174 protein-coding genes and 2 pseudogenes (2 of these 176 only partly in view) are annotated in these 230,686 nt (G+C 60.1%); 81 read left to right on the forward strand and 95 right to left on the reverse strand.

What is annotated here, in order from left to right; genetic code table 11:
• Positions 1 to 857: the 5' portion of an alpha/beta fold hydrolase gene (locus CKW20_RS15585; protein WP_095053710.1), read on the reverse strand. It extends 61 nt beyond the left edge of the window; 857 of the gene's 918 nt are visible here — the first part of the coding sequence; the start codon lies at positions 855 to 857; its stop codon lies off the left edge, out of view.
• Positions 858 to 1,142: 285 nt separating this feature from the next.
• On the opposite strand from CKW20_RS15585, the gene CKW20_RS15590 reads away from it, so the two are divergent.
• Positions 1,143 to 1,823 carry a glutathione S-transferase family protein gene (locus CKW20_RS15590; protein ID WP_095053711.1) on the forward strand — a complete coding sequence of 227 codons (681 nt, stop codon included), beginning with the start codon at positions 1,143 to 1,145 and terminating at the stop codon, positions 1,821 to 1,823.
• 221 nt (positions 1,824 to 2,044) lie between these two features.
• Positions 2,045 to 4,240 (forward strand): TonB-dependent siderophore receptor, encoded by a 2,196-nt coding sequence (locus CKW20_RS15595; RefSeq protein ID WP_095053712.1) that lies wholly within the window; start codon positions 2,045 to 2,047, stop codon positions 4,238 to 4,240.
• A gap of 38 nt (positions 4,241 to 4,278) precedes the next feature.
• Here the strand turns inward: CKW20_RS15595 and CKW20_RS15600 are convergent, their stop codons facing one another.
• On the reverse strand, positions 4,279 to 4,608 hold the full coding sequence (locus CKW20_RS15600; protein WP_095053713.1) for a hypothetical protein: 330 nt from the start codon (positions 4,606 to 4,608) through the stop codon (positions 4,279 to 4,281).
• Positions 4,609 to 4,851: 243 nt separating this feature from the next.
• Between CKW20_RS15600 and CKW20_RS15605 the strand changes: the two genes are divergently transcribed.
• Positions 4,852 to 6,276, forward strand: a complete 1,425-nt coding sequence (locus CKW20_RS15605) for a homospermidine synthase (protein ID WP_095053714.1) — start codon at positions 4,852 to 4,854, stop codon at positions 6,274 to 6,276.
• Positions 6,277 to 6,312: 36 nt separating this feature from the next.
• On the opposite strand, the gene CKW20_RS15610 is transcribed toward CKW20_RS15605, so the two are convergent.
• Both CKW20_RS15610 and CKW20_RS15615 read right to left on the reverse strand, forming a co-directional pair.
• Complete coding sequence (locus CKW20_RS15610) at positions 6,313 to 7,017, reverse strand: phosphoribosyltransferase (protein ID WP_095053715.1); 705 nt, start codon at positions 7,015 to 7,017, stop codon at positions 6,313 to 6,315.
• An 81-nt stretch (positions 7,018 to 7,098) separates the two neighbouring features.
• A complete protein-coding gene (locus CKW20_RS15615; protein ID WP_095053716.1) occupies positions 7,099 to 7,986 on the reverse strand; it encodes a universal stress protein in 888 nt (295 codons plus the stop codon).
• Between the two features lie 1,424 nt (positions 7,987 to 9,410).
• On the opposite strand from CKW20_RS15615, the gene CKW20_RS15625 reads away from it, so the two are divergent.
• A complete protein-coding gene (locus tag CKW20_RS15625) occupies positions 9,411 to 10,634 on the forward strand; it encodes a DUF3422 domain-containing protein (protein ID WP_095053717.1) in 1,224 nt (407 codons plus the stop codon).
• A gap of 75 nt (positions 10,635 to 10,709) precedes the next feature.
• Here the strand turns inward: CKW20_RS15625 and CKW20_RS15630 are convergent, their stop codons facing one another.
• Positions 10,710 to 12,797 carry a TonB-dependent siderophore receptor gene (locus tag CKW20_RS15630; RefSeq protein WP_095053718.1) on the reverse strand — a complete coding sequence of 696 codons (2,088 nt, stop codon included), beginning with the start codon at positions 12,795 to 12,797 and terminating at the stop codon, positions 10,710 to 10,712.
• A gap of 374 nt (positions 12,798 to 13,171) precedes the next feature.
• Here CKW20_RS15630 and CKW20_RS15635 point away from each other — a divergent pair, with 374 nt between their 5' ends.
• From CKW20_RS15635 to CKW20_RS15695, 13 genes are all read left to right on the forward strand, one after another.
• The gene (locus CKW20_RS15635) at positions 13,172 to 13,618 is read left to right on the forward strand and encodes a DUF411 domain-containing protein (protein WP_095053719.1); all 447 of its coding nucleotides are present in this window, start codon (positions 13,172 to 13,174) and stop codon (positions 13,616 to 13,618) included.
• Complete coding sequence (locus CKW20_RS15640; protein WP_095053720.1) at positions 13,618 to 14,052, forward strand: YqaA family protein; 435 nt, start codon at positions 13,618 to 13,620, stop codon at positions 14,050 to 14,052. Before CKW20_RS15635 ends, CKW20_RS15640 begins: the two co-directional genes overlap by 1 nt.
• Before the next feature lie 143 nt (positions 14,053 to 14,195).
• Positions 14,196 to 15,239: an alpha/beta fold hydrolase gene (locus tag CKW20_RS15645; protein WP_095053721.1), complete on the forward strand. Its 1,044-nt coding sequence runs from the start codon at positions 14,196 to 14,198 to the stop codon at positions 15,237 to 15,239.
• A gap of 14 nt (positions 15,240 to 15,253) precedes the next feature.
• Positions 15,254 to 16,207 carry a D-2-hydroxyacid dehydrogenase family protein gene (locus CKW20_RS15650; RefSeq protein WP_095053722.1) on the forward strand — a complete coding sequence of 318 codons (954 nt, stop codon included), beginning with the start codon at positions 15,254 to 15,256 and terminating at the stop codon, positions 16,205 to 16,207.
• A gap of 598 nt (positions 16,208 to 16,805) precedes the next feature.
• Complete coding sequence (gene glgA / locus CKW20_RS15655; RefSeq protein ID WP_095053723.1) at positions 16,806 to 18,392, forward strand: glycogen synthase GlgA; 1,587 nt, start codon at positions 16,806 to 16,808, stop codon at positions 18,390 to 18,392.
• 13 nt (positions 18,393 to 18,405) lie between these two features.
• Positions 18,406 to 20,202, forward strand: coding sequence for a malto-oligosyltrehalose trehalohydrolase (gene treZ / locus CKW20_RS15660; protein WP_095053724.1), 1,797 nt, complete (start codon positions 18,406 to 18,408; stop codon positions 20,200 to 20,202).
• Positions 20,199 to 22,277 carry a 4-alpha-glucanotransferase gene (malQ, locus tag CKW20_RS15665; protein WP_095053725.1) on the forward strand — a complete coding sequence of 693 codons (2,079 nt, stop codon included), beginning with the start codon at positions 20,199 to 20,201 and terminating at the stop codon, positions 22,275 to 22,277. Before treZ ends, malQ begins: the two co-directional genes overlap by 4 nt.
• Positions 22,274 to 25,069, forward strand: coding sequence for a malto-oligosyltrehalose synthase (locus CKW20_RS15670; RefSeq protein ID WP_095053726.1), 2,796 nt, complete (start codon positions 22,274 to 22,276; stop codon positions 25,067 to 25,069). Before malQ ends, CKW20_RS15670 begins: the two co-directional genes overlap by 4 nt.
• A gap of 21 nt (positions 25,070 to 25,090) precedes the next feature.
• Positions 25,091 to 25,456, forward strand: a complete 366-nt coding sequence (locus tag CKW20_RS15675; RefSeq protein WP_095053727.1) for a DUF2934 domain-containing protein — start codon at positions 25,091 to 25,093, stop codon at positions 25,454 to 25,456.
• 152 nt (positions 25,457 to 25,608) lie between these two features.
• The gene (gene glgX, locus CKW20_RS15680; protein WP_095053728.1) at positions 25,609 to 27,768 is read left to right on the forward strand and encodes a glycogen debranching protein GlgX; all 2,160 of its coding nucleotides are present in this window, start codon (positions 25,609 to 25,611) and stop codon (positions 27,766 to 27,768) included.
• Between the two features lie 340 nt (positions 27,769 to 28,108).
• Positions 28,109 to 28,867 (forward strand): PIG-L deacetylase family protein, encoded by a 759-nt coding sequence (locus tag CKW20_RS15685; protein ID WP_095053729.1) that lies wholly within the window; start codon positions 28,109 to 28,111, stop codon positions 28,865 to 28,867.
• 124 nt (positions 28,868 to 28,991) lie between these two features.
• On the forward strand, positions 28,992 to 29,792 hold the full coding sequence (locus CKW20_RS15690) for an endonuclease/exonuclease/phosphatase family protein (protein WP_095053730.1): 801 nt from the start codon (positions 28,992 to 28,994) through the stop codon (positions 29,790 to 29,792).
• A 428-nt stretch (positions 29,793 to 30,220) separates the two neighbouring features.
• Positions 30,221 to 31,288, forward strand: coding sequence for an autotransporter outer membrane beta-barrel domain-containing protein (locus CKW20_RS15695; RefSeq protein WP_095053731.1), 1,068 nt, complete (start codon positions 30,221 to 30,223; stop codon positions 31,286 to 31,288).
• Between the two features lie 49 nt (positions 31,289 to 31,337).
• Here CKW20_RS15695 and glgB read toward each other — a convergent pair whose 3' ends face one another.
• The 3 genes from glgB to CKW20_RS15710 all read right to left on the reverse strand — a co-directional run bounded on the left by glgB (position 31,338) and on the right by CKW20_RS15710 (position 39,057).
• A complete protein-coding gene (gene glgB, locus CKW20_RS15700; protein ID WP_095053732.1) occupies positions 31,338 to 33,569 on the reverse strand; it encodes a 1,4-alpha-glucan branching protein GlgB in 2,232 nt (743 codons plus the stop codon).
• Between the two features lie 2 nt (positions 33,570 to 33,571).
• Positions 33,572 to 36,913 (reverse strand): maltose alpha-D-glucosyltransferase, encoded by a 3,342-nt coding sequence (gene treS / locus CKW20_RS15705; protein WP_095053733.1) that lies wholly within the window; start codon positions 36,911 to 36,913, stop codon positions 33,572 to 33,574.
• A gap of 143 nt (positions 36,914 to 37,056) precedes the next feature.
• The gene (locus tag CKW20_RS15710; RefSeq protein WP_095053734.1) at positions 37,057 to 39,057 is read right to left on the reverse strand and encodes an alpha-1,4-glucan--maltose-1-phosphate maltosyltransferase; all 2,001 of its coding nucleotides are present in this window, start codon (positions 39,055 to 39,057) and stop codon (positions 37,057 to 37,059) included.
• A gap of 205 nt (positions 39,058 to 39,262) precedes the next feature.
• Between CKW20_RS15710 and CKW20_RS29600 the strand changes: the two genes are divergently transcribed.
• The 6 genes from CKW20_RS29600 (at position 39,263) to CKW20_RS15735 (ending at position 44,483) form a co-directional block, all read left to right on the forward strand.
• Complete coding sequence (locus CKW20_RS29600; RefSeq protein ID WP_176466906.1) at positions 39,263 to 39,427, forward strand: hypothetical protein; 165 nt, start codon at positions 39,263 to 39,265, stop codon at positions 39,425 to 39,427.
• 737 nt (positions 39,428 to 40,164) lie between these two features.
• Positions 40,165 to 41,025, forward strand: a complete 861-nt coding sequence (locus CKW20_RS15715) for an McbB family protein (protein ID WP_095053735.1) — start codon at positions 40,165 to 40,167, stop codon at positions 41,023 to 41,025.
• Complete coding sequence (locus CKW20_RS15720) at positions 41,022 to 41,813, forward strand: SagB/ThcOx family dehydrogenase (RefSeq protein ID WP_095053736.1); 792 nt, start codon at positions 41,022 to 41,024, stop codon at positions 41,811 to 41,813. Before CKW20_RS15715 ends, CKW20_RS15720 begins: the two co-directional genes overlap by 4 nt.
• The gene (locus CKW20_RS15725) at positions 41,810 to 43,009 is read left to right on the forward strand and encodes a YcaO-like family protein (RefSeq protein ID WP_141228951.1); all 1,200 of its coding nucleotides are present in this window, start codon (positions 41,810 to 41,812) and stop codon (positions 43,007 to 43,009) included. Before CKW20_RS15720 ends, CKW20_RS15725 begins: the two co-directional genes overlap by 4 nt.
• A 14-nt stretch (positions 43,010 to 43,023) precedes the next feature.
• Entirely contained in the window at positions 43,024 to 43,767 is a 744-nt protein-coding gene (locus tag CKW20_RS15730; RefSeq protein ID WP_095053738.1) for an ABC transporter permease, read from the forward strand.
• Positions 43,767 to 44,483: an AAA family ATPase gene (locus CKW20_RS15735; RefSeq protein ID WP_095053739.1), complete on the forward strand. Its 717-nt coding sequence runs from the start codon at positions 43,767 to 43,769 to the stop codon at positions 44,481 to 44,483. Before CKW20_RS15730 ends, CKW20_RS15735 begins: the two co-directional genes overlap by 1 nt.
• Before the next feature lie 31 nt (positions 44,484 to 44,514).
• On the opposite strand, the gene CKW20_RS15740 is transcribed toward CKW20_RS15735, so the two are convergent.
• A complete protein-coding gene (locus CKW20_RS15740; protein WP_095053740.1) occupies positions 44,515 to 45,018 on the reverse strand; it encodes an MgtC/SapB family protein in 504 nt (167 codons plus the stop codon).
• Between the two features lie 130 nt (positions 45,019 to 45,148).
• Here CKW20_RS15740 and CKW20_RS15745 point away from each other — a divergent pair, with 130 nt between their 5' ends.
• The 3 genes from CKW20_RS15745 (at position 45,149) to mapR (ending at position 48,581) form a co-directional block, all read left to right on the forward strand.
• A complete protein-coding gene (locus CKW20_RS15745) occupies positions 45,149 to 45,382 on the forward strand; it encodes a DUF3203 family protein (protein WP_095053741.1) in 234 nt (77 codons plus the stop codon).
• A gap of 195 nt (positions 45,383 to 45,577) precedes the next feature.
• Positions 45,578 to 47,002, forward strand: a complete 1,425-nt coding sequence (ccoG, locus tag CKW20_RS15750; RefSeq protein ID WP_095053742.1) for a cytochrome c oxidase accessory protein CcoG — start codon at positions 45,578 to 45,580, stop codon at positions 47,000 to 47,002.
• 169 nt (positions 47,003 to 47,171) lie between these two features.
• Positions 47,172 to 48,581, forward strand: a complete 1,410-nt coding sequence (gene mapR / locus CKW20_RS15755) for a GntR family transcriptional regulator MpaR (RefSeq protein WP_095053743.1) — start codon at positions 47,172 to 47,174, stop codon at positions 48,579 to 48,581.
• A gap of 157 nt (positions 48,582 to 48,738) precedes the next feature.
• On the opposite strand, the gene CKW20_RS15760 is transcribed toward mapR, so the two are convergent.
• The 8 genes and pseudogenes from CKW20_RS15760 to CKW20_RS15795 all read right to left on the reverse strand — a co-directional run.
• Entirely contained in the window at positions 48,739 to 49,485 is a 747-nt protein-coding gene (locus CKW20_RS15760) for an SDR family oxidoreductase (protein ID WP_095053744.1), read from the reverse strand.
• A 179-nt stretch (positions 49,486 to 49,664) separates the two neighbouring features.
• On the reverse strand, positions 49,665 to 51,746 hold the full coding sequence (locus CKW20_RS15765) for a bifunctional diguanylate cyclase/phosphodiesterase (RefSeq protein ID WP_095053745.1): 2,082 nt from the start codon (positions 51,744 to 51,746) through the stop codon (positions 49,665 to 49,667).
• 241 nt (positions 51,747 to 51,987) lie between these two features.
• Positions 51,988 to 53,469, reverse strand: a complete 1,482-nt coding sequence (locus CKW20_RS15770; RefSeq protein WP_095053746.1) for an efflux transporter outer membrane subunit — start codon at positions 53,467 to 53,469, stop codon at positions 51,988 to 51,990.
• Positions 53,466 to 56,573: an efflux RND transporter permease subunit gene (locus CKW20_RS15775; protein ID WP_095053747.1), complete on the reverse strand. Its 3,108-nt coding sequence runs from the start codon at positions 56,571 to 56,573 to the stop codon at positions 53,466 to 53,468. Before CKW20_RS15775 ends, CKW20_RS15770 begins: the two co-directional genes overlap by 4 nt.
• Positions 56,570 to 59,674: an MdtB/MuxB family multidrug efflux RND transporter permease subunit gene (locus tag CKW20_RS15780; protein ID WP_095053748.1), complete on the reverse strand. Its 3,105-nt coding sequence runs from the start codon at positions 59,672 to 59,674 to the stop codon at positions 56,570 to 56,572. Before CKW20_RS15780 ends, CKW20_RS15775 begins: the two co-directional genes overlap by 4 nt.
• Positions 59,671 to 60,987: an MdtA/MuxA family multidrug efflux RND transporter periplasmic adaptor subunit gene (locus tag CKW20_RS15785; RefSeq protein ID WP_095053749.1), complete on the reverse strand. Its 1,317-nt coding sequence runs from the start codon at positions 60,985 to 60,987 to the stop codon at positions 59,671 to 59,673. The genes CKW20_RS15780 and CKW20_RS15785 overlap by 4 nt, the downstream gene beginning before the upstream one ends.
• A 177-nt stretch (positions 60,988 to 61,164) precedes the next feature.
• Positions 61,165 to 61,665 (reverse strand): thiol peroxidase, encoded by a 501-nt coding sequence (tpx, locus tag CKW20_RS15790; RefSeq protein WP_095053750.1) that lies wholly within the window; start codon positions 61,663 to 61,665, stop codon positions 61,165 to 61,167.
• Positions 61,666 to 61,914: 249 nt separating this feature from the next.
• Positions 61,915 to 62,085 (reverse strand): annotated as a pseudogene (locus CKW20_RS15795) (polyketide cyclase); the annotation flags it as partial.
• Positions 62,086 to 62,271: 186 nt separating this feature from the next.
• Between CKW20_RS15795 and CKW20_RS15800 the strand changes: the two are divergent.
• Positions 62,272 to 62,697, forward strand: coding sequence for a YciI family protein (locus CKW20_RS15800; protein ID WP_095053751.1), 426 nt, complete (start codon positions 62,272 to 62,274; stop codon positions 62,695 to 62,697).
• A gap of 134 nt (positions 62,698 to 62,831) precedes the next feature.
• On the opposite strand, the gene CKW20_RS15805 is transcribed toward CKW20_RS15800, so the two are convergent.
• The 3 genes and pseudogenes from CKW20_RS15805 to CKW20_RS15815 all read right to left on the reverse strand — a co-directional run bounded on the left by CKW20_RS15805 (position 62,832) and on the right by CKW20_RS15815 (position 64,335).
• Positions 62,832 to 63,503, reverse strand: coding sequence for a DUF3313 domain-containing protein (locus CKW20_RS15805; RefSeq protein ID WP_095053752.1), 672 nt, complete (start codon positions 63,501 to 63,503; stop codon positions 62,832 to 62,834).
• Between the two features lie 236 nt (positions 63,504 to 63,739).
• Positions 63,740 to 63,841: pseudogene (locus CKW20_RS15810) on the reverse strand (oxidoreductase); the annotation flags it as partial.
• Positions 63,841 to 64,335, reverse strand: a complete 495-nt coding sequence (locus CKW20_RS15815) for a hypothetical protein (RefSeq protein WP_095053753.1) — start codon at positions 64,333 to 64,335, stop codon at positions 63,841 to 63,843. The pseudogene CKW20_RS15810 and the gene CKW20_RS15815, both read right to left, overlap by 1 nt.
• A 234-nt stretch (positions 64,336 to 64,569) precedes the next feature.
• Between CKW20_RS15815 and CKW20_RS15820 the strand changes: the two genes are divergently transcribed.
• Positions 64,570 to 65,262, forward strand: coding sequence for an aspartate/glutamate racemase family protein (locus CKW20_RS15820; RefSeq protein ID WP_095053754.1), 693 nt, complete (start codon positions 64,570 to 64,572; stop codon positions 65,260 to 65,262).
• Between the two features lies 1 nt (position 65,263).
• Here the strand turns inward: CKW20_RS15820 and CKW20_RS15825 are convergent, their stop codons facing one another.
• The 21 genes from CKW20_RS15825 to gspG form a co-directional block, all read right to left on the reverse strand.
• Positions 65,264 to 65,782 (reverse strand): GNAT family N-acetyltransferase, encoded by a 519-nt coding sequence (locus CKW20_RS15825; protein WP_095053755.1) that lies wholly within the window; start codon positions 65,780 to 65,782, stop codon positions 65,264 to 65,266.
• 108 nt (positions 65,783 to 65,890) lie between these two features.
• Positions 65,891 to 66,868 (reverse strand): LysR family transcriptional regulator, encoded by a 978-nt coding sequence (locus CKW20_RS15830; RefSeq protein WP_095053756.1) that lies wholly within the window; start codon positions 66,866 to 66,868, stop codon positions 65,891 to 65,893.
• A 100-nt stretch (positions 66,869 to 66,968) separates the two neighbouring features.
• On the reverse strand, positions 66,969 to 67,919 hold the full coding sequence (locus tag CKW20_RS15835; protein WP_095053757.1) for a peptidylprolyl isomerase: 951 nt from the start codon (positions 67,917 to 67,919) through the stop codon (positions 66,969 to 66,971).
• The gene (locus tag CKW20_RS15840; RefSeq protein WP_095053758.1) at positions 67,916 to 68,395 is read right to left on the reverse strand and encodes a YbjN domain-containing protein; all 480 of its coding nucleotides are present in this window, start codon (positions 68,393 to 68,395) and stop codon (positions 67,916 to 67,918) included. Before CKW20_RS15840 ends, CKW20_RS15835 begins: the two co-directional genes overlap by 4 nt.
• 20 nt (positions 68,396 to 68,415) lie before the next feature.
• Entirely contained in the window at positions 68,416 to 69,045 is a 630-nt protein-coding gene (locus CKW20_RS15845; protein ID WP_095053759.1) for a DNA repair protein, read from the reverse strand.
• Positions 69,046 to 69,062: 17 nt separating this feature from the next.
• Positions 69,063 to 70,763, reverse strand: a complete 1,701-nt coding sequence (locus CKW20_RS15850) for a putative porin (RefSeq protein WP_095053760.1) — start codon at positions 70,761 to 70,763, stop codon at positions 69,063 to 69,065.
• 40 nt (positions 70,764 to 70,803) lie between these two features.
• Positions 70,804 to 71,508: an energy transducer TonB gene (locus CKW20_RS15855; protein WP_095053761.1), complete on the reverse strand. Its 705-nt coding sequence runs from the start codon at positions 71,506 to 71,508 to the stop codon at positions 70,804 to 70,806.
• Positions 71,509 to 71,510: 2 nt separating this feature from the next.
• On the reverse strand, positions 71,511 to 71,936 hold the full coding sequence (locus CKW20_RS15860; RefSeq protein WP_007901242.1) for a biopolymer transporter ExbD: 426 nt from the start codon (positions 71,934 to 71,936) through the stop codon (positions 71,511 to 71,513).
• Positions 71,937 to 71,947: 11 nt separating this feature from the next.
• Positions 71,948 to 73,756 (reverse strand): DUF2341 domain-containing protein, encoded by a 1,809-nt coding sequence (locus tag CKW20_RS15865; RefSeq protein ID WP_095053762.1) that lies wholly within the window; start codon positions 73,754 to 73,756, stop codon positions 71,948 to 71,950.
• Between the two features lie 19 nt (positions 73,757 to 73,775).
• The gene (locus CKW20_RS15870; protein WP_095053763.1) at positions 73,776 to 75,371 is read right to left on the reverse strand and encodes a ShlB/FhaC/HecB family hemolysin secretion/activation protein; all 1,596 of its coding nucleotides are present in this window, start codon (positions 75,369 to 75,371) and stop codon (positions 73,776 to 73,778) included.
• A gap of 53 nt (positions 75,372 to 75,424) precedes the next feature.
• Positions 75,425 to 76,036, reverse strand: a complete 612-nt coding sequence (locus CKW20_RS15875; protein WP_095053764.1) for a transposase — start codon at positions 76,034 to 76,036, stop codon at positions 75,425 to 75,427.
• Between the two features lie 266 nt (positions 76,037 to 76,302).
• Positions 76,303 to 76,662 (reverse strand): DUF6124 family protein, encoded by a 360-nt coding sequence (locus CKW20_RS15880; protein ID WP_095053765.1) that lies wholly within the window; start codon positions 76,660 to 76,662, stop codon positions 76,303 to 76,305.
• A gap of 626 nt (positions 76,663 to 77,288) precedes the next feature.
• On the reverse strand, positions 77,289 to 89,744 hold the full coding sequence (locus CKW20_RS15885) for a filamentous haemagglutinin family protein (RefSeq protein WP_095053766.1): 12,456 nt from the start codon (positions 89,742 to 89,744) through the stop codon (positions 77,289 to 77,291).
• Positions 89,745 to 90,089: 345 nt separating this feature from the next.
• A complete protein-coding gene (locus CKW20_RS15890; RefSeq protein ID WP_095053767.1) occupies positions 90,090 to 91,268 on the reverse strand; it encodes a substrate-binding domain-containing protein in 1,179 nt (392 codons plus the stop codon).
• A 455-nt stretch (positions 91,269 to 91,723) separates the two neighbouring features.
• Positions 91,724 to 92,935: a type II secretion system inner membrane protein GspF gene (gspF, locus tag CKW20_RS15895; RefSeq protein WP_095053768.1), complete on the reverse strand. Its 1,212-nt coding sequence runs from the start codon at positions 92,933 to 92,935 to the stop codon at positions 91,724 to 91,726.
• Complete coding sequence (gene gspE, locus CKW20_RS15900; RefSeq protein ID WP_095053769.1) at positions 92,935 to 94,353, reverse strand: type II secretion system ATPase GspE; 1,419 nt, start codon at positions 94,351 to 94,353, stop codon at positions 92,935 to 92,937. Before gspE ends, gspF begins: the two co-directional genes overlap by 1 nt.
• Before the next feature lie 142 nt (positions 94,354 to 94,495).
• Positions 94,496 to 96,883: a type II secretion system secretin GspD gene (gene gspD, locus CKW20_RS15905; protein WP_095053770.1), complete on the reverse strand. Its 2,388-nt coding sequence runs from the start codon at positions 96,881 to 96,883 to the stop codon at positions 94,496 to 94,498.
• Entirely contained in the window at positions 96,880 to 97,437 is a 558-nt protein-coding gene (gene gspM / locus CKW20_RS15910; protein ID WP_095053771.1) for a type II secretion system protein GspM, read from the reverse strand. The genes gspD and gspM overlap by 4 nt, the downstream gene beginning before the upstream one ends.
• The gene (gene gspL, locus CKW20_RS15915; RefSeq protein ID WP_095053772.1) at positions 97,430 to 98,605 is read right to left on the reverse strand and encodes a type II secretion system protein GspL; all 1,176 of its coding nucleotides are present in this window, start codon (positions 98,603 to 98,605) and stop codon (positions 97,430 to 97,432) included. Before gspL ends, gspM begins: the two co-directional genes overlap by 8 nt.
• The gene (gspK, locus tag CKW20_RS15920) at positions 98,602 to 99,588 is read right to left on the reverse strand and encodes a type II secretion system minor pseudopilin GspK (protein ID WP_095053773.1); all 987 of its coding nucleotides are present in this window, start codon (positions 99,586 to 99,588) and stop codon (positions 98,602 to 98,604) included. Before gspK ends, gspL begins: the two co-directional genes overlap by 4 nt.
• 8 nt (positions 99,589 to 99,596) lie before the next feature.
• Positions 99,597 to 100,055, reverse strand: a complete 459-nt coding sequence (gene gspG / locus CKW20_RS15925; RefSeq protein WP_095053774.1) for a type II secretion system major pseudopilin GspG — start codon at positions 100,053 to 100,055, stop codon at positions 99,597 to 99,599.
• Between the two features lie 147 nt (positions 100,056 to 100,202).
• On the opposite strand from gspG, the gene gspI reads away from it, so the two are divergent.
• Positions 100,203 to 100,586: a type II secretion system minor pseudopilin GspI gene (gene gspI / locus CKW20_RS15930; RefSeq protein WP_095053890.1), complete on the forward strand. Its 384-nt coding sequence runs from the start codon at positions 100,203 to 100,205 to the stop codon at positions 100,584 to 100,586.
• Between the two features lie 153 nt (positions 100,587 to 100,739).
• On the opposite strand, the gene CKW20_RS15935 is transcribed toward gspI, so the two are convergent.
• Positions 100,740 to 101,171 (reverse strand): type II secretion system protein N, encoded by a 432-nt coding sequence (locus tag CKW20_RS15935; RefSeq protein ID WP_095053775.1) that lies wholly within the window; start codon positions 101,169 to 101,171, stop codon positions 100,740 to 100,742.
• 120 nt (positions 101,172 to 101,291) lie between these two features.
• Here CKW20_RS15935 and gspH point away from each other — a divergent pair, with 120 nt between their 5' ends.
• Both gspH and CKW20_RS15945 read left to right on the forward strand, forming a co-directional pair.
• Positions 101,292 to 101,744 (forward strand): type II secretion system minor pseudopilin GspH, encoded by a 453-nt coding sequence (gene gspH, locus CKW20_RS15940; protein ID WP_095053776.1) that lies wholly within the window; start codon positions 101,292 to 101,294, stop codon positions 101,742 to 101,744.
• Positions 101,741 to 102,349 carry a type II secretion system protein J gene (locus CKW20_RS15945; protein WP_095053777.1) on the forward strand — a complete coding sequence of 203 codons (609 nt, stop codon included), beginning with the start codon at positions 101,741 to 101,743 and terminating at the stop codon, positions 102,347 to 102,349. Before gspH ends, CKW20_RS15945 begins: the two co-directional genes overlap by 4 nt.
• A 138-nt stretch (positions 102,350 to 102,487) precedes the next feature.
• Here CKW20_RS15945 and CKW20_RS15950 read toward each other — a convergent pair whose 3' ends face one another.
• Genes CKW20_RS15950 through CKW20_RS15960 form a run of 3 tightly spaced genes read right to left on the reverse strand, consistent with a single transcriptional unit; the run spans position 102,488 to position 104,680 of the window.
• On the reverse strand, positions 102,488 to 103,417 hold the full coding sequence (locus CKW20_RS15950; protein WP_095053778.1) for a FecR family protein: 930 nt from the start codon (positions 103,415 to 103,417) through the stop codon (positions 102,488 to 102,490).
• A gap of 37 nt (positions 103,418 to 103,454) precedes the next feature.
• Entirely contained in the window at positions 103,455 to 104,000 is a 546-nt protein-coding gene (locus CKW20_RS15955; protein WP_095053779.1) for an RNA polymerase sigma factor, read from the reverse strand.
• Positions 103,997 to 104,680 carry an STN domain-containing protein gene (locus CKW20_RS15960; protein WP_095053780.1) on the reverse strand — a complete coding sequence of 228 codons (684 nt, stop codon included), beginning with the start codon at positions 104,678 to 104,680 and terminating at the stop codon, positions 103,997 to 103,999. The genes CKW20_RS15955 and CKW20_RS15960 overlap by 4 nt, the downstream gene beginning before the upstream one ends.
• A 191-nt stretch (positions 104,681 to 104,871) precedes the next feature.
• Between CKW20_RS15960 and CKW20_RS15965 the strand changes: the two genes are divergently transcribed.
• A complete protein-coding gene (locus CKW20_RS15965; protein WP_095053781.1) occupies positions 104,872 to 105,219 on the forward strand; it encodes a hypothetical protein in 348 nt (115 codons plus the stop codon).
• A 128-nt stretch (positions 105,220 to 105,347) separates the two neighbouring features.
• Here CKW20_RS15965 and CKW20_RS15970 read toward each other — a convergent pair whose 3' ends face one another.
• Positions 105,348 to 105,788 (reverse strand): carboxymuconolactone decarboxylase family protein, encoded by a 441-nt coding sequence (locus CKW20_RS15970; protein ID WP_095053782.1) that lies wholly within the window; start codon positions 105,786 to 105,788, stop codon positions 105,348 to 105,350.
• 204 nt (positions 105,789 to 105,992) lie between these two features.
• On the opposite strand from CKW20_RS15970, the gene CKW20_RS15975 reads away from it, so the two are divergent.
• The 3 genes from CKW20_RS15975 to CKW20_RS15985 all read left to right on the forward strand — a co-directional run bounded on the left by CKW20_RS15975 (position 105,993) and on the right by CKW20_RS15985 (position 108,443).
• Positions 105,993 to 107,426, forward strand: a complete 1,434-nt coding sequence (locus CKW20_RS15975; RefSeq protein WP_095053783.1) for a PLP-dependent aminotransferase family protein — start codon at positions 105,993 to 105,995, stop codon at positions 107,424 to 107,426.
• Positions 107,427 to 107,549: 123 nt separating this feature from the next.
• Positions 107,550 to 107,843 (forward strand): putative quinol monooxygenase, encoded by a 294-nt coding sequence (locus tag CKW20_RS15980; RefSeq protein WP_063343499.1) that lies wholly within the window; start codon positions 107,550 to 107,552, stop codon positions 107,841 to 107,843.
• A gap of 180 nt (positions 107,844 to 108,023) precedes the next feature.
• A complete protein-coding gene (locus CKW20_RS15985; RefSeq protein WP_095053784.1) occupies positions 108,024 to 108,443 on the forward strand; it encodes a cupin domain-containing protein in 420 nt (139 codons plus the stop codon).
• 215 nt (positions 108,444 to 108,658) lie between these two features.
• Here the strand turns inward: CKW20_RS15985 and CKW20_RS15990 are convergent, their stop codons facing one another.
• Positions 108,659 to 113,566, reverse strand: a complete 4,908-nt coding sequence (locus tag CKW20_RS15990) for an NAD-glutamate dehydrogenase (protein WP_095053785.1) — start codon at positions 113,564 to 113,566, stop codon at positions 108,659 to 108,661.
• 501 nt (positions 113,567 to 114,067) lie between these two features.
• Between CKW20_RS15990 and CKW20_RS15995 the strand changes: the two genes are divergently transcribed.
• The 10 genes from CKW20_RS15995 (at position 114,068) to CKW20_RS16040 (ending at position 127,322) form a co-directional block, all read left to right on the forward strand.
• Positions 114,068 to 114,421 (forward strand): hypothetical protein, encoded by a 354-nt coding sequence (locus CKW20_RS15995; RefSeq protein WP_095053786.1) that lies wholly within the window; start codon positions 114,068 to 114,070, stop codon positions 114,419 to 114,421.
• A 289-nt stretch (positions 114,422 to 114,710) separates the two neighbouring features.
• On the forward strand, positions 114,711 to 115,670 hold the full coding sequence (locus CKW20_RS16000; protein WP_095053787.1) for a MoxR family ATPase: 960 nt from the start codon (positions 114,711 to 114,713) through the stop codon (positions 115,668 to 115,670).
• Positions 115,671 to 115,675: 5 nt separating this feature from the next.
• The gene (locus CKW20_RS16005) at positions 115,676 to 116,620 is read left to right on the forward strand and encodes a DUF58 domain-containing protein (RefSeq protein WP_095053788.1); all 945 of its coding nucleotides are present in this window, start codon (positions 115,676 to 115,678) and stop codon (positions 116,618 to 116,620) included.
• The gene (locus CKW20_RS16010) at positions 116,617 to 117,111 is read left to right on the forward strand and encodes a DUF4381 domain-containing protein (RefSeq protein WP_095053789.1); all 495 of its coding nucleotides are present in this window, start codon (positions 116,617 to 116,619) and stop codon (positions 117,109 to 117,111) included. Before CKW20_RS16005 ends, CKW20_RS16010 begins: the two co-directional genes overlap by 4 nt.
• Positions 117,104 to 118,198 carry a VWA domain-containing protein gene (locus CKW20_RS16015; protein WP_095053790.1) on the forward strand — a complete coding sequence of 365 codons (1,095 nt, stop codon included), beginning with the start codon at positions 117,104 to 117,106 and terminating at the stop codon, positions 118,196 to 118,198. Before CKW20_RS16010 ends, CKW20_RS16015 begins: the two co-directional genes overlap by 8 nt.
• Positions 118,195 to 119,931: a tetratricopeptide repeat protein gene (locus CKW20_RS16020; RefSeq protein ID WP_095053791.1), complete on the forward strand. Its 1,737-nt coding sequence runs from the start codon at positions 118,195 to 118,197 to the stop codon at positions 119,929 to 119,931. The genes CKW20_RS16015 and CKW20_RS16020 overlap by 4 nt, the downstream gene beginning before the upstream one ends.
• Positions 119,928 to 121,580, forward strand: a complete 1,653-nt coding sequence (locus tag CKW20_RS16025) for a BatD family protein (protein WP_095053792.1) — start codon at positions 119,928 to 119,930, stop codon at positions 121,578 to 121,580. Before CKW20_RS16020 ends, CKW20_RS16025 begins: the two co-directional genes overlap by 4 nt.
• Positions 121,581 to 121,846: 266 nt before the next feature.
• Positions 121,847 to 123,091, forward strand: coding sequence for an exonuclease SbcCD subunit D C-terminal domain-containing protein (locus tag CKW20_RS16030; RefSeq protein WP_095053793.1), 1,245 nt, complete (start codon positions 121,847 to 121,849; stop codon positions 123,089 to 123,091).
• Positions 123,088 to 126,729 (forward strand): AAA family ATPase, encoded by a 3,642-nt coding sequence (locus CKW20_RS16035; protein WP_095053794.1) that lies wholly within the window; start codon positions 123,088 to 123,090, stop codon positions 126,727 to 126,729. The genes CKW20_RS16030 and CKW20_RS16035 overlap by 4 nt, the downstream gene beginning before the upstream one ends.
• Complete coding sequence (locus CKW20_RS16040) at positions 126,726 to 127,322, forward strand: glutathione S-transferase (protein WP_095053795.1); 597 nt, start codon at positions 126,726 to 126,728, stop codon at positions 127,320 to 127,322. The genes CKW20_RS16035 and CKW20_RS16040 overlap by 4 nt, the downstream gene beginning before the upstream one ends.
• Positions 127,323 to 127,436: 114 nt before the next feature.
• Here CKW20_RS16040 and CKW20_RS16045 read toward each other — a convergent pair whose 3' ends face one another.
• The 9 genes from CKW20_RS16045 to CKW20_RS16080 form a co-directional block, all read right to left on the reverse strand.
• Positions 127,437 to 127,694, reverse strand: coding sequence for a hypothetical protein (locus tag CKW20_RS16045; RefSeq protein WP_095053796.1), 258 nt, complete (start codon positions 127,692 to 127,694; stop codon positions 127,437 to 127,439).
• Complete coding sequence (locus tag CKW20_RS16050; protein WP_095053797.1) at positions 127,691 to 127,903, reverse strand: hypothetical protein; 213 nt, start codon at positions 127,901 to 127,903, stop codon at positions 127,691 to 127,693. Before CKW20_RS16050 ends, CKW20_RS16045 begins: the two co-directional genes overlap by 4 nt.
• A gap of 115 nt (positions 127,904 to 128,018) precedes the next feature.
• Positions 128,019 to 128,144, reverse strand: coding sequence for a hypothetical protein (locus CKW20_RS29895; RefSeq protein ID WP_256585056.1), 126 nt, complete (start codon positions 128,142 to 128,144; stop codon positions 128,019 to 128,021).
• Positions 128,145 to 128,351: 207 nt separating this feature from the next.
• A complete protein-coding gene (locus tag CKW20_RS16055) occupies positions 128,352 to 128,531 on the reverse strand; it encodes a hypothetical protein (RefSeq protein ID WP_095053798.1) in 180 nt (59 codons plus the stop codon).
• A gap of 157 nt (positions 128,532 to 128,688) precedes the next feature.
• A complete protein-coding gene (locus CKW20_RS16060) occupies positions 128,689 to 129,858 on the reverse strand; it encodes a lactonase family protein (protein WP_176466909.1) in 1,170 nt (389 codons plus the stop codon).
• Positions 129,851 to 130,147, reverse strand: coding sequence for a DUF5629 family protein (locus CKW20_RS16065; RefSeq protein ID WP_095053800.1), 297 nt, complete (start codon positions 130,145 to 130,147; stop codon positions 129,851 to 129,853). Before CKW20_RS16065 ends, CKW20_RS16060 begins: the two co-directional genes overlap by 8 nt.
• A 199-nt stretch (positions 130,148 to 130,346) precedes the next feature.
• Positions 130,347 to 131,927, reverse strand: coding sequence for an aldehyde dehydrogenase (NADP(+)) (locus tag CKW20_RS16070; protein WP_095053801.1), 1,581 nt, complete (start codon positions 131,925 to 131,927; stop codon positions 130,347 to 130,349).
• Between the two features lie 10 nt (positions 131,928 to 131,937).
• Positions 131,938 to 132,930 carry an AraD1 family protein gene (gene araD1, locus CKW20_RS16075; protein ID WP_095053802.1) on the reverse strand — a complete coding sequence of 331 codons (993 nt, stop codon included), beginning with the start codon at positions 132,928 to 132,930 and terminating at the stop codon, positions 131,938 to 131,940.
• Between the two features lie 152 nt (positions 132,931 to 133,082).
• Complete coding sequence (locus CKW20_RS16080; protein WP_095053803.1) at positions 133,083 to 134,405, reverse strand: MFS transporter; 1,323 nt, start codon at positions 134,403 to 134,405, stop codon at positions 133,083 to 133,085.
• A 193-nt stretch (positions 134,406 to 134,598) separates the two neighbouring features.
• Here CKW20_RS16080 and CKW20_RS16085 point away from each other — a divergent pair, with 193 nt between their 5' ends.
• Positions 134,599 to 136,335: an IlvD/Edd family dehydratase gene (locus CKW20_RS16085; RefSeq protein ID WP_095053804.1), complete on the forward strand. Its 1,737-nt coding sequence runs from the start codon at positions 134,599 to 134,601 to the stop codon at positions 136,333 to 136,335.
• A 184-nt stretch (positions 136,336 to 136,519) separates the two neighbouring features.
• Entirely contained in the window at positions 136,520 to 137,239 is a 720-nt protein-coding gene (locus CKW20_RS16090) for a FadR/GntR family transcriptional regulator (protein WP_176466910.1), read from the forward strand.
• 116 nt (positions 137,240 to 137,355) lie between these two features.
• Here CKW20_RS16090 and CKW20_RS16095 read toward each other — a convergent pair whose 3' ends face one another.
• Both CKW20_RS16095 and CKW20_RS16100 read right to left on the reverse strand, forming a co-directional pair.
• Positions 137,356 to 139,740, reverse strand: a complete 2,385-nt coding sequence (locus CKW20_RS16095) for an RND family transporter (protein ID WP_095053806.1) — start codon at positions 139,738 to 139,740, stop codon at positions 137,356 to 137,358.
• A 28-nt stretch (positions 139,741 to 139,768) separates the two neighbouring features.
• Complete coding sequence (locus CKW20_RS16100; RefSeq protein ID WP_095053807.1) at positions 139,769 to 140,836, reverse strand: YCF48-related protein; 1,068 nt, start codon at positions 140,834 to 140,836, stop codon at positions 139,769 to 139,771.
• Positions 140,837 to 141,401: 565 nt separating this feature from the next.
• On the opposite strand from CKW20_RS16100, the gene CKW20_RS16105 reads away from it, so the two are divergent.
• The gene (locus CKW20_RS16105) at positions 141,402 to 142,448 is read left to right on the forward strand and encodes an aromatic ring-hydroxylating dioxygenase subunit alpha (RefSeq protein ID WP_095053808.1); all 1,047 of its coding nucleotides are present in this window, start codon (positions 141,402 to 141,404) and stop codon (positions 142,446 to 142,448) included.
• Entirely contained in the window at positions 142,445 to 143,395 is a 951-nt protein-coding gene (locus CKW20_RS16110; protein ID WP_095053809.1) for a PDR/VanB family oxidoreductase, read from the forward strand. The genes CKW20_RS16105 and CKW20_RS16110 overlap by 4 nt, the downstream gene beginning before the upstream one ends.
• Positions 143,396 to 143,407: 12 nt before the next feature.
• Here the strand turns inward: CKW20_RS16110 and CKW20_RS16115 are convergent, their stop codons facing one another.
• From CKW20_RS16115 to CKW20_RS16130, 4 genes are all read right to left on the reverse strand, one after another.
• On the reverse strand, positions 143,408 to 144,121 hold the full coding sequence (locus tag CKW20_RS16115; protein ID WP_095053810.1) for a GntR family transcriptional regulator: 714 nt from the start codon (positions 144,119 to 144,121) through the stop codon (positions 143,408 to 143,410).
• Between the two features lie 299 nt (positions 144,122 to 144,420).
• On the reverse strand, positions 144,421 to 146,292 hold the full coding sequence (locus CKW20_RS16120; protein WP_095053891.1) for a feruloyl-CoA synthase: 1,872 nt from the start codon (positions 146,290 to 146,292) through the stop codon (positions 144,421 to 144,423).
• A gap of 145 nt (positions 146,293 to 146,437) precedes the next feature.
• Positions 146,438 to 147,886 carry an aldehyde dehydrogenase gene (locus tag CKW20_RS16125; RefSeq protein WP_095053811.1) on the reverse strand — a complete coding sequence of 483 codons (1,449 nt, stop codon included), beginning with the start codon at positions 147,884 to 147,886 and terminating at the stop codon, positions 146,438 to 146,440.
• Positions 147,887 to 148,014: 128 nt separating this feature from the next.
• The gene (locus CKW20_RS16130; RefSeq protein ID WP_095053812.1) at positions 148,015 to 148,845 is read right to left on the reverse strand and encodes a p-hydroxycinnamoyl CoA hydratase/lyase; all 831 of its coding nucleotides are present in this window, start codon (positions 148,843 to 148,845) and stop codon (positions 148,015 to 148,017) included.
• 213 nt (positions 148,846 to 149,058) lie between these two features.
• Here CKW20_RS16130 and CKW20_RS16135 point away from each other — a divergent pair, with 213 nt between their 5' ends.
• Positions 149,059 to 149,547 (forward strand): MarR family winged helix-turn-helix transcriptional regulator, encoded by a 489-nt coding sequence (locus CKW20_RS16135; protein ID WP_095053813.1) that lies wholly within the window; start codon positions 149,059 to 149,061, stop codon positions 149,545 to 149,547.
• Between the two features lie 6 nt (positions 149,548 to 149,553).
• Here CKW20_RS16135 and CKW20_RS16140 read toward each other — a convergent pair whose 3' ends face one another.
• A complete protein-coding gene (locus CKW20_RS16140) occupies positions 149,554 to 150,864 on the reverse strand; it encodes an OprD family porin (protein ID WP_095053814.1) in 1,311 nt (436 codons plus the stop codon).
• Between the two features lie 334 nt (positions 150,865 to 151,198).
• On the opposite strand from CKW20_RS16140, the gene mhpT reads away from it, so the two are divergent.
• Entirely contained in the window at positions 151,199 to 152,434 is a 1,236-nt protein-coding gene (gene mhpT, locus CKW20_RS16145) for a 3-(3-hydroxy-phenyl)propionate transporter MhpT (RefSeq protein WP_095053815.1), read from the forward strand.
• 50 nt (positions 152,435 to 152,484) lie between these two features.
• On the opposite strand, the gene CKW20_RS16150 is transcribed toward mhpT, so the two are convergent.
• The 6 genes from CKW20_RS16150 to CKW20_RS16175 all read right to left on the reverse strand — a co-directional run bounded on the left by CKW20_RS16150 (position 152,485) and on the right by CKW20_RS16175 (position 161,570).
• Complete coding sequence (locus CKW20_RS16150) at positions 152,485 to 154,914, reverse strand: RND family transporter (protein WP_095053816.1); 2,430 nt, start codon at positions 154,912 to 154,914, stop codon at positions 152,485 to 152,487.
• A gap of 53 nt (positions 154,915 to 154,967) precedes the next feature.
• The gene (locus CKW20_RS16155) at positions 154,968 to 156,071 is read right to left on the reverse strand and encodes a YCF48-related protein (RefSeq protein WP_095053817.1); all 1,104 of its coding nucleotides are present in this window, start codon (positions 156,069 to 156,071) and stop codon (positions 154,968 to 154,970) included.
• Between the two features lie 69 nt (positions 156,072 to 156,140).
• A complete protein-coding gene (locus CKW20_RS16160; protein ID WP_095053818.1) occupies positions 156,141 to 157,502 on the reverse strand; it encodes a DUF1329 domain-containing protein in 1,362 nt (453 codons plus the stop codon).
• Between the two features lie 15 nt (positions 157,503 to 157,517).
• Entirely contained in the window at positions 157,518 to 159,167 is a 1,650-nt protein-coding gene (locus CKW20_RS16165; protein WP_095053819.1) for a DUF1302 domain-containing protein, read from the reverse strand.
• A gap of 100 nt (positions 159,168 to 159,267) precedes the next feature.
• Positions 159,268 to 160,035 (reverse strand): coniferyl-alcohol dehydrogenase, encoded by a 768-nt coding sequence (locus CKW20_RS16170; protein WP_095053820.1) that lies wholly within the window; start codon positions 160,033 to 160,035, stop codon positions 159,268 to 159,270.
• A gap of 59 nt (positions 160,036 to 160,094) precedes the next feature.
• A complete protein-coding gene (locus CKW20_RS16175) occupies positions 160,095 to 161,570 on the reverse strand; it encodes a benzaldehyde dehydrogenase (RefSeq protein WP_095053821.1) in 1,476 nt (491 codons plus the stop codon).
• 286 nt (positions 161,571 to 161,856) lie between these two features.
• Here CKW20_RS16175 and CKW20_RS16180 point away from each other — a divergent pair, with 286 nt between their 5' ends.
• From CKW20_RS16180 to CKW20_RS16220, 9 genes are all read left to right on the forward strand, one after another.
• Positions 161,857 to 163,632, forward strand: a complete 1,776-nt coding sequence (locus CKW20_RS16180) for a sigma-54-dependent Fis family transcriptional regulator (RefSeq protein WP_095053822.1) — start codon at positions 161,857 to 161,859, stop codon at positions 163,630 to 163,632.
• 98 nt (positions 163,633 to 163,730) lie between these two features.
• Positions 163,731 to 164,639 carry an alpha/beta hydrolase gene (locus CKW20_RS16185; protein ID WP_095053823.1) on the forward strand — a complete coding sequence of 303 codons (909 nt, stop codon included), beginning with the start codon at positions 163,731 to 163,733 and terminating at the stop codon, positions 164,637 to 164,639.
• Positions 164,640 to 164,774: 135 nt separating this feature from the next.
• The gene (locus CKW20_RS16190; RefSeq protein WP_095053824.1) at positions 164,775 to 165,539 is read left to right on the forward strand and encodes an ABC transporter substrate-binding protein; all 765 of its coding nucleotides are present in this window, start codon (positions 164,775 to 164,777) and stop codon (positions 165,537 to 165,539) included.
• Positions 165,540 to 166,495: 956 nt separating this feature from the next.
• Complete coding sequence (locus tag CKW20_RS30180) at positions 166,496 to 167,062, forward strand: methyl-accepting chemotaxis protein (protein WP_371857433.1); 567 nt, start codon at positions 166,496 to 166,498, stop codon at positions 167,060 to 167,062.
• Between the two features lie 86 nt (positions 167,063 to 167,148).
• Entirely contained in the window at positions 167,149 to 167,706 is a 558-nt protein-coding gene (locus CKW20_RS16200) for a hypothetical protein (protein WP_095053826.1), read from the forward strand.
• 355 nt (positions 167,707 to 168,061) lie between these two features.
• Complete coding sequence (locus tag CKW20_RS16205) at positions 168,062 to 169,348, forward strand: CmpA/NrtA family ABC transporter substrate-binding protein (RefSeq protein ID WP_095053827.1); 1,287 nt, start codon at positions 168,062 to 168,064, stop codon at positions 169,346 to 169,348.
• A gap of 16 nt (positions 169,349 to 169,364) precedes the next feature.
• Positions 169,365 to 170,216 carry a nitrate ABC transporter permease gene (gene ntrB / locus CKW20_RS16210; protein WP_095053828.1) on the forward strand — a complete coding sequence of 284 codons (852 nt, stop codon included), beginning with the start codon at positions 169,365 to 169,367 and terminating at the stop codon, positions 170,214 to 170,216.
• A gap of 65 nt (positions 170,217 to 170,281) precedes the next feature.
• Positions 170,282 to 171,073, forward strand: a complete 792-nt coding sequence (locus CKW20_RS16215; RefSeq protein ID WP_095053829.1) for an ABC transporter ATP-binding protein — start codon at positions 170,282 to 170,284, stop codon at positions 171,071 to 171,073.
• Positions 171,074 to 171,203: 130 nt separating this feature from the next.
• Entirely contained in the window at positions 171,204 to 172,022 is an 819-nt protein-coding gene (locus tag CKW20_RS16220; RefSeq protein WP_095053830.1) for a DeoR/GlpR family DNA-binding transcription regulator, read from the forward strand.
• Between the two features lie 4 nt (positions 172,023 to 172,026).
• Here the strand turns inward: CKW20_RS16220 and otnI are convergent, their stop codons facing one another.
• The 7 genes from otnI to CKW20_RS16255 form a co-directional block, all read right to left on the reverse strand.
• Complete coding sequence (otnI, locus tag CKW20_RS16225) at positions 172,027 to 172,809, reverse strand: 2-oxo-tetronate isomerase (RefSeq protein WP_095053831.1); 783 nt, start codon at positions 172,807 to 172,809, stop codon at positions 172,027 to 172,029.
• 21 nt (positions 172,810 to 172,830) lie between these two features.
• Positions 172,831 to 174,291, reverse strand: a complete 1,461-nt coding sequence (locus CKW20_RS16230; protein ID WP_095053832.1) for an SLC13 family permease — start codon at positions 174,289 to 174,291, stop codon at positions 172,831 to 172,833.
• 184 nt (positions 174,292 to 174,475) lie between these two features.
• A complete protein-coding gene (locus CKW20_RS16235) occupies positions 174,476 to 175,114 on the reverse strand; it encodes an aldolase (RefSeq protein ID WP_095053833.1) in 639 nt (212 codons plus the stop codon).
• Positions 175,111 to 176,403 carry a 3-oxo-tetronate kinase gene (gene otnK / locus CKW20_RS16240; protein ID WP_095053834.1) on the reverse strand — a complete coding sequence of 431 codons (1,293 nt, stop codon included), beginning with the start codon at positions 176,401 to 176,403 and terminating at the stop codon, positions 175,111 to 175,113. The genes CKW20_RS16235 and otnK overlap by 4 nt, the downstream gene beginning before the upstream one ends.
• Positions 176,404 to 176,413: 10 nt before the next feature.
• Entirely contained in the window at positions 176,414 to 177,364 is a 951-nt protein-coding gene (ltnD, locus tag CKW20_RS16245; RefSeq protein WP_256585061.1) for an L-threonate dehydrogenase, read from the reverse strand.
• Positions 177,361 to 178,065 (reverse strand): FadR/GntR family transcriptional regulator, encoded by a 705-nt coding sequence (locus CKW20_RS16250; protein WP_095053836.1) that lies wholly within the window; start codon positions 178,063 to 178,065, stop codon positions 177,361 to 177,363. Before CKW20_RS16250 ends, ltnD begins: the two co-directional genes overlap by 4 nt.
• Before the next feature lie 403 nt (positions 178,066 to 178,468).
• On the reverse strand, positions 178,469 to 180,034 hold the full coding sequence (locus tag CKW20_RS16255; protein ID WP_095053837.1) for a carbohydrate porin: 1,566 nt from the start codon (positions 180,032 to 180,034) through the stop codon (positions 178,469 to 178,471).
• A gap of 167 nt (positions 180,035 to 180,201) precedes the next feature.
• Here CKW20_RS16255 and CKW20_RS16260 point away from each other — a divergent pair, with 167 nt between their 5' ends.
• The 6 genes from CKW20_RS16260 (at position 180,202) to CKW20_RS16285 (ending at position 187,036) form a co-directional block, all read left to right on the forward strand.
• The gene (locus tag CKW20_RS16260; protein ID WP_095053838.1) at positions 180,202 to 181,476 is read left to right on the forward strand and encodes an ABC transporter substrate-binding protein; all 1,275 of its coding nucleotides are present in this window, start codon (positions 180,202 to 180,204) and stop codon (positions 181,474 to 181,476) included.
• A gap of 21 nt (positions 181,477 to 181,497) precedes the next feature.
• On the forward strand, positions 181,498 to 182,457 hold the full coding sequence (locus CKW20_RS16265) for a carbohydrate ABC transporter permease (protein ID WP_095053839.1): 960 nt from the start codon (positions 181,498 to 181,500) through the stop codon (positions 182,455 to 182,457).
• On the forward strand, positions 182,454 to 183,296 hold the full coding sequence (locus tag CKW20_RS16270) for a carbohydrate ABC transporter permease (RefSeq protein WP_095053840.1): 843 nt from the start codon (positions 182,454 to 182,456) through the stop codon (positions 183,294 to 183,296). Before CKW20_RS16265 ends, CKW20_RS16270 begins: the two co-directional genes overlap by 4 nt.
• 27 nt (positions 183,297 to 183,323) lie before the next feature.
• Positions 183,324 to 184,469 carry an ABC transporter ATP-binding protein gene (locus CKW20_RS16275; protein WP_095053841.1) on the forward strand — a complete coding sequence of 382 codons (1,146 nt, stop codon included), beginning with the start codon at positions 183,324 to 183,326 and terminating at the stop codon, positions 184,467 to 184,469.
• A complete protein-coding gene (locus tag CKW20_RS16280) occupies positions 184,466 to 185,968 on the forward strand; it encodes a sucrose-6-phosphate hydrolase (protein WP_095053842.1) in 1,503 nt (500 codons plus the stop codon). Before CKW20_RS16275 ends, CKW20_RS16280 begins: the two co-directional genes overlap by 4 nt.
• A 75-nt stretch (positions 185,969 to 186,043) precedes the next feature.
• Entirely contained in the window at positions 186,044 to 187,036 is a 993-nt protein-coding gene (locus tag CKW20_RS16285; RefSeq protein ID WP_095053843.1) for a LacI family DNA-binding transcriptional regulator, read from the forward strand.
• Between the two features lie 28 nt (positions 187,037 to 187,064).
• Here CKW20_RS16285 and CKW20_RS16290 read toward each other — a convergent pair whose 3' ends face one another.
• From CKW20_RS16290 to CKW20_RS16350, 13 genes are all read right to left on the reverse strand, one after another.
• A complete protein-coding gene (locus CKW20_RS16290; protein WP_095053844.1) occupies positions 187,065 to 188,147 on the reverse strand; it encodes a glucuronyl hydrolase in 1,083 nt (360 codons plus the stop codon).
• Positions 188,144 to 189,361, reverse strand: a complete 1,218-nt coding sequence (locus tag CKW20_RS16295; protein ID WP_095053845.1) for an MFS transporter — start codon at positions 189,359 to 189,361, stop codon at positions 188,144 to 188,146. The genes CKW20_RS16290 and CKW20_RS16295 overlap by 4 nt, the downstream gene beginning before the upstream one ends.
• Positions 189,358 to 190,578, reverse strand: coding sequence for an acyl-CoA dehydrogenase family protein (locus CKW20_RS16300; protein WP_095053846.1), 1,221 nt, complete (start codon positions 190,576 to 190,578; stop codon positions 189,358 to 189,360). The genes CKW20_RS16295 and CKW20_RS16300 overlap by 4 nt, the downstream gene beginning before the upstream one ends.
• Positions 190,572 to 192,221, reverse strand: coding sequence for a class I adenylate-forming enzyme family protein (locus CKW20_RS16305; protein ID WP_095053847.1), 1,650 nt, complete (start codon positions 192,219 to 192,221; stop codon positions 190,572 to 190,574). The genes CKW20_RS16300 and CKW20_RS16305 overlap by 7 nt, the downstream gene beginning before the upstream one ends.
• Positions 192,218 to 194,071, reverse strand: a complete 1,854-nt coding sequence (locus CKW20_RS16310) for a CoA transferase (protein WP_095053848.1) — start codon at positions 194,069 to 194,071, stop codon at positions 192,218 to 192,220. Before CKW20_RS16310 ends, CKW20_RS16305 begins: the two co-directional genes overlap by 4 nt.
• A 99-nt stretch (positions 194,072 to 194,170) precedes the next feature.
• Positions 194,171 to 194,443 carry a MoaD family protein gene (locus CKW20_RS16315; RefSeq protein ID WP_095053849.1) on the reverse strand — a complete coding sequence of 91 codons (273 nt, stop codon included), beginning with the start codon at positions 194,441 to 194,443 and terminating at the stop codon, positions 194,171 to 194,173.
• Positions 194,444 to 194,521: 78 nt separating this feature from the next.
• Entirely contained in the window at positions 194,522 to 194,929 is a 408-nt protein-coding gene (locus CKW20_RS16320; RefSeq protein WP_095053850.1) for a Mov34/MPN/PAD-1 family protein, read from the reverse strand.
• Positions 194,930 to 194,948: 19 nt separating this feature from the next.
• Complete coding sequence (moeB, locus tag CKW20_RS16325) at positions 194,949 to 196,121, reverse strand: molybdopterin-synthase adenylyltransferase MoeB (protein ID WP_095053851.1); 1,173 nt, start codon at positions 196,119 to 196,121, stop codon at positions 194,949 to 194,951.
• A 181-nt stretch (positions 196,122 to 196,302) separates the two neighbouring features.
• Positions 196,303 to 198,813 carry an aminotransferase class III-fold pyridoxal phosphate-dependent enzyme gene (locus CKW20_RS16330; RefSeq protein ID WP_095053852.1) on the reverse strand — a complete coding sequence of 837 codons (2,511 nt, stop codon included), beginning with the start codon at positions 198,811 to 198,813 and terminating at the stop codon, positions 196,303 to 196,305.
• 23 nt (positions 198,814 to 198,836) lie between these two features.
• A complete protein-coding gene (locus tag CKW20_RS16335) occupies positions 198,837 to 201,251 on the reverse strand; it encodes a decarboxylase (protein WP_095053853.1) in 2,415 nt (804 codons plus the stop codon).
• A gap of 25 nt (positions 201,252 to 201,276) precedes the next feature.
• Positions 201,277 to 202,581 (reverse strand): MFS transporter, encoded by a 1,305-nt coding sequence (locus CKW20_RS16340; RefSeq protein ID WP_095053854.1) that lies wholly within the window; start codon positions 202,579 to 202,581, stop codon positions 201,277 to 201,279.
• Complete coding sequence (locus tag CKW20_RS16345) at positions 202,578 to 203,618, reverse strand: methyltransferase (protein ID WP_095053855.1); 1,041 nt, start codon at positions 203,616 to 203,618, stop codon at positions 202,578 to 202,580. The genes CKW20_RS16340 and CKW20_RS16345 overlap by 4 nt, the downstream gene beginning before the upstream one ends.
• Positions 203,619 to 203,644: 26 nt before the next feature.
• Positions 203,645 to 205,636, reverse strand: coding sequence for a TonB-dependent receptor (locus CKW20_RS16350; protein WP_095053856.1), 1,992 nt, complete (start codon positions 205,634 to 205,636; stop codon positions 203,645 to 203,647).
• 159 nt (positions 205,637 to 205,795) lie between these two features.
• On the opposite strand from CKW20_RS16350, the gene CKW20_RS16355 reads away from it, so the two are divergent.
• The 15 genes from CKW20_RS16355 (at position 205,796) to CKW20_RS16430 (ending at position 224,807) form a co-directional block, all read left to right on the forward strand.
• A complete protein-coding gene (locus CKW20_RS16355) occupies positions 205,796 to 206,761 on the forward strand; it encodes an AraC family transcriptional regulator (RefSeq protein WP_095053857.1) in 966 nt (321 codons plus the stop codon).
• A 590-nt stretch (positions 206,762 to 207,351) separates the two neighbouring features.
• The gene (gene rfaH, locus CKW20_RS16360) at positions 207,352 to 207,873 is read left to right on the forward strand and encodes a transcription/translation regulatory transformer protein RfaH (protein ID WP_095053858.1); all 522 of its coding nucleotides are present in this window, start codon (positions 207,352 to 207,354) and stop codon (positions 207,871 to 207,873) included.
• A gap of 237 nt (positions 207,874 to 208,110) precedes the next feature.
• The gene (locus CKW20_RS16365) at positions 208,111 to 209,268 is read left to right on the forward strand and encodes an outer membrane beta-barrel protein (RefSeq protein ID WP_095053859.1); all 1,158 of its coding nucleotides are present in this window, start codon (positions 208,111 to 208,113) and stop codon (positions 209,266 to 209,268) included.
• A gap of 11 nt (positions 209,269 to 209,279) precedes the next feature.
• Entirely contained in the window at positions 209,280 to 209,813 is a 534-nt protein-coding gene (locus tag CKW20_RS16370) for a polysaccharide biosynthesis/export family protein (RefSeq protein ID WP_095053860.1), read from the forward strand.
• Positions 209,814 to 209,815: 2 nt separating this feature from the next.
• Entirely contained in the window at positions 209,816 to 212,071 is a 2,256-nt protein-coding gene (locus tag CKW20_RS16375; RefSeq protein WP_095053861.1) for a polysaccharide biosynthesis tyrosine autokinase, read from the forward strand.
• Between the two features lie 141 nt (positions 212,072 to 212,212).
• Positions 212,213 to 213,604, forward strand: a complete 1,392-nt coding sequence (locus tag CKW20_RS16380; protein ID WP_095053862.1) for an undecaprenyl-phosphate glucose phosphotransferase — start codon at positions 212,213 to 212,215, stop codon at positions 213,602 to 213,604.
• Positions 213,605 to 213,630: 26 nt separating this feature from the next.
• Positions 213,631 to 214,374 carry a WecB/TagA/CpsF family glycosyltransferase gene (locus tag CKW20_RS16385; protein ID WP_095053863.1) on the forward strand — a complete coding sequence of 248 codons (744 nt, stop codon included), beginning with the start codon at positions 213,631 to 213,633 and terminating at the stop codon, positions 214,372 to 214,374.
• Positions 214,375 to 214,376: 2 nt separating this feature from the next.
• Complete coding sequence (locus CKW20_RS16390; protein WP_095053864.1) at positions 214,377 to 215,456, forward strand: glycosyltransferase; 1,080 nt, start codon at positions 214,377 to 214,379, stop codon at positions 215,454 to 215,456.
• Positions 215,453 to 216,562 (forward strand): glycosyltransferase, encoded by a 1,110-nt coding sequence (locus CKW20_RS16395; RefSeq protein ID WP_095053865.1) that lies wholly within the window; start codon positions 215,453 to 215,455, stop codon positions 216,560 to 216,562. Before CKW20_RS16390 ends, CKW20_RS16395 begins: the two co-directional genes overlap by 4 nt.
• Positions 216,559 to 217,872 (forward strand): O-antigen ligase, encoded by a 1,314-nt coding sequence (locus CKW20_RS16400; protein WP_095053866.1) that lies wholly within the window; start codon positions 216,559 to 216,561, stop codon positions 217,870 to 217,872. The genes CKW20_RS16395 and CKW20_RS16400 overlap by 4 nt, the downstream gene beginning before the upstream one ends.
• A gap of 17 nt (positions 217,873 to 217,889) precedes the next feature.
• Positions 217,890 to 218,843 (forward strand): glycosyltransferase family A protein, encoded by a 954-nt coding sequence (locus CKW20_RS16405; RefSeq protein WP_095053867.1) that lies wholly within the window; start codon positions 217,890 to 217,892, stop codon positions 218,841 to 218,843.
• Between the two features lie 37 nt (positions 218,844 to 218,880).
• The gene (locus CKW20_RS16410) at positions 218,881 to 220,275 is read left to right on the forward strand and encodes an oligosaccharide flippase family protein (RefSeq protein WP_256585058.1); all 1,395 of its coding nucleotides are present in this window, start codon (positions 218,881 to 218,883) and stop codon (positions 220,273 to 220,275) included.
• A 1,448-nt stretch (positions 220,276 to 221,723) separates the two neighbouring features.
• Positions 221,724 to 222,788 carry a UDP-glucose 4-epimerase GalE gene (gene galE / locus CKW20_RS16420; protein WP_095053870.1) on the forward strand — a complete coding sequence of 355 codons (1,065 nt, stop codon included), beginning with the start codon at positions 221,724 to 221,726 and terminating at the stop codon, positions 222,786 to 222,788.
• An 11-nt stretch (positions 222,789 to 222,799) separates the two neighbouring features.
• Positions 222,800 to 224,272 carry a family 16 glycosylhydrolase gene (locus CKW20_RS16425; protein WP_095053871.1) on the forward strand — a complete coding sequence of 491 codons (1,473 nt, stop codon included), beginning with the start codon at positions 222,800 to 222,802 and terminating at the stop codon, positions 224,270 to 224,272.
• Between the two features lie 178 nt (positions 224,273 to 224,450).
• Positions 224,451 to 224,807, forward strand: a complete 357-nt coding sequence (locus tag CKW20_RS16430) for a hypothetical protein (RefSeq protein WP_256585059.1) — start codon at positions 224,451 to 224,453, stop codon at positions 224,805 to 224,807.
• A 494-nt stretch (positions 224,808 to 225,301) separates the two neighbouring features.
• Here the strand turns inward: CKW20_RS16430 and CKW20_RS16435 are convergent, their stop codons facing one another.
• The 6 genes from CKW20_RS16435 to CKW20_RS16460 form a co-directional block, all read right to left on the reverse strand.
• Complete coding sequence (locus tag CKW20_RS16435; protein WP_095053872.1) at positions 225,302 to 225,604, reverse strand: hypothetical protein; 303 nt, start codon at positions 225,602 to 225,604, stop codon at positions 225,302 to 225,304.
• Between the two features lie 128 nt (positions 225,605 to 225,732).
• The gene (locus CKW20_RS16440) at positions 225,733 to 226,797 is read right to left on the reverse strand and encodes a 2,3-butanediol dehydrogenase (RefSeq protein ID WP_256585062.1); all 1,065 of its coding nucleotides are present in this window, start codon (positions 226,795 to 226,797) and stop codon (positions 225,733 to 225,735) included.
• 89 nt (positions 226,798 to 226,886) lie between these two features.
• Positions 226,887 to 227,999 carry an acetoin dehydrogenase dihydrolipoyllysine-residue acetyltransferase subunit gene (locus CKW20_RS16445; protein WP_095053874.1) on the reverse strand — a complete coding sequence of 371 codons (1,113 nt, stop codon included), beginning with the start codon at positions 227,997 to 227,999 and terminating at the stop codon, positions 226,887 to 226,889.
• Positions 227,996 to 229,015, reverse strand: coding sequence for an alpha-ketoacid dehydrogenase subunit beta (locus tag CKW20_RS16450; RefSeq protein ID WP_030128853.1), 1,020 nt, complete (start codon positions 229,013 to 229,015; stop codon positions 227,996 to 227,998). The genes CKW20_RS16445 and CKW20_RS16450 overlap by 4 nt, the downstream gene beginning before the upstream one ends.
• Before the next feature lie 33 nt (positions 229,016 to 229,048).
• Positions 229,049 to 230,026, reverse strand: coding sequence for a thiamine pyrophosphate-dependent dehydrogenase E1 component subunit alpha (locus CKW20_RS16455; RefSeq protein WP_095053875.1), 978 nt, complete (start codon positions 230,024 to 230,026; stop codon positions 229,049 to 229,051).
• On the reverse strand, positions 230,004 to 230,686 hold the 3' portion of the coding sequence (locus CKW20_RS16460; protein WP_095053876.1) for an ATP-NAD kinase family protein. The gene runs 418 nt beyond the window's last position; 683 of the gene's 1,101 nt are visible here — the last part of the coding sequence; the start codon falls outside the window, past its right edge; the stop codon is at positions 230,004 to 230,006. Before CKW20_RS16460 ends, CKW20_RS16455 begins: the two co-directional genes overlap by 23 nt.

The raw sequence follows: 230,686 nt of genomic DNA on the forward strand, positions 1-230,686 counted from the left end.
GTCAGGTCACGGGGCTGGCTCGGTATTTTGGCGACCGGTTGCAGAAAGCCCAGCAAGGCCTGCTGGGTGTCATTCCAGGCCGTCGGGTGTTCCATATCAAGGAAGTGCCCGGCGTTTTTGATGGTCTGAAACTGAGCCTGACGGGAATGCGCTGCAAAAAGACGGGCGTCTTCCGCCGAGGTGTACTCATCCCGTTCGCCGTTGATAAACAGCACTGGAACTTCGATGGCATCGGCACAGGAAACGTAGCAGTGAGTGTCCTGGGTCAGCACCTCATTGACGTGAAAATGCATCTGCCGGTATTCGTGTTCGTCCAGGCTGCTGACATGGCGTTCATTGAAACGCTTGAACAGCGATGGCAAGTGCTTGCCGATGGTGCTGTTGATCAAGCGCCCGACATTTCGCCGGTCGCACGCGTGGAGAAAATGCCGGCCGCTCTCGAGATAATCGCGCATCGGCGTGTTGATTCGCGCGGCGAATGAACTGATTACCGCCTTTTCGATTCGCTGCGGCCGCTGCGCCAGTGCCAATAAGGTCGCCGCCCCGCCCCAGGAAAAGGACAACACATGCTGCGCGCGAAAGTGCTCGATCAACTCCAGCAGTATCGCGGCCTCGTCTTCCTTGCGGATCGGTTGGTCATGCTGGTTGTGTTGTTTCGATTGACCGGCGTAGGGCTGATCGTAGAGAACCACATTGAAGCGTGGCCGCAGGTAACGCACCGTTTGAGCAAAGGATGCGGTCGTTGCCAGTGAGCCGTTGACCAGAATAATGGTCTTGTCAGCGGTGGCGTTGAGATAATGCTCGGTATAAACCTTGTACTTCTTACCAATCTCGACGATCGCAGTTTTCAGCATCATGTCATTCTCTTCCTTGACAAATTGGACCAGGCACACAGCGTGGTTGACTCTCCGGCTTCCTTCGGACTCGCCTGACAGCACGAACCAGCGACAACGGTACAAGGGCGCTAAGATGAATACCATGACTAGTAAGTCACAACCAGACCAACGGTTCACAGTTAAGCAGGGATTTTTCCATCTGCAAGCCCGCAAGCTTGAAAGTGGCGACCCTGACGCTTCGCCGACGCGCCCTGTGGTTGTTTCATTGCCCGCCCCACCCCCTCATGCCAAACGAGGAGTTGAAAAATGTCGCTGACGCTTTACTACCATCCGCTGGCGTCGTTCTGCCACAAAGTACTCATCGCGCTCTACGAAAACGGGACCGAATTCGAGAGAAGGATCATCGATCTCGCGGACGCTGCCGACAGCGCAGAACTTCAGGCATTGTGGCCAATCGGAAAGTTCCCGATTCTTCGCGACCATGCTCAGCAATCTGATCTGCCTGAATCCAGCATCATCATCGAGTACCTGGATCGACGGTATCCAGGCACGCACAGGCTGGTTCCAGACGATTGGGAGATCGCGCTGGAAGTCCGGTTATGGGATCGGTTTTTCGACCATTATGTACAAGTGCCGATGCAACGGATTGTCAGCGATCGGCTACACGCGACCAACGGTGATCTGACCAGAGAGCGGTCTACGCTAGAGACGGCGTACGGCATGCTCGAGCGCCGCATGGCATCCAGAATCTGGGTGGCCAGCCCGGACTTCAGCATGGCCGATTGCGCCGCTGCCCCGGCACTTTTCTATGCCAGAACCGTCCTGCCGTTCCCCGACGATTACGGCCACTTGAACGCCTATTTCGACAGATTGGTACAGAGGCCGTCATTTCAGCGGGTAATCGACGAAGCCAAACCGTGGTTTTCGTTCTATCCGTTTGCGCAGGCCATCGAGCAACGGTTTCGCCAGGCGCCGGACAACGCATGACTGCATGCAGGTTCCCGGTGTAGGAGCTGGCTTGCCAGCGAAGACGGCCTCACGGCATACCGCATCGATGAAATCGCCTTCGCCGGCAAGCCGGGCTCCTACCGGGGCGGTGTCGTTCACGCGTCGCGCTGACACTTTCATTTCTCGATCGCTGCGACGATATCCTCTTGTATGATGCCCCGCTTCAACAGTGGGCCGCGAACAGTCGTCGAGGAATTTTCATGCATATGCTTTACCGGACCTCCCCCAAGGGAGTGGCCGCCCCGCGGTTCGCGCTCAATCCCCTGAACCTGAGCCTGGGCCTGCTGCTGTCCAGCGCCGTGCCTTCGGCCTGGTCCGCCGCGACCGAACTACCGGCGGTGACTGTCACCGGTGAAGACACCTCCGGTTATCAAGCCGAAAGCGCTTCAGTCGGTGGTTTCGAAGCGGCGCCATTGCTTGATACGCCGGCCTCGATTTCGGTAGTCAATGAAGCCTTGATCAAGGATCAGCAGGCCCGCCTGCTCAGCGAAGTGCTGCGCAACGACGCTTCGGTGGGTGAAAGCTACGCGCCGGTCGGCTACTACGAAAACTTCGTCGTGCGCGGTTTCTCCCTCAACTCCGCCAGCAGCTACAAAATCAACGGCCGCACCATCACCGGCGAGCAGAATGTCGGGCTGGAGAACAAACAGCAGGTGGAGTTGCTCAAGGGCCTTTCCGGTCTGCAAAGCGGTGTCAGCGAGCCCGGCGGGCTGGTCAATTACGTGACCAAGCGGCCTGCCGATGTGCGCTCGGTCACCGTCTCCACCGACGATCGCGGCAGCGGTTACCTGGCCACCGATGTCGGTGGCTGGTTCGGCAGCGAACAGCAGTTCGGCCTGCGCGCCAACCTGGCCCACGAAGACATCCATTCCTACGTCGAACACACCAATGGCCAGCGCGATTTCGCTTCGCTGGCCTTCGACTGGAACATCAGCCCCGATGCGCTGCTGCAACTGGATGCCGAGTACCAGACCAAAGAACAGCGCTCAGCACCGGGTTATCAATTGCTCGGCGGTTCCAGCCTGCCGCACCACGCCTCGCCGAAGAAACTGCTGGCACACCAGAGCGGTTCGAAGCCGGTCACCACCGATGCGCTGAACCTCAACGGTAATTTCGAATACCGCTTCAGCGACCAGTGGAAAGGCAGCTTCAGCGCCTCGCGTAGCCGGGTGGTGATCGATGACTACAGCTCGTTCGCCTGGGGCTGCTACGGCGCCGCCAGTTGCGCCGACGCGGCAGTGCCAAATTACTTCAGCCCCGAGGGCGACTACGACATATACGATTTCCGCAGCCCCGACGACACCCGTCGCAACGACGAGGTACAGGCTGCCCTCAGCGGCCGCTTCGAAACCGGCGGCCTGGGTCACGAACTGAGCGTCGGGACCAGCGCGTTCCGCCGCGTGGTGGATAAACGTGATGCCATCAACCAAATGATCGGCAGTGCCAACATCAACAGCGAGCCGGCTGATTTTGCCCGCTACGAAGGCCCCCTCAACGATTCCTACCGACGCCTGGACAGCCGTCAGTACGGGCTGTTCGTCAATGACCGGATCAGCTTCAACGAGCAATGGCAAACCGTGCTCGGCGGGCGCGAAGTGCGTCTGGATGAAGAGACCTTCGACAGCCAGGGCGACACCACCCGACACACCCAGCGCTACGTGTTCCTGCCCCAGGCCGCTCTGATCTACAAGCCGGTGCAGAACCTGTCGCTGTACACCCGCTACAGCAAGGGCCTGTCCCTGGGTGGCGAAGCAGCGTGGTTCACCACCAATGCCTTTGAAATCCTCGCGCCCACCGTGTCGCGGCAAATCGAGGTGGGCATCAAATACGACTGGCAGCGCATCAGCCTGGCTGCGGCGCTGTTCCAGATTCGTCAGGATTATCAGTACTCGCGACCGAATGACGACGGCACGTTCACGTTCACCCAACAGGGCGAACAGAAGAACACCGGGCTGGAGCTCTCGGCCAATGGTTGGGCCAGCCAGCGCCTGCAGATTAGCGCCAGTATCGCGGCAATCCGCGCGCGGGTCACCGACAGCGGCACGCCGGCTTATGAAGGCCACCAGGCGATCAACGTTCCGACCCTGCGCGCCAGCCTCTACGGCGACTATGCCCTACCCTGGTTCGACGGCCTGGCGCTACTCGGCGGGATGCAATACAGCGGTAGCAAGTACGCCAACCGCCAGGGCGAAGTGCAGACTGGCGCCTATGCCATCTTCAACATCGGCAGCCGCTACAGCACACGGATCGACGGTTACGACACGGTGTTCCGCCTGACCGTGGACAACCTGTTCGACAAACGCTACTGGCGTGACGCCGGTGAATACATGGGCGATGGCTACCTGTTCCAGGGCGCGCCACTGACTGCGCGACTGAGCGCCTCGATCAACTTCTGATCGTGCGCTCCGACCGTTTCAGTTGAGGAGCCCAGACCCTAGCGTCGGGCCAACTCATGCCGGATGCATTGCTCGTAATACGTTTGCTTGATACCAGCAGGCTTGAGGCGCGAGGGACTGTTATAGGTTTGTTCGGTAATCCCCATGGCCGTCATGCGCATCCACGGCCGGGGGAATTTTCGCGATTGCAGTTTCTTGCGTGCCCCGTAAAGCGTGAATCCGGAAAGCTTCGACGCTTGCGCGTCTGCGGCGATGTCCGAGCCCCAACTGCAGACGAAACGACTGTTCTTGCTCAGATCCTTGGCCTGAGCCTCAAACGAGACCACCGCCAGGACCAACGTTGCAGCCATCCATACCAAAGTCCGCATATCGCCAATGCCTAACCTTTTGAAAAGAAAGCGAGTTTGACAATGAAGCGGAGATCGGGGGGCCAGCAGTTTGCCTCATTTTCATGAGGTTTTTTTGGGCTCTCCATGAGCCTAATAGGTCCACTGTGAAATGTGCGAAAACTTTTTGAGTTTTAAGTGAGCGTTGCAGTCTCTAGTTGAGAGCGTCGTGGTTATCGACAGGCCATTGGCGGCAAACGCGCGGTCAGGCGGTGGAGGCAATCGATGTCAGACCTTGAGCATGTCATTCAGCCCTTTGATGCCAGGCTGGTGATGATCGGTTCTGGCTGTATCGGAAAAGGCGTACTCCCGCTGCTGTTGCGCCATCTTGAGCTTGAACCGCAGCGACTGTTGATCCTCAGTCCCGATGAAGATGGACGCTTACTCGCGCAGGAATTCGGCGTCACCCACAAAGCCGAGCAACTGGATCAGAACAATTACGAGGCGGTGCTGGACCCTCTTTTGAGCGCCGGCGACTTCCTGCTCAACCTCTCGGTAGGGGTATCCAGCCTGTCCCTTATTCAGTTCGCCCAGCGTAAAAGCGTGCTGTATCTGGACACCTGCATCGAACCATGGGAAGGCGGTTATACCGCCCCCGACAAATCCCTGTCCGAACGATCCAACTATGCATTGAGGGAAGCGGCGCTTCAGCTTCGGGGTGAAAGTGCGCAAGGTCTGCCCACCGCCATGTTGACCCACGGTGCCAATCCGGGGCTGGTGTCCCACTTGGTCAAGCAGGCACTAGTCAATCTCGCCCAGGATTTGGGTGACACAACGCCCCTGCCCGCGACTCGCGAAGGATGGGCGCAACTGGCCAGCCGACTGAACATCCGCTGCATCCACATTGCCGAGCGCGATTCGCAGTATTCATCGCAACACAAAATCGCCGATGAGTTCGTCAACACCTGGTCAGTGGACGGTTTCATCAGTGAAGGCAGCCAACCGGCGGAGCTGGGTTGGGGCAGCCATGAGAAAGCGCTTCCCGAGGATGGCTATTACCACGCCTTCGGATGCCAGGCCGGGATCTATTTGCAACGCCCCGGTGCCTCCATGCGGGTTCGTACCTGGACACCCTCGACGGGGCCAACCCATGGGCTGCTTGTGACCCACAACGAAGCGCTGTCGATTGCCGACTACCTGACCCTTGGCCAGGGTCGGCAGCCGATTTATCGGCCGACCGTCCACTACGCTTATCGGCCCTGTGACGATGCCCTGCTATCGATGTATGAACTCGCCGAGCGCAACTGGAAGCCCCAGAGCGGCCAGCGCTTGCTTGATGACGAAATTCTTGGCGGCAATGACGAACTCGGCGTGCTGCTGATGGGGCATGCCAGAAACAGTTATTGGTATGGCTCACGCTTATCGATCCAGCAAGCCCGGGCGCTGTGCCCCCATAACAGCGCCACCAGCCTGCAAGTGACGGCGGGAGTGCTGGCCGGTGTGATCTGGGCTATTCGCAATCCTCAACGCGGCATCGTCGAACCGGATGAGTTGCCCTTCAGGGAGATTCTGCAGATCTGCATGCCCTACCTGGGCAATGTAGAAGGCATTTATTCCGACTGGACGCCGCTTACCGGACGTCACTCACTGATGCCTGAGCAGACCGATGAATCCGATCCATGGCAATTCGTGAACGTCAGGATTACTTGAAGGCCTGACGTGGTTTATTCCACGCCAGGCAACGGCTCAAATACCGGAACCGTTCTGAAATGAGTCGCCCGAACCGGACTCTCTCTGCCAGGCCCGGTGCAGAAGATCGATGACTTCTTCGTCGGATGTCTGCGAAAAATCCGTGTACCAATGGCCGATCGAAATCAGCCAATCGGGGATCAGCGGGCAAATCAGCTCATCCACTTCGTCGCGCAGCGCTTCTGCCGTCTCTAGAGGTGCCACCGGCACGGCAACGACGATGCGAGACGGCGCTTGCAGGCGCACAGCCTGTATCGCGGCCATCATCGTGGCACCTGTCGCCAGGCCATCATCGATCAGGATCACCACCTGATCCTTGAGCGCCACAGGTGCGCGCGATGCACGGTATACCCGCTCGCGACGCAACAACTCCTGCGTTTCCCTTGCAACCACGCCATCGAGCGTGCGTTGATCGATACCATTCGCCCGCAACGCATCGTCATTGACGATTTGTATGCCGCCACTGGCAATCGCGCCCATGGCGAACTCCTGATGGGATGGCACCCCCAGTTTGCGCACCAGCATCAGGTCCAGGCGAACCTCCAGGGCCGTGGCCACTTCATAGGCAACCGGAACGCCGCCACGGGGTAAGGCGAGGACGATGACATCGGCTTTTTTTGCGTATTTAAGCAATGGCTCCACCAGGCTTCGGCCGGCATCAACCCGGTCATGCAAGATGGTTTGCAATGAAGGACTAGTCATTTGAAAACCTCCCTGGGGCGGGAGCCCCAAAAACGGGCGTTCGTTTGACGGCGGCCATCATTCCAATAGGGACGTCCGCCCTTAGACCGCCAGAATGCTGCAAGGCACCTGATACAGAATATGTTCGGTTGTGCTGCCAAGCAGCCGCTCCAGGCCACGGTATTGAGCTCTGCCCATCACGATCACATCCATTTGATGCTCGTGGGCGAACTCACTCAGCACCGCGACAGGGTGCCCCATGATGAAATGCCGACACTCAGAGGGCACACCGAACCGAGCGGCCAGTTTTAGAAAGGACTTTTCCAGGTCAGCGCGCAACTCCCTGGTCAGCTCTGCGAGCGTCAGACCGCCGCCCAGATCCGCCAGAAAAGCCGCCGAAATGTCACACGCGTACAGCAGATGCAACTCGGCATTGCACTGCAGCGCCAGGCTGGAAGCCTGCAGGATGATCCGGTCATTGAGTTCATTGTTCGAAGGCTCGGTGTCTGACACATCAACCGCGGCCACCACCTTCTGCGGCAAGGCATGGCACTCACCTCCCACCAGATAAACCGGGACCGGACAATGGCGCAACAAACGCCAATCCAGCGGCGTGAAGAACGCGCGCTTGAGCACGGGTTCATGCTGCACTTGCTTGATCAACAGATCGGGCTGCATTTGCGTGACATGGTCAAGGATGTCCTGACGCATGTTATCGGCCCATGCAACTTCGGTTGTCACCTCGATCCCCCGGCCCTGCATCTTTACCGCTTGTTCGTCGAGCCAATCGCGGTGTTCCTGCAGGTAGGTCGCCCGGGCCATTTTGCGGTCGCCTTCTTCGAGCAACGACAGAATATTCAACGAGGGAATCAAGCCGGCAATGTGCAAGCTCGCCCCGCTGGCCTTGGCCAGGGCGGCGCCATGGTTTATCGCAGGAGAATGGCGCAGCAGCGGGTTGATGATCAGTAATAACCGTTGATACTGGCTCATGATTGACTCCAGACAGGTTGATCCTTGATGTCGGCTCGAGAATCCAGCATCAGGCCCAGACTCCTCCCCTAAAGTCTTTTGGGCCTTGATTTATATCAATTCCTTGAATGAGGTATTGAAGGGGCCACTTGAAAAGAATAGTTCACAACGGTGCTGTGCAACTCGTACCGGACTCATCCGCGATAGCCGCTCGCCTGAAAATCGGCGATCTGCTGGCCGCACCTCGCCCACCGGTCGAGGGCTGCACACCGACGAAGATGTCGCCACTCTGTACGGCGGCGTTAAGGAGTACGTGAACCCAGTCGGTTAAACGCATTCCCTGTGGGAGCGGGCTTGCCCTAATGCCAGTCAGTTAAGCGAAATTCCTGTAGGAGCGGGCTTGCCCGCGAAGGCGGCGGTACAGTCAATACCGCTTTCGCGAGCAAGCTCGCTCCTCCAGGGTTCCGTGTCTTAACTGACTGGCATTAGGGCTTGCCCGCGATGAGCATGGGTATCTACACATCTTCCCGATTTTGATGGTGTACATATTCGTTTCTGCGGTAACGGCTGCTGGCGGTTTCGCTTTTACAGCGAGTCACTTTCGAAAAGCCTGCGCGGCCCGGCGGAAAGTAACCAAAGCGCTTCTGCCCCTGTCGTTCGGTGCCTCGCCCAGGCTCGGCATGCCCTCGCTCCGGTCCTGCTCCGCGGGCCCGCCGCGATCGGCCATCCATGGCCGTGCGCGGCTAACCCGGCATCCATGCCGGGTTGCCCACTACGCAGAACCTCCACTCGGCCTCTCGAGGGGGCGGTGCATCAAGATCAACAGCTGCAGGCGAGCTAACGCTCGGCCTGTTGAGTGGTGAGAAGCGCAGTCGTATGCCGATCTATTGTGGGAGCAAGCCTGCTCGCGAAGCTGTTGATCTTGTCGTTGCCGTTGCCGTTGCCGTTGCTTTGGCTTTTGATCTGCTTGCCCCTTTCCCAGAGGCCGAACGCAGGTATTGCGTAGGGGGCACCGCGGCAAGGATGCCGCGGTAGCCGCCCACGGCCATGGATGGCCGATCGCGGCGGGCCCCCGGAGCAATGCCGGAGTGAGGGTATGCCGAGCCTGGGCGAGGCACCGAATGGCGGGGCAAGAGCCCTTGGTTACTTGGGGCTTTTCCAAGTGACCCGCCGTCAGGGCGGAACCCTAAGCGGCCGTTACCGCAGAAACGGATATGTACTCCGAAAACACCAAGGCCCGGCAGTGAATCTCTGTAGCCCAAAGATGTGTAGATACCCATGCCGCGATGAGGGAGTGTCAGTAGACATTAATGTTGCCTGATACTCCACCTTCGCGGGTTCCGTGGTTGGCTGACTGGTATTGGGTAATCACCAGGTTTTGTTTGTGACTCGGAAAATCGTCACCCAGTCCCAAGAACAAACAACTCCAACATGGCCCAAACAGCATGCACCCGCAAAGACTGCCCCTGCACAACGAGTTGCACGCGCGCCCTTCTCTGTATTTCGACGAGCCCGCCCACGTCTTTCATCTGGCGTTTCTGGCCAATGACGGGCAATGCGACACCCTGCTGAGTCGCTGCTGCCCCGACCCCGTCGACCCGGATGCGGCCCAGGGCATCACCGAGCTGGAGGGCCATGCCTTGAAGTGGGAAAGGCACGCGGAGTTCCTGACGCTGACGCTGGTGGTGCCCTCCTCCAGTCACGAGCCATGCTGGAGCCCGCCCCCCAAAGCCTTGATGGAGCGGGTCGAGCCCTTCATGCAGCATGTGATCAACGCGGTGCAGATTGTGGTCCGCACCGATGCGTCCTTTTCCGGCGACCTGTCAGTTTATGGATTCAAAGACCCTTGCGGCTCTTGCATCGGCGGTGGCGATGCGACGGTCTGGAGCGATTTTCGCTTGAGCGCCGACGGCACCAACCGTTTCCTGTTTGTTAACAAGCGTCTGAATGCGTATCGCCAGGGACGAATGATCCGCCGCCTGCTGGAAATCGAAACCTACCGAATGATGGCTTCACTTTCACTGACCACCGCAAAAGCTTTGAGCACTCAGCTCAATGTCTTCGACAAGACCCTGGTAAACCTCTCGGAACGTAACGCCGGCCCCGATACCGGCAATGCCAAAGCGTTGCTGACCGACATCGCCAACCTGTCTGCGCAAGTGGTGAGCAGCAGCGCAAAAACCCGACACCGTTTCAGCGCCACCCAAGCGTATGCACAGCTGGTTTTCGAACGATTGGGCGAACTGCGCGAAAGCCATGTAGGTGATTGCCAGCGACTGGGTATCTTCATCGAAAGACGCTTCAAACCCACCGTCAGATACTGCACGGTCACCGAACAACGCCTGGAGCAACTGGCCGAAAGCGTGGCCAACCTCGGCGACTTGTTGCAGGCCCGTGTCCAGGTGGAAATGGAAGAGCAGAACTCGGAAATTCTGAAGAGCCTGAACGCCCGCGCCGATACTCAAATCAAAATTCAGCGCGCGGTCGAAGGCTTGTCGATTATCGCCATCACCTATTACTTGTTGAGCCTGTTCAAGCTGTTCTACTCGGGATTGCATGTCATGGGCGCGGACATTTCCGCGAGAGACGCCCTGCTGGCCATGACCCCGATCGCGCTCTGCGTCCTGCTGTTTATTTTGATCAGGATCAGGAAAGCCAAAGAACATTGACCTACCGTAAGCATGACCGCCGCCCCGCTCCACCGGCTACATGGCAGAACGGGGCCGCGCGTCAAGGCAGTGCGATCAGAACGTCACACTGGCACTGAGGCGTGCTGTGCGCGGCTCGCCGACATTGACCGCCAGTTGGCTGCCGGTGGAGGACGGGTAGTACTGTTTGTCGAACAGGTTGTCGACATTGAATTGCAGCGAAGTCTTGTACCCGAACAGCGGCGACTCCCAACGCACGAAGGCATCGGCCACGGTGTAGCTGCTCAGCCAGAAATCGTTGGCGTTGTTGGCGGCGCGCTCGCCGATGTAACGCGCACCGGCACCGGTGTGCCAGGCCCCGAACTCCGTGGGGACGTTCAGGTGATGCGTGAGGTACAGGCTCGCGGTGTGCTTCGGTGCATTGGCGAGGCGATGACCTTCGTCATCCGGGTCGTCGAGGATTTCCGTGTGGGTATAAGCGTAGGTGCCGATCAGGTCCCAGCGCTCGGCCACACGCCCGGTGATGTCCAATTCCAGGCCCTGTGAGCCGACCTTGCCCGCCGCTTCCGAGAGGCTGACGCCACCGACCGTCTGGCTGGTCACGACGTTTTTCTTGACGATGTCGAACAGCGCGAGGTTGATGTTCAGCCCCGGCAGCGGGTCGTACTTGGCGCCGACCTCATAGCTGCGACCCTCCTCCGGATCGAACGTGTGGCCGGCATCGTCGACATCGGTATTAGGCTTGAACGAACGGCTGTAGTTGCCGTACAGCGACAAGGTCTCGGTGGCTTTGTAGACCAGGCCCAAAAACGGCACGAAGGCATCGCCGTTATCGTCACGGTTGACCTTGTAGCTGCTGCCGCGCCCCTGATCGCCGTACTGATCGTAATGCTGCTGGCGACCGCCGAGGACCAGAATCCAGCGTTCGTCGAGGTGCCAGTTATCCTTGAAATACACGGAGCTGGAGGTCAGTTGATTGCTCAGATCGCTGTCTTTAGCGCTGACAAGGCTCGGCTCGGCCAGACGACCATAAACCGGCGACGTGATGTCGAAGCCTGACCGCGCGGCATTACGGTAGGTTTTGCCACGGAATTGATCAGACACTTCAGTGTCCGCACCGACCAGCAAATCGTGGCGCTGGCCGAACAGTTCCTGCTGGCCGATGAAGTCCCAGCTGGCGTAGCGAGTTTCATCGTCGTAATGAGCGCCGTTGGCGGCACGTCGCAGATTGTTGCCAGTCAACGAACTCGGCTGGGCAATCGAGAGGCTGTAGCGGTCGTTGTTCCAGCCGTAGGTGACGCGGGTTTTCCAATCGTCACTCAGCTGATACTCGAAACGCGCGTTGACCGTTTCACGGATGCCGACACTTTTGGCCCACTTTTCGTCCAGGCGCTTGTCGTAATCGATGTCCGCCGGATGACCGTTGGTGAACACGGTGCCGCGGTCGAAGGGATTGGAGTATTCGTTGTATTCGTAGCTCAGCGTCAAGCTGGCGCGGTCGCCGGTCCAGGTCAGCGATGGCGCGACCAGGGTGCTCTCACTCACGCCGTAGTTGCGCCAGTAATCCTCATGGCCGCGTTCAGCAATCAGGCGGTAGGCCAGGCCCGTATCTCCCAGCGGCCCGGTGGTGTCCACCGCCAGGGTGCCGCCGCCTTCGCTATAGGCCGAGCCGCTCAGGGTGGTGCTCTGGGTGTACTCAGGCTTCTTGCTGATCACGTTGATCAATCCGCCGGGCTCCAACGCGCCATACAACATCGAAGCAGGCCCTTTGAGCACTTCGATACGCTCCGTCGTGGCGCTGAAGTTGCGCCCCAGATTGGAGCGCACGCCATCGCGCAGGATCGAGCCGTCATCGTTGGTGCCGAAACCGCGCTTGACCAGCGAGTCTCGCGAGCCGCCCAAGGTATTGCCCTGACTGACACCGCTGACAAACTTCATGGCGTCGTCCAGCGAGCGCACCTGATAGTCGGCCAGGGTTTGCTGGGTGACAACATTGACCGACTGCGCCTCTTCCTTGATCGGCACATTACTTTTACTCGCCGTGCTGGCTTGGGAGGTGGTGTAGCTTGTGTCTTGGCTGACGCGGCTCGCCTGGATATCCGTGGTCGGCAGTTCGATGGGTTCCTGTGCCCATAATGGACCGGCAAACATGACGCAGGACAAGGTTGGCAACGCATTTTTCATGAAGACTTTGCGGCGGGCAAAGGGATGGGGATGGCTCAAAACGTCGCACTCAATGAGTTAATAACAATGATTCTCATTGTATGATGCGAGATATTTCCAGTAAATACCCTATTAACTAACGAGTTATTAATCCGCCCACTGGCTGCACTCTGTGCATGATTGCCCGCAAGTGCGCCACCAGTTCTCCAACCAGACCGCCTTCGCGGGCAAGCCACGCTCTCACAGGTTCCGCAGCTTAACTGACTGGCATTGGGGCAAGCCCACTCCCACAAGGGGTTACTCACGGCTGTATTACCCGGAAACAATCTCGTATCTCCTCTCGGTAGAATAGGGTCAAAATGCATCTTTTTGGCCACAACCCGAGACGAGATCCCATGCGAACCTACCTGCGTCTGGCCGCCCTGAGCGCCCTTTTCATCTCTTCCCTGGCCCAGGCCGCCGACCTGATTCCCATCGAAGTTCACCGCGACGCCAATTGCGGCTGCTGCAAAAAATGGGTCAGTCATCTGGAAGCCAACGGTTTCAAGGTCGAAGACCATGTCGAAGCCGACATGAGCCAATTCAAGCAACAACACGGCGTGCCACCGCGCCTCGCGTCGTGTCACACCGGCCTTATCAATGGAAAATTCGTCGAAGGCCATGTGCCAGCCGATCAAGTACTGGCCTTGAGCAAGCGTAACGATCTGTTGGGGGTTGCCGCCCCCGGCATGCCCATGGGCTCGCCCGGCATGGAAATGGACGGCATGAGCGATGCCTACCAAGTGATCGGCCTGAAGAAGGACGGCACTGATGTAGTGGTAGCGGACTACCCCGCCCATTGATGTTCGGCGCCTACATCGGGCTGTTTCTCGCCGCATTCGGTGCCGCGACGCTGCTGCCACTGCAATCCGAAGCGGTGCTGGTGGGGTTGTTGCTCAGCGGCCAGTATTGGCTCTGGTCGCTGCTGGCGGTCGCAACGCTGGGCAATGTGTTGGGCTCGCTGCTGAACTGGTGGCTGGGGCGCGGCATCGAGCGGTTTCGCGACCGGCGCTGGTTTCCGGTCAGCCCTCGCCATCTCGAGCAAGCCCAAAAGCACTATCAGCGTTACGGCCATTGGTCGTTGCTACTGAGCTGGGTGCCCATCATTGGCGACCCACTGACGCTGGTGGCTGGCGTCATGCGCGAACCGCTGGGACGTTTCCTGGTGATCGTGACGCTCGCCAAGGGCGCCCGCTACGGTGTGCTGGCCCTGGCTACGCTGGGCTGGATGGGTTGAACGATCATGCAGGGGCATGGCTGCGACAAAGAATGCGCGCTGCTGAAATCGCTTGACTGACCGGTATTACGGTCGTGACCTATGTTTAATGTCACCCTAATCATGCCGATCCAGCATCGGCAGATTTCCTGTGGAGCTCACCCATGTCGCGCATTTTATCCTGTTGGTTACCGGGTCTGCTGCTGACGGCGGCACTACCGGTTCTCGCCCAAGCCCAAGACCAGCCCCAGGCCGAAACGCCGGAGTACGGCCCGCAACTTCAGGGCTTCGAGTATCCCTACACGGTCAAGCACTTCGCTTTTGAGTCCCAGGGCAAATCCCTGCAGATGGGTTACATGGACATTGCCGCCCAAGGCAAGGTCAATGGACGCAGCGTGGTGCTGATGCATGGCAAGAATTTCTGCGCAGCCACCTGGGACAGTTCGATCAAGGCGCTGAGCGAGGCCGGTTACCGGGTCATCGCGCCGGACCAGATCGGCTTTTGCACCTCCAGCAAACCGGACCACTATCAATACAGTTTCCAGCAACTGGCCACCAACACCCAGCAATTGCTCAAAGCCCTCGGCATCCAGAAGGCCACTCTGCTCGGTCACTCTACCGGCGGCATGCTCGCCACCCGCTACGCGCTGCAATACTCCGATCAAGTCGAACAACTGGCGCTGGTCAATCCCATCGGCCTGGAAGACTGGAAAGCCCTCGGCGTGCCCTACCGCACGGTTGATCAATGGTTTGAGCGAGAGCTGAAAGTGACCGCGCAAGGTATTCACGACTACCAACGCACCACCTATTACGATGGTCGCTGGAAACCCGAGTTTGACCGCTGGGTGAACATGTATGCAGGCCTGGCCAAAGGGTCAGGTAAAACAGTGGTGGCTTGGAACTCGGCGCTGATTTACGACATGATCTTCAGCCAACCGGTGTACTACGAGTTCAAAGACCTGAAAGTGCCGACCCTGCTGCTGATCGGCACCTCCGACACCACGGCGATCAACAAGGACATCGCACCGCCCGAGGTCAAGGCGAAAATAGGTCATTACGACGTACTCGGCAAACAAGTGGCGAAACTGATTCCACAGTCGACGCTGATTGAATTTCCGGGGCTTGGCCACGCGCCGCAAATGGAGGAACCGGCGAAATTCCATCAGGCATTGCTCGACTGGCTGAACAAAACCAATCCCGTTCGTTGATGAGGTAAGGCTGAATGACGGTGCAGATTGCGGTGATCGATGACTGGCAGGACGTGGCTCGCGACGTGGTGGACTGGTCGGTGCTGGACAGCATTGGCCAGGTGAGTTTTATCCATGACTACCCTGCCGACAACGAAACCCTGGCCGAACGGCTCGGCGCATTCGAGGTGATCTGCGTGATGCGTGAGCGCACCCGGTTCGACGAAGACCTGCTGCGCCGCTTGCCCGCACTCAAACTACTGGTCACCGGTGGCATGCGCAATGCTGCCCTGGATTTGAAAGCCGCCGCCGCGCTGGGTATCCAGGTGTGCGGCACCGACAGCTACAAGCATGCCGCGCCGGAACTGACCTGGGCGCTGATCATGGCCGCGACCCGCAACCTGGTGGCCGAAGCCAATGCCTTGCGCGCAGGTTTTTGGCAACAAGGGCTGGGCGGCGACCTGCAGGGCAAGACCTTGGCAATTCTCGGTCTGGGCAGCATCGGTCAACGGGTCGCCCGGTTCGGTCAGGTGTTCGGCATGCGGGTGATTGCCTGGAGCGAAAACCTGACCGCCGAACGGGCTGCCGACGCCGACGTCACCTATGTCAGCAAGCAAGAACTGTTCGAGCAGGCCGATGTGTTGTCGATCCATCTGGTGCTCAGCGAGCGCAGCCGAGGGCTGGTGGACGCTCAGGCACTGGACTGGATGAAACCCACCGCATGGCTGGTCAATACCGCTCGGGGGCCGATTGTCGATGAGTCAGCGTTGATCAAGGCACTTCAGAAACAACGCCTGGCGGGTGCTGCACTGGATGTGTTCGAGCACGAGCCGTTGCCCCGCCATCATCCCTTCAGAACGCTGGACAACGTACTGGCCACGCCTCATGTCGGGTATGTCAGTCGGCAGAACTACCAGCTGTTTTTTTCGCAGATGATTGAGGACATTCAGGCCTGGGCGGCTGGGGAGCCGGTTCGGATTCTGAGCTAAGACCGCGTTATCGTTCTTCGCGGGCAAGCCTCGCTCCTACAGATTCGCGTGATTCGCGTGATTCGCACGATTCGCATGATACCTGTAGGAGCGAGGCTTGCCCGCGAAGAGGCCCTCAAACCCACCCTATCTCCCTAAACCCAACGCACTACAACGGTGCAAATACATTTCCAGCGTGCCCACATCCGTGACTTCCCGGTCCCGATTTGACCCACACCCGAAAACGAACCTGCCCTTCGTCGGTGCAATCTTTCCCGCAAAGCCTCATGTTTGTAGGCTCCACCCAACCGATTGTCGAACAATTTACCCGCTTGACCGCCCCCGCTCTAAGTTCTGACCTAGACTGATTTTCGCGGAGTAAAACCGGCCGGTCATTCGGTGAAAATAATCGAAACTTTTGGTGCTGGCCTCGGGTCAGGTTAAAGGGAGGGCCAGCGACTGGTGCATTCCTTGCAACAGCCACTTCACCCATTCAGCTTCAGCGCATGGGCAGCGCTTGCTCACCGATGCGTAGCGCGTTTGCGCCCGGCCACGGAATTGGCCACGAACACCGTTTGTGCCAGGCCAGGAATCAGATCAATAAAACGGGGAGATTCATATGATCAGTACGGCGTTAGATATTCAGGGAGAGCGTGCTCATCAGCAGGTCGGCGAAACGAGCGCCGTGGAGGCCTTTACAGCCAAATCGGCCGGCGTCCCGATCACCAAGACGCTGGCACCCGTAGTCAGGCATAACCCCAACAAGAAAAAAGTCCTGTTCGTCACCTCGGAGATTGCCGACCTGGTAAAGACCGGTGGCCTGGGCGACGTTTCCGCCGCGCTGCCGCGGGCCATGGCACATTTGCACGATGTCCGTGTGCTGATCCCCGGTTATCCGCAAGTGATGAACAGCGAAAACCCGATTCATATCATCGGTGAACTGGGTGGGCACGCAGCATTGCCGCCCTGCAAGATCGGGCGCATGGACATGCCCGACGGCCTGGTCATTTACGTGCTGATCTGCCCTGAACTGTACGAGCGCGAAGGTTCGCCTTACGGCGCCAACAACGGTCGCGACTGGCCGGACAACCATATTCGTTTCGCCCGTCTGGGCCTCGCGGCAGCCGATATCGCCGCCAACCTCGCGCAAATTCACTGGTGCCCGGACCTGGTGCACGCACACGACTGGCCCGCCGGCCTGGCCCCTGCTTATATGCACTGGCGTGGCCAACGCACCCCGACCCTGTTCACCATCCACAACCTGGCATACCAGGGCGTCACCAGCCTCGGCTCGTGCCCGGAGCTCGGTATCCCCATGCATGCCTTGCAACAGGAAGGCATGGAGTTTTACGGCAAGATGTCGTTCCTCAAGGCCGGCATGGCCTACTCGAGCCACATCACCACCGTCAGCGCCACCTATGCCCAGGAAATCACCACGCCAGCCTTCGGCTGCGGCCTCGACGGTTTTCTCGCCGCCAAGACCCAGCAAGGTCTGCTCAGCGGAATTCCCAATGGCATCGATGAGAGCTGGGACGCAGCGACCGATCCGCACCTTTTCCACCCATTCGGCATCGGCGATTGGGACGGTAAAGCTGTCAATGCCATGCACGTTCGCAGGCTGTTCAACCTCGAAGACTCTGAAGGTCCGCTGTTCGCCGTGGTTTCGCGGCTGGTCTACCAGAAAGGCCTGGACCTGACCGAAGCAGTGGCCGAATACATTGTCGACAACGGCGGGCAAATCGCGATCATCGGCCGTGGCGAACCGGAAGAAGAACAAGCCATGCGTGAACTGGCGTTACGCTTCCCCGGACAAGTCGGCGTACACATCGGCTTCAATGAAACCGACGCCCGACGGATGTTCGCCGGCAGCGATTTCCTGCTGATGCCTTCGCGTTACGAACCCTGCGGCCTGAGCCAGATGTATGCCCAACGTTTCGGTTCATTGCCAGTGGCCCGCAATACCGGTGGCTTGGCCGACACCATTGAAAACGGTGTGACCGGTTTCCTCTTCGACGAATCCACGGTGGAGAGTTATCGCGAAGCCCTGAGCCGCGCGTTCAAGGTGTTCGCCTTCCCGGGTCTGCTCAACGCGATGCGTTGCCGAGCCATGGCGGCGCCCTTCAACTGGTGCAAGGCCGTCGAACCCTACGCCGAACTCTACGAACAACTGGTGGCTAAAGCACTGGGAAAATCGGGCAAACAGTAAGAGGCTTTCAACGATGCCGTTACGGACCCTTGAGACCTGGCCCCACGGCGCAATCATGCTGGACGCAGAACACACGCGTTTTGCCTTGTGGGCGCCAGATGCGTTTTTCGTCAGTCTCGAACTGGTAGATGGACAATCCCTGCCGCTGCTGCCTCAGGCCGATGGCTGGTTTGTGATCAAGACCCGCTGCCCCGCGGGTACCCGCTACCGCTACAACATCGATGGCGAACTTACGGTGCCGGACCCGGCCTCCCGCGCCCAAGCGGGCGATATCGACAGCCACTGCGTGGTGGTCGATCCCCTCGCCTATCGGTGGCAACACAGCGCCTGGCAGGGGCGGCCCTGGAATGAGGCGGTGATCTACGAACTGCACGTGGGACTACTCGGCGGTTTCAGCGAGGTCGAACAGCATCTGGCGCACCTGGTCGAACTGGGTATTACCGCCATCGAACTGATGCCACTGGCGCAGTTCCCCGGCGAACGTAACTGGGGCTATGACGGGGTTTTGCTTTATGCGCCCCAGGCTTCCTACGGCTCGCCCGAACAACTCAAACACCTGATCGACACCGCCCACGGCCATGGTTTGGCGGTGATTCTCGACGTGGTCTACAACCACTTCGGCCCCGACGGCAATTACCTGCACCGCTACGCCAAAGGCTTTTTCCGCGAAGACAAACATACCCCGTGGGGCGCGGCGATCGACTTCCGGCGGCGCGAGGTGCGCGACTTCTTTATCGACAACGCGCTGATGTGGTTACTGGAGTACCGCTTCGACGGTCTGCGCCTGGACGCAGTGCATGCCATCGAAGACCCGGACTTTCTTCAAGAGCTGGCGCAACGGGTGCGTCGGCAAACCGATCCGGCGCGGCACGTGTGGCTCATGGCAGAAAACGAGCACAACCAGGCCAGCCTGCTGGAGCAAGGTTTCGACGCGCAGTGGAACGATGACGGCCATAACGCCCTGCACGTTCTGCTCACGGGTGAAACCGATGCCTATTACGCCGACTATGCCGACCACCCCACCGAACAGCTCGCCCGTTGCCTGAGCCAGGGCTTCGTGTTTCAAGGCCATATCACTCGCCACGGTACGGTGCGCGGTCAGCCGAGCGGTCACTTGCCGCCCACGGCGTTCGTGCTTTTTCTGCAGAACCACGACCAGATTGGCAATCGCGCCTTTGGCGAGCGTCTGCATCAGTTGGCCCATCCTGATGCCCTTTACGCCGCCACCGCATTGTTGCTGTTGTCGCCGATGATCCCGCTGATGTTCATGGGCGATGAGTTCGCCGCCGAGCAACCGTTCCTGTTTTTCACCAGCCACCATGGTGAGCTGGCGGAGTTGGTGCGCGAAGGACGGCGCAATGAGTTCGCAGCGTTCAGCGCCTTTGCCGACCCGCACAAACGCGAGCAGATTCCTGACCCGAACGCGACGCAGACCTTCGAAGCTTCACGGCCAAAACTGACCGCCAGCCGCCAATCGCCGATTTACCACCTGTATCGCCAACTGCTGCAGATCCGCCATCGACACATCATCCCGCACCTGCCCGGCGCCCAGGCGCTGGGCGCGCAGGTACTGGCCGAGGGCGCGGTGACGGCGCGCTGGCGGCTGGGCGATGGCAGTCAGTTGCGCATTGACCTGAACCTCAGCGACGCGCCCGTGGTCCACACCCCACAGGCCGACGCGACATTGCTGTTCGAACACCCGCCACAATCGGCCGGTCTGTTGAATCAGGGCATGCTTGCCCCGTATTGCGCGCTAGTCAGCCTCACGGCCGCAGCCCCTTTGCTACCCCCGGACGGAGAGCGCCCATGAGCAATACGCAACTGGAAATACTGGCCAGCCGAGCAGGCTTGGCCGTCGATTGGATCGACGCCAATGGCCGTCCACAGAAAGTGACCCCGGCGGTGTTGCGCTCGGTACTCAGCGGACTTGGCCATCCCGCCAGTACCGCCCAGGAGATCGATGCCAGCCTGCTGCAATTGCAGGAGGTGCAACAAACCCGGCACCTGCCGCCGCTGCTGACCTGCGACGTGGGCGTCGGCCTTGATCTGGCCCACTACTTCGAACCGCACACTCCGTGTGAAATCCATCTCGAAGACGGCTCACGGATTAACTTGAAGCTCGATGACAACGCTGTGTTGCCCGGCTTGGTGCCGGTGGGTTATCAGCACGTCAGCATCGACGATCAATCCTTCACCCTGGCGGTGGCACCCCAGCGCTGCTACAGCGTCGGCGACGCGGTTGACAGTAAAAACCCGCGCGCCTGGGGCCTGAGCGTGCAGTTGTACTCGCTGCGTCGCCCCGGCGATGGCGGTTTCGGCGATACCCAGGCCCTCGAAGATCTGGCCCGGGTGGCCGGCGAACGGGGCGCCGAAGCGTTGGCGATCAGCCCGCTGCATGCGATGTTCAGCGGCGACACCCAGCGTTACAGCCCTTACTCGCCGTCCAGCCGCTTGTTCCTCAATAGCCTGTACGCGGCGCCCGGTGCGATTCTCGGTGAGCGTGCCCTGCGCACCGCGATCGACGCCACCGGCCTTGCCGCTGAGCTCAAGCACCTGGAAAAACTGCCGCTGATCGACTGGCCCACCGCCGCCGAAGCCAAGCACCGCTTGCTCGAAGCCTTGTATGAAGGATTCACTCACGGCGAACACCCTTTGCACCCGGACTTCAGCAGTTTTCGCCATGCCGGTGGCGAAGCGCTGGAAAATCATTGCCGCTTCGAGGCGATCCAGGAAGCCCGAGCGCGGTGCGGTGAAAGCCTCGACTGGCGCGAGTGGCCCGAGCAGTGGCGTGACCCACGCAGCACCGCCCTGGCGCATTTTGCCGAAGAAAACTCGACCCGCATCGGCTACTACGCTTTCTGCCAATGGCTGATTGCGCGCAGCCTGGAACGCGCCCAGGCCGCCGCGCGCGGTGCCGGCATGGGCATCGGCCTGATCGCCGACCTGGCCGTTGGCGCTGACGGCGGCGGCAGCCAGGCTTGGAGTCGTCAGGACGAATTGCTCGCCTCACTGACCGTGGGTGCGCCACCGGACATCCTCAACCGTTCCGGCCAGGGCTGGGGCATTTCCGCGTTCTCCCCCGAAGGTCTGGTGCGCAACGGCTTTCGCGCGTTCATCGAAATGCTGCGGGCCAACTTCGCCCATGCCGGTGGCCTGCGCATCGATCACGTCATGGGGCTGCAACGACTGTGGGTGATCCCCAACGACGCGCCGCCCAGCGACGGTGCCTACCTCTATTACCCGGTGGACGACCTGCTGCGCTTGCTGACCCTCGAATCCCATCGACATCAGGCCATTGTCCTCGGCGAAGACCTCGGCACCGTGCCCGAGGGTCTGCGCGAGAAACTCATCGCGCGCTCGATTCTCGGCATGCGCGTGCTGCTGTTCGAACAGGACAATACTCACTTCAAGCCGATTCTCGACTGGCCGGACAACGCCCTGGCAACCACCAGCACCCATGACCTGCCGACGCTCAATGGTTGGTGGCATGGCCGCGATATCGACTGGAGCGCGCGCTTGAATCTGGTCGACGCCCCGGGTGAAATCGAATGGCGCCAACATCGTGAGCGCGAGCGCGAAGGTTTGCGCCGGGTGCTGAGCCAGGACCCGCAGAATTTCCGCGAAGAGTCCCACGAAACCGATCAGGTGCTCGATGCCGCGATCCGGTTCCTCGGCCATACCCGCGCGCCGCTGGTATTGCTGCCACTGGAAGATGCCTTGGGCATCGAACAGCAGGCCAACCTGCCCGGCACCACCGACAGCCATCCCAACTGGTCCCGCAGGCTACCCGGCGACAGCGAAGCCCTGCTCGATGATCCGGACGCCTCCCGGCGCCTGGAACTGCTCGCCTGTGCGCGACTTCAGGCGGCCGAGCGTGACCAATGAATCAACCGCTCACCCAACCGCTGCGGGCAACCCTGCGGCTGCAGTTCCATAAAGGTTTCACTCTGGATCAGGCGGTGCCGCTGGTGCCGTACTTTGCCAGCCTGGGCATCAGCCACGTCTATGCCTCGCCGCTGCTCGCCGCCCGCGCGGGGTCCATGCATGGCTACGACGTGGTAGACCCGACTACCGTCAACCCTGAACTGGGCGGCGAAGCTGCCTTGCGCCGTTTGGTCAGTGCGTTGCGCGAACAGAACATGGGGCTGATCCTCGACATCGTCTCCAACCACATGGCCGTCGGTGGTGGCGATAACCCGTGGTGGCTCGATTTGCTGGAATGGGGGCGACTGAGCCCTTACGGCGAGTTCTTCGACATTCAATGGCACTCGCCCGACCCGTTGATGGAGGGCCAATTGCTGCTGCCTTTTTTAGGCAGCGATTACGGCATCGCCTTGCAGGACGGCACCCTGCCCTTGCGTTTCGATGCCCGGCGCGGCGCCTTTTATGTCGAGCACTACGAACATCACTTCCCGATTTGCCCGTCGGACTACGGCGAGTTGCTCAAGGCAGATGATCAATTGAATGCCGAGCAGGTCGAGCAGCTCAAATCCCTGGCAGACCGCTTCAGCACCTTGAGTTACCAAACCGACGCGTACAGCCTGGCGATTCCGCTAAAAACCGAGCTGCATGAACTGGCCAGCGATCCGGCCATTCTTCACGCCATCCAGCACACGCTCGGCACCTACGACTCGCTCACCCCCGAAGGTTTCCAGCGCCTGCATAACCTGCTGGAGCGCCAGAGTTATCGCCTGGCCAGCTGGCGCACCGCGGCGGACGACATCAACTGGCGGCGCTTTTTCGATATCAATGAACTGGGTGGCCTGCGCGTTGAACGCCCGGCGGTGTTCGAGGCGACCCACGCAAAAATCTTCGAGCTGGTGGCCGAAGGTCTTGTCGACGGGTTGCGCATCGACCACATCGACGGCCTCGCCGACCCGCGCGGTTACTGCCGCAAACTGCGGCGCAGAGTCGATAGCCTGGTCCCGGACCGGCACCTGCCGATCTACGTCGAGAAGATCCTCGGCGAAGGCGAAACCCTGCACCGCGACTGGGCGATTGATGGCAGCACCGGTTACGAATTCATGAACCAGTTGTCGTTGCTGCAACACGACCCCGAAGGCACCCAGACCTTGGGTGAACTCTGGAGCCGGCACAGCGAACGGCCCGCGGATTTCCGTCAGGAAGCACAACTGGCGCGTCAGCAGATTCTCAACGGCTCCCTCGCCGGGGATTTCGAAAGTGTCGCCCACGCCCTGTTGCAAGTGGCCCGGGACGACTTGATGACGCGGGACCTGACCCTCGGCGCGATCCGTCGGGCCTTGCAGGAGCTGATCGTGCACTTCCCGGTGTACCGCACTTATATCGGGCCGTTGGGCCGCTGCGATCAGGACGAAGTTTTTTTTCAGCAAGCCATGGACAGTGCCCGGCAAACCCTTGGTGAGGCCGATTGGCCGGTGCTCGACAGCCTGGCTGGCTGGCTCGGTGGCCAACCCTGGCGCAAGCGCCCGGTGGGCCGCCCACGCAAACTGCTCAAGCATGCCTGCGTGCGATTCCAACAACTGACCTCACCGACGGCGGCGAAGGCCGTGGAAGACACCGCGCTTTATCGCTCGGCGGTGCTGCTGTCGCGCAATGATGTCGGCTACAACACCGAGCAGTTCAGCGCCCCGGTGGCTGACTTCCATGCAGCCTGCGCCAATCGCCTCGCCGAATTCCCCGACAACCTACTGGCCACCGCGACCCACGACCACAAACGCGGGGAAGACAGCCGTGCGCGGCTAGCGATATTGAGCGAACGCAGCGCCTGGTATGCCGAACAGGTCGAACACTGGCAAACCCTGGCCGACGAATTGCGCATTGAACCCGGCGCGCCTTCGACGGGCGATGAGCTGATTCTTTATCAAGCGATCCTCGGCAGTTGGCCGTTGGAACTGCGCGGCGATGATCAGGTGGCCCTTGAGGCCTACGCCAAACGCCTCCGACAGTGGCAACGCAAAGCCCTGCGCGAAGCCAAGTTGCAAAGCAGCTGGAGTGCGCCAAACGAGGGCTATGAACAGGCGACCGATGGATTTCTCCAACGCCTGCTGCTCAGCCCCGAAGGCCAGCCATTGCGCAAGGCCATTGGTGCGGCGGCGCAGAGCATCGCCGCCCCGGGCGCGTTGAATGGCTTGGCGCAAACTTTGCTGCGAATGACCGTGCCGGGGGTACCGGACCTCTATCAGGGCAACGAGTTCTGGGACTTCACGCTGGTCGATCCGGACAACCGCCGGCCGGTGGATTACGTCAGCCGTCAGCAGGCCATGCTCGTACGGTTGGACCTGCCCGATCTGTTGGCGAACTGGCGTGACGGGCGCATCAAGCAAACCCTGATCGCCCAGACGTTACACCAGCGTGCCGAGCATGCCGGGCTGTTTCAAAAAGGGACGTATCAAGCCCTTGAAATCCTCGGCAGCCAGGCTAGCCGGGTACTGGCGTTTGCTCGTGAATGGCAGGGAAAACGGGCTATCGTGCTAGTACCGATACGCTGTGCCGAACTGCTGGAAAACAGTGCCGAACCACAGGTTGAAGCGCCGATCTGGGGCGATACACGGGTCAAATTACCGTTTACCGCCCCTGAAGAAAATATGAAGGGACTTTTCGCCAGCGTCGCAGTCACAAAACACAGGGAACTGATGGTCAGCGCCGCACTGGGGGATTTCCCGGTCAATCTCTTTATCCAAACTACCCAAGCTTGAGTTCAGTTCAGGAGCATTGCGATGAGTACCGACGATAAACGTATCCGCGAATTTGCCTATCAGATCTGGGAGTCCGAAGGAAAACCCGTGGGCCAGGAAGCACGCCATTGGGAGATGGCCTGCAAACTGGCCGAAGCCGAAGCACTGGCGCCCGGCAAGTCACCGAAAGCCAGCGGCAGTAAAACCGTCGGCACCAAGCCTGCTGCCAGCAAGCCCGACGGCAAGCTGGTCAATGCCAAAGGCATCGAAACCAAAACCAAAGGCATCGAAACCAAAGCCAAAGCCAAGCCTAAGGCCAAACCCGCCGCCGCTTCGGCAGTGACCCCGCCTGGCGAAAAAGCCACCGAGAAAAAACCTCGCGCTGCGCGTAAACCGCCAACGACCTGACGACGTACCTCACTTGATTTGTGGCGAGCGCTGTAGGAGCGGGCTTGCCCGCGAAAGCGGTATTTCAGGGTTATCAACGTTGACTGTACCGCCGTCTTCGCGGGCAAGCCCGCTCCTACAGGGATTTCGCCTCCCCCTTTGCAGGAGCATCTATGAGCAGTCCAAAGAAAACCGCGCCCGAACCTCATGCCGAGGCCTCGCGAATCCGTGAAGGCTTGCCCTTCCCGCTCGGCGCGACCTGGGATGGCCTGGGGGTCAATTTCGCGCTGTTTTCGGCTAACGCAACCAAGGTCGAACTGTGCATCTTCGACGATGCCGGCGAGGTGGAACTCGAGCGTATCGAGTTGCCGGAATACACCGACGAGATCTACCACGGCTACTTGCCCGATGCCCATCCGGGGTTGATCTACGGCTATCGCGTGTACGGTCCGTATGACCCGGCCAACGGTCATCGTTTCAACCCCAACAAACTGCTGATCGACCCCTACGCCAAACAATTGGTCGGCCAATTGAAATGGTCCGAAGCGTTGTTTGGTTTCACCATCGGTCACCCTGATGCCGACCTCAGTTTCGATGAGCGGGACAGTGCGCCCTTCGTGCCAAAATGCAAAGTGATCGACCCGGCCCACACCTGGGGCCACGACCATCGGGTCAGCGTGCCGTGGGACAAGACCATCATTTATGAGACCCACGTACGCGGCTTCAGCATGCGTCACCCCTCTGTCCCCGAGAACTTGCGCGGCACCTTCGCCGGGCTGATGGTCGATGACGTACTGGAACACATCCGCAAGCTCGGCGTGTCGAGCGTGGAATTGCTGCCGATCCATGCCTTCGTCAATGACCAGCATCTATTGCACAAAGGCATGACCAATTACTGGGGTTACAACAGCATCGCGTTCTTTGCCCCGGACCCACGCTACCTGGCGAGCGGCAAGATCGCCGAGTTCAAGGAGATGGTCGCGCACCTGCATGAAGCCAATCTGGAGGTGATCCTCGACGTGGTTTACAACCACACCGCCGAGGGCAATGAACAGGGCCCGACGCTGTCGATGCGCGGCATCGACAACGCCTCCTACTACCGTTTGATGCCTGAAGACAAACGCTATTACATCAACGACTCGGGAACCGGCAACACCCTGGACCTGAGTCATCCATGTGTATTGCAAATGGTCACCGACTCACTGCGTTACTGGGCCACGGAAATGCACGTGGACGGTTTCCGTTTTGATCTGGCGACCATTCTCGGCCGCTATCACGACGGTTTCGACGAGCGTCACAGCTTCCTCGTGGCCTGTCGCCAAGACCCTGTGCTGCGCCAAGTGAAGATGATTGCCGAATCCTGGGACTGCGGCCCCGGCGGTTATCAGGTCGGCAACTTTCCGCCGGGGTGGGTCGAGTGGAACGACAAGTTCCGCGACACCGTGCGTGCGTTCTGGAAAGGCGATGATGGTCAAATCGCCGACTTCGCCAACCGCATGACCGCGTCCGGTGAGATGTTCAATCAGCGTGGCCGGCGTCCGTATGCCTCGTTGAACTTCATCACCGCCCATGACGGTTTCACGCTCAACGATCTGGTGTCGTACAACGACAAGCACAATGAAGCCAACGACGAGAACAATCAGGACGGCAGCAACAACAACCTGTCGTGGAACCACGGTGTCGAAGGCCCCACTGACGATCCCGAGATCAATGCGCTGCGCCAGCGACAAATGCGTAATTTTTTCGCCACGTTGCTGCTGTCCCAGGGCACGCCGATGCTGGTGGCCGGCGATGAGTTCGCCCGCACCCAGGAAGGCAACAACAATGCCTATTGCCAGGACAGTGAGATCGGTTGGGTCAATTGGGACCTGAGTGAAGACGGCAAGGCCCTGCTCAAGTTCGTCAAACGCCTGATCAAATTACGCCTGGCCTATCCGATCCTGCGGCGCGGGCGTTTCCTGGTGGGCAATTACAACGAAGACATCGGCGTCAAGGACGTGACCTGGCTGGCCCCGGATGGCAGCGAAATGTCCACCGAACAATGGGAGGAAGGCCACGGTCGTTGCCTGGGCATCCTGCTCGATGGCCGTGCCCAGGAAACCGGCATTCGCCGCAAGGGCGCCGACGCAACGCTGCTGCTGGTGGTCAATGCCCACCATGACATCGTCAATTTCCTGCTGCCGGAAGTGCCTGACGGCGGTTTCTGGACCTGCATGATCGATACCAATCAACCCTCGATTCGTGGCCAGGAACGCTTCGAGTTCGGTCACGAATATTCGGTCACCGGCCGTTCACTGCTGCTGTTCGAATTGCAGCGTGAAGAAGAAGAGTAAAAATCCCCTGTAGGAGCGAGGCTTGCTCGCGAAGGCGTAGTGTCAGTCGACATCATCGTTGCTTGATATACCGCCTTCGCGGGCAAGCCTCGCTCCTACACGTTCAACAGGCAATTTTCTGTGTTTATTTGCGACATCCGACACAATCCGGATTAAAAAGCCATATCAGACCAAAGGCTGAGGCGACGAATAGCGTTCCATGAGCAATACTCTCCCCGCAGCAATCCAGGGTTCGGAGCGTTGCAATGGTTATTTTTCCGCCTTCACGGGTCTGCAAGGCTTGCTCCCCTGCAAGCAATGCGCATGACTGAGGGCAAGACAGAACAAGGACGTAGCGCCTATGAAATCAGTCTCCATCAGCGAAAACAGCTCGCTCGCACAGATCTGGAACAGCGCCCCGCAACTGGACAACATCCCTGTCATCAACACCGAAACGTTGGTCCCGGCCGGCACTCGCGCGGTAGTCATCGCGCCGCATCCCGGCGATGAAGTGGTGACTTGCGGTGGCCTGCTGCAGTTGCTGTGCTCCCTCGGCCATCCTTTGCAATTGATCTCGATCACCGACGGTAGCGCCAGTCATCCGGGGTCACGACAATGGTCGGAGAAACGCTTGAGCGTGTTCCGCCCCCAGGAAAGCGTCGAAGCCTTACGCCGGCTGGGGGTGCCGATGCACAGCCTGAAGTGGATTCGTGGCGGCTTCACCGACAGCGGCCTGGCTGAGCGGGAGTCTGAATTGACCCAGTTCATCGTCCGCTATCTGCGCCCCGGTGATGTGGTATTCACCACATGGCGCGAAGACGGTAACGTCGACCACGACGCCGTCGGCCGTGCCAGCGCCAGAGCAGCGGCTCTGGTCGGGGCAACGCTCAACGAAGTACCCGTCTGGGCCTGGCACTGGCCGACGCGCGATCACGGGTTGATTCCCTGGCATCGCGCACGCAAGGTACGCCTTGACACCTGGACCGTCGCGCGCAAAAGCCACGCCACCTACGCCTACGCCAGCCAACTCGACGGCGAGCCGGCAATCGGCATCGCCCCAATGCTGCCCCCGGTGATACTGGAGCGCATGCGGTTACCGTATGAAATTGTGTTTGTCTGATGCCCCGGTTCTCAATCAGACAACAATCCAGACTCGCTCCCACATGGATTGGCTTCGCTCAATTGGAACTGCTTGCCCGTGCATCAGTCGCATAGAAACATCAGCCTGATTCAGAGGAGTGAACGTGACCAGTGATGCCGAACGACAGGCCGTCGAATCAATGCTATCGAACACTCCGGCGGCGATTCATCGACTGAGAGTGCTGACGGTCAACACCCACAAAGGCTTCACCGCCCTCAACCGGCGTTTCATCCTGCCAGAACTGCGTGAAGCGGTACGCAGCACGTCGGCCGACCTGGTGTTTCTACAGGAAGTGGTCGGTGAGCACGACCGGCATTCTTCCCGTTACAACGACTGGCCACAAACCTCGCAATACGAGTTCCTGGCCGACAGCATGTGGAGCGATTTCGCTTACGGTCGCAACGCGGTCTACCCCGACGGCCACCACGGCAATGCCTTGCTGTCGAAGTACCCGATCCGCGAGTTTCGCAACCTCGATGTCTCGATCACCGGCCCCGAGCGGCGCGGGTTGCTGCACTGTGTGCTGGATGTACCGGGGCATGCCGAAATTCATGCCATTTGCGTGCACCTGAGCCTGTTGGAAAGCCATCGACAACTCCAACTCCAGTTGCTCTGCCTGTTGCTCGAGTCGCTGCCCGATGACGCCCCGGTGATTATTGCCGGCGACTTCAACGACTGGCAGTTGCAAGGCAACGCTGCCCTCGCCAGGCGCCACTACCTGCATGAAGCCTTTGAACGCCATCATGGCCGACCGGCGAAAACTTACCCGGCGCGTTTTCCCTTGTTGCGCCTGGACCGGATCTACCTGCGTAATGCCAACAGTCATGAACCGCGCATACTCAGCCATAAACCCTGGACGCACCTGTCGGACCATTTGCCGCTGGCGGTGGAGGTGCGCCTGTAACACCGTCAAATGCCAGTCATCAAGGACAGGCAACTCTGACAGAAAAAATGACAGTAATAGCGCGCCGACCTCGTTCGTCAATCCTGCACCGGATCCTCCGTCAAACAACCGATAGCACCCTACCAAGGGCGTCTGGCCCGCGTCTTTCGGAATGATTTTTTTCACAAACAACAACTTAGATACGCGCCAATAATCAGTCACTTACAGTTCATAAAATAGCCATACCGCTTATCGGCCACTTTCTTGACGCAACGCCAGCCGTCTTCTTAGCTAGTGCTTACTACCCCCGGAAATCCATCAGGGGCAAGCCTCCAGACTCCTGTAAAAACAGGCGGGTATGACCTTGCCTCAATCCATTCGGTCGCCCCTCATTCGGGGTAGGAGAGACGCCACAGCGAGATACGCATGCGATTGCAAGGTAGACCCCCATGAGAACTTCATTCACCTCACAAGAGATCAAAGTCACGTTTTGCACTGTCACAGGTTCATTCCTGCTGTGCTCATCCATGGAGGTGCAGGCCTCGCCTGCCGAGGACGAAACAAACCTCTGGTACAACCAGGCATTGCCGACCCTGACCTTGCCGGCCGACTCCGCCACATATCCCGGCCGCTTACGCGCTAATCAAGACTTACAAAGCTCACGCCTGACGGTGGAAGACGCCGCGCCTTCGGCCTGGGACCACGTCTATGGAAAGGCGTCACGGCAGGCCCAAACCGATTATCTGGCCCAGGGTTCTGCTATCTCCGGCGCCACTGAATTCAAAGGCCCGGCGCTGCTGACCGTGCAAAGCAACAGCGGCCATACCCAACGGGTCGGACTGATCGGCGGCACCACCCAATTCCAGGGCAATGACAACGGTCTGCTGACCAGCCGCGCCCTCGCCGATCCCGGCCATGACACGCTCAATCTTCAAGGCCAAAGTCTCGGCGCCTACTGGAGCCTGACCGGCCCACAAGGCTGGCACGTAGACTTGACGGCCAGCGGTGGCCGGGTCAACGGATACAGCCGCAATGACCAGGGCGCGCGACAAGCCACCGAAGGCAGCGCGGTGACATTGTCGGTGGAAGGTGGTTTCCCGATTGGTCTGGGTAATAACTGGGTGATCGAACCCCAGGCGCAGTTGATCAATCAGCGTATTACGCTGGATACGCCATATGCCGGCTCCGGTAACGCTTCATCCAGCGACCTGACGTCCTGGAGCGGTCGGGTCGGTGCACGCTTGAAAGGCAGTTACGATATTAACGGCCTACCGGTCGAACCCTATGTGCGGACCAACGTGTGGCACACGGTGTACACCGGCAATACCGTGAGCCTGGATCAGGTCGACAAAATCAGCAGCAGCCGCAACTCGTCGACGGTAGATGTAGGTCTGGGGCTAGTGGCCAGAGTGACGCCTTTGGTCAGCCTGTATGTCAGCGCCGATTACAGCAGCGATGTGGATGACAATGATTTGAACGGGTTGATTGGCAGCCTTGGGGTGCGGATGCGGTGGTAAAGCCTGACCGATGATCGTTCCCACGCAGAGCGTGGGAACGATCAGAACCCTAACCCTCCGGACGCAGAATCAACACCCCCAGCGGCGGCAGGTTCAACTCCACAGAAAGGGCCTGGCCATGGCTCGGCTCTTCGTCGGTGAACACCCCGCCGCCGTTACCGTAGTTGGACCCGGCATAAGTGTCGGCATCGCTGTTGATCAACTCGACCCATCGCCCGGCAAACGGCACACCAACGCGGTAGGACTGACGCGGCACCGGGGTGAAGTTGGCCACCACCAACACCGGCCGCCCGTCTTTGCTCCAGCGCAGCCAGGCATAAACGCTGTTGATCGCATCGTCGCCGATCAACCACTGGAAGCCTTGCGGGGCATCATCTTGATCGTGCAGCGCCGGTTCTTCGCGATACAACCGATTCAGGTCACCGACCAGTTTTCGCACACCCTGGTGTTCCGGGTATTGCAGCAAATACCAGTCCAGTTGCTGATCGTGATTCCACTCACGCCACTGGCCGAATTCGCACCCCATGAACAACAGTTTCTTGCCGGGATGCGTCCACATGAAACTCAGATAAGCCCGCAGGTTGGCAAACTTCTGCCAGCGATCGCCGGGCATCTTGTCGATCAGTGAATGCTTGCCGTGGACCACTTCGTCGTGGGAAATCGGCAGGATGAAGCGCTCGGACCAGGCATACACCAAGCCAAAACTCAGCTCGTTGTGATGATGGGCGCGGTATACCGGATCCTGCTGAATGTAATGCAGTGAATCGTGCATCCAGCCCATGTTCCACTTATAGGCAAAACCCAGCCCACCCTGTTGCGTGCTCTGGCTGACACCCGGCCACGCCGTGGATTCTTCGGCAATCACCAACGCACCCGGTGTTTCCAGGGCCACCACATCGTTGAGATGGCGGACGAAATCAATGGCCTCCAGATTCTCCCGACCGCCGTGACGGTTGGGCACCCATTCGCCGGCCTTGCGCGAGTAATCGCGATACAGCATCGACGCCACTGCGTCCACACGCAGGCCATCGACGTGGAAATGCCTGAGCCAGTGCAGCGCCGACGCCAGCATATAGCCGTGCACCTCGGTGCGGCCCAGGTTGTAGATCAGCGTGTCCCAGTCTTGGTGAAAACCTTCCTGCGGGTTGCCGTACTCATACAACGCGGTGCCGTCGAACTGCGCCAGGCCATGGGTATCAGTGGGGAAATGCGCCGGCACCCAATCGAGGATCACGCCGATCTCGGCCTGGTGACAGGCATTGACGAAAGCGGCGAATTCATCCGGCGTACCGTAACGGGCGCTCGGGGCGAATTGCGACAGCAGTTGATACCCCCACGAGCCACCGAACGGATGCTCCATGATCGGCATCAGTTCGATGTGGGTAAAACCCAGCTCCTTCACATAAGGAATCAGCCGCTCGGCCAACTCGGGCCAGGTGTACTGACGGGCGACCTCACCGAGGTCATCCAGCTCGCATTGCCAGGAACCGGCGTGTAATTCGTAGATCGACAACGGTGCGCTGGTTCGCTGACGCTCGCCCCGCGACTGCATCCAGGCGTCGTCGTGCCAGTCGATTTGCAGCGGCGAGGCGATTTTTGATGCGGTGTCCGGCGGCAGTGCGGTGGCGAGGGCCATCGGGTCGGCCTTGAGCGGCAAAATGCCGTGAGCGCCAAGGATTTCGTATTTGTAGAGCTCCCCCGCTTGCAGGCGCGGAATGAACAACTCCCAGACCCCGGAAGGATGGCGCAGGCGCATCGGATGCCGACGACCGTCCCAGACGTTGAAGTCGCCGACCACCGAGACCCTTTTGGCGTTCGGTGCCCACACAGCGAAGCGCACGCCGTCGACGCCATCGACCGTCTTCAGTTGCGCGCCGAGGCAACTGCTCAAGTCCCGGTGATTGCCCTCGGCGAACAGATACAAATCCATCTCGCCGAGTAACGGGCCAAAGCTGTAAGGGTCCTCGGCGAGTTGCTCGCCGCCGGCCCAACGGGTTCGCAACAGATAGGGCCGGGCTCGCTCGAAGTGCCCGACGAACAGCCCCGGGGTCTGCGTGGTCTCAAGGCTGCCGAGTTCTTCCCCGGATTCCTTGTCCACCACCTGCACGCTCAAGGCGTCCGGCAGATAGGCTCGAATGAATTGCCCACCAGCGCCATCGCCGTGCGGGCCGAGAATTGCAAAGGGGTCTCGGTGCTCGGCGCGTACCAATGCATCGATATCCCGCGCTCTGGGCAGCAGCGCCTCATTAACTTGCCCCTGTTCCTTGTTCGAGAAACTCATGACTACTCTCCACCAAGATCGGAAAAGGGTTTAAGCCCACTCAATAATCCATATAAACCGTGCAACGGCACAGGCAACCAGGTGGGGCGATTTTCCGCCTCATAGGCCACTTCATAAGCCGCCTTCTCCAGACCGAACAACGCCAGCGCAGCGTCCTCGCCTTCAGAATCTTGCCATGCATGAGCAAGACTAGCTGCCGCCAGCCGATAAGCGTCGACAAATGATTGTCGCGCCTCTTTCAGATAACGATCGGCGACTCGTTGACGCGCCGCCTGGGCGTCGGCGGTGTTGTCGACATTATGCACGTTGATTACCATCGCCGCGGCGTAATCGAAGGAACGCAACACGCCGCTGACATCTTTATAGGGGCTGTGTTTGCCCCGGCGCTCATGCAGCGGCCGCGCCGGTTCACCCTCAAAGTCGATCAGGTAGGCATCGCCCTTGATCACCAACACCTGCCCCAGATGCAAGTCACCATGGACGCGGATACGCAAGCCACCAGCAGCCTTTTTACCCAGGTCCTGGACATGACTGAAGATCGCCTTTTTGTTGTCCAGCAATCGACTGACCAATGCCTGATCCGCGGCGTTCAGTTCGGCTTGATGCTGCTTGAGCAAGTTCAGGGCGTGTTCCAGTTGGGCCGCCACGTCCTTGGCCGAGGCCAGGGCCTCTTTCTGAGTGGTGATCTGTGGAGCAAAGTCCGGGTTGGCGCTCGGGGCCGCCAACACCTGATGCATTTCTCCCAGGCGCTGACCGAGCATGCCGGCGAAATCCTTCAGCTCGCCGAGGGCGTTGTAGTGCTGCTCCTGTTCCGACACAGCATCGGCGAGTTCGTCGCGAAGCGCCCGTTCAAGGTTGTTCTGGGTCCACTCCCACGCATCGCCCTGATTACTCAAGTAGCCTTGGGCGATCATCAACAGCGTGTCCTCGCCCGCCGCATCGCGACGAATCACCGCCCCCAGCAGCGGCGAAATATTCTGGAAACCGGCATGGGTCAGGTACGCACTCATTTCCAGCTCCGGGTGCACCCCTGACGCGACCTTGCGGATCAGTTTCAGCACCAGGCTGCTGCCGATCACCACCGAACTGTTGGATTGCTCGGCGGACAGATAACGCACTTCCGACTCGGCAGTCAGGCCTAGTTTGGCCAGTTCGTCGGTAGGCTCGAAGCGGATCTCGCCGCCGTCCGACGGCAACACCATGCCGGCCTGCATGCTCTGCAACACCGCATGAACAAAGCTGTCGAGGCTGAAGGCGTCGGTGATCAAGCCGACCTGACGCCCGCGCCGGACCCTGGCCAGCGCCAATTGCTGCGGCAACGCCGCGCCGACCTGCTCCTCGGAGATAAAACCGAATGGCAACTGATAGCGGCTGGTCTGACCGCCCCTGATAACATCGATTTCACCTAACAACACCGGATGCTGCGGGTCGCCGAAGCGCACGCCGTAAGCGAGGCTGACGCTGTCGATGGCGCCATCCTTGCCGGCAAACCAGCGGCGGTTCTGCAGCCAGCTCGGCAGAATGCTCTGCTCCAGCGTGCCGCGAGACGGCGCTTCGAGCAGCTCTTCCATGCGTTTTTTCAGGACCAGGGTGGTGAAGTCCGGCAGGCTTTGCGCCGGCTCCACGTGCCAGCTCGGCATCTGGTTTTCCGCCGCCAGCCCGAACCAATAGAAGCCGTAAGGCGCCAGCGTCAGCAGGAACGTCAACTGGCCGATGGGCGGAAACGCATTGCCGCCGAGCATCTCCACCGGAACCATGCCGACATAAGCCGACAGATCCAGCTCCACTGCTTGCGCGCTACGGGACACGTTGGCCACGCACAGAATGATCTCGTGCTTGCCATCCGCGCCGGTGAATTCACGGGTATAAGCCAGAACCCGTCGATTGCTCGGCGAGAGCATCTTCAATGTCCCGCGGCCAAAGGCCTTGGACTGCTTGCGCACCGCGAGCATGCGTCGGTTCCAGTTCAACAACGAATGGGGGTCACCGGCCTGGGTTTCGACGTTGACAGACAGGTAGCCGTATTGCGGGTCCATGATCGGCGGCAACACCAGGCTGGCCGGGTCGGCGCGAGAGAATCCGCCATTACGGTCGATCGACCACTGCATCGGCGTGCGCACACCGTCGCGGTCGCCGAGGTAGATGTTGTCGCCCATGCCGATTTCATCGCCGTAATACAGGGTCGGCGTGCCGGGCATCGACAGCAGCAGGCTGTTAAGCAGTTCCACGCGGCGGCGATCACGTTCCATCAATGGCGCCAGACGCCGGCGAATCCCCAGATTGATCCGCGCCCGTCGATCGGCCGCGTAGTAATTCCACAGGTAATCGCGCTCCCGGTCGGTGACCATTTCCAGGGTCAGCTCATCGTGGTTGCGCAGGAAAATCGCCCACTGGCAGTTGGCGGGAATTTCCGGGGTCTGGCGTAAAATATCGGTGATCGGGAAGCGATCTTCCTGGGCCAGTGCCATGTACATGCGCGGCATCAACGGGAAGTGAAAGGCCATGTGGCATTCGTCGCCGTTCTGTCCGCTGGCGTCGGTGTTGCCAAAGTACAATTGAGTGTCTTCCGGCCACTGGTTGGCCTCGGCCAGCAGCATGCGATCGGGATAATTGGCGTCAATCTCGGCACGGATCTGCTTGAGGACGTCGTGGGTCTCGGGCAGGTTTTCGTTGTTGGTGCCATCGCGCTCGATCAGGTACGGGATCGCGTCCAGCCGCAGACCATCGATGCCCATGTCGAGCCAATAGCGCATCACCGACAGCACGGCTTTCATCACTTGCGGGTTATCGAAGTTCAGGTCCGGTTGGTGCGAATAGAAACGGTGCCAGAAGTACTGACCGGCCACCGGGTCCCAGGTCCAGTTGGACTTTTCGGTATCGAGAAAGATGATGCGGGTGCCGTCGTATTTCTGATCGTTATCGGACCAGACATAGAAGTCTCGGGCCGCCGAACCGGGCTTGGCCTTGCGCGCGCGCTGGAACCATGGGTGCTGGTCCGAGGTGTGATTGATGACCAGCTCGGTGATTACCCGCAGGCCACGTTTGTGGGCCTCGGAAATGAAGCGTTTGGCATCGGCCAGAGTGCCGTAGTCGGCATGCACGCCACGGTATTCGGCGATGTCGTAACCGTCGTCGCGCCGTGGCGAAGGGTAGAACGGCAATAGCCAGATGGTATTGACACCCAAGTCGGCAATGTAATCGAGCTTGGCGATAAGGCCGGGAAAGTCGCCGATCCCGTCGTTGTTGGAGTCGAAAAAAGACTTAACGTGAACCTGGTAGATCACCGCATCCTTGTACCAGAGCGGGTCCTTGATGAAGGTGGCTGACCTGGGTTTCTTCGCCATTTGAAACTCCTGTTAATACTAGAGAACGCCTTGGCCGAGATCGTTCCCACGCTCTGCGTGGGAATGCATCCAGTGACGCTCTGCGTCACAGCGGCGGACGCAGAGCGTCCAGGGCGGCATTCCCACGCAGAGCGTGGGAACGATCATGACGGTGCGGTAATCCTCCAAATCCCGAACGGCAGATGCCACGGCTCAATCCGCATGAACTGATACTTGCCGTGCCAGGTCCAGCGGTGGCCGTTCATCAGGTCTTCGCCCTGGGTACTGGCCTCGTCGGGCAAACCCATTTCCCACAGCGGCAATTCGAAGTTCGCCTCCTGGGCGTGATGCGGATCGAGGCTGACCGCCACCAGAATGAAATTGCTGCCGTCAACGCTGCGTTTGCCGAAGTACAGAATGTTGTCGTTCCAGGCGTTGTAGACCTTCAGGCCCAGGTGCGTGTGCAGCGCGGGGTTCTGCCGACGGATGCGGTTGAGCTGGGCGATCTCGGCAATGATGTTGCCCGGCGCGTTGAAGTCCCTGGGGCGGATTTCGTACTTCTCGGAATTGAGGTATTCCTCCCGGCCCGGCACCGGTGCCGCTTCACACAGTTCAAAACCCGAATACATGCCCCACAACCCGGAGCCCATGGTCGCCAGCGCGGCACGAATCAAAAAACCGGCGCGCCCGGATTCATGCAGGAACGTCGGGTTAATGTCCGGCGTGTTGACGAAGAAATTCGGCCGGTAGCATTCACGCCACGGTGACTCGTTGAGTTCGGTGAAATAGGTTGCCAGCTCGGCCTTGGTGTTGCGCCAGGTGAAATAGGTATAGCTCTGGGAGTAACCGACCTTGCCCAAACGCGCCATCATCGCCGGCGTGGTAAAGGCTTCGGCCAGGAAGATCACCTCGGGATACAGTGCCCGCACATCGGCGATCATCCACTGCCAGAATGGCAACGGTTTGGTGTGAGGATTATCGACGCGAAACAGCTTCACGCCCTCCTCGACCCAACCCACGACGACATCGCGCAACTCGATCCACAGGCTGGGAATCGCGTCCACGGCATAGAAGTCGACGTTGACGATGTCCTGGTATTTCTTCGGCGGGTTCTCGGCGTATTTGATCGTGCCGTCCGGCCGCCAGCTAAACCAGCCGGGGTGCTGTTTGAGCCACGGGTGGTCCTGGGAACACTGAATCGCAAAGTCGAGGGCGATTTCCAGACCATGCTCGGCGGCGGCCGCGACGAGCCGGCGAAAGTCCTCACGCGAGCCCAATTCCGAGTGAATCGCCTCATGCCCGCCCTCTTCGCTGCCGATGGCGTAAGGGCTGCCCGGATCATCGGGGCCGGCGATCAACGAGTTGTTCGGGCCTTTGCGGTAGCTGCGGCCAATCGGGTGGATCGGCGTGAAATACAGCACGTCGAAGCCCATGTCCTGGATCATTGGCAGCCGCGAATGCACGTCGTTGAAGGTGCCGTGGCGAGCCGGGTCATCGGTGATCGAGCGCGGAAACAGTTCATACCAACTGGCGAACTGCGCCAGCGCTCGCTCTACGTCCACCGGGTATTCAGGGCTCAGGCTCAGGAAGGGACGATGGTCGGCCTGGGCCATCAAGTCCGCGCTACGCTGGTGCAGAAACAAAGCGACCTGCTCGGTTTCGAGCAGACCGGACAATTCATAATGCAACGCCGCCAGTTGTTCACTGAGGTGGCCTTCGGAACGTTCGGCGGCCTGCTGGACGTGAGTGCGCCCTTCCTGCAATTCCAGGCTGACCGATATGCCGACGGCATGTTTTTTCTCCAGCTCATAACAAAAACTGGCGTACTGATCGATCCAGGCTTCGAGGCAGAACACATAACGCCCCTGCTTCTTGACACGAAACCGGCCCTGCCAGCCGTTATTACCCAGCTCGGCCATGACCTCGCTCTGCCAGGTATCGTCGCCATCAGCACGCCAGCGAATGCGCACGGCCAGTTTGTCGTGACCGTCGGCAAACACTTTGCTGGTCACCACCACGTCCTGATCGATGATGGCTTTAACGGCGAATTGCCCGCCATCGAGGGTCGGCATGGTGTTTTCGATCACGATCCGCGGTAGCAGTAATGCCTGAGACAGCGGGATATGCGGGTTGTAGCTCAGTTCTGTAGGTTTTTCAGCGGTCATCGAGCATCTCTCCTTAACGCCCCAAGGACGCTCTTGTGCCTGGTCGTCGTTCAGACGAAGCGCTCTGCCCCGACATGAACTCACTTAGGTTCCGAACAGCAGGCGCCGGTAAAAGTTCAGAGGGATTTGTCGGAATCAAATCCTTTGCGCAGCGGTCAACCAACTTAAGCACGACTCACGCCATGCGCCACTGGAGACGCCATCAATGAGCATCCCGATTCCGGTCGAGACACCCGATCCGAACATCGACAACCCGCCAACCCCGCCGACCGAGCCGCAACCGGTGCCTGAGCAGGAGCCGCCGGGTACCCCCGCACCGCCAAGGGAAGAACCGCCGACGACTAAACCACCGGTGATTGTCACACCGTAAGCCAGTAGAACGACGATCAACTCCGCCGACAGAGGCGAAGATCACTCCTGAAAACAGATCTCCGATGAAAAAACAACAAAAAACTACCTTTCGTCGCCTTATCTATGGCGGCGAAATGTAAATATCAGAACGCAACTTACATTAATTTAGGAAGCGTACTACAAACGTCCTCAGACATTTCTAGACCTGCAAAAACACCCCCCAACTCTTACCATAAAATAAAACACTGTAACTATCAGAAAAATCTAAACATTCAAAAGAGAATCCAACTGTTTACACATTAAACTGAATAACAAGAAACACACTCGAAAACCTGCAAGATTATTTACCTTTCCCCGCAGGAAACTTCCCACAACGAAAAACACTGGAACTTGCAACTCATCCCGCCAAAGGCTAAAAATCAAGTGTCACTTAACGACAAGTGACTTAATTCCAAGAAGGAGTTTGAAAATGCAAAATGGAAATTTGACCGAAACAATCTTCTGCTTCAAAACCGAATTTGGCGGAGGGGCGCACCCCGACATCGCTGGAGGTTCTGGTAGCGCTGGTGGTTGCGGAGGAAGTGGTGGTTGCGGCGGCGGTGGCGGTTGTAAGGGTGGAAGCGGAGGCTCAGGCGGCTCTGGAGGTAATGCCGTTACACCTCACACCGAAGATCAGCGACCTAAACAATAAATTTAAGCATTAAAGGAGACGAAGTCTTTCTGGCTGTATCCGGGAAGACTTCGACAAGGATCGCCATGAAACTCAGCATACAAAACTACAATCTACTTAACTTCAATAACGATAATATCGTCATTTCCCAACAAGGTGTATCACGAATAAATTCACCCTCTCTTTTAGAGGTAATCAGAAAGTTAAACAATCGAAAAAGCATAACCGACAACGAACTCACCTGCTTATTCAACGAACACCACCTGGATCAAGGGGACGCCTATCTATCTCTTGAAAAAATACTCGGCCTTCAAAAAGATAAAGAAAATACATACTTTGAAAAAGCTATAGTTGCACATGACTGGGACGACCACGCACTGCTTGAATCGCTTCTTAAAAGCGAACTACCCAACTCAACGATCGTATGCAAAACATCGGAACTACCACAAAGAATAATTGACAGCAAACCGAATTTCCTCATATTTCTTTGCAGAAACTATGATTACAACGAACTAAGAGAGTTTTACTTTCGATTTATATCCAACTCACCCGAAAGCTCAATCAGCATCTGCTACTCCAATGGAGAGCAGTACATCATTGGTCAACCCTACTTTCCAGCCCTAGGAAACCCTTGTCATTTCTGCACGATCGACAGGCTAATAAATCATGAGACATACAAACCAAGTAAAAACACCTGGTCGAGCCTTTTAAATTTCTGCCGATCAAAAAACATACCGACACCCTCCGAACAACACACTTTATACCAAAAAACATTAATCATTGGAGCCGTCATACAAAAAATAAAACTGATGATTGGCACAAGTGGAACTCACCGCTTCCAAGACAATATCCTCCAGGAAACCACTCTTTCGCTTAGTGATGGACGCGTATCAGAATCATCAATTTCACACTGGTGCATGTGTGACTGCTTGAGGACTAGCATATGAACAATATCCCCCATGACTATTATCTAAGATTCCTCGACCCAGCGGTCTATGATCAAGTGCTAGACTTCCACACCAAAGGAAACTACATCATTCACGAAGCCTTTAAAGACTCCACAGCATTACACTTCATAGAAAATAAACATCTATCGACACTAACAGGAAACGAACTCAAGCTTTATCCAGACATGAATATGTGCTTACCCACAAAAATCAAAAAAGACTCTAGCAGTCCAAATCGAAATGAATCATGCGAAAAATTTGGAAAAACAAATTTAACCTTTGACGTTATCGAGAAATTAGTAAGCCCATTAATTTCAGCAAATACAAATAGCTATAAACGCGGATACCCAAGCGGCGGCGCGCTTTATCCAATAGAAGTTTTTGTTTGTTCGCTAATGGAAGACGAACCAACTTGGCCGTGCCCGGAAAAAATTTTACACCTATTGCCTCAATCTGCAAAATTCGAAATCATCCAAGGCTCAGCGTGCACAAGCGTATTACGCTCCGCAATTTTAGCTGCTCCGGGAAATATTGGCGCTCCAAGCTTGGCCATCATATATGCCGCCTACTTGCCAAAAACAATGTTCAAATATCGATATCGTGGATATCGTTTAGCACTTATGGAGGCGGGATCCATATACATGCTAATCGAATTACAAGCTAAACAACTTCAACTGCGAAGTCGCCTTTGGTCGGCCTATACAGACACAATGCTGTGTAAGGCAATAGGGTTGAATCCGGCGTTATTTTTACCTCTCTGCGTACATTTTGTAGGTAAGGCAGAATGAACACCTATAATCGAATCAATATATCGTCTCTACCAACAGCAATTACATATCAACCATCCTGCATCAGATCTATTCCAATGTCAGTAGAATGCAATGACGTATGGGGTAACGGCGGATCAGGTATTGGTGCTGGCTCAGAAGCGATACGCTCCGCATTAGGCGAATACTTTGAGCGACGTCATTTCTATATGGAAATTATTCCTGACCTGACGGGTACCCTCGACACGTCTTTAACAGCAGCCGAGAGAACAAGCTTCGTTACAGCATTTCATCAAACATGTGAAAAAAAAGCCTCGACACAAGCGATCAGCGAGCATCGATACAACTTGTCTGAAGTTTACCGGGCCAGTGACTTTTCCAGCTGCCATGTTCCGACTGCCTGCATATCTCTTAGTGCACACAACATTGCAAATGACAGCGCAATATACCCCCTGCGAGACACTTGCGGGTGCAGCTTTCACTGGGATCCTATGGCTGCCATCTTTGGTTCACTGAAGGAACAACTTGAAAGACAATTTTTAGCAAGATTCTGGCTCACAAAGAAATGCCACGAAATAATGACTCCAAACATGGCACTGGATAAATTAAAAAACACCAACTCATTAAACTTGTACAAGCACCTCATTCTTGCGGGCGATGTAGCTGTCATCGACATTTCGGATTCATCCTTCCCGGGTGTTTGCATACTCACAGTCTACGGAAATAGAAATAATATCAGACACGTTAAATACTGCGCTGGGATGGCATATGCCGCGAACGCCGAAGAAGCGTTGGATAAATCGATTCGCGAACTATGGCAAACCTATCGATTTATAGATCTTTTTTGCGCAACCAAAAGCGAACTCAACGAGATTGACGATCCTTACTTAAGACATTTCTTGAACTGCAACGATTACAAAACCTATCAAGAGATAACTGCAATACAACATCCATATACCCCAACACCTAACCACAAAGAAAAATTTAACGTGCCTGGATTATTAAAAGCCCTAGACAGGCAGAACGTAACCGGCTTCATCTACATGAAACCGATAGCAATCGAGAACTCCAATTACTTTGCCAGCAAATATTTATCACCTGATTTATTTTTACACATGAACAATTCGAAAAACATCAACACCCGCAACAACTACTCGAAAAATTTCTTTCATGAAATCCATGAGAACCGAAAAAACATTATGACCCCCTTTCCTTGAAGAGAAAAAACAACATGCCAAACACGACTATTCAACGCGCAACCAGGCTCAGCCTGATCTTCATAAAAGAACAATTAAAAGAGCCCACTGCTTTTTTCTGGACAATCCTGTCGCCCGCTGCGCTATTTTATCTACTCGCCTATTCAAAAGGACACACACCACCTTATACGTCGAACTATATTGAAACCACAGCCTGGTTCTATGCTTATATTTCTTCCAGCGTCGCTTTTTTTGGCTTTTCTTTTTACATTATTGGCCGCAGGGAAAGCGGATTCACAAGATCTTTTATTTACAAACTTGAGGCTCGATTTATATTTCTACTGGGTCAGTTTTTCGCTTACTCGTTCATATCAATATTATATTGCCTGGCATTTTATTGCCTGACGCGACCTACCTTTGGACTACTGTCCATGAGTGAGGCATTACATATCGCTGTTCGATTCTATTTCTGCTTTCTACTGTTCAGCATACCCGGCCTTTTATTAACGCTCCCACCCATAACGTTTCAAAACGCAAATACTTTTTTTTCGATTGCTTCATTCTCAATGCTGATTTTAGGTATTTACGGAGCCAGTACCTCATCGCCTTCTTCAAGCCTGATTCAGGCTTTTAATCCCTTAGCCATGGCCAACGATATCATTTCTCATGAAATCATGGATAACCAACAACTGATATTAGCTATCGTCGCTTTGTTTTTGGGCGCGTTTCTATTAACGCTCCATAACTTCAGGGTAAATCCAGTGTGGAGTAGATATTAATGAGCCTATTAAACATCAACAACCTCTCCTTCAGCTATATAGAAAAGCCCATACTCATCAGTGCATCAATGTCGGTCGAATCAGGTTCGATCGTAGGATTACTTGGCCCCAACGGGAGTGGAAAAACCACGTTTTTCGATATCATATGCGGATTAACCAACAACAAAAACACCGAAATAACCAGTACATTCAAAAGTCAACTGTACTTATCCCAATCCCTTAGCACTCCACACACGCTCCGCATGTTTGATATTTTTAAGATGACCACGCTTTTCTGTTCTTCAGAGCATATTAGTCAGCAGCGTGTCCTGGAGAAACTTCGAGTATGGAGTCCAGAAATCATTGACCGATACACGGCCATATGGAACAAGAAATCGGCTATCTGCAGTTATGGTGAAAAACGCTGGTTTTTCACATTAACCTTGCTGGCCCTCAGTGCAGATCTGGTCATTCTGGACGAGCCCAGTGCAGGGGTTGATCCGGAGTTCCGCCATTACATCTGGAAGTGCTTGAGAGGTGCGGCCCAGGATGGGGCGGCCATTCTGGTTTCCTCTCACAACATTGAGGAGGTAGCCGCTAATTGTGATCGTTTCTACATGATCAGCGAACATACGTTTAAGCCATTCCGGTCTGGTGATGAGTTCAAAAGGCACTACCACGCAAGCAGCCTTGACGAAGCGTTCATCTGTGCCGCAGCAGCAACCACTGGTAACTAATTCGGCAGGCATTCCACCAAGGGGATCACCGCTATGGGTTACGCTCATTCTTTTCCAGCAGCTTCACAACCTTCGGCATCACCCCCAGTATCACCAACGCCAACAACGTACTAAGCACCGCAGTCGCCTCGCGGCCCAATCCAGCCGAAACGCCAATGGCTGCCGTCATCCACAAACCGGCGGCGGTGGTCAGGCCTTTGACATGGCCCTCATCGCCATCGGTGTTCTTCAGGATAGTCCCGGCACCGAGAAAGCCGATGCCGGCGATCACGCCTTGTACCACCCGGCTCATGGCATCGGCCTGGGATCCTGACATTTGCGGCACCAGCACAAACAACGCCGCGCCCAGCGCCACCAGCATATGGGTGCGAACCCCGGCGGCCTTGCCCTTCTGTTCACGTTCGAAACCGAGAATGCCGCCCAGCAAGGCGGCCATCAGCAATCGCACGGTAATGCGCGTGAGTTGTGAAGCGTCGCCGATATCGGCGAACTCTGCTTGCAACGTGACCCAAACCTCATGCCACCAGGCGTCCATGGTGCAGTCCTTGTGATGAAGTAATGACTCGATAAAGGGTGGACCGCACCCACCATTAATCGGTTGCACAGAACGATGACCGGCAGATGGGTCCTAACACTTCAGAATCCGCAGAAAAAAGGACACCCCCATGACCGTGCGCATCGAAAACCAGACCTGCTTCTTCATCACCAGGAACGGCGAAGAAATTCGTCTTTGTGCCGATGTCACCATCATCACTGACCCGGAAAAATCCATGTCGGCGGTCGACCTCGACGGCCAGCGCATCTACATCACCGAAGCAGAAGCCGATGCACTGACCGTAGCAGGCGCAGTGGATGGTCGCCGACATCTGAAAGCCACGGACAGTGATTCGGTGATTTGACTGACCTGCATCAACAACCGCCGCAAACACCTGGCATAGACGTTTGCGGCCCGCCATTGCGGGTGCATCAAGTTGTCGCAGGAAAATGCCAAAAGCTCATCTGATCCGCTTTTTATTGCTTTAGCTGAGTCTGTTATGCAAACAGATCGCTGGTCATAGTGCTCAGGCCTGATGGAGGCTGATGAGCGAAAGACCATGAGCGAAAGAATCCCCGTCCGAACCGTTGAACCTGTCTCACTTATAAATGAGCCTTTGCGTCCAAAGATAAAGGCCAAGTCCAGCGACAACCTGATCCACACCCGCAGCTTCACGGGCTTGTTCCGCACCCTGCGCATGAGTGGCGCGGGGGTTCTGTTTCTGCTGTTTTTCGGCACGGTGTGGCTGAACTGGGGTGGCCGTCAGGCGGTGCTCTGGGACCTTTCCGAAAGCAAATTCCACATCTTCGGCGCAACCTTCTGGCCACAGGATTTCATCCTGCTCTCGGCGCTGCTGATCATCGCCGCGTTCGGCCTGTTTGCGATCACCGTGTTTGCCGGTCGGGTCTGGTGCGGTTACACCTGCCCGCAGAGCTCCTGGACCTGGATCTTCATGTGGTGCGAGAAGCTCACCGAAGGCGAACGCAACCAGCGAATCAAGCTGCAAGCTGCGCCCTGGGGCCTGAACAAACTGATCCGCCGCTCGGCCAAACACACCCTGTGGCTGGCGATCAGCCTGCTCACCGGCCTGACCTTTGTCGGCTACTTCACACCGATCCGGCCCTTGGCCGAAGAGCTGCTGACCTTGCAAATCAGCGGTGCCAGCCTGTTCTGGGTACTGTTTTTCACCGGTGCCACTTACATCAATGCCGGCTGGCTGCGCGAAGCGGTGTGCATGCACATGTGCCCGTATGCACGGTTCCAGAGCGTGATGTTCGACAAGGACACCCTGACCATTTCCTACGACGTGGCTCGCGGCGAAAACCGTGGCCCGCGCAAACGAGACGTCAAACCCGTCGAAGTCGATTTGGGTGATTGCATCGACTGCCAGTTGTGCGTGCAGGTATGCCCGACCGGCATCGACATCCGCGACGGCTTGCAGATGGAATGCATCGGTTGCGCCGCGTGCATCGACGCCTGTGATTCAATCATGGACAAAATGGGCTACGCCCGCGGGCTGATTAGCTACACCTCGGAGCATGAGTTGCAGGGTGGCAAGACCCATCTGCTGCGCCCGCGCTTGATCGGCTACACCGCCGTACTGCTGCTGATGATCGGCGCCCTCGCCCTGGCGCTGGTGGAGAGGCCAATGGTGTCGCTGGATGTGAGCAAGGACCGTGGCCTGTTCCGCGAGAACAGTGCAGGCCAGATCGAAAACATCTACAGCCTGAAGGTCATCAACAAGACCCAGCAACGTCAGGATTATCGATTGATGCTGGTCGATGGCGATGGCTTCCAATTGCAAGGCAAGACTGAACTGAGCCTGGCCCCCGGCGAGATCGTCGACGTACCGGTGTCGGTGGCCATGACCATGGATGGCCCGAGCAGCAGCTCGCAGACCATCGGTTTCAAAATTGTCGACAGTGATGAGCCGGACATCTACAGCGTGGCCAAGAGCCGGTTTGTTGCGCCGATGAACCGCTGAGCCTTTAAGATGCAGCTCTTTGTCAGATGCGGTCCTCTGTGGCGAGGGAGCTTGCTCCCGCTCGGCTGCGTAGCAGTCGTAGATTTTTGGGGGCGCTTCGCACCCCAGCGGGAGCAAGCTCCCTCGCCACAAAAGGGCACCACATGAATAACTTCAAACCGGGCACTCGATGAAACGCTACGAAAAATTCGCCGACGACATCGCTGAACTGATCCGCTCCGGCGTCCTCGGCCCCGGCCAGCGAGTGCCGTCAGTACGCTATGCCAGCCAGACTTACGGCGTCAGCCCGTCCACGGTGTTCCAGGCCTATTACCTGCTCGAACGCCGTGGCCTGATCCGCGCTCGGCCGCGTTCCGGCTACTTCGTCAATGCGCATGCGCCGAGCCCGTTCTCGGAGCCGGTGATCAGCAGCCAGGTCAACGAGTCCACCGAAGTCGACGTCAGCGAACTGGTGTTCTCGGTGCTGGACTCGATCAAGGATCCGACCACCGTGCCCTTCGGCTCGGCCTTCCCCAGCCCCACGCTGTTCCCGCTGCAACGGTTGTCCCGCTCGCTGGCCAGTGCCGCTCGGGATATGGACCCGCGCATGGTGGTCACCGACATGTCGCCGGGCAACCCACAACTGCGTCGGCAAATCGCCCTGCGCTATATGGTCGGCGGACTGATGTTGCCCATGGAAGAGTTGCTGATCACCAACGGCGCGCTCGAAGCCCTGAACCTGTGCCTGCAAGCCGTCACCGAACCCGGTGATCTGGTGGCCATCGAAGCCCCGGCGTTCTACGCCAGCCTGCAAGTGCTGGAACGGCTGAAGCTCAAAGCGGTGGAAATTCCCGTTCATCCGCGAGACGGCATCGACCTCGGCGTGCTCGCCCAAACCCTGGAACGGCACCCGATCAAGGCTTGCTGGTGCATGACCAGCTTCCAGAACCCCATGGGCGCAACCATGCCCGAAGCGAAGAAACAGGAACTGGTGGAGCTGTTGCGCAGCCATCAAGTGCCTCTGATCGAAGACGACGTCTACGCCGAGCTCTATTACGGCCAACAGGCACCAAAACCGGCCAAGGCTTTCGATACTGAGGGTCTGGTGATGCATTGCGGCTCGTTCGCTAAGAGCCTGGCGCCCGGCTACCGCATCGGCTGGGTCGCCGCTGGGCGCTTTGCGCAAAAAATCGAACGCCTGAAACTCATGACCTCACTGTGCGCCTCGATGCCCGCCCAGGCCGCCATCGCCGATTACCTGCAACACGGCGGCTACGACCGACACCTGCGCAAACTGCGTTACGCCCTGGAAGAACAGCAAAGCGCCATGCTCGCCGCCATCGCCCGCTACTTCCCGGCGCAGACCCGCGTCAGTCAGCCGGCTGGTGGCTACTTTTTGTGGCTGGAACTGCCACCGCAGATGGATTCGCTGAAGTTGTTTCAGATGGCATTGGCGCAGGGGATCAGCATCGCGCCGGGACCGATTTTTTCACCGACCCAGCGGTTCAGGAATTGTATTCGATTGAATTACGGCAGCCCTTGGACTGAAGATTCGGAGAAGGCGATGGAGACGTTGGGGCGGATTGTGCGGTCGTTTTGATAGTTCGATGCTGCCAGTACCGGCCTCTTCGCGGGCAAGCCTCGCTCCTACGGGTTTTGCATAAGTCGTGAGAACAAATTGGACCCGTAGGAGCGAGCGGTGCGGCAATCCGACTTGCCCGCGAAGAGGCCGGTACAGACACCGCAAGTTTTGAGGATTAGCGCCCACCACCCAGATCAACAAACGTCCCCGTCGCATAAGAAGCCTTATCCGACAACAACCACACAATCGCCTCCGCCACTTCATCCGGCCGCCCACCCCGAGCCATCGGGATCGCCGACTCCAGCTTGCTGACCCGATCCGGATCACCGCTCAATGCATGGAAATCGGTGTAGATGTAACCAGGCCGCACGGCGTTTACGCGAATTCCCTCACCCGCCACTTCCTTGGACAGACCGATGGTGAAGCTGTCCAGCGCACCTTTGGACGCTGCGTAATCCACGTATTCGTTAGGTGAGCCCAATCGCGAGGCGACCGACGACACGTTGACGATGCTGCCACCCTGCCCACCGTGCTTGGGCGACATACGCAGAATCGCGTGTTTGGCGCAGAGGATCGGTGCCAGAACGTTGGTTTTGAGGATTTTCAGAATTCGGAATTCAGACATTTCGTCGATCCGCGACTTTTGCCCGACGGTGCCGGCGTTGTTCACCAGCGCCGTGACCCGACCGAGCTCGGTGTCTACGCGATGGAACAGGCCGATCACTTCGTCTTCGATGCTGACATCGGCGCGCACGGCAATGGCTTGGGCACCGAGCGCACGAACTTGTTCCAGCACACTGTGCGCCGCCTGTTCGTCGGACTGATAGTTGATACAGATCCGATAGCCCTGCTCTGCGGCCAACAGGGCCGTAGCGGCGCCAATTCCGCGGCTGCCGCCGGTGATGACGATGACTTTGTCCATGCTGGCATTTCCCCCGTTACAAGCGTAAGCAGTCGGGGCCAAGAATAACCGCCATTGCGCGGTTTTGCATGGGCTGTGTGGTGACCGTTCGGACGCCTTCGCGGGCAAGCCTCGCTCCTACAGGCCTGTGGTTATCTGTAGGAGCGAGGCTTGCCCGCGAAGAACGATAATGCGGTCCATCAGCCGGCAGCCAATCGCTCCCCGCGGTGAATATCGGCCATGAAGCGATCAGCCGGCAGCGGGTGCCCCAGCAGGTAACCCTGCAACGAGTCGCAACCCAGTTGGGTCAGGAAGTCTTGCTGGACACCGGTTTCCACCCCTTCGGCCACAATCCGCAAACCCAACGCCTGGCCGAGTGCGACGATAGCCGACACGATGGCCGCGTCGTCGCTGTCGTGTTCCAGATCACGGACAAAACCCCGATCAATCTTCAGCTCATTGGCCGGCAGGCGCTTGAGGTACATCAAGCTCGAATAGCCGGTGCCAAAGTCATCGATGGACAGGTCGACGCCCATTCCCGAGAGTTCCTGCAGCACCGTCATGCTCGCATCGGCGTCGCTCATGGCGGTGGTTTCAGTGATTTCCAGGGTCAGGCTGTTGGCCGGCAGATGATGAGTGGTCAAGGCCTTGGCGACACTCTGGACCAACCCGGCGTGGCAGAACTGCAAGGCCGAGAGGTTCACCGCGATGCGCCAATCGGTGTAACCGAGCACGTACCACTCGCGCATCTGACGGCAGGCTTCGTTGAGCACCCACTCGCCAATTGGAATGATCAGCCCGGTCTTCTCCGCAAGATCGATGAAGCTGTCCGGCTGCAGCATGCCTTGAGTCGGGTGCATCCAGCGCAGCAACGCCTCGGCGCCCACCGCTCGGCCATTGCCGGCGTCGAACTTGGGTTGGTAATAGAGACTGAACTGCTGCTGATCGACGGCATTGCGCAGGTCTTGCAGCAATTGCAGCTGTTTGCGCGCGTTGCTGTTCATCGAGGCGTCGAAGAAGCGGTGGCCGTTTTTCCCGGCGCCCTTGGCGTGATACATCGCGGCGTCGGCATTCATCAGCAACTCCTCGGCGGTCTGACCATTGCCCGGATAGAGCGCGATGCCGACGCTGGCGGAAATCTGCAAGTCATGTTCGGCGACCCGGAACGAGCGCCCGATCAGGCCGACTTGACGCGCCGCCAGGTTCAGCGCGTCATTCGGCTCGCTGAGTTGCACCAGCAGCACAAATTCATCGCCGCCGATCCGCGCCAGGGTGTCCTGACTGCGCAAGTCCTCGCGCAACCGTAGGCCGACTTCACGCAACAACTGGTCGCCCATGTGATGTCCGAAGGCATCGTTAACCGGTTTGAAGCCGTCCAGATCAATAAACATCAAGGCGAAACAGCCGCCCTGCTCCTGCACCCCCGACATCGCCTGATCGATACGATCGGCCAGCAATACTCGGTTCGGCAGACCGGTCAGCGTATCGTGCAGTGCCAGTTGGGTGAGCTCGCGATTGGCCTCGGTCAGCGATTGGGCGAGCTGCGCGGTGCGAGCCTCCAGGCGGGCATCGAGAATCGACGTCAGCAAGGCAATGCTCAACACCGCCAAGGTGGTGATCAGAACCAGATTGTCCAGGCCCTTGCCGTTCAGGCCATCGACCGCCGCACCACAGAAACTGCCGTCCGCGAAGCGTGCCGCGGCCATGCCGGTGTAGTGCATGCCGACGATGGCGACGCCCATGATCACCGCCGCACCGCCGCGGATCAGGCGAACATACGGCGCGTGCTGGCGCAGGCGGAACGCAATCCATAACGCCGCGCCCGACGCGCCGACGGCAATCAGCAGCGACGCACTAAACAGGGTCGGCTCGTAATCGATGCCCGGTTGCATGCGCATGGCGGCCATGCCGGTGTAATGCATCGCACTGATGCCCGCGCCCATGACCAGCGCGCCGAACGCCAATTGCCAGGCCGGCAGTTGTGGCTGGCTGACCAGCCACAGGGCAAAGCCGCACGACAGGAGCGCAATCAAGAGGGACAGCGCCGTGAGAGTAACGTCGTAGCCCAGATCGATCGGCAATGTGAAGGCGAGCATGCCGATGAAATGCATCGACCACACGCCAATGCCCATCGCAAAAGCACCGCCCACCGTCCATAAATGCACGGCTCGGCCCTTGGCCGTGGCGATGCGTCCGGTGAGATCGAGCGCGGTATAAGAGGCCAGTATCGCCACACACAGCGATATGAAAACCAGGGTAAAGGAATAACTACCGATGAGCATGGGACTTCTCGCGACCGCCCCCGCCGTGCTGCGTCAGTTCTTGGGGAGCAAAGTCGGCGATTGTACTGATTCCGTAGACTAACGCACTCACAAAGTCATCAGAAGGCCATCAAGGCTGCTCAACTGATCGTTCCCACGCTCTGCGTGGGAATGCAGCCAGGGACGCTCCGCGTCCCATGCAGAAGCGGACGCGGAGCGTCCGGTGAGGCATTCCCACGCAGAGCGTGGGAACGATCATGCGCTATTCCTTTTCGCTCACCTGAAGCTGCCCATCCCACCCGCCGCCCAGTGCGGCAATCAATTGCACGCTGGCGATCAAGCGGCTCTGCAACAAGCTCAGCACGTTGCGCTCGTTGCTCAATGCCGTGGCCTGAACCACCACCACATCCAGATAAGCAATCACTCCCGCCTTGTATTGATTGCGGGTCAAACGCAAGGATTCGCGCGCTGCATCCAGGGCTTCCTGGCGCACCTTGGCCTCGTCTTCCAGCACCTTGAGCTGCACCAGATAGTTTTCCACTTCACGGAAGCCATCGAGCACGGTCTGGCGGTACTTGGCGACGGTTTCGTCATAGGCCGCTTCGCTGCGATCGACTTCCGCCGAGCGCTGTCCACCATCGAACAGGGTCATGGCCAGTTGCGGGCCGACCGACCAGAAGCGGTTCGGTACGCTGATCCAGTTGTTAGAGGTGCTGCTGCTATAACCGCCGTTCAGGCTCAGGGTCAGGTCCGGGTAGTAGGCGGCTTTGGCCACGCCGATATTGGCGTTGGCGGCCATCACCGAGCGCTCGGCGGAAGCGATGTCCGGACGGCGCTCCAACAACTGCGAAGGCAGGCTCAGCGGCACCTGTGGCAATGCCGGGATGTCTGGGGTTTCGGCCAGGCTGAATTCGGCCGGCGGCAGGCCAATCAGCACGGCGATGGCGTTCTCGAACTGCGCGCGCTGCCAGATCAGGTCGACCATCTCCGCCTGGGTGCTTTTGAGCTGCGTGGTGGCCTGGGCCACCGCGTCCTTGCCCGAGACACCGGCGCGGTACTGGTTTTCGGTCATGGTCAGCGAGCGTTGATAGGCCTCGACCGTCGCTTCCAGCAGACGCTTCTGCTCGTCGATCACCCGCAATTGCAGGTAGTTCTGCACCAGTTCCGATTGCTGGCTCAGGCGCATCGCCGCCAGATCGGCAAAACTCGCCTCGGCGTTGGCCGTATCGGCTTCCAGCCCTCGGCGCAATTTGCCCCAGACGTCTGCTTCCCAGCTGACCCCGGCCTGCGCGGTGTAAGTATCGCGTATACCGCTGGAGGTACTGCTCAAGCTCGAGCTGCTGCTCCCGGTGCCCTGGCTGGAGCGGTTTTTCCCGACGGTCAGGTCTACCGTCGGGAAAAACGCACCCCGGGCGCTGCGCACCAACGCTTGGGCCTGGCGGTACTGGGCTTCGGACTGGGCAACGGTCTGGTTGGCGCTGTTGAGCTTTTCGATCAGGCCATTGAGCTGCTGATCGCCATACAACTCCCACCAGGCACCGCGCGCCAGAGAGTCACTGGGGTTGGCCTGACGCCAGCCAGCCGCTTCCTTGTACTGTGCCGGCGCGGCGGCTTGCGGGCGCTGGTAATCCGGGCCGATGGCGCAGGCACTGAGCATCGCCACGCACAGCGACAGGCTCAGCAGACGCGAGCCTCGGGCCGTGATCAGCGGTGCAACCAGGTTGAACAGCGAACGGTCAGTCATAGCGGAGTTTCCAGAGCAGCATCGGTACGCACCCCGCGCCAGCGGTTGAAGCGATGGCGCAGATTGTCGAGATAGAGGTAAACCACTGGGGTGGTGTAAAGGGTCAGCACCTGACTGAAGACCAGCCCGCCGATGATGGTCAAGCCCAGCGGCTGACGCATTTCCGCCCCTTCAGCCCGGCTCAGCAACAACGGCAAGGCACCGAGGATGGCCGCCAGGGTGGTCATCAGAATCGGCCGCAGCCGTTGCAGACAGGCGCTGCGGATCGACTCCAGTGGCTCCAGGCCTTGGTGCCGTTCCAGTTGCAGCGCCAGGTCGATCATCAGAATGGCGTTTTTCTTCACCACACCAATCAGCAGGAACAACCCAAGCAAGGAGATCAGGCTGAACTCGCCGCCCAGCACATAGATCGAGAGCAACGCCCCGACCCCGGCCGACGGCAAGGTCGAGAGAATGGTCAGCGGATGAATGTAGCTTTCATACAGCACGCCCAGCACCAGATACACCGCCACCAGCGCGCCGAGAATCATCCACGGCTGGCTCTTCTGGGTAGCGGCAAACGCATCGGCGGTGCCGGCCATTTTCGCGATGACATCTTCCGGCAGACCGACCTTGGCAATCGCCCGCTCGATAGCCGCCGAGCCCTGCTCCACCGTCACGCCTTCGGCCATGTCGAACGCGATGCTTTCCGAAGCGAATTGGCCTTCGTGGCTGACCCGGTCGTCTTCCAGGCTGTTTTCATAGTGAGCGATGGTCGACAGCGGAATCCGCGCGCCGTCAGCCGTGATCACTTTGACCTGATTCAGGGTGATCGGGTCTTGCGCGTATTTCGGGTTGACCTCCATCACCACCTGATACTGGTTGAGGCTGTCGTAGATCGTTGAAATCTGCCGCTGGCTGTAGGCGTTGTTCAGCACCGCGGTGACCATGTCCATGTCCACGCCCAAGCGCTTCGCCTGATCACGATCGACGATCAGAGTCACTTGCTGGGCGCCCCGGCCTTCGCGCGCATCGATCGCCGTCAACTCCGGCAGCGCCTTGAGGGCGGTGACGACTTTCGGATACCACTCACGCAACGCGCCGAGATCGCCGCTTTGCAGGATGTAGGAATACTGCGAGGAGGTCTGCTCGCGGCCGCCACCGAATTGCAGGTCCTGATCGGCCATCAGCATCAGCTGCGCACCGGGCACTTTGGGCATTTCCTTGCGCAGGCGTTCGATGACTTTCTGCGCGGACAGGTTGCGCTCCTTGATCGGCTTCAGTCGCACCAGCATGAAGGCGTTGTTGATGCCGTTGTTGCCGCCGATGAACCCGGCGACGCTCTCCACTGCCTCGTCCTTGAGCACAGCGCGGCGAAAGATTTCCATCTTCGGCTGCATCACGCTGAACGACAGGCCGTCGTCACCGCGCACAAAACCGATCAACTGGCCGGTGTCCTGCTGGGGTAAAAATGCTTTAGGAACAACGATATACAGCGCGATATTCACGCCAATCGTCACGATCAGACTGAGCAAGGTCAGCCGACGGTGACGCAGCACCCAGTCGAGGCTGATGGCATATTTGCCGACCATCCACTCGTTGGTCTGTTGGCTCCAGCGTTGCAAGCGGTTTTCCTGCCCCGGCGTGTGCGGCTTGAGCCAGCGGGCGCAGAGCATCGGCGTCAGTGTCAGCGACACCAGCAACGACACCACAATGGCCGCCGCCAGGGTGATGGAAAACTCGCGGAACAGGCTTTCGATGATCCCGCCCATGAACAGGATCGACAGGAACACCGCCACCAGCGAGACGTTCATCGACAGCAGCGTGAAACCGACTTCCTGGGCCCCAAGGTACGCGGCCTTCATCGGCGGCACGCCCTTGTCGATGTGCCGGGAAATGTTCTCCAGCACCACGATGGCATCGTCCACCACCAGCCCGGTGGCCAGGATCAGCGCCATCAGCGACAGGTTGTTCAGGGAGAAGCCGTAGAGGTACATCACCGCAAACGTGCCCACCAGCGACACCGGCACCGCCAGGGTCGGAATCAGCGAGGCACGGAAATTACCGAGGAACAGAAACACCACCAGAATCACCAGCACCACGGCAATCAGCAGGGTCATTTCCGCTTCGTGCAAAGTAGCCTTGATCACTGGCGAACGATCCATCGCCAGGTTCAGTTTGACGCTGGCCGGCAGCACAGCCTGCAACGCCGGCAACTGCGCCTTGATCTCATTGACCGTCTCGATGATGTTGGCACCGGCCTGGCGGTTGATCACCAGCAACACCGCTGCATCGTCGTTGAAAAACCCGCTGTTGTAGCGGTCTTCGACGCCATCACTGACCTTGGCCACATCCTTCAGGCGCAGGGCCGCGCCGTCCGCGTAGTGAATGATCAGCGACTCGTAATCCTTGGCTTTTTCCAGTTGATCGTTGGCCTGCACCTGCCACAGCCGCTGGCCATCTTCGACCGAGCCCTTGGGCCGGCGCACGTTGGCGTTGGCGATGGTGTTGCGCACATCGTCCAGCGCCACGCCGTACTGGTTGAGCGCCTGGGGTTCGAGTTCGATGCGCACCGCCGGCAACGAGCTGCCACCGATCTGCACCTCACCGACGCCCTGCACTTGCGACAGGCTCTGCGACAAAATGGTCGAGGCCAAGTCATAGAGCTGGCCTTTTTCCAGCACATCCGAGGTCAGCGACAACACCATGATCGGTGCTTGAGAAGGATTGACCTTTTTGTAGGTGGGCATGCTGCGCATGCCGCTCGGCAGCAAGTTGCGCGAGGCGTTGATCGCCGCCTGCACTTCCCGCGCCGCGCCGTTGATGTCGCGGTCCAGGTCGAACTGCAGAATCACCCGCGTCGAACCCTGGCTGGAACGGCTGCTCATGGTATTGACCCCGGCGATGGTGCCGAAGGAGCGTTCGAGCGGCGTGGCCACGGTCGAGGCCATGACCTCCGGGCTCGCACCGGGCAGGCTCGCCTGGACCACGATCACCGGGAAATCCATCTGCGGCAGCGGCGATACCGGCAACAGGCCGAAGCTCACGCTGCCCAGCAATATGATGGCCAGGCTCAACAACATCGTCGCGACCGGGCGCTTGATGAAAGGTCCGGACAGGTTCATGGCTGTTCTACCGGTTCCACAGACTCGGACTTACGGCCCCAGCGCCGCCCGAGGCGGTCGAAGTACAAGTAGATGACGGGCGTGGTAAACAGCGTCAGCACCTGACTCACCAGCAAGCCCCCGACCATCACCAGACCCAAAGGCTGGCGCAGTTCCGCGCCGGAACCAGTGGCGAGCATCAACGGCACCGCGCCGAACAACGCCGCCAGGGTGGTCATCAGAATCGGCCGGAAACGCAGCAGCGCTGCCTGATAGATTGCGGTTTGCGGGTCCATGCCTTGGTTACGCTCCGCCTCGAGGGCGAAGTCGATCATCATGATTGCGTTCTTTTTTACGATACCGATCAGCAGGATGATGCCGATGATCGCGATCATCCCCAGGTCATTGCCGCTCAACAGCAATGCCAACAAGGCACCGACCGCCGCCGAGGGCAAGGTCGAGAGAATGGTGATCGGGTGAATGTAGCTCTCGTAGAGCACGCCGAGCACGATGTACATGGTAACCACCGCCGCCAGAATCAGCAGCAAGGTGCTCGACAGCGACGCCTGGAACGCTTCGGCCGCACCCTGGAACTGGGTCTGCACGCCAATCGGCATGCCGATGTCTTTCTGCACCTGATCGATGACCTGCACCGCCTGCCCCAACGCCACGCCGGGCGCCAGGTTGAACGACATCATCACCGCCGGAAACTGGCCAATGTGGGTGATCGCCAGTTGCGCCTGACGCTCCTCGACATGCGCCAGGCTGGACAGGCGCACCTGACCGCCATCGGTGGTCTTGACGTGAATCTGGTTCAGCGCATCCGGGCCGATCTTCTCGCCGGACTGCGACTGCAGCACCACGCGGTATTGGCTGGCCTGGGTGTAAATGGTGGAAATCTGCCGCTGACCGAAGGCGTCGTACAGCGCGTCGGTGATGTTCGACACCGATACGCCGACCCGCGACGCCGCATCACGGTCGATCACCAGATACACCTGCAAGCCCTTGTCCTGCAAATCGCTGGCGACGTCGGTCAACTCTGGCCGTTGCGCCAGGGCTTCTACCAGACGCCCGCTCCACAGGCTAAGCAGTTCGGCATCCGGCGACGACATGCTGAATTGGTACTGCGTGCGACTGACCCGGTCTTCGATGGTCAGGTCCTGCACCGGCTGCATGAACAGGCGAATGCCGATCAGCTTGTCGAGCTCTGGTTGCAAGCGCGCGATCACTTCGGTGGCGCTCAGGTCGCGATTGCTATGGGATTTGAGGTTGATCAGCAACCGGCCGCTGTTCAGCGTCGAGTTGTCGCCGTCGACCCCGATGTAGGACGACAGGCTCTCGACCGCCGGATCGGCGAGGATCACCTTGGCCAGTTCCTGCTGCCGCTCGCTCATCGCCGCGAAGGAAATCGACTGTGGCGCCTCGGAAATCCCCTGGATCACCCCGGTGTCCTGCACCGGGAAGAAGCCCTTGGGTACGACCATGTACAGGAACACGGTCAACGCCAGCGTGCCGATGGCGACCATCAGGGTCAGCGGTTGGTGCTTGAGAACCCACTTTAACTTGCGCCCGTAAGCCGCGATCATCCAATCAATTGCGGCGCCACTGGAGCGGTAGAAACGGCCCTGTTCTGCTTTCTTGGGCTCACGCTTGAGCAGCCGCGCGCACATCATTGGCGTCAGGGTCAGGGACACCACCAGCGATATCAGGATCGCTACCGCCAGGGTGATCGCAAACTCGCGGAACAAGCGCCCCACTACGTCGGCCATGAACAACAGCGGAATCAACACCGCGATCAGCGACAGCGTCAGGGAAATCAGGGTGAAGCCAATCTGCTTGGCGCCCTTGAGCGCCGCTTGCAACGGGCTGTCGCCCTCTTCGATATATCGGGAAATGTTCTCCAGCATGACGATCGCATCGTCCACCACGAAACCGGTGGCGATGGTCAGCGCCATCAGGGTCAGGTTGTTGACCGAAAAGCCTGCGAGGTACATCACGCCGAAGGTGCCGATCAATGACAGCGGCACGGCCACCGACGGAATGATCGTGGCGCTCGCCCGCCGCAGGAACAGGAACGTGACCATCACCACCAGCGCAATGGCGATCAGCAGTTCGTGTTGCACGTCGGTGACCGAGGCGCGAATGGTCTGGGTACGGTCGGTCAATACGGTGACTTCGAGGCCGGCCGGCAGGTTGTCGGTGATGCTCGGCAGCAAGGCCTTGATCCGGTCGACCACTTCGATGACGTTGGCGCCGGGCTGACGCTGAATGTTCAGCAGCACCGCCTGATTTTCATTGGCCCACGCTGCCAAGCGTTCGTTTTCGGCACCGTCGACGATCTCTGCCACGTCCTTGAGCCGCAACGGCGCGCCGTTGCTGTAGGCGAGGATCAGATTGGCGTAGTCCTTGGGTGAAGTCAGCTGGTCGTTGGCGTCGAGCATCGACACCCGGGTCGGGCCGTCGAAGTTGCCCTTGGGCTGGTTGACGTTGGAGGTGCCGATCAGGGTGCGCACGTCCGACAGGTTCAAGCCGTTGGCCGCCAGGGCTTCGGGATTGACCTTGATGCGCACCGCCTGACGTTGGCCGCCTGCGATGCTGACCATGCCGACACCGCTGATCTGAGCGATTTTCTGCGCCATGCGGGTGTCGACCAAATCATTGAGTTTGGGCAACAGCATGGTCTTGGAGGTGATGGCCAGGGTCAGCACCGGGGTATCCGCCGGGTTGACCTTGTTGTACACCGGTGGTGCTGGCAGATCCTTGGGCAGCAAATTGGTCGCGGCGTTGATCGCGGCCTGCACCTGCTGCTCGGCGACGTCCATGTTGATGTCGAGGCTGAACCGCAGGGTCAGCACCGAGGCGCCGCCAGAACTGGTCGAGGCCATCTGGGTCAGGCCGGGCATCTGCCCGAACTGACGCTCCAGCGGCGCGGTTACGGCGCTGGTCATGACATCCGGGCTGGCGCCGGGATAGAGCGTCATGACGCGAATGGTCGGGTAGTCGACCTGGGGCAATGCCGACACTGGCAGCAGCCGATAGGCGATCACACCGGCCAGAATAATCGCCAGCATGCTCAGTGTCGTGGCGACCGGGCGAAGGATGAACAGCCGCGAGATGTTCATGCGCCGCCCTTTTTCGCCTTGTCGGTGGCCGCAGGTTCAGTCGCGTCGGCTGCCGATTTGCCTTGCAAGTGTTCGGTCGGGGTCGTAGGTACGTCCTTGCTGTCGTTGACGACCTCCACTTCGCTGCCTTCTTTCAGGCGGTCGGTGCCTTCCAGCACCACCCGATCGCCAGCGGCCAGGCCTTCGGTGATCACCGTGTTGTCACCGTCACTGGCGCCGACTTTCAACTGGCGGATGGTGACCTTCTTGTCGCCGTCCATGGCATAGACGAACGTTCCGTTGGTGCCGAACTGGATGGCAGCAGAGGGCGCAAGCACCACGCCTTTGAGGGTGTCGGCCAGCAAGTGGACGTTGACGAACTGGTTGGGGAACAGCGCTTGATCGCGGTTCTCGTAGCGGGCCTTGAATTTCAGGGTGCCGGTGGTGACGTCAATCTGGTTGTCCAGGCTCTGCAACACGCCAGTGGCCTGCAATTTGGTATCGCCACGGTCCCAGGCTTCGGCGGGCAGTTTGGCACCGGTGCGATAGCGGGCCAGCACGGTGTCCAGGCTGTTTTCCGGCAAGGTGAATGCCACGTTGATCGGTTGAGTCTGGGTGATGATTACCAGCGCCGTGGTGTCGTTGGCCGCCACAAGGTTGCCGACGTCCAGCTGACGCAGGCCCACACGCCCGGTAATCGGCGCACGGATTTTGGTGAATTCCAGATTGAGCTTGGCGTCATTGACCGCCGCCTGATTGGTCTTGACCGTGCCCAGGTACTGGCCGACCAGTGCTTCGGCGGTGTCCAGGGTTTGCTTGGCGATACTGTCTTCGCGGTACAGGCCGCGATAACGCTCGACATCGACCTGAGCGTTTTTCAGTTGTGCCTGACTCTGCAGCAAAGTGCCTTCGGCCTGGAGCAAGGCATTCTGGTAAGGACGTGGGTCGATTTCCGCCAGCAGGTCGCCCGCCTTGACCATTTGCCCTTCTTCGAACGAAATTTTGATCAACTCACCGCCAACGCGACTGCGCACATTGATGGTGTTCAGCGCGGTCACGGTGCCCAGCGCCTTGTAGTAGAGCGGGAAATCGCCTTTGACCGCCGGCGCCACGCGCACCGGGACCGGCCCGCTCGCCCCGCCGAACCCCGGACGCATCCCCCCCGACCGACCGGTGTGCCCGGCAACGGCTTTCTGCCCTGCGCCCTCCTTCGGACTGCTGCCTGCGGGCCAGAATTTCCAGCACAGGCCGGCGATGACCAACAGGACAAGCAGGCCAAACAGCCAGCGACGAGGATTGCGGGAAGCGGAGGATTGCATTGAGTGATCAACCATTGGGCGCGTGGGCTTCTTTACATGAGGCTGAACGATAAGCACTGATGGGCATTAAGCAAAGCGCCTTTACCGGCAATTTACCTTTGGCTTACGTAACAGGAGGTTTATCTAAGACACTGAAGCACAAATGAAAACGGCCTGGACAGGGCCAGGCCGTTAACAATTGTAATACTTCGCTTATTTCAGAACGGCGAGTGCTGCGTCGTAGTTCGGCTCTTCAGCGATTTCCTTGACCAGTTCGCTGTGCAGGACCTTGTCGTTTTCATCCAGCACCACGACGGCACGGGCAGTCAGGCCTTTGAGTGGACCATCGGCGATCGCCACGCCGTAGTTCTCGATGAACTCGGCACCGCGCAGGGTCGACAGGTTTTGCACATTTTCCAGGCCTTCGGCACCGCAGAAGCGGGCCTGGGCGAACGGCAGGTCAGCGGAAATGCACAGCACAACGGTGTTGGCGATGTCATTGGCCTGGGCGTTGAACTTGCGCACGGACATGGCGCAGGTCGGAGTGTCGACGCTTGGGAAGATGTTCAGCACTTTGCGCTTGCCGGCGAAATCCTTCAGGGAAACGTCCGACAAATTGCCGGCAACCAGGGAAAAGGCTGGCGCCTGGGAACCGGCTTGTGGCAACTGGCCGTTGACTTGAACCGGATTGCCTTTAAGAGTGACTTGAGCCATGAACGGAGTCCTTCTGAACGTTGATGTAGAGAATTTTGACGAGGCCGAAGTTAACCACGAAATGGTCTGAGGACCTATGCCCAAATACAAAGCAAATTGTGTTGCCGAACCTAACAAACAACACAACCCCCTGTAGGAGCGAGGCTTGCCCGCGAAGAACGATAACGCGGTCAGTCTATTGCACCGAGGTGCTCCATTCGCGGGCAAGTCGGATCGCCGCACCGCTCGCTCCTACAGGACAGGTAGGTGTCAGCTCAGCAATCGAAGCATATTGCGGTGCCGCGCTTGGAAAATCCGCCGCATGTAGGCATTGACCAGCAGCCACTCCAACGGTGCGCCGCCCATGGCCGCATAGGTCACACGGTCGGTGTACAGCGTACCCCCCTCACCCACTGCCACCTGATGTTCATGACGAAAGGCAGAACGGGCATGAATCATGGCATCCCATCGGCCAGGGGATTTGCAGACTATCATCACGCTAAAACCCTACCTATCCCTCTACGGGGTATCAGAAGGTTTGTAGCGATTTCTTTGGCCGCGTTGTCGATTAAGCCCATGGCCATTCGACTAGACAGTGAATCACTCAAAACCAACGGAGATAAGACCATGCGATTCATGATCCTTGTGAAAGCCAGCCCGGATTCGGAGGCCGGTGTGATGCCCAGCGAAGAACTGATGACCGCGATGGGCAATTTCAACGAGGAACTGGCAAAGGCCGGTATTCTCATCGAGTGCGATGGCCTGCAGCCCAGCAGCAAAGGCGCCCGGGTGCGCTTTTCAGGTGACCAGCGCACAGTAATCGACGGCCCGTTCGCCGAAACCAAAGAGCTGATCGCCGGCTATTGGCTGTGGCAGGTGAAGTCGAAAGAGGAAGCGATCGAGTGGGTCAAGCGCTGCCCCAACCCGATGCCGGGCACTGAAGCCGAGATCGAGATTCGCCAGGTATACGAGGCCGAAGACTTCGGTGCCGAGTTCACACCAGAGCTGCGGGAGCAGGAAGAACGCGTGCGTGCGCAGGCGAAGAAACACTGAAGCACACCTGAAGGACCGCTTTCGCGAGCAAGCTCGCTCCCACACTTGATCTCTGGCGTACACAAAATCCGTGATCGAAACAGAATCAATGTGGGAGCTAGCCTGCTCGCGAAGAAGCCCTCAGCCCCGCCGCATTACTTGGACTTGAGCTTCAGATACGACTGATGCAGGTCCGACGCCCAGCCATCGATCACGTTTTTCACGTCATTGGGCTTCATCACCTGATCTACGTTTTCCAGCGGTTTGCCGGTGCCCTTGCGCACGACCTGGGCGAGGACTTTGTTGTTGCCGCCATCGAGAAATACCGCTTCGGTGGCCAGATCGGTTTCCTGGTCGCGAATACCGGTGGCAGTGCTGACTGCGGCTGCCACCAGGGCGATCGGGATGACTTCGTAAGGCTTGAGGCCTTCGGTCTTGCTGCTGACGGCGGTGATCGCCGCACGCACCACCATAACGCCAGGGCCGGGGCCGGAGGCCAGTGGCAGCGATTTACCCACTTCGCGTTTGAGTGCCTGATCGTAGTAGCTGGTAATTCCATTCAGCGTGGCCTGAGGAATTTTCACCGTCGGTTGCGGCTTGGGGTAAAGCTGAGTCGGCTCGATGTAGACACTGGTGTATTTGTTGATATCGAGCTTGGGGTCCATCCAGCGCATCACCACGGCACCCGATGGCGATTTGGCTTCCTTGAGCTGACTGTAGTCCTTGAGAAAGCCGGAATACTGGTCTGGCTCGACGACTTTGCTGGAGCAACCCACCACCCCGATAGAGGCGATGCACAGTGTGCTCATCATTAACGCAAGCTTCATGCTTGTAACTCCTGTCAGAGGGCCGGGCAACAATATCGCATACGGGAATTACAGGTATAGCCAATGCCCGGCACATTGTTATCAAAAAACACAATATTCATCTGTTGCTGCAACCATTGAAGTGATCGCGGCAATATTCAAAGGCCCCTTCGCGGGCAAGCCACGCTCCCACAGGATTTTCGTCGCTCAAAATTCTTAACTCGCCAGCATTGGGGCAAGTCCCCTCGCCACAGGTTTCAGCGCCGTCGAAACAACGGCCGCGGCTCAATTACCGACCGCCCATACAACACGCTCATCCCGGCCAACCCCTTGAGTGCATCTTCAGCGGATTTATCTTTCAGCCGCGCTCGCGGGGAATCAGGCCCTGCAGCTGCTGCGCCAGGAAATTCGCATCGAAGGCAAAGACGTCCGGGTCTTTCAAGCCATTGGTCTTGCGCCATTGCCAATCGCTGGACGGTGGCAGGCACACCAGCGAAATGCTGCCATAACGCGCCGCGGTCAACCCCATCACTGCCAGGGAAATCTGCCCACCTGCACCCATCACATCCGGCACGAACTCCACCGGTTTCCCGGCGATGACGATGCTCAGTTTCTCGGTCTTGAACGTCGACGTCTCCGCCGGAACGCTCGGCCCGGACGCGACATACGCCTCGCGGCTCACTTCCAACAGGTTCGGCGCCAGAACCGGTGCCAACCACTGCTGGATCTGATCGAACAACTCACCAATGCGCGTCGCCCACACGGCCGATTGCGTTTCAAACAGTTGCTTCTTGTGCGCTTCGCTATCTGCATAGTGGCGAAGCATCTCGCCCAATTGCTGTACGTCGTCCATTGCGGTGTTCCTTTGGTTGGAGCGGTGCTGCGGACTTTGAGCATGGCAGATGCTGACAGCTCGCGTACGGAAAAGGTGCGAACGGCTATAAAGGCTCGGTAGATAAAAAAGCAGCATGACACTTCACTGAAAGATGAGCGGTACAGTTGATTTTCGCTGGTATCCGCCGTTGGACAAACGGAAACTCCCTTCAGGCCTGCCCCATTGAAACAGGCCAAAACCTGAGGAAATCCAATGCGCACCATCGGCCTTATCGGCGGCATGAGCTGGGAGTCCAGCGCCGAGTATTACCGTCTTATCAACCAGCAGGTACGCGACCGCCTCGGGCCGTTGCGTTCGGCGAAATTGCTGATGTACAGCGTCGACTTCGGCCCTGTCGAACAAGCCCAGCATGCCGGCCGTTGGGACGACGCGGCGGCGATTCTGGTGGATGCGGCCCGGCGTCTGCAGGCGGGTGGCGCCGAGTGCGTGGTGCTGTGTACCAACACCATGCACAAGGTGGCCGGGCAGATTCAGGCAGCGATCGATATTCCGTTCCTGCACATTGCCGATCCGGCTGGCCAAGCGGCACTGGACGCCGGTGCGCTGCGGGTGGGTTTGCTGGGCACTGCGTTCACCATGGAGCAAGACTTTCTCAAGGCGCGCCTGACGGCCAAGGGTCTGACGGTGCTGGTACCGGAGGCCGAGGAGCGCCAGGCCGTGCACCGGATCATCTATGACGAGTTGTGCGTCGGGGTGATCAGCGAGGCTTCACGCCAGGTCTATCAACGTGTGATCGAATCGCTGACCGAGCGCGGCGCCCAGGCGATCATCCTCGGCTGTACCGAAATCGGCCTGCTGATCAAGCCCGAGCACAGCGTCCTGCCCTTGCTCGACACCACCGAACTGCACGCGCAGGCGGCGGTGGCGTTCGCGTTGGGCGACTGAGTCAATCTGCCTTGAGCGTGCGACGCAGGCGCGCCATGCTCAGGGTATCGACCAGCCGGCCGTCACGCACGGCGTAATCGCGGAACAGGCCTTCGGTCTCGAAGCCGAATTTCTGGTACAGGCCGATGGCCGCTTCATTGTCGGCGTACACCGAGAGCTCGACCCGTTGCAGATTCATCCAGTTGTCGGCGATGTCCAGCGCTGCTGCCAGCAGTTTCGAACCGACACCCTTGCCCTGCCAAGCCACGGCGACAGCCATGCCGAAGCTGCCGGCGTGGCTGCGGCGGATCCGCGAGAACTGTTCCAGGCCAATGTTGCCGATGACCGATCCCTGGTATAGCGCCACCAGTTTCACCGCCCGCTCGTTGTCCGCCATCAGGCGTTGGCGCCAGACCTCGGTGGACTGAAACGGCATTTGCAGCACTTGCCGGGCCACAGCCGGGTCGTTGTAGAGCGCGGTGATGCCCTCGATGTGGGATTCGTTGAAGCGTTCGAGGGTAATGACGGAGTCGGAGGGCATGAATGTTTCGTCCTTGATGCGTGCATGGCCGCCTACTCTATAACGGTGCAAACCTTTGTGGCGAGGGGGCTTGCCCCCTCGCCACAGGGAAACGATGTAATCCAGGACCTACTCGAACCACTCCCGTCGCTCACTGAACGTGTTGTGGATCAACTCGGCGATGTTCTGCACCTCAGCCTCTTTCCGGGAGTCGGCATTGACCGCCATCCACACCTGGCGTTGCATCGGTTGTTTGAAGAGCCCAGGCAATGCCACCAACCCTCGGTCGAACTGGCTGATGTAGTGCGGCAGCAGACCGATGCAGGCGCTGCAACGGATCATCTCCAGCATCAGTTCATAGGAATGCAGCTGCACCACCCCTGCCAGACGCTGCTCCACCAGATTGTTCCATGGCCCAAAAGTGGCGACATGGCGGTCGTGCTGCCATTGCACCAGCATGAAATCGGCCAGGTCACCCAGGCTGTCCGGCCGCGCCGCGACTCGTGAATAGCGTTTGGCGATGTGCGGCAGATAGTCCAGCCGTGCCAGACGCTGGGGCTCGCTGATGGTAAAACTGGGGCCTGGCAACGGCGAATCGGTGCCTGCCAGCCACACCACCACATCGGCGCTGATCGCTCGCAGGGACAGTTCGCTGTCCAGCGAGATGATGTCCAGGCGTACGCTGGCGTTGCGCCGCAGCAGCGAGACCAGGTCGCGGCCGAGGATGTCGTGCAGGATTGATTCGGCCACGGCCAGGCGAATCAACGGCTGTTCAATAACCGGTAATTTGCGCTCATGCGCCAACGCGACCAACTGCGCCTGCAACTGCTGGCCGTCACGACTCAAGGTCAGCGCGCTGCCCTGGAATTTGAACAGCGAACGTTTCAATTGTTCTTCCAGTTGCGCCAAGTGCTTGCGCAGCAGGGTCGCCCGCACATTGAGGCTGCGCGCGGCCTGCATGAAACAGCCACAACGGGCGCTGACCAGAAAATATTGCGCCACCTCGGCATCGATCCCGGCGGCCAGTGCCAGCCAAGATTCGGATGCCCCCTGTGGGGATCGGTATTCGACAACACCCTGACGTCCTGAGGGTTCTATGAATGACATCGATGACTCCCTGTCGATCTTTGTTGGTTTTGAGCGTGCGTTGCGATTGGGGTAGATAGGGTTGGTCGATGGCGAAGGCCCCCTGCGCCACACCGCCAAACTAAAGTTTCTCCTCCAGAACCTTATTCAACACCGCCCCATCAATACTCAACGTCGCCGTATTGAGCATCCCTTCCAGATAGGCCTTGGCGATCTGTTCCTGACGCTGGGCACGCAAGGCCTGGGTCAGGCGTTCGCGCAGTTCTTCCAAGGTCGCGGTGCGGGCCGGTTGCTGCTCGGTGAGTTTGATCACATGGAAACCCGCCGCGCTCTGCACCGGCTCCGACACCGCACCGATCTTAAGTCGCGACACCGCGCCACGGACTTCCGGCACCAGTTGCTGCAATGGTTGCAGCCCGGTGTCGCCGCCCCGTTCGGCGCTGGCTCGGTCCTGCGAATACTGACTCGCCAACGCCGCAAATTCCGTCGGTGCAGCCTGGGCTTTTTTGCTCAGTTCGAGCGCTTGTTTGCGCACGCTTTCGAGCGTCTTCTGATCGGCCACGCCGAGGAAAATCTGACTGACCCGGTACATCGGCGGCGTCACCCAACCAGCCTTTCCGGACTCATACGCCTGCTGCAATTCAACGGCACTGGGGTAGTCGGTCGGCACCTGACTGACCGACTGCAAGTAGTCGCGAAAGACGATCTGCTCGGTAGCGGCGCGGGTTTGTCGCTCGACCTCCGGGCGCTGACGCCAGCCTTGAGCGTCGGCCTGTTCGAGCACGGCTTTTTCGGCCAGGCGCGAGCGAATCCAGCTTTCCAGCGCCCCGCGATTGGCCCGCAGTTGTTCGCGAGCTTCCGTTGGCAAGGTGGCAAGCAGCGCTTTGAGTTCTTCGGGGGCGACCTGCTGATTGCCCAGGCGCGCGACCGCAGGCTCACTCGTTGCCAATCCCGCCGATGGCGCCGGCTGCTGAGCGGCGATCGGGTCGTTACGCGGACGCAGTCCCAACGCAACAGCAATCACCAGCACGGCCAACGCACCTGCGCCGGCCACTACCGTGCGTTTTTTCACAGGGCTGGCACCTCTTGCGCAGGGGCCTCGACGGTTTCAGCCTGGGCCTCCAATTGCGCAGCGTTCTGGCTGTATTCACGCAGGTAAACGATGAACTCCTGAAGCAAGCGATCCCACAGTTCAAGGTTGCCGCGCAGGTGATCGTCACTCACGCCGGCGGCGACCACCACGTCCATCTCCATCACCAGAAACTCGCCCTGCACCGACAACCGGGCAAAGCGTCGCGATGCATTCCACAGTTCTGCCAGCCCGGCCGGCAACTCGCCCTGCACCCGCAAGGCGCAGCTGAAGGTGAAGTCGACGTAGCTGCCCTGCTCGGCCGCCGGGTTGCCGAAACGCACCGCGTAGCCGATGCCCTGGCTTGCGCTGAGCAACTGCACGATGCCGTTCTGTTCGGTTTGGTTGACCCGGTAACCGGCGGCTTGCAGCACGTCGGTAAGGGATTGTGGCGATACGTGGCTGATCAATTGAGTCATGTGAAGTTCTTCCCTGTCATTCAATGAGCGATCGCGGCCTGGGGCGCGTCGAATTGCGTCTTGTAGAGTTCGTCGCCAAAACCCTGGGCCAGTTCTTCGAACTTGACCCTGGCTGCGCCTGCGAACGGTTGGCGGATCTTCATCACTTCGGCGACGTCGATCTTTTCGTAGGCCGCGAGGATCTCCTTGGCCACGCCGTACATCTGTTGATTCTTGACTGAACATTGCTGCATTTGTGTGTCACGTTCAGCCAATTGCGTCTCGAGCCGGGCGCGTTCGGCTTCTTTGCCCCGTGCCATCACCAACAGTTCTTCGTAAGCCTTCTTGAACTTGCCGACCTGCTCGCTGCTAGCCGCCGCTTGCGCCTGGGCCTGGCTTTGCAGGCTGTCGTGCTGGCCGGCCAGTTGTTCGGCCACGCCTTTGACCTTGGCCAATTCCGCCGTCAGTTGCTTGATTTGCGCCTGTGCAGCCTTGGCTTGACTCTCAGCCGCCACTTGCGCGGCGCTGGCCTGAGCTTGCTGGCTTTGCAGGGTTTGCAGCTGCTGGGTAGTGCTGCGCAGCTGGGTGCGCAGGCGCTCTTCCATGCCTTCGGCGCTCGCCCCCTGTGCGATCAATAACCCCAGCCCCAGCAGCAAAAATCGAGTGTTCATAACCCTCTCCCTGCGCCTTAGAAGCGCGTGTTGATTTCAAGCTGCAAGACGTCGATGTCGAACGGCGCGCCGTACACCGCTTCGGAACTCAACCAGCGACCGGTGGCGGAGACGTTCTTGGCCAGGCCGTAATTGCCGCCAAGGAAGTAGCCCTTAGCATTGGTGCCCCCAAGGTGGAACGACGAGTCGTTGAAACCGTCCGGCAAGGCGTCCGGCTGGATGTATTTGTAGCCGGCGAAGAAATTCCAGTCGCCCTGCTTCTTCAAGTCCAGTGAGTTGCCGAGAGTGAACTGGACCATCCAGGCATTGGCACCGCTTTCCACCTCGCCATCGCTGTCGAGGTTGTTGACGATTTGCCCGGCCGAGCGCTTGCGCATCTCGCCTTCGTCGTAGCCGAGGTTGTGCACATAATTGGCCTGGCTGCGCAGCTTGAAGTCTTCCGGCAGGTCGGTGTCCCACACCAGGTTGAGGTCCAGCAGGTTGAACTCCGAGGCCAGGCCGACGAATTGCGGTTGCGGCGTGGTGGACGGGTTGAGCGGGTTCGGCGTGATGTCGCGCAGCAGGAACACGCTGTTGCCCTTTTGCATGAACGCCGAGCGGCTGCCGTCGGTGTCGCAACCCGGTGCGCCGGCCCAGGGCTCGCAAGGACTGGAGCGCTGGCCTTCGATGTCGTCGAAACGGTAATAGGCCAACGCGCCTTTCAAGCGGTTGTTGCTGTTGATCGCCCAGTTGGCGCCGATCTGCGCGCCGTACAGCCACTTGTTGTCGCTCTCTTCCTTGTCGAAACCGTTGCTGCTGCTGGTGTCGTTGGTGTACTCCACCGGGAACGCACCGACGGTGCCGAACAAGCCCCAATCGCGGTTGAGCTTGTGGTCGAAAATCGCCGCCACGCCGTCGAAATTCAGGTCGGTGGAATAGAGCATGTCGGTGGAGAAGAATGGATTGGCGATCCGCCCGCCAGTCAACGTCAACTGATCGGACGGTTTCCAGGTCAGGTAACCCTGATCGAGCCAGATGTCTTTTTTGCCGAAACCGCCGCCGAGGGTCTGGGTGGTGGACACCGGGTTGTTGTCCGAACCGGTGCCTATGCGGATGCCGGCGGTCCATTCGGGCGAGATCACCGCTTTCATGCCCAGCCGCGCCCGCAGGCGGAACAGGTTTTCTCGGTCTTCGCGGGTGTTGAGCAACGGCGGCAGATTGGTGCTGCTGTTGGGATTCACGTCGTACGGGCCGTTGTTGTTGAGCTTGGCGAAGTCGACGATTTCGTTACTGTTGGTGCCCGAGTAGTAGCGCGACTCGTCTCGCAGGCGAATGTCGCCGTCGAAGCTGATGCGCGAGACCCACTCAGGGAAAGTGTTGGGCTGGGCCCAGTTTTCCTGTTTGGCGGTGGCCATGACTTCGGCCTTGACCTGGTCGCGGATCTGATCGCGCACCGCGGCCGGTACATACTGCACCCGCACATCGCCGGGCGCAGCCGCCGGGCCGGCAGAGACAGCAGCGACCGCAGTGCTGGCCTGACGCGCTTGCACCGCTTCTTTTTCCGCCTGAGCGATCAGCCCATCGGCCTGTTCCTGCTTCAATACACCCTGTTGCACCAGCAAGCGGATCAGATTGATCGTGGCGTTTTCCGAGGGCGCAGGGGCTGCCGCTGCGTGCCCGACCAGGGTCGCAATGACCATGCCGACCGCCAGGGACAATCGATTCACGTTGGAAATCATCTGCACACAACTCCTTTTGGCAAAACCTGAAAATGTTCGGTTAACCCGGACGCCGCCCTTGCAGGGACAGGCGCACAGGCAAGGTCATGGAGGCCGGTGGCCGTTCGGTTAAATGCGGCGCGCCGCGCAACGCCGCGAGCACCTGGGCGTCGACTTCCGGGTTGCCGCTGGACTTCACCAACTCAACCCGGGTGATCTCGCCCACGCTGCTCAGCCAGACCTCGGTCTGCAGCGAAAAAGCCAGGTTGCGCAGGTCCGGGTTTTCCCGCAGCAAGCGCTGAAAGGTGAACGCCAAAAACTGGCTGTACGTGCCATTGCCCAGACGCCCGCCTCCGGCACCGGCCATGCCGCCGCCCTTGCCGGCGCCGACGTTGAAGGCGTCGTTGCCGGACTGGGCGTCGCCGTCCATTTGCATCGGGTTGGCCAGGTCATCGGCGGGCGATGGCGGCGCTTCCTCCTCGGGCTTGACCTCCTCCGGTTCCGGGGTCGGTTCGGGCTCGACCATTTTTTCTTCCACGGGGGTTTCCGGCTCCGGCGGTTTTTCCGGCGGCGGAGGTGGCGGTGGTGGCAACGGAATAATCGTCGGCACCTTCGGCGCTTCGCGGCGGATGCCACTCATGTCGTTGGCCCACTGCCAGATAAACCACACGGCCACAGCGCCCAGCAGCAGACCGGTGCCCCACTTCACAAAGCGCAGGGGCGACGGTTTTACCGGCATTGGTTTAAAGGGTTGTTGTGCGGTCATGGTCAGCCCTGGGTCGGTTTGCCGGTGACGAGACCGACCTGGGACAGTTCAAGCCGGCGCAACAGGTCCAGTACCTCGATGACTTTCTGGTACTGCACCGTGGCGTCGCCGCGCACGATCACCGGGAAGTCAGGGTTCTGCGCCTTCTCGATGCGCAAGCGGTCTTCGAGCTCCGCCAGGGTCACCGGGTAGGCATCGAGAAACACCTGGCCGCCATCGTTGACCGAGATCGCCTTGGTCTTGGCTTCGGACAGCGACACCGAGGCACTGGCCTTGGGCAGGTTGATCTGGATGCCGGAAACCTGGGCGGTGGCGGTGAGGATGAACATCACCAGCACCACCATCAGCACGTCCACCAAGGGCGTGATGTTGATGCTGTCTACCGCGGCATCATCGTCATCGTCGTGGGAGGTATTGACGCTAGCCATGTCAGTGCTCCTCAGGCCGGTACGGAGGCGTGGGTGTGATTGCCGCGGCGATGGGCCGATTCACTGGACTGGCTTTCGCCGTGCATCTCCGCCAGGCGCGTGATGAACTCATCGACGAATACCCGCATGTCGGCGCTGACTTCCTTGTTGCGGGTGATCAGCCGGTTGTAGCCAAACAGCGCCGGGATCGCGACGAACAGGCCCATGGCGGTGGCCAGCAACGCGGCGGCCATGCCCGGGGCAATGGCGTTGATGTTGACGTCACCGGCCATGGCCGTGCCGAGGAACACCACCATGATCCCCAACACCGTGCCGAGCAGGCCGATGTACGGGCCGCCGGCAATGGCGTTGGACAAGGTCGAGAGTTTTGAACTGAGTGCCTGATTCTCGCGGGTGCGCACGCCGTCCATGGAGCAGCGAATCGCTTCGATGGTCGCGGCCGAGACCGATGAGGTGTCGGCGCCCTGCTCGCGGCGGGTACGGATTTCCTTCACCGCCACTTGATACAAACGCCACAGGGATGAGTGCTGCAAACGCTGGGCGAGGTCTTGATCGTCGGCGAACATCTCCAAGCGCGTACCGACCTTGGCGAACTGCTCACGGAATGCTTCGTTGGCGGCGCTGAGGCGGCTGACCATGCGGTTCTTGCGGATCATGATGACCCACGACTGGAACATCATCAGCACTAGCACCGCGATGATCACCCAGGCATCCACCGGCACGGCGTTGAGCAGAAAACCCAGGCTGCCGAAGCCGTAACCCGATTGTTCTTCATCGACGCCGTAAGCCACCAGTTTCGACTCGGCTCCCTGGGAATTGGCGTCTGCCAGCAACTGCGCGGCAGGCCGGGCGACCTTGGACAAACGCAACTCATCGATGGCGCCGGTGAAGGGCTGATACGTGCCTGCGGTTTCGCTCGGCAGATCGGCACCGATGGCCATGACTGAATTGAACGCCGGCATCGCGACTGCAAGGCTCGCGGTTTCACGGCCGTTGACATACAGCGAGACCTTGCTGCCCTCGGCCGTCAGCGCCAGGTGCTGCCATTGACCGGGGTTCAACGGTTGAGTGGACACGGCGCGCTGGCCGTCGATTTCCACGAACGGCATGCCCTGGTTCAGACCCAGCAAGAGGTTATTGGCCCCTTCCCGTCTTGCCAAAACCACTTGTTCGCCATTGGCCTGATCCAGACGCAACCAGGCACTGAAGGTGAACGCGCTGCCGGCGTTGTGTTGCAGCGATGGACTGCCTGGCAACAGCAACGGCTGGCCACTGAATTGCAACGCCCGCCCCATCACGCCGTCGATGCTCGCGCCGGTAGCGCTTTGCGCGGTGTTGCCGTAGGCAGTGGTGTCCTTGGGCGGTGTGCCGTTGGCGCCGTCGAAGTGATAGAGCGCAGTGAAGTTCGTGTCGAAGGTCAGTTGACCGTTGCCGGTGGCCGGGGCTTTCTGGTTGCCGTAATACATCCAGAAGTCTTGCCGCTGGCCGCCCGTAATAACAGGCACATCGACCCAGATCAGCGCCATGCCCATCAGCGGATCGAAGCTTTCGATCTGGTGGTTGAACACGGTCTTGTCATCGGCGGCGACAAAGCGCAGGTCCGAACCGTCCTCCTTGACCCCATCGAAGGTGAAGTTGCCGGTGTGCAGGCGCACCAGCAGCGCCGTGCGCCCCAGCGTCTCGTTGATCGCCGCGCCCTGGGGCGTGGTGTCCACCGAAATCTGTTTGCGGTAATGCCAGTCGTCCTGCCACCAGGCCTGGGCGGTGGCCGGGAGCACGAAGCCCAGGCAGATCAGGAAAGCGATGAATATGCGCTGCATGAAAAATTACTCCGTAGGTTCAGAACGTCGCTTGCAGGTTGAAGTGCAGGCGCGATTCCTGTTTCGAGGTGTTCGGCCCTTCGAGCAGCGGGTAGCCCCAATCCACGCTGCCGGACAGCCATTTGCTCAAGCTCGCGCGGGTGCCCAGGCCGACACTGGCCAGGGCGTAATCGGCGTCCTGATCGGGGAGCTCGTCACGCAGGTACAGCTGGGCGCCTTCGGCAAAGGCGTAGAAGCGCCACTCCTGAACGTAAGTGCCCAGGTACTTGGCGAGGGACGGCGTGCGCAGCTCCTGGGACAACAGGTAACCGTCATCACCGGTGCGCTCGGCGGCCAGATAACCGCGCACCGAAGTCGCGCCACCGGCAGAGAATTGTTCGTTGGAAACCAACGGCCCGGATGCCAGCTGGAACGCGGCTTTGGTTGCGGTCTGCCAGTCATTGCCGAAGGTGAAGGTGTAGTTGGTGTCGCCCTTGAGCACGGCGAAACTGGGGCTTGCGCGGTAGCGTTTGTAGTCGAAGTCTTCGTCGGAACTGCCATAACCGAACAGGCTGCGAGTGCCGGCCACCAGACTCAGGCCAAGGCCCAATTGGGAGTTTTCGGTGTAGCGAAAGCCGTTGTAGGCGAAGGTGAACGGTGCGTACTGCAGCGGCACGTTGTCGCTCTCGCCGGCCAGGGTCAGGCGCTCGTCGAAGTCCTTGAAGTCGATCCCGGCCGAGAACGAGTTGGACCAGTTGCCGCTGGACGGCAGCGTGTAGATCGCCGAGATCCCGTAGGAATGGCCCTTGCCCAACACGTTGCTGCCACCAATGGTCGCGACGTTGCTATCGGATTGATAACCGGACAGTTGCAGGCTCCAACGCTCGTTCAACGGCGCGGTGTAGGAACCGGACCAGACCTTGGCGTTGTCGGTGTCTTGGGGGGCGGTGAAATAGGTCAGCGAGATGCTGTGACCCAGTTGCCAGAGGTTGTTGTAACCCAGGCTGGTGACCGCGCGAAGTTTCTCGGTGTCGGCGCTGTAATCGTTGTTCAGCCCGACGCTGGCCTGCCACGGGTTCTGGTCCTCGACCTGCAAGTCCACATCCATGGTGCCGGGGCGCTGACCTTCACGCACCAGCGGCATCACCTGTCGGCCCGGGGTTTTGTTGAGTTGTGCCAGCTCGCCCTGGACCTTGCTGAAGTCCGGTACTTCGCCTTCCTTCAGAGCCGGCACGTCTTCGCGGATGTCCACGGGCGAATAGTGTTTGGCGCCGACCACCCGCACCCGGCCGACTTTGGTTTCGCTGACCTGCAAATAGACAATACCGTCCTCGACTTTCTGCTCCGGCAACTCGACGAACACCGACTGATAACCACGGGCCTGATAAGCCTTCTGCAAGGCTTCGCGGGCGCCTTCGATATCGTTCAGAGTCTTTTGCGGGCCGAGGAACGGGTACACCGCTTCTTCGATCGCCCGGGCATCGAGCACGGTGTTACCGCGCACGAAGTATTCGTTCACATCGACCAACTTTGTCGGCGCCGCGGTTGCCGCGTCTTCGGCGAATACCGGCTGCGCGCCGGCCGCCACCAGCAGCCAGCCCCACAGCGCCAGCCGTGACTTGAAAAGATGCTCCACACCACCCCCTGAATTCGAAATGACCGTCGCTGTTTGCCCAGCGTTCGGCCCACTCAATTGCTTGTTGTCGACGTCGCGGCGTGTTTGCCCAGCCAGGTGTGCAGCAGCGCGAAGTTCAAGGAGAACTCGGGCATTTGCAGTAAGGCACCGCAGAACACTTCGCCAATGATTTTCTGGATCAGCTGCACCGCCCGCGGGTTGTTCAGCAGCGTGGCGATGTCGCGGCTCAATACGTTGAAGCCCCAGACCTTCTGGTTCAGGTCCAGGCCGACGAACCAGCGGAACAGCAGGTTGTAATTGAGCTGTTCATAGAGTTGCTGCTCGCTGGGCACCGAATAGAGCAACTGCAGCAGCAGAATGTGCATGACCGTTTGCGGGGCGATGAGCATGCCGGGCTCGGCATTGAGGCCGTGCAGGATGTCGCGGTGAGCTTCGAGCAGTTCATCGATTTGCGGGCGCAGCAGCACCAGTGAATGGCCCGGCGGGATGTAGCTGGTCACTTCTTTCAAGGCGCCCTGCCAGTCGTCCTGGGAGACGATCCAAACCCACGGCGCGCCGTAGCGATAGACCGAAACCGGCTTCTTGCGCGCGGCTTCGACGATCTTCGACAGGCGTTGATCGAGTTCTTGCATGCCCACTTTCGAGTAGCGTTCCATAGTCCCCATTGCCTCACTCCCGGCTTCCCGCCCTCGGCTGGAAAAGTGGCCTTGCGGCCCCCTCAAGCGCGTTACATAGGCATGACCGGAATGGCGATGAGCTACCGAACTTTTGTCATAAAAGCTTCATTACAGGAGGTGGGAATTGCGCGGAATGTTCTGTGTACACCAATAAAGTGTGGGAGCGGGCTTGCTCGCGAAAGCGGAGTGTCAGCCAAGTATTTATCTGCTGACAGGACGCCTTCGCGAGCAAGCCCGCTCCCACAGGTTCTTCGCTAGCCTTGCGGATCGAAGTTATCCAGCACCCGGTTGACGGCCAACTCACCGAGCATGACCACCGATTGAATCCCCAACATCATGTTGCGATGTGGCATGTCCATCAATCCGGCGAACTCACTGAGCATCATGCTCGCTGATGCCAGGGTTTCGCAGGCGTTGACCAGCAGGGTTTCGTTATCGACCTTCTCACCCACATGGTAAATGGTGCTGGGTTTGCGCTTGGTGTCTTTGGGGATGGGTGGCTTGAGGTAGTGGTCGAGGGCGCGGTCTGCGGCTTCGTGGAGTTTTTTGGAATCGAGGGATTCGTAGGGGGAAACGTCGTCGGTTTCCGGAGGATTTGGCGTTGCTTTGAACATAGATGGAACTCCATATGTGATTAAAGGAGCCATCACCCTCGCTACCAAACGAAGGGTGGCGGCCATACGAAGGTTGGTAGACCGGCCCACATGGCAAAACCGGCGCGCCCGAGGGCACCCTACGCATGGCCACCATAAAAACAAATGCCGAAAAAGCACCTGCATAAGGTAACGCTATGCGTCATGTGGACGGCGGGCTACCAAACCCGTTCGCTGTTTTTCAGCGACAGGCAAACGATAGAGCCCGGACCCAAGGCGCACAAGCCGGCGGATTCTGGCGTAGTCGTAGGCAGCGGCGCAAGGATGTGTAGCCTGAGTGAGTATCTGGAAGTGTCGTTTAAACAGTGCTTGTTTAGCGGTCTGACACCGAGCCTTGTGGTGGATGAGCCGGCCTCTTCGCGAGCAAGCCCGCTCCCACATTTGATCTCAGGCGTACACAGATAGTGTGTTCACCGAAATCCCCTGTGGGAGCGGGCTTGCTCGCGAAAGCGGTCTGTCAGTCACTTACCTGTTGAATGTGCCACCGTCTTCGCGAGCAAACCCGCTCCCACAGTTGGACTGTGTACATCCACCAGATTTGTAAAAAAAAGGCGACCCGAAGGTCGCCCAAAATTACAACGAGAGTTCTATAGGGTAAGGCTGCCCCGCTCCTCCTCAGTCAACCGCTGTCGCGCCGATTCATCCAGAGCCCCGGCACCCAACACTTGCACCGGACTGTTCGGGTTGTACCCAGCCTCCGGCGCCCGGCTCGCGCCATCGCGAGTCGGCGCCAATTGTTCGGAACCGAAACTCAATACCTGCACGGTAAACACCGACGCCTGATTCTGCCGCGACGCGGCCTGCTGCTGACGCGCCACGTCCTCCGCAGCCTGGGTGGCCGATGACGCCGCGGAACTGGCCGAGGTGATCGCCCCGGTATTCACCGAAGCGGTCATCGGCACACCGGTCGACTTGCCCTGGGTCTGAATGTTCGCCGCGTTCACCACGGTCAATGCCGCGATGTTGACGTTGCCCGACACCCGAATCCCCGCCTCACCGGCATCGATGGTGCCCAGTGGGGCGATCAGGTCGATGTCTCCCGGTGCCACTTCGGGAATCGGATTTAGCGTGGCGATACCGGCTCCGGTACTCGGCACCGATGGCGACAGGGTCACGTTGCCCCAGGTGTCATACACGCGCTTGGGTGGCGTGTAGACCACGGTAGTCTTCGAACCGCGACCGGCGTTGATGTCGCCTTGCGCCGACCAGCCGAAGATCGAGCCGCCGAAGGTGGTCATGATCCGGCTCTGGCCGAGCAGAATGCTGTCCCTGGAATACAACTGAATATCCCCGGAACCCTGGGTGATCACCCCTGCCGTGGACGGTGGTGCCGCGCCCTCGATGCCGTAGACCTGCCGTCCGCCCGGTGTCAGCACCTGGATGTCGCCACCGAAATCGGTGTGGATACCGGCGCCACCGTACAGCGTCACGTCGCCGTCGTAGTTGATGGTGTTGCCGGCTACATCCTTTTCCGGGAACAACGCCGCGATCGCCTCGCGACCACGCAGGTAACTGCCTTCGCGAACGCCGCCCACTTCGTTGTATTCACGGCCACCGGCCTTCAACTCAGCGAAGTAGATCTTGCGGGCAAACACCCGTTGTTGCTCGGCGGGCAATGCTGCGAACCAGGCAGCGACCTGATCGTCATTACCGATGAGACCGAAGCGCTCGGTCAGCCACTGGGCCAGTTCGGCACTGTAGTTCTTGAGCGCGCCCTGCCCCAGATACCGGCTCAGCAAGCCTTGGTAGTTCGGCCCCTGGGCACCGGCACCGACCACCAGCGCAATCGATGCACCCCCATCATTGACCGTGGAGCGCGCATCGACATTGCCGATGCTGTTGAAACCACCTTCCTGATAAACATTGCCCACGCCCGAGCCGGCACCATACAAGTTGCGGCCGGCGGACACCTCCAGCAAACCGGGGCCGGCGACGTTGAACGTACTCAGGCGAATGTCACGCCCGGCGGAGACGAGGGAAATATCATCGGCCCGGCTGTGGACGATCAGGTTGCCGGTGGATCTCCCATCCGCATTACCACTAATCTCCGCAGGCACGCCGGTCGTGGTAGTCAAAGGGACGCCGGAATTGACGATATCCCGACCGGCCATCACCCGCAGCGGGCCACTGCCCTCATAGCGCACTTCGTTGCCCGAATCCGGGTAGCGCAGGATCTCCCCCGTGCGCAAACCGACGATGTCGCCGTTGATGGCGTAGAAACGCACCGGTTGACGCTCCGGCCAGTCCATGTTGGTGAAGATGTTGGCGCCAAAGGTGAACAGCGGGAAGCTGTTGAAATCGCGTTTGTAAACATCTGCACTGAAGTTGCTATAGCTGTTACCCCCGAACGAATTTATCCCTACGAATACCGGATTGAACGGCGTGGGAATCCGCGCCGGATCCGCGCCGGATTGCGTCACCGCATAACCGCCGGCATAGATCGAATCGCCGGCAATCAGTTGCAGTTCGGCATTAGCCGAGGGTGCGGTCATCAGCGAGTAAGTCGATGAGTCTTGGCTACGACCAGTTGCCGAAGCGCCGTAATACAGACTGCCATTGGCCGCCACCGCCCGCAGAATCGACGGATAGAACATGCGTCCGCCCGTGCGGGGGGTGTTCTGGCTCGGGTTGGCCTCAGTCTTCAAGAACGGCGTCAGGTTGCCGCCGGCACTGAACAGATCGATCGCGGTGTTCGGCGTCCACAACGAGAAGCCGCTGTAACCGCCCCCGTTTTGGTGAGTACCCGATGCATCGGTGTATCCCGTAGAGTTCTTCATCTCCAGACGCCCAGGGTCACCCACGCCATCGAGCACCAGGTCGCCGCGGCTGTTGAGTTGCACGCCGGTATCACCGGCCACCACGGTCATACCACCTTGTGCAGAGGCCAGGGTCGAGGTATAGGCGTCATAGGCCCGGGATTCTTTCGGGTCCTGGAACGGGCTGTAGCTACCGTAGCGCAGGTCCAGCGCACCCACGGCGCCGGCCTGCAATTGCAGCGCACCGCGCAGGTTGACCAGAGTGCCCTTGAGATCGGCGGTTGAACCGTTGGCGGCGGCCAGGGCCGGCGCCGACGGGTTAAGCCGACCACCGATATGCACCTGCATGTCGCCACCGCCGGTCAAGACCAGGCTGCCATCACTGGCCACCCGACCTGTGCCGCCCACGGCCAGGGTGATGCCCTGGCTACGCTGGATAATCGAATGATTTGTCGAACCGGTATAGGCCAATAGACCCGCGTCACCGGCGGCATTGACATCAAGATTACCGCCGCCCAGCGTACCGATACCGGTAAAGCCCACCAGCGCCGGGTCACCGCTGGGTTGTGCGACAAAGGTGCCGTAGTTGATCCACCAGGCCGTCGGAATATCCGAACCGTTGCCCATGCCCTGGCGCCACAACCAGTTACCCACTGCCGCGGACCCAAACTGGGGGCGGGTACCCGCTTCGTCATTCTTGCGCCCGAGCGTATCGCCCTGCAATTGTCCGCCGGCGCTCAACCTCAGGTTACCGCCCTGCTCCGGATACCAGGCCTTGTAGTTCGCACCCAGGGTCAGGAATTCATAAGCACTGGCATCGGCACCCAATACGCCATTGGCGCCGTGACCACGGGCTTGTTGATAAGGATCACTGCCACCGCTAGCGAGCGAAGCCGACTGAGTGCCTGCCGTGTACACGCCGAACAGCGATTGCATGCTGAAATCGCCGGCGCTGAGCAGGTCGAGGTCGCCGGTACCAGTGCGCAGTACGCTGAACAGTTGGGTTTGCGGGGTCACTTTGGTGGTTGGTCCCGGCGCTGGTTCTTCAGGTACAACGACCGCGACACAGGAGTCAGGAAAAACCTCGCACCAGAACAGTTCCTCCGGCAAGATCGGGGTGCCCTCGGGGTACTGCAGATAGTTGTCCGGCGCCCAGACCAGCACCGTCTTGGGTGGAGCCGGCAGACAAGAACCGGGGAAGACTTCACACCAGAAAAGCTCCTCCGGCAGGATCGGGGTGCCCTCGGGGTATCCCAGATAGTTGTCCGCCCCCCAGACCAGTCCGGTGCCTGGCGTGACACCGCCAATCAGTTCACGCTTGGCCATGTAATGCCCGTCCGCGAGACGCAGATTCCCTTCGCGGCCATCCACCCGCGTAAGGCGAGTATCCGCCGCCTGAGTATCGGCCCCGGCCACCATTCGCATCGACCAGGACAACGAACCGTCCGGCAGCATGGTCGCCACCGCCCAGTTGCTGCCCTGTTGGCCGTTTTCCTTGGCGCGCAGTTCGATCAGGCTCGTGCCGTCGGCCAGTTTGACGTCGGTCTCCGCCGGGATCAGACCACCGACGGGCAGGACGTTCACCCCCGACTGCACCAGACCGGTATCCGGCAAAGCCACGCCTTTGGGCCAGACGCCGGGCTCCACCGCCACCGCCACGTTGAAGCGGCTGCCAGCGTCCAGACGTGTTTTAGGCGGCAAGGTCACTGCCTCCTTCAGAATCGTCCCGGCGGCGTACAGCACGTTGCCATTGCTATCGCGCACGGCAGCGCCGAGCAAAGTGCCGGCCGCCAGATTGAGCTCCGTACCCAGTTCCAGTGCGTTGGGCAATAAAGTGCCCGCACTAATGGTCATGGCCTGGAACGGCAGGTCATAGTTGAGCACGCTGCCGGCCGGGTACTGGGTACCGTCGGCCAGTTCTACTCCACTGCGAGGCACCACCAGATCAGCGCCGAACGGCTGCTTGCCGGGGATCAACAGCCAGCCGTTGCCGTCAGAGCGATCGGCGGCAACCGCCGGGGCGGGCGGCATGAAACCGTCGGTGACACTGCCGAAAACATCCAGGTTGCCACCGGCGCGAATCACCAGGCTACCCGGTTCGCCGGAACCGTAGACGCCGGTTTGCTGGCTGTGGGGATTAAGGCTGGCGTAGCGATAACCGGACAGGTCGATATCACCGGAAATCACCATGTTGCCATCAGGCGTAGCGCTGACAATTTGCACGCCGGGTCGCAGATGGAACGCGTCGGCGTAAGTGGCGTTGTTCAGCCCGGCGAGTTTGCCGTTGAGCAATGTCGAGTTGTTCCGCGTCGCGTTGATGAACTTCGTGCTGTCGTCGTGCTTTTTTTTGAGATAGCCCTGATTGATCTCCTGAAACGGCTTGCCATCGGCCCCCACGCCAGTACCGGGCGGCGCATCGCTGTAGCGTTGCACTGCGTTGAGCACAATCGAACGCGCCCCCTGAATGGTCAATGGACCTCGGGCGTCGACGTCGATGTCACCCGCGATCGCCCCACCCAGGCGTCGAGCGTTGAGTTCGAGGGTGCCGCGCATCCGACCGTCATTTTGACCCGGCCCGGTACCGGACGCGGCATCCGTGCCGTGACGCAGGTCGATCCGCGCGCCGCTGGCCAATACCAGTGGGCCATCCTGAGCCGACAGCTCGACCGATGCACGGTTCGGCGAGTCGATGATCTTGCCGTAACTGTCGACCCGAAGTTGCGTGCCGTGGGCATCCAGCACAGCGCTGCTGGCCAGGGTCAGCCCGGTCTTGCCCGCCAGACGAATGCTGCCCACCTGACGACCACTGGCATCGACGGTGCCAGCTACCGTCAGGCTGCCATTGTCCACCGACACGTTGATTTCGTTGGCCTTCAATTCATCGCCAATCACCAAGTCACCGCGCTTGAGCTGGAAGCTGCGCGAGCCGAACACCTGGTCGCGGTTCAGGCGCTGGTTGAGCGCGGCGAAATCACCGACGCTTTGCGCACGAATGTCCACCCCTCCCGCCGCGTATGGCACCAATGTGCCGCCAGCGTTGTAGTCACCGCTGGCGCTGCCGAGGATTTGCCCTTGCAAGTCCACCAGACCTGCCGCCGCATTCACCGCGTAGGCACTCAACTGCCCGGCGTTGTTGTTGCGTGCACTCAAGTCGATGATCGACCCGGCAGCCTGGCGAATATTGCCGACCTCGCTCTTGAGGATCAGGTCGCCGCCCCAGCTGTACTTGACGACATCGTTGAACATCAGCTTGCGACCGGCCAGATCCAGCTGAGCGGCATCACCCAGGGTCAGGCCGCCGCTGCTGGCCAGGGTCAGCTTGCCGCTCGGCAATTGGAAGGTGCTGTCGACGTACAGATTCTGGCCTTCAAGGGCCAGTTCCGCCCCCAGCGCCGACGCATCGACGGCCCCAGCGCCAAGTCCGGCAATCCCCGACACGGTGATCGCCCCGCCGGCCTTGATTCGGTTGATCGAACCGGCTTCACCGGTCCACAGCGGCGTGTTGACCTGCAGGTTGCCGCCGCTGTAGGTAAAGCCGCTGCCGACGACGTATTTGCCTTGTGCCTGATACACACTCAAGCCGCCAGTATGGTTGGCGGTGATGCGCTGGGTCGCGGTGAGATTGACCTGATTGAAACCCAGGGCCAGACGTTGGCGGTCGTTGTTGTTGGCCTGGCTGCTCGGGCCGTAACCGAACTCCAGGGTATCGACCAGAATGTCCAGCAGGCCGCTGCCGGTGCCCGCGCCATTGGCAATTGGTGCTGCCGGCGAGGTGGTGGTGCCGTTCCACACCAGGGTGCCGGTGTGAATCGTCGCCCGGTCACTCGCCGCGCCATAGCCGTAGATGGCCGGGGTACCGAGCACCAGGCGCTGCAAGCGCGACTGGCCGTTCTGGTCGAAAGTGTTGAGCTCTACGCTATCGTAGAAGTTCACCGAATCCCGGGCGTTGAGCACCAGACTTTCCAGGGCTGGCGCGCCTTTGCTGGCATCACCACGCAACAGCCGGTCGAGCACTTGCTGGTTGAGCGTCAGACCTTGGGGCAAGGCATTGCGCAGCTGCGCGGCGGCCAGCGCCTGGGCCGAACCGATATTGACCCCGCCCACCGCCAGAATCAGGTTACGGGTGCCGAAGCGTACCGAGTCATCCAGGCTGAAGGTATTGTCGGTGGCCACGGTGATCGAGCCCTCCGAGTACAACTCCGTGGTGCCGGTGCAGGCCAGAGAAGTGCACAGGCCGATCCTGACCGGACTCGGACCGTCAAAGTCAAGGGGGCCGGTAGAGGTCGGAGGCAACACATCCAGCCAGCCGTTGGAAACCGCCAGAAGAGCATATTGGCCTGGATCATAAATAAAGCCGCTACGTGAGTCGTAAGGTGCTTTGCCTTGCCCCAGCGTATTGATACTCGCGCCTTGTTCGATAACGATGCCATCGACGTTTTTTGTTCCCGTCGTCAGGAATACTTCCCCGGCCCTGAGCGTCGCGCCCTGACGCAGGTAAATATTTTGCAACCTGGCGTTGAAGCTCACCAGATTGCCGCCTTGACCATATTGCACGCCCGGCAATGCACCAATGGCCAGTCGCGGCGCCTTGAGGGCATTCAGTTCACTGGCGTAGATCGACGACCCATCGAACCCCTGTGTAGCTGCCTGCCCTACCGCCAACACTTCAAGATTACTGTTGTTGATAACTCCAACGGCGCCGCCTAGCCCGTCCTTGCCTGGTGTGAAATCGGCTTGCCCCTTGAAACTGAAGGTTTGCGATGGATCAGCACTCGCACCTTCGACGAAACCAAGCAGCAAGGTCTTGCCGTCAGCCTCGATCATCGGCCGTGGCACCCCCTTGAGCGCGGCATCAGCCTTGGCGAACGCAGCGTAACCGGTTTCGTTGTACTGCGAGTAACGACGCAGCACATCCCCCGAGGTGACGATCAACTGGCTGGACAACGGATCGGCAATCCCGGTATTGGCAATCGACAAACGCCCCGAGGTGGCCCACGAACCGTTGCGCATGGCCAGGCTCTTGCTCAGGGCGCCGGCACTGGCCAGGCCATTGAGCTCGACACGGAATGCGCCGGGCAGCAACGCATAGCTGGCAGGCATCAAGGTGTAGGTGCCGGCCGGCAACCCCGGCACTCCGGCATCGAGGGTAATGCGCTGGCCGATCACCGGATCCTCCACCCCGCTTTCGCCCGCCAGAGGTGCGTAAGCCGAGGCATTACCCGGCACGATGGCGTACACCGGGTTGGTCGACAGCCCCGGCAAGGTAAAGCGCCCATCCACACCGTTTTGCACCAGCGGGTTGTAACGGGCGTCCGTGGAACCGCCGCGCCCGGAGATAAACCCGGCCCCGGTCAACTCGCCACCACCGGACAGGTCCAGTACCGCGTCCGGTTGCACCTCGATACGCGGGCTTTTCAGTGAAATACCCATCGTCAGGATGCTGTAGTTTGCACTGCCACCCACGCCGGTCAACTCGACGGTTTTGCCGTTGTACTGATAGGTCAAGCCATCGATCGTGCCGCCGTAAGGCATCAGCAAGTCCTCGCCACTGACCGAGGTCAGGCTGCCGGGCAGGAACGACAGGTTTTGCAGTACGTCTTGGTCAATGCCAAAGGTCAGCAGGCCGAACGGCGCTCGAACGACCCCGCCTTGCTGGATGATGCCGCCATCGAAGGTCAACTGACCGAACGCCGAATAGGGTACGGTCGGCACCGTGTCGGTGGTGCGCCCAATGGTCAGGGTCGACTCGGTGGTGGTCTGGACTCTCGCGTTGGCCCCGGTGACCGGGTAAAGCTGTGCCGCCAAGAGGTCAAGATCGGCGTTGCTTCGCAGCAGTGTCACGCCACCGGCGTTGAGCGCCGTCGCACCGAGAAAGCGCAGATCCCCTTCACTGCGTAAGGTGGCTTGCGCGAACCCCCGGCGATCTACCAGAACGTCGGGCCCCTGATTTTGCTCCAGCGAACCGTGGGCGCCGAAGGTGACCTCATCGCGCACCTCCATCAGATCGGCGCTTAACTGCAATTGCGCCTGGCTGTCCTGGGTGGACAAGCCACCTTTCACCGTCGGACGGGTGGCGACATCCGTCCCTCTGGCCGTTGCACCGGCCAGACGCAAGTAAGGCGCGTGCAACGACACACGGCTGTTACTGGCGGCGTTTTCCGCCAGCGCCAGTGAGCCGGCGTACAGGCTCAGGCTTTGTTTGAGGCTCAGGTTCACATCACCGTCAAACGACAGGATGCCGTTGCTCAACAGCGACAGGTTGTCGAAACCGCCCGTGATAATACGCTGCACATCCAGTTGTCCCTGCCCATAGGCCAGCGGCGCCGATGGATCGGCCGCAGCGCTTGGCCCTTGCGACAGGATCAACTCCCGTGGGGCAAGCACCGAGTTATCAATCGTGCCATCGAGGTACAACCCGCTTTCCAGCGCCACCGACAAGCTGCCGCCCGCCGCACCCGCGCCACCCGAGGCCGCGCTGAACTGGCCATGGATAATCAGACCATTGTTGGAACTCAAGGCAATCTTGCCGCCAGCACCGGCAATCGACCGCGCGCCCTCGTCACGGATATCCAGTTGCGCCTGGGCACCATTGGCCAGCAGTCGCGAGCCCTGCTCCAGCACTACGAACAGATCCGGCGCCTTGGCTGTGCCTTGGTCGGTGTTGATTTCGCTGCCGATGACAATGCTGCCGCCCGCCCCCACGCGGCCATAACGCCGCCCCTGGAAATCGATCGCCGTCACCGCCCGTGCCGATACATCAATCAACCCGCTACTGCCGACACGGATCGAGCGTTGATGCGCCGCTTCGTCCAGCCCTGCATCAATGATGACCGGGTTGATCTGGCTAAGGTTCACCAATCCGCCCCAGGCATTGAGCTGACCGTTGACGGTCAACTGGCCGATACTGGCGAGGTTCAACGCCTGCCCCGGATCGACGCTCAGCACCGCGCCGTCCTCGATCGTCAGGCTGACGTTCGATCGGTCGGCCAATGGCGACAGCAAAGTACCGGCGTTCAGGCTCAGGTTCGCGCCGCCGCGCTGGGTCAGCACGCCTTTGATCGGATCTTCCTGGTATTGCTCGGGCGTCCAGACCTCCAGCAATTGCCCGGTCGACAGGCTGCCATTGCCCTGCACGTCCGGGCGCAGCCGATACACCGGGCGGGTGACATCAACCTGCGTACCTGCCAACACGGTCAGGCCCTGGTTGCCGGCGATGCGGTACTGGCCAAAACCCTTGGTGAAAAAATCAGCCGCCAACACCAGCATGCTGTCATCCACCGTGGCCAGCGGTCGACCGATTTGCACCTTGCCGGCCTGAACATCCAGGGTGCCGGCACCGTCGACGCCGTAACCCAACAGCTCGGCGCCAATCAACAACTGGCCGCTGGAACCGGCGCTGTTGGCGTTCGCCGCCAGGGTGATATCGCCACCGCGACCGCCGAGCAATTTGTTGTTGCTGAGCAAGGTCGCGCCAGACGACACGTCAATCAGACTACCCTGCTGCAACAGCAAGTCATCGCTGCTGCGAAGCGACACCGTGCCACCGGCGCGATACGCCACGCCGTCGCTGTCCACTTCACTCAACGATTGATTGCGCCACAGGCCACTGGCATCCAGATGGATCCCCTTGGTTATCACCACTGCTGCACGGCTGCCCGTCGGCGCACTCAACAGCGTGTCTTCGATCTTGCTCAGATTCAGCTGATTGAGCACGTTGCCCACCCGAATGCTACCGCTGCGGGCGGTCAGGTCGGCATTCACGTCAATGCGTGGGCCATACAGGGTGATGTCGCCACCGGGGGTCACTTGCAGGGCGCCATCGACCACGATCCGGTCCTTGGCCGCCACTTTGATCGCACCCAATTCGAAGTCGTTGAGCAGGCGGCTGTTCAGCGACAGACTGCCTTCACGGTCGGCGGTTACGGCATCGTTCAGGTCGATGGACTCGCTATCCGGACCTTGTTCGTCGCTCAGTGTGACTTTGTCCAGCACCGCGCCCAATTGATAGTTCAAGGTGCCGGCACTTTGCAGGTAACGTGGCACGTAGCTGCCGATGGCCAATATCGCGTTACGGGCGGCGCTGTTCTGGGATTGCTGGTAACCATCGAGCCCGGCCGCGGGCGCCTGGGTTTGTCGGTCGCCCTGGAAGGTCTTGCCCACCAACTCGCCTTCGAGCACCGAGTTATTCGTTGCGACCACCAGTTGCCCGGCATCACGCCCCACGCTGTAGCCATTTTCGTATCGCTGACGCGGAGCAATCAGCGGGTTGTAGAAATAGTCGGTCTGACCCCAGCGTTCACTGTGGTCTTCATAGCCTTTATAGACGCCGGTGTAGAGCAGATCACCGGGCGCCCTGGACACTTCATACAACCGGCCATTGGCGCCCTTGAGCCAGCTCTGCTGGACATATCCGCCTTGCACATCGAGGGTGCCGCCGGACAGATTGATCTGCGAACCTTGTTGGGTTACCAGATCATTGCCGGCAAAGGTCAGGCTGCCACCCTGGGCCATCCATTCGCCGATGCTGTGATTGCGGGTGCCAAGGTAGCCACCGACTTCCAGCAAGCCGCCGGCGGTGTACCAACGGTCCGTGGCATAGCCGTTGACCCCGGCGGCCACATGCACCAGCTCACGCACGTCGACCCAGACGTCAGTGCTATTAAGCGCACCGCCCTCGCGGTTGCCCGAGGCATCACGCTGTTCGTTGCCCTGGATGTTGACCTTGATGCTGTTGGATTTCATCGCCACTTTCACGCCGACGGCGCCGGACACGTCGATGATCGCCCCATCGCGCACCAGGCTGCGCTTGCCGGCGCTGACCGCAACCTGGCCGCCGGTGGCCAGGGTGATCGAACCGCTCTGGAAATCCACTGTGCCGCCGCTGACGACTTCTACTCGCGACTGGTCGGTGCGATCACTGACTTTGCTGAGGTTGTCGAAACGCCCTGTGGCGTTGTTCGGCAATACACCGTTGAGGTTGTTGATTGCCGCCTGACGCTGGCTGTCCAGCGCCAAAGCGCCTTGCTCCAGCAAGATGGTGCTGACGCTGCCCTGACCCAACGTCACGCTGCCGGTGGCATCGCTGGCGGCGTTGAGTAAATGGATGGTGCCGCGGGTATCCACCGAGGTGCTGGCGACCAGCACACCGTTTTGCTGGACCTGATGCCCCGTGAGCGTGATGTCGCCGGTCGCCGCCTGAATGATCCCGCTGTTGACCACCGTACCGGCCTGGCTACCGGCTTTGAAGGTGCTGGCCACTTCGTTGCCGCGCGTGGTCGATTGCTGGTTACCTTCGGTGCCGGCGCCACGGCGGATGTAAAAACTGTCGCCCGCCGCCAGGGTGGTCTGACCCTCAGGAGTGACAAGGGTGCCGTCGTTGCGCACTTCGCTGCCGAGCAACAAGGCATAGCCACCGGACTGTGTGGATGAACCGGCCGGCAGGGTTTGCAGCACGGCACCGCGCTGCACTTCGACCTTGCCGAACGCATCGCTGAAGGTCGGCTGGGTGCCGTCCTGGTCGACGTACAAGCCGTTTTTGCTGAACTGGTCATCGCTGATGGTGGCGGCCGCCGCCACCAGGTTGCGCACGTTGACCTGGCTGCTGCCGCTGAACACGATGCCGTTGCGGTTGACCACCATCACCGTGCCTGGCGCGTTGATCTGACCGGCAATCACACTGGCACGGGCGTTCGGATCGTTGACCCGGTTGAGGACCGCCCAGCTCGCCTGCTGGCCGAACTCGACCGTTGTATCGCGCCCGACGTTGAAGGTTTCCCAATTGAGGATCGCCTTGTCGGCGGTCTGCTCGATGTGCACCGTGGTCTTGCCACCGGAGTGGCTTGGTAGCGGCTTATTGGCATTGGTCCAGCCACGGGTCAGCGGATTCTCATCGATCTTCAGGCCGCCATCGCCCATTCCGTTGGGCACGCTCTGCGGCTGCCCCAAGGCAAACTGGCGTCCGGCGGCTTGCGCCGCCTGTTGCGCAGCAATCGCCGCCACGGTGTTGTTGAGGTTATTCAGCGAACGCTGCAGCTGCTGATTGACCCGCTGCTGCTGGGCCAATGGCGGCGGCGAACCCGGCACCGCACTACCCGGGCGCGCAGCCCCACTGTTCAGGGCCGCGCCCTTGGCGGCGAACCAACTGGAACTGAACGCCGTGGCCGCCTCGGCACTGCCGGCGATCATCAGCAACGCAATGGCCTGGGCCAGCGGTTTCAAGCGCAACAGCGGATGCTCCATCGAGCGCACAGTGACATTCAGATCAGGCGTGGTTTTACCGCGAGGCATCACTACTCTTCCTTTTGCAATTCCAGGAACGGGCTGCGGCAACGGCTGGCGTTGCTGATATGGGATAAGGCAGTTGTCGCGGGCCGGGACCGAACGCTTGTCACGCAAAGTTCATATAGCTGGGGTAAGGCCTAGCCCTACAAACTTAGAAGCACCCTGTGACGAGAGGGTTTGCACTGATGCCAGTCACTCAAGAGCGAACACCATCCCTCGCCACAAGTTGTTGCTCACCGCGCCTTTCCTTGGCGAACTGCACGCACAAAAAAATCGGCAGCGCCCTACAGGCCGCTGCCGATCGTTATTACCTTCGCCGGTACTCGCGCGAAGTGATTTCAAACGCTTGCCTTACGGACGACCTTTACCGTTGCAGACGCTGACGTTAGCGATGGCGGTGCCTTCGCCGTAGGCGTCATCCAGGAAGACTTTCTTGATTTCGCCGGCCAGGTTGGTCGGCGTCGCGGCGGTGCCTGGCACTACAGCGAAGGCGTGTGCGCTGATGGTGGAGTTTTTGGTGCCGGTGTAGAGGCTGGTCAGGAAATTGCGAACAGCCGTTGCGTCGGCGGCCGTGGTGTAGCACTGGCCGACCAGGAAGTTGGTGTAACCCACGATTGGGTACTGATTGGCACCGGTCGGTACAGCGGTGCCGCCGGTGCCGAAGGTCGGAACCCATTTCAGCGGATTTGCCCGATCAGCCGGTGTCGCTGGCACAGGGGCAGTACCCAGAGCGGAAGTGGTGTTGGGCAGGGTTGGCAGCGGTGCAGTGCCCGCAGCCACGGTGTTTTTGCTGACACGAGCCACTACGGTGTTGCTGATAGGCGCAGGGATGAAGTCAGGGCTGACGTAACCGATGGCGCCATTGACCGCGTTGACAGCCGTCAGAACGTCACCGCTACCCGCCACTGCTTGCCAGGTGCCAGGTTCGGTGCCGATGTTGGCGGTGGTGAAGGTGCTGCTGACGGAGAACTTGGTTGGGCAGGAATCGTTGAGGAAGCGTGCGAACAGCTCAGTGGTGCCGCTGCTGCCGGAACGATAGATGATCTTGATCGGCGTGGCGTCAGTAGTACCGAGCAATTGACCCCAGGTAGTCTTGGTGCCGGAGAACGCATCGCACAACTGCGCAGCGGTCAGCTGCAGATTGGTGGTGCCCGATTTTTTGTACGGGATGGTGACTGACGTACCGACCGACGGGATCTGGATCAGTTTGCCGTAGGTTGCACCAAAGGCTGTGTTGTAGTTGGTGAGTTCGGTAGAACTGAGCACCGAATCGCTACCGGCGAAATCCACCGGAGTACCGGCAGGTTGACCGATCGAAGCTGGAGCGTTGGTCAGGAACGCAGTCTTGCCAGCACCGCTACCGACACCGGTGTAGCTGAAGTCAGTCGGCAGCAAGCGTGGCAGTGGCGAAGCACCGTTGTAGAGTCTTTCCGGCAGCGTTGCACCGCCACCCACAACAGCAGCCATGGACTGGGCCGAGGCCAGTGCGGCAACAGCCAACGAGGCTGCGATCATAGTGCGCTTAAACATGAAGAAGCTCCTTTCGTCGTGTTCGTACGTTGAGTGATTTTCTCGTGCATGACGCCATGGCGCTCGCTCCAGTGCCTTGATCCGGACGGCTTGTTGGCTGAGGCCATGGGGTAGAAATTCGCAGCTTCCAGTGACAGATAAAGGAAAAAACCTCGGGAGGTACGGGGCGATTTTTTAGCGAATTCTCGGGTGTTTGGAGGCGCCACGACGGGCGTCTGGCGCGCGTGTTTGCAAGGATTGGCCGAAGATCGGCCGGACGGCTTGATTTGTGGTTGCACATGACAGAACCGAGAACCCGAGGTTAGTGGGGTTGGGGCTCGGGTGAGGCGTGGATCAGTGGAAAATAATTCAAGTAATTGGTGTCAGGGAGTCAGTCTTCGCGAGCAAGCCCGCTCCCACATTTGATCTTCGGTGAGACACAGACCCAGTGCGGGAGCGGGCTTGCTTTTGTGCCTTTATTGCACCAACTGATTGATCTCGATAATCGGCAACAGCACCGCCATGACGATCACCAGCACCACGCCGCCCATGACCACGATCATCAACGGTTCAAGCAACGCGGTCATGCCCATGGCCCGGCGCTCGATGTCGCGGGACAGGGTTTGCGCGGCGCGTTCGAGCATCGGCGGCAAAGAGCCGGTTTTCTCGCCACTGGCGATCAAGTGGATCAGCACCGGCGGAAAGACTTTCTCGACCCGCAGCGCCGCGGCCAGGTTAACACCCTCGCGGACCTTGGCCGTGGCGTCGCTGACGCTCAGGCTCAGGCGGTCGTTGGACAAGGTCTGGCGTGCGGCCTCCAGCGCCCGCAACAACGGCACTCCAGCGCCGCCGAGAATTGCCAGGGTCGAGGCAAAACGCGCGGTGTTCAGCCCCAGCACGAATCGCCCGAACAAAGGTAAACGCAGGATCCGGCTGTGCCAGCTCAAACGCGCCGCCGGGTTGCGCAAGTACAGGCGCCAGCCCCAGAAACCGCCCGCCATCAGACTGAAACACAACCAGCCCCAACCGCGAATGAAATCACTGGCATTGAGCATTGCCAGGGTCAGCCCCGGCAGGTCCTGACGCGCTTGGGAAAACGCGCTGACCACCTGCGGCACCACATAGCTGAGCAGGAAAATCACGATGGCAATCGACACCAGTCCCACCACACCGGGGTAAATAAACGCAGTGAGAATCTTGCCCCGCAGGTTGTTGCGCTCTTCGATGTAATCGGCCAGCTGCTCCATGACCTGGGCCAGGTCACCGGACTCCTCACCCGCCGCGACCAGCGCCCGATAGATCTCCGGAAAATCCCGTGGTCGCGCCGCCAGCGCTTCGGCCAGGCGCATGCCGCCACGAACATCGGAGCGCACCGCGCTCAAGGTCTGGGCGATGTGCTTGCGTTCGGCTTGCTCCACCGTCGCGCTCAATGCAGCTTCCAATGGCAGGCTTGCCCCCAGCAGACTCGCCAGTTGCCGAGTGGCCCAGGCCAGGTCGTTGTCCGAGAGTTTGGCGCTGAACAATCCGCTGCCACCGCCCGCCGGCGTGTTGCTCTCGATCTGCACCAACAACGCCGTCAGGCCACGGCTGCGCAATACGCCGAACGCCGCGCTCTGGCTGTCGGCTTCCAGATGGCCGGCCTCGATCTTGCCGTTGGCGTCGGCAGCTTCAAAACGGTAGCGGTTCATCAGGCGTCCCGTGTCACGCGAAGGATTTCTTCCGGCGCCGTGGCACCGCTGCGAACCCAGCGCTCGCCGTCTTCACGCATGCTGAACATCCCGGCTTCGCGGGCCGCGGCTCTCAAGGCCTGCTCGCCGGCGCCCTGATGGATCAGCGTGCGAATGTCATCGTCGATGCAGAACAGTTCGTGAATGCCAGTGCGACCGCTGTAGCCGGTGTGGTTGCACGCGGCACAGCCGAGCGGTCGCCAGGTGCCGGGGGCGGCCGGGTCTTCCTGTTTGCAGTGCTGACACAGCCGTCGCACCAGGCGTTGCGCGAGCACCCCGAGCATCGATGACGCCAGCAGAAACGGTTCGACGCCCATGTCGATCAAGCGGTTAACCGCCGATACCGCGTCGTTGGTGTGCAGCGTCGCCAGCACCAAGTGCCCGGTGAGCGAAGCCTGCACGGCGATTTGTGCGGTTTCGAGGTCGCGGATCTCGCCGATCATGATGATGTCCGGGTCTTGCCGCAGGATCGCCCGCAGTGCCAGGGCGAAGGTCATGTCGATTTTGGCGTTGACCTGAATCTGGCTGATGCCCGGCAAGTCGTACTCCACCGGGTCCTCAACGGTGAGGATGTTGCTGGTGCTGGCGTCCAGCCGAGCCAACGCGGCGTAGAGGCTGGTGGTTTTGCCACTGCCGGTGGGGCCGGTGACCAGCACGATGCCGTGGGGTTGGCGGATCAGGTTGTCGAGTTTGGCCAGCACTTGCGGGTCCATGCCCAAGGTTTCCAGTTGCAGGCGCCCGGCCTGTTTGTCGAGCAAACGCATTACCACCCGTTCGCCGTGGCCGGTGGGCACCGTAGACACGCGAATGTCGATCGGCCGCCCGGCCACGCGCAAGGCGATGCGGCCATCCTGGGGCAGGCGTTTTTCAGCGATGTCGAGTTGCGCCATGATCTTGATCCGCGACACCAAAGCGCCGTGCAATGCCTTGCGCGGCGACACCACATCCCGCAGCGTGCCGTCGACCCGATAGCGCACCACCGAATGGCTTTCATAGGGCTCGATGTGAATGTCGCTGGCCTCGTCCCGCGCCGCTTGCGTGAGCAAGGCGTTGATCATGCGGATTACCGGCGCGCCGTCCTGGGTGTCCAGCAGGTCGGTGATTTCCGGAATGTCCTGCATCAGGCGATCGAGATCGACTTCGTTTTCCGCCGCGCCGACCACCGCTGCTGCGCTGCCGGTGTCGGCATAGGCACTGGCGAGCAAGCCGTCGAGTTCCTCATCGCGTACCCGCTCCAGCCGCGCCGGGCCGAACTGGCGCCGCACTTCGCTGATCGACCAGCCCGGCGTCGACGGGCACACCGTCAACACCGCGCCCTCCTCGCCAGTGCGCAGCAGGATGCGTTGGGCCTTGGCCCAGGCGTAGGGCAAAGCGCTCATGGTAACCCCCTGATCTGCAACACACCGAAGATCCCCTGTGGGAGCGGGCTTGCTCGCGAAGGCGTTAGCACATTCGGCATTATGGTGACTGACATACCGCTTTCGCGAGCAAGCCCGCTCCCACAGGGGGATGGTGTGTTGGTCACTGGCGCATACTCCCTTCAATTGGCACTGCGCGAATGGTCGCTCGTGGCTGCGCATTCGATACCGGCACACCCTGAGCCGCAGTCGGCAGTTGCGGTGCCTGCATGTCCGGCATCGCCCAGCTGTGTTCCGGTTGCATCCCACCTTGGGCGCGGCGCATGAAGTCGTAGCGGTTAAGGGTAATCGCGCGCCCGGCACCGCTGTCGCGAATGATGTACGGGCGCAGGAACACCATCAGGTTGGTCTTGGTGATCGCCCGGCGCTCATTGCGAAACAGCGCACCGATCCCGGGAATGGTCGACAGCCACGGCACCGCATCGTTGCTTTGGCTGTAGCCGTCCTGCAACAAGCCACCGAGCACCATGATCTGCCCGTCATCGAGCAGGATGCTGGTGTCGATCGCACGTTTATTGGTGACGATCCCGGCGGCGGTCGCACTGTTGGACGCGCGCTCATCGACGCTGCTGACTTCCTGGTAGATGTCGAGTTTGACCGTGCCGCCTTCGGAAATCTGTGGCCGCACATTGAGCTTCAAGCCGACCTCTTCACGGGTCACGGTCTGGAACGGGTTGTTGCTGGTGCCGCCACCGCCGGTGACGTAACTGCCGCTGACAAAAGGAATGGTCTGGCCGACAAAAATACTCGCCGCTTCGTTGTCGAGGGTCAGCAGGTTAGGTGTCGACAGCACGTTGGTGCCGCCCTTGCTCTTCAAGGCACGGGCGAGGACTTTCAGGTCGAGGATCTTGCCGATGCCGGGGATGTCCACCGTTCCATTGACGTAGCCGAGGTTGAGGCCCTGAGGTAATACGTCGATGCTGGTATTGGCGTTGGTATTGATTCCCGAGCCGCCGAGGTTGGCGCCGCCGATCACGCCGTTGCCGCCCAGATTGCCGGTCTGCCATTGCACGCCGAATTCAGTCGCATCGTCCTCGCCGACTTCGACGATCAGGCTTTCGATGACCACTTGCGCGCGGCGCTGATCGAGCATGTCGATCACTTCGCGCAGGTTGCGGTACACCGGCTCCGGCGCGGAAATCAGCAAGGTGTTGGTGGTGCCATCGGCCTGAATAGTCACGCCGCCCGCACTGAAGGCGACGTTCTGTTCGCTCTGCTGACCGCTGCCTGTCTGGCCGCTTGAGCCGCTGGTGCCCTGCCCGTAACTGGTGCCGCCCGTAGTGCTGCCGCCCGATGTAGAGGTTTGCGTGCCGCTGCTGCTCTGGCTGCCGCTCTGCCCGTTCTGGCCACCGCCGGTGTTGCTGCCCATCGCGCTGAGTACCGAACGCGCGCCGTCGCTGCTGCCACTGTCGCTTTCCCCGGTCAGCAAACCGCGCAGGGCCTGGGCCAGTTTGCCGGCCTGGGCGTTGCGCAAGTACACCACGTGCAGGTTGCTCGGGTTGCTCTGGGCGTTGTCGAGTTTGTAGATCAGGTTGCGTGCCAGCTCGGTGCGCTCCGGGCTGCCGGCACGGATGATGATCGAGTTGGAACGCGGGTCGCCGATCACCGAAATCTTCTGCGTCGGGTCGTTGCCCGGCGCCTCCAGCAAGTCCGAGACCATGCCGGCAATGTCCGCGGCAATACCGTTCTGCACTTGCACCACGTCAGTGTCGATGGCGCTTGGGCTGTCGATGCCCTGAATGATCTGCGCCACCCGCGACAGGTTCTCGGCGTAATCGGTGACGACGATGGTGTTGTTGCCGGGGTAGGCGTTGATCGGGTTGTTCGGCGACACGATCGGGCGCAGCACCGGGATCAGGTTCACCGCGTTTTCGTATTGCAGGCGAAAAGTGCGGGTCAGCATGCCGTTGCCGGCCGGTTTGTCGGCACTGTAAATCGGCCCGCCGAGCAACTTGGCGTCGGCCTCCGGCACCACTTGGGAAACCCCGCCGACATCGACCACGCTGAAACCCTGCATGCGCAGCGTCGCCAGCAGCATGTCGTAGGCTTGATGCGCCGGCACCTGCCCTTCGGAGACCAGCGTCAGGTTGCCTTTGACCCGTGGATCGACCAGAAACTGGCGACCGGTGGACCGCGACAATGCCCGCACCACCGCCGGGATATCGACGTCGACAAAGTTCAGCGTCACCGGTTGGTTGCCCAACGGATTGCTCGCTGGCGCGCTACCAGCGGGCACTGTATTGCTTCGACCAGGGCTGCTGATTTTATGTTGCGCTCCCGGCGACTGCTTCAACTGCGCCTGGTTTTTTTGACGATCCGCCAACGCATCGCCGGTACGGTTGGTATCGGCCAACGGGCGTCCCAACTCGCTGTCCACCAGCAACGGCGGCTGTTGCGTCATGGTGGTGTTGCTGCACGCGCTCAGGGCTAGCAATAAAAACGGCGCGGCCATGCGGCACTGACGCGCATACAGAGAACCTGACCACTTCATGAAGCTTCCTTAGCGCCGAGCGCCTGATCCATGCGAATGGTTCCGGACAGAGTGCCTGCCGTGTCATTGGGTTGAGGTTCGCCGGCGCGCTGCAAGCGAACCTCGACTACCTCAAGGGAAAATTGCCGGGGATTGACCAGCAGCCAGCCGACCACGGCGTCTGCCGGGGCCTCGTCGAACGTCAAGCGCCAGGCTTGGGGGGTTGCGGTGTCCGGCGACTGTAATTGGTAATGCCCGGCCAGGCCGCTGGCTTCGAGACTCTGGCGCAGGGATTGTTCGAGGCTCTGCGCGGTGGGCGGCCGCGCCACCTCACGCAGCAAGACTTCCAGTGCTTCCGCTTGGGAGCGCAGCTTCGGCGTTTCGGCCTGCCAGTAATCGATCTTTTTCAGCGGCGGTTGAATCAGCAACAGCCAGGTCAACAAGCCAGCCAGCACCAACGCCGTGCCCGCGACCATGCGTTTCTCGCGCAGGGCCAGGCCTTGCCAGAACTCCTGAGCGCGGGCGTTGAAGTGCTGCCAGCGCGCACGGTAAATCTCTAGGGAAGAGTTACTCATCGTTGGCTCCGCTGGCGCTGTCCGTGTCGCTGGCCGCAGGCTCGGAGGCCGGGCGTAAGGTCCAGCCATCATCGGTGGCGTCGACGGCAATGCCGGCCTGGGTCAGCGCGGTTTGCCACTGCTTGTCGCTGCCGGTTTTGCGCGCATCGCTCAGCAAGCTCAGCTGCAACTCGCCGTTTTCAAACACCAGCCGTTGCACGCTGCCGGCGATGAAGGGCATGCCGCTGCCGGTCTGCAGCACCAGGCTGGCGAAACGCTGGGTCGGGTCGGTCGCGGCGCCGCTCTGGCGGGCGGCCAATTGCTGACGGGTCTGTTGCAGCGGATTGAGGATCACCGGCAACTCAGGGAAGGCCTGCTTCACCCGCTGGTTCATGTGCGTCTTGAGTCGCTGGCCCTGCGTCGCTTCACGGGCAGCGTACAGATTCAGCCCCAAGGTCCAGACCGCCACGGCTATCGTGCAAAAGGCCGCCGCCCGCCCCCAGCCTGGTTGGCCGGCACTGCGTTGTTGAATTCCGCCGTGCAAGCCCCATCCGGGCAAGGCACCGGTCCAGCGTCGTTCGGCGGGTAAGTGTCTGATCGTCGCCTCCGGCAGCGCTTCGCCGATCCATTGCACGCTGGCGCCGTTCTCCAGCAACAGATCACTCAACGCCTCCTCCACCGCCGGGTGTACGACCGCGTGCTGAAGGCTGTGACGCACCAACAGATGCCCGTCCCGAACACAGGCCACCGGGCCATCCGCGACAGGCAAGCAATACGCACCCGAGTACACACCGCGCAGGGTCAATCGCGCCATCCGAAGTAGCTGGCCGAACTGGCTCAGCCATTCCCGGGACAACCATGCGATGTGCACGCGCCCCTGCTCGTCTCGTGGGCTATGGGCGATGTGCATCTGCTCGCTGGCCCCGAGGATCAGCGCCTGCGCCGCGCACTGCACCGCTGCTGTGGTTTTGCTGGTCGGTAAAATCGGCAGGTCGATGCTCGCCAACAAGCTGTCCTGAGGGTGCAGAAAAAATGCAATCGCCGGGGGTTTCCCGCTCTGGCCCAATTGCAGCAAGGTACTTTGGCCTTCGCGGGTCACCTGCCCCTGACGGTCCAGCCAGGCGAATTCCAGCGGGCTGTCGAGGGTCAGATCAGCCAGTGGCGGCAAGGCAATGCGCAACTGATTCATACGCCCACCCGTGACCAGATCACCTCGGGCAAGCGGTCTTCACTACGGTGCAGCAAGGCATCGAGGCTGACCCGGCGCTGATCGCTACGCGCCTTGCCACGCAAGCGAAACCAGTCGCTGGTGATCCCGACTTTGATGGTCGCCAGCTCAAGGTTTGGCATGCGCAGACGGTTGACGAAATCCCCGCGATTGATGAACCACTGGCCGCCGTCACGCTCGACGAGCAACGCCTGGGCGCGCTCGATCGACAGCCCCGGCACGTAGGCGGCCAGCACCGGTGCGCTGGCGGTGTTGCCGTTGAGCCAGGTATTGGCCGGAAGAATGGTCAGATAAGGCGTGATCTTCGCCAGCAGCGCGTCATTCACGCCCTCGACACTGCGCAAATCGTCGAGGCTGCGCAGCATCGGGCGCGTGGGCAATTGAGGTTTGCGCACGGCATTCGGCGAGGTATCGCGGCCGCTGTCAAAGCCGCTCTTCGGCGGTGCTTTGTCCGCCAACTCAGGGTTCAACAGGCGTGGGTAAGAGGCGATCACCCGCTGACTGATGCGTTGGCTCAGGGCCCCATTGACCCCGATCAACTGGCACAGACGCTGGAAGTTCACCAGTTGTTCCTCGTCGATTCGTTCATTGGCGACCAGGTTGCGCAGGTTGAACTTGCCCTGTTCGTCTTCCAGCCGACCTTCGAAAGGCAAATCATGACCGTCATAACGCGCCATCACCAAGGGCTGCGCCCATGGCTGATCGAGACGCGTCAACGGGTCACGCCGGCGCGCATCCCACAGCAGCTGTCGGCTGATCTCGATGCCGCCGTGCAGCACCCAGGCGCCCTGCACTCGCAACTGCTCGGCCTCAAGACTTCGGGTAAACACCGTTTGCCGGGTGAGCATGCCGCCGGCAATCACCGCCACCACCGCGGCGATCAGCAAGGCACTGATGATCGCCATGCCGCGTTGCTTCGCCACTGCCAGCGAATAGGCTTTCATGACCGCGCTTACAACTGCCAGGAGCCGATATCGGCACTCACGCCCTCGCCGTCCGGCTGGCCGTCGGCACCGAGGGAGAAGATATCGACTTCGCCGTTGGTGCCCGGATTCAAATAGTTGTAGGGACGGCCCCACGGGTCATTCGGCAGGCGCTCCAGATACGAGCGCCAGTTGCTGTTTTTGGCGTCCGCCGGGCGTTCGACCAGCACTTTCAAGCCCTGGGTCATGTTCGGATAGGTGCCGTGGTCCAGGCGATACAGCTTCAAGGCTTGCATCAAGCCGCCAATGTCCTGTTTGGCGGCCGTGGCCCGCGCCTGATCCGGCCGGTCCAGCACCTTGGGCACCACCATCGCCGCCAGAATCCCGAGAATCACTACCACCACCATGATCTCGATCAAGGTGAAACCTTGCTGCCCCCGAGGCAGGCGGGACTGCTGATTCAGCAACTTGAAGCGCGCGATATCCATCTCGACATTCCCTGGCTTGATTCGATTCGACGCGCAGTGTTGCAAGAAGATATGTCAGTGATGTTGAAATTCCTCGGGAGCTTTGGTCGTCAAGCCGTCAAGCCCGGACGTTACCGTCAAGTGCTGTCAAGACTGCCCGAGCGCCTGATGCGACGCCCTTCCCGAGAAGCCGGTTTTACCTTGATTGAAGTGCTGGTGGCGCTGGCGATCATCGCCGTCGCAATGTCTGCCGCAGTGCGAGTGGCCGGGTTGATGACCCAGAGCAATGGCCTGCTGCGCGACAAGTCCATCGCACTGCTGGCGGCCCAGAGTCGCTTGGCCGAGCTACGCCTTGAGGGCCGTTTGCCGTTGGGGGCGAAAGCGATCGAATGCGATCAGGGGCGGTTGCTGTTGCGCTGCGAACAGACGATTGGCAATGCGCAGAACGGTCGCTTGGTGCGGGTCGATCTGCAAGTGTTCGACCGTAGCCGCGAAGCACCGCCATTGGCTCGACTCGACACCTTGCTCAGTCGGCCGATGACGCAAAAATGAGGGCGCCAAGGTTGATGCCAGTCAGTGACGGTGCGGAACCTGTGGGAGCGGGCTTGCTCGCGAAGACGGCGGCACAGTCAACATTGATGTCGCCGGACACACCGCTTTCGCGAGCAAGCCCGCTCCCACATGGGATTGCGCCAGGCATCAGGGCTAGGGTTGAGTCAATACGGGCAGCGAAGGTGAATCCGGCAGTTTGTCGAGCACCAACCGGGTTTGTTCCGTACCGCGCTCGATCACCACAGCATCGCCTTCGATAGCCACGACTTTCACCCCGTGGCTCACGCGCTCACCCACCAGAAAGCTGCGTGGCGGGCCATCGTTGAGGCTGAGGATGGCCACGGCGCCACGGCTGCCGGCCAGCACGCCGCCGACCTTGATATCGACCGGCGCAGGTTGGTTGGAAAACCATTGCAGGGCCGGGTTACTGGAGCGCTCGGCAATCAATTGCGGCGCCGCCTCCGGGGTTCGGGATTCAGCGGAAGTGAGTAGCAGCGATGACCAAGTTATGACACCGGCCAGAGTCGCCAGCAAGGCAACAGCCTGCACGCACTGTGCCGGGGAAAACCGATCGGTGAACGACATGGGCTGAATCTCCTTTTAGTCCCTGCCCTGAGCCTACCGCTTAATTCTCACGTTTTTATTTCACACACCCATCATCTTTGCCGTGCAGGATAAAAACCGACGCAAAGGAGCGCGCAGTTGATGAATGGGTTCAAACAACAGGGCTTTACCCTGATCGAGTTGATGGTGGTGTTGGTGATCATCGGCATCGCCAGCGCGGCGATCAGCCTGAGCATCAAACCGGACCCGTTGCATTTGCTGCGCAAGGACGCCGAGCGTGTCGCGCAACTGCTCCAGGTGGCGCAAGCCGAAGCCCGGGCCGACGGCCGGCCGATCACCTGGCTGGCCGACGCCAAGGGCTTTCGCTTCAGTCGCCGCAATGACCAGGACAAAGGCTTCGATCACTTCAACAACGACCCACAACTGCGCCCCCGCCCCTGGCAGACGCCGGGGCTGGAGGTGCGCGTGGAGCCCAGGCAAAAAGTCGTGCTGAATGCAGAGTGGATCAACGCGCCCTTGCAGTTGAAGCTGTCGGACGGGCTCAACAGCATCAGCGTGCAACGCAACGCCGCCGGTCAGGTGAGCGTCCAATGAAGGCCCAACAAGGTTTTACCCTGATCGAAGTGATGGTGGCGATCATGCTGATGGCTGTGGTCAGCCTGATTGCCTGGCGCGGTCTGGACAGCGTTACCCGCGCCGACGCACATTTGCAGGCCAGCACCGAACAGACCGAAGCCCTGCTGCGGGCGCTGAACCAGTTGGAGCGCGACGTCGCGATGCGCGCCAGCATCGAGCTGTCCGAGCCGGCCAAACCCGGGGTTGAAAACGAACCGCCCAGCGCCCCGCCTGCGCTGACCGTGCGCAGCACCAATGGCAAAGGCTTTCGTCTGGACGTGATCCGCGTCGCGCCCAACCAGAATGGCGAGTTGCAGCGCGTGCGCTGGTGGCTCAAGGGCGGCACGCTCTATCGGGCTCAGGCGCCGTCGCGCAGTCACTATCCGCTGCCGGCCCCCACCGGTGGAGTGGCCGTGCTCAATGACGTCAGCGAAGCCGCGTTGCGGGTGTGGGAGGTGGACAAGGGCTGGAGGAAACTGAGCGGTAACCGGCGGGAGAATCCGCTGGGGATCGAGATCCGCCTGACGCGGCAAACGCCTCAGGGGGTTGAGCAATATCGGCAGGTGTTGGGGCCGTTGGAGTGAGTCAGGGAAACCGCGTTATCGTTCTTCGCGAGCAAGCCCGCTCCCACATTGACCGTATGAACACTGGAAATCAAATGTGGGAGCGGGCTTGCTCGCGAAGGCGCCAGCCGCAACACCCAAAACCTCAAGCCCACCACTCTAGCTGAGCACCACCACCCCACCCGGCAACTCCGTGCATTTGGCCCCATACGCATCGCGAATCAACAACGCCACGCCCGCCAGTTGATCCAGGCTGAAGCGTGCCTGAACCTTGCGCTTGCCCAACTCGCTGTTGAGCAGCAGCAACATCCCGGGGCGGTAACGGTTGATCTCGTCGATCACCGTCGACAGCGTGGCGTCGTTGAACACCAATACCTGCTGGCGCCAGGCAATCACCGCCGAGGTGTCGACCGCTTGCGGCGTGCCGACTCGCTGGGCGTCATAGGTCAGTTGCTGGCCTGACTCCAGGCGAAGGCTGCGCCCCTGTACATCAACCAGCAACGCGCCGTCCAGACAGGTAACGCATACGCTCTGATCGGTGTTGCGCAGGTTGAACCGGGCCTGGCTCGCACTCAACCAGCCTGCCCCGGCCTGAACCTTCAGCGGCGCCTGAGCACGGGTCAGGACTTCGACTTCGCCACTGACCAGTTCGAAACTGGCACTGTCACGGCGATTGATCCGCGTCTGGGTATTGAGCTCCAGGCTCACGCCGTCTGCCAGATCGACTCGCCGCTGCTCGCCGACTTGCGTGATGTAGTCAGCACCGAGCCCGGAAAAACCGCCCGGCACAGTGCCACGAATCAGCAAAAACGCCGCGGACGCCGCGATGGCGCCGCCAAGAAACGCCCGACGCCCCAGCGTCCGCGGCGCCTGCAAACCTTCGGCGGCGGGCTGCAACTGCTGCCACAACAGCTTGCTTTGCTCGAAGGCACGGGCGTGTTCGGGGCTTTGCGCGCACCACTGGCGCAAGGCACGCGCATCGGCGGCGGTCGCCCGGCCCGAGGTCAAAAGGATCAACCAGTCCTGGGCTTCGCTTTGCAGCCGGTCCTGGGGTGTCGCCTCAGGGAATGACATACGGAAGATGTTCAAGCGCGGGGGTACTCACGGATTAATCTGGACTCTTCTATCAAGACGGTTTTCCCGCGCCGGGACCGAACCGCTGAATGACTTTTCTTTCCAGGCGCGCGGCGCAATGGCCCAAGGCGGCTTTGATTTCCTTCTCGACCATCCGTGTCGAAATGCCAAAACGCCGGGAGATTTCCAGGTGGGGCGCCTCTTCCAGACGCGCGGCGATAAAAATCTTGCGCCGACGCGCCGGCAGTTCGTACAGCGCTTTGAGCAGCGACTGAATTTCCTTCTGACCGCCCACCACCCGTGCCGGGTCAAGCGCTTCGTCGGACACCTGCAACAGCTCTTCCACCTCACTGCCGGTCAGCAACCGGGCGTCCGACTGGCGCCGGTCGGCAGCAATGTTCAGGGCCATGCGATAGAGGTAGGCATTGGGTTGCGCGATGTTCGGCGGAGCTTCCATGCGGTCGACCCGCAGGTAGGTTTCGTGCAGGACGTCGTTGGCCAGATCCTCCGAACCGAGGCGCCTGCGCAAGCGCACCTTGAAATCGTCATAGGACGTCAGGAACAGCCTGACCATCGAACTTTGCCCGGTGTCTTTCATCCCCCGGAAACTCCTTCCCATTGTGTGCATTCCATGCGCTTTCCTGACGATTCCGGTAACAAAAGCAGCGTGACCGGCTGACCAAGAGAGCTGGGCGCCGGGCGTTCTATTCTGAGGTTGCGTAAACTTTCCACCAGCGCCGAGTCGCGCTGAACATCACCTGTGGAACTGACCAGCCGGCTGTACTGCACCACACCGTCACGGCCGATCCACAGTTGCAACAACGCGCGAAAACTGCCCGGCCGGGTCACCGGCGAGCGGCACAAGCGACGTTCGAGCGCCGTTTGAATCGCCGTCGCATAACTGCCGCCCGCAAGCGGCGCATTGTTTGCGACTGTGCCTGACACCGAGGGCACCTCGGCGACCTGCGCCACCTGCAAGGTGAACGCATCCGCTCGGACATACCGCGCCATCAGCCCGCTTCCACTGAGCATCAGCCTCAACGCATCGGTAGCATTCAGGCGTCCTTTCACGGCGACCGAACGACGACCGCGGGTCAACTGGCGATCCACCAGAACAGCCATGCCGGTTGAGCGACTGAACCGTTCAAGCGCGCTGGCCAGTGCCTGGGCCGGGATGTCCAGTTCCAGCGGAGTGCGCGGATCGACCGGACCGGCGGACACTGCCGATGACATCAACCAAAACAGCAACGCCAGGCAAGCCTGGCGAACGTGAGTCATTAAAACCTGGCGCCCGTCCCTGGCTCTGCCTCGCTGCACGGCTGACGTACCCCTGAAAACCGTCATCCTGAGGGCTGTATATGAATCTGATGTGACGGCCGGTGCAAAAAAACCATCACGAGCCATTAAGGCGCTTTGCTCTAGACTCACGCTTCAGAGCGGCCCCTTTGTGGCCGGCCAGGAGGCCTTCAATGAAACATCTGTCGAACCTTGCAGCGGGCGTGCTGCTGATGACCGGGCTGTCGCTGGCTCACGCCGAACAACCGCTGGGTTGCGTCGAAGTGACGGTCGCTGGCTACAAGACGCCGGACTACAACTGCCTCAGCCAGCAGATGGGCAACAACCCCGAGGGGGCTGTCGCTGCGCAGAAAAATCAGCAGGCGATGAACGTGCCGATCAACAAACGGCCACCCCATCAGTTGGGCCTGGCCACACCGGCGGCCACCAGCACACGCATGGGCAATACCTTTGGCACGTCGGTGAAACCGCAGCGGCCGGCGCCCGCGACTGCAACGTCGCCGCTGCTCAATGGCAGGTGATCAGTCACTGCCTGTAGGAGCGAGGCTTGCCCGCGAAGAATGCACCGCGGTTTTTCAGGTATTACGCGTCATCGTTCTTCGCGGGCAAGTCGGATCGCCGCACCGCTCGCTCCTACAGGTTCTGCGACTCAATCACTGGGCGTTTGCCGAAAGCTCACCGCCAGGCGATTCCAGCTGTTGATGGTGCTGACGGCCATCGTCAAATCGACCAGCTCGCCTTCGCTGAATTGCTCCCGGGCCAGTGCGTAAACGTCGTCCGGGACGTGGCTTTCCGAGAGCAGGGTCACCGCTTCGGTCCAGGCCAGGGCGGCTCGTTCCCGAGGGTTGAAGAAGTTGCTGTCGCGCCAGACCACGATCGCATACAGCCGGCGATCGGTTTCGCCGAAACGCCGTGCGTCCACCGAGTGCATGTCGGTGCAGAACGCGCAGCCATTGAGCTGCGAGGCGCGGATTTTGATCAGGTGCAACAAGGCCGGTTCGATGCTCAAATTGCTGGTCAAGGCCTCCATCGCGATCATGGCTTTCATCGCTTTGGGGGATGCGCTGTAGTAATCCAGACGGGGATTCATGGAAGGCCTCGTGGAGCTGATCAGAGACTCCACAGTAGGCGTCGATGCGCGAGTGTTACAGACCCAATTCAGCGAAAAAGCCATGGACCGCCCGGCAGCAGGCCAATCGCAGGTTTTTCGCCCACGCAACTTCTGCGCAGCCGTTCATGCGGGTAATCTGGCGCGACGCACAGTTGCCTCAACCGCCCCAGGAGCCCCGCCGGTATGGAACTTCATGTTGTCATCAACGGCCGCAAGGACTTGGCAGGCCAGTTGTACCGGCAACTGCGCGACGCCATTGAATCCGGTCGCCTGGCAGCCGGGACGCAGCTGCCGCCCAGCCGCTTGCTGGCTGAACAACTGGGGATTTCGCGCAAGACCATTTCCGACACTTATTCGCAACTGACCTACGAGAACTTCCTCACCGGGGTAATCGGCAAAGGCACCTACGTCAATGCCCGAGCAGCGAAAACCGTTCGCAAGCAGAGCCATTCGGAGCTGGCGAGCTTTGAGGTCATCGAACGCTGGCGCAACCTGCCGACGTTCTTGCGCCACCCGACGCTGGAAGGCTCGTTGCGTTACGAGTTCATCGGTGGCGCCACCAGCAAAGGCCAGTTTCCGCAAGACGATTGGCGCCGCTGCACCTCCCATGCCTTGCGGCAGATTGCCGGTTCCAAAGGCTTCTACAGTCAGCCCGAAGGCCTGCCGGCGCTGCGCAATGCCATCGCACGGCACATCGCATTTTCCCGCGGGGTCAATTGTCAGGATGAAGACGTGGTGGTGTGCAATGGCGCGCAACAGGCGCTGGATCTGATTTCCCGGGTGTTGACCCAACCGGGCAGCATCGTCGCCATGGAAGACCCCGGCTACCCGCCAGCGCGCCTATTGTTCGCAAGCCATGGCGCGACGGTGGTCGGTGTGCCAGTCGACGCGCAAGGCATTCAGGTCGAGCACATTCCCGACGGCACCCGGCTGATTTACGTCACCCCGTCCCACCAGTTCCCCTTGGGCATGCCCATGAGCCAGGCCCGTCGCGAAGCCTTGCTCAAGCGCGCCCATGAACTGGGGGCGATCATCATCGAAGATGATTACGACAGCGAATTCCGCTACGAAGGCCGGCCCACCGACTCGCTGCAAAGCCAGGATGAGCGCGGCATCGTCGCCTACGTCGGTACTTTCTCGAAGACCTTGTTGCCGGAGCTGAGGCTAGGGTACGCGATTTTGCCGCCAGCGATTCTCGAAGCGGTGATCCGCGCCAAGCAGCTCACCGACTTGCACACCTCCACCCTGCCTCAATGGGCGTTGGCCAAATTCATTGCCGAGGGCTGTCTGCTCAAGCACATCCGGCGCTGCCATACGATTTACGCCGGGCGCCGTGAAAGGATTCTGGCGCGCATGGCGGGCGACCTTTCGCCGTGGTTTGACGCGGTGCCGACCACGGCCGGGTTCCACATGGCGGTGCTGTGCAAGGTGCCGGTCGATATTCCATTGGTGATCGAATTGGCAAAAAAAGTCGAAGTGGGGCTCTATTCCCTGGACAGCTTTTTTTACCAGCAAGCGCCGCGGGCCGGGCTTTTCCTGGGGTTCGGCGCGATCGAAACCCTGGACATCGACATCGCCCTGGACCGTTTAAGGGACATTTTGCAGCAACTCGGCTGACGGATTGGTCTGCGGCTTTATCCGGCGATTGGCTATTGGCGGTCCCGGAGGTCAGGCCTATCCTGCATAGGCGTTATCCCTCAATGAGCAGGATTCGTCCGGCCTGATTCAGGAGTGTGAGCAATGTCCAACGAAGTGATCACCACGGTAAAGGTGCAAGCCGCCGCCGGCCGCTCGGACGAACTGGGTAAGCAACTGCAAAAGATTGTCGACACCCTGCGCGAACTTCCAGGCTGTGACTCCTATATGGTCGATCGCTGCCCCGAGGACGATACCCGCTGGACAGTCAGCGCCCGCTGGCAATCGGAAGCGGCCATGCAATCGCATTTCAACTGCCCCGAAGTGCAAGGCTTTATCGGCCTGATCGACAGCCGACTGGCCAATGCCGTCGACTTCAACAGCTTTCCAATCGTTTAAAAGCAAGATCAAAAGATCGCCCCCGTAGCAACTGCCGAGGCTGCGTTCGCTGTAGCAGCTGCTACGGGTAATGTGATATCGGTGATTGGCCCCCTCACCTTCTCGAAAATTGGCCGTTTGATTGCCCGATAGCGCGGCTTACTGTGGTCCCTGACGACTCACCACCTCAGGTAATCAACCATGAATGCGCTTCGTTTTTTCGCTGCCCCTCTTGCCGCCCTGACGCTGAGTGTTTCAGCCTCGGCATTCGCCCACGACACCGCACCCCCTTCAGAAAAAGTCACCGTCCTGCAGGACCAGATGCTGAAAAACGCACCCGGCAAAAAAGCCTTGATGATCGAAGTCGATTACGAGCCTGGCCAATCGTCCATCGCGCATAAACACCAAGGCACGGCCATGGCCTATGTGCTTTCGGGGGAGATCATTTCGCAAGTCAAAGGTGAAAAAGCGATCACCTACAAGGCCGGCGAGTTCTGGTACGAACCGGCCGGGTCGGAACATCTGGTCTCGAAAAATGCCAGCGCCACCCAACCCTCCAAGCTCTTGGTGTTCATGGTGTTGGCTCCGGATGAGGAAGTGTTGATTCCTTTGGAAAATTGATCGCGGTACATAAAAAGGCCTCGGTGCGGCTGATGGCCTCTTCGCGGGCAAGCCTCGCTCCTACAGGATTTGTGTCGTACGAAATTTTCGCGACCAACATAAACCCTGTAGGAGCGAGGCTTGCCCGCGATGAGGCCCGACCAGACACCACAAAACCTTCAGACAAAAAAAAGCCCCATCTCTTTCGAGACAGGGCTTTTTTCATTCAACGCCTATCAGGCAGCCGGTTCCAGCTCGGTGCTGACAGCGGCAGGCGTAGCGGCAGGCACTACCGCTTGCCCACTCAACGCCAGGTCCAGCAGTTCACGGTTGGCCACCGCGTACATGGCGTAGTCAGTGCCGCTGGCGGCACGGATTTCCACCAGCATCGCGCGCCAGCGTTCGATCATGCCTTCGTGCTCTTCCATCCACAGCGCCAAGCGTGTTTCCACGTCCTGGGTGCCATCGCCCTGTTGCAGGACGGAGATGGTGATCGCACGTTGTTGCCAGTCGACATCGTCGCGGAACGCTTCACGGGCCAGGGCCTGCCAGTTGTTTTCAACCGGCAGAGCGCTGATCTGTTGCAGGTACCAGGTGATGTCCAGCGCGCTACCCACGGCGAAGTAGGCTTTGGCCACGTCCGCTGCGTCCTGACCGGTCACATCCGAGGCCTCGATGATCGGCAGCAAGGTGTACAGGTGAGTGGTGCCTGCAACCATGCGCGCCAGCAACTCCGGCACACCGGCTGCGACATACGCCTGATAACGGGCCTGCCAGGTTTCGCGGATTTCGCCACTGAGCAGATCGTCGAGCTTGAGACCCAGCTCTTTCAGATGCGGACCGAAGTGCGCGACGTCACGGGCAGCGTTCTGCTCGTTGCGACGGGCACGCAGGAACCAGCGCGTAGCGCGGCGACCCAGACGCATCAGCTCGTCCATCAGCTCCAGTTGCACATCAGCGGAGACCTGGTAGTCCAGGGCTTCGATCTGACGGAACCAGTGCGGGAGATGGAAGATGTCGCGAACGATCACATAAGCACCGGCCACGTTCGCCGGGCTCATGCCGGTCGACTCTTTGAGTCGTTGAACGAAGGTGATGCCCATGTGGTTGACCAGATCGTTGGCGATCTGGGTGCTGACGATTTCACGCTTCAGACGGTGACGGCGCATGGCAGCGGAGAACTTGCTCACCAGCGTCGGCGGGAAAGCGGTTTCCATGTCGCGGGTCAGGTAATCGTCGTCCGGCACCAAGGAGTTGAGCAGCGCTTCCTTGAGGTCGATCTTGCTGTAGGAGATCAGCACCGACAGCTCGGCACGGGTCAGGCCATGGCCCGCCGCGACGCGCTCGTTGATCGCCTCTTCAGCTGGCAGGAACTCGATGGCGCGATCCAGCTTGCCGCGGCCTTCCAGATCGTTCATCAGACGCTTGTATTCAGCAATCCGCGGCAAGGCACGGCGTGCCGCCAGGGACAGTGCCTGAGTCTGCTTGTAGTTGTTGCCAAGCACCAGGTTGCCGACTTCGTCGGTCATGCTCGCCAGCAACTGGTTACGTTGCTTGTCGGTCATGTCACCGGCGTGTACCACTTCGTTCAGCAGAATCTTGATGTTCACTTCGTGGTCGGAGCAGTCCACACCACCGGCATTATCGATGAAGTCGGTGTTGGAACCGCCGCCATTCAGACCAAACTCGACACGACCCAACTGAGTCATACCGAGGTTACCGCCCTCACCCACGACTTTGCAGCGCAGTTCGTTGCCGTTCACGCGCAGTGCATCGTTGGCCTTGTCGCCGACATCGGCGTGGCTTTCGGAGCTGGCTTTCACGTACGTACCGATACCGCCGTTCCACAACAGATCCACCGGTGCCTTGAGCAAGGCATTGAGCAGTTCGGTCGGGGTCAGTTTGTCCGCCTGAATGTCGAAGCGCTCTTGCATCTGCGGGGAAATCGCAATGCTCTTCGCGCTGCGCGAGAAGATCCCGCCGCCTTCGGACATGATGCTGGTGTCGTAATCCGACCAGGCCGAACGCGGCAGATCGAACAGACGCTGACGCTCGGCGAAGCTGTTGGCAGGCTCCGGATTCGGGTCGATGAAGATGTGCAGGTGGTTGAACGCTGCGACCAGTTGCAGCTTGTCGGACATCAGCAAGCCGTTACCGAACACGTCACCGGCCATGTCGCCGACGCCTACCACAGTGATGCTGTCTTCCTGAACATTGATGCCGCGTTCGCGGAAGTGGCGCTGTACGCCGACCCACGCGCCCTTGGCGGTGATGCCCATTTTCTTGTGGTCGTAACCTGCCGAGCCGCCGGAAGCGAACGCATCACCCAGCCAGAAGCCGTAATCGATGGCGATGCCGTTGGCGATGTCGGAGAAGGTCGCAGTGCCCTTGTCCGCCGCCACCACCAGGTACGGGTCATCGTCGTCATGACGCACGACGTTGGCCGGCGGTACCAGCGCGCCGTCTTTCAGGTTGTCGGTGATGTCCAACAGGCCCGAGATGAAGATGCGGTAGCAGGCGATGCCCTCGGCCGCGATCTCGTCACGACTGCCGCCCAGTGGCAGGCGACGCGGCAGGAAACCGCCCTTCGCACCGACCGGCACGATCACCGAGTTCTTCACTTGCTGGGCTTTTACCAGGCCCAGGACTTCAGTACGGAAGTCTTCTTCACGGTCGGACCAGCGCAGACCACCGCGAGCAACGTTGCCAAAGCGCAGGTGCACGCCTTCAACGCGAGGCGAGTAAACGAAGATTTCGAACTTCGGTACCGGCTTCGGCAGCTCTGGAATCTGGTGCGGGTTGAACTTGAAGCTGAAGTAGGACTTGTTCTGACCGTGGGCGTCGGTCTGGTAGAAGTTGGTCCGCAGGGTCGCTTTGATCAGGTCCAGGTAACGACGCAGGATGCGGTCTTCGTTGAGCACCTGAACATCGTCCAGTGCTGCCAGAATCGCGTGTTCCAGGCGTTGTTGCTTGTCTTCCAGATCATCACTGGCGAGTTTGCGCGCCAGGTAGAAGCGGGTCTTGAACAACCGGGTCAACTCGCGAGCGATGTCGGTGTGGTTGTTCAGGGTGCTGGCGATGTAACCCAGGTCGAAGCCCAGGCGGATCTGCTTCATGTAGCGGGCGTAAGCACGCAGCAGCGCCACGTCGCGCCATGGCAAACCGGCGGTCAGCACCAGGCGGTTAAAGGCATCGTTCTCGGCATCGCCACGCACGATGTGGACAAATGCGTCCTGCAAGGTGTCGTTGAGTTGCTGGATGTCGAGTTCCAGGCCTTCGGCGGCGGTAAACGCGAAGTCGTGAATCCAGAATTCGCGGCCATTGTTGTGACGCAGGCGATACGGGAACTCACCCAGCACACGCAGACCAAGGTTTTCCAGGATCGGCAACACGTCGGACAACGCCAGCGGCGTATCGGCGTGGTACAGCTTGCAGTGCAGCATTCGCTGACCGGAAACCTGAGCCAATGGCTGATAGAAGCTCATGACCAGCGGATTTTTTTCGTTCAGGCTCAGCAGGTGCTGCATGTCGACCACAGCCGAGTGGGCTGCGAAACGCTCGCGGTAACCGGCCGGGAAACCTTTCGGGAAGTCGGCCAGCACGTTGGTGCCGTGGGCTTCGCCGAAGCTTTCGACCACCAGGCTCGCGTAGTCGTCCTGCCAGCTGCGGCATGCCTGCACCACTTCTTTTTCCAGCAGAATCGGGTCGATGTCCAGACGGTTCTTCGGATCGACGCGCAGAATCAGTTGCACACGGGCCAGCACGGACTCGGAGAAGAAGGTCCAGAACTCGCAGTCCGAGGCTTTCAGACGATCCATCAGCACTTGCTGGATCTTCTGGCGCACTTCGGTGGAGTAGATGTCGCGCGGCACGTAGGCCAGGCAGTAGCAGAAACGGCCATACGGGTCTTTGCGCAGGAACACGCGAATCTTGTTGCGTTCCTGGATCTGTACGATCGACATCACAGTGGTGAACAGCTCGTCCACCGGGGTCTGGAACAGGTCGTCGCGCGGCAACACTTCAAGCACCTGGGCCAGTTCCTTGCCCAAGTGAGCCTTGGCCTGGAAGCCCGAACGCTGTTCGATGATCTCGACCTTGCGACGGATGTAAGGAATGACCCGCACGCTTTCGCCATACACCGAGGAGGTGTACAGGCCCATGAAACGGCATTCCTTGATAACCTTGCCATCGGCATCGATCTGACGAATCGACACGTAATCCGGGTATGCCGGACGGTGAACACGGCTTGGGTGTGCAGCCTTGGCGAACGACAGCGGCGTCGGTTCGCGCAGGTAGTTCACGGCGTAGTCTTCGATACGCAGATCATCGACCGTCAGGCCGGCGCGCAACAGTTTGGTCAGGCCGAGGAACGAGTTCTGGTCATAGTCGATGTGACCGCCGTTCTGATCCTCGCCCACCACGAATTCTTCGTAGCCCAGGAAGGTGAAGTGGTTGCCCACCAGCCATTCCAGGAAGCTCTTGATTTCGGACTTTTCGTCGGCGTTGATGATGAACTGGCTGTTGTCGATGCCTTCGATCAGTTCCTGGACCTTGGCTTTCATCGGTTCGAAATCGGCGACCGCGACGCGGACTTCACCGAGAACCTGCTCCAGCTCTTTGGTCAGCACATTCAGTTCGGCCGTGTTGGCGCAACGGTCGATTTCCAGGTACATCAGCGATTCTTGCAGAATGCCTTCGCCCTGGGTGCCCTTCGGCAGGATTTCCAACAGCTCGCCCTTGCTGCCGCGACGCACGCTCAGCACAGTGGTTTGCAGGGTATGAATGCTGTAGCCGCGACGGTTCAGCTCGGTGCGCACCGAGTCCACCAGAAACGGCAGATCGTGGTGCAGCACTTCGACCGCGGTGTGGGTCGACTGCCAGCCGTGGCGTTCGTAGTCAGGGTTATAGACGCGCACTTGCGGATGCGCGTGATCGAAGCGCTCAAGCAGGCGCCACGCAGAAAGGGTGCAGCCGGCGAGATCGGACAACCGACGCTGGGTCAGCTCGTCGAGGGAAATAATGCCGAAGAATTGTTCAGCGAACAGCGCCACTTGTGGCAGTGCCTGTTCACTGATGTGCTGCGCCAGTGCCGCTTGCAGTTGGTGCTGGAAGTCGGCTTTGCTGGCTGCGGTGAAGAACGCCATCTGTGGTACTCCGCTTGGGCTTGTTATTGATGGAAGCGTCGCGTGCAAACCCCTTTCGGGGCAATCCGTCACCCTGTTCCTGATTCTCGGGCAGAGGAAACAGGATGACAGGTGGGTGAAGCTGGACGAGACACTCAGGTCACATTCACCTTCCAAGAATGGGCATCTGCAAAAACGACTGCCAAGGCAACAGGCAATGCCTTTACGGGTGCTCATCCGTTGCGCAGCTTAACGAGTGCGGCAAGGGCCATGCTTGCAGCGCTGCGACATATTCGGTCATCGGCACGCAACTCGCGGCATGTGCCTCGAACAACACTAGCAGTCGTGCAGGAAAATGGGCGTTTTATGCCCGGTTTTACGGCACCTGCGTGCCAAAAATGACCAATGACACAGTGAATGTTCACGACACATCTTCTGACACTCAGCCGAGCAGAAATTCCCGAGGGCTGGCAGAATTGTCTTTTGTTACGTTCACCACGCTCGCCGAGCCAGGATTTTCCCATGCAAATGACAACTGACCTCTTGATCGTCAACCCGTGCGACGAAGAAGAAGACAACTTGGCCATGCTCTGCTGCACCAGCGCCGAGGGCGAAATGTTCCTGATGAGCCGCTTTCCGGACGAGGATGAACTGGAGATCATCTTCCACGACAAGCCTTCGGCCCTCAACGGTGTGAAAGTCACCCTCAGCCCCGACCGCCTGCTGATCGAAATCGCCGCCGCGGACGTCGATGTGCTCGATGGCGAAGATTCGCTGGAAATTCTGCATAGCACCGATGCGCAGGACCTGGTTGAGGTGGAAGAAACCTTGCAGAACATTCTTAAGGGGACTGGTACTTACATCAGCGAACTCTGAAGGTGGCTGAACGGACGCCTTCGCGGGCAAGCCTCGCTCCTACAGGTACCGAGGCACTGCAATAATGTGTCCGACTCAATACCTGTAGGAGCGAGGCTTGCCCGCGAAGGCGTCCAAAAGAACACCGCAATACCCACCCCCTACAAAATTCCAACAGTTTCGCCCATCAATTCCCGTACTTTGCACAAAATGCCGTTAGTCGCCGCCCCCCGCGATGGATTAAAGTAACGCCCCCAGCCATGGCGTTATTCGAACGTCTTCGGTCACCCTTTCCAGGAACAGTCAATCGATGGAACATCGTGAAGCGCTGCTTGCGCTGCGAACCTTTCTTTCAACGCAGATTCTCGGCCAGGAAAAACTCATCGAGCGCTTGCTCATCGCCTTGCTCGCCGACGGCCACATGCTGGTCGAGGGAGCTCCGGGGCTGGCCAAGACCAAGGCCATCAAAGAACTCGCCGAAGGCATCGAAGCCCAGTTCCATCGCATCCAGTTCACCCCCGACCTGCTGCCGGCCGACATCACCGGCACGGAAATTTATCGCCCGGAAACCGGAAGTTTCGTGTTCCAACAAGGCCCGATCTTCCACAACCTGGTACTGGCGGACGAAATCAACCGTGCTCCGGCCAAGGTCCAGTCGGCTCTGCTCGAAGCCATGGGCGAACGTCAGGTCAGCGTCGGGCGCAGCACGTACGATCTGTCGCCGCTGTTTCTGGTCATGGCCACACAAAACCCTATCGAGCAGGAAGGTACCTACCCGCTGCCCGAAGCCCAGCTCGACCGTTTCCTGATGCACGTGAAAATCGGCTTCCCTGACGCCGCCGTCGAGCGCCGGATTCTGCAACAGGCTCGCGGCGAAGCGCTGCACGGCGAAACCAAGCCTGAGCGCCGGGTCAGCCAGCAGGCAATCTTCGCCGCGCGCAAGGAAATCCTCGGGTTGTACATGGCCGACGCCGTGGAGGAATACCTGGTGCAACTGGTCATGGCCACGCGCATCCCGGCCAAGTTCGACCCGGAAATGGCTGAATGGATCGCCTACGGCGCCAGCCCGCGCGGCTCCATCGCCCTCGACCGTTGCGCCCGGGCCCATGCCTGGCTCGCCGGTCGCGACTTCGTCAGCCCGGAAGACATTCAGGCGGTGCTGTTCGATGTGTTGCGCCACCGCATCATTCTTTCCTTTGAAGCAGAAGCTGCTGGCATCGACCAGGACCGGGTGGTCCAGCGGATTCTCGACGTCGTAGCCGTCGCTTGACCCCGATGAACGCCCTCCTGCCGCCCGAGCCGGGCATCCGTGTCAGCCTCGCCGAGCTGATCGAGATGCGCCATCGCGTGCGTGAAGTGCAGCTGTTTTCCACGCCGAGCCAGCGCAGCCCGCTGATCGGCCTGCACCACTCCAAACTGCGCGGGCGTGGGGTGGACTTCGATCAGGTGCGGGTCTATCAGGCTGGTGATGATGTGCGAAGCATCGACTGGCGCGTCACCGCCCGGACCCAGGAGCCTCATACCAAGCTATTCCATGAAGAACGCGAGCGGCCGATTTTCATCATGGTCGAACAGAGCCGCCGGCTGTTTTTCGGTTCGGGGCTGATGTTCAAATCGGTACTTGCCGCCCAGGCAGCGAGCCTGATTGGCTGGGCCGCGTTGGGTCATAACGACCGGGTCGGCGGGCTGGTGTTCGGCGACGACGAGCACTACGAAATCAAGCCGCGACGCAGCAAACAGAGCCTGCTGCAATTGCTTAACCGACTGGTGCGGGTCAATCAGTCGCTGCACACCGAACGTGAGCCGGACCGCGACGCCTTCGGCATTGCCCTGCGCCGTGCCCGGGAAGTGTTGCGCCCCGGCAGCCTGGTGATCGTGATCTGCGACGAACGCGCCTTGTCCGACAGCGCCGAACAGCAGCTGAGTCTGTTGTCGCGTCATTGCGACCTGTTGCTGCTGCCCGTATCCGATCCACTGGATCACGCCCTGCCCGCCGCCGGCTTGCTTCGTTTTGCCGAACGCGGGGCGCAACTGGAACTCGACACGTTGAATTTCGATTTGCGCCAAGCCTATCGCGCACAAGCTGAAGCACGTATCGCCCGCTGGGAACTGCTGGCGCAAAAGCTGCGGGTGTTGCTGATGCCGTTGAGCACCCAAAGCGAAATGGTCGAGCAACTGCGCGAATACTTGAATCCGCAACGTCCGGGGAAAAGTCGATGAGCAGCGTCGATCAACTGCAACCGCTGATTTCCCCGCCACCGATCGGCTTCTGGCCGCCGGCGCCGGGCTGGTGGCTGCTACTGTTGTTGCTGCCACTGATCGGTTTCGGCCTGTGGCAGTTGCGCCGTTTCATTCCAAACAAGCGCCCTGTCGTCCGCGCCGAACAACCGCTGGACCCGGTGCGTCTCGCCGCCCTGGCCGAACTCGCCCGAATGCCCAAACCCTATGACGGAGCCCCGGCCGGTGCCTGGCTGCAGCAACTCAACGGGTTGCTCAAACGGCTGTGCCGCAACCATTACCCCTACAGCCAGAGCCATACCCTTAACGGGCGCAAATGGCTGGCGTTCCTCGATAATCGCTGCCCGGCCGCCGGCCTCACGCGCTGGATGGTGCTGGTGGAAGGCGCCTACAAACCTGAATGCAAACTCGACGACAAGGCCATCGCTGGGCTGACTCAAGCCGTCGACACCTGGATTCGCAAACATGTTTGAGTTCGCCTGGCCGTGGATCTTCGCCCTGCTGCCACTGCCCTGGGTGATGCGGGTACTGCTGCCGGTGGCCGACAGCGGCGAACCGGCGCTCAAAGTCAGCTTTCTCAGCGACCTCGAAGGCCTGGCCCGCCGTCGCGCCCGGGCGAATCTGCCTGCGTGGCGTCAGCAAGCACCGTTCATTTTGCTGTGGCTGTTATTGCTGATCGCCGCGGCGCGCCCGCAATGGCTCGGCGAACCCCTGCCGGTTGCCGCCAGTGGCCGCGATCTGCTGGTGGCGGTGGACGTGTCCGGCTCCATGGACTTCCCCGACATGCAGTGGCAGAACGAAGACGTCAGCCGACTGGCGCTGGTGCAGCATTTGCTCGGTGATTTTCTTGAAAGTCGCGACGGTGACCGGGTCGGGTTGATCCTGTTCGGCAGCCAGGCCTATCTGCAAGCGCCGCTAACCTTCGACCGGCACACCGTTCGCGTGTGGCTCGACGAAGCGCGGATTGGCATTGCCGGCAAGAACACCGCGATTGGCGATGCCATCGGCCTGGCCCTCAAACGCCTGCGTCAACGCCCGGCACAAAGTCGTGTGCTGATTCTGGTCACCGATGGCGCCAACAATGGCGGCGAAATCGATCCGCTGACCGCCGCACGCCTGGCGGCCACAGAAGGCGTGAAAATCTACCCTATCGGTATCGGCGCCGATCCGGAGCAAAGTGGCACCCTGGGATTTCTGGGCGTCAACCCGAGCCTGGACCTCGACGAACCGGCCTTGAAGGCCATCGCCCAAGCCACTGGCGGCCAGTACTTCCGCGCCCACGACGGCAAGGAATTACAGGCGATCAAGCTCACCCTCGACAAACTGGAACCGGTGACCCAGCAACCCACGCAGGCCCGCCCGGCCCAAGCGTTGTATCACTGGCCTTTGGCGATGGCATTGCTGTTGAGCCTGCTGCTGGTTGTCCGCGTGCGTTGGCCAGATAACCCGTTGCAACGGCTGTTTACCAAGGGGCTATTTACCAAAGAGCGGCTTGTGCAAACGCAACGGCCCGACTGGCGTCAGCGACTCAAACGCCTGCGTCTGCGGAGGCGCCGATGATTGCGCTCTGGCCGCACTGGCTCCGCCCTTGGTGGCTGCTGTTGTTGCCGTTGCTGGGGTGGTTGCTCTGGCAACTCTGGCACCGACAGAAGCGCGCCGGCCGCTGGCAAATGATTCTGCCGCCGGCCTTCCATGCCGCGCTGCTCAGTGGTGGCAGCGGTCGCGAGAGCAAACTGCCGTGGGTCGCTCTGGGCCTGGCTTGGGTGCTGGCCGTGCTGGCCCTGCTGGGGCCGAGCTGGCAGCGCGTCGAGCAAACTGGTCAGAAACCCGCTGACCCGCTGGTGATATTGCTTGAACTGACCCCGGAAATGCTCGCCACCGACGTGGCGCCGAACAGACTGGAACAGGCCCGGCGCAAACTGTTCGACCTGTTGCAAAACCGCAGCGACGCGCAGACCGCAATCGTCGTCTACGCCGGCAGCGCTCACACTCTGGTACCGCTTTCGGATGACCTGTCGACCAGCCGCAACCTGCTGGATGCGCTCAAGCCGTCGCTGATGCCCCAAGCCGGTCATCGTGCCGATCTGGCGGTGGCCAAGGCCCTGACGCTGCTGGATCAGGGCGCCCTCGGCCAGGGGCGGATCCTGCTGATCGGTTCGTCGCTGACGGAACAGGAACGCCAAGGCATTCGTCAGTCGCTGGACGACAGGTCCACGCCATTTCTGATGCTCGGTATCGGCACCGCCGAAGGTGCGCCGGTCGCGCAGGACGACGGCAGTTTCCTCAAGGATGATCTGGGCGCGATTCTGGTGCCGAATCTGGACGGTCCCAGCCTGAAAGCCTTTGCCAATGGCCTGGGCGGACGTTATCGCCAGGCGCGTCTGGACGATGCCGATCTGCGCGGCCTTGGCCTGCTCGACGGCCCACGGGATCTGCGCAACGACGGTCAGACATTGCGCCTCGACACTTGGGCCGATCAGGGCTACTGGCTGCTGTTGCCGCTGTTATTACTGGCCGCCTGTGCCGGGCGCCGGGGTTGGCTGTTCTGCCTGCCGCTGCTGTTCCTGCTGCCGCAACCGAGCTACGCCTTCGACTTCGAAGACTTGTGGCTGCGTCCCGATCAGCAGGGCCTGCATTTGCTCAAACAAAAGCGTCCGGCCGAAGCCGTGCAACATTTCGAAGATCCGCAATGGCAAGGCGTGGCGCTCTATGAAGCCGGCGACTACAGTGGCGCCGCCCAGCGGTTTGCCCAAGGCAGCGATGCCCACGCCCACTACAATCGGGGTAACGCCCTGGCCAAAAGCGGTGAGCTGGAAGCAGCGCTGGATGCTTACGAACAAGCATTGGAACGTCAACCGGATCTGCGCCCTGCCCTGACCAATAAGGCATTGGTGGAAAGTCTGCTCAAACAGAAAGCCTCAGCGCCGCCCGTCGAGCCGGACAAAACCGCCGATGGAGAAACCGAAACCATCACCCAGGAAACGCCGCCGGGCAGTGCCACCCAACCAAGCGATGGCCAGCCGAAAACCGACGCCGAGCAAACCACGCCGGACGCCGAACAGCCGCCCACGACGCCACCGCAACCGGGCGCCAATGAGGTCCCCGGCAGCGAGTTGGGGGATGAGCAAAGCACCACGCCACCGCGGCGCCCGGCCAGCGACATGCTCGAAGGCGAACAGCGCCAGGCGCTGGAACAATGGCTGCGCAAGATCCCGGATGACCCCGGTGAATTACTCCGACGCAAATTTTGGTACGAACAGCAACAACATCAGGATCAGGGAAAAACTCGATGACCCGCTTCACCGCCTTCTTGCTCGCACTGTTGCCCGCCCTGTTGCTCTGTGCCGTTCAGGCCCAAGCCGCAGGGCTGGTCGCCAGCGTCGATCGCAGCCGCCTGAATTCCGGCGAGACAGTCGAATTGACCCTGGAAACCAGCGACGTGACCCAGTTCGGCAAACCCGACCTGACCCCGCTGGAGCCGCTGTTCGAGGTGCGCGGCACCCGTCAGGTCAACCAATTGAACACCCTCAACGGCGACACTCAAGCAACCACCCGCTGGATCATCACCCTGCTGCCCCGGCAAAACGGCAGCGTGGTGATTCCATCGCTGCAACTGGGCGACGTCCAGAGCCAGCCGATTACCGTGCAGGTGATCGAGAGCGAAACCCAGGACAGCAGCAACGCACTGGCGCCGGTGTTCATCGAGGCCAGCCTCGACCAGAACAGCGTCTATGTGCAGGCTCAGGCGATCCTGACCTTGCGCATTTACCATTCGGTGTCGCTGTATGACGACAGCAGCCTGACCCCATTGCAGATTCCCGATGCGCGCATCGAACAGCTAGGCGACTCGCGCACCTACGAAAAAGTCATCAACGGATTGCGCCATGGCGTGATCGAAATGCGCTACGCGATCTACCCGCAGCACAGCGGTGAATTGACCATTCCAGCGCAGATGTTCAGCGCCACACTGGTCGATACCTTGCCGTCCCAGGACGCAACACCTCAAGGGCCGAGGCCGGGCAAGCTGATGCGCGTCAAATCCGCCGAAATCCCATTGACGGTCAAGGCCAAACCCGGCACGTATCCGGCCGATGTTCCCTGGCTGCCGGCCCGCAGCCTGAGCCTGAGCGAAAGCTGGAGCCCGGAACCGGATCTTGCGCAGGTCGGCGACTCGCTGACCCGCAGCCTGATCTTGAACGCCGAAGGCCTCGCCAGTTCGCAACTGCCTCCGTTGCCCGCCACCGAGATCAACGGCCTGCGGCGCTACCCGGATCAACCGGTGCTGGGCAACCAGAGCAGCGAACGCGGCTTGATCGGCAGTCGCGAGGACCGTGAAGCCCTGGTGCCGACCCGCACCGGCGCCATCGACTTGCCGAGCGTTGAAGTAGTCTGGTGGAACACCTTCGAGGATCACCTGGAACACAGCAGCCTGCCGGCCCGCACACTGCAAGTGGCGAGCAATCCGAGCCTGATCGTCGATACCCCGGCAGGCAGCCCGCAGGTGATGTCCGGCGCCAACAACAAAGCCCTCTGGTGGTGGAAACTCAGCACCGTGATTCTGGCCTGCACCACCCTGCTGGGCTTCGGCCTCTGGTGGCGCGCCCGCTGGCAACCGGCAATCCTGCGAGCGGCGCAGACCGGCCCGAGCCCACGCACCTTGCTCGACGACCTCAAGCGCGCCTGCCAGGCCAACGACTCCCACGCCACCCGCCAGGCCCTCGACGCCTGGGCCCGCCAGCAACCAGAAACCCTGGCCGACATGGCGGCGCGCTTCGTGCCCTTGTCCGATGCCCTCGACGGTCTGAACGGCGCGCTCTACAGCGAAACCGGCCAATACTGGCAAGGCGAAGATCTCTGGCGCGCGATTCGTGCGATTCCGACGGCCGAAGGGGTTCAGGATATGGTTGGCGATAGCGGGTTGCCGCCGCTTTATCCCAAATAGAATCAAAAGATTGCAGCCTCCTGCCGAGGCACACCAATCACCTGTAGGAGCGAGGCTTGCCCGCGAAGAACGATGACGCGGTCTAACAGATGCATCGAGTCATCGTTCTTCGCGGGCAAGCCTCGCTCCTACAGGGATCGTGTTCCTCTGCAAAGCTTCGACATCCCCAAACCCGTGTTCCTTTGCACATTTGCCAGTAAACTCCCCCCTCTTTAGCCGCCACCATTTTCCTCGCGGCCATCACCTTATTTCCTACGGAGTACGCCTTGCGTCTGTTTCACACCTCCGACTGGCACCTTGGGCAGAACCTGCACGGCCAGGAGCGCGATTTCGAACACGCCTGTTTTCTTGACTGGCTGCTGCGTCAGCTGAAGCTGGATCAGCCCGATGTGCTGCTGATCGCCGGCGATATCTTTGACACGGTCAACCCGCCGGTCAAAGCCCAGGAACGCCTCTACGATTTCATCGTCAGCGCCCACGAGCAGCAGCCGTTGCTGACCATCGTGATGATCGCCGGCAACCATGACTCCGGCTCGCGGATCGAACTGCCCGCGCCGTTGATGCGGCGTTTACGTACTCACGCCCTCGGTCGCGTGCTGTGGCTCGACGACGGCCAACTGGATGCCGAACGCCTATTGCTGCCGTTGCCTGATGCCAGCGGCGAAATTGCCGCCTGGTGCCTGGCGCTGCCGTTCCTGCGCCCCGCCGAAGTGACTGGCGCGCATTTGGGCGATAACTATTTGCGTGGCATCGGCCAGGTTCATGAATGGCTGATTGAAGCCGCGAATATCAAGCGCAAGCCGGGCCAGGCGCTGATCGCCATCAGCCATGCGCACATGGCCGGCGGTTCGGTTTCGGAAGATTCCGAGCGCAGTTTGATCATCGGCAACGCCGAAGCCCTGCCCGCCAGTCTGTTCGGGCCGAGCATCAGCTATGTCGCCCTCGGGCATTTGCACAAGCCGCAGAAGGTCAATGGTGAAGAGCGCATTCGCTACTGCGGCTCGCCGATTCCGTTGTCGTTCTCCGAGATCAATTACCAGCATCAGATCCTCGACATTCAGCTCGATGGCGAAACATTGGTCAGCGTCGAACCGCGCCTGATTCCGCGTTCCGTCCACTTGCAACGCCTCGGCTCCGCGCCGTTGGCGGAGATTCTGTTGCAACTGGCCGACCTGCCCAACATCGACCTGCTCGCCGATATCCAGCGTCAGCCGTGGCTGGAAGTGCGGGTTCGTCTCGACGAACCGCAACCGGATCTGCGCCATCAAGTGGAGACGGCGCTGCAAGGCAAAGCCGTGCGGTTGGTGCGGATTGCCGCCGAATATGCCGGCAACGGCAGCCGCGAGGGCGTCGATGATGGCGCCACCTTGATCGAACTGGATCAGTTGACGCCGCAGGAACTGTTCAGCCGCGCATGGCAGGACAACTACGGCAGTGAGGTCGACGCGCAAACGCTCAAGGACTTCGCCGAGCTGTTGCAAGACGTGCAGATGGAGAGCGAACAGCCATGAAGATCCTCGCGATCCGTCTAAAAAACCTCGCCTCCCTGGCTGGGCCGTTTGAAATCGACTTCACCGCGGAGCCCTTGGCCAGTGCCGGCCTGTTCGCGATTACCGGGCCGACCGGCGCCGGCAAAAGCACGCTGCTCGATGCCCTGTGCCTGGCGCTGTTTGGCGCCGTGCCGCGCCTGAACAACACCGGCCGCGATGCCAAGGTCCCGGACGCCGATGGCGAAATCGGCACCGGCGACCCGCGCACCCTGCTGCGCCGTGGCACCGGCGAAGGTTATGCGGAAGTGGATTTCGTCGGCATCGACGGTCGCCGCTATCGCGCTCGCTGGGAGGCCAATCGCGCTCGGGAAAAGGCCGGTGGCAAGCTGCAAGCCAGTCGCCAGAGCCTGCGCGACATCGATCAGGATCAACTGCTGGCCAGCCAGAAAGGCGAATACAAAGCTCAACTCGAAGCCGCGTTGGGCCTGAACTTCGAACAGTTCACCCGCGCCGTAATGCTCGCTCAGAGCGAGTTCAGCGCTTTCCTCAAGGCTGACGACAACGACCGCAGCGAACTGCTGGAAAAGCTCACCGATACCGCGCTCTACACCCGTCTCGGTCGCCGCGCTTTCGACAAGACCAAAGAAGCTCGCGAAGCCCACAAGCTGTTGCAGGACCAGGCCACCGGAGTCACACCGCTGTCGCCGCAAGACCGGGCCGAGCTGGATGAGCGCTTCAACGACGCGCAACAGCAACTCAAGACCCAACAGGCGCAGCTCAAACAGTTGGAGTTGCAACACACCTGGCTCAAGGACCTGCGCCAGTTGCAGGACGCGCAACAGAGCGCCACTGAGCAACTGCAAGCCGCCCAGCAACACTGGAACAGCCTGGCCAGCGAGCGCTTGAAGCTGACCCGTCTAGAACAACTGGCTCCGCAACGTCATCAGTTCGCACGCAAAACCGAACTTACCGCCCAGCTCACCCCGCTGGCGGCGCAGATCCAACAGCACACGCAACTCCAAAGTGAACTGACCGAGCGACAGACTCAACTCGAACAGAGCCTGAGCACCGCCCAAACGGCGCTGACCCAAGCGCAAAGCCAACACGCCTCCAGCGCGCCACTGCTGCGTCAAGCCTTCGAAGAGCAAAGCACCCTCGCCCGCCTGGTCAAGGACGCCAGCCTCAGTGCCGACCTCAAGCAGCAGGCGGAACTGGCCTGCACTCAGGGTCAGGGCAAGATCCAGGGTTTGCTCGACCAACAGAAACAGGTCGCCGAACGGTTGCAGCGGATTGCCGGTGAGCTTGAGCAAAGCACCCATCTGGCGCCGTTGAGCGATGCCTGGAACGCCTACCGCGATCGCCTGCAACAACTGATGCTGATCGGCAATCGCCTGAACAAGGGCCAGGCCGAACTGGCCGCCCTGGAGCAAAGCGCCGCCCGCGCCGCCGAGGAATTGGCCACCCAGCGCCAGAGCCTTGAGGTGCTGTACAAAGAAGCCGGCGCCGAGCCCGAAGCGGTGGCCGAGCAGATTCAGATCCTCGGCAGCCTGCTGCAAGACAACCGCAAGCAACTGCGGGCCTTTGAAGAACTGACACGACTGTGGGCCAGCCAGCAGGAACTGAACAAACGCGGTGCCGAGCTTCAGCAGCGGCAACTTGCCGCTCAGCAAGACCGCGATCGTCTGACCCAGGATGGCGTGAAGACCAAGGCCGAACTGACCGTCGCCGAACAGACCCTGACCGTCACCCGCGAACTGCTGGAGCGTCAGCGTCTGGCGCGCAGTGCCAGTGTCGAAGAACTGCGTGCGCAGTTGCAGGACGATCAGCCGTGCCCAGTTTGTGGCAGCCCGGACCATCCTTATCATCAGCCCGAAGCCTTGCTGCAAAGCCTCGGCCGGCATGATGAAAGCGAACAGGCCAACGCTCAGAAAGCCGTCGACCTGCTCAAGGAAAAACTCACCGATCTGCGCGCCGAAGTCGGCGGTTTGATTGCTCAGCAAAAGGAATTGCTGCAACAGCAAGAACAGCTCGCGGCTCAGCAACAAGGCCTGACGCCGAGCCTGGAAGCGCACCCACTGTCCGCGCAACTGTTGGCCCAGGACGCAAGCAAACGCGATACCTGGCTAACCCAACAAAGCAGCCAGTTGAACCAGAGCATCACTCAGGATGAACAACGGCAAACCGCCCTGCTCACCCTGCAGCAGGACGCCGCACGCCTTGCGCAACAACTGCGCAGCGCCGAAACGGCGAACCAACAGGCAACACAGCACCTGATCAACCAGCAACGCGAGTTGAGCGGCGACCGCCAACGTCTGGACGAAGAACTGACCGCGTTCAGCACCCTGCTGCCAGCCGAGACGCTGGAAGCGCTGCGCAACGAACCCGCCGCGACCTTCATGCAGCTCGACCGGCAAATCGCCCAGCGTCTGCAACAACTCGACCAGCAGCGCGATGAACTCGGCGAACAGCAACAACGCCAGCAGACGCTGGAGAAAGAACAGGACCGCCAGCAGACCCGCATTCAGCAACAGGACGCTGCGCAGCAGCAGTTCACGGCGTTGACCGGGCAGCAACAGGCTTGCCAGGAAAAACTGACGCGACTGCTCGGCGAACATGCCAGCGCCGAACAGTGGCAGCAGCAACTGGATCAGGCCGTCGAGCAGGCGCGCACTGCCGAAGCGACGGCCAATCAGGAATTGCAAACCGTGCGCACGCGCTTGGTGCAACTGGCCGCTGAACTCAAGGCGCAGCAGGAACGTTCGCAGGCTCTGGAAACTGAAGATCGCGAGCTGAGTGGCAAAATTGCCGACTGGCGCGCGCAACATCCAGAGCTGGACGACGGCGGGCTGGAAGATCTGTTGAGCGTCGACGACCAACACGTCAGCGAACTACGCCAACGATTGCAGCAGAGCGAAAAAGCCATCGAGCAAGCCAATGTGCTGTTGCAGGAGCGCGATCAACGCTTGCTCGATCATCAGGCGCAGCACAACGGCAATCTCGATGCCGAACAACTGGCCACGACGCTGGCAGAGCTGCAAAACCTGTTCGCCGCCAGCGAACATCGTTGCGCCGAATTGCGCGCGGAACAGGCCGAGGATCAACGTCGACAGAACGCCAATCAGGCGCTGGCGCAGCAGATCGCCGACGCCTATACCGAATACCAGCGCTGGGCACGCTTGAATGCGCTGATCGGTTCGGCCACCGGCGACACCTTCCGCAAGATCGCCCAGGCCTACAACCTCGACCTGCTGGTGCACCACGCCAACGTCCAGTTGCGACAACTGGTGCGGCGCTATCGTTTGAAACGCGGCGGCAGCATGCTCGGCTTATTGGTGATGGACACCGAGATGGGCGATGAACTGCGCTCGGTGCACTCGCTGTCCGGCGGCGAGACATTCCTGGTGTCGCTGGCGTTGGCGCTCGGTTTGGCGTCGATGGCGTCGAGCACGCTGAAAATCGAATCGCTGTTCATCGACGAAGGCTTCGGCAGCCTCGATCCGGAATCCCTGCAACTGGCCATGGATGCACTCGACGGTCTGCAAGCGCAAGGACGCAAAGTTGCGGTGATTTCCCACGTGCAGGAAATGCATGAACGGATTCCGGTGCAGATACAAGTCCACCGCCAAGGCAACGGCCTGAGTACCCTGGAGGTGAAATGAATACGCTGTATTCATTCCGCCGCTGCCCCTACGCCATGCGCGCACGCATGGCGCTGCGTTATTCAGGGGTTGAGGTGAATATCGTCGAGGTGAGCCTCAAGGCCAAACCGGCCGAAATGCTCGCACTGTCGAGCAAAGGCACGGTCCCGGTGCTGAGTGTGGATGGACGGGTGATCGATGAGAGCCTGGAAATCATGTGCTGGGCATTGGCGCAGAATGATCCGCAGGACTGGTTGCTCAAGGATGATCCGCAAGGACAGCAACGCAGCGCCGCACTGATCGAAGAGAACGATCAGGTGTTCAAGGTGCACCTGAATCGCTACAAGTACGCCGAGCGTTATCCCGAGCAGCCGATGGAGTTTTACCGGTCAGAGGGCGAGGTGTTCTTGCGCAAGCTGGATGAATTGCTGGAGGGACGCGACTACTTGCTGGCCGGGCATCCGAGCCTGGCGGACATCGCCCTGATGCCGTTCGTACGGCAATTCGCCCACGTGGATCGCGATTGGTTCGGGCAGACGCCTTATGTGCGGTTGCAGGCGTGGTTGCAGCGCTTCATCGAGTCAGACCTGTTCACATCAATAATGAAGAAATAACCGCGCCCCCTGTAGGAGCGAGGCTTGCCCGCGAAGAATCCACTGCGGTGTTCAAGTAAACCGCGTCATCGTTCTTCGCGGGCAAGCCTCGCTCCTACAGGGGGGATTGGGGATTCATGCCAATACCGAGCACATCCCCAACGCCGAGCAATCCACCTGGAACGGCCCGAAGAATTCGCCATTGGATTTGATCGGCGGATTACCCACCAGCAGCTCCAGGGCCTTGGCCGTCTGAATGTTGTGGGCGATGTTGTGGTTGCATTCGATGGCCCGCGCCACCGACCCCGCCGAACCCTGCCCGATCCCCAACAAGGAAGTGCCATTGGTCATGAATGCCAGGAAGGCGATGACCCAGAGTTTGCTTCCGTTCATGCGCCGACCACTCCCGCCACGTCGACGTGATCGACCACTGAGTTCTGAGCGCGGTGTTCGAATTGAATGGCGGGATAAGCGACCTGGATCGGTGCTTGAATGCTGTGTTGCGATTGAGCCGATAGGCTGACGACCAACACCATGGCCACGTAAAGACCGATAGCCAGGTAGGCGCCGTGTTTGGCAGAAGTAATGATTGCGCTGGCCATGGTGTTCTCCGTGGGCATGTTTCAGTGCCCACAGAATCGATCAAAAAACAGAAGATAACTAGCGACCTTTATGCATAGTAGCTATCAGTTTTATTGATCATTAACCCAGCGTGTTTCAGTCCTCGACAAAGCTCATCAAGCGCTCGCGGGCCGCCTCCGGCTCGCTGGGAATGGGCTCGGCGGCCGACAGAATCGGGGTGGAATAGAGAAACAGGAGAACCACTGCCAGACGCATCGCCATTGCTGTCGATCCTTATTGAGGAAGGAGTCAAAAAATCAGCGTCAAATCTAAACTCATGGCCATGTGATATCAAGCAATACATTGATAGCAATATGATGCTGTCGTAAACGCGTTATGCAGGAGCGACATCACTTCAGCGCTTTTCGATGCTTACAGCTCGATCGGCAAGTGACTTCGCTCCTGCATAAAAGGTGCAGGGCTTACATTTCAGTGTTGAGCTTTGTGATCCAGAGCGGCGTAGAAGTTGGCGCTCTGTTGCAGGTATTTCTGGGTGTAGCTCTGGGCGTGGGATTTTTTCTCGCTGATTTCAACGTTGGCATTGGCGGGCAATGCAACAGTGGCAGAGATAGCGGAAGCAGCGATGACAGAGAAGAGATTGAAGTTCATGGCGGTATTCCTCGTGTTCAGTTGGCTTGCTTTGCCCGGTTGGACCGTGAAGCAAACTTAACTCCCGAGGGTCGGCGCCTTGAAATGCTTTGTAGCATTAGCCGATATCAGTCTCATTAATAGAAGGTTGCAGGCCCCATCATCTGGGGCCTGCGGTCTATTGACGCACCAGAAACTTGAGGTCGCTGGGGGCATCCATCGGCAGTTTCTGCACGGTTTTACCCAACAGACCGGTCTTGGCATCGCGCTCGACGACCACAATCTGATGGCTTTTCTGATTGGCAATCAGCACGAACTTGCCACTTGGGTCGAGGCTGAACTCGCGCGGGTGATCACCGTCCACCGAGCGGCGCTGAAGCTCTTTCAAGTGCCCGGTCGCCGGGTCGATGGCGAACACCAGCAACTGATTGGTGGTGCCACGGTTGCTGACGTAAAGGAATTTGCCATCGGCCGAGGCGTGAAGCGCAGCCGCGGCCTTGCCCGAGGTAGGCAGACCCGCCGCCAGATCGACCAATTGCGTTTGCTCAAGCTTGCCGTCCCGGTAATCGAACACCGCGACTTGCGCGCTCATTTCCAGGGTCAGCCAGGCATGTTTACCATCGGCGCTGAACAACAAGTGTCGCGGCCCGCTGCCGGGTGGTAACTGGACGGACGCCGGTTTGGCGGCGGTCAACGGCCGCTCCGGATTGGCCTTGGGATCGAAGCGATAGACAAAAATCTTGTCCGCCCCCAAGTCGTTGGAAAACACGTATTGGCCATCCGGCGATGAAATCACCGAATGCACATGCGCCGACTTCTGCCGCTCGGGATTGACCCGGCTGGACGGATGACTGCTCATCTGCACGACCGGTTTGAGCGCGCCATCGCTGCCCATTGGTAACACCGCCAGAGTGCCGCCCGGGTCTTCAGCCACCGAGTAGTTGCTGACAAACACGTGACTGGCATCACCGCTGACGCTCGAGTGCGTCGGTTCGTTGCCCAGGGTTTGCACCTGACTGATCAGGCTCAACTCATGGGTCTTGGGGTCGATCGCATAACTGCTCACACGACCTACCGGATCGGCCTGACCGGGGCCGTTTTCGTTGACCGCGAACAGGCGCTGTTGATCTTTGGACACCGCCAGCCAGGACGGGTTGGCGCTCTTCACCACTTGCAGGGGGTTGGCGTCGATCTGCCCGGTGCGGCTATCGAAGTTCAGACGATAAATCCCCTCGCTCTGGCCGGCGGTGTACGAGCCCACCAGCAACTGGTAACTGTCGGCCGGGGCCGCTTGCACGCCCATTGCGCCGACGCTTCCGGCCATCAACAGCGGCCAGAAGTTACGCATCCTCATTCGTTTCGTCCTCGTCGTCACCACCGCCGAAGGCTTCCATCGGCACCAACCGGTGCTCGCCGGAATCACCGATTATGATCCAGCTCTTCAAGTCAGGATCGAAAGTCGCCGCCGCGATTTGCGCCACGCTGAACTCCCAGCGCTTGAGCGCCCGACCGTCCATGCATTCGATGTGCAGGTTATCGTCTTCATCGAGGGAGAAATCGAAAGCGTGCAGCCCGTCGATCTCCAGCATGTCGCAGTGTTCGAGGGCTTCGATCAAAGTGTTGGTTACGGCAGTCATGGCAGTCAATCTTTGAATGGGAAAAACGCAATGATAGCTCATCACACCGCAATGATCGTTCCCACGCGCAGCAAAGGAATGCCTCAACGGACGCTCTGCGTTCGGCTGTTGATGCGACGCGGAGCGTCACGGGCTGCATTCCCACGCGGAGCGTGGGAACGATCAGTTTCAGCGGACCGAGCCAATCAGTTGTGGGCTGCTAGAGAGCCTCGCGCGATGGCTTGCCATCGACCAGGCGCTGGATGCGCAACGGATTGCCATTCTTCAGCGCTTCCGGCAGCAGGCTGTCGGGGTAGTTCTGGAAGCACACCGGGCGCAGGAAACGGTCGATGGCCAGGGTGCCCACCGATGTGCCGCGCGCATCGGAAGTCGCGGGATATGGCCCGCCATGGACCATCGCGTCGCAGACTTCCACGCCGGTTGGATAGCCGTTGAGCAGGATCCGTCCGACCTTCTGCTCCAGCAATGCCGTCAGCTCTCCAAAGTGCTCGAAGTCCGCCGGTTCACCGATAATGGTTGCTGTCAGTTGTCCGTGCAGACCATTCAACGCGGCACTGAGTTGCGCCTGATCCGCTACTTCGACAAATACCGTGGTCGGACCGAATACTTCTTCTTGCAGCACTTCATCGCCATCGATCAACAGGTTGACATCGGCCTTGAACAGTTGCGGCTGTGCCTGATTGCCTTGCTGTGGACTGCCCGCCAGATGCTCGATCTGCGAATGTGCGAGGAGTTTTTGCAGGCCTTTGCCATAGCTGTTCAAGGTGCCGGAGTTAAGCATGGTCTGTGCCGGCTGATCACCGATCAATCCGGCCACTTGCTGCATGAATCCACTGAACTGCGGCGAACGAATGCCGATCACCAACCCCGGATTGGTACAGAACTGCCCACAACCCTGGACCACCGAAGCCGTGAGGTCACGGGCGATGCTTTCAGCACGAACTTGCAGCGCTTGAGGCAGCACGATCACCGGGTTGATGCTCGACATCTCGGCAAACACCGGAATCGGCTGCGCACGTGCCGCGGCCATGTCGCACAGCGCACGACCACCCTTCAGTGAGCCGGTAAAACCGACCGCCTGAATCGCCAGGTGCTTGACCAGCGCTTCACCCACCCCGCCACCATAGATCATGTTGAACACACCGGCGGGCATGGCGGTTTTCTCCGCGGCGCGGATCACGGCGTCGGCCACCCACTCGGCGGTTGCCATGTGGCCACTGTGGGCCTTGAACACCACCGGGCAACCGGCGGCCAATGCCGAAGCGGTGTCGCCGCCTGCCGTGGAAAACGCCAATGGAAAGTTACTCGCGCCAAACACCGCGACCGGCCCGAGGCCGATGCGGTACTGACGCAGGTCCGGACGCGGCAATGGCTTGCGCTCAGGCAATGCCCGATCAATCCGCGCCCCATAGAAATCACCGCGCCGCAGCACCTTGGCGAACAAACGCATCTGGCCGCTGGTGCGCCCACGCTCACCTTGAATACGGCCGGCCGGCAACGCGGTTTCGCGGCAGACCACGGCAACAAAGTCATCGCCCAGGGCATCCAGTTCATCGGCAATCGCATCTAGGAATTGCGCGCGTCGTTCAGCGCTCAGGCTGCGATAGGCCGGGTAAGCAACGGCGGCAGCCTTCGCGGCGGCGTCGACTTCTTCAGGGGTGGCCTGATAGAAATCGTGGGGCAAAGCCTCGCCCGTGCTGGCATCGACGCTCTGGAGTTTGACGGTGCCAGCAGCGCTGCGCTGACCGCCAATGTAATTGTGACCAAGAATCCGGGTCATGGGTGTCTCCTTAAAGTGTGCCGACGGTGCCGGGTTCAAACGCCGCTTCAACCGGTGCAATGCCGTTGATCAAGGGCGCGCCGAACTCGGCCTGGCTGATCTCGAACACATCACCCGGTTGGGTGCGGATGCCGTCAGCGAAAGACAGGGTCGCGGTGCCGAAGAAGTGAATATGCACGTCTCCGGGGCTCAGGAACTGGCTGTACTTGAAATGGTGGTACTCGAGGTTTTCCAGGCTGTGGCACATGTTCGCTTCGCCACTGAGGAATTCGTTCTGCCACAGCACTTCACCATCGCGCAGGATGCGGCTGGTGCCTGCCAGATGCTGGGGCAATTCGCCGACCCGAAGCTCCGGGCCATAACTGCAACTGCGCAATTTCGAATGGGCCAGATAAAGGTAATTCTTGCGCTCCATCACATGATCGGAGAACTCGTTGCCCACCGCGAAACCGAGGCGATACGGTTTGCCGTCGTGGCCGATTACATAGAGACCGCTGAGTTCGGGTTCCTCCCCGGCATCTTCGGCGAACGGCGGCAGCGGGAACGGTTGGCCCGGTCGCACAACGATGCTGCCGTCGCCCTTGTAGAACCACTCCGGTTGCACGCCGGCTTGGCCGCTCGCGGGTTTACCGCCCTCCACGCCCCACTTGAAGATGCGCATGGTGTCGGTCATGGCGGTTTCGTCGCCGACCTGCTGATGCATTTTGTCCCGGGCCGAAGCGCTGCCCAGATGGGTCAAGCCGGTGCCGCTGACCAGCATGTGCGCGGGGTCCGGGTGATCCAGCGGTGGGAGGATTTGCAGATTGGCCAGCAGCGCTGAATAGTCGTGGCTGATGCCCAACCCCAGGGTTTGAACCTGTTGCTCAAGATTGACGCCCGCCTCGATCGCCGCCAGCGCCAGATCCCGCACCGAGCGCGCATCCTGCACTTCGCGCACCAGGCCGTCCTCGACCACGCCGACGCGGCGTTCGCCGTTACTCAATTCGAACTGAACTAAACGCATGATTTTCTCCTGTTAACGCAAAACTTCAAAACAACGCAGGACCAATGTGGGACCGGGCTTGCTCGCGAAGAGGCCATCACATTCAACATCACTGGTGACTGACACGACGCCTTCGCGAGCACGCCCGCTCCCACATTTGAATTGTGTTGACCTCAGATACGGGTAGCCCCACGCGCACTGGCCGCAAACTCATCGGCCGGCAGCACATGCTTACGCTCCAGCAGCCGATAAACCACACCCGTCAGCACCAGGCCGAACACCATCACGCAAGACAAGAAGTACAACCCCGACGCCAGATTGCCGGTGTATTCCTTCAGCGCACCGATCACGAACGGACCGATGTAGCCACCGAGGTTGCCCACCGAGTTGATCAACGCGATCCCCGCCGCGGCACTGGCGCCGGCGAAGAAGCGACCCGGCAAGGTCCAGAACACCGCAGTGCAGGAAAACAGCGCGAACGCCACCAGGCACAGCGCCGCCAATTGCAGCACCGGCACCGTCAGCCAGGCGCTGAGGAACAGACCGATGGCGCCCAACACATACAGCACCGCCAAATGACCGTAGCGATCATTCAAGCGATCGGAACTGCGCGGAATAATCAGCAAACCGATGATCCCGAAGATGTACGGCACCGATGACACGAAACCGGTCACCAGATCAGTACCACCGAACTGCTTGATCAACGTCGGCAACCACAAACCAAGACCGTAGATGCTCAGGGTCACCGGTAGATAGAACAGCGCCAGCAGCAACACGCGTTTGTCCTTCAGTGCATGCAGCGGATTGCCGTGGCGAGTCTGGCCGTATTGTTCCAGGTCCTTTTTCAGCTCGCCGGTTAGCCAGTCTTTCTCAGACTGGTCCATCCACTTCACTTGTTGCGGACCATCCGGCAAGTAACGCAGTACCGACCAGGTCAGCAGGATCGCGGGTGTACCGATGACGATGAACAGCCACTGCCAGCCGTGCAGCCCAAGAATCCCGTCCATGCCGAGCAAACCGCCGGACACCGGGCCGGTGATCATCATCGCGATGGGTTGGGAAAGGATGAACAACCCGAGGATCTTGCCGCGATGGCGGATCGGGAACCATTGGGTGATGTAGTACAGAACGCCCGGGAAGAACCCGGCTTCGGCCGCACCGAGCAGAAAGCGCATTACATAGAAGCTGTTCGGTCCCTGGACGAACGCCATGCCGATGGTGATGGCGCCCCAGGTGACCATGATCCGCGCGAACCAGCGCCGGGCGCCGAAGCGGTCGAGCATCAGGTTGCTGGGGATTTCCAGCAGGAAATAGCCAATGAAGAACAGCCCGGCACCCAGGCCGTAAGCCGCGTCGCCCAGACCGATGTCAGCGCCCATGTGCAGCTTGGCGAAACCTACCGCGGAGCGATCCACATAGGCGATCAGGTACAGCAGGATCAGGAAGGGAATCAGTTTCAGCGTGATGCGGCGAATAAGCCGCAGTTCCTGGCTCATGAGTTCGGTCTCCGATTGTTGTTGTTATAGAACCTCGGGGGACGCCTCTCGCAGAAAACCGCCAGGGCCATCCCTCCGTTGAAAACGACTATATAGTAATACTATTTAACCAACAACACTTCCAAACAGCCGAAATTGCGCTTATGTTACGCCGTAGTCCGAACAATATAGTCATACAATAAGAGAATCGATCATGTCTGATAAGAAACCCACCCTGCGCTCCGCCCAATGGTTTGGCACCGCCGACAAGAACGGCTTCATGTACCGCAGCTGGATGAAGAATCAGGGCATCGCCGACCATCAGTTCCACGGCAAGCCGATCATCGGCATCTGCAATACCTGGTCGGAACTGACCCCGTGCAACGCGCATTTCCGGCAGATTGCCGAGCACGTCAAGCGTGGGGTGATCGAAGCCGGCGGCTTTCCGGTGGAATTCCCGGTGTTCTCCAACGGCGAATCGAACCTGCGCCCCACCGCCATGCTCACCCGCAACCTGGCGAGCATGGACGTCGAGGAAGCGATTCGCGGTAACCCGATCGATGGCGTGGTGCTGCTCACCGGTTGCGACAAAACCACCCCGGCGCTGCTGATGGGCGCCGCCAGTTGCGACGTGCCGGCGATTGTCGTCACCGGCGGGCCGATGCTTAACGGTAAACACAAGGGCCAGGACATCGGCTCGGGCACAGTGGTCTGGCAGCTCAGCGAACAGGTCAAGGCGGGCACCATCACCATCGATGATTTCCTCGCGGCCGAGGGCGGCATGTCACGCTCGGCCGGTACCTGCAACACCATGGGCACGGCCTCGACCATGGCCTGCATGGCCGAAGCGCTCGGCACTTCCCTGCCCCACAACGCGGCGATTCCGGCGGTCGATGCGCGCCGTTATGTGTTGGCGCACATGTCCGGCATGCGCGCGGTAGAGATGGTGCGCGAAGATTTGAAACTGTCGAAAATCCTCACCAAGGAAGCCTTCGAAAACGCCATCCGTGTGAACGCTGCTATCGGCGGTTCGACCAACGCGGTGATCCACTTGAAAGCCATCGCCGGGCGCATCGGTGTCGAGCTGGACCTGGATGACTGGACCCGCATCGGTCGCGGCATGCCGACTATCGTCGACCTGCAACCCTCCGGGCGCTTTCTGATGGAAGAGTTCTACTACGCCGGCGGTTTGCCCGCGGTGCTGCGTCGCCTCGGCGAAGCCAACCTGATTCCGAACCCGAATGCCCTCACCGTCAATGGCAAAACCATCGGCGAGAACACCAAGGACGCACCAATCTACGGCCAGGACGAAGTGATCCGCACCCTCGACAACCCGATCCGCGCCGACGGCGGCATCTGCGTGTTGCGCGGCAATCTGGCGCCACTCGGTGCGGTGCTCAAACCCTCAGCCGCGAGTGCCGGGCTGATGCAACACCGTGGCCGTGCGGTGGTGTTCGAAAACTTCGACATGTACAAGGCGCGGATCAACGATCCGGAACTGGACGTGGATGCCGACTCGATTCTGGTGATGAAAAACTGCGGACCGAAGGGTTATCCGGGCATGGCCGAAGTCGGCAACATGGGGTTGCCGGCCAAGCTGCTGGCCCAGGGCGTAACCGACATGGTGCGGATTTCCGACGCCCGCATGAGCGGCACTGCGTATGGCACTGTTGTTCTGCATGTGGCACCGGAAGCCGCAGCCGGCGGGCCTTTGGCGGCGGTGAAGGAAGGCGACTGGATCGAGCTCGATTGCGCCAACGGGCGGTTGCACCTGGACATTCCGGATGCGGAGCTGGCGGCGCGCATGGCGGATCTGCAACCGCCACAGCAGTTGATCGTGGGCGGTTATCGCCAGCTGTACATCGACCATGTGCTGCAGGCGGATCAGGGTTGCGACTTTGACTTCCTGGTTGGGTGCCGAGGGGCCGAGGTGCCGCGTCACTCTCACTGACATCATCACCTCCCTGTAGGAGCTGGCTTGCCAGCGAAAGCGGATAGTCAGTCGACATCAATGTTGGCTGTGCCGCCATCTTCGCTGGCAAGCCAGCTCCTACAGTGTCTTATCCCTGCCTCAAGATTGCGCCGTGCCTGCTATCATGCGCGGCACCCCATCGTTCAGGATCGCGCCGTTCCCCATGGATTACCGCAAACCCTCCGACCGCAAAAGCATGCATTCGCGCATCGTCCAGGAACTGGGCATGCAGATCGTCTCGGGACGGTTCAAACCGGACGACAAACTCCCCGCCGAAGCCCTGTTGTGCGAGGAGTACGCAGTCAGCCGGCCGGTGCTGCGCGAAGCCACTCGCGTATTGGTCGCCAAGGGCCTGGTGTATTCCCGTCCGCGGGTCGGCACGGTGGTCAAGCAGCGCAAGGAATGGCACATGCTCGACCCGGATGTGCTGCACTGGCTGATGCAAAGTAGTCCACAAAATGAATTCTTTGATCTGTTGACCAGCGTGCGCAGCATCATCGAACCAGCCGCCGCCGCGTTGGCTGCACAGTTCGCCACTGATGACGACATTGCTTCCATCGGTGAAGCCTACCAACGCATGGAAGCGGCGCCGACCCCGGAAGCCTTGCTGCAACCGGATCTGGATTTTCACAGCCGGATCGCCGACGCAACCCACAACGACTTGCTGGCGAACCTGTGCAACATGCTGTCGGTGGCGATTGCCGAAGCGTTGAAGCACTCCAACCAACGACCGAATCTGCATGAACTGGCGCTGCCACGGCACAAGGCGATCCTGACTGCTATCGAGAATCGTGATGCGTTGGGCGCGCGGCATGCGACGCTGGTGCAGTTGGATGATGCGCGTAGTGCGCTGAATGCGGTGCTGGGTACCGATTTGTCATAAAACGCAGTACCTGATCGTTCCCATGCTCCGCGTGGGAATGATCAGGCTGCGATATTTTGATCTTCGAATAAAAAAAGCCGCAACCAAGGTTGCGGCTTTTCTGTTCCTGCCCGGGATCAGTGAGCGAACAGCGAGTTGCCCTTCTGCCCCGCCAGTTTCTCCGGTTTGATCAGGAACCGCGCCAGCGCTGGCAGTAGCCACAACGCGCCGAACATGTTCCACAGCAGCATGAAGGTCAGCATCAGGCCCATGTCAGCCTGGAACTTGATCGCCGAGAAGATCCAGGTGCACACGCCGATCGCCAGGCACAGGCCGGTGAACAGCACGGCTTTACCGGTGGACTTCAGCGTCTGGTAATACGCCTCTTGCAGCGGAAGACCGGCACGCAGGAAGCTTTCCAGTCGGCTGTAGATGTAGATCCCGTAGTCCACGCCAATCCCCACCCCGAGCGCGACCACCGGCAAAGTCGCCACTTTCACGCCGATGCCCATGAACGCCATCAACGCGTTGCCGAGGACCGAGGTCAGTACCAGCGGCAGCACGATGCACAAGGTCGCCGCCCAGGAACGGAAGGTGATCATGCACATGGTCGCGACACAGATGTACACCAGAACCAGAATCGTCAGTTCGGAGCGCTTGATCACCTCGTTGGTGGCCGCTTCGATCCCGGCATTACCGGCGGCGAGGATAAACTCCAGGCCTTCCTTGTTGTTCTCCTTGGCGAAGTCCTGCACCGCATGCACCGCGCGGTCCAGGGTTTCGGCTTTGTGGTCGTTGAGGAACACCAGCACCGGCGCCAGGGAGCAATTATTGTTGTACAGGCCATCGGCACGGGCGATGGAGTTGTTCAGCACATCAGGGTTGCGTGACAGGGTTTCCCATTTCAGGTTGCCTTCGTTCATGCCCTTGATCATCTGCTTGGACACGGTCACCAGTGAGATCGCCGACTGCACGCCCTCGGTGTTCTGCATTTTCCACATCAGCTCGTCGATTGGCGCCATGGCTTCATAGCGCGAGCAACCTTCGGACTTGGTCTTGACCATCACCACCAACACATCGGAACTGGTGGAGTAGTTATTGATGATAAAGCTGTTGTCCTTGTTGTAACGCGAGTCCGGACGCAGCTCCGGCGCGCCCTGGTCGAGGTCGCCGATTTTCAGGTTCTGGCTGTACCAGAGACCACCACCGAAAGCGATCAGCGCCAGGGCAATGGAAATCGGTGCGACTTTGGGGCTGGCGAAATTCGACAGCAGACGCCAGAACGGATGCTCGCGGTGCGCGTCTTTCTTGCTGCGTTCGACGGCACGTTTGCTGATGCCGACGTAGGAAATCGCCACCGGCAGCAGAATCAGGTTAGTGAACACGATCACTGCCACGCCGATGGACGCGCCAATGGCCAGTTCGCGAATCACGCCAATATCGATGATCAACAGCGTGATAAAGCCCACCGCATCCGCGAGGATCGCGATCATTCCCGGCAGAAACAGCTGACGGAATGTACGGCGTGCCGCAGTCAGCGCGTTCTCCGCCTCGCTGGACTGCAAGGCGATACCGTTGATTTTCTGTACGCCGTGGGAAATCCCGATGGCGAAGATCAGAAACGGCACCAGCATCGAGTACGGGTCAAGCCCGAAGCCGAAGAAGTGCATCAGGCCCAACTGCCAGACCACTGCCACCAGCGTGGTGCTTAATACCGCCACGGTGCTGCGCATGCAGTTGGTAAACCAGTACAGCAGGATCAGGGTAATGACGAAGGCGACGCCGAAGAACATCACCACCATGACCAGCCCATCGATCAGGTCGCCGACTTTCTTGGCGAACCCGACAATGTGGATCTTCACGTTGGGGTTCTGCGCTTCGAACTTATTGCGGATCTTGTCTTCGAGCTCGTGAGAGAACTTGCGGTAGTCCAGCGCCAGCAACTTGCCCTGATCCTGCGGGTCCGGGTAGGACTCCAGCAGCGGGATGTCGACGATGCTCGACTTGAAATCGTTGGCCACCAGGCGCCCGACTTGCCCGGACTTGAGCACGTTGTTGCGCAGCAGGTCGAGACTTTGCTGGGAGCCGTTATAGCTCTGGGGAATCACTTCACCGCCGGCGAAGCCCTCCTCCGTCACCTCGGTCCAGCGCACGCTCGGGCTCCACAGCGACTTGAGGCCGGAACGGTCGACGCCGGAAATGTAGAACACCTCGTCGTTGATTTGACGCAGGGTCTCCATGTACTCCTTGGAAAAGATGTCGCCGTCGGTGGCTTCCACGGAAATCCGCACCGTGTTGCCCAGGTTCGCCAGATCGTTGCGGTGCTCCATCATTTTTTCAATGAACGGATGCTCAAGCGGGATCATTTTTTCGAAACTGGTGGACGGCCGGATCAGCGTCGCCTGCCAGAACAGGAAAACACTGACCAGCAGGCAGATGGCGATCACTGCTGGGCGGTTGTTGAAAATCAGGCGTTCGAGAAACGTCGCCTTATCCTGATGAGGAGTGCTTAAGGATGTCATAGACCCGCCTTCTTATTATTTGCCCGGCTCATTTGGACGACCCGTTTTTTCCATTCTCTGCGCCAGTTGGCGTAGTGACGCGAACGCCGCCCTGTCCTGCCAGAATCAGATTACCGTTGCCTGCCGCCGTGACCGCCGAGACAGAGATGCGGTCCGGGCGGTTGAACACGCTGAAGGTCTCGCCATCGTCGGTGCTGCGAATGATGCTGCCGCCATTGCCGACGATCACGATGGAACCGTCATCGAGCAGCGTGGCGCCGGACAAGCCGAACTCCAGCGCGCCGCGTGCAGCCTTGAGCTCGACCTGCTCCCAGGTGCTGCCGAAATCGGTGGAACGGTAGAGATTGCCGCGCAACCCATAGGCCAGCAGAGTGGCCGGTTGCGCAGTGCCGATCACACCGAACAGCGAGCCTTCGTAGGGGCCCTCAAGCTTTTCCCAGGTCTGCCCATCATCGGCGGAGCGGAACATGCTGCCCTGCTCGCCGACGATGAAAATGCCGGAATCCTTGACCGCGGCAATGGCGTTGAGGTGGTACTGGTCTTCGTTGTCCAGGCGATCACTGGCGTCTTCCCAGTTTTTACCGCCGTCGGTGGTTTCCAGCAAGGCACCGTAAGCGCCTACGGCAAAGCCGCTGTCAACGTCCTTGAACCAGACGTCGAGCAACGGCGATTCGCGTTTCAGGTCTTCGAATTGTTTGGTCCAGGTGATACCGCCGTCTTCGCTGGCGAGGATCTGCGCGTCATGGCCGACAGCCCAACCGTGTTTGTCATCGACAAAAAACACCGCCGTCAGCAATTGCCGGGTCGGCACCTTGGCCTGGGTCCAGGTCGCGCCCTGGTCATCGGAATATAGAATGTGCCCGCGATCGCCGACCGCCACCAGGCGTTTGCCAGCGTGTACGACATCGAGCATCAGGCCTTTGCTGGCCTTGGCGGATTCAACGGAATAGACCACGTCGGAGGCCGACGCGGCAGCGGCCAGCGCAGGCGCCGACAGCACCGTACAGCCCAACAGCGAGAGCGCTGTAGCCAGCAACGCGAACCTGCGTAACGCCGGCGGGCGGCAAATACTCACACCCATGACAGGCTCACTCATAGACCTTACCCCCACATTATTATTGTTAGGTCGTTCAACCCTTCAGGGCGCCGTAAGGGGTGCTCATCGGGATTGCCCTATTCCAGAGCATAGTCCTGAAACCCGCAATCCAGAGCCCCTTCGGAAGCTGGCTTATCCTATCGGGGTTTGGAAAGGTCTGACAATCGACGCCACGTTATGTTTTGTTAACTGGAGGGGATATGGGTTGTGGATGAATGAGGAGGTATTCGGAGGGGTGATTTGGGTTTGGGTTTGGGTACATATCCGTTACCGCAGAAACGGATATGCAATCCAAAAACACCAAGGCCGGCAGTGAAACCCATGCCGCGATAGCGGTATATCAGGCCACATCAATATTGACTGCACCTTCGTCTTCGCGGGCAAGTCGGATCGCCGCACCTCCGTTCCTACAGATTCCGCGCTTGACTGACTGGTTTTAGCAGAGGTCCTCAACCCATCAGTGGATCCATTAAATCATTATTAAGTAGAATTAATTTGACATCCACCTCATGAATCACCACTAATGGATCCACTAAATAACAAAAAACAACCTTGGAGAATCTCCATGTACCCCAAGAACACCTGGTACGTCGCCTGTACGCCCGATGAAATCGCCGACAAACCGCTGGGCCGTCAGATCTGTGGTGAGAAGATGGTTTTTTATCGCGGGCACGAAGGCAAAGTGGCGGCTGTCGAGGACTTCTGCCCCCATCGCGGCGCTCCGCTGTCCTTGGGCTACGTGGAAAACGGCAACCTGGTGTGCGGGTATCACGGCCTGGTGATGGGCTGCGACGGCAAGACCGTGGAAATGCCCGGGCAGCGGGTTCGCGGCTTTCCGTGCAACAAAACATTCGCCGTGGTCGAGCGCTACGGATTTATCTGGGTCTGGCCTGGCGATCAGGCGTTGGCCGACCCGGCGCTGATCCACCACCTGGAATGGGCAGTCAGCGACGAGTGGGCCTATGGCGGCGGTCTGTTCCATATCCAGTGCGATTACCGCCTGATGATCGACAACCTGATGGACCTGACTCACGAAACCTACGTTCATGCGTCCAGCATCGGCCAAAAGGAAATCGATGAAGCACCGCCAGTGACCACGGTCGACGGCGATGAGGTGGTCACCGCCCGCCACATGGAAAACATCATGGCCCCGCCCTTCTGGCGCATGGCTCTGCGCGGCAACAATCTGGCCGACGATGTGCCGGTGGATCGCTGGCAGATCTGCCGCTTCACCCCGCCTAGTCATGTGCTGATCGAAGTCGGCGTGGCCCATGCCGGCAAAGGCGGTTATCACGCCCCCCAGCAGTTCAAGGCATCGAGCATCGTCGTCGACTTCATCACGCCGCAAACCGAAACCTCGATCTGGTACTTCTGGGGCATGGCGCGCAATTTCAATCCGCAGGATCAAGCTCTGACCGCGAGCATTCGCGAAGGTCAGGGCAAGATTTTCAGCGAGGACCTGGAGATGCTCGAACGCCAGCAACAGAACCTGCTCAGTCACCCCCGCCGCAACTTGCTCAAGCTCAATATTGACGCCGGCGGCGTGCAGTCACGCCGGGTTCTGGAACGCCTGATCGCGAAGGAACAAGCGCCGCAGGAGTCAATGGCATGATCGAAGTGCTGGTGGTATCCCGCAACAACGAAGCCCAGGACATCTGCAGCTACGAGCTGGTCAGTGTCGATGACCGACCGCTGCCGGCCTTCAGCGCCGGTGCGCATATCGATGTGCACCTGCCTGGCGGTTTGGTCCGACAATACTCCCTGTGCAACCACCCTGAAGAACGCCATCGCTACCTGATCGGCGTGCTCAAGGATCCGACCTCTCGCGGTGGTTCGCTGACCATGCACGAGCAGATCCACCCCGGCACGCGGCTGTCTATCAGTGAGCCGCGCAACCTGTTTGCGCTGGCTCATGAAACCAGGCGCAGCTTGCTGTTTGCTGGCGGCATCGGGATCACGCCGATCTTGTGCATGGCCGAACGCCTGGCCCACAGCGGCGCGGATTTCGAGCTGCATTACTGTGCCCGATCACGGGACCGTGCGGCCTTTGTCGAACGCCTGCAACACTCGCCTTTTGCCGACCGGGTGTTCCTGCATTTCGATCAGGAACCCGACACTGCGCTGGACGCGGCCAAGGTCCTGGCCACGCCTCAGAATGACGTTCATTTATATGTGTGTGGCCCCGGCGGTTTTATGCAGCATGTACTGGACACGGCCAAGGCCAAAGGCTGGCAGGAACAATGCCTGCACCGCGAGTACTTCGCCGCCAACCCCATCGACACTGACGCCGATGGCAGTTTCTCGATCAAGGTCGCCAGCAGCGGTCAGGTCTTCGAGGTGCCGACCGACAAGAGCGTGGTGCAGGTGCTGCAAAACCAGGGCATCGAGATCGCCATTTCCTGCGAACAGGGTATTTGTGGCACTTGCCTGACTCGGGTTCTGGAGGGCGTGCCGGAACACCGTGACCTGTTCCTCACCGAGGATGAACAGGCCTGCAACGACCAGTTCACTCCTTGCTGCTCGCGCTCGAAAACGCCGCTGTTGGTGCTGGACATCTGAAGAAAACCGCGCCTATTCCGGGCGGAGAATGACCTTCATCCGCTCGTCGGCCGCCGCCGAGCCGAAGATCTCGGCATAACGCAATGTGGCATTGGCGTGCTCGCGCATGATGGCTTCGGCACGCGCCCCCTGACGATTGACCAGGGCATCGAACACCGAATGGTGCTGCATGTGAGCGTAGTTGAAGCGTCGGTATTCCCGGACCATGTCGTTGCGGTCCACGGCCAGGGCGGTCACCGACGCGAACGGCAAGTGGTCGTTGCGCGCCAGGGCGTCGGCGATCGCCGGATTGTGGCTGCCTTCGACGATCACCTCGTGAAAACGCATGTTGAGATCGTGATAGACCTCCAGGTCCTCGATCGTCACAAATCCCTTGTCGAACAGCTGATCACCTTGCATCAGGCACTGTTCAAGGGTCGCCCGGGCCTCGTCCGATAACCCGCGCTCGGCGGTCTGACGCGCCGCAAGGCCTTCGAGTACGCCCCGCACTTCTACCGCACCGGCAATGTCATCGGGGCTGACCGAACGCACCTGAAACCCGCGCCCGCCAAAACGCACCAGCAAGCCTTCCTGCTCCAGCGTGCGAAAGGCCATGCGCACCGGCATTCGCGAAACCCCGAACAATTGCGCCGTCGGAATTTCCATCAAGCGCTCGCCAGCCGCCAGCTCGCCCGAGGCGATCATCTTGCGCAACGCGACCAGCACCGTTTGACCGGGCTTACTCATCCAGGCAACTTCCAGAAAACGTGGGTCACCATAGTAACGCAAGGTTCGAAGGAGACGTTGGGGCGGAGTGTCAGGTCGCTTAAAAATAAAATCAAAAAATCGCAGCCTTCGGCAGCTCCACAGATACTGTGAACGACACCGAACCCGTAGGAGCCGGCTTGCCGGCGAAGGCGTTTTCATGGGCGCTGCATGGCATGAGGCTTTCTTCGCTGGCAAGCCCCTACAAGTCGGGCCAGGCCCGATAATCGGGGGTGAACACGGTCCATTCAGGAGCTGCCGAAGGCTGCGATTGTTTGATCTTAGGCTCTCAGGATAGAAGGCTCTTCGCCGCGATACAGCGCCTCGACCTTGTCGGCACGCCACTGGAGCACGGCGCGTTGGTTGATCGAGCCCTTGTCGGTGATTTCACCACGGTCGATGGAGGCGGGTTCGTCGAGTAGCGCAATCCATTCCAGGCGGCTGGCATTACCGGTCGCATCGCGGTTGAGCCGTTGCAGCCAATCGCCGAACCAGTCTCGCACCGGCACGCTGGCCAAGACCTCGGCATCGCTGGCGTCCGCACTCAATCCGGCCAGACGTCGGCATTCGTACAGCCGGGGGAAGACCAGCGCACCCAGGCACTCGCGGTCCGGCGCCGCCACCACCAAGTCCTGAACATAGGGTGAGCCTTCGAGCACTGCGCGATTGCGTAATGGGCCGACGCTGACAAACACGCCGGAACTCAGTTTGAAGTCCTCGGCGATGCGCCCGTCGAACATCAACCCCAATTGCGGATTACCGGCATCGGCCAGTTTCAACGCGTCGCCGGAACAATAGAAACCCTGCTCATCAAACACCTCGGCGGACTGCTGCGGCGCGCGCCAGTAGCCCGGCATGATGTGCGGCCCGCGAAAGCGCCCTTCCAGCTTGCCGTCCACCGGCACCAGCCGCACTTCACAACCGGGTGCCGGCAGGCCGATGTAGCCGGCCATGGACAATGGCCCGGTGGTGAACGTGCAGGACGGTGCCGCCTCGGTCATGCCGAGCCCGGCCATCATGCGAATGCGTTCGCCACAATGCTGTTCGGCGACCCGGTCCAGGCGATCCCAAACGCGTTGGGACAAACCGGCGGCGGCGAAAAAGAACAGCTTGATGCGCGAGAAGAAACGTTCGCGCAACTCTTCGTTCTGCTCCAGCGTATTGACCAGTTCTTCCCAGCCCTTGGGCACGGTGAGGTACGCGGTGGGCGATATTTCCGTGAGGTTGCGCAGTGTTTCAGCAAACCCCTGGACGGTCGGCTTGCCATCGTCCAGGTAAAAGGTGCCGCCGTTGTACAGCACGATCCCGACGTTGTGACTGCCGCCGAAGGTGTGATTCCACGGCAGCCAGTCCACCAGCACCGGAGGTTCTTCGCCAAACACCGGGAAGGTCTGCAACAGCATCTGCTGGTTGGCGCAGAGCATGCGCTGGGTGGTGATCACTGCCTTGGGCAGCTTGGTGGAGCCTGAGGTAAACAGGAATTTGGCGATGCTGTCCGGCCCGGTAGCCGTGAAAGCACAATCGGCCTCGGCACCGCCGGGCTTTTCCAGCAGGCTGGCAAAGCTTGCCTGATTGCGGCCAGGAATTTGACCGCACACGGTGATCAGCGGCGTTTCGGCCGGCAGCACCGCATCGATCGCCCGCTGATAGGCCGCGGCGTCGCTGACAAACACCAGGCCCGGTTGCAGCAGATTGCAGACATGCCGCAGCTTGGCGAAATCCTGGGACAACAACGAATAGGCCGGTGAAATCGGACTATAGGGAATGCCGGCATACATGGCGCCGAGGGCGATCTGCAAATGCTCGATGTCATTGCCCGAGAGGATCGCCAGTGGTCGCTCGGCCGACAGCCCGTAACCCAGCAGGCTTTGGGCAATGGCACGCACGCTGGTCAGCATTTCGGCGTAACTTACCCGCCGCCAGTCGCCGCCGTTCTGGCGAGCGGCGATAAAAGTCTGTTGCGGGCGCACATGGGCCCAATGCACCAGGCGATCCAGCAACCGTACAGGCAACTCGGCCAAGGGTTCCAGAGAGCGCATATGCAGGATGCCCTGCTCTTCGCTGACCTCGACCGCAGGTTGACCGATGGACACCTGGCGATAACGCGGCGCGTTGGTTTCGGTCTGGGGTGGCGATCTGAATTCGGAACTCACGTGCTTGTCCTCCATCAAGGCATGCCACCGGTCCGCCGGGAAGCGATCAACCGGGGCATGGCAGCGTGTGGCTGCAGCCTTGTTATTGTTATGTCTGGCCTGCACGCGGGCGGAAGCGTTCGTCCGCCCGACATGCGGCGGATGCTCAGATCGGGTAGTGCCGCGGGCCGTTCTGCAAGGTCACCCAGCGTAATTGGGTGAACTGCTCGATGGACGCCTTGCCGCCAAAACTGCCATAACCGCTGGACTTGACCCCGCCGAAGGGCATCTGCGCCTCGTCGTGCACGGTCGGGCCGTTGATATGGCAGATGCCCGACTCGACCCGCTGGGCCAGGGCCAGAGCGCGGCCGGTATCGCGGCTGAAGATTGCCGCCGACAGACCGAACTCGGAATCGTTGGCCAAGCGCAGCAGTGCTTCATCGCCCTCGCCGCGCAACACCACCGCAACCGGGCCAAAGGACTCTTCACGGTACAGGCGCATGGCATCGGTGACACCATCGAGCAAGGTCGGCTGCAGAATGCTGCCCTCCAACCGGCCACCCGCGACCAGGGTGGCGCCCTTGTCGAGGGCATCGTCGATCAACAGCTTGATGCGTTCACCGGCGCTGCTGTCCACCAACGAACCGAGCACCGAACCTTCGGCATTGGGGTTGCCGGCGGGCAAGGTGGCGATCTTCGCCGCCAGTTTGGCGACAAAGACATCGGCCACTTGGGCATCGACGATCAGGCGCTCGGTGGACATGCAGATCTGTCCCTGATTAAAGAAGGCGCCGAAGGCCGCAGCCTCCACCGCTGCATCCAGGTCGGCATCCTCCAGCACCAGGAACGGCGCCTTGCCTCCCAGCTCCAGCAACGCCGGTTTGAGATGACGCGCCGACAATTCACCGACGATACGCCCGACATGGGTCGAGCCGGTGAAGTTGACCCGACGCACCGCCGGGTTGGCAATCAGCCGCTCGACAATCGCTGCGGCATCCTGGGGCGCGTTGCTGATGACGTTGACCACGCCATCACCGAGGCCTGCGTCCTGCAACACCTGGCCGATCAGCCGGTGCACCGCCGGGCTCAGTTCCGACGCCTTGAGCACCACGGTGTTGCCGCAGGCCAACGGCATGGCGATGGCGCGGGTGGCGAGGATCACCGGGGCGTTCCAGGGCGCGATGCCCAGCACCACGCCGCACGGTTGACGCAAGGCCATGGCGAAGCTGCCGGGCACATCGGAGGGAATGACTTCGCCGGTAATCTGAGTGGTCATGCACGCGGCTTCGCGCAGCATGTTGGACGCCAGATGCACATTGAAACCGTACCAGTTGGCCATGGCACCGGTCTCGCCGGCCGCCGCGATGAATTCCGCGCTGCGGGCCTGCAACTGCTCGGCCGCACGTAACAACCGGGTGCGTCGTTCATTCGGGGTCAGGGCCGCCCAGGCGGGAAATGCCGCTTTGGCCGCGGCCACGGCGGCGTCGGCATCTTCCAGGGTGGCGGCGGCAACCCGCGACACGACTTCGCCGGTCACCGGATTACGCCGTTCGAAGGTTCGACCGTCTCGGGCGGGGCACGACTGGCCGCCGATCAGCAGGGGCACGTCCAGCATGGTGATTCCTCTTTATTGTCTTTATCGGGAATACGTTCGAGGGGCTCACAGTAGCGCCTGGGCGCCGGGGCGAATAGCTGGCAGACGCTCGATCGCCCGGCCAGCTCGCCTTGAATCAACGCCGGATGTCAGCGTTTGTAAGTCTGCAAACCGGGCTTGATGCTCTTGTCGTCGAGGAACTGCTTCATGCCCTGCTCGCGGCCACCTTCGGTGTCCAGCAGGCGCGACTGATCGAGCTTGGCGTAGAGGTAATCTTCGTTCTGCTCCCAAGTCAGTTCGCGGCAACGCTTGAAGCCGTGCTTGGCTGCCCGCAGCACCACCGGGTTTTTCTCCAACAAGTTACGCGCAAGCTCGACTGTCACTTCACGCAGTTGCGCCAGGGGTACGCTCTCGTTAACCAGGCCCATCTCGGCGGCTTTCTGCCCGCCAAAGGTCTTGCCGGTCATGATGTAGTACAGCGACTGGCGATGGCCCACGGTGTCGGCCATCGCTTTGCTCACCAGATTGCCCGGTGGAATGCCCCAGTTGATTTCCGACAGGCCGAAGGTTGCTTCATCAGCGCAAATCGCCAGATCGCAGGCTACCAATGGGCTGAAACCGCCACCGAAGCACCAGCCGTTGACCATGGCGATGGTCGGCTTCGCGTACATGCGCAGCAGTTTCCATTGCCATTGCGAGGCTTCACGGCGGATTTTTTCCTGAAGGATTTCCGGGCCGGCGTCCACTTCGCGGAAGTACTCTTTGAGGTCCATGCCCGCGGTCCAGGAATCACCGGCACCGGTGAGCACCAGCACGCCGGCGGCTGGATCCTGCTCCAGGGTTTCCAGAACGTCGATCATCTCGCGGTTCAGGGTCGGGCTCATGGCGTTGCGTTTTTCCGGACGGTTGAGGATGACCCAGGCGATGCCTTCGTCGATTTCCACGTTGACCGTTGTCCAGCGACCTTCGTAATTGCTCATGGCGATGCTCTCTTGTTCTTGGCTTGAAGATGAGCAAAAACTAAACCGCAAATATAGTTATGTCAATTAACTATTAATAAAATTAACCGAATGTTTTTTTGTTCCTGAAATCAGCTCAGAGCTCAGCAATCTGAAAGTGACCATGGCTATCCCCGGCCAATCTCGGCAAACTAGATAGCCTTCTTAACCGCTAGCCTGAGGATTCACCCTGCAATGGCCAAGTCTTCCAAGATTGCCGCCGCCCCCGAGGCCCCTGCCGACAGCGCCGAAACCCAGGCGCCGCTGGACTCCGCTCTGGATGACCTGATCGGTTACGCCTTGCGCCGGGCGCAGCTCAAATTGTTCCAGAATCTGATTGGCCGGCTCTCGGCTCACGATCTGCGGCCGGCGCAGTTCTCGGCCCTTGCGATCATCGACCAAAACCCCGGGCTGATGCAGACCGACCTGGCCAAGGCCTTGGCCATCGAGCCACCGCAGGTAGTACCGCTGCTGAACAAACTGGAAGAACGGGCGCTGGCGGTGCGGGTGCGTTGCAAGCCAGACAAGCGCTCCTATGGGATTTTTCTCAGCAAGACCGGCGAGACGCTGCTCAAGGAATTGAAGCAGATCGCTGCCGAGAGCGACCTTGACTCCACGTCCGCCCTCGACAGCCACGAACGCGACGAATTGCTCCGACTGCTGAAGAAGGTCTATCAGGCCTGAAACGACTTACCAGATCGGCAAGGTGTAGAGCACCAGAAAGCGGGTCTGGTTTTCATCGCGAAACGCCGCGCCGGCGGGGAAGTCATTGCGATAGATCGACTTGCGCGCCATCAGCCCGACGTTTTTCAGCGGGCCACTCTGGATCACATACCCCAGCTCCATCTGGAATTCCCGCTCCTTGCGGTCGTCGGCATTCAGTGCCGTCAGCTCAATATGGTCACCGCGCACATAACGCAGCCGGCTCTTCAGGCCGGGCACCCCGGCGGCGGCGAAGTCATAGTCGTAGATCGCCTGCCAGGTCCGCTCCTTGGCATTGAGAAAGTCCGAACTCATGGTCAGCTCACTCATGCCCATCAACTCGGTGCCCGACACATAAGGCGTCGCCGTATCACCACTGGCGTGCATATAGCCCAGGCTCAGGCGATGGCCACCAAAGCGGTAGCCGAACAGCGCCGACAGGTTGCGGTTGTCCACCTTGCCGGCCTTGGCACTGCCATCCTCGTCGCTGAAAAAACTGCGCAGATCAGTGGTCAGCGTGCCCTCGCCCACCTGCTGATTGTGCAGCAAGGCCAGGGTGTTCTGCTGGTAAAGGTCCGCCACTTCGGCGTGATAGGCGCGCAGGCTGAGGTCCTTGGTCACCTGATAATCGCCACCGACATAGGCCATGTGCGATGAGGTGGCCGCGCCATTGAAACGCCGGTTCGGCGAGGCGATGCTCATCGGCTGGTAGTCAGTGGAATCACGCTTGTTGATGCGATCGATGTAGCCAGTGTTGAGGGTCAGTCCGTCGATGTCCTTTGAACTGAGGGTGGTGCCACGAAAGGTCTGCGGCAGCAGCCGCGACGGACTGGCGAAAGCGAACGGCAGGAAGATCGACACATCGCCGGTCTTCACCGTGGTCTGGGCAAAACGCAGCTTGGCAGTCATGGCCAGGCGCGAATACTCGTCCGCCGCGCGCTTATCGCTGCTGGACACCGGCAGCAACTCGGTGCCGCTACGGTCCGGCGACGAATCCAGCTTCACCCCCATCAGCCCGCGGGCATCCAGGCCGAAGCCGACAGCCCCCGGGGTAAAGCCCGACTCCACATTCATGATGAAACCCTGAGCCCATTCCCTGGCTGCGGTTTTCGCCCCGTCATCCTTGTAGTCGCGATCCAGGTAGTAATTGCGCAAGGTCAAGGTGCCATGGCTGTCGTCGATGAAGCCTTCGGCCAGCGCCGGGGTGGCAATCACACTCAAGCCCAACAGGACCAGGCAAGGTGCGCGAACAGGTAAGGCTGAAGTCGCCGCAAGGGCGTTCCAAGGGAGCTTTGGCATGTTCGATGTCCACTTATTGTTGTTTTTTTTGAACGGGATCGCCAGGGTTGTTCCAGGGATCTCAGGCCAGAGAATGGAAACAGCCGAGGGGTGGCGTCAATCCACAATGACCGATAACCGAACATTAATATTATTATCTAATTTTTAGATCCATCTTACTCAATGCGTCATGACCTTGATTTTAATGAGATTAACGCCATTTTTTGACAAAAAACCTTGGCCGTTCATTTTTTAGTTATCTTTGTTAATCTTAATTCCAGCCTGTCATCGCTTGAGGCGAGCAGGCTCGCGCTCACCCGTCAGCACACCAACAAAAACAATAATGAGGTTCGCCATGGATACCCCATCACGTCGTACGACGCTGACCATTGCCCTGTGTTTTATCGTTGCACTGATTGAAGGCTTCGACCTGCAGGCCGCCGGCACTGCCGCCGCGGGCCTGCGCCAAACTTTTACCCTGGACCCGAAAATGATGGGCTGGGTGTTCAGCGCCGGCATCATCGGCTTGCTGCCGGGCGCCTTCTTCGGTGGCTGGATTGCCGATCGCATCGGTCGCAAGAAAATCCTCATCGGCGCCGTGCTGCTGTTCGGCGTGTTTTCGCTCAGCACTGCCTATGTCAGCACTTTCTCCGGCCTGCTGCTGGCGCGCTTCATGACCGGCCTGGGCCTTGGCGCCGCCCTGCCCAACCTGATCGCCCTGTGTGCCGAAGCCGTCGGTGAGCAACGTCGCGGCACCGCCATCAGCATCATGTATGCCGGCGTGCCATTGGGTGGAGCACTGGCGGCGGTGGTCGCCATGCTATTCGCCGACCATTGGCAGACGACCTTCATCATCGGCGGTCTCGCGCCGTTGCTGGTGGTACCGCTGATGATCCTGTTGCTGCCCGAATCCAGCGCCTTTCGTCAGCAACAAGGGACCGTCAACGTGGTGCGCGCTTCAACCGGCCAGGCACTGTTCGGCGAAGGCCGGGCCCGCGTCACCCTGGCGCTGTGGCTGAGCTACTTCTTCACCCTGACCGTGATGTACATGTTGCTCAACTGGCTGCCATCGCTGCTGCTGGAACAGGGTTTCAGCAAACCCCAGGCTGGCTTGGTGCAGATGCTGTTCAATATCGGCGGCGCCCTTGGCTCCCTGCTCGGCGGACTGCTGCTGGATCGCTGCAACGGCATCAAGGTGGTGCTGTTTGTCTATACCGGGTTGCTGGTGGCGCTGGCCGGAGTCGGCCTGTCGGTGGGCATTGTCCCTATGGGCATCGCCGGGTTTGCCGCGGGGTTGTTTGTGATGGCTGCGCAACTGGTGCTTTACGCCCTGGCACCGCCGTCGTACCCGACTTCAGTGCGTGCCACCGGCGTCGGCGCGGCAGTGGCCATCGGTCGCCTGGGGTCAGTCGCCGGGCCCTTGGCCGCGGGGCAGATTCTGGCAGCCGGAGCCGGCACCACCGGGGTATTGCTGGCGACCTCCCCCGGGTTGGTGATTGCAGCACTGACCATCATCAGCGTGATTGCCCGTTCGGCAGCGCGGACGGAACCCGAGCTCAACATGACGAACCCGGTCGCGGACAAATCCTGACAGGTCCAATCAGTCAACATGCGGAACCTGTGGGATTGCGCACTCAGCGTTTATCGGGACAGCTCCTTGACTAGTGGCACCAGCGAACTCATTTCAGGCTTTTTTGCGAAGACCTTCTGCGGCAGCAGCAACCAGGCCAATGCCGGCAGGAGGATCAAGGCACCGAGCATGTTCACCAGGAACATGAAGGCCAGCAGGATGCCCATGTCGGCCTGGAATTTGATCGGCGAGAAGGCCCAGGTCGATACCGCGACCGCCAGTGTCATGCCGGTCAGCAATACCACTTTGCCGGTGAACAACAGCGCCTGGTAATAGGCTTGGGCCAGAGTGTCGCCGGCACGCATTCGAGCCAGGATCACGCTCAACACATAGAGCGCGTAGTCGATGCCGATACCCACCCCGAGCGCGATTACCGGCAGTGTCGCCACTTTTACGCCCATGCCCAAACCCACCATCAGCGCCTCGCAAAGAATCGAGGTGAGCATCAGCGGCAGCATCGCGCAAAGGGTTGCTCGCCAGCTACGGAAGGTCAGCAGGCACAGCAGGCTGACCGCGCCGTAGACCCAGAACAGCATCTCGTGCATGGATTTTTTCACCACGATGTTGGTCGCGGCTTCGATTCCGGCGCTGCCGGCCGCCAGCATGAACTTGACCTCTGGGACCTGGTGCCCGGCGATAAATTTCTCGCTGGCCTCCACCACCCGACTCAGGGTATCGGCCTTGTGATCGGCCAGGTAAACGTACAGCGACAGCATCGAACAGCCCTGATTGAACAGCTCCCGCGGTGCCCGGGTCTGCACGGCGCCCAGCGCGCCGTCATTGGGGATCAGCTCATACCACTTGAAGTTGCCTTCGTTGTAACCGGCCGTGGCGATCTTGCTCATCGCCGCCATTGAAGTGGTCGACTCCACACCAGGCAATTGCTCCAGTTGCCAGGCCAACGCATCCACCGCAGACAGGCTGGCGTAGCGCGTGCACTGATCTTCCGGGGTCTTGATCATGACCACGAAAATGTCCGAACTGGCCGCATAGTTTTGGGTCATGAACAGCGCGTCGCGGTTGTAGCGCGAGTCGGCCCGCAACTCCGGGGCGCCGGGATCGAGATCGCCTATTTTCAGGTTCAGGCTCACGGCAAAACCGAACGCCGCCAGCAACAGGCCGCCCAGCATGGCGCCAATGGCCCAACGCCGTTGGGTGAACAAATCGAGCACACGCCACAACGGATGCTTGATCTGCGCCTGCAGCTCGGCGGTTTCCGAACTCAGGCTGCGTTGCGCCGCTGCCGGGCTGACACCGATGTAGCTGAGCAGAATCGGCAGCAGAATCAGGTTGGTGAAAATCAGCACCGCCACGCCGAGGCTGGCGGTGATCGCCAGGTCCTGAATCACCCGGATGTTGATCAGCAGCAACACGGCGAAGCCCACGGCATCGCAAAGCAAGGCGGTCATGCCGGCGGCGAACAGTCGGCGGAAGGTATAACGCGCGGCCACCACTCGGTGGGTGCCGCGACCGACGTCCTGCATGATGCCGTTCATCTTCTGCGCGCCATGGCTCATGCCGATGGCGAACACCAGAAACGGCACCAGTGCCGAGTACGGGTCCAGCTCGTACCCAAGCAAAGCGAGCAATCCCATCTGCCAGAGCACTGCCACCAACGAACAGGTCACCACGACCAGGGTGCTGCGCGCGCAACGGGTATAGCCATAGAGCACCACCACGGTCACCAGTACCGCCACAACGAAGAACAGCAGTACCTGGGTCAGCCCCTCGATCAGATCACCGACGATCTTGGTAAAACCGGTGATATGGATTCGCAGGTCATCGGTCTGGTATTTGCCCCGCAGGGTTTCCAGTTGCCGGGAAAAATCACCGTAGTCCAGGGCTTTGCCAGTCTGCGGACTGACTTCGAGCAACGGCACGAAGATCACGCTGGATTTGAAGTTGCCGGCGACCAATTGGCCGACTTCACCGGAACGGGCGACGTTGGTTCGCACCTGTTCGATACTGGTCGCCGAGCCATCGTAATCGTCGGGGATTACGGTGCCGCCATCGAGCCCTTCCTCGGTCACGGCGGTCCAGCGCGTGGTCGGTGTCCATAACGATTTCATGTAGGGGCGGTCGACTCCCGGCAGCAGATAGAGCTCGTCGTTGAGCCTGGCCAGGGTGTCGAGGTAATCCTTGGTGAAGATGCTGCCCTGTTTGACCTCCACAGCGATCCGCAACGAGTTGCCCAGACCGCTCAACTCGCTGCGATTCTCCAGGAAGTTGGCGACATAGGGGTGTCCCGTAGGGATGGTCTTCTCATAGCTGGCGTTGATACCGATGCGCGTGGCTTGCCAACCGAGCACCAGCGTCACCAGCAGACACAGCAGGATCACCAGCGGTCGATGGTTGAAGATCATTCGCTCGGCGAAATTTCCCGACGCCTGGTCGAAGTCTTCCAGGCGGCCGATCACGGTTTGGGTTTTGTCGTCTTTCAAAGTCTGACTCCTGTTGCACGGGCCATGGCCCGATAGCGCTACACCGTGAAGTTTCAAGGTTTGGCGGAGGCCCGCGGATCCTGGTCAGTGGCCACGCCACTCAAACCGACGCTGGCCAGACCGCCGTCGGCCGCCTGTTGCACGGCAGCGACCGTCGCGCCGCTGCGGCTCTGACGTTTGTCGAAGCTGCGACCCTGGTCATGGCTGAACAAGAGTTCACCGCTCTGGCTGGCCAACAGCAGGCTGCCGTCGCGCAGCTCAATGGCTGTCGCCAGTGTTGATTCGATGCCGGTGTCGAGGCGTCGCCAACTGCTGCCACGGTCCTCGGACCACCAGGCGTTGCCGCGCAATCCATAGGCAATCAATGCTCCCGCGCGGGTGCCGAGCAGACCGAAAAAGCTGCCTTCATAAGGTGATTTCAGAGGCTGGAACGAATGCCCGGCATCGGTCGAACGCAACAGCAAACCGCGCTCTCCCACCAGCAACAGCTCGTTACCCGAAGCGCGGATCCCATACAGGTTCAGGCCCTGCGGATTGTCCACATGTTGCATCCACGGCTGCCAGCTTCGCCCGCCGTCGTCGGTGCGATAGATCTGGTTGTAGGCGCCAACGATGTAGCCATGCAGGCGGTCACTGAAGTACAGGTCGAGAAACGGTTTATCCGGCCCGTCGTCGAGCATCTGCCGAGCCTGCGCAAGGTTGCTGGCGCCGCCCGGCTGATCGGCATCGCGCTCCGCGGCCTGCACCGCCAGCGCGGCGGCACGCTCACCGTCGAGTTGCTTGTGCCAGGTTTCACCACCGTCCTCGGTGTTCAACACCACGCCCAGATGACCAACCGCCCAGCCCTGCTCCGCATCGACAAATTGCACCGCGGTCAGGCTGACGCTGACCGGCACACGGGCCTGGCGCCAGGTCATTCCAGAGTCATCCGAGAGCAGCACGATGCCACGCTCGCCGACCGCCACCAGGCGTTCGCCAGCCCGGGCCAACCCAAGCAATACCGCGCGCGCGGCCTTGGCGGTAGGCAGTGCCGACTGCTGCAGCACAGCAAACGTCGCAGCCTGCGCAACCATGGACGTGCTCGCCAACAGACACAACGCCAGCGCGCAGGCACTCCATCGCAGACCAAAACTCGCAAAGATTTTTTCAACGTTCATGTCTTTATCCCGCCTGAAAAATCGCCAGCGACCGCGACGAGCTTTTCGCTCGTCACGGTGCTCCATGGTTCAACGCATGTTTTCGTTGGCCATGGCATCCGGTGTGTAATAGGAAGCTGAAGGTTTTGCGATCGTCTGGTACTGGACCGCCAGATCGTTGCTCGACGCGTTAAGGAAGTAGGCGCCGGTATCGAGGTTGTAGCTGCCCCACATGACTTGCGCAGTGAGCGCCGGCAGGTCTGGCGCCAGCAGCGTCAGCGAATACATCTGCCGTCCCAGTTTGCCTTGGGCGTCATACCCGTCGACCATCAGGATCTGCCAGGAGTCCTCGTCGACGTAGTAGGTCCGATGCGGCACCACATGGCGCTTGCCGGATTTGAGCGTGGCCTCGACCACCCAGACCCGATGCTTCTCCCAACGCACCAGATCAGGATTGAGAAAGTTCGGTTTGACCAGGTCGTCGCTCTTGGCCAGGCCGGCACGGTTATTGTTGTAGGGGACGATCAGTTCTTTCTTGCCCGCAAGCTTGAGATCGTAGCGGTCGGTAGGCCCGAACAGCATGAACGCTTCGTCAAACAGACCGACACCAGAGGTGACGAAGTCCGGGGTGTCGTAGGCGATGTTCGGCGCTCGGCGTACCCGGCGCTGGCCGACCAGATACTGCCAGGCCGCACGGTTGGCCGGGTCCATGTCCCAATGGGTCATCAGGCCTTCGCCGGCCTTGGATGACGGCAGTTCGGTCAGCAGCTTGCCAACCTGGTACTTGCCGGCAAAATTTTCCAGGCTGCCACTTTCGGAGTAGTAGGGAAACTGATAGCTGAACAGGGCTCGGGTCGCCTGGACCTTCTTGCCACCGGCGGTCATCAACCAGGTATCGAACGGTGCGCTGATGGTCTCGCCGCCCTGCCAGGACAACCGGTAGTTCCACAGTACTTGCGCGCCGTTGCCCGGGATCGGAAACGGGATGCCGCCATAGGCGCTGGCGACTTTTTCGGTTTCCACATCCAGCGTGGCACGGGTGGCATTCTTGCCGGTGTTGTCATACACCCATTGCGGGGCCGCTGCCGAGCGATGGGTCGGGTATATGTCCAGGCGATAGTCCGGGTATTTCTTCAACAGAATCTTGGTGCCTTCGGCCAGCACACTGGCGTACTGCTCCATGTTCGAGGCCTTGATCGAATACAGCGGTTTCTCACCGGCGAATGGATCGGCACGTTTGTCACCCGGTTTGTAGCCCGGAGCGACCTTGGTGTAACCGCTGTCCCAGGCCGGGATGCTGCCATCGGCATTGCCGGCGCGCTCGCCGCCAAGGGGCGTCAGTTCAGACTTCAAACGGGCAGCCTGCTCAGGCGACACCGCTGCTTGCGCCAGGCTGATACCGGCAAGGGCCAGAGAGAGGACGCAGGTGTTGAGAAATGCTTTGTTCTGCATGGCGAATCCACCTTATTAGAATGAGGTTTTCACGTAGAGCGAGATAAAGTCGCGGTCGGCCAGCGATTGCCCGTAACTGAAATTACCGTCCTCGCGCAGCCCGGCTTTCGGTGCACCGAAGAAGTTCACGTAGTTGAGGCCAACATCCCAGCGCTGCAGGTAGGTCGCCTTGAGCCCGACACTCCAGTCGCCGGCACGGGTATTGCCGAAACCCGACTTGTTGACGGCCGAAGAACGCCCATCGAGCACCACACCCATGCCGATCGGCACGGTCAGGTCGATCCCGTCGACAATCTGGAAGTACGCCGGCTCCACCAATACCCGCAACGCCGTGGCATCGCGGGTGGTGTTGGAATCCAGCGCCGCGGCGTTCTCGGTGACGCTCAGGGTACGGTTCCACGCCAGTTCGGCCAGCGCCGAACCGCCATCCCAAAAAGCACTAGGCGACAGCAGGTAAATCGCCGACAGGTTGGCGTGAGCGGTTTTGCCCCGGGCAAACAGTGAGTCATCGCCGCCATCGGCCTCCATGCCCGGGGTCACCACTTGCAGGTTGCTCACCAGCGGCGCATTCCAGCGCACGGAGGTTTCACCGGCGAAGTTGAATGGGCCATAGGCGGTGGAGAAGCTCACGCCGGTGGTCTTGATATCTTCGGCGTAGACCTGACGATAAGAGCTCAGGATCGGCAGCCCGGTAGCCGCCGCAGCTGCACCGTCGAGGTAGGCGTACAGGCCTATCGGGGCTTTGTCGTGATACTGCGCGGCGTAGAAACCCAGCTCCAGTTCGGTCCCGGTCGGTTTGAAGCGAATCTGTATACCGCCCTGCCCCGAATTTCGCGGTTTAAGATCACCACCATTCACCGTGTCGTTGCCAAACACTTCGCGCAGCGAACCGCTGCCGTAACCGATGGCATCGGCATCGCTCAGGTAACTACCGGCACCGGGCAGATTGGAGCGTTCCCACTCGAACTGGTAGTAAGCGCCCACCGACAACTGCGGGTTGATCTGCAACTGCCCGGAGATCTGATTGACCGGGCGCAGGATTTCCTTGAACTGGGTTCCCGGCACGCTGAGCAACTTGACCACATCGGTCGGGCCCTGGGCGTTGGCGATGCCGTTGCCACCGTAGAACAGGCTTTCACCGTAGATCAGGCTGTGCCGGCCCAGACGCACCACGCCCTGGGAGTCTTCGCCGAGGTCACCGCGCAGGAACACGAAGGCGTCGAGAATTTCCGCGTCGCGACCGTGGAGCTTGCGGGTCTCGCTGAGGAAGTGCGGTTGCTCGCTGTCGTCGGTGTCCTGGTTATAGATATCGTCGTACCAGGCTGCACCGCTCACACGCAGCCCATAGTTTTGCCGGCTGAGGTCCATTTCGGAGAACAAGTCCAGACGGTTGGAGACCAGACCGCGGCTGAAGTTTTTATCGCCCTGACTCTGGATCGAGGGGTACAGGCCGTTGGCGGTCGGTGCATTGACTAATCGGCTGTCCTGACCTTGCAGACGCCAGGCCTGGCTGTACTTGATGGTGTTGTCCCAACGCAGTTTCCAGTCGGAATCCCCCAGGTCCATTTGCATGGCCTCGACCCTTTCGACCATCACGCCTGCGCTGCATAACGCCAGAAACAGGGCGCAATGCTTGAAACGAAAGCAACGTTTAACGTTGTCCATGGACGCTCCTCATTATTTTTATTTTTGGCATGGCTTTGCACGCATGGCGCCAGCCAACACGCTCAGTTAGCGGCTTACGCCGCTGTCTACTGGTTGCGTTTCAGATGTAGGTGGAGGCCAATCCGCCATCGACTGCCAGGTTGACGCCGTTGATCCAGCGTGACTCGTCGGCACACAGGAAAGCGATCACCGCCGCCACCTCATCGGCATAACCGGGGCGCTTCATGCGATGGGCATCGGCCTGGGTTCGTGCTTCACCGAGCATGCTCACGAAGTCGCCGAGGATGGGCGTGAAGACCGGGCCCGGCGCCACGCTGTTCATGCGCACTGAATGTTCGAGAAACCAGGGCTGGGCCTGCAGGTAATTCCAGACGATCAAGGCTTCCTTGAAATACTGGTAACAGGTCTCATCCGGTACCGGGTGCTCGGCCAGCCAGGCTTGTGCGGCGGCGAAACCTTCGATGCGTGCCAGCGCCTTGTGCTGTTCCAGGCGTAACGGCCACTCGGCGCCGAGGATCGAGGCGATATTGACGATGCTGCCGCCAGCGGTGATTCGCGGCAGCAATGCCTGGCTCAGGTGACGCAGCCCCAGGTAGTTGACCTGCGCCAGCAGTTGCGGGTTTGCAGTGCCCGGCACTCCAGCGATATTGCACAGACTGTCGATCCGTGCCGGTAACTGCGGCAACAGCCGGTCGATGTTCTCGGCACTGCTCAGATCGCCCTGAACAAAACCGTCCAGGGTCATGTGCGGAGCCTTCAGATCGACGCCGATCACGTGGGCGCCGTGGGCGCGCAGCAGGCTTGCAGTAGCGGCGCCGATACCCGAGGAGACCCCGGTCACCAGCACCGTCTTGTTGTCGAGTTTCATGTTGAGTCCTCTTATTATTTTTGTGTACTCGCCCGACCTCGTCGGCCTGATCCTGTCCGTCAGAACGGATAGCGTGGCGCCTTATCCTTGACCGTCACCCATTGCCATTGGGTGTATTCGTCCCAATCCGCCGGGCCGCCAACGCTGCCGCCATTTCCCGAACTGCCGCGGCCACCGAACGGGTTGATGCACTCGTCGGCCACCGTCTGATCGTTGATGTGCAACAGACCGCAATTGAGTTGCTCGCCAATCGCCATCGCGTGCCCGACCGAAGGCGTAATGATCCCTGCGGACAAGCCATATTCGGTGCGATTGGCCAAGTCGATGGCCTCATCGTCGCTAGAAAAGCTCACCACCGTGGCGACCGGGCCGAAGATCTCCTCGTCGAATGCGCGCATGCCCGGGCGCACGCCGGAAAGCACCGTGGGTTGGTAGAAGAGCTGCGCAAACTCACCGCCGGCTTCCAGGGTTGCCCCGGCAGTCACACTCTCCGTGACGATTTCATGCACGCGTTGCAACTGTCGCATGTTGATCAAAGGCCCCAGCATCGCCTCGCCACGAGCGGCATTGCCGACCGTGATTGCCCGGGCTTTCTCTGCCAGTCGGCGAACCAGCTCTTGCGCGATCGATTCATGGGCCAGGATGCGTCCGGTGCCCATGCAGATTTGCCCCTGATGCAGCCAGGCCCCCCAGGCGGCATTGCTCGCCGCCAAGTCAAGATCGGCATCTTCGAGCACGATCAACGAGTTCTTGCCGCCCAATTCCAGAGCGACTTTTTTCAGATGACGCCCAGCCACCTCCGCAACCTTGCGCCCGGCCGCGGTAGAACCGGTGAACGCGATCATCCGTACCTGCGGGTCGCGGCACAGGGCCTCGCCGGCCACCGCTGCGCCCGGCAAAACCTGCAGCAGTCCCTTGGGCAAACCGGCCGCCTCGAACAACCGGGCAATGATGAAACCACCACTGACCGGGGTCTGCGGATCGGGCTTGAGCACCACCGCATTGCCGGCCGCCAACGCCGGTGCCACCGAACGCAGGGAAAGCACCAGGGGAAAGTTGAAGGGTGAGATCACCCCGACCACGCCATGGGGCAACCGACGTGCATAGGACAAACGCCCCGCTTCGCTTGGGAGAACCAGTCCATGGGGTTGCGACAGCAGACCGGCAGCCTGATGCAACAAGACGATCGCCTCGCGAACCTCATGTTCTCCCTTGAACAAGCTGCCGCCACTTTCCCGGGCGATGTACAGCGCCAGTTCGGCAAAGTGATGCTGAGCCAGGGCTGCCGCTTTGCGAAAGATCTCCGCGCGTTCCCGTGGCCCCAATGCCGCCCAGGCCGGTTGAACACGGGCAGCGGTCAGGCTGGCAAACGCGATGTCCGCCGCATCGGCTAATCCTGTGACGGTCAGTACCTCGCCGGTGGCCGGCTCGATGACTCTGTTGACGCCGCCCAATGGACGTATCCAGTCGCCATTGAAGATGCGTTCGCACCACAGCGCGTCCCGCAGAAAAACAGATGGTTCACTTACCGACATTTCGGTCTCCCGGCTCTTGTGTTTGTAATTGCCTGACGCTGCCTTGCTAACGATGCAGCGTCGTGAAAGCACTAGAGCAAGGGCTGTGCCGACTTCCTCCGTCGCCTCGCGCTTTAGGTGGCGAAGGCTCTGGCCTGAAGGTTTTAGAGGAGCACTGGTGAAAAGGGCAAGGCGTTTGGCGCTCGGTCGACACCCGGCCACTTGTCCAAATGATAAAGTTATGTTTAATAACTGTTTTGCTAATTGATCATTTCGATCAGTCGACTTCGCTCAGGGGCATATAACAATGAATAATCCCCATTCGCTGCTTCCTCATCTCGCGTTGCAGGAGGAACATTTCTCGCCCCGAGGAGACAGTACTCAACTGACCGAGGGCAACTCGCCGACCCTGGCCGAGTTAGCCGAATGCCTATTCTTTTCCCCCGTTGACGGACGTATCTGGCTCAACGACCAGCGCATGCTGCTATTGCACAGTTCATCCTTCGGCGCGCTGCGGCGGGAGATTATCGAGCGCCAGGGACTGGAACAGACTCGCGGCCTGTTTACCCGCACCGGTTATTTGTCCGGTGCACGCGATGCGCGATTGATCCGCGAGCGCTGGCCAGACGCCGATGCCGCGGCGGTTTTCTCGGCTGGCACGCGCCTGCACACACTCGAAGGCATGACCAAGGTCGAACCCCTGCACTTCAAATTCGACGCCGACTCCGGCTTCTACGAAGGTGAATTCCTCTGGCACCATTCCTGTGAGGCCGACGAACATATCGCCGCCCACGGGATCGGCCAGGATCCGGTGTGCTGGACCGAACTGGGCTATGCCATCGGTTATGTCAGCGGGCTGTTCGGCCGCCTGGTGATCTTCCGTGAAACCGAATGCCGGGGCATGGGCCATGAAACCTGCCGGGTGATCGGTAAGACCGCCGAGCAATGGGGCGATGTCGAACAGGACCTGAGTTACCTCACCGCCTCGCCCTCCAGCATCGCCCCCAGACAGCATCCGGCCCCGGCGCCCGCTTCCCGGGACGACGACAGCGAAGTGCCCGGCGGGCAAAAACCCATTGGCGCCAGCGCCGCCTTCAACGCCGCTACCCTCGCCTTGCAGCGCGTTGCGCCGACGCCTGCCACAGTGCTGTTCAGCGGCGAGTCCGGGGTCGGCAAGGAATTGTTCGCCCGTCAGTTGCATCAGTTCAGCCCACGCCATCAAGCACCTTTCGTGGCCCTCAACTGCGCCGCGATCCCGGACAATCTGATCGAGGCGGAACTGTTCGGCGTCGAACGCGGCGCCTATACCGGCGCGACCCATTCGCGCCCCGGACGCTTCGAACGCGCCCATGGCGGCACCCTGTTTCTCGATGAGATCGCCAGCCTCAGCCTGCCCGGACAGGGCAAGCTGCTACGTGCATTGCAAGAGCGTGAGATCGAGCGCATCGGTGCAAGCCAGGCGATCAAGGTCGATGTCCGGGTGGTGGCGGCAACCAATGTCGACTTGCGCAAAGCCGTGGCGGCCGGAGACTTTCGCGAGGACCTGTTCTACCGCCTGAACGTCTATCCCATCACGCTGCCGCCACTGCGCGAACGTCGTGACGACATCCCGTTGCTGGTCAATGCGTTCCTGCGGCGCTTCTGTCAGGCCTACGCCCGCAAGCCCGCCGGGCTGACCATGCGCGCACTCAAGGTGTTGTTGCGCTATGACTTTCCCGGCAACGTGCGGGAATTGCAGAACCTGGTGGAGCGCGGCCTGATCGCCAGCGAAGACGGTCAAGCCATCGATCTGGTCCACCTGTTTCGCAACGAACCCATGCCGCAGGAGGCGTACTCTCTGGACGGCAATGGCAGCCTCGCGGCCACTGACCCCAACCCCGCCAACACGCTGCCTCGTCCGGCCTTGCTGGAAACTCTGACTCGCCTGGAACACGGTTTCTCCATTGAAGGTCTGGAGTCGCGTTTGATCGACGAAGCGCTGCAAAAGAGTGAAGGCAATCTGGCCGCCGCCGCGCGGTTGCTGGGATTGAGTCGCGCGCAGTTTGCCTACCGACTGAAGAAGTACCGACAGGCATCGGTTTGATTCGGGCTCACGAATAATCTTGCAAATATAGTTATCCACATTAACTATTAGAAAGGTTAATTTGTTTGACTCATTCAGCGCATCCCCTCGGAGTCCACATGCCCAATAACAACAACATCGACGGCATCATTGAACAACTCAGCCAACTGCCTCCCCTCAGCTCGCTGACTGTCGATCAGCAGCGCCAACAGGCCGAACAGCTCTTCGGCACCGGCTCCTGTGCCGAGGGCGTGGTCTTTGAGTCCGCCAATCTGGCCAGCGTCTGCGGACTTTGGGCCGTTCCCACAGATGCTCGACCTGATTTCGTGTTGCTGTATCTGCATGGCGGTGGCTACACATTTGGCAGTGCCCAGGCCTATCGCCCGCTCGTCAGCCAATTGGCAGCGCGCAGCCGGATTCGTACGCTCTGCATCGATTACCGCCTGGCCCCGGAATACCCTTTCCCGGCCGCCATAGAAGATGCGCTGGACGTCTACCGTGCACTCCTCGAAAACGGTGTGAACGCCGAGCACCTGGTGCTGGCCGGAGACAGTGCCGGCGGCGGTCTGTGCATGGCTCTGATGCTGGCTGCCAAGGCTGCTGGTTTGCCGCTGCCCGCGGCTGCGGTAGTGATGTCGCCTTGGGTGGACATGGCTCAGACCGGAGAGTCCTGGAATTTGCAGAAGACTCGAGATCCATTGCTCGGCCCGCTTGCTGGCAAGACCCTTATGGCCGACACCTATCTGCAGGGCGCCGAGCCACTGAATCCGCTGGCCTCCCCCCTCTACGGTGACCTTCAGAGTCTACCGCCGGTGCTGATCCAGGTGGGCAGTCGGGAATGCCTGCTGGACGATTCAACCCGGCTCGCCAGCCGCCTGGCCAGCGCCGAAGTGGCGGTACACCTGGACGTCTGGCCGGGGATGATTCATGTCTTCCAGACCATGAGCGATCAACTCGAAGAAGCCCGCCGCGCACTGGACCAGATCAGCGCCTTCCTCCTGCGGCACCTGGAGGAAGATGTGTCCTGATCTCAAGTCTGCGTAGAATGCCGTGTCGATACCGGATTCAATAACAAACAACGGTCGGCATACTCTTCATCCCTGTGATCAATACCACTGGTGACTTGTGGCGCCCTTCTACGTTCAATGCCTGAACTATCAACCATGAGCGAGCGCTCACGGATATCAATTGCCAATACAAAAGCGCTTTGCAGGTTTTGTCTGGCGCTATCGTTGTTTATTGCCGGTAACGCGAGTGGCGCACCCTTGCCGCTCGAGTTGTATATCCCGCAAGCTCCGCCACTGACGTTTGTCGATGGCGCCGAGGGCCACGGAATGGTCGGGGATGCAGTCCTGATGGCCATTGCCAACGCCGGCTATGTCGCTCATGTCCATGGACTTCCCTGGGCCAGATCGCAGAAATACGTCAGCGATAAGCAGGATCTCCTGATAACCCCCTTGTCACGCACGCCAGAACGTGAAGACCACTTCACCTGGATTGCGCCGATCATGCCCATGGAGCGTGCTTTCTTCAGCCTTGACCGGCAAGTGAGCAGCTTCGCACAAGCGAAAAAAACCTATCGGAAGATCGGCGTTGGCCTGGGCAGCGCACAGGAGGAAATCTTGCGTGCGCAAGGTTTCAGCGATGAGCAGATCTACCCGCTGACCATTGGCGACAACCCCGCGCAAATGCTCTTGAAAGGTCGCATCGATGCCTGGTTCAACGGTGTTCCCGAGAGTCAATACATCTGGCCGAAGGTGTCTGAACAAACACTGCTCATGAGCCCCGTCATGAGCAGTGCGGACCTCTATCTGGCTTGCTCCAGGCTTTGCTCCGCTCAACTGGTGCAAGACTTGCGCGAGGCGGTTGAAACGCTTCGCGAAGACGGCACCCTGGCACGTATACAGCAGCGCTATTTGTCGCAATAGCGGTACGTGCCTAGCCCGCTCCTGACGGGCACGAACCAGAACAGGGCACTGCGGCTCAGCCATTCCCGCGACGGGTGCGTTGATCGCCCGCTCTGCCTTCGCTGCCTTATAGCCATCAAATGGAATCCCCTTTCACCGCATGGGCGACAGGCCGATCCTTGGTCGAGCGCGAAGGCTGGCAAACAACTTGCTTGGCTCTGGTCAAGCCTGAGCCATCAACGGCGATGGCTTCGCAAACATCTCGGACAACGGCGTCCGCTTCCCTGCACATTGCGGCAGGAGAGCGTGCGCCGTTTTTGCTTTCATCCCGGCTTCAGAAGGAAATCCACATGCCTGCTCAAGGAATGCACCCCCCGGGTCATGCCATCGTTAATCTGCGCAGCGATGGCGGTAAATCGCACCCGGTCGGCACCTCATTCGCCAAGGCCTTGTTCGAACCTGGCATGGCCCTGCTCGAACGCGGCAGGATCGGTTTCTGGCTACCACTGGGACTGGCCCTCGGCGCCTGCGGTCTCGCACTGGCCGAACAGCCCGCAAGCGCACTGACCCTGATACCTGGCGTTCTCTATCTGGGGTGCGCCTGGCACCTGCGCGAGCGTCATCAACGCCATCTACAGAGATTCTGGGACACTGAACTTGCACAACTATTGCGCAGCTCCCGGGATGCCGACCCAGCGACATTACTGGTGGCCGCCAGCATGCAACTGCGCAGCAACGAACGCTTGCGCAGCGAAGTACAGTTCGCCAGCCATGCTCTGGAGCAGATGGCACAACAGGCCCGCGACCAAGGTGAGGAACAGAGCCAACGAATCGCCATGATCGCCGCCGCCAGCGAGCAGATCGATCAGACCTTGCACAGCATCGATGCCTTGGCCAAGGGCGCGCTGGCAGCCTTCGCCAACGCCCATACCATGAGCGAAGCCGGTTGCCTGGAGGCACGCTCAGTGGGTGACAGCATGCGCGCCATTCAGCACAGCCTGGGCAATACCGCACACGCTGTGGAAGCGTTGCTGCAGCGCACTAGCGCCGTGGAAAGCACCGTCAACAGCATTCAGGCACTGGCCAAACAGACCCAGTTGCTGGCACTCAATGCCTCCATCGAGGCGGCCCGCGCCGGCGAGCATGGTCGCGGTTTCGCCGTGGTCGCCGATGAGGTCCGCAGCCTGGCCCAAGCCACCGACCGGGCGACCCACGAAATCACCACCGCCGCGACGGCGATCGCCATGGCCGTGCGCCAGGTGGATGGCGAGGTCAAGGAACACCGCGACCTGCTGGCCGCCGGTAGCCAACAGAGCGAGCAACTCGCTGCCAACCTCGACGACCTGGCTCAACACAGCCAAATCAATCTGCAACACCTCGGCGCCATGCAACAAGCGCTCAGCGAGCATCAACAAGCCAATCATGCCCTCAGCGAACAGTTGCAACAGGTCAATGGGGCGGTACAGGAACAGAGCGCGCAGACCCATGTGCTGCACGATCTGACCCGTTATCTCAACCAGCTCACCGTCGGAAACCGACCATGAATCCAGCACTCGCCACAGCACTCGAAGGTGGGCAATCCCGGCGAATCCATCTGCCACAGGGTGACACGGGACTAAGACAGGCTCTCTTGCTGGGTCTCGACCTGCTGCAAGGTCTGCAGCAGCATCGCGGTCTCGGCGGGCAGATTACCCGCGAGGCGCAACAGCGTTGCCAGGCACTGGGTCACGCGCTCGATCAATGCTGGAGGGAGTGGCCGTATACCGCACAGTGCCAGGCCTGGAACGCATTACGCCGCGACCCTGCGGATTTCGATGGCCATTGCCGGTTGCTACAAGACCTGCTCGGCGCCATCCAGCACCTTGAACTGCAACGCTGTGCGCTCAACCTGGCGCCCCCGAGCATCGCCGGGCGCTGCTGGGAGCTTGAAGAGTTGGGACGACTGCGCGGTCTGTCGGTACGCGCCGCCGCCCATCGAAGTTGCCCATTGGAAATGCTGATTCAATTGCAGTACCTGCACGAACGCCTGCTCAAGCATGCCCCCCGCTCGCTGCACACTGCTCTCGAACGGCTGCAGCGCTGCCTGATCGGTACAACCACAGTGTCTATCACTCCGGCGGAGTGCTACGCCCTCCTCACTCCATTGCTCGACGAACGCCTGGACGCTATCCGTCGGGATCTGAACTGAGGCTTGTCTCCATTCGACTTCGCAACAGTGCCGAGGAGAGCCGTTTTAGTTCACCCCACACCGAAGCTGCCCAACAAACGATCAATATTTCGCTCCTTTTGGCTCCGTGCCCCCTTCGATTTCTTCTTGGAAGACATCAAAAAACCACTTCAAGTCTTTGTTCCGATTGGTTTTTAGAGCATAAAAAAGATCGAACATGAACTTGGCAAGCACTTTGCTACTGCTGTCTTACAGACTCATGCAGCACGCCAATGGCGGCGTGCTGCACTTTCCGGACAACGGCGTCCGCCAGGTCCCTCTATCGAGGGGGCCTGGCGCACGCCGTTTTTGTTTGCCCTCAAAAAAGGATGTGGTTATGACTGATGAGCGTGACTCGCAACATCCGGTGCACTCCGGCCGGCGGACCTTCCTCAAGCAATCCCTGGTGGCGGCCGGCACTGTCGCCGGGATCACCGCCCTCGACATGGCCGTGCCGAGTTTGCTGCGCAGCGCGGTCTGGGCCGCCGGCAGCGATGCGCCGGAGAAAGCGGCGCTGAAGGTCGGCTTCATTCCGCTCACCGACTGCGCGTCAGTCGTGGTCGCGGCAACCCAGGGTTTCGGCGAAAAATACGGCCTCACTATCACCCCGAGCAAAGAGGCATCCTGGGCCGGTGTTCGCGACAAACTACTCAACGGCGAACTGGATGCTGCCCATGTGCTCTACGGCCTGATCTATGGCGTGCAACTGGGCATCGGCGGGCCGCAGAAAGATATGGCCATGCTCATGGGGCTGAACCAGAACGGCCAGGCGATCACCCTCTCCAAACAATTGCAGCAAGCGGGCGTGACCAATGGCGAACAACTGGCAGCCAAGGTCAAGCAAGGTGGCACCCCATTGACCTTCGCCCAGACATTCCCCACCGGCACCCATGCCATGTGGCTCTATTACTGGCTCGCCAGCCTCGGCATAAACCCGATGAGCGACGTGAAAACCATTGTGGTGCCACCGCCACAGATGGTCGCCAACATGCGTGTGGGCAACATGGACGGCTTCTGTGTCGGCGAGCCCTGGGGAGCCCGGGCGATCGCCGACAACATCGGCTTCACCGCCCTGACCACCCAAAAACTCTGGCCGGACCACCCGGAAAAAATCCTGGGCACCACCCGTGCCTTCGTCGAGCAATACCCCAATACCGCCCGTGCGCTGACCATGGCGGTGCTCGACGCCAGCCGATTCATCGAGGCCAGCGTCGAGAACAAGAAAAGCACTGCCCAACTGATCGCCGGCAAGGCCTATGTGAATGCGCCCGTCGAAGTGATCGAGCAACGTTTCCTCGGCCACTATGAGGACGGGCTGGGCAATCAATGGACGGATGCGCATGCGATGTCCTTCTGCAAGGACGGCAGCGTCAACTATCCCTACCTCTCGGACGGCATGTGGTTCCTCACCCAGTTCCGCCGCTGGGGCCTGCTCAAGGAAGACGTGGATTACGCCGGCGTGGCCAAGTCCATCAACCAGACCAAACTTTACGGCGAAGCCGCCAGCCAGCTTGGCTTGCCCGTACCGGGCAGTCCGCTGCGCAGTAGCACCTTGATCGACGGCAAGGTCTGGGACGGCTCCAATCCGGCCGCCTATGCCAACTCCTTCACCATCAAAGCCTGACCCGGAGTCTCCCGCCATGAACGCACCCCTCAAGTTGCCAGCGTCGCCCAACGCTATGGCGAATACCCCGCCAGAGCGTCGCTTCCCCCTCCTGAGCGGGTTGCGTCAACGCGCCAGGGATGGCATTGCCCCGTTATTGGGTATCGCCCTGTTCATCGGCGTCTGGGCGCTGATAGCGGCGCGTAGCGAGGGGCTTCCCGGCCCGCTGGCGACCTGGCATTCGGCCCTGGAGCTGTTCAGCGACCCGTTCTACGACAAGGGTCCGAACGACATGGGCATCGGCTGGAACGTCCTGAACTCCCTTGGGCGGGTCGGCATTGGCTTCGGCCTCGCCGCTCTGCTCGGTATTCCGCTGGGCTTCGCAATTGGCCGCTTCGCCTTTCTTGGCGGCATGTTCGCGCCGATCATCAGCCTGCTACGTCCAGTCTCGCCGCTGGCCTGGTTGCCGATCGGCCTGCTGGTGTTCAAAGCTGCCGGCCCGGCATCGATCTGGGTAATCTTCATCAGCTCGATCTGGCCGATTATCCTCAACACCGCCGCGGGGGTCGCCAGCGTGCCGCAGGACTACTTGAACGTCGCGCGGGTGCTCAAACTCAGTGAGTGGAAGGTGTTCACCCATATCCTGTTTCCTTCAGTACTGCCGCACCTGATGACCGGCATTCGACTGTCCATCGGCGTGGCCTGGCTGGTGATCGTCGCCGCGGAAATGCTCACTGGCGGTGTCGGTCTGGGCTTCTGGGTGTGGGACGAATGGAACAACCTCAACGTCGAGCACATTCTCATCGCCATCATCATCGTCGGTCTGGTCGGTCTGCTGCTTGAGCAGGGTCTACTGTGGATCGCCAAACGTTTTGACTACAGCAACTGAACCGACACGCGCGCCGGTGTTTGGGTTGCCCGCACCTGACGCTTACCCGATGCAGGAGAACCGAGATGACAAAGTTCGTCGAGCTGACCCAGGTCAGCAAACACTTCGACACCAAGAAAGGCCGCTTCCAGGCCCTCAGCAACGTCAACCTGAGTATTGCCCGCGGCGAGTTCGTCTCATTGATCGGCCATTCCGGCTGTGGCAAATCCACAGTGCTGAACCTGATCGCCGGTCTGCTCGAAGCCAATGGCGGCGGCTTGATATGCAACGGTCGCGAGATCGACGGTCCCGGCCCTGAACGCGCAGTGGTATTTCAAAACCACAGCCTCTTACCCTGGCTGACTTGTTTCGGCAATGTACACCTGGCCGTGGAGAAGGTATTCGGCAAACGCGAAAACAAAGCCGCGCTGAAGGCGCGTACCGAGGCGGCGCTGACAATGGTCGGTCTTGAGCATGCCATGCACAAGCACCCCAACGAGATTTCCGGGGGCATGAAACAGCGTGTCGGTATCGCCCGCGCGCTGGCCATGGAGCCGAAAATACTGCTGATGGACGAACCCTTCGGCGCACTCGACGCCCTCACCCGCGCGCACCTTCAGGACGAGCTGCTACGCATCGTCGCAGCCACTCAAAGCACCGTGGTGATGGTCACCCATGATGTCGACGAGGCCGTGCTGCTCTCCGATCGCATCGTGATGATGACCAATGGGCCGGCGGCCACCGTGGGCGAGATCCTCAGTGTTGACTTGGCAAAACCGCGCAACCGCCTGGAGCTGGCCAACGACCCCGAGTACCACCGCTATCGCACAACGGTCCTCGAGTTTCTCTACCATCGCCAGCAAATGCCGGCGGCTTGAAAACGGAGTCCGAGGAAGCCCCCAGCAGGAGATGCAAGTAGAGCCCGGACAACTCGTCCCTTCACCGTAGATTCGCTACTATGTTCGTCCCGCTCTCCTTATCTGCGGATTTCTTCATTCTGGAGCCCGAATGCCTAGTCAAAAGGACATCGCCGCCGAAAGCGGCGCACCGATGATTCCTGAACAGCGCCGTGAATTGATGCTGCGCCAGTTGCGCAAGCATCAGGTGCTGAGCGTTCATCAATTGATGGAAATGTTCGACTGTTCGCACATGACCATCCGCCGCGACATCGCGCTGCTTGAACAAGAAGGCCGTGCTTATTCGGTCACCGGTGGCGTGCGAATCGCCAGCCAGCTCCACAGCGAGCCCAGCCATCAGATCAAGGCGGTGGTCGAGCTGCCGCAGAAGCAGGCGATGGCCAAGCTGGCCGCACGGCTACTGCATGCCGATATGACGATTTATCTGGACGCGGGAACGAGCACGCTGGAGATCGTGCCGCACATCAAGGCGCTGTCGGGCATGACCGTGGTGACCAACGACTTCGGGATTGTCCAGGCGTTGATCGATGCGCCCCATGTCACGGTGATTCACACTGGCGGGCAGCTGGATCATTCCAATCAATCGTGCGTGGGCGGTCTGGCGGTGGCCACCTTGCGCCAGGTCGTCACCGATATCGCGTTCATCTCCACCAGCTCCTGGGATTTGCGTCGCGGCCTTACCACGCCTTCGGCGCTGAAGGTAGAGGTCAAGCAAGTCGCGATGCAAACGGCCTCGCAAGTGGTGCTGGTGGCCAGCAGTTCGAAGTACGGCACGTTCAGCATGTACCGGATCGCCGGGCTCGAGCAGTTCGACATCATCCTCAGCGACGACGCGCTGACCCCTGCCGCGGCCGATAGCATCCGCAAGCAGGGTGTCGAACTGTTGTTGCCTTCCGATAGCAACGCGTAGGGCGTTAGCGCGCCTTCCAGTCCCGCAGCCATTGCAAGCCGGCCGAGGTGTTACCACGCGGCCGGTATTCGCACCCTACCCAACCGTCATAACCCAACTGATCGATCAACTCGAACAGATACGGGTAATTGACCTCTCCCAGGTCCGGCTCATGTCGATCCGGCACACCGGCAATCTGGATGTGGCCGATGCCATCGAAGTCCCGACGCAGTTTAGTGGCCAGGTCGCCTTCGACGATCTGGCAGTGGTAGCAGTCGAACTGAACCTTCAGATTAGTGGCGCCCACTTCCTTGCAGATGGCTTGGGCCTGATCCTGGCGGTTGAGGAAAAAGCCCGGCATGTCCCGCGTATTGATCGGCTCCAGCAGCACCGTGATCCCGGCCTTGGCCGCCTGCGCGGTGGCGTAAGCCAGGTTTTCCAGGTACACGCCGTGATGCCGTGGGCGATCGCTTTCCGACGGCAGCAGGCCGGCCATCACATGGATGCGCGTGTTGCCCAGCACCGCGGCGTATTCCAGCGCGCGATCGAAACCGCTACGAAATTCACTCTCCCGACCCGGCAACGACACTGTGCCGCGCTCGCCCGCCGCCCAATCGCCGGGCGGTGCGTTGAACAGTGCCTGCACCAGGCCGTTGTCGCTCAAGCGCTGTTTGAGTTCCTGAGCGCTGTAGTCGTAGGGAAACAGGTATTCCACGGCGTCGAAGCCATCGGCGGCAGCGGCGGCGAAGCGGTCCAGAAACTCATGTTCCGGATAGAGCATGCTGAGGTTTGCAGCAAAACGAGGCATGGTAGCTCCTTGGATAGAAGGTTAGACAAACGGCCAGATCAACAAGGTAATACCGAAACCCAACGTACCGAGCAAGGTGGTCAACACCGTCCAGGTGCGCAAGCCGTCGGCCACGTTCAACCCGGACAATTTGGTGAAGATCCAGTAACCGGCATCATTGATGTGGGACATGGCCAACCCGCCACCGCCCATGGCCAGACACAACAGTGCCATGTGGTTTGCCGTGAGATCGAGGGTAGCGATCAGCGGGCTGATAATGCCGGCGGTGGTCACCAGTGCCACCGTGGTCGACCCCTGAACCGCACGCAACAGCATGGTCAGCAGAAAGCCCAGGGCGAGTACCGGCAGACCGGTGGTACGCAGCATATCGGAGACCACAGCGCCGATTCCGGTATCCACCAACACCTTGCCGAACACACCGCCGGCACCGGCAATCAGAATCACCATGGCCACGCCGGGCAAGGCCGAGCCGATCACGTCAGACACCTGAGTACGACTCCAGCCCCGACGCGAACCCAGTAACCAGGCGCACAGCAAGGTATCGATCAGCAACGCCACCAGGGGCGCACCGAGCACAGTCATGATGCCGCGCAGGGTCGAATCGGCAGGCAGCAACGAGGTGGACAGCGTTCCCAGCAGAATCAGAATGATCGGCAACACAATAAGGCCGACGATCAGACCAAAACCCGGTGGTGGCGCCGGCGGCAACTTCGAGACGATGCTGCTGGTGGCTTCCTCCAGGCCCATGTGAGACGCAGCCACAGCCGCTCGCTCAGGGCTTTTATCGTTGCCATTGGACCAGGCGGCCAGGTCCTCGTTGGTGACATGCGGGCCATAGACTTCGGCACGAATATCGTCGGTCATCGGGTACACCCGACGGGTCATGCGCCCGGCCACGCGGTAGCCGACATAGCAAAGGAACGCCGTCAGCGGCAGGCCGAACATCAGCACGCGACCGAGGTCGGCACCCAACTGGCTGGCAGCAGCCACCGCACCCGGGTGTGGCGGCAGGAAGGCGTGTACGGTCAGCAACGCAGCGCACATCGGCAGCGCGAATACCAACAGCGGCTTACGCGCACTGCGAGCAACACCATAGGCCAGCGGCATCAGGATGATCACGCCGACCTCGAAGAACACCGGCACCCCGACCATGAACCCGGCAATCGTCAGCGCCAGTGGCGTGCGGCGGTTGCCGAACCGGGTAATCAGCGTCTTGGCGAGCGCCTCGGCACCGCCGGAGAGTTCGATGATCCGCCCGATCATCGCGCCCAGGGCAATGATGATCGCGATATGGCCCAGCGTTTTGCCCATGCCGCCTTCGATGGTGGCAACCAGATCGGCCGGTTTCACCCCGGCCACCAGCGCCACCAGAATGCTCACCAGCATCAAGGCCACGAAGGGCTGGAACTTGTACTTGAGCACCAGAAACAACAACAGAGCGATCCCTAGCCCCGCGGTAACCATCAGGATTAACGGGCTCATTTCAGAAGCCCTCCACGCTGGGTGAACGAAAGGGCTCTTCTAAAAATGCTGCGGTGAAGATGTGTCATGCCTGGATGTCCTCTTGTTATTGTATTTTTCAGGCAAGCCGGGGTCGTTGGGAGTCGCTGTGCGTCTCCCTGACAAGGCCTGCGTTGTCGATCTGTCGTGTTAAAAAATCAGAGCACTACCAGTGCGCGCCGAAGGTCTCTCGCAGCTCGTCCAGCGCTGCCTGATCGAGCGGTTCAGGCTTGGGATGGCTCATCAGCCACAGCCGCGCAGTTTCCTCGAGTTCTTCCAGGGCGTAGCTGGCCTTGGAGACGGAACTCTCCCAGACCACCGGGCCCAGCCGTTCGAGCATCACGCCGCGAACGCTGTTGGCCAGTTGCGCGACCTGTTCGGCCACCTTCGGTGAGCCGGGACGCTGGTAGCCAATCAACGGGATATGCCCGACTTTCATCACCTGATACGGCGTCAGTGGCGGCAGAATGTCGTCCGGTTGCCAGACACCCGCCAGCGTCAACGCCACCAGATGGGTGGAATGGGTATGCACCACGCCACCGACGCTCGGGTTGCGGTCATAGACTTGGCGATGCAAGGCCAGGGTCTTCGAAGGCTTGTCACCGGAGACCCATTCGCCGGCCAGATTGACCTTGGCGATGGTCGCCGGATCGAGGCGGCCGAGGCAGACGTCAGTCGGCGTGATCAGCCAACCGTCATCCAGACGCGCGCTGATATTGCCGGCGCTGCCAACGGTGTAACCGCGCTCATAAAGGCTGCGACCGACCTGGCAGATTTCTTCGCGCAAGGCGTTTTCGTCACTCATTGAGCACCCCCGGCCAGTTGCTTCAAGGCTTTGCTGAAGAAATCCCGAGCACCGAAGTTGCCCGATTTGAGCGCCAGGGCCAGAGGCTCATCCGTGCCGCTAACCGTCGCCGGCACGCCCGGATCGATCTGCGCGCCAATCTGCAACAGTTGCACACCCAGCGCCTGAACCACGGCGCCCGAGGTTTCACCGCCGGCAATCACGAAGCGTCGTACACCGCTCTGACGCAAACCTTGGGCAATTTCGCCAAAAGCGTTTTCCACCAGACTGCCAGCCTGCTCGACGCCCAGTTGCTGTTGCACAGCCTTGACCTCATCCGGTGAGCTGGTGGCGTAGATCAATACGGTTTGTTCATTGTTCTTGGCGAAGGCCAGGGCCTGGGCAACCACCGGCTCTCCGGCCGCCAGGGCCAACGGATCAATCCGCAGCGCCGGCCGACCGGCTTCGAGCCAGGCCGCGACTTGGCCATTGGTGGCGATCGAAGCGCTGCCGGCCAACACCACTTCACCGCCTGATACTGCCGGGAGTTTCGAGGCGTCGAGGTCACGCAATCTGCCGGCGCGACGGAAGTTTTCCGGCAAGCCCAGGGCCAGCCCCGAACCGCCGGTCAGCAATGGCAAATCGGCGCAGGCGGTGCCGAGGGTGTACAGATCCCGGTCCGACAAGGCATCGGCAATCGCCATACCGACACCTTGAGCCCGTAGTTCTGCGATGCGCTCACGCACCTGTTCGGCCCCTTGGGCAATGGTGTCATAGCGCAACAGACCGACGTTCAGGCCCGTCTGCGATTGCAGCACCCGAACCAGGTTGGCGTCGGTCATCGGCGTCAGCGGATGATGCTGCATGCCCGACTCGCTTAGCAGTTGATCCTGCACAAACAAGTGGCCGCGAAAAATCGTCCGGCCATTCTCCGGAAACGCCGGGCACGCCAGGGTGAAGTCGCTGTCCAGCGCCGCCAGCAGCGCTTCGCTGACCTGGCCGATATTGCCGGCCGCAGTGGAATCGAACGTCGAGCAATACTTGAAGAAAATCTGCTCGCAGCCTTGCTCACGTAACCAGGCCAGCGCGGCGAGGGACTGTTCGACCGCTTCGGCGACCGGAATGGTGCGCGACTTCAGGGCGATGACGATCGCATCGGCATCGAGCCCGGCCGCCACTTCGCTGCTGGGAATGCCGACGCTCTGCACGGTGCGCATTCCGCCGCGCACCAGCATGTTGGCAAGGTCCGTGGCACCGGTGAAATCGTCGGCGATGCAACCCAGCAATGGGCGTGCAGTGGTTGTGTTCATTGGGCGTTCCTCAAACCGGCTCAGTCTTGGCAGTCGGCAACTCGATGCCGGGGAAAATCTTGATCACCGCCGAGTCGTCCTCACGACCGAAACCGGCACTGGAAGCCTGCATGAACATCTGGTGAGCGGTGGCCGACAGCGGCAGCGGGAATTTGCTGGCCCGTGCGGTATCCAGCACCAGGCCCAGGTCCTTGACGAAAATATCCACAGCGGACAATGGCGTGTAATCGGCCTTGAGAATGTGCGGCACGCGGTTTTCGAACATCCAGGAATTGCCGGCGCTGTGGGTGATCACTTCGTAAAGTGCATCGGCATCGACCCCTTCACGCAGGCCCAGCGCCATGGCTTCGGCAGACGCAGCGATGTGTACCCCGGCGAGCAACTGGTTGATGATCTTGACCTTGGAGCCCAGGCCATGGCTGTCACCCAGGCGATAGACCTTGCCAGCCATGCCCGCCAGGACGGCTTCGGCCTTGGCATAAGCATCGGCCGGGCCAGATGTCATCATGGTCATTTCACCGGCAGCCGCCTTGGCCGCGCCACCGGAAATCGGAGCATCCAGATACAGCAAACCTTGCGCAGTCAGGCGCTGGCCCAAATCAACGGCGTAAGTCGGGGCCACGGTGGCGCAGCCGATCACCAGGCTGCCAGGGCGCAACGCAGCCACGGCACCGCCCTCGCCAAACAATACGGTTTCGGTCTGCTCGGCATTCACCACCACGGTAATGATCACGTCGCACTCGGCGGCCATATGGGCTGGCGAAGAGCACGCCACGCCACCCTCTGCGGCAAACTGTTCAGTCACCGCCGCACGCACATCGCAGGCATGCACATTGAAACCGCTGCGCAACAGTGAGCGGGCAATGCCCAGGCCCATCGCGCCCAGACCGACAACACCGACATTCTTGTTATTCATGGGGTACTCCTGAGATGGCTGTTTATTAGAAAAGCGGCGGCCTATTCCACGCCGGCAAGGCGCAGGCGGCGGGCCGCGTTGTAGATATGGGCACGGGCGGCATGCCCGGCGGCGAGCGGATCGCGCAGCCGAATGGCCGCCACAATCACTTGGTGTTCTTCATGCACCTGGCGGGAGAAATCCGCCCTGCCCGCTTCATTGGTACGGGTGATGCGGGTGGCGGCCTCCAGGTACTGACTGACGAATTCCAGGGTCTTGAGAAAGTAGGGATTGCCCGTGGCTTGAGCGATGGCGCGGTGAAAAGCCACATCGGCGCGAACACCGTCCTGCCCTTCATCAACCTCTTCATCGATGCGTGCCAGCGCCTCGTCAATCTGCACCAGATCGGCTTCGCTGCGATTGAGCGCCGCCTCGCAGGCGATTTCAGCCTCGATGGCTCGGCGCAGCGCCAACAGGTGAAAGACACTGCCGGGCAGATTGGCTTCGGCGTAATCGATACGCAGCGGGCGGATGTTGGCATTGGGGGTGACGAAGATGCCGCGCCCTTGTTGAGGCTGCAGCACGCCTTCGTTCTTAAGACGGGAAATGGCTTCGCGGACCACGGTGCGACTGACACCGAAGGCTTCCGAGAGCATGGCTTCACTGGGCAGTTTGCTGCCGGTGGCGAACACACCGTTCTCAATCTTGTCCAGCAGCTGCTGAGCGACGCTGTCACTCAGCACGTGAGTCGGGACCTTGTCGAACATCGTAGCCATCCTGTTTTTGTCTTGTTATCAGGTTGTCATACAGGTTGAGCAGATAATCCCCCAATGAACGGATTATGTGAAGTCTTTTTTAAAATAACATTTTTTAACATTGGAGGTGAATGAGGGGTCAACCACCGCTTAGGGGATCCAGTCGACAGGAGCCTTGTCATCACGGAAGGAGTCGATTTGGATTTTTATTTTTGAAGGATGGGAGAATGGGTAGCGGCTTGGCACTACTCATGCGGCTGAATACCAGTGTTTGCGGGGGGGGGGGGGCGCGGGGAAAGGCTGCGACCTTTTGATCTTTAGCGACTCGTCTGACGCCAAAATCAAAAGATCGCAGGCAGCTCTTACGGCACTAACAGCCGATCAGATCCGAGAACTGTTGCCGATGATGCAGATATCAAAACCAGGTTTCCATCTGTATGCCGTACTGCCATACGCCGCCGGCGTTGAAGTCCGACTTGCCGAAGTTGTCTGTGGAACTGTATCCGTCCAGGTCCGAAGACCAGTCCATGAGGCTTGCGAACACTCGCAATTCGGGGCGTGTGAGCAGATCTCCTACATCGGGTTTGAATGTTGGGGCAATCGTGAACTTCCAGAAATTACCGTCGACCGCATTGCGTTGCAGGTAGCCCTTGGGGTCGAGGTCCATGGTTTGCCAGCTCATTTCGTAGGCCATCTCGAAATTGCTGTTGATTTCATTGGCCAACCGCACGTTCAGCGTCATCCAGCGGTAATCGTCACCCTTGACGTATCTGTCCTTGCTTTGTTCGGCCAACAAGCTGGGGCCGATGCGCCAGCCCGGTGCAATGGGTGTCTCGCCGTAAAGCGCCAGACGCAGCGCGCGGGCATCGTCGATCAGTTCGCCATCCGAACCGATGTTCTTGACCTCTGCCCCCAGACCTTGCCCGTAGAGCAATGCCGTTTTGAAGAAGCCTTCCCTGCCGAAAAAGTCTTTCTGGTGATTGGCCAGCATGCTGTGCAAGCCGGAATCCGCCGGCGTCAGGCCCGCCTCATTGCTGCGAGTGCCAAAGTCGTTTTTCTTCGAGCCAATGCCATTGAACATCCACTGCCATTGACCATTATCGAAGAACTGGTTGGAGGTCAGGATGTAGCTTTCCACATCGGCATTGACGCCGCCCTCACTGAAATCCCCGTAGTTACGCCCGATCAAGGAGTAATTCGAGCGCCAGTTTTTGTTCATCTGTATATCGTAGATACCTCCCCCGGTGCCGGCCAGAAAGATGACGTCCGAGTCCAGCCAGTGGATATCGAAATTGTCCCTGTCGAATCGCTTGCCTGCCCACAGGGTGGAATTTTCGAACACTGAATTGCCCTTGAAGGCGGCGAGATGATCGAGCTCGGTAAATACCTGGCGTACGTTCAGGTTGCTCTCGTCGGCCGTCCAGTCATTGGAGCTTTCCACGCCATCGGCGATGGACACCGTGAATTTGGAACGGGTACCGTTCTGCGCCAGGATTTCTTTCGACAGGTCTATGCGCATGTAGGTGTCGTCTTCGTTACCCAGTCGCCCGACTGCCCCGCCGACTGAACCGGCAGGGGTTGTGTAAGGGCCGCCACGGCCACCACCCAGCCCATCGTTGATCAGCAATCCGGAGCGGGCGTAGCCCTTGAAGCTGAAGCCGTCAGTCAAGTGTGCGCTACTGTCCTGCTTTTCCATGCTTTGCTGACGGGCTTCGAGTTTTGCCAGTCGGGTGTCCAAAGCAGGTGCCGACATGGCTGCTGCAGTAGACGCAGCGGGCTGCAAGGCGGGAGTGGAAAGTTTGATTTGCTGCAATTCCCTGGCGAGGGCCTGGGTTTGCTGTTCAGCTGCCGCTGCGCGTTTTTCCGCTGCGCTGGCACGGGCTTCAAACGCAGCCATGCGCTCTTCCAGAGTCGCGGCCTGAGAGGTGGCCGCCGAGGTGCTGAGCACGCCTGCGATTAGCCATCTTGATGCTTTCTGCATGTGAATCCCCTGTTTTGTTTTTATTTTTCTGCTTCCGCAACCGGACTTTCTTCGTGAATTGTGAATTGTCAAAATTGACGAAAAAAAGGATGCCTCATCGCAAATACGCTGCTACATTTGGCGATGTTAACGTTAACTTTTCTAAAAACAAAAATAAAGAGGGCTTTATGAAACAGCTAAAATCTCTTCTTCCAGCAGCACTGCTCACCCTTTGTGCCGGGCTTCCATCCCTCTCGAACGCAGCCGATTTGACGATCTCCTGCGGCGCGGTGGGTGCGGAGTTACAACTCTGTAAAGAGGCTGTCGAGGCGTGGTCGAAACAGACCGGCAACCACGTCGAGGTGGTCTCAACACCTAACTCGGCAACCGAGAGGTTGTCGTTCTACCAACAGATCCTCAGTGCGCAGTCCAGCGACATCGACATCATTCAAATCGACATGGTGTGGCCGGGGATGCTGGCCAAACACCTGCTGGATCTGCGCGAGGTGCTTCCTGCCAACCCGACCCAAGGCTATTTCCAGGCACAGGTGGATAACGCCACGGTGAACGGACGGCTGGTGACGATGCCGTGGTTCACCGACTCGGGCCTGCTGTATTACCGCAAGGACTTGCTCGAGAAGTACAACCAGCAGGTTCCCCAGACGTGGGAGGAAATGACCGCTACCGCCAGGAATATTCAACAGGCCGAGCGCGCTGCCGGGAATCCCAATGCATGGGGTTACATCTTTCAAGGGCGCGCCTACGAGGGCCTGACGTGTAATGCGCTGGAGTGGATCAGCAGCCAACCGCAAGGCGGGCTGGTCAATCCACAAGGCGACATCGTGGTCAATAGTCAGGCCTCAAGAACGGCGTTGACCCTGGCGAAAAGCTGGGTAGGAGACATCTCCCCGCGTGGCGTACTCAATTACACCGAGGAAGAAGGCCGGGGCGTCTTCCAGTCGGGAAATGCGCTGTTCATGCGTAACTGGCCGTATGTCTGGGCCTTGGTGCAAAGCCAGGACAGCGCGGTAAAAGACAAGGTCGGGGTCGCTCCCCTGCCCCGCGGCGGCGAGACCGGCAGCCATGCCTCCACCCTCGGTGGCTGGGGCCTGGCGGTATCGCGTTACAGCGCCCATCCAAAACTTGCCGCAGAGCTGGTGAGCTACCTGACCAGTGCCCAAGAGCAAAAACGCCGTGCCCTGATAGGCGCCTATAACCCGGTGATCGAGTCACTGTATCAAGACCCCGAATTGCTCGCGGCCATGCCTTATTACGCTCAGCTGCACAGCATTCTCAACGATGGGGTCATGCGCCCCGCCTCAATAACCGCCGATCGCTATCCACGGGTCTCCAATGCGTTCTTCGATCGAGTGCATGGCGTGCTGGCGGGCGAGTTGCCTGTCGATCAGGCGCTGGCCGAACTGGAAAGCGAACTCACGCGCATCAAACGCCGGAACTGGTAAGCCACAAGGAAGGAAATCACCATGTCTGTCTCTACTACTGCCCCCTATGATGAGCCCCTGCTCATCAGGGAAACGCCCGTACAACGACGCCGGGTACGCGCCGCCTGGCTGTTTCTGACACCGATGCTGTTGTGTCTGGCCCTGGTGGCAGCCTGGCCGCTACTGCGCACATTCTGGTTCAGCCTGACCGACGCCAGTCTGTCGGACACCGGTGGCGGAACCTTCATAGGTTTGAGCAATTATCTGTTCCACAACGGCTCCAGCTGGTCGGGAATCCTGGTCGATCCGCAATGGTGGAACGCGGTGCGCAACACCTTGCATTTCACCGTGGTGTCGGTGGGACTGGAAGTCGTACTGGGACTGTTGGTGGCGTTGCTGCTCAACATCAAGTTCACCGGCCGTTCTCTGGTGCGGGCGATGATTCTGATTCCCTGGGCGATTCCGACCATTGTCTCGGCAAAGATCTGGTCATGGATGCTTAACGACCAGTTCGGCATCATCAATCACATGATGCTGAGCCTCGGCCTGATTGACGCGCCCCTGGCCTGGACGGCCGATGCGGACCTGTCGATGTGGGCGGTGATCCTCGTCGATGTCTGGAAGACCGTCCCGTTTGTCACGCTGCTGATGCTGGCGGCCTTGCAGATGTTGCCGAGCGATTGCTACGAAGCCGCGAGGGTCGATGGCATTCATCCGCTGAAAGTGTTCTGGCGTGTCACCCTTCCCCTATTGATGCCTGCATTGTTGGTGGCGGCGATCTTCCGCATCCTCGACTCGCTGCGGGTATTCGACGTGATCTATGTGCTGACTTCGAACTCGTCGAGCACCATGAGCATGTCGGTCTATGCCCGCCAGCACCTGGTGGAGTTCCAGGACGTCGGTTACGGCAGCGCGGCCTCGACGCTGTTGTTTCTGGTGGTTGCGGTCATCGCCATGCTTTATCTCTACCTCGGACGCCGTCAACTGGAGGTCCGGTCATGAGCCCGCGCCTATTGAAAAAAACGCTGTTGCGCCTCGGGTTCTGGTGCCTGATCGGGATATTGCTGCTGTATGCGGTCTTCCCTTTCTACTACGCCATCGTGACTTCGCTGAAACCGTCCAGCGCCTTGTTCGAGGTGAGCTACTGGATCGAAAACCCCGACTTCTCCAATTACGCGGCGGTACTCAACCAATCCTCATTCCTGCTAGCTATCGGCAACTCGCTGGTGGTTGCGCTTAGCGTGGTGACGCTGGCGTTGTTCCTCAGCGTGACCGCCGCCTATGCCTTGGGCCGGGTGAAGTTCCGTGGGCGTGGCACGGTGTTGATGATGGTCCTTGGCGTGTCGATGTTTCCCCAGGTCGCGGTGCTGTCGGGGTTGTTCGAAGTGATCCGCGCGCTGGGCCTGTACAACACGTCCTGGGCGTTGATCCTGAGCTACACGATTTTCACCCTGCCCTTCACCGTCTGGGTGCTGACCACGTTCATGGGACAACTGCCCCATGAACTGGAAGAAGCGGCAATCATGGATGGCGCTTCACCCTGGGTCACGCTGACCCGGGTGCTGTTGCCGCTGCTCTGGCCCGCGCTGGTTACCACCGGTTTGTTGGCTTTCATCGCCGCGTGGAACGAGTTCCTGTTTGCCCTGACCTTCACCCTCACCGACACGCAACGCACGGTGCCGGTCGCCATCGCCTTGATTTCCGGCGGCAGCCCCCATGAGCTGCCTTGGGGATTGTTGATGGCTGCATCGGTGCTGGTCACCGTCCCATTGGTGATTCTGGTGCTGATCTTCCAGCGCCGAATCGTTTCCGGTCTCACTGCCGGCGCGTTAAAGGGTTGATGCCCAACAAAGACAAGGAACAGCATCGTGATCAAATTGAAACTGGACAACGTGAACAAACAATTGGGCGGCGCACGGATTCTTCGCGACGTCAGCCTGGAAATCGCGGCGGGTGAATTCGTCGTGTTCGTCGGCCCTTCGGGCTGCGGCAAGTCGACCCTGCTGCGACTGATCGCCGGACTGGATTCGATCTGCGGCGGAGACCTGCTGATCGACGGGCGTCGCGTCAACGACCTGGAGCCGCGCGAGCGTGGCGTCGGCATGGTGTTTCAGTCTTATGCGCTGTACCCGCACATGAGCGTCTACGACAACATCAGCTTTGGTCTCAAACTGGCCAAGACTGAAAAGACCAGCCTGCGCGAGCGCGTGCTGAAAACGGCGCAAATCCTGCAATTGGACAAACTGCTGCAACGCAAGCCAAAGGAACTGTCCGGCGGACAGCGTCAGCGTGTGGCCATGGGCAGAGCCATGGCGCGGGAACCGGACATTTTGTTGTTCGATGAACCGCTTTCCAACCTCGATGCATCCTTGCGGGTGCAGATGCGCAACGAAATCGCCCGGCTGCATGATCGACTCGGCTCGACCATGATTTATGTCACCCACGATCAGGTTGAAGCGATGACCCTGGCCGACAAAATTGTCGTGCTCAATGGCGGTCGCGTCGAACAGGTCGGCTCACCGCGCGAACTCTATGAGCGCCCGGCCAGCAGTTTTGTCGCCGGTTTTCTCGGTTCGCCGAGAATGAATTTTCTGCCAGTGCGCCTGCAGACGCCCGGCGAAACCAGCCTGGTCAATACCCTCGTATGGGGTATCACGTCCCTGCCCTTCGACAGCTCGAACCTGGCGGCAGGCACGCAGTTGAGCCTGGGGATTCGCCCGGAGCACGTGTCGCTCAAGGCGGCGGAAGGAACCGCCGGCGTCGTTGTGACCGCGGTCGAATACCTGGGCAGCGAAACCTACGTGCACCTCGATACACGTCTGGACGAGCCACTGATCTGTCGTTGCGAAGTCAGCGCCGGTTGGCAGGCGGGCGATCGGGTTGAGCTGCTGCTGGACGTCGACAACCTGCACCTGTTCGACGCCGACGGCGCGGCCTTGAGGCGCCACCCACACGCCATTGAAACCCTGGCGGATGGCGTCCCTCTGCGCTCGGCACGAGCAGGCGCCCTATGACTGTGTCTTTAAATTCCATGAGTGTTCCAATGTCCGCTACCCTTGAGATTGCGCAGCATGCGCTGAGTGATGGCCTGTCTCGCGTCATCCACGATTATCGACCCGATTATCATCTTGCCCCTCCGGTGGGCTGGATGAACGACCCCAACGGGGTGGTGTACTTTCGTGGCGAATACCATGTGTTCTATCAGTACCATCCCTTCGACGCGAAGTGGGGGCCGATGTATTGGGGACATGCCAAGAGTGCCGATCTGGTCCATTGGCAGCATCTGCCCATCGCCCTGGCGCCTGGCGATGACTTCGACCGTGACGGTTGTTTTTCCGGTAGCGCGGTGGTGTGTGGCGATACCCTGGCACTGATCTACACCGGGCACACCTGGCTGGGGGAAGTGGGTGACGAACGCTCGATCCGCCAAGTCCAGTGCCTGGCCACCAGCACCGACGGCATCCGGTTCGTCAAGCATGGCGCCGTCATCGAGAACGCACCGCAAGACACGATCATGCACTTTCGTGACCCCAAGGTATGGCAGGAGGATGACTATTGGTACCTGATTGCCGGCGCACGTCTGGGTGATAAACCGCTACTGCCGCTATACCGTTCCATGGATCTGCACGCCTGGGAGTTCCTGGATTATGTGTCCAGCGGCAGCGAGGGCGATGGCTATATGTGGGAGTGCCCGGATCTGTTCCGACTGAACGGGCGCGATGTGCTGCTGTACTCCCCCCAGGGCATGCAACCCGAGGGTTACGAACGGCTCAACAAGTACCAGACCGGTTATCGAGTGGGCCGACTCGACAGCGAATGGCACTTCACCGGCGGGCCTTTTATCGAGCTGGATAACGGCCACGATTTCTATGCCGCGCAAACGCTACTGGCCGCCGATGGTCGGCGCCTTGTGTGGGCGTGGCTCGACATGTGGGAAAGCCCGATGCCGAGCCAGGCCCATCACTGGTGCGGCATGCTCGGGTTGCCGCGCGAACTTGAACTGTGCGCCGATCGCCTTTGCGTGTATCCGGCACGGGAGCTCACCGCACTGCGCAAGGCGCCATTGCCGGGCACGTCCTGGTGGGATGGGTCGGGAGCCCGATGGGTGCGGGAAGTGAATGGCGACAGGCTCGAAATCCATGTGCATCTGGATTTGCTCGGCTGCACCGACGGCCATCTCGGAATCGCCTTGCGTTGCAGCGATGATGGTCAAGAAGAAACTCTGCTCTACTACGATGCATCGCTGCAGCGTCTGGTGCTTGACCGCAACCGCTCGGGTGCACAAGTCACCGGTCAGCGCAGCGTGGCGATAGACCCGACACAAGAGCGACTGGAATTGCGCGTGTTTCTCGATCGCTCGTCCATCGAGGTGTTCGACGAGAACGGGCGCTTCAGCTTCAGCAGCCGCCTCTATCCGCAACCCGACAGTCTGGGGGTGAAGCTGCTGGCAAGCGGAAGTGGCGGGCGTGTGTCGATTCCCAAGGCATGGCCTCTCGGCTCTGGATGGCTATGAGCAGCGTCATTCGAGTCGCGAGAAACCCGGGCCCTGTGTCATGATCCTGCGTCAACCTGACCGGCCTCGCCTCGCATGACTTCAGTGAAAGACGTTGCACAGCTGGCCGGCGTGTCCCTGATGACGGTTTCTCGAGCGCTCAATAACCCGGAAAAACTGAGCCCCGAAACCCTTCAGCGGGTGCGTCGCGCCATTGATGAACTGCAATTCGTACCGAGCCTGTCGGCGCGCAAGATGCGCGGCGACAACCTCCAGTCGCGAACCATCGGAGTGTTCGCGCTGGACACCGCGACCACACCGTTCGCGGTCGAACTGTTGCTGTCCATCGAACAGACCGCACAGCAAGCCGGCTGGAATGTCTTTATCCTCAACCTGTTAAGCAACCCGCCCACCGACCAGAACATCGACCTGATGTTGTCGCACCGTCCCGATGGGTTGATCTTCAGCGCCATGGGGTTTCGCCAGGTGAGCATTCCCGAGCGCTTGAAGAGCAAACCTTTGGTACTCGCCAATTGCCTGGCCGATGACAGTCACCTGGTCAGTTATGTGCCGGACGACGAATCGGGGCAGTATCGCGCCGTACATCACGCGTTGAGCCAAGGCTATCGACGCCCTCTGTGCATCAATCTGCCCAAACAGAGTCTGGCCTGGGGCCTGCGACAAAAAGGCCTGCAGCGTGCCTGTCAGGCATTCGGCCTGGCGCCTGACGCACTCCTGCAATACGATCTTTCCGATCATGATGCCTATGGTGAAACCGCAGCCATCCTCGACCGGCACATCATTGCGGGTCGTCCCCAGTTCGATGTTCTGATCTGTGGCAACGACCGCATTGCCTTTTGTGCCTATCAGTTATTGTTGGGCCGTGGCCTGAAAATTCCCGACGATGTCGCCGTGCTCGGCTATGACAACATGATCGGCATCGCCGAACTGTTCATCCCGCCGCTGACCACTGTGCAACTGCCGTACTACGAGATCGGTCGCAATGCGGCCCTGCACCTGATCGAGGCCCTCGAGGTATCGGGCGCCCAGCCCGTTGATTGTCCATTGGTGGTCAGGGCGTCGTTATGAGGGATCGATGACAATGTGCGCCCTTCTCTCAGATCCAGCGCGGATCGATCTCCCCGGTCCAGGCCAGCAGCGCCGCCAACAGAAAGAAACTGCCGCAGGCCGACTCGACCTTCTGCTCCATCGTCGCCGAAGTGCGATAGCAATGGCCGATAAAGCGCCCATCCTCGAAGTCGGCACTACGCACGATCGCCGCCAGTAGCTGGCCCGCCTGTTGTCGCAACAGCTCAGCCTCGACGGCATCCATCGCCAGCCCTTGCAGGGCCAATGCGGCCATCGCCGCGGCACACGGGTCGCTCAGTCCCATGGGCTGATCCAGGCGATTGACCGGGACGGACACGCCTCGACTGCGCAGCCAGTACTGGATTGCCCTTTCGGCGTCGCTGCTGAACGGCGCACCGTATAAGCGAGCGCCCGTCCCCAGGCCGAGCATGGCCCAGGCCTGACCCCGTGACCAATTACCCGGGACATCGCCGGCCTGCCATTGCCCTTGGTCAAAACGTGCGTGGCTGCTCCAGGTACCGTCCGCGCCAGCGCAGGCACGGAAGGAGGTTTGCAACTGTTGGCGGCCCAGTCCCAGCAGTCGTGGTTCGGCATTCAGGGCAAACAGTTGCAGGGTCGCGGCCAGCGGATCGATGCTCAAACAGCTGTCACCCTGTTCACCGCCGCCCATTTCGCGACCGAGGGGGATGCAGCCCAGCACCGGATCGAACGCCCGGACCAGGCGTTGCATCGCCTGCTCCGTCAGTTCCTCGGCCTGGGGATCGGCCAGCAGGCGTGCGCCCAACCCGGCGCCGTACCAGAAAATCAGGCTGCGATGATGGGTATCGCTGTCGAGCTTGTCCCGCAGCCGCTCGGCTATGCGCAACGCCTGTTGCAGATCCGCCCGGCGCCCGCTGCAATGGGCTTTCAACCACCACAGGCCGGCCCAGAATCCGCCCAGCCAGGAGCCGCCCGCAGATACTTTCCACAGCGTATTGTTTCCCGTGCAATACAGGGGAAAGCCCTGGCCACACGCGGCGTCGATCTGCTCCAGTCGCGTGAAGATGGCGTTGATGGCGCGCCGAACTTCAGCGGTCTCAAGGGGCCGATGCGGGATCTCGAAGACGCTCATTTGACCACCCTCAAGGACGACTCGACCGCCACGCCGGCAGTGCTTTTGTGGCGTAGCCTGACCCGCGACAACAACAGGCTCAGCAGGCAGCCCACCAGCAACACCCCGATCAGCGCCAGCCAGGCATGGGCAAACCCCCGAGGCCCGTTCTGCACCAGCCCGAACAACGGCGGGCCCAGAGCAAAACCACCAAAGAACCCCACCGACAGCAAACCCGCAGCCGGCGCCGGGCTGCCGAAGCCGGAGTCGCGCAGCACCATGCTCATGGCAATGGCATTGGTAGCGACCGCGGTCAGCCCCATGCCCAGAGCGCCGGCCCACAACGGCCAATGACTACCCGGCGTGGCCAGGGAGGTCAGCCACAAAGCCAGGCTCGACAGCAGCAATAACACCAGCAGCAGCCAGGACTCATCGGCCATGCGCGCGCCCAAAGGCGTAAGAAAAATCCGCGCAAAAATGCCCATCACGCCGAAGCCGGCGATCAGACCGCCGATCAACGTCGCAGGCATCCCCTGTCCCGCGGCGAACACCCCGAGAAACGTCACGAACGACGAGAGCACGATGCCGACGCACAGCTGCACGCTCATCAGCAGCGCCAGTCGCCCGTTGGGCCGGGCAACGGCAAGGCTCAGTGGTTTACTCTTGTGCTCCCGAGGGGCCACTCGCGGCCCCAGAAACGCCAGCACCAAGGCCGGTAGCAGCAAACTTGCCAAGGCCATGCGCCAGCCGAAAGTCACTGCCAGGGTCGGCAGCAACAAGCCTGCAAACAACGCCGAGACCTGTACGCCGGATTGTTTCAAGCCGACCACCGCTGCCTTGTGCCGGGGCTCGACGCGCTCGGCGATCAGCAAATTGGTCACCGGATTGGCAAGTGCCTGGGCAATCCCGCACGCTGCCAGGGCCAACACCACGCCAACGAATCCCGGCAGACTGGCCAGCAATCCATAGGCGCCCACCGTGCTCCAGAACAACATCGCCATGGCCCGCCGGGTGCCCAACCAGTTGACCAGTGGCCCGGCCCACAACGACAACAGCGCGGCAAAACCGAAGGCGCTGGTGATCAGCCAGCCCAGCCAATGGGTCGGCACGCCAAGGTCGGCGACAATTAATGGGCCGAGGGTGCCGACGGCGTAAAAGATCAGCATCGGCAAGGCCATGGCTGCGGTCAGCACCACCCGCAACCACCAGCCCTGCGGAGCGTTGTGTTCAATCATTGACCTGTTCCCTGTACCTGCGATGGCCAGTCGAAATCCAGTCCGTCGTCGCCGCAACTGTCCAGCAGTTGTCGCCCCACCGAGCTGATCAGAGCATCGTCGGTACCATCGAGAATGTGTGTGGTCCGTGCGGTGCGGTAAATCCCCGACAGGGGTGACAGTTCGCTCAAGCCCTCGGCGCCCATGATCTGGATCGCCGAATCCACTGCCTCGCTCAATGCCTGGGACGCGGCGACCTTGGCGATGTTGACCTCGATGCTGTTGGCCACCCCGGCATCGTGTTTACCGGCGGCGTCCTGCAGCAGCGCGCGGGCGCTGGCGATGGCCTGATAGACCTGGAATACCCGTTGGCGCACCAGCTGTTTATCCGCCAGCCGCGCCTGTTGGCCACGGGCCGAATGGATACGCGCGCACATCAGATCGAAACAGCGCTGGGCCAGGCCCAGCCAGTGCACCGAGCGCAATATCCGCCCCAGCCCCAGGCGCTCCTGCATCAGCGCCAACCCTTGCCCCGGTTGTCCCAACACATGGCTGGGCGGAACCCGCACCTGATCGAAAGACAGCTCGCCCTGACCGGAAAATCGTCCGAGGATCGACAACGGCCGCTCGACCCGAAAGCCCGGGGCATCACAGGGCACCAGCAACATGGACAGGGCGTTTTCCAGCCGACCGGAGCTGGTGCGGGCAATCACTGTGACCAGGGCCGCGCGCTCGGCGCGGCAGATGAACCACTTGCGCCCGTTCAACAACCACTGGCCGTCGACAAGCTCGGCGTGGCTGCTCAAGGTCGCCGGGATCGAGCCGATGCTGTCGGGCTCGGACATACCGTAACTGGAGACCAGCGTCCCCGCCGCCAAAGGTTCGAGAAAGCGCTGGCGAATGTCCTCGCTGGCATGCCGGGTGAGCATGTGCAGATCCAGGGTGGCATCGTCACCGAAAATGGCCGGGGCGTACTCGGAACGCCCCTCCTGCTCAGCCACCGCCAGGTAATCGCGCAGGCTGGCGATCCGCCCGCCGAGGGCCTGCGGGTAAAAGCTGCCCCAGAGCCCGGCGGCCCGCGCCTTGGCGCTGAGTTCAGCAATGCGCCGGGCGGCCCGCCGGGGCTCCCCCGCCAGCTCACTTTCCAGTGGAATGATGCGTTCATCGACAAAACGCCGCACCGCTCGGGCCAGTTCCGCGCTGTCCCGGGTGTCGGTCAATGGGTGTGCACTCAACATGCGATGCCCGCCCCGCACTCGAGAAACGCCACTTCGGCGGCCAGTGATTTCTTGTCGATCTTGCCTGCCGGGGTCAGCGGCAGCTGGCGGTAGAAACGCAGGTACTCCGGCAGTTTGTTGACCTCCAGGCCCTGCTCGCGCAGGTAGTCGGTCAGCTCGCTGAGGGAGAAGCGCGGCGCGCCGTCGCGCAGCGTCACGCAGATGCACACCCGCTGGCCGAGGTCCGGATCCGGCACCGCCACGCACGCGACGCTGACCACATCCGGGTGCCCAGTGGCCAGGGTTTCGATCTGCACCGGGCTGATATTGGCGCCGCCACGGATGATGATGTCCTTCTTGCGCCCGGCCAGAATCAGGTAGCCATCGGCGTCGATATAGCCCAGGTCGCCAGTGTTGACCCAGCCTTCGGCATCGCGATATTGCGCGTCCAGTTCCGGGGCGTTGACATATTGCATCGGGCTCAGCGGGCCGCGAGCCTTGATTTCGCCGACGCTGCCCTGGGGCAATTCAATGCCTTGCTCGTCGGCAATCTTGATCGCGCACACCGCCGGGTTCGGCCGGCCGACGCTGTAAAACACGACGTCCTGGGCATCGTCCAGCGTGTTGTGACAGTTCACCCCGTCCGCCGAACCATAGAGGCTGATAAAACCGCAACCGAACGCCTCGACACAGCGGCGCACGGTCACTTCATCGATCAGCGAACCACCGCAGATCAGCCCCAGCAGGCTGGATTTGTCGACCTGTTCCAGACGGGAGTCGGCGGCGATGCGCTGGAGCATCGTCGGCACCCCGAGAATGTGGGTCGGACGCAGCTGCTCGATGGCCTCGATCGCCGCCCCGACGTCGAACTGCGGCAGCACGGCAATCGAACCGCCGAGCCAGGACAGGCTGCCAAAGGTCGCGGTGGAACCGAAGGACGAGCCCAGCGGTACCAGATACAGCCCGCGGAAGGTCTCGCCTTCGGGGTGGACGCGCTGCAGGAAACGCCCGCGCCCGCCCACCAGGGCGTTGTGGGAATAGGCCACCAGCTTGGGTTCGGATTCGGTGCCGGAAGACACCAGCAAGCGCACCGGCGAGTTGGGGCAAACCTTGGGCAATTGCGCTTGGGTCAACGGCTCGGCCTGGAGCATGTCCTGCAGTCTCAGCCAGCCGTTCCGGACCTCACCTTCAACGATCAGCACCCGCAACGACAACAGACTCGGTCGAAGGGACTCGATGACCTGGCACAGATCGATGCCGGCGTACTCCGCTGGAACGATCACCGCCCGCGCATCGCAACGGCGCACCAGGGCCTGGATATCCAGGCTGCCGCGTCCCGGTGGAAACGGCGCGACCACCGCCCCCAGGGCCGCGGCGGCGAGGTCGATGGCGCAACTGCGCCAACTGTTGGTCAGTTGATACGCGACCACATCGCCGGCGACGATGCCAGCGGCGCGCAGGCTCGCAGCCATGCGCAGCGCGGCATCATGCAACTCGCCATAGCTGAGTGTACCTTCGGGTGAGAGCACCGCCGGTTTCTGCGGAGCACGTTGCGCGTGTTCGCGAAACAGTTGGTAGACCGATCGGTTGGGGTAAGTGCCGTCGCGTTCCCAGACACTGCGAACGTCAGCGGGGACCAGATCAATAATGCCTGCGTTATTCATCGAAAACTCCAGTGAGCGTTGACCGAGGTATAGGTATTCACGCTTAAACACGTCTTCAATCGCCTGTCTTGAGCCAGCTGTGACAGGTCTTCTACGGCCACGACGGCCGGAATAGCGGCGTCGCACAGCACCTGTTGCCAGGTAGCGGCGGACTGCGACGCCAAGGCCCCGCGAATCAGCCCATCACGCCCCTCGAGGTCGCTGTGCAGATCGCAGGCGAGGATATTTTCCAGTTGCTGAAACTGGACCGGGGTCTGGCAGTCGATGGCCAACAGACCGGCGAGCGTTGGGTACACGCCCTTGAGCACACTGCTGTCGGCGGTATCCGCCCCTTGCAGTGACTGCACGCACAACAGGTTGGCGGCGCCGAGCAGCGAACTGTCGACGCGTACGCCCTGCCCGCTGAGGGCACGATGCAGCAAGGCGGCGCTGACCCCTTGAGCCGCGACCACACCGCCCAGCACATCCAACACGGTGAACAGCGAACCGCCCGGCGTCGCCGAGGCCAGGCCAATCTGTTCCCCAACACCGGACCAGGCCTGGACCACGAAGTCGGTGCCCGGCAAGGATTCGCCCGGACGGTCATGGCCCCAGCCACCGGCGTAGGCGTACACCAGCGCCGGATTGACCCGCATCAGGTCGGCGCGGTCCAGCGCCAGTTCGGCGGCCTTGCCCGGCGCCCAGTTGTGCAGGAACACGTCAGCGTCCCTGACTCGCTCGTACAGCTCTTCGCGGCCGGCGGCGGATTTGATGTCCAGCTCACGGACCTGTTTGTGTCGATTGAGGGCGTCAAAGCGCACCGACACCCCATCGACGCAAGGCGGCATGCCGCGCAACGGATCGCCACCGGGCAGTTCGATGCGAATCACCTCGGCCCCCAGCAGCGCCAACAAATGTCCGGCCAGCGGACCCTGGATTCGTCGGCACGACTCGATCACCGTCAGGCCGCTCAAGGGCAGTGCTTGCCCATTCAAGTCAGGCAACGCTTTGCCGCCCGCGCTGACAGCGTCGAAGGCCCACGGCCCCTGCTCCAATTGAGCGGGCAGATTGCTGTCGGCACAGCGCTCGGCGAGGCTGCGCACCGGGCACAGCGCAACGCCGCTCAACTCGCACAGGGCGCTGATCCGGGCGATGGACAAGCGCGCCAGGGTTTGACGGAACACCGCCGGCATCGGCGCAACAGCTTTTGCATAGCGCAGCAGGAAGGCCTTCCATCCCTGACCGGCCTGTTCGCCGTCGATGCCCACCGCCGCCCAAAAGCGCCGCCAGGGTTCGGCATCCAGGGTTTCCAGTTCGAAATGCACGCCATCGGCCGACACAAAGGGCGGACGATTCTTCGCGCAAGTCGCCCCCGGCAACAGCCGCTCGGCCTCGGCACCTGCGGTCGCTCCCGCCAGATACTGAGCAATGCCCAACACCCCGGCGGCGCCCATGGAGGTGGTCACTGCGCTGAAATCGCCACCGCGCAACTGCCCCAGCGCTGCGGCAAACACACCTTGCAGGGCCAGGCTCGCGCTGAGGGTCGAGACATAATCCACGCCAAGGCCTTGGGCCTTGCCGCTGGCCCGACCATGCACCGACATCAGCCCGCAGGCCGCCTGTACGGTGTGCTCGGTGACACCGGCGCAGCTGCCGTCGGGCCAACCTTGAATCAGCCCGTTGAGCGGTTTCAGATCGGGATGGTGCAGGGTAAAGCTCAACCCCCGCTGTACCGGATCGTCGGTAGTGGTCTGCGGGTTCAGGCCCAGCGTCGTCGCCTGGTAGCGCAGTGACGCTGCCAGCGGCGCGAACCCGGCAGGTGAAGAGGCAAAGGAGCCGCTGAGACTACATCCATGTAAAAGACGAGACATAAAACCTACGCCAGAGTGGTTGCATAACGCTGCGCGGACGGCCTCGGGTGAGGTACGCCGCGCAGGCCCGGAGTCAATGGGTCGGCAGTCAGTCGGCCATCAACCACCAGCAACCGCCGGCAGGATGGTGATGGCATCGCCCGCTTTGACGGGAGTGGCCAGATTGTCGGCAAAACGGATGTCGTCATCGTTGACGTAGATATTCACGAAACGATGCACCTGGTCACCGCCAATCAGCCGTTCTTTAACGCCCGGGTACGCCCGTTCCATCTGCTCGATCACTTCAAGAACCGTACTTCCCTGAACTTCGACGCGCTTCTGATCTTGAGTAAAAGAGCGCAACAAAGTTGGCACCATGACGGAAATCGACATGCAGAACTCCCTGAGCCTTAATAAGGCTTTTGTATTTAATTAATTGATGAATGTTTAATGTCGCGCCGGCATCAAGTTTCAACGAACGACATGAATACTTTCTTCGGTAACTTTGCGATTGACGATTCGAAAACTGCGCACCGCCACATCAATATCCGGCAAGGTTGAAACAATCACGTAGTGCACCGACGCATCACCGGCGTATTGCACATCTTCAGCACTGGGGTAGGCCGCGCTGGCGGTATGGGAGTGATAGATCACCCGACATTCCTCGTCCTGCTCATCCAGTTCACGCCAGACCGCCAGTTGCTGTTTCGGCGCAAAGCTGAAAAAGGTCGGCGAGCGCGCCGCATTGTCCATGGCGATCAGCCGTTCGGCGGTCCTGGCGCCAGCGGGTGCGGCGATGATGCCGCAGGTTTCCAGCGGATGGTCCCGCCGTGCCTGCTCCAGCATCGCCTCCAGCAGGCCGGCACGAATTCTCAACATGCTCGCCCCTCGCTTGCGCTCAATAACTCGGCAACGTCGGCTCAACGTCCCGCACCCAGGCGAGTACGCCGCCGTCGAGGTTACGCACATTGCTGAAGCCCAATTGCTGCAATTCGAGCAACACCGCTTTGGAGCGCAACCCGGATTTGCAATGCAGAACCAGGTTGGCGTGCTTGCCGAATCGGGTCTCGATCAGCGCGGCGGTGTTTGGCCCCTTGGGTATGTGCTGAGCACCCTGAATGCGCACGATGTCCCACTCGGTGCGCTCGCGCACATCGATCAGCAGCACATCTTGATGTCCTTCGCGCAGGGCTTGCAGCTCCCGGGCACTGATGGACGGAATGTCCGAAGGCTGCACGCCGTGGGGCGCGGTCAGACCGCAGAACACTTGATAATCGCTCAGGGCGGTGATCGGCTGGCGGCCGGGAGCGCGGCGCAGCGGCATTTGTCGGTAGGACATTTCCAGAGCGTCGTAGACCATCAGGCGCCCCAGCAGGCTTTCGCCGATGCCGGTGATGAGTTTGACCGCCTCGGTGGCCATGATCGCTCCGATGGAGGCGCAGAGAATGCCCAATACCCCGCCCTCGGAGCAGGAGGGTGCCAGCTCCGGGGGTGGCGGCTCCGGGTACAGGTCGCGGTAATTGAGGCCGACGCCGCCGGGGGCGTTTTCCCAGAACACCGAGGCCTGTCCCTCGAAGCGGAAGATCGAACCCCAGACGTAGGGCTTGTTGGCCAGCACGCAGGCGTCGTTGACCAGATAGCGAGTAGCGAAGTTGTCGGTGCCATCGAGAATCAGGTCGTACTGGCTGAACAACTGCACCGCGGTTTCCGGTTCCAGACGCTGGTCATAGAGGTTGACCTGCACATGGGGGTTCAGATCCTTAATCGCCGCGGCGGCGCTTTCAACTTTCAATTGACCGACGGTGGCCACCCGATGAATGACCTGGCGTTGCAGATTGGACTCGTCCACCCGGTCGAAATCGATGATACCCAGCGTGCCGATGCCAGCTGCCGCCAGATACAACAAGGCCGGTGAACCCAGACCGCCCGCACCGATAACCAGCACTTTACTGCTCTTCAAGCGACGCTGGCCTTCAAGGCCGACATCGGGAATTAACAAGTGTCGGCTGTAACGGGTTATTTCTTCATTACTTAGGATTGCAACGGGTTCTACAAGAGCAGGAAGTTTCATGGCGTATACCTGTTACTGAATGCAACCGATTCTCAGGCAGCCACTTCAATTAATCAATTCGACGGGTCTGGATTTTCATATTCAGAACACACGTTTTTGTATGAATTTAAACAATCGTCGATGACGTGTGACAAATAGATGAAAGCCCTCTTTCGAGGGCTTTCATGGGCCGCTGATACCGTCAGGCGAGGAAGGTCGACATGTCCTTGCACACGGCACTGAAGGCCTCGACGAAATGCCGCGCCTCAGCATCGCTGAGCACCAGCGGTGGCTGGATGCGCATCACCCGGTTGTTGTTGGCGGTGACGAAAGTCAACACCCCATGCTCCCTCGACAGTTTGCTGACGAAGCGCAGCACGAACATCTCTTCGAAGTTTTTCTCCACCTCGCTGATGGCTTCCTCGATATGCCGCTTGGCCTTGCCTGACAGCATGCGATAAGTGCCCGCCGCATTCCCCGGAATACGGCTGGCGAACTCACGCACGAATGCCTCGACCCCACCGTGAAAGCTGTATTCGAACTCGATGGCGATCATCAGCCCGATGCCCCGCACCTCGCGGATGAACGGGTAAGCGCTGACCGCCTCGCGCAGCGCTTCCTTGAGTTGCCCGCCGACCCGCGCGGCATTGCCGGCCAGATCTTCATCGGCGATCACGTCCAGGGTCGCCAGGGCCGAGGCCGAGGCGAAATTGCCGCCGCCGAAGGTCGAGGTATGCAGGGCGAAGGTATCGATGCTGCCGTAAGCGCGGTCCCACAGCGCCGCGCTGGACAGGGTCGCGCCGATGGGCACGGCGCCGCCGGAGAGAGACTTGGACAGCACCAGAATATCCGGCACCACCGCCTCCCACTCGCAGGCGAAGAGCTTGCCGGTACGCCCGAGACCGGTCTGGATCTCGTCGAGAATCAACAGGCAGTCATGGACGCTGCACAGCTCGCGGACCTGTTTCAGGTAGCCGGCGGGAGGCAGTATCACCCCGCCCTCGCCCTGGATTGGCTCGAGGATAAAAGCACCGATATCACCCTGGCTCAAGGCCGCCTCCAGCGCTGCCAGATCGCCGAAGGGAATCGAATCACAGCGCGACAACAGCGGCTTGAACGGGTCGCGGTGTTTGTCGCGGCCAGTCACCGACAGCGCGCCCAAAGTCTTGCCGTGATAGCCGTTGTCGCAATACAGCACCCGAGGGCGCTGCATGGCGGCCATGGCCAGTTTCAACGCGGCCTCGATCGCCTCGGTACCTGAGTTGCTGAAGAACACCCGCTCCAGGTTGCCCGGCGCCAACTCGCTGAGACGCTGCGCCAGCAGGCTGGTTTGCAGCGGCACCGAGACGTACTGGACGAAAGTCGGGTGCTGCTGTTGCAAGTACGCCTGCAGCGCCTGGTTGATCCGCGGGTGGTTGTGCCCGGTATTCAGGCAGCCATAACCGGCGACGAAATCCAGGTAGCGGCCACCGTCCAGGTCGGTCAGCCAGCAGCCGCTGCCGTGGGTGAACACCCGCTCGATATGGTTGAACTGATAGAACTCGCGCAACACCGGATTGATGTGCTCGCCAAAACAACGCAGGGCTTCGGCGCGCAATGCTACCGGCTGGTCGACGGGCGGGGTTGCCATGGCCCGTCGATGGAAACGGCGCAAGGCCTGGAAGTCTTCTTCGCGCAGACGCTCGCCATAGGACGCCATGGGTGACGGTGAGAAACCATGCAACTCGGCGATCCGGCCGATTTCCAGCACTCGTTCCTCAGGCAGTTCACGGCCGATGGAAAACGCCTCGGCACGCCCCTCCAAGGCCAGCACCAGGGTTTCCGCCAGGCAGCCATTGAGGAATTTCTTCGGTGCCAGGCCCAGGGTCTCGGTGCCGAAACGCAGGGCTTCACTGGCCGAAACCAGGCCGCCATCAATGATCAGGATGTCTTTGCGATCATGCTGAAACGGCAATACATCCCGGGGCAAGGCTGCGTCCACCACCACCGAACCCGGTGCCAGCCGGTAGGGATCGATCACTCCACCACTGGACGTCGCGGCGACGTAAAAGCGCACCTCGTCGTAGCAGCTGTCGATGTCGGCGGTCATGCGCACCTGGCCGTGCATTTCCGTCGGCAGATACGCCAGGCTTTCGCGGCCTTGTTCGACGCTGCCGCGATGCACCAGGCGCAGACGGCAACCATCCCGGGCCAGCAGCTTGGCAATGACCAGGGCAATCGAACCCGGGTAACCGACCACGGCCACTTCACTGTCCGCTGGCGACACCTCCAGGCGGGCCATGGCTTCCAGCACATTCTTGTAGGCGGCGTAGGCCGTGAGCGAGTTGCCAGTGGTCACCGGCACGCCGCTGCGGTCCAGGGTCTGCAAACCGCGGTTACCGACGATCGCGGTAAAACCGCCCAGGCCGACCAGTTGCGCGCCCTGCTCTTTCAGGCTTTGCACGCCTTCGAGTACACGGCCGGCAATAGTTCGCGGCTGGCTGAGCATCTGCTCAGCGGTCAGCGGAAGGTAATGCAGGATGCCTTCACAGGTCGCGCCGGTGGCGCTGACGATGCGCCCGAAATCGGCGAACGGCACCAGGTTACGCGGCTGCCAGAGTTGGGCCTGATAACCACGGTCCTGCTCGACGAGGGTGCGGTCCAACAGGTCGATGATCTTTACCTGACGTTGCAGGGCGATGGAGGTTGGGTGGGCGATAAAACCGAATTTCATAGAGGTCTGTCCTGGGTTCTGGCTCATTGACGGTTCCAGGCGGTTTCGGAGACCAGGCTCAAGCCATCGCCTTCCGAGTTATGGGCCAGCAACACGTCGAAAATATTCAATTGTCCGGGGCGCGTCAGGGCGCTGCGCAGGTGCGCTTCATCGAAGCTCACCAGACGTTCGCGGTGCAGGCTGATCGGCCCGACTCGCTCCAGCGGTGCCGCCAACGGCGCCGCACTGGTCACCGCGACCTGTTGTGCGCCATTGTGAGCGTAGCGTTTGTCGAGGTAGGTCTGAATCAGCGATAACAGACCATTGGTGAGGTAGAACAGGGTGACGTTACGCTTTGCCGCCCCGGGATCCTCGGCCAGTCCCTGGGCCAGCCGCGCCTCGATATCCGGCACCAGCGCCCGGGCGCCGTCGCCGATAAAGGCCAGAACATTGCCAGTCCCGGTCACGGCGATATAGGGCAAAGCCATCAGCGCATCGCCCATCAAGGCGCGCCCGTACCACCCGGAAAAACCCGGATCGGTGCGCGGCACGTTACGCACCGCCGAAATGCCGCAGCGGCCTACGTCATACACGCCGATATAGCGATAGTCCTGCTGCTCGATCAGTTCGCGCACCAGGTTGCCCAAGCGGCGAAAGAAATAGTTGGAGGTCATCGGCAGGGTTTCGATGTGGTCCGCCGCCACGCTCTCGCTGGTGGCGGACAATGCGTTGAGCTTGGCCCGGCGCAAGGCGAGAATCTGCGGCTCGACCTGCAAGCCCCGTTCGATGTGATCGAGAAACACATCCAGCGGCACATCCAGGGCCAGGTCGGTAAAGGGCGAAAGATGTCGCGGCTCATGGTTGACCTGCACCACCCGCAACTGACGCTTGAGCTTGCCTTCGGAAAACGGCGTGGCAGCCTGGTCGACCTTGCCCTTGAGGAAGAACACGCAGTGGCTCTGCGGCCCGTTCAACTCGTGGTCGGTGTGCACGAACTGATAGACCCGGCGGCTGAAGCCATATAACGACAATGGCCCCAGGTAGTGCGGCACCGGCCGCCCCTCATGGTAAGGGCCGACACTGCCGGGCTGGGTGATGCTGTCGGCCAGACCGATGGCGCCGCGTTCGGCCAGGGCATGGACTCGCTGCCGCTGTCGCTCACTGAGCTTGCCGCACTGCCAGAGCAGGTGCAGCGGCTGATGGTTGATCAGATCCAGTGCCTGATCCAGCGCCTCGATCTGGGTGCTGTTCAGCAGCGTTGACGGGGTCGTCGGTGGCTCAGGCAAACGCACATCCAACGGCACCAGAGGCCGGGATTCGAGTACCCCCTGGGTGGCCAGGATGAACACCGGTTCGGGCCGTTCGGCGAGCATCGCGAAAGCCTGCTCCAGGCAGGCGCCAATCTCTTCGACCTTGCGGATGAACACCTGGCGCAACCCTTTGGCCTCGATCACCCGACGTCCGTCGTTGTCACCGTCATGCGTCCCCTGGAAGGCATACCAGACACTTTCCGGACTGTCGGCGCAAATGATCAGCCCCGGCGCGCCGAGGCGTTTGAGGTTGGCCAGGGTGCCGCGGAATTCATCGATCATGCCCGAGGTCACGGTGATCACATAAGCCCGCTCAAACAACTGCCAGCCAGCCATGGCGCTCACCGCCAGGCTGTGTTCGTTGCAACCACTGAGACAGCGCACGCCTGTGCCGGCGACGTTTTGCTGCATGGACTGGATCAACCCGGCCACCATCGAACCGGTATAGGAATGAAAGTCCCAGCGCTCCCGCCAGCGACTGCGCATAAAGCGCGTCACTTCGGTGGCCAGGCTCACCGACAACAGCGGACCGCTGATGGAGCGCGCCAGCAGGCGGTTGAAATGGGCATGCTCCAGGTGATCGAGGATGATCCGCAACAAATCCGCGCGCCGCGCCGCGCGATCCTCCCCCACCACTCGCAGATGGCGATTGCCACCGATGCGGTTCATCCACCCTGGCAAGGCCGACAGGCTGCAATACAGCAATGCCGAATGGGGCGACAGGCGCGCGTTCGGCGCGGTGGCGATCAGCTCATCAAAAGGGTCTTCGACACCGGCCTGAGCTTGTTCACCCAGGTCGAGAATGAACAGCTCGCTCGACAATCGCGGGTCGAGGTGGCGCAACCGTGATTGCGCCGCCTCGACCAAATCGAAGGTCATCAACCACAGATCGGGCAGCGCAGCGGTATTCGCCGGGCTACCCTGCAGATAGTTCCGGGCCTGGACCATCAGGGTTTCCAGCACTGCCTCGCTCCGGGGGCGTGGCCCCAGGGCACGGTGCATTTCTTCGCAGCCTCCGATCGTCAGTGGCCAGTCAGCGGCAGTGACAGGTGGCTGCAAGCCGGCCTGCAACTGCTCAATGACAAAGGTCACATCCTCGATCAGAGGCTCGGACTGGGTAACCAGACAGATACCTAAGGTTGCCTTCATGGACTCATCCTTACTCAAGTCAGACTTACGATTGAATGGCTCGCTGTTGGGACCCATGGCCCTCAACTCGAGCCGGACCGGGCGCCAACCGCCATGTTGGCGCCTCTTTGTAAAAACCGGCCGTGGCCACTGCGATCGAACGCCGGGCAGCCAGGGCCAGCGCACAGACCACGAACATCGCCAGGGACAGACCGGCCAGCATGCCCACATGGCCGCTGTGGTCGAGGAGCACCCCGGCGGCAATCGGCACCAGCATGCGTGTCAGCACGAACAGGCTGGCTTGCAGTCCGTAGTCGGCGGCTTGCCGATCTTCGCGGGAGAAAAACATCATCAGGGCGAAGACCAGTGTCGACACCGCGCCCATGGCCGTGGCCAACAAGAAAGCCGCAGCCACCAGCCAGGTCATCCCGGCCCGCAACCCCACCGCCGCTGTCAGCGCCAGCAGGGCAAACAAGGCCCAGAACATAAATAGCGGAATCGCCCGCCCCGCCCCCAGACGCTGAATCAGGCGACCACCCAGCAGGCTGGCCAAGGCCCCCACCACGCCGCCGCCAACGCCAGCAATCAAGGCCACTTGTTGGGCGGCCATGCCCTGGTCCAGCAGCAGGGGTTTGAGGTACAGCCAGGCGGCGCCGACAAAGGGAAAGCTGCTCAGCAGTACCCAAGTCCACAGACGCGCACCGGGTTGGCGGAAATAGCCCGACCAGTCGGCCAGCGAGGGTTTGTCCGGTGCTGCATGCTCGGCAAAGCCTTCGCGCAGCCAGGCCAGGGGCAGCAATGCCAGCAGCAGACCTGCGGCCATCAGCAGAAACGGCGCCTGCCAACCCCAGCGGTTATGCACCAGCAACATCACTCCGGCGCCGACAATGGCGCCGAGAAACAGCGCCGCCGAGCGAATGCCGCCGGCACGAATCCGCTCTGACGGCGGCAGCAACTTGATCGCCAGCGCATTGACCGGGATATCCGCCCAGGTCGTCAGCACCCCGGCGGCGAACGCCAGGCCGAACAGGTACACGCGATTGACCGTGATCGCCTGCTGGCTGACCACTACCAGCAACAGCGCCAGCAACAGGCACAGCCCCAGGGCCCATGTTCGGTAATGCCCGCGTTCGCCGCGATAACGCTGCACGGGCAAGGCCAGGAGGAATTTGAACACTGCCGGCAAGCCGGCCAACTGGAACAGACCGATGTCGGTGCCGGACCAGCCGTGTTCGCGCATCACCAGTGGCAACCCGAGCAGCAGATAAATGCTCGGCACCGCCAACACGAAACTCAGCCAGCCAAAAAGCAGTTGCAGACGCCAGGCGCCGGCATCGCGCTGGCGATTCATGAAGCACTCCGACGCGCCACCAGCACCGACACCGGCGTCATGGCGAAAGCCACTTCGGGGTAACTGTCGATATTGACGAAACCAGCCTGCTGCAAGGCTTCGCTCATGCCGCCGACGTGGGTTACTTGACGCCCGAGCATCTGCATTGACAGGTAATAAGGCATGACCCGCCGAGCGAGCTCCGGGTCTGCGGGGATTTCCGCATGGGCGCTGACCAGCACTCCGCCCGGGCGTAGCGCGGCATGAATCTTGGCCAGGGCCGCGGCCATGTCCGGGACGAAATGCAGCACCGAGGAACACCAGATCAAGTCGTAGCCTTCACCGATCGGATCGCTCGCCAGATCACCACCGCGTACATCCAGGCGCTGCTCCAGACCGGCCCGACGAATGTTATCCGCGGCCACGTTCACGGTCTGGGCGAAGTCGAACACCTCGCCGGTGAGCATCGGGTTGTCCCGGGCCAGAGCAATGGCCACCAGCCCCGGGCCACCGCCCAGATCGAGCATCCGCCGCACGGCAGGGAACTCCGGCACCTGAGCCATCAGGCGCAACGCCACCTCCACGGTGACTGCCCGTTGCTCCTGGGCAATCTGCAAGCGCGCCGCCATGGTCCAGTTGTCGATGGTGGTCGCCAAATTCGGCGCTTGGCCGCTGAGCTGACCGGTGCGCACCTGTTCGCCAAGCTGGCTGCCGAAATGCCGCAAGCCGCGCAGGCGAAAGGCCCAGGCGTCACCGCAATAATCCGCGGCGTCGGCTCGCAGGTAATCGCTGGCCACTGCGGTGTTGCGGTAATGGGGCGGCTGGTGATCGTCGCGCTCCAGCAGTTCCATGCTCCAAAGCGCCTCCAGCCAGTAGCCGGTATTGGCTGGGTCGAGCTGTAATTGCCGGGCAATCGCCAAGGCAGAGGTCGGCACTTGCAGCAGGTTGAACAGCTTCCACTCAAGGGCAATGCGCAGGGCATCGGCGCGTACCGCCGCGAGGGTCAGGTCCCAATAAGGTTGCAGGGGATGGGGGGATGCCAGGTTGATATCGTTCATCGTTCGCCGCTCATTATTTTCATCGTTCACAGTTCGTAGCTGACCCGCAGGCCAATCTCCCGCGGCGGGCTATAGACCCGGGCGGTGCCATTCAGGTAGCCGACGGCGTCGTAGCGCTTGTCGGCGGCGTTTTTCACGTAAGCGCAAATGCCGTAGTGGCTGAAGTCGTAACCGGCGTTCAGGTCGATCAGGCCGTATCCGCCACGGCTGTACTGGTTGGCCGAATCCAGGTAGGTCTTGCCGACGGCACTGATACCGCCCTGGGTGTACCAACCCGCAGGAGCGTCATAGCGCAGGCTGAAGTGGCCGGTGAAGTCCGGCGCGTAGGGATTGCGATTGCCCTGGTAGTCGTTGCTGCCTTCCCTGAAATGCTCGAAACGGGTGCGGTTCAGACCCACGGCGCTGACCACCCGCCAGTTGTCGGCGAGCAGGTATTCGGCTTCCAGCTCGAGCCCGGTAGAGCGCGCCGAGGCGGCGTTGGTGATGTACACCACCCCAGGCTGAATGATCTGCTGCACCTGCATGTCTCGAACGTCCATCCAGTACAGCGCCGCCGAGTAACGCAGGCGTTTGTCATCGAGCCAGCCCTTGGCCCCGACCTCGTAGGTTTTGACTTTTTCCGGGTCGTAGCCGGGGTAATTGGCGGCGCTGGAAAAGGCGTTGAAACCGCCGGCGCGGAAACCTTCGGCGTAACTGCCATACAGATAAGCGTCGGGCTGCCATTCGTATTGCAGCGCCGCCTTGGGGGTGAAGCGTTGCCATTTGTCGCTCTGGCGGCTACCGACCGCCGGGTCGATATGCACCTTGTCCTGCTCGGCCCGGGCACCGAGCGTCAGCGTCCAACGATCGGCCAGCGGCATTACCCATTGGCCGAACAGCGCCGTGGTATTGCCACCCAGTTTCACGTCAGTGCGGGTCAGGCGCAGGGGCAGTTTCTGTTCATAGGACAGGTCGTGATCGTCGCGATCGGCATAGGCGCCGAGCAGCCACTGGTTGTCGCGCCACTGACCTTCCAGGCGGAACTCCTGAGACAAGGTGTTCATATGAAAGTCGCGGACAAGGTGGAACAGGTCCGCCGGCATGAAATCCGTGTCCTGCCGGACCCGGTCGTAGAAGTCATTGCGCGCGGTGATCGAGCGCAGCTTCAAGCCGGAATCGAATTCATGCAGCACATCCAGGGACAGGCTGCGGCCGCTGGAGTGATTCCAGCTTGAAGTACCGGAACGCACCTCGCGCCGTGAGGAATTCACCGCGCCCCACTGTGAACCACCGTCGCGATAATCCTGGCGGCTGTAGCGCAGATTGACGTCAGTGGCCAAACCCGGGGTCCAGCGCAGAACCGTCCGCGCGCTGTGCCGTTCGCGGTCATCGGCCTGGCCGCCCCGCCAGGCGTTGTCGATAAAGCCGTCCTGCTCCAGCCATTGCCCGGACACTCCGACATAGAGAGTGTCCGGCACCAGGGCGGTACTGGCATCGGCGCTCAGGGTGCGTTGGTCGCGGCTGCCTACACCGGCTTCAAAACGCGCATAAGGCTCGGCGCCGGGTTGGCGGGTATGGATGCTCAGGACTCCGGCTTCGGCGTTGCGACCGTAAAGGGTCGACTGTGGCCCACGCAGGATCTCAATGCGTTCCACCCCCAGCAGGTTATGGTCAAAGCCCTGCCCCATCAGGGTCGGCACGCCGTCCACCAGCATCAGCATCGAAGATGAAAGCGCCGTTGGGCTGGAAGTCAGGCCGCGCACCACCGGCAGGTTGGTGCCAGATTGGCCGAAGGGCTGAAAGGTAAACCCGGGGGTGATCCGGGCCAGGCGCTCCAGATCATCGATGGCGCCCTTGCGCAGGTCTTCGCCGTTGAGCACCGACAGGCTGGCCGGGACCTTCTCCTGTTCCTGCTCGAACTTGTTGGCTGTGACGATCACCGACGGCAGTTCCGTCTGCGCGATCACAGTCGTCACACCACCCACCCAGCAGCCAACAAACAGCGTATAACCGCTGACTTCCAACACATGCTTGCTCATTGGCTTTCCCCATCAATGAATCAGCGCACTGCCCATCTGGAGATGGCAGTTGACTTGGAAACATGCTATTCATTAATGCGAATGCTTATCATGTAAATTAATATGGATTCTGGATCAATCCATATTCGAGCCGTAGCCCAATCAAGGAGGACAGTAAAAGTGGCGGTCTTACAGAGGATTTCCCAGTCGTATCGAGTCGCGTCAACGAACTCGCTGCAGGTCAGCAACGACGCTTGCGGCTGGATGCGCCAGCAATTGCCGGAAGAGTTGGGCGAGTGCTATTCCGAGCGTTTGTGCCTGGATGACGACCTGATGGTGGTGCGCTCGCGCTACCGCCCCACACGCAACCTGATCGAGGAAACCGTCAGCCCGCACAATCGTCATATGCTGGTGATCACCTTCGGCATGCAGGGCGACTCCGGGTACAAGGGCGCCGACGGCTCGGCGGTGTCGTTTCGCGCCGGTTACACCACCATCACCTCGTTCCAGCTGAGTCTTGGCGAGCGCTGTTATGAAGCCGGGGCAACGGTGTCCCAGCTGCGGTTGCTGATAGGCGAAAGCATGCTCAACAAATACATTGGCGAGCAGCGCACTCGCCAATTGCTGGGCAACGGCAATGTCCGCCAACTGGCGTTCCAGAAGACGTCCGCGGCCAGCGCCAGCCATGCCACCGCCCTGACTCGCTACCTCAACCAAGGAGTGACCGGCACCCTGGACATGCACATTCACACCCTGAGCCTGCTCTCCGAACAGCTGAAACTGCTGAGCCCCGCGGCCAGCGCCGAAAGCCTGCAGTTCAGCGCGGTCGACATCGAGAAACTCGACCGTGCCAGGGACATCATGATCGAGCAGATGGACCAGCAGTTGACCATTCCCTACCTGTGCGCTGCGGTCGGGCTCAATGAGTTCAAACTCAAGGAAGGCCTGCATTACCGCTTCAACTCCACCCCGCACCGCATGCTTCACGAGATTCGCATGCGCAAGGCATACACCCTGCTCGAGAGCGGTTGTCAGGTGGCCCAGGCGGCGTATCAGGTAGGTTACAAGTTCCCCAACAATTTCAGCGCGGCCTTTACCCGGTTTTTCGGCAAGCCACCCAAAACGGTATTTGGCAAGCGTCGCTGAGCAATCAGCGACGCGCTCCAGCAGACCTGACGTTCGTCGCTGCGCAATGCTCTCTTCCAGCACCCTTTATCAAACCGCGCTTCAACTCATATCAAAAATTGCTTTTAAAACAATCGGTTGAAGCGCGTTGATCGATTATTGGACAAAAGGCTAGATTTTTGACTAGTGGCATTTGACAGGCTGCCGGGAGTGGTCGATACCTAACAAGGTTGACGTATAACAAAGATGAAAGTCCGTTAGTGGATATACGCCACCCCCAGCTTGGTCACGATCGAAAAGTGCTTGTTTTTCAAAGGGCCGAAAGTTCGGCCCCCTGCGGTAGCTTTGGTCAACGCAAGACCATCACCCTATAGCGTTAAGTGATCTTTACACTTTTCACCAAGAACTCTTATTGCAGCACAACACAAACGAATTGCGCGCGCCCGATTGCTGACTCGACTTAGCGGCGCATGACATGTTTCATTATTGATACACCCGTTACAACAACTTAACACCTTCGCGATTCTTCTTTACACAAAGAGCCGGAATCGTAACGGTGTCCCTGATGCGTGAACAGGCGTGCTTAAACCAATGCTACGGAGCTTGCCAGTATGTTAACAAGTACCCAAAGCTCTAACTGGTATCTTTTGCAGTGTAAGCCACGTCAGGACGAACGGGCAAAAATCAACTTATTGCGACAAAACTACGTCATTTTTTGCCCGCAAATCATTAGCCAGCGCCTGATTCATGGCAAACCCCAAAACGCCCTTGAACCCCTCTTCCCGGGGTATCTTTTCATTCAGCTAAGCCGTGACGACAGGTGGGCACCTTTGCGCTCAACCCGGGGTGTCAGCCGAGTCGTCGATTTCAATCATGGCCCGGCAGTGGTCCCTGACGACGTCATCGAGCACCTGCGTAATCGATGCTTTAAACCACCAGAAATGCAGGAATTCCAACAGTTCAAGCCCGGAGAAGCACTGCAAATAACCCGAGGGCCGCTGTCAACACTCGAAGGTATTTTCCTGACCATGTTAGGGGACGAACGAGTCATGATTCTGCTTCACTTCCTGAATAGAGAACAACAAGTTCGTGTCCCGCTGACACACATTGAACGATTGCAGCCTCAAGTTTAAATCTGCTGACATACTATCTACAGCAACGCAGTCGACAACTATTTAATTAATAAATTTTTACACGCATAGCCCGCCATTACGCTTATTTAATTCGCCGCTCTTGAATCAAGTTAATAAACCTGACTTAGAAGCCTGCCTCATGAAGCCATTATGGATTTCACCTGGCTGTTCGCTGTTCATATTCAACCCTGTTTTTTCCGGTCTATAGTCATTGAATTCATCCTCAGGAGCAATGACATGACCCTCAAGACCCGCGGCCCTTTCGCACTGCTCATGATTTATTTATATCCCGGAACAGCCTGGAGTCTCGACCCCCAGTCCATTGATATATATGGATTCGACTTTACACCCACGCTGTTTTTTTCAGAAAGTTACGATGACAATTTCCGCGAACTGGAGCGGGGGCGTCAATCTTCCATGGTGACTAAAATTGCGCCCTCTTTCGAGCTGAAGGCTGAAGATCGCAACAGTGCCACCCGACTTATCTGGCAGCCTACCCGGTACATTTATCATGACGAATCGGATGCCTCGAATACGGCACAACGCGTGCGACTCAACAGCATCATGGAGTTCACCGATCGCCATCGCCTGAAACTTGACGCGGATGCACGTAAATATGAACGCACGACGTCGACCGCCGTCGATGGCATCAATGACAAGATTCGCAGTAACCGCGTCAATGGCCTCTATACCTATGGCGCCAGAAGCGCTGCCAATCAGATCGATCTCGGTGCCAGTTATGCGCAACTTCGCTACGACAATTCGGGAGGCATCAACGACGACAAAGAGCGCAATACCACTGGTCTGACCACCACTTGGTATCACCGCATCGGCAGCAATACGCGTGGGCTGCTGGAATACGACCATACCGACTTTGATTACCTGTCCAACAGCCGCCTCAACAGCACCTCCGATGCGGTCCTCGCCGGTGCCGAATGGGACTTCACCGCACGCACCTCCGGCAAAGTCCGCGTTGGTTACGAGCGCAAGAACTTCGATGACAGCAGCGTCGATGACCTCAGTAATCCGACCTGGCAGGTGGACCTGCGATGGAAACCACGAACCTACTCGACCTTTTCGTTTGTTGCCCGCCAGGCCATGGCCGAAGGCGACGATGGGGCTGATGCCGTCAAGACCACTTCGGCCCTGGTCGGCTGGCGTCATGGCTGGACCGAACGCATCACCACGGTGGCCGAAGCCGGGCTGTCCCGCTACGAATACGAAGGACAGGAGCGCACTGATGACCTTCGTGACTACAACCTCGCCGTGGAATACGCAATGCGCCGCTGGCTGGATATCGAGCTGGGCTATCGCTACCGCAACGATGACTCCGATGCCGACAATCAGAGTTTTGAACGCAACATTTTCTTGCTTAGCTTCAACGTAAGTCTCTAAGAGGTTTTCCCATGAACTCGCGAATGCTTGGCTTGTTGTTCGTGCCGTGGCTGTTGCCGGTGACTTTTGCAGCAGACCCCGGGGCCCAGTACAAACTGGCTGCCGGCGATGTGTTGCGCATCACGGTATTCGGTGAACGGGATCTGAGCTTCGAGAAAATCCGTCTCAACGATGCCGGGATGTTTTCCTATCCCTTTCTGGGGGAAATTGCCGCCAAGGGGCTCACGCCCAAACAGGTGGAAAAAGTCATCGTCGACGGGCTCAAGCAGGGTTATCTGGTCGACCCCAAAGTCAGCCTCAACCTGATCGTCTATCGCTCGTTCTACATCAATGGAGAGGTCAAAAAACCCGGCAGCTACCCGTTCGAGCCTGGGCTGACACTGGAGAAAGCCATCGCCCTGGGCGGTGGCCTGACCGAGCGCGCCTCGATCAAACGGGTAACCATCGTGCGCGGCGATGGCTCCCCAACACTGACCGACAAGGTCACGCGCAGCACCGCCATCGCCCCCGGTGACACGATCTCCATTGCACAAGGCTTTTTCTGATCATGGACAACAGCCCTAGCCTATATGTCGAGCGTCCGCTCCAGCCGCATGTGCCGCAGTATCAGCAGTACAGCGAGGAAAAGGACACCATTGACCTGCTCAAATACTGGAGGGTGATCTGGCGCGCCCATTGGAAAATCGGGTGGTTGATCGTGCTTGGCTGTGCGCTGGCGCTGGCCACGCTGTCGTTCATTCCCTCGCAGTACATCGGCAGCACCACGCTGCTGATCAAAGAAAAAACGCCCCCGCTGCTGACATTTCAGCAAGTCACGGATTCAAGCTCCGGTACCGTCGACTATTTGCAGACGCAACTGGCACTCATGCAATCGCGGGACCTGGCTGAACGCGCAGTCAAAAAGCTGAGCCTGACCACTCATCCGGTCACTGATCCACGTCAGCAACCGAAGTCCTGGTTTGCGCCACGGCGATGGTTGGCCGCGCTTGAACTGGACCAATGGCTGCCAGTACTGGGCCGTTTTATACCCGTGCAGGTGATGCCCTCCGAAGCCGATATCTTCAATCAAGTCACGCAGGATCTGATGCGGCGTACCCATGTCAAATTCGTCGGCAAGAGCCAGCTGATCAAGATAGAAGTGGAATTGCCCGACCCTGGTTTGGCTGCCGCTACCGCCAACGCCATTGCCCAAGGTTTCATCGATAGCCAGTTCGACAACAATCTAAGGTCCTCACAGAGCAATACCAGCTGGATGAATTCACGCCTGATCGAGTTGCGCAATAACCTGCGCACCGCCGAAAACAAACTTCAGGCCTATCGGGAAGCACAAGGCCTGGTTGACGTCGGCGGCGTCGGCGGTGTCGCCACCATCAGCGCCAATGAACTGGAAATGACCGGCAACCGCATGATCGATGCCCGTCGTAACCTGGCAGAAGCCGAGAGCCGGTTCCGCCAGGTACAGACCTTGAGCAATGGCAACCTGGGCAGACTGTCCAGTGTGCCGGCCGTCTTGAGCAATCCTCTGGTGCAAAAATTCCAGGCGCAACAGGCCAAGGCTCAAGCCAAGGTCGAAGAACTGTCCGGGCGCTATGGTCCAAAACACCCGACTCTGGCCGCCGCGCGCGCCGAGTTGCGTACGGCCACCGACAGCTTGCGCCTGCAAGTTCAACAGGTGGTGGCCAGTATCGAACAGGATTACCAGCTAGCCCGAACCAGTGAAAACTCACTGCGTCAATCATTCAACAGCAACAAGGCACAGATACAGGACATTTCGCGCAAGGAGTTCCAGCTGCGTGAGTTCCAGCGTGAAGTCGACAGCAGCCGCGCGCTGTATGAGACCTTCATCACCCGTTTGAAAGAAACCACGGCCACGGCCGACATGGACGCTACCAAGGCACGCATCATCGACCCTGCGATTGTTCCTCTGGAACCGAGCAAGCCTCGTAAAACATTGATTGTGGCAATTGTTGCCGTCGTGGCGGCACTGATCGGTGTTGCGTTGGCATTGCTCTCCGAAACCCTGAACAAAACCTTCAAGACCGACGAAGCGATCGAAAGCACACTTGATGTTCCCCTGCTCAGCGTGGTGCCGCTGGTCACCAAGAGAAGCCGCCGGCAACTGGCGCGACTGTTCGACGACAACGACCATCCGCGTTTTTGCGAGACCATTCGCAACCTGCGCACGTGGCTGATGTTGCACGGCGGCGACATGCCGTCACAGGTAGTACTCGTTGCCTCGACCATGGCCGAAGAGGGTAAAAGCACCATCGCCAACAACCTGGCTTACTCGCTCACAATGCTCGAGCGTGTGTTGTTGATCGACGCCGACATGCGCAAACCCAGCCTTTCGCTCAACTTCGATTTCCCGGAAGATGCCCCGGGGTTGGCCAATGTCCTCGCGGGCACAGCGCGGCTCGAGGACTGTATCCGGACGGTCGGCAATCTCGACATGTTGCCAGCCGGCAAGTTATCGCCGCCACCGCTGGATCTGCTCAGTTCGCCGCGCCTGGCCCCCCTGCTCAAGGTGCTGAAGTCGCGCTACCAACGCATCATCATCGACTCCCCGCCGGCACAGATGGTCAGCGATGCCCTGTTGCTGGCCAAGCATTCGGACGCGGTGATCTACGTGATCAAGGCCGAAAGCACACCCGTCAGCCAGGTGCAGAAGTGCCTTGCGATTTTGCAGCAGAGCCGTGCGCCGGTGTTTGGTGTGGTGCTCAATCAGGTTGATTTGCGCAAGGCGCGCAAGCAGGGCTACAGCCATTCCGATACGTTCCAGAACTACGACTACATGTCCAGGTAGAACCTTGCGCCTGTCTGTGCAGTAGCCTCCTTTCACTATCCTCCAAAGCTGCCTCATCCAGTCGAGCTATACCAGCGTGCGGGAACGAGGGCGCGCAATAATCCGGCGCCGATGTCCAACCCATGCCCGGAGGTTGAGCCGATGACTTCGCTCTATACCGCTCAAATGAAGCACCGTCGTGGTCTGACCTTCTGGGGCCAATGGCTGTGCGCACTCAGTCTGGTCAATCTGCTGCTGGTAATGCTCGTGTACGAGCGAGTCGGCAGCCTGACCAGTGAATACCGTGTCCTGATGATTCTCACTGTCCTCGGTTCGGTTCCGATCTACAGCGTCATGCAGGTTTATCATAAGCGTCATGAATGGTTGTCAGGGCTGGGGCGCCTGCTGGCGGCCTGGATGATTTTGCTGGCCGTTCTGATCAGCATTGCCTTCGTCACCCAGACCAGCGTGATTTTCTCGCGCCAGGTGATCATCGTCTGGGCCGTATTGGGTTATCTGATCCAGGCGATGAGCTTTTTGCCCTTGCATTACGTGGCCCGACTGCATTCGCACAAACTCTGCAACGAGCGCCGCGCGGTGATCATCGGGACGTGTCCGACAGCACAAAAGCTGGCGAGAAAATTGACCCGACCTAACCGCGTACCGCTACTGGGCTTTATCGCAACCCCCGACCATACCGGCCCGGCACCGAGCATTCTGCCGCTGCTGGGACACATCGACGAGGTTCGCGAAATCATCACCCGTCTGCACATACGCCGCGTCTACATCGTTCTGCCAATGGCACAAGCCGCCATTATTGAAGCGCTGTACATCGATCTTCTGGACATGAACGTCGACGTGGTCTGGATCCCTGATTTCGGCAGCATGGTATTGCTCAATCAGTCGATCTCGGAGATAGAGCGCATGCCGGCCATCTACCTCAATGAAAGCCTGATCAGTTCGCACCCCGGTAGCCTGCTCTGCAAAGAGCTGTTCGAACGTAGCCTGGCCGCCGTGGCCATTATTGTGCTCAGCCCTTTGCTGTTGATCGTGGCGGCAGCCATCAAGCTTTCCTCGCCCGGCCCGGTGTTGTTCAAACAAAATCGCTACGGCTGTAACGCTGAAGTGATCAAGGTCTGGAAATTCCGCTCGATGCGTTTGCACGACGACAGCGAAGTCCGCCAGGCCACTCGCGAAGATGAGCGCATTACTCCGCTTGGGCGTTTTTTGCGGCGTAGTTCCATCGATGAGCTCCCGCAACTGTTCAACGTGCTCTTCGGCGAAATGGCCCTGGTCGGCCCGCGACCCCATGCGGTCACGCACAACATTTACTACACCGGCAAGGTTCGCGCCTATATGGCCCGTCATCGCCTCAAGCCCGGAATCACCGGGTTGGCCCAGATCACCGGGCATCGAGGTGAAACCCAGACGCTGGAAAAAATGCAGCAGCGCGTCGCCCAGGACCTCAATTACATCAACCAATGGTCGCTGTGGCTCGACATCAAGATTCTGGTCAAGACCCCTTTCACGTTGTTCTCTAAAGACACCTATTAGGGTCAATTGACCCTGGGAGTCAGGCAATGATCGACCTGGAGTTAATCGGGCACTACGCACCGAATTTACTGGACGCCAACAAGGCCTTTTCTTTCATCAATTTTGCGTCCGTCGGCAGTCTGTTCGACCGACATCCCACTTCCATCACCTATTTTTGCGACGGCATGCTGATGTCGACGTTCATGTCGCGCATCACCGGGCGCACAATCTCTCGGGTCAGCTTTGACTTCACGTCCATCGCCGACTCTGTGTTCAGTTGCGCCGAGAAACAAGGCAAGCGCCTCTATTTTGTCGGTGCCCGGCAAGCCGAACTGGACCTGTTCATCGATAAGATCAAGGCTCGCTACCCGGCGCTGATTATTGCCGGTCATCACAATGGCTATTTCGATGCAGCACAGGCTGCGTGCATTCAAGCAGACATCTGCCGCAGCGAAGCGAACATCCTGATCGTAGGCCTGGGCGCCGGGCTGCAGGAGCAGTTCGAGCAGGATGCCCTGCGTGCCGGCTTCACCGGTGTGGCATTCACCTGTGGCGGTTTCATTCGCCAAGAGGCCACGGCCACTCATCATTATTACCCTGAGCTGGTCAACCGCCTGCACCTGCGCGCGTTCTATCGGATGTACCGCGAACCGCACACCATCAAACGCTACCTGATCGATTACCCGACTAATTTTGTTCAACTTTTGCTGATGATCATCCGGCGAAAAGTGACCATCAATGTCACTTATCCTGAGCGCCTCGATCAATGCACATTGATCACTGAGCAATAGCCATGCATATCCTGTTCATCCTCAAGGATTTCAAGCCCGATGGTGGCCTTGAGCGTGTCCAGCAACGTCTGGCCGGACAGTTTCTCAAGGATGGTCAACGGGTCACCTATTTCGTCATGAACGGCGACACGCCGGACGATGAAGGGGCTGCCACGCTCAATGGCGGCGGCAATGGAATGGTCGGTCTGTTCAGGTCCATCGTATTGCTGCGCCGGATTATTCGGCGTGAGCGGGTGACGCACCTGATCGCCGCCAAGGAACAAGCCAACCTCTGCACCTGGTTTGCTACCTTGGGTAATCCCTGCAAGGTCATCTATACCCGTCACGCGGCACTCGATTGCAGCGAACAGTGCATCCGCCCCGCTACCCTGCGCCTGCTTTATGCGTTGTACCTCTGTGGCAACGGCCGGGTAGTGACGGTATCCAAAAGCCTGCGCCAGTCCCTTTCGGAACTGGTGCCCTGGGGTCGCGAGCGCATCCGTTATTGCCCCAATGCGGTGGTCACCGAACAACTGCTCAGTGCCGCACAGACGCCCATGCTCACCGGTTTGCCGGCCGAGTTCTGGTTAGCGGTGGGTCGGCTGGTAGAACCGAAAGGTTTCCACGTGTTGCTCGACGCCTATGCCATGGCGTTGCGCAGCGCTGCGCTGCCAGAGCTGGTGATCACCGGTGATGGCCCGCAACTCGCCGCGCTGAACGCACAGGCCAGCCGTCTGGGCATTGAGGACCGTGTGCATTTCACCGGCTTTCTGGACAATCCCTACCCATTGATCAGACATGCACGGCTGCTGATCCTGAGTTCGTTTCATGAGGGTTTGCCGACGGTGCTGGTCGAGGCTTTAGCGCTTGGCACCCCCGTATTGGCCTGCGATTGCGAATCCGGCCCCAGGGAACTGCTTGATAACGGCCGCCTCGGCGCTCTGGTCAAGGTCAACGATGTAGCGGCACTGGCCGAAGGGATGTTACGCAGCGTGACCGCGCAAGACCTTGCTGCGCCAAGCGGCCAGATTGCCACGGACGCCGTGCGTCAATACACCAGTCAATCCGCCGCGCAGGCGTACTACCAGGTATGGAATCAATGAAAAGGCTGCTGATTATTCTGCAGGACCTGGGCGGGGGTGGCGCCGAAAAAATGATGGTGCGCCTCGCCAGTGCGCTGACTGACGCCGGCAATGACGTGACCTTGTTGATGCTTAGCGGCGCAGGTGTGAACTCGGCGCACATCGACCCTCGGGTCAAACAGGTGGAATTGCACAGTGCGCGCAGCTCCAGGGCAGTGCCGGCGCTGGCACGCTTTCTTCGCCACAATCACTTTGACGCACAACTGGCCGCCCTCACCCATGTCAACGTGGTGGCCATCGCCGCGGCCGCGCTGTCAGGCACTCTGACGCGCCTGCATGTCAGTGAGCGCAATGCGTTTTCCCATGACAGACACGTCAACCCCAAGTTGACGGTGCGCACCGCGTATCTGTTGGCACCGCTGCTGTACCGGCTCATTCCCAATCCGGTGATCTGCGTCTCGCGCGGCGTCGCCCAGGATCTGGTCGATACCACCATCACCCGTGCGCAGGATGTCACCATCGCCGACAACCCGGTGCTCGACAACGATTTTCGCGACAAGGCGCCGGCACGCCCGAGCCATCGCTGGCTGCTGGAAAAGTCCACCCCGGTGATTGTCGCCGTGGGTCGCCTGGCCCAGCAGAAAGGCTTTGATGTATTGCTCGATGCCTTCGCCCGACTACCCGATACCAATACCCGGTTGATCATTTTCGGCGAAGGCCCACTCAGAACCAGGTTGCTCCAGCTGGCCGGCACCTTCGGAGTCGCCGACCGATTCGATCTGCCGGGCTATACCCGCGATCCAATGGCGCAAGTGGCAGCGGCCGATTGTTTTGTGCTGTCGTCGCGCTTCGAGGGCAGTCCCAACGCGCTGGTCGAAGCCTTGTCCACGGGCACCCCGGTGGTATCGACTCATTGCCCCTATGGCCCGCAGGAAATTCTCGACAATGGCGCAATCGCCCCGCTGGTGCCTGTCGACGACCCCGGCGCACTGGCCCGAGCGATCACCAGTCAACTGGCTTTACCGCGCAATGCAAACCGCCAGGCGCGCATCGATGCCGCGGGCCGTTTCATCAGTGCCCGCGCAGCAAAAACCTATCTCGATGCCTTGGCAGGACGGTCGTCATGAATAAACTGGAAGTCAGGTACACCACGTTGCGTGACGCCTTCACATTATTCGGCTTGCTGTTCTATATCCAGGTCATCGGATTTTTTTTCGGGTTGGCTGATGCGTCAAATCTGGGCGCAGCCGAAAAAGACCTCGAAGGCAACATGGTCAACCAGATCTGCGGCCTGATCACCCTGCTGGTTCCACTGTTCTTCTTTATCCGCAACAAGGTTTTCCTCAGCAAGAGCTTTTACCGGAACAATGCCTTCCTGCTGCTGTTCATGCTCGGCGTAGCCGTTTCGATCAGTTGGTCCCACGACCCGATGTTGAGTTTCAAACGTTTTGTGGCGATGCTCGGCGTGCTGTTCTTTGCCGGCTTCATCGCCTACAACTACAGCCTCGAGAAAATCGCCTTCATGCTCGGCTGCATCATCGGTGCCGCAGCGTTGTTCGGGTTGATACTGGGACTTCTCAGGCCTGACATCGCCTTCATTGACGGCGGTATTCGTGATGGTGCTTTTGTGGGGATTTTTCCGGATAAAAATGCCGGCGCCCGGATCAACGCGATCGCGATTCTGTTACTGCTGCCGATGATCCGTCAGCGCAATCCCTGGGCCATCCTCTACTCGATACTCTCGCTGATCGCGATTGCGCTGGCCCAATCTGCCACGGCCTTGGCGCTGATTGTTGCCGGCACAGTCAGTTATTGGTACTTCCTCACTCTGATCCGCATGCACATCAATCGCTCACTGACAGCATTCCTTGGTACGACATTTATCTATTTGCTGATCTGCCTTTTTCTCTATGGCAATTACACGCTGCTGCTGGGGCTGATCGGGCGTGACGACTCACTCACCGATCGCACGCTGATCTGGGGCCTGCTCGCTCCGCTGATCGATGCCGAATTTCTCAAGGGTTACGGCTTCGGCGCCTTCTGGTCCAGCCCGGGCGCCGAGACATTCATCAACCGCTGGGGTTACATCGGCAATGCCCATAGCGGCTACATGGAAACCTTGCTTAACGGCGGTGTCATTCAGCTGACAGCGCTTATCCTCATGCTGATCGAAGCGCTGATCAAACACTACCGGGCCGTGGTGGCGGATCAGTCGGCACGGTTTCACGCCAGCGCAATGGTCATCATCGGATCGTTCATGCTCACCAACTATGTGGCGTACGTCGTTCCCAACTACCGCTCCGCAGAGTTTCTGGTGTTCTGCATTCTGGCCCTCTCATTCCGGCATCACCAGGTGACATACCCCCAGTTGTCACCGGCAACCCTGCGTCAACGTCCGCCTGGCAAGGCATTACCACGCGACTCGGCCAAGGCGTAACAAGAGGAGAAATAATCGTGCCAGACCAAGCCCCCCCTTCACCCCATTCAGTGTGCGTCATAATCGCGATGTACAACGGCGCCGACAGCATTGAGCAAACACTGGCGTCCGTGGCCGGGCAAACGCGACTGCCCGATCACGTCATCGTCATCGACGATGGTTCCACCGACGATGGCCCCCAACGGGTCAAGAACTTCGTGGCGCCGTTTCGCCTGACGCTGTTGCACCAAGCCAACGAAGGCCAGGCCAGCGCCCGCAACCACGGACTGCAGCACTCTGAAGAGACTTTTGTGGCGTTTCTCGATGCCGATGACAGATTCTATCCGCGAAAGCTGGAGCAACAAGTGGCACTGTTTGACGAACTGAGTCGTCAGGGTCGGCCGGTGGGACTGGTAGATTGCTACGTGCATAACGATTACAGCGACGGCAGGCGAATACTGGAAAACCGGCAAAAAAACGGTAGGCATTTCGACGATCTCATCCGCGCCAACGTCGTCAATGGCGTGTCCTCCGTGATGGTCAGACGCGACGTGATCATGCAACTCGGCGGCTTCAATGCCAGCCTGCGTTACTCCGAAGACCGCTTCATGTGGACCCGGATCGCCGAACACTGGGAGATCCACACGGTGCCAGAGGCGCTGCAGCAGCGCATGGTCAACAGCGCCAACATGACCGCGCAACCGATAAGGTACTACCCGTACAAGATCAGGTTCATCGAAGCGTACCTCGCCCAGTTTGGCGCGCAGCTCAGCAAGCAGCAACGGATCGATTTCGTGCTGGGCAGCCACAGCGACTTTCTCGAACTGTTTTCCCGCAGAGGCGAGCATGCCCAGGTGATCGGGGTGTACCGGCGAATGCTGGAGTATTCCTGGCAAACGCTGATCTTCAGGAACGGCAAACCGACATTGCGCTTCCTCTACGCGTGCGTCCGATCATTGCGCAAGGCAGCTGCGTCAACCACCGCTCATTGAGCCGGTATCCGCCATGGCCAATCACCGCCTGGTTAAATTGATCTGGATTTTCACCGAGAAATTCGGACTGATCCTCCTGTCGATGATTACCTTTGTCGTATATGCCAGGTTGATGTCGCCGGCAGAGCTGGGTGTGGGCACGGTGATCATTGTGATCGTCGAGATGTTCGCCATCCTCTACTCGTCAATGCTCGAAGATCCGCTGGTACGGTTGGAGCGTCTGGAAGAAAAACATATTTGCACGGCCTTCTGGTTCGCGGTGCTGATCAGCCTGGCCTCCATCGTCGTCATATCGTTCGCGGCCATGCTGTATACGAAATCCTTGGTGCTGCAATGGATGACGGCGGTCGCCTCGGTGAAAATTCTCTTCACCATGATGGCGCGGGTCTATGTCGTGGAAATGCGCCGCGCCGGCAACTTCAAAATGCTGGCCTCGCGCACGCTATTGGGCAAAGTGGCCGGCGGCGTGGGGGGAATCGCCATTGCGTTCTGGGGATTTGGCGCCTGGGCCGTGATCGCTCAAGCGCTGATCATGGAGTTCGTTTCCATCGTCGTATTGATGCTCGGAAACCGCCGGCGGATTGCCTTCTACATTGACGGGCCCTTCCTGCGCGAATTATTAACGGCCGGAGCACCGGTTGCCATCAACGTGATGAGTTGGCAAACCCTGCAGCGTGGCGTCAATGTGGTACTCGGCATCACCGCCGGCACCCATGCCGTCGGCATGTTCAATATGGCCATGCGCATCATCGATCTGCCTCGCTCGGCGATCTATAACGGCCTCTTGAGTTATGCGCTGCCGGTGTTCGCCCGGCGCGGAAGCGATACTGCGCGGTTGATCGAGGTGATCAGCGACTCGACGGCCATCAGCGGGTTCCTGCTCACGCCACTTTTCGTCGGTATCGCGTTAACAGCCGAGGACATTATCCTGTTGATATTCGGCGCCAAATGGGCAGACGCCATTCCCTTGCTGCAAGTACTTGCCTGCACGGCGGCCATCGGCAACACCGCCATGTATGCCATGACAGCCCTGGTGGCGGTCAATCGAACCCACCTGACCGTCAAGGCTGAAGTGGCAACCACCCTGCTGGCGCTGGCGCTGGTTTACAGCCTGGGTCACCTCTACGCAGGCATGGCTGCAGCCCTGGCCTTGCTGGCGCGGATAGTGATCATCACGCCCCTGCAGGTCCGCGGGCTGAACACGGCAATAGGTTATGGCTGGCGAGCATTCGTCGAATCCAATTATCGCAGCATGATCGCCTCGCTCATCATGGCCGCCGCCGTGGTGCTTGTTTCTCCGTACCTGGATTTTCGGGGCTATTGGCATCTGGCCGCCAACATCGGAGTCGGCACGCTCACTTATGCGCTGGCTTATAGCGCGTTGCATCCACGATGGCCGCAAGAATTCAAATCGGTGTTCACTGCTCGTTGAATGCTCTGATCGAGGCGTCGAGGCTTGGTGTCGGTGTACATGTCCGTTTCTGCGGTTGTGCTGGCTCGCGGTTGTTGCCCTTTGTAGGAGCGAGGCTTGCCCGCGAAGGCGGCCTGATAGCTGATTGAGGTCTTTGATCGTGTACATATCCGTTTCTGCGGTAACGGCCGCTGGCGGTTATTGCCCTTGTAGGAGCGAGGCTTGCCCGCGAAGGCGGCCTGATAGCTGATTGAGGTCTTTGATCGTGTACATATCCGTTTCTGCGGTAACGGCCGCTGGCGGTTATTGCCCTTGTAGGAGCGAGGTTTGCCCGCGAAGGCGGCCTGATAGCTGATTGAGGTCTTTGATCGTGTACATATCCGTTTCTGCGGTAACGGCCGCTGGCGGTTATTGCCCTTGTAGGAGCGAGGCTTGCCCGCGAAGGCGGCCTGATAGCCGATTGAGGTCTTTGATCGTGTACATATCCGTTTCTGCGGTAACGGCCGCTGGCGGTTATTGCCCTTGTAGGAGCGAGGCTTGCCCGCGAAGGCGGCCTGATAGCCGATTGAGGTCTTTGATCGTGTACATATCCGTTTCTGCGGTCACGGCCGCTGGCGGTTTCGCTTTTACAGCGAGTCACTTGGAAAAGCCCCAAGTAACCAAGGGCTCTTGCCCCGCCATTCGGTGCCTCGCCTAGGCTCGGCATCCCCTCACTCCGGCATTGCTCCGGGGGCCCGCCGCCATCGGCCATCCATGGCCGGCGGCGGCTACCGCGGCATCCTTGCCGCGGTGCCCCTTGCGCAATACCTGCGTTCGGCCTCTGGGAAAGGGGCAAGCAGATCAGGATCAAAAGCCAAAGCAACGGCAACGGCAACGGCAACGGCAACGGCAACGGCAACGGCAAGATCTACAGCTTCGCGAGCAAGCCCGCTCCCACAATTGGACCGGGTACATCCGGGAAAAATTGGTCGGCTGACAGGCCGCCACCGCAGCGATACGGCGACCCGACAAGCCACACACAAAAAATCAGCGCACATCCAATATCAGCGCACATCCACTGTGCTTTTCACCACTCAACAGGCCGAGCGTTAGCTCGCCTGCAGCTCTTGATCTTGAGGCACCGCCCCCTCGAGAGGCCGAGTGGAGGTTCTGCGCAGTGGGCAACCCGGCATGAATGCCGGGTTAGCCGCGCACGGCCATGGATGGCCGATCGCGGCGGGCCCACGGAGCAGGACCGGAGCGAGGGCATGCCGAGCCTAAGCGAGGCACCGAACGACAGGGGCAGAAGCGCTTTGGTTACTTTCCGCCGGGCCGCGCAGGCTTTTCGAAAGTGACTCGCTGTAAAAGCGAAACCGCCAGCCGCCGTTACCGCAAAAACGGATATGTACACCCTCTCCCGCATCCCGCATGACCCGCACGGACCGCACTCCCCATCTTGTCCAGTCTTCTTGTGACCGGAGCGCCCTATCATGGGAAAAACCACAATGATTACCGGTGGGACCGGATACATCGGCTCCCATACCACCTTGGCCCTGATCAATGCCGGCCAGCAGGTACTGGTGCTCGATAATCTATGTAACAGCTGCCGCGAACCGCTCAAACGGCTGGAGCGTTTGACCCATACACGGGTCGACTTCATTGAAGGCGATATTCGCAATACAAAGCTGCTCGACGATATTTTCAGCCGCTACGACATCGATGCCGTGGTGCATTTTGCCGGCCTCAAATCTGTCGAGGAAAGCGGTCGAAAGCCGCTGGACTATTACGCCAACAATGTTGTCGGCACGCTCAATCTCTGCCATGCGATGGCCCGACATGAAGTCTTCAAACTGGTGTTTAGTTCATCGGCCACTGTGTATGGCACCCCCCGGCAGATACCGATCATTGAAGACCTGGGCACCGGTAAACCGATAAGTCCATACGGTCGCACCAAGCTCATGACCGAAGAATTGCTCACCGATCTGTGCCTGTCGGATCCGCGCTGGAACATCGCCCTGTTGCGTTACTTCAACCCGATCGGTGCACACGAGAGCGGACTGATCGGGGAAAATCCCAATGGCCGGCCCAACAACCTGCTGCCTTGCCTGACCCAGGTCGCGATGGGACGAGTGCCCGAACTTACGGTGTTCGGTAGCGACTATCCCACCGTCGACGGAACGTGCGTGCGCGATTACGTGCATGTGGTCGACCTTGCCGAAGGCCATCTCAAAGCACTGCAAATATTGCAGAGCAGAAACGGCATCCATGCCTGGAACCTGGGTACCGGTATTGGCTACAGCGTTCTGCAAATCATCCGCGCCTTCGAGGACGTCACCGGCATCAAAATTCCCTTCCAATTCGCGCCGCGCCGCGCCGGCGATATCGCTGAATGCTGGGCCAACCCTACCAAGGCCGGGCGTGATCTGGGCTGGTATGCACAGCGCGATCTGGTGCAGATGATCATCGATACTTGGCGCTGGCAGCTGTGTAATCCGCATGGATACCACTCTCGGTCCGATTTACCGGCATCGATTGCGTTAAAGCAACGGGTATGAGCAAAAGGCCCATGTCCAGATATGCCCTGCTGATCGTCCTGGCAGCGGTTGCATGCACCGCGTCTGGCGCGTCCCCCACGCCGCTCGCCAACGGTCTGGTGCTATGGCTTGACGCTGCCGACGCCTCGAAAATGACCCTCGATGGCCACAGCCGTCTCTTGCGTTGGCACGACAAGTCCGGCAAGTCCAACGACGCTTCCGTAGACGATGCAGCAAACACCGCGTTGCCGCTGCGTGTGGAAAACGCCATGAATGGCCATGCAGTGGTGCGTTTCAGTGGTGCTTCGGCATTCCTCGGCAAGGCGATTCGGGCTGAAAAAGGCCCCGTTACCGTATTGGTCGTGTCACGCAGACTGAGCGAACAAAGCAGCGCAGAGACCTGGCAGCGGCTGTTCAGCTCACGCCCGCAAATCGCCGACAACGACAACGTGGCACCGAATTTCGCGATCAGTGTGCAACAGACCACGGCCTACGATCCGACCCTGTTTTTTCTGGAACTCAACGACGTGCCCATCGGCCCCTATGCGGTGGGGCGTAACGTGGTGGGCAGCACCGAAGACCTGCGCGGCGACATCGCCGAAGTACTGGTGTACGACCGCCGCCTGGCCTCGCTCGAAGAACGGCAGCGCGTATTTCAGTACCTGGCGAACAAGTGGTCTGTCGCCATGCCCAAGGCTGCCAATTCCTGGACCCGTGTCGGCCCCCTGGGCACAACACCGAAACAGATCAACGCCCAACTGCCGCTGTCCGATCAAGGCAATGTCGGCCAATGGCGGCTGGACCCACGATTTTGCGACGACTTCGACGGCGCGACCCTTGATGCCAGTCGCTGGCACGTCAACAATGCCACGGGCACTGAATCGCTCGGGCGTAAGCCGGCGCTGTTCAAGCCGGACAATGCCTACTTGAGCGATGGCCATCTGAACATCGTTTTCCGCAAGGAAACCTTGCCGCAAAAATACGTACGACTCGGCTATGAAGGCTATAGCTCTGCAATGGTCCGTACGATCGAGCGCAGTTTTTACGGCTACTACGAAGCTCGGGCCAAACCGATGGACTCGGCAGGTTCCAGCGCCTTCTGGCTCGCATGGACGGGGCTGGCCGACAATGCCACGGAGATCGACATATTCGAAATCGGTGGCAAAACCAAAAACGCCTTCTTCGACCGTATGTACAACATGAACGCCCACGTTTGGGCCACGCCGCACAGCACCGAGCATTTGAGCGATGGCAGCAACTGGATCAGCCCTTGGCGGCTGGCCAGCGACTTCCATGTCTACGGTTTCGACTGGCAGCCCGACACGTTGCGCTGGTACGTAGACGGCGTCCTGGTACGCGAGGCAAAGAACACCCACTGGTTTTTCCCGATGGAGATCGTCTTTGACAGCGAGGCCATGTGGAAATGGTTCGGCGTTGTCGACGACGCCGACCTGCCCTCCACCTTCAGCGTGGACTACCTCAAGGTGTGGCGTCGCGGTAAATAGCTGCCCAGCCGCTTTTCACAGGAACCAGCGGTGCGGCACGCGGAATCTGTAGGAGCGGGCTTGCCCGCGAAGACGGCAATACAGTCAGCATTGATGTCGCCTGATATACCGCTTTCGCGGGCAAGCCCGCTCCTACAGAGTTTCGCTACCACCAGCCCCCCATAAAGAGGTCGCAGCAATGAACAGTACGATGACTTCCGATCAAGCAATAGCCTGTCTGAATCTGGCGCTTGAACGTAACAAACAACTGTTCAGCGAAGCCTATCATTTGAGCCATGCCGCCCTTGATCTTCTCGATCAGCCCGACATCGATGTCGATATGTTCACGCAATATCAGAAAAAAAGACGGCAGGCCGATCGCAAGTATCTGGAAGCCATCGAGCACTTGCGCTTAATCATGGCTGAGTACCCTTTCGCGTTTTGCCCAGCAGAGAACCCAACACATCAGCCGCAGGTGTCGGCTGAGGCAATGACGACAAATTTGCCCTCAGCGAGTCGCCGATTCACCGAGGATGAACACCATCATCACCAATAGCCACAGCAGATACAGGCAACCGGCCGCACCCGACCCTGATGACGATAGAGGCCCAGGTAAAATATCAACAGCAGCAAAAACTGCCCGGCAGCGGCAAGCATGATCAGGCTGCTGTTGCGCGGCCAGAACAGCGCGGCGATGGAGAGCTAACAGGCCGAGCGTTAGCTCGCCTGCAGCTGTTGATCTTGATGCACCGCCCTCTCGAGAGGCCGAGTGGAGGTTCTGCGTAGTGGGCAACCCGGCATGGATGCCGGGTTAGCCGCGCACGGAGCAGGACCGGAGCGAGGGCATGGCGAGCCTGGGCGAGCCACCGAACGAAATGGGCAAAAGCCCTTGGTTACTTGGGGCTTTTCCAAGTGACTCGCTGTAAAAGCGAAACCGCCAGCAGCCATTACCGCAGAAACGGATATGTACACCACCATCAAACTCGATCTTCGGTGGATGAGTGAATCTGGAGCAGCAGCGTCGCCTGCGGTTTAAGGTCCCTGCGCAGATCAGCCGACCTTGTCGTTGTCCTGTTCTGGCGTTTCAATGCCGGGCTCTACTTCGCTGGTTTGTGGCCGGGTTCTGGTAGTCGATGGCGTCTGCTCATCAGGGGCTTCACGTGGATAGCCAGGCATCCCTCGGGCGTCACTCGGCCCTTGGCGATGGTCTTCAGCGTTCCTTTCCTTATCCCAGTCGGTGGTGGCATTCGGGTCTTCGTTCCGGCCAGCGGTACCGAGCACGCAGCCGTCGTCATTGGGGTTGCTCAAATCTTCGGTTGGCTCATCCTTGGCGACAGGTGGATGGGGTTTCATATCCGTCTCCAATACAAGGGTAATGGGCCTTCTTTGGAGGCCCTGGTGATGCCGGAGTGCAGGGCAATTGACGAATGGTCTCGCGCAAGAACATCGGGCCCATCGTCAATCGCGCTCTTGCAAGTGCTTCAGACTCGTGCGGGTGACACGATGATTTTCACGTTCTGCTCCTTGTTATTGACCAACTCCTCAAAGCCCTGCCCGACGATCTGTTCCAGCTGAATGCGCCCGGTTACCAGCGGCGTGATATCCAGCCGGCCGTCGGCTATAAAGGCGATCACATCGGCGAACTCACCGTTGTAGGCGAGTGCACCCAGTACCTGTTTTTCGGTGGCGACCAGTTCGAAGAAGTTGAACTCACTGGGTTCCTCGAAAATGCCCACCAGCACACAGGTGCCGGCCTTGCGGATCAGGTCGATCGCGAACTTGGCCGTGTGTTTGTTGCCGATGCATTCGAAGCTGACATCCGCCCCAAGTCCGCCGGTCAGCCGCTGCACCTCGGCCAGAGCGTCACATTCATTGGGGTCGAGCACATGGCTCGCCCCTACCTCCAGAGCCTTGGCCTTGCGCGCTCCTGACATTTCCAAGGCGATGACCTGCGCCGCACCAGCAGCCTTGGCACACATGATGGTGCACAGACCGATGGTTCCCGCGCCAACCACCACCACATTTTTCCCCAGCAAACTCCCGGCCTTTTTCACCGCGTGCATGCCCACTGCCAGCGGTTCGATCAGCGCCCCGGCTTCAGCGGGAAAGTTGGCCGGCAACTTGTAAAGCAGATTGGCCGGCACGTTGACCAACTCGGCGAACGCACCATTGTTCATCAGCCCGGTGAAGGCCAGGTTTTCGCAAATGTTGTACAACCCATGGGTGCAGTAATAACAAGTACCACAGTGCTGACAGGCATCCGCTGCCACCGGCTCGCCAACACTGAACCCCTGAACACCGGCGCCGATTTCGACGATTTCGCCACAGAACTCATGACCAAGAATGCACTGCCCTTTGATTCCGGTCAGCGGGTGCGGCGCATCCACCGGGATGAACACTGGCCCGGCCACGTATTCATGCAGGTCGGAGCCGCAAATACCGCACCATTGCACGCGAATCTGGACCCAGCCCGCGGGTGGCGACACGGGCAACGGAACGTCTTCGACACGGATATCGTGACGGCCATGCCAGACAGCGGCCCGCATGCTGCGGGCCGGGTTAATTAGAAGGCTCATGCTGGAATCTCCTTGAAGTCGTTGGCCTTGGTGACCCGCAAATGGTCGCCAAGGGAGCATTAGTGTTGTTGCACAAAGTCCAGAATCAGCCGATTGACCTGCTCGGCCGCTTCCATCTGCACCATGTGCGCCTGGCCCGGCAGGATTTCGACCTGAGCAGGCAGGCCAGCGCTGTGGGCCGCAGGAATGATCGCGTCGTCACTGCCCCAGATCAGCAACACCGGCTGCCGGCCTTCTTGCACCACGCCGCGCAGATCGAACTGTTGCCGTCCTTCTTTGAACAACCCCGAAACCAGCTGGCGCAGGGTCGCGTCCACCCCTTCAAGGCGCTTGTACTTGAGCATGTCTTCGAGCATCTGCCGATTGACCAGTTCGGGGTCAGAGAACAGCTGCACCAGCTGTGGTTTGAGGGCATTGCGGCTCGCCGCCTCGACAAAACCCTGCAGGTAATCGCCGTTGATTTCCGCGCCCAGACCGGCGCTGCCGATCAAGCTCAGGGAGCGCACCCGATGAGGTGCCAGACGCGCGGTGTTCAGCGACACCGCCCCGCCCATGGAATGCCCTGCCAGATGCGCCACGGGAACCTCCAGATGATCGAGCAGCGCCAATAGCACTCCGCTCAGCTCATCCAGATTTCCGTGCTGCAGCTGTTTGGTCGACTCGCCATGGCCCGGCAGATCCAGAGCAATCACTCGGCGCTCGGCGGCCAACGCTTCATGATTGAACATCCAATTGTTCAGGTCACCGCCAAACCCGTGCACCAGCACCAGCGGCACTCCGCCTTCGCCACGCTCGAAGTAACGGATCAGCCGCCCGTCCAGTTCGACCTTCTGCGGCTTCGGCCCGCTGTCTTCCTCGACTCCGTCACCTGGCACAAATGCGGCCTGGAACTGCTCGACCACCGCATCGATTTCAGCCTCACTGGCTTCGCCGTCGACCACGATGCCGAGCAACGCACCGACCGCAAGGGTTTCATCCTGGCGCGCGATCTGCCGACGCAGCACACCGGAAAACGGCGCCTCGACGCTGCTGGAAATTTTGTCGGTTTCTACATCGAGCACCTCATCGCCCTTGGCGATCGCCTGGCCCTCCTCCTTGAGCCAGACATCGACCCGGCCTTCGGTCATGGACAAGCCCCATTTGGGCATGGTCAGGGTATGGATCTGGCTCATGAACGCTTGCTCCACTCGATCAACTTGAGCACGGCGTTTTCAATTTTCGCCGCGTCGGGGATATAGAGGTCTTCCAGGGCGTCGGAGAATGGCACCGGCGTGTGCGGCGCAGTCACCATCTCGATGGGCGCCTTGAGCGAGGCGAAGGCTTTTTGCGCCACCAGGGCCGAGATGTCGGTGGCCATGGAACAGCGCGGGTTGGCTTCGTCGATCACCACCAGGCGTCCGGTCTTTTCCACGCTTTCGAGAATACTGTCCTCGTCCAACGGACTGGTGGTGCGCAGGTCGATGACCTCGCAGTCAATGCCTCGCCCTGCCAGGCTGCGGGCGGCGTCCATCGCCGTGTTGACCGTGCGTCCATAGGAGACCAGGGTCACGTCCTTACCATCGCGCAGGAAGTTGGCTTCACCGAAAGGGATGGTATAGAGCTCTTCCGGTACCTCGCCCTGCATGCTGTAGAGCAGTTTGTGTTCGCAGAAAATCACCGGGTCGTTGTCGCGGATAGCCTGGATCAACAGGCCCTTGGCGTCATAAGGTGACGACGGGCAGACGACTTTCAGCCCGGGGATGTGGGTCCACAGCGATGTGAGCATTTGCGAGTGTTGGGCGGCTGCCCGCAGGCCCGCGCCGACCATGGTACGAATCACCAACGGCGTGGAGGCCTTGCCACCGAACATGTAGCGAAACTTGGCCGCCTGATTGAGGATCTGGTCCAGACAGCAACCGGCAAAGTCCACAAACATCAATTCACACACCGGGCGTACACCGCAGGTCGCTGCGCCGACCGCGGCACCGACATAGCCCAACTCCGACAGCGGCGTGTCCAGTACGCGCCCGGGGAATTGGTGATAGAGGCCCTTGGTCACGCCCAGCACCCCGCCCCAGGCGTCGTTTTCACCGGGAGCACCGGCGCCGCCGGCGACGTCTTCGCCCATGATGAACACGCTGGGATCGCGGCGCATTTCCTGGGCCAGGGCTTCGTTGATTGCCTGCTGATAACTGATTTTTCTCGCCATGATGAAGGTCTCGATTCTTGTTATAGGGGGCGTTCAGGGATAGGAAACGTAGACGTCGGTGAGCAGATCGGCCGCGCTCGGCTTGGGGTCGGACTTGGCCTTGCGCACGGCATCTTCGATCAGCAGGTCAACTTCGCTATCGATCTGGTTCAACTGGCTGACATCGATCAAGCCGGTCCGGGTGGTGCGTTCGCGAAACTGCATCAGGCAGTCGTTGTGCTCGCGGAAATACTTGACCTCGTCCGGTGCCCGGTAGGTCTGGGCATCACCCTCGAAGTGACCGTAGTAGCGAGTCAACTTGACTTCGATCAGCGACGGACCTTCACCGGCGCGGGCCCGCTCCACTGCGGCACCGGCGGCTTCGTGAACGGCAAAAAAATCGAAGCCGTCGACGGTGACCCCAGGCATACCGAAGCCGGCCGCGCGGTCGGCAATGTGATCGCACGCCACAGACCAGTTGGAGGCCGTGGCCTCGGCATAACCATTATTCTCGGCAATGAACAGGCACGGCAGGTTCCACACCGAAGCCATGTTCATCGCTTCGAACACCGCACCTTCATTGGAGCCGCCGTCGCCGAAGAACACCACTGCGACGCTGTCCGTACCTTTAAGCCTGGCGGCCAGTGCCGCGCCCACAACCAACGGTGCGCCGGCTCCGACGATGCCGTTGGCGCCGAGCATGCCCTTCTCGAAATCGGCGATGTGCATGGAGCCGCCCTTGCCCTGACAGACCCCGGTTTTCTTGCCGTAGATCTCGGCCATCATCCCGTACACATCAACGCCCTTGGCGATGCAATGACCGTGGCCACGGTGGTTGGAGGCGATGCAATCATCATCCCTCAAGTGAGCCATGACACCGGCGGCCGAGGCCTCTTCACCGGCATAAAGATGGACGAAACCGGGAATCTCGCCGGTGGCGAACTCCACGTGCAAGCGCTCTTCAAAGACGCGGATGGTGCGCATCGCCCGATAGGCATGCAGCAATTGATCAGCGGTCAGCTGTGTCGACATTTTTATTCTCCAGGGTGTCTTGAGACTCAAGGTTCAGAGGGTGTTGCGGATGTTCACGGCCGATGGCCAGCAGCCGCTCTTGCGCTGCATAGGCCAGCGCCGCATTGACATCGATGCTCAGCGGACCGCCGGCATCGAGGGTCACGGTGGGTAAGTCATGGGCGTTGAATTCGATTTCACGCTCGCCATCCAGAGCCAGGGTGCCGCTGGCCAGGCACAGGCGATGGGCAACGCCGGGTTCAAGGCTAGCGGCGGCGAGCACGCCGCAGCCTTGCAACAGGCCGGGCGCCAGTGGCACCAGCAAGGCTTCGGATGATTGCGGATCAAGGCGCATCCAGGCGCCATTGGGGGCTTGGCGCGAGACCGGAAACCACAAGCCACAGAGCGCCGAAATGCCAATGGATTGAGGCTCGGCAAAGGTTACAAATACCTCCGCCAGATCGATCCCACGGCTAATTGCACGGGCGCCGATAAAGGGCAGTGAGGACACCGCCACGTCCACCAATGCCACTTCGCACAGGTCGCGGCTCGGAATCCGCACCAGCAGGCGTTTGTTGCGGCGCAAAGCGATTTCGGGTGGAATCCGTCCGCTGGCGAATAGCCCGCCGGCCAACCCGGCGCTAGTGGCTTCACGCAGTTCCGGGAAGGCATTGTTGGTCC

The organism is Pseudomonas sp. Irchel s3b2 (assembly GCF_900187445.1).
Lineage (GTDB): Bacteria > Pseudomonadota > Gammaproteobacteria > Pseudomonadales > Pseudomonadaceae > Aquipseudomonas.

Coding starts and splice junctions, on each gene's coding strand:
- CKW20_RS15590 (WP_095053711.1), top strand. CDS start 1,143: ATGTCGCTGACGCTTTACTACCATCCGCTGGCGTCGTTCTGCCACAAA.
- CKW20_RS15595 (WP_095053712.1), top strand. CDS start 2,045: ATGCATATGCTTTACCGGACCTCCCCCAAGGGAGTGGCCGCCCCGCGG.
- CKW20_RS15600 (WP_095053713.1), bottom strand. CDS start 4,608: ATGCGGACTTTGGTATGGATGGCTGCAACGTTGGTCCTGGCGGTGGTC.
- CKW20_RS15605 (WP_095053714.1), top strand. CDS start 4,852: ATGTCAGACCTTGAGCATGTCATTCAGCCCTTTGATGCCAGGCTGGTG.
- CKW20_RS15610 (WP_095053715.1), bottom strand. CDS start 7,017: ATGACTAGTCCTTCATTGCAAACCATCTTGCATGACCGGGTTGATGCC.
- CKW20_RS15615 (WP_095053716.1), bottom strand. CDS start 7,986: ATGAGCCAGTATCAACGGTTATTACTGATCATCAACCCGCTGCTGCGC.
- CKW20_RS15625 (WP_095053717.1), top strand. CDS start 9,411: ATGCACCCGCAAAGACTGCCCCTGCACAACGAGTTGCACGCGCGCCCT.
- CKW20_RS15630 (WP_095053718.1), bottom strand. CDS start 12,797: ATGAAAAATGCGTTGCCAACCTTGTCCTGCGTCATGTTTGCCGGTCCA.
- CKW20_RS15635 (WP_095053719.1), top strand. CDS start 13,172: ATGCGAACCTACCTGCGTCTGGCCGCCCTGAGCGCCCTTTTCATCTCT.
- CKW20_RS15640 (WP_095053720.1), top strand. CDS start 13,618: ATGTTCGGCGCCTACATCGGGCTGTTTCTCGCCGCATTCGGTGCCGCG.
- CKW20_RS15645 (WP_095053721.1), top strand. CDS start 14,196: ATGTCGCGCATTTTATCCTGTTGGTTACCGGGTCTGCTGCTGACGGCG.
- CKW20_RS15650 (WP_095053722.1), top strand. CDS start 15,254: ATGACGGTGCAGATTGCGGTGATCGATGACTGGCAGGACGTGGCTCGC.
- glgA (WP_095053723.1), top strand. CDS start 16,806: ATGATCAGTACGGCGTTAGATATTCAGGGAGAGCGTGCTCATCAGCAG.
- treZ (WP_095053724.1), top strand. CDS start 18,406: ATGCCGTTACGGACCCTTGAGACCTGGCCCCACGGCGCAATCATGCTG.
- malQ (WP_095053725.1), top strand. CDS start 20,199: ATGAGCAATACGCAACTGGAAATACTGGCCAGCCGAGCAGGCTTGGCC.
- CKW20_RS15670 (WP_095053726.1), top strand. CDS start 22,274: ATGAATCAACCGCTCACCCAACCGCTGCGGGCAACCCTGCGGCTGCAG.
- CKW20_RS15675 (WP_095053727.1), top strand. CDS start 25,091: ATGAGTACCGACGATAAACGTATCCGCGAATTTGCCTATCAGATCTGG.
- glgX (WP_095053728.1), top strand. CDS start 25,609: ATGAGCAGTCCAAAGAAAACCGCGCCCGAACCTCATGCCGAGGCCTCG.
- CKW20_RS15685 (WP_095053729.1), top strand. CDS start 28,109: ATGAAATCAGTCTCCATCAGCGAAAACAGCTCGCTCGCACAGATCTGG.
- CKW20_RS15695 (WP_095053731.1), top strand. CDS start 30,221: ATGAGAACTTCATTCACCTCACAAGAGATCAAAGTCACGTTTTGCACT.
- glgB (WP_095053732.1), bottom strand. CDS start 33,569: ATGAGTTTCTCGAACAAGGAACAGGGGCAAGTTAATGAGGCGCTGCTG.
- treS (WP_095053733.1), bottom strand. CDS start 36,913: ATGGCGAAGAAACCCAGGTCAGCCACCTTCATCAAGGACCCGCTCTGG.
- CKW20_RS15710 (WP_095053734.1), bottom strand. CDS start 39,057: ATGACCGCTGAAAAACCTACAGAACTGAGCTACAACCCGCATATCCCG.
- CKW20_RS29600 (WP_176466906.1), top strand. CDS start 39,263: ATGAGCATCCCGATTCCGGTCGAGACACCCGATCCGAACATCGACAAC.
- CKW20_RS15715 (WP_095053735.1), top strand. CDS start 40,165: ATGAAACTCAGCATACAAAACTACAATCTACTTAACTTCAATAACGAT.
- CKW20_RS15720 (WP_095053736.1), top strand. CDS start 41,022: ATGAACAATATCCCCCATGACTATTATCTAAGATTCCTCGACCCAGCG.
- CKW20_RS15725 (WP_141228951.1), top strand. CDS start 41,810: ATGAACACCTATAATCGAATCAATATATCGTCTCTACCAACAGCAATT.
- CKW20_RS15730 (WP_095053738.1), top strand. CDS start 43,024: ATGCCAAACACGACTATTCAACGCGCAACCAGGCTCAGCCTGATCTTC.
- CKW20_RS15735 (WP_095053739.1), top strand. CDS start 43,767: ATGAGCCTATTAAACATCAACAACCTCTCCTTCAGCTATATAGAAAAG.
- CKW20_RS15740 (WP_095053740.1), bottom strand. CDS start 45,018: ATGGACGCCTGGTGGCATGAGGTTTGGGTCACGTTGCAAGCAGAGTTC.
- CKW20_RS15745 (WP_095053741.1), top strand. CDS start 45,149: ATGACCGTGCGCATCGAAAACCAGACCTGCTTCTTCATCACCAGGAAC.
- ccoG (WP_095053742.1), top strand. CDS start 45,578: ATGAGCGAAAGAATCCCCGTCCGAACCGTTGAACCTGTCTCACTTATA.
- mapR (WP_095053743.1), top strand. CDS start 47,172: ATGAAACGCTACGAAAAATTCGCCGACGACATCGCTGAACTGATCCGC.
- CKW20_RS15760 (WP_095053744.1), bottom strand. CDS start 49,485: ATGGACAAAGTCATCGTCATCACCGGCGGCAGCCGCGGAATTGGCGCC.
- CKW20_RS15765 (WP_095053745.1), bottom strand. CDS start 51,746: ATGCTCATCGGTAGTTATTCCTTTACCCTGGTTTTCATATCGCTGTGT.
- CKW20_RS15770 (WP_095053746.1), bottom strand. CDS start 53,469: ATGACTGACCGTTCGCTGTTCAACCTGGTTGCACCGCTGATCACGGCC.
- CKW20_RS15775 (WP_095053747.1), bottom strand. CDS start 56,573: ATGAACCTGTCCGGACCTTTCATCAAGCGCCCGGTCGCGACGATGTTG.
- CKW20_RS15780 (WP_095053748.1), bottom strand. CDS start 59,674: ATGAACATCTCGCGGCTGTTCATCCTTCGCCCGGTCGCCACGACACTG.
- CKW20_RS15785 (WP_095053749.1), bottom strand. CDS start 60,987: ATGGTTGATCACTCAATGCAATCCTCCGCTTCCCGCAATCCTCGTCGC.
- tpx (WP_095053750.1), bottom strand. CDS start 61,665: ATGGCTCAAGTCACTCTTAAAGGCAATCCGGTTCAAGTCAACGGCCAG.
- CKW20_RS15800 (WP_095053751.1), top strand. CDS start 62,272: ATGCGATTCATGATCCTTGTGAAAGCCAGCCCGGATTCGGAGGCCGGT.
- CKW20_RS15805 (WP_095053752.1), bottom strand. CDS start 63,503: ATGAAGCTTGCGTTAATGATGAGCACACTGTGCATCGCCTCTATCGGG.
- CKW20_RS15815 (WP_095053753.1), bottom strand. CDS start 64,335: ATGGACGACGTACAGCAATTGGGCGAGATGCTTCGCCACTATGCAGAT.
- CKW20_RS15820 (WP_095053754.1), top strand. CDS start 64,570: ATGCGCACCATCGGCCTTATCGGCGGCATGAGCTGGGAGTCCAGCGCC.
- CKW20_RS15825 (WP_095053755.1), bottom strand. CDS start 65,782: ATGCCCTCCGACTCCGTCATTACCCTCGAACGCTTCAACGAATCCCAC.
- CKW20_RS15830 (WP_095053756.1), bottom strand. CDS start 66,868: ATGTCATTCATAGAACCCTCAGGACGTCAGGGTGTTGTCGAATACCGA.
- CKW20_RS15840 (WP_095053758.1), bottom strand. CDS start 68,395: ATGACTCAATTGATCAGCCACGTATCGCCACAATCCCTTACCGACGTG.
- CKW20_RS15845 (WP_095053759.1), bottom strand. CDS start 69,045: ATGAACACTCGATTTTTGCTGCTGGGGCTGGGGTTATTGATCGCACAG.
- CKW20_RS15850 (WP_095053760.1), bottom strand. CDS start 70,763: ATGATTTCCAACGTGAATCGATTGTCCCTGGCGGTCGGCATGGTCATT.
- CKW20_RS15855 (WP_095053761.1), bottom strand. CDS start 71,508: ATGACCGCACAACAACCCTTTAAACCAATGCCGGTAAAACCGTCGCCC.
- CKW20_RS15860 (WP_007901242.1), bottom strand. CDS start 71,936: ATGGCTAGCGTCAATACCTCCCACGACGATGACGATGATGCCGCGGTA.
- CKW20_RS15865 (WP_095053762.1), bottom strand. CDS start 73,756: ATGCAGCGCATATTCATCGCTTTCCTGATCTGCCTGGGCTTCGTGCTC.
- CKW20_RS15875 (WP_095053764.1), bottom strand. CDS start 76,036: ATGGGGACTATGGAACGCTACTCGAAAGTGGGCATGCAAGAACTCGAT.
- CKW20_RS15880 (WP_095053765.1), bottom strand. CDS start 76,662: ATGTTCAAAGCAACGCCAAATCCTCCGGAAACCGACGACGTTTCCCCC.
- CKW20_RS15885 (WP_095053766.1), bottom strand. CDS start 89,744: ATGCCTCGCGGTAAAACCACGCCTGATCTGAATGTCACTGTGCGCTCG.
- CKW20_RS15890 (WP_095053767.1), bottom strand. CDS start 91,268: ATGTTTAAGCGCACTATGATCGCAGCCTCGTTGGCTGTTGCCGCACTG.
- gspF (WP_095053768.1), bottom strand. CDS start 92,935: ATGAACCGCTACCGTTTTGAAGCTGCCGACGCCAACGGCAAGATCGAG.
- gspE (WP_095053769.1), bottom strand. CDS start 94,353: ATGAGCGCTTTGCCCTACGCCTGGGCCAAGGCCCAACGCATCCTGCTG.
- gspD (WP_095053770.1), bottom strand. CDS start 96,883: ATGAAGTGGTCAGGTTCTCTGTATGCGCGTCAGTGCCGCATGGCCGCG.
- gspM (WP_095053771.1), bottom strand. CDS start 97,437: ATGAGTAACTCTTCCCTAGAGATTTACCGTGCGCGCTGGCAGCACTTC.
- gspL (WP_095053772.1), bottom strand. CDS start 98,605: ATGAATCAGTTGCGCATTGCCTTGCCGCCACTGGCTGATCTGACCCTC.
- gspK (WP_095053773.1), bottom strand. CDS start 99,588: ATGAAAGCCTATTCGCTGGCAGTGGCGAAGCAACGCGGCATGGCGATC.
- gspG (WP_095053774.1), bottom strand. CDS start 100,055: ATGGATATCGCGCGCTTCAAGTTGCTGAATCAGCAGTCCCGCCTGCCT.
- gspI (WP_095053890.1), top strand. CDS start 100,203: ATGCGACGCCCTTCCCGAGAAGCCGGTTTTACCTTGATTGAAGTGCTG.
- CKW20_RS15935 (WP_095053775.1), bottom strand. CDS start 101,171: ATGTCGTTCACCGATCGGTTTTCCCCGGCACAGTGCGTGCAGGCTGTT.
- gspH (WP_095053776.1), top strand. CDS start 101,292: ATGAATGGGTTCAAACAACAGGGCTTTACCCTGATCGAGTTGATGGTG.
- CKW20_RS15945 (WP_095053777.1), top strand. CDS start 101,741: ATGAAGGCCCAACAAGGTTTTACCCTGATCGAAGTGATGGTGGCGATC.
- CKW20_RS15955 (WP_095053779.1), bottom strand. CDS start 104,000: ATGAAAGACACCGGGCAAAGTTCGATGGTCAGGCTGTTCCTGACGTCC.
- CKW20_RS15960 (WP_095053780.1), bottom strand. CDS start 104,680: ATGACTCACGTTCGCCAGGCTTGCCTGGCGTTGCTGTTTTGGTTGATG.
- CKW20_RS15965 (WP_095053781.1), top strand. CDS start 104,872: ATGAAACATCTGTCGAACCTTGCAGCGGGCGTGCTGCTGATGACCGGG.
- CKW20_RS15970 (WP_095053782.1), bottom strand. CDS start 105,788: ATGAATCCCCGTCTGGATTACTACAGCGCATCCCCCAAAGCGATGAAA.
- CKW20_RS15975 (WP_095053783.1), top strand. CDS start 105,993: ATGGAACTTCATGTTGTCATCAACGGCCGCAAGGACTTGGCAGGCCAG.
- CKW20_RS15980 (WP_063343499.1), top strand. CDS start 107,550: ATGTCCAACGAAGTGATCACCACGGTAAAGGTGCAAGCCGCCGCCGGC.
- CKW20_RS15985 (WP_095053784.1), top strand. CDS start 108,024: ATGAATGCGCTTCGTTTTTTCGCTGCCCCTCTTGCCGCCCTGACGCTG.
- CKW20_RS15990 (WP_095053785.1), bottom strand. CDS start 113,566: ATGGCGTTCTTCACCGCAGCCAGCAAAGCCGACTTCCAGCACCAACTG.
- CKW20_RS15995 (WP_095053786.1), top strand. CDS start 114,068: ATGCAAATGACAACTGACCTCTTGATCGTCAACCCGTGCGACGAAGAA.
- CKW20_RS16000 (WP_095053787.1), top strand. CDS start 114,711: ATGGAACATCGTGAAGCGCTGCTTGCGCTGCGAACCTTTCTTTCAACG.
- CKW20_RS16005 (WP_095053788.1), top strand. CDS start 115,676: ATGAACGCCCTCCTGCCGCCCGAGCCGGGCATCCGTGTCAGCCTCGCC.
- CKW20_RS16010 (WP_095053789.1), top strand. CDS start 116,617: ATGAGCAGCGTCGATCAACTGCAACCGCTGATTTCCCCGCCACCGATC.
- CKW20_RS16015 (WP_095053790.1), top strand. CDS start 117,104: ATGTTTGAGTTCGCCTGGCCGTGGATCTTCGCCCTGCTGCCACTGCCC.
- CKW20_RS16020 (WP_095053791.1), top strand. CDS start 118,195: ATGATTGCGCTCTGGCCGCACTGGCTCCGCCCTTGGTGGCTGCTGTTG.
- CKW20_RS16025 (WP_095053792.1), top strand. CDS start 119,928: ATGACCCGCTTCACCGCCTTCTTGCTCGCACTGTTGCCCGCCCTGTTG.
- CKW20_RS16035 (WP_095053794.1), top strand. CDS start 123,088: ATGAAGATCCTCGCGATCCGTCTAAAAAACCTCGCCTCCCTGGCTGGG.
- CKW20_RS16040 (WP_095053795.1), top strand. CDS start 126,726: ATGAATACGCTGTATTCATTCCGCCGCTGCCCCTACGCCATGCGCGCA.
- CKW20_RS16045 (WP_095053796.1), bottom strand. CDS start 127,694: ATGAACGGAAGCAAACTCTGGGTCATCGCCTTCCTGGCATTCATGACC.
- CKW20_RS16050 (WP_095053797.1), bottom strand. CDS start 127,903: ATGGCCAGCGCAATCATTACTTCTGCCAAACACGGCGCCTACCTGGCT.
- CKW20_RS29895 (WP_256585056.1), bottom strand. CDS start 128,144: ATGGCGATGCGTCTGGCAGTGGTTCTCCTGTTTCTCTATTCCACCCCG.
- CKW20_RS16055 (WP_095053798.1), bottom strand. CDS start 128,531: ATGAACTTCAATCTCTTCTCTGTCATCGCTGCTTCCGCTATCTCTGCC.
- CKW20_RS16060 (WP_176466909.1), bottom strand. CDS start 129,858: ATGCGTAACTTCTGGCCGCTGTTGATGGCCGGAAGCGTCGGCGCAATG.
- CKW20_RS16065 (WP_095053800.1), bottom strand. CDS start 130,147: ATGACTGCCGTAACCAACACTTTGATCGAAGCCCTCGAACACTGCGAC.
- CKW20_RS16070 (WP_095053801.1), bottom strand. CDS start 131,927: ATGACCCGGATTCTTGGTCACAATTACATTGGCGGTCAGCGCAGCGCT.
- araD1 (WP_095053802.1), bottom strand. CDS start 132,930: ATGCGTTTAGTTCAGTTCGAATTGAGTAACGGCGAACGCCGCGTCGGC.
- CKW20_RS16080 (WP_095053803.1), bottom strand. CDS start 134,405: ATGAGCCAGGAACTGCGGCTTATTCGCCGCATCACGCTGAAACTGATT.
- CKW20_RS16085 (WP_095053804.1), top strand. CDS start 134,599: ATGTCTGATAAGAAACCCACCCTGCGCTCCGCCCAATGGTTTGGCACC.
- CKW20_RS16090 (WP_176466910.1), top strand. CDS start 136,520: ATGGATTACCGCAAACCCTCCGACCGCAAAAGCATGCATTCGCGCATC.
- CKW20_RS16095 (WP_095053806.1), bottom strand. CDS start 139,740: ATGACATCCTTAAGCACTCCTCATCAGGATAAGGCGACGTTTCTCGAA.
- CKW20_RS16100 (WP_095053807.1), bottom strand. CDS start 140,836: ATGAGTGAGCCTGTCATGGGTGTGAGTATTTGCCGCCCGCCGGCGTTA.
- CKW20_RS16105 (WP_095053808.1), top strand. CDS start 141,402: ATGTACCCCAAGAACACCTGGTACGTCGCCTGTACGCCCGATGAAATC.
- CKW20_RS16110 (WP_095053809.1), top strand. CDS start 142,445: ATGATCGAAGTGCTGGTGGTATCCCGCAACAACGAAGCCCAGGACATC.
- CKW20_RS16115 (WP_095053810.1), bottom strand. CDS start 144,121: ATGAGTAAGCCCGGTCAAACGGTGCTGGTCGCGTTGCGCAAGATGATC.
- CKW20_RS16125 (WP_095053811.1), bottom strand. CDS start 147,886: ATGCTGGACGTGCCCCTGCTGATCGGCGGCCAGTCGTGCCCCGCCCGA.
- CKW20_RS16130 (WP_095053812.1), bottom strand. CDS start 148,845: ATGAGCAATTACGAAGGTCGCTGGACAACGGTCAACGTGGAAATCGAC.
- CKW20_RS16135 (WP_095053813.1), top strand. CDS start 149,059: ATGGCCAAGTCTTCCAAGATTGCCGCCGCCCCCGAGGCCCCTGCCGAC.
- CKW20_RS16140 (WP_095053814.1), bottom strand. CDS start 150,864: ATGCCAAAGCTCCCTTGGAACGCCCTTGCGGCGACTTCAGCCTTACCT.
- mhpT (WP_095053815.1), top strand. CDS start 151,199: ATGGATACCCCATCACGTCGTACGACGCTGACCATTGCCCTGTGTTTT.
- CKW20_RS16155 (WP_095053817.1), bottom strand. CDS start 156,071: ATGAACGTTGAAAAAATCTTTGCGAGTTTTGGTCTGCGATGGAGTGCC.
- CKW20_RS16160 (WP_095053818.1), bottom strand. CDS start 157,502: ATGCAGAACAAAGCATTTCTCAACACCTGCGTCCTCTCTCTGGCCCTT.
- CKW20_RS16165 (WP_095053819.1), bottom strand. CDS start 159,167: ATGGACAACGTTAAACGTTGCTTTCGTTTCAAGCATTGCGCCCTGTTT.
- CKW20_RS16170 (WP_095053820.1), bottom strand. CDS start 160,035: ATGAAACTCGACAACAAGACGGTGCTGGTGACCGGGGTCTCCTCGGGT.
- CKW20_RS16175 (WP_095053821.1), bottom strand. CDS start 161,570: ATGTCGGTAAGTGAACCATCTGTTTTTCTGCGGGACGCGCTGTGGTGC.
- CKW20_RS16180 (WP_095053822.1), top strand. CDS start 161,857: ATGAATAATCCCCATTCGCTGCTTCCTCATCTCGCGTTGCAGGAGGAA.
- CKW20_RS16185 (WP_095053823.1), top strand. CDS start 163,731: ATGCCCAATAACAACAACATCGACGGCATCATTGAACAACTCAGCCAA.
- CKW20_RS16190 (WP_095053824.1), top strand. CDS start 164,775: ATGAGCGAGCGCTCACGGATATCAATTGCCAATACAAAAGCGCTTTGC.
- CKW20_RS30180 (WP_371857433.1), top strand. CDS start 166,496: ATGCGCGCCATTCAGCACAGCCTGGGCAATACCGCACACGCTGTGGAA.
- CKW20_RS16205 (WP_095053827.1), top strand. CDS start 168,062: ATGACTGATGAGCGTGACTCGCAACATCCGGTGCACTCCGGCCGGCGG.
- ntrB (WP_095053828.1), top strand. CDS start 169,365: ATGAACGCACCCCTCAAGTTGCCAGCGTCGCCCAACGCTATGGCGAAT.
- CKW20_RS16215 (WP_095053829.1), top strand. CDS start 170,282: ATGACAAAGTTCGTCGAGCTGACCCAGGTCAGCAAACACTTCGACACC.
- CKW20_RS16220 (WP_095053830.1), top strand. CDS start 171,204: ATGCCTAGTCAAAAGGACATCGCCGCCGAAAGCGGCGCACCGATGATT.
- otnI (WP_095053831.1), bottom strand. CDS start 172,809: ATGCCTCGTTTTGCTGCAAACCTCAGCATGCTCTATCCGGAACATGAG.
- CKW20_RS16230 (WP_095053832.1), bottom strand. CDS start 174,291: ATGAGCCCGTTAATCCTGATGGTTACCGCGGGGCTAGGGATCGCTCTG.
- CKW20_RS16235 (WP_095053833.1), bottom strand. CDS start 175,114: ATGAGTGACGAAAACGCCTTGCGCGAAGAAATCTGCCAGGTCGGTCGC.
- otnK (WP_095053834.1), bottom strand. CDS start 176,403: ATGAACACAACCACTGCACGCCCATTGCTGGGTTGCATCGCCGACGAT.
- CKW20_RS16250 (WP_095053836.1), bottom strand. CDS start 178,065: ATGTTCGACAAGGTCCCGACTCACGTGCTGAGTGACAGCGTCGCTCAG.
- CKW20_RS16255 (WP_095053837.1), bottom strand. CDS start 180,034: ATGCAGAAAGCATCAAGATGGCTAATCGCAGGCGTGCTCAGCACCTCG.
- CKW20_RS16260 (WP_095053838.1), top strand. CDS start 180,202: ATGAAACAGCTAAAATCTCTTCTTCCAGCAGCACTGCTCACCCTTTGT.
- CKW20_RS16265 (WP_095053839.1), top strand. CDS start 181,498: ATGTCTGTCTCTACTACTGCCCCCTATGATGAGCCCCTGCTCATCAGG.
- CKW20_RS16270 (WP_095053840.1), top strand. CDS start 182,454: ATGAGCCCGCGCCTATTGAAAAAAACGCTGTTGCGCCTCGGGTTCTGG.
- CKW20_RS16280 (WP_095053842.1), top strand. CDS start 184,466: ATGACTGTGTCTTTAAATTCCATGAGTGTTCCAATGTCCGCTACCCTT.
- CKW20_RS16285 (WP_095053843.1), top strand. CDS start 186,044: ATGACTTCAGTGAAAGACGTTGCACAGCTGGCCGGCGTGTCCCTGATG.
- CKW20_RS16290 (WP_095053844.1), bottom strand. CDS start 188,147: ATGAGCGTCTTCGAGATCCCGCATCGGCCCCTTGAGACCGCTGAAGTT.
- CKW20_RS16295 (WP_095053845.1), bottom strand. CDS start 189,361: ATGATTGAACACAACGCTCCGCAGGGCTGGTGGTTGCGGGTGGTGCTG.
- CKW20_RS16300 (WP_095053846.1), bottom strand. CDS start 190,578: ATGTTGAGTGCACACCCATTGACCGACACCCGGGACAGCGCGGAACTG.
- CKW20_RS16305 (WP_095053847.1), bottom strand. CDS start 192,221: ATGAATAACGCAGGCATTATTGATCTGGTCCCCGCTGACGTTCGCAGT.
- CKW20_RS16310 (WP_095053848.1), bottom strand. CDS start 194,071: ATGTCTCGTCTTTTACATGGATGTAGTCTCAGCGGCTCCTTTGCCTCT.
- CKW20_RS16315 (WP_095053849.1), bottom strand. CDS start 194,443: ATGTCGATTTCCGTCATGGTGCCAACTTTGTTGCGCTCTTTTACTCAA.
- CKW20_RS16320 (WP_095053850.1), bottom strand. CDS start 194,929: ATGTTGAGAATTCGTGCCGGCCTGCTGGAGGCGATGCTGGAGCAGGCA.
- moeB (WP_095053851.1), bottom strand. CDS start 196,121: ATGAAACTTCCTGCTCTTGTAGAACCCGTTGCAATCCTAAGTAATGAA.
- CKW20_RS16330 (WP_095053852.1), bottom strand. CDS start 198,813: ATGAAATTCGGTTTTATCGCCCACCCAACCTCCATCGCCCTGCAACGT.
- CKW20_RS16335 (WP_095053853.1), bottom strand. CDS start 201,251: ATGAAGGCAACCTTAGGTATCTGTCTGGTTACCCAGTCCGAGCCTCTG.
- CKW20_RS16340 (WP_095053854.1), bottom strand. CDS start 202,581: ATGAATCGCCAGCGCGATGCCGGCGCCTGGCGTCTGCAACTGCTTTTT.
- CKW20_RS16345 (WP_095053855.1), bottom strand. CDS start 203,618: ATGAACGATATCAACCTGGCATCCCCCCATCCCCTGCAACCTTATTGG.
- CKW20_RS16350 (WP_095053856.1), bottom strand. CDS start 205,636: ATGAGCAAGCATGTGTTGGAAGTCAGCGGTTATACGCTGTTTGTTGGC.
- rfaH (WP_095053858.1), top strand. CDS start 207,352: ATGTTAACAAGTACCCAAAGCTCTAACTGGTATCTTTTGCAGTGTAAG.
- CKW20_RS16365 (WP_095053859.1), top strand. CDS start 208,111: ATGACCCTCAAGACCCGCGGCCCTTTCGCACTGCTCATGATTTATTTA.
- CKW20_RS16370 (WP_095053860.1), top strand. CDS start 209,280: ATGAACTCGCGAATGCTTGGCTTGTTGTTCGTGCCGTGGCTGTTGCCG.
- CKW20_RS16375 (WP_095053861.1), top strand. CDS start 209,816: ATGGACAACAGCCCTAGCCTATATGTCGAGCGTCCGCTCCAGCCGCAT.
- CKW20_RS16380 (WP_095053862.1), top strand. CDS start 212,213: ATGACTTCGCTCTATACCGCTCAAATGAAGCACCGTCGTGGTCTGACC.
- CKW20_RS16385 (WP_095053863.1), top strand. CDS start 213,631: ATGATCGACCTGGAGTTAATCGGGCACTACGCACCGAATTTACTGGAC.
- CKW20_RS16390 (WP_095053864.1), top strand. CDS start 214,377: ATGCATATCCTGTTCATCCTCAAGGATTTCAAGCCCGATGGTGGCCTT.
- CKW20_RS16395 (WP_095053865.1), top strand. CDS start 215,453: ATGAAAAGGCTGCTGATTATTCTGCAGGACCTGGGCGGGGGTGGCGCC.
- CKW20_RS16400 (WP_095053866.1), top strand. CDS start 216,559: ATGAATAAACTGGAAGTCAGGTACACCACGTTGCGTGACGCCTTCACA.
- galE (WP_095053870.1), top strand. CDS start 221,724: ATGGGAAAAACCACAATGATTACCGGTGGGACCGGATACATCGGCTCC.
- CKW20_RS16425 (WP_095053871.1), top strand. CDS start 222,800: ATGTCCAGATATGCCCTGCTGATCGTCCTGGCAGCGGTTGCATGCACC.
- CKW20_RS16430 (WP_256585059.1), top strand. CDS start 224,451: ATGAACAGTACGATGACTTCCGATCAAGCAATAGCCTGTCTGAATCTG.
- CKW20_RS16435 (WP_095053872.1), bottom strand. CDS start 225,604: ATGAAACCCCATCCACCTGTCGCCAAGGATGAGCCAACCGAAGATTTG.
- CKW20_RS16440 (WP_256585062.1), bottom strand. CDS start 226,797: ATGCGGGCCGCTGTCTGGCATGGCCGTCACGATATCCGTGTCGAAGAC.
- CKW20_RS16445 (WP_095053874.1), bottom strand. CDS start 227,999: ATGAGCCAGATCCATACCCTGACCATGCCCAAATGGGGCTTGTCCATG.
- CKW20_RS16450 (WP_030128853.1), bottom strand. CDS start 229,015: ATGGCGAGAAAAATCAGTTATCAGCAGGCAATCAACGAAGCCCTGGCC.
- CKW20_RS16455 (WP_095053875.1), bottom strand. CDS start 230,026: ATGTCGACACAGCTGACCGCTGATCAATTGCTGCATGCCTATCGGGCG.